Origin of the sequence: Stenotrophomonas sp. 169, from assembly GCF_014621775.1 — a bacterium.
Classification (GTDB): domain Bacteria; phylum Pseudomonadota; class Gammaproteobacteria; order Xanthomonadales; family Xanthomonadaceae; genus Stenotrophomonas.
In genome coordinates, this window is record NZ_CP061204.1 from 2,405,583 (window position 1) to 2,633,521 (window position 227,939).

A 227,939-nucleotide genomic window follows, 5' to 3' on the forward strand; every position below is an offset into this window, starting at 1 on the left:
GCTGGAAGCCCAGGACAACATCGGCATCGAAGTGGCCGCCAAGCTGGTGCGTTACAGCGACAACGGCAGCACGCTGTCGGCGGTGAACTTCCCGGAAGTGACCCTGCCCGAGCACCACGGCAGCCTGCGCCTGCTGCACATCCATCGCAACGTGCCCGGCGTGCTGTCCAAGGTCAACGAGATCTTCTCGCGCCACAACGTGAACATCGACGGGCAGTTCCTGCGCACCGACGCCAAGGTCGGCTACGTGGTGATCGACATCACCGCCAGCGTCGAACAAGCCGCCGCCGTCCGCGACGAACTCGCCGCGATCACCGGTACCCTGCGCACCCGCGTGCTGTACTGATAAAAAAGGGGACGGAGGGGATTAAGTCGTTATCGGCCCGCTGCACGCGGCGGATAACGACTTAATCCCCTCCGTCCCCTTTTTCGGCCTACCGCCAGCGCTGGGCCATGCGCTGCAGTGAGGGGTCGGCTTCGGGGTCCGCAGCGATCTGTGCGATGTCGCGCCAGGCCAGTTCCAGTGACTCTTCGCTGACGACGAAGGCTTCTGAAGTGCCGGCACGCACCACGAAACGCACGTCGTAATGCCAGTGCCCCGGCACGTCGGTACGCGCGGGTATCCAGTGCTTGTCCAGATCGAAGATCGCGGGGTGCTCCAATCGGAGCCCGTCCAGGCCGGACTCTTCTTCCGCTTCGTTCAGTGCCACACGCGCCAGGTCGCGATCGCCATCCGCATGCCCGCCCAACTGCAGCCAACGCGCCAGTTTGCGGTGATGCGTCAGCAGCACGCGTCGCCCGTCGGCGCTCACCAGCCACGCGCTGCCGGTGAAGTGGCCGGAGAGACGCTCGCGCAGGAAGGGATTGAGGGGATCGTCCAGAAGTGTGCTGAATTCGTCAGCGAGCCCGGCTTGATCAGGTACTCGGAGCGCATGATCCCGCAACAATTGACGAAGCTGATCGTCAAGCGCGGCAACGGTTGTAGTTGTTTCCGACATGTCCTATGCGTGTTCAGCAAACCAATCGGCCATTATCGCCACAAAATGTTGCACATGCGGCTTGTGCATCACCTTCAGCTTTGGCTAAGGTACAGCGAGCCATTCGCATGGCCTTCATTCACCACACGCGTCGACGGCCATGTATCGCCGACTGCTCCACGATGACTTAGGGAAGTACCGCATGCTGAAAGCTCTGTTGAGGGTCAAACCGGTTGAGCCAGCCGGACACGTAGACGCTGGCGAACCCATCGAAGGCAGCCTGGACGGCGAAGCCACCCTGAAACGGACGCTCACGGCAAAACACCTGATCCTGCTCGGCATTGGTGCCGTGATCGGTGCGGGCATCTTCGTACTCACCGGACAGGCAGCCGCCAATCATGCCGGCCCCGCGATCATGCTGTCCTTCGTGCTGGCGGGCCTGGCCTGCGCACTGGCGGGCCTGTGCTACGCAGAGTTCGCCGCGATGATGCCGGTGTCCGGCAGCGCGTACTCCTACTCCTATGCCACCCTCGGCGAAGGCATGGCCTGGTTCATCGGCTGGTGCCTGGTGCTGGAATACCTGTTCGCCTCGGCCTCGGTCGCGGTCGGCTGGTCGGCCTATCTGATCAGCTTCATCACCACCACGCTCAACATGCCGTTCCCGGATGCGCTGAGCGCAGCGCCGATCGCGTGGACCGGCCAGGAGTTCATTGCCTCGGGCAAGCTGTTCAACCTGCCGGCCGTGCTGATCGTGGCGGCCGTCTCCGGGCTGTTGTACGTGGGCATCACCCAGTCGGCCTTCGTCAACGCGATCATCGTGGCGATCAAGGTCACCGTCATCTGCCTGTTCATCGGCTTTGGCGCGACGCACATCGATCCGGCGAACTGGACGCCCTTCATCCCCGAGAACACCGGCGTGAGCGGCGAGTTCGGCTGGAGCGGCGTGTTCCGCGCCGCCACCATCGTGTTCTTCGCCTACATCGGTTTCGATGCGGTCTCCACCGCGGCGGGCGAAACCAAGGACCCCCAGCGCAACATGCCGATCGGCCTGCTGGGCTCGCTGGCGGTGTGCACCATCGTCTACATCATCGTCTGCGCCGTGCTGACAGGCATGATGCCGTACCAACTGCTCGGCACCGACAAGCCGGTTGCCACCGCGCTGGAGCCGTATGCCAGCTTGAGCTGGTTGAAGACCGCCGTGGAGATCGGCGCCATTGCCGGCCTGTCGTCGGTGGTGCTGGTGATGATGATGGGCCAGACCCGCATCGCGTACACCATTTCCCGCGACGGTCTGCTGCCGAAGTTCTTCGGCAAGATCCACCCGCGTTTCCACACCCCGTACTGGGCCACGATCGTGGTGGGCGTGCTGGCCGCCGCGCTGGCCGGCATGGTGCCGCTGAACGTGCTGGGTGAACTGGTGTCGATGGGGACCCTGCTGGCCTTCGCCACGGTGTGCGTGGGCGTGCTGGTGCTGCGTTATACCCGCCCGGAACTGGAGCGTCCGTTCCGCGTGCCGCTGGTCTGGGTCATCTGCCCGCTCGGTGCGGCGATGTGCCTGTTCCTGTTCTGGCAGGCCTTCGTGGTGCATTGGCATCTGTTCCTCGGCTGGACCTTCCTGGGCCTGCTGATCTACTTCGGCTACGGCATGCGTAACAGCAAGCTCGCCAAGTCACCCTGATGCATCGACGGGCCGGCTCCTTTGCCGGCCCGTTCGGTATCATGCCGCACCCTTTGCAGGCCCTTCGGCCTGCCCGCACCGAAAGACCATCACACCATGCTCAAGCAACTGTGGGCCACCAAGCATCCGCACGCCGCCCATGAAGACGCCAACGGTCTCAGTCTGACCCGTACCCTGGGGCCATGGGGACTGACGGCGCTGGGCATCGGTGCGGTGATCGGCGGTGGCATCTTCGTCATCACCGGCCAGGCCGCCGCCAACCACGCCGGGCCGGCGATCATGCTGTCCTTCGTGCTGGCCGCCATCTGCTGCGGCTTCTGTGCACTGGCCTACGCCGAGTTCGCCGCGATGGTGCCGGTATCCGGCAGTGCCTACAGCTACACCTACGCGACCTTCGGCGAGCTGGCGGCCTGGTTCATCGGCTGGATGCTGGTGCTGGAATACGGCGTATCCGCGTCGGCCGTCGCGGTCAGCTGGACCGGCTACTTCCTCAGTCTGCTGAGCCACTTCGACGTCCACCTGCCTGCCGCGCTGGTCAGCGCACCGCTGGATGGGCAGCTGCGCCCGACCGGTGCCATCGCCAACGTGCCTGCCGCGCTGCTGGTGCTGGCGCTGACATGGCTGTGCTACCACGGCATCCGCAAGTCGTCGGCGATGAACATGGCGATGGTGATCCTGAAGACGGGCCTGATCGTGCTGGTCATCGCCGTGGGCTGGAAGTACGTCGACACCGCCAACTGGCATCCCTTCATCCCGGAAAACACCGGTCCCGGCCAGTTCGGCATGGAAGGTGTGCTGCGCGGCGCGGCGATGGTGTTCTTCGCCTACATCGGCTTTGAAGCGGTGTCCGTGGCGGCGCAGGAATCGCATCGTCCGCAGCGCGACATGCCGATCGGCATGATGCTCTCACTGGTGATCTGCACGGTGCTGTACATCGCCATGGCCGCGGTGATGACCGGCCTGGTGCCGTATCAGCTGCTGGGTACCGATGAGCCGGTGGTCACCGCCGTAGCCGCCCACCCGACGCTCGGCTGGTTGCGCGTCGTCGTGGAAATCGGCGCCCTGGTGGGCCTGTCGTCGGTGGTGCTGGTGATGATCATCGGCCAGCCGCGCATCTTCATGATCATGGGCCGCGACGGCCTGCTGCCGCCGTTGTTCACCAAGATCCATCCGAAGTACCGCACCCCGCACATCAACACCGTGATCACCGGCATCGGCATTGCGCTGCTGGCGGCGCTGTTCCCGCTGGACGTGCTGGGTGAGCTGACCTCGATGGGCACCCTGATCGCCTTCGCGGCGGTGTGCGCCGGCGTGCTGGTGCTGCGCCACACCCAGCCGGACCTGCCGCGGCCCTTCCGCATCCGCGCCGCGTGGCTGGTGTGCAGTCTGGGCGTGCTGAGCTGCCTGGCGCTGCTGTCGGCCATGACGTTCCATAACTGGATGCTGATGGGCGTGTGGACGGCGGTGGGCTTTGCGATCTACTTCGGCTACGGCTACCGCCACAGCCGCCTGCGCGGGAAGTAATCAGGGTATCGCCGAGCGGTGTCGGTAGCGCCGAGCCATGCTCGGCGAGCGCAGCGGCCAAGGCCTGAAGCGGACGGCCAGCGGCCGTCACTACCGAGGCAGGCACAGCCCCCAACGTGGTCGGCGGGACCGGATAGAATGTGGGCCATGAACGCGCCCACTTTCCCCTACGACACCCAGCGCCTGAGTGAACTGGCGCAGCTGCTGATCGACAACATCCGCGAGCTGGCCCAGGCCGGCTGGACGCCGGCGACCAGCAGCAACTTCTCCCATCGGCTGGACGACCACCATGCCGCGATCACGGTCTCCGGCCGCGACAAGGGCCGGCTGATCGAAGACGACATCATGGTCGTCGACTTCGACGGCAAGGCCGTCGGCCGCCCGCTGCGCCCGTCCGCGGAAACCCTGCTGCATACCCAGCTGTATCGCCGCTTTCCGGAAGTGGGCTGCGTGCTGCATACGCATTCGCCGGTGCAGACGATCGCCTCGCGCCTGTATGCACCGCAGGGCCACATCCGCCTGGAAGGCTATGAGCTGCTGAAGGCCTTCGCCGGCAACAGCACGCATGAAATGGCCATCGACGTGCCGGTGTTCGCCAATACCCAGGACATGGACGTGCTGTCGGCACAGGTCGATGCCCTGCTGGACACGCAGTGCCTGTGGGGCTACCTGATCGATGGCCACGGCCTGTACGCATGGGGCCGCGACATGGCCGAAGCGCGGCGCCATCTGGAAGCCTTCGAGTTCCTGTTCCACTGCGAGCTGGAACTGCGCCGCCTGCGCAACTGACACGCCGTGGGTGCCGGGTCAGATGCCGGATTGGAATCTGACCCCCGCCCGCCGCGCTGCTACCCTGTCTTCCCCCACCTTGTTCGAGCTGCCGCCATGAGCCGACTGCGCATCTACAACGACACTGCCCCCGACACGCCGCTGCTGGATACCCAGGACGGTGCGCAGATTGCCGCCGAACTGCAGAAGATCGGCGTGACCTTCGAGCGCTGGACCGCCAGCCAGCCCGTCGCCCCCGGCGCCAGCCAGGACGAGGTGTTTGCCGCCTACCGCAGCGACATCGATCGGCTGGTCGCCGAGCGCGGCTTCAAGAGCGTGGACGTGGCCTCGATCGCGCCGGACAATCCGAACCGCGCCGAGCTGCGGAAGAAATTCCTCGACGAACACTTCCACAAGGAGGACGAAGTGCGTTTCTTCGTCGCCGGCTCCGGGCTGTTCACCCTGCACGTGGACGAGAAGGTCTACGAGATCGAGTGCGTCAAGAACGACCTGATCGCCGTGCCGGACAGTGTCAATCACTGGTTCGACATGGGCGATGAGCCGAGCTTCGTGGCGATCCGCTTCTTCACCGAAGCCGATGGCTGGGTCGGGCATTTCACCGGCACCGACATCGCGCAGAAGTTCCCCCGCTACGTGCCTACCCAGGACTGAATCGCCATGCAGCCCCGCGTCATCCTCACCGATATCGAAGGCACCACCAGCAGCATCTCCTTCGTCAAGAACGTGCTGTTCCCGTATGCGCGCAAGGCGCTGCCCGGTTTCATCGCGACCCACGGCAACGAACCGGACGTGCGGCGGTGGCTGGACGCCGTAGCGACCGAAATCGGCGGTGCCTGCCAGGACAGCCTGGTGGCGGAAACGCTGCAGGGCTGGATCGACCAGGACCGCAAGCACACCGCGCTGAAAGCGCTGCAGGGCAAGATCTGGGAAACCGGCTACCGCAATGGCGATTACAAGGCGCACTTCTATCCGGAAGTGGCCGCCGTACTGAAGGGCTGGCATGCCGCGGGATTGCCGCTGTATGTGTATTCGTCCGGATCGGTGCCGGCGCAGAAGCAGTTCTTCGGTTTCAGCGACGCCGGTGACCTGACCGCCCTGGTATCGGGCTGGTTCGACACGGAAATCGGTGGCAAGCGCGAGGCGGAAAGCTACCGCCGCATTGTCGATGCGATCGGCGTACCGGCCGGCGAGATCCTGTTCCTGTCCGATGTGGTGGAAGAGCTCGATGCCGCGCGCGACGCTGGATTGCAGACGCGGCTGTTGGATCGGTTGGACGACTACCCGCTGCCACGCAGCGGTGAAGCGACGCACGGCCACGAGCGCGTGGAGAATTTCCAGCAAATCGCGTTCTGACGGTCTCGCCGCTGCGCTCGCCGAGCACGGCTCGGCGCTACCACACCCGATAAACCGGTGACGGCGGCATTCCCGATATCGCGGCAACGGCGGCATTCCCGTTATCCCGGCAACGGCGGCATTCCCGATATCGCGGCAACGGCGCCACCCGCGATATCCCGGTAGCGCCGAGCCATGCTCGGCGGGGGCCTTCCCACGAAGATCCGCCGAGCACGGCTCGGCGCTACCGCACTGCGTGTACCCTGAGAATATCGCCGAGCGTCTGCACGCGCAGCGCCGCGCGCAGCGTCGCGGCGTCACGGTCAGATCGTGCGCGCAGCACACGGCGCTCCCCCGGCAGCAGGTCCAGCAGGTTGTCTTCCAGCACCACCTCGTGCAGTCCGAAGTCGATCCACGCCGCACGCACCAGACCCCGCGCCTGCAGCACCACCTCAAGCTGATCGCCCTCGCCCTGCAGGCTCGCCTTCACCTGGTCGGCCTGCAGCGCCTGATCGCGCGCTTCGACGAAGCTGACCACCTGCCGCGACACTACCCGCTCGTCCTGCAGCAGCTCGACCACGGCAATCGTGCGCGCAGGGTCCTCCACCCCCAGCAGTCGGGCATCCCCCAGCCGCCCGACCTCGGTCGCAGAACCGGGCGCGAGCACGACGGCCTGTTGCCTACGGCTTATCTCACGACCGTCCAAGGCCATTACCCGCAGCCGCCAGTCGACCCGCTGCGGTGTGGGCGTATCGTTCAACAGGCTGATCCGGGTCACGCCGTCATCGCGCAACGCCGCCACCGCAAGGTCGGCGAAGAAGCGCCGCGCCTGGAAATGCAGCGCCTTCCAGTGGCCGTCATGGTCCAGGCCGGACCACGAAGCGCCCGGCCACACATCGTTGAGCTGCCAGTAAAGCGAGCCCATCGTGTAGGGGCGCGATGCGCGATGGTGCAGCGCGGCCAATTGGATGCCCTCCGCCTGCATCACTTGGCCGAGATACAGGAACGCGGCGAAATCCCGCGGTTCACCGTAGCTCAGGCGGATGTAGTGCAACAGCCGTTCGTTGCCCTGCCCGGCCATGAACTTCTGATGCGCCTGGATCACCGGGCTGTCGATACGCTGTTCCGCGCGCGGCGCAATGCGGTCGACCATCGCCTGCGACGGCCATGACTGCAGGCCGTATTCGGACATGAACCGGGGTGTCTCGCGCAGGTACGCCGTCACCGGCAGCGCCGGATTACCCCATACCTGCCAGTAGTGCTTGTCGCCCCGCGTGGAGTCGTTGGCCTTCGTGTCCAGATCGTTGCTCGGCGAGCTGGACCAGTACGGCACCCCCAGCGCTTCCTCAGCCACGACCCGGCGCAGGTCGTTGCCGAACAGATCGACATAGCCCTGCCACACCTTGGCGGCGAACACAGGATCGGCCTTCGCCAGATCGCGGCCATGCCCCCAATCCTTCCAGGCCGTCTCTTCTTCGTTGTTGCCACACCACAACACGATGCTGGGGTGGTGACGCAGGCGGCGGACGTTGTCGCGCGCTTCCGCTACCACGCTCTGACGGAACGCCGGATCGTAGCCCGGCTGCATGCCGCCACCGAACATGAAGTCCTGCCAGACCAGCAGGCCGAGCTCATCGGCGATGTCGAAGAAGGCGTCGTCCTCGTAATAGCCACCGCCCCAGTTGCGCAGCATGTTCATGTTGGCGTCGCGCGCTGCGGTCAGGATCGTGCGCAGACGCGACGTGTCCACCCGCGCAGGGAACGCGTCGAACGGAATGACGTTGGCCCCCTTGGCGAATATCTCGCGTCCGTTGATCACGAAGGCAAAGCCTTGCCCACCGTCGGCATCGTCCTGCCGCCGCAGTTCAATGCTGCGCAGCCCGATGCGGCGTTCTGCGCGCAACGCGGGATCCTCATCGCGACCGAGTGACGCATGCACGGTATAGCGGTCCTGCGCGCCCTGGCCGGCCGGCCACCAGCGGCGGGGCTGGTCGATCTGCAGGGGCACGTCGATCTGCTGCTCGCCCGGCTGCAACAACGCGTTGTGCTGTGCACGCGCCACGATGCGGCCCTCCGGGTCACGCACGTCCACGTCGAGCAGCGCCGAGGCCGCCGCGCCTTCGTGCCGCACCGTAACCTGCGCGGTCAACAGTGCCGCATCCGCATCCAGCCGGTCCGTGCGCACGGCGAGGTCGTCGATACGGTGCGCGCCCCAGGTCTCCAGCCGGACCGGACGCCACACACCCGCCGTGACGTAACGCGGGCCCCAGTCCCAGCCGAAGTGATACGCCGGCTTGCGCACGAAGTTGCCCACCATCGCATCGCGCGGCTCGTCGCCATAGGGCGACGGATAATTGCCGGCGATCTTGTGCGGCATCGCCTGCACGCTCGGCAGCAGCGTGGTGATCGGCGAGCGGAACACGATGCGCAGCGTGTTGCCACGTGGCTGCAGCCGCCCCTCCACCCGTGCGATCCAGGTGCGATGCGCGTTGTCGGCACGCAGCAACGGCTGGCCGTTGAGTTCGACCTCGGCAAAGGTATCAAGCCCCTCGAATACCAGCTCGGCATGGGGGCGCGCCAGGGTTGCGGCCGCGACATCAAAGGTGGCGCGGTATTCCCAGTCGGCCAGGCCGATCCACTGCAGCGATGCTTCGGGTGCGCCGACATAGGGATCCGGGATCAGTGCATGGGCCAGCAGGTCGGTGTGTACGCTGCCGGGCACCTGCGCCGTTCGCCAGGCGCTGGCGCGGGGATGCGCCGACGCCTGCGCGTTGCCGGGCAGCAGGCGGAACTCCCACCGTGCGTCCAGGACCGCAGCGGGCGCCTGCGCTGGCATGAGCAGCAGCATCACGGCAATGGCCAAGCACCACGAGGTGATTCTGTTCTGCATGTCGATACCTGGAAGGTGGGCGGGCTTGCGCCGCCGGGTGGACATCCGCCGGGCATGGCCCGGCGTTACCGACAGCTCCGGTTTCAGGCCTTGGGCCGGACCACGTTCAGCACTTCGTAGCAGGCCCCCATGGTGTGGTAATCCACCTTGCCGGCCGGGCTCTTTTCGTCACTGTACTTGCGGTTGTCCGCGTCGAGGATGCGGAACCATGCGCCGTACTGGTGATCGACGAAATGTTCCCACGAATAGGCCCAAAGCCGGTCGTACCACGTCCAGTACTGCGCGTCACCGGTGCGTTGCGCCAGCACCGCGGCGGTGGCCAGCGTCTCGGCCTGCACCCAGAAATACTTGTCGTCGTCGCAGACGCTGCCATCGGGAGCGAAGCCGTAATACAGGCCACCGCGCTCGCGGTCCCAGCTGCGCTCCACCGCCACGTCGAACAGATGGCGTGCCAACGGCACCAGCCAGTCCGCTTGCACATGACGGTCCAGGATCAGCAGCAGCTTGGCCCACTCGGTCTGATGGCCCGGCTGGAAGCCCCACGGGCGGAACAGGTGCTTGGGATCATCCAGGTTGTACTTCCAGTCGACATTCCACTCGCTGTCGTAGTGTTCCCATACCAGGCCGTCGGCCTTGGCCGCCTGGCGGCGCGTCATGATGTCGGCCAACTGCAATGCACGATCCAGGTAGCGCTGTTCGCCACTGCTCTCGTACGCCGCCAGCATCGCTTCGCACATGTGCATGTTGGCGTTCTGGCCGCGGTAGCCACTGAAATTCCACTGCGCGTCGGCTTCATCGCGGTACAGCCCGTACGGCGCTTCGTAGAATCGCGTCTCCAGCAACTGCCAGGTTTCATCCATCCAGCCGCGCGCTTCTTCGATGCCGGCCTTCAGTGCGCAGCTGTAGGCCAGCAGCACGAACGCCACGCCGTAGCAATGGTTGGTATCGTCTTCCACCACACCATCGCGCAGCGTCCAGGCATAGCCGCCTGTCGCGGGATTGCGATGCACATCGCGCAGGTAACGCACGCCGTGGGTGACGCCTTCCAGGTAGGCGGCATCGCCGAACTCGCGGTAGGCCATCGCATAGTCGAAGACAAAGCGGGTGCTGCTGACCAGGTGCCGATGCCCTGCGTCGTAGACGCTGCCATCGTCACGGAAGTAGTGGAAGAAGCCGCCCTGCGGATCGATGCAGCGCGGATGGTAGAACGCCATCGTGTGGGCGATGTGGCCGCGCAGGAAGGCGGGCGAACGGAAGTCCGGGGTCTGCGTCATCAGTGGGTCTCCTCGGGTTGCTGCAACAAGGCATCGACTTCGGCGCGCGACGGCATGGCCGCGAACGCACCCTTGCGGGTCACCGCCAATGCCCCGACGGCAGCGCCGAAGCGCAGCACCGCGCGCATCGCCGTGGGATCAGCGCAGAACGCAGGCAGTCCGGCGGCATCCACGCCACGCTCTACCAGGGCGGTCAGCAGGCCACCGACGAACGCATCACCGGCGGCGGTACTGTCCACCGTCGGCACGCTGAAGCTTTCCACCTGGCCGCTGCTGTCACGGGCATGCCACTGCAGCGGCGCCGCTCCGTCAGTGACCACCACCCAACGTGCGTGCGCGCCCAGCAATCGCTGCAGCACCTGCTCGGCACCCTGGGCCCCCAGCGGGGCCGCGAGGTAGTCCAGTTCCTCGCGCGAGAGCTTGACCACGTCGGCCAGTTCCAGCGCCTGCCACAGCGTCGGCAGCGGGTCAGCGTCGGTCGGCCACAGCGCCGGGCGCAGGTTGAGGTCCAGGCTGACCAGCGCACCCGAAGCGCGCGCACGCTGCATGCCCTCGAACGTGGTCCGTGCGATCTCCGCCTCGGTCAGGCTGTTGGAACAGACATGGAAGCAGCTCGCCTGGTCGAAGCACCCTGCCTGGAAATCGGCGGCGCGGAACAACAGATCCGCAGCCGGCGGGCGGTAGAAGCTGAAACTGCGCTCACCGTGTGCATCCAGCGCCACGAAGGCCAGCGCGGTCTTCGCCGCGTCGGTGCGCGCAATGAAGTCGGTTCCCACGCCATGCTGCTGCAGGCTGTCGGCCAGGAAATCGCCGAACATGTCACGCCCCAGCATGCCGACGAACTGGGTGCCCACGCCAAGCCGGGCAGCGGCCACGGCGACGTTGGCCGGCGCGCCGCCGGCGTACTGCAGGAAGGCCCGCGGCTGCTCGGGCGATGCCGGAGGCTGCGCTAATAGATCGATCAAAATCTCGCCGAAGCAGACAATGTTGCCCATCTGACTCAGCCTCCGCGCGGTGCGATGGCCGGCAGGCGGGCGCCTGACAGGCCGAAGAAGATCACGTAGCCGTAGCACAGCAGCGGCAGGATGAAGCTCGGCTGCAGACCGATATGGTCAGCCAGCACGCCCTGCAGGTACGGCACCAGCGCGCCACCGACGATGGCCATGATCAGCAGGCTCGACGCCTTGTTGGTCAGCGGTCCCAGACGCTCGATGCCGAGCGCGAAGATGGTCGGGAACATGATCGAGTTGAACAGGCCGATGGCCACCACCGAGTACAGCGCGACCTGGCCCGAACTGGCCATGGTGGTGCCCAGCAGCACCACGTTGATGGCGGCGAACAGGGCCAGCATGTGGCGTGGCGAGTAACGGGTCAGCAGCGCCGAGCCAGCGAAACGGCCGATCATCGCCATGGTCCAGTACGCAGACACGTAATGGGTGGCCTGCTGCTCGGTGAAGCCGCCGATGGTCGGCATCGACAGGTAGTTGACCAGGAAGCTGCCGATGGACACTTCGGCGCCGACGTAGAAGAAGATACCCAGCACCGCGAACAGCAGGTGGCGGTGACGCAACGCGGCGCCGTAGCTCTGCTGCGGGCCATCGTCCACCTTCTCCGCAGCCTCGCTCAGCGTGGGCAGGCGGAACAGATAGACGAACAACGCCAGCAGCACCAGCGCGATCGCCAGGCCGATGTACGGGCCCTGCACCGACTGCGCTTCGGCGGCGCGGTAAGCCGCTTGTTCGGCCACCGACAGTGCATTGATTTCATCGGCACTCTTCACCGTGTTGCCGAGGATCAACAACCCGCCGAAGATCGGTGCGATGGCCGTGCCCAGCGAGTTCAGCGCCTGCGCAAGGGTCAAGCGGCTGGAACTGGTTTCCACCGGCCCCAGCAGCGCGACGTACGGGTTGGCGGCCACCTGCAGCACGGTGATGCCGGTAGCAAGCACGAACAGCGCGCCCAGGAACGCACTGTACTCACGCAGCTCGGCCGCAGGCCAGAAGCCCAGCGCGCCCACGCCGGCGATCAGCAGGCCGGCCACGATGCCTTTCTTGTAGCCCAGGTGGGCCACCAGCCGGCCCGCAGGCAGCGACATCAGGAAGTAGGCACCGAAGAAGGTGAACTGCACGAGCATCGCGCGCGCATAGTTGAGCTCGAATACCGCCTTGAGATGCGGGATCAGGATGTCGTTGAGGCAGGTCAGGAAGCCCCACATGAAGAAGATCGTGGTGGCTACGCCCAGCGCCATGCGGGTGTTGACCGGCGGTGCGCCTTGCCCGGGCGTGGTGTTGAAACGGGGCGTTGATGAAATCGGCATGCGGGTTCGCGCCTCGGTGCGCGTAGGTTGAATGTGGAAGGGAGTCAGTTCGGACGGGCCGCGCTGCTTTCGCGGATGCGCAGCTGCACGGGGGCAACGGTGCGCACGGGCGGCGCATCGGGAGACTGTACGCGCTGCAGCAGCAGCTCGGCGGCTTGCCGACCGCGCGCGCGCGGGTCGACGGTCAGCGTGGTCAGCGGCGGCACCGCCACCGATGCTTCGGGAATGTCATCGAACCCGGTCACGGCGAAGTCGCCGCCCGGACGGATGCCGCGTGAGGTCAGGCCCAGCATCAGGCCCAGCGCCACGGTGTCGTTGTAGCAGACGGCTGCGCTCGGACGCAGGCCATCGACAAACAGCTCATCCACCCGCCGCGCCGCTTCAAGGCGGTTGGGCGCTGATTCGATCAGCCATTGCGGCGTCACCGCAAGGTTCGCTTCAGCCAGCGCCTGCTGATAACCGGCGCGGCGCTGCTCGCAGGAACTGGAATCGGCGTGACCGCCGAAGAAGGCGATGTCACGGTGTCCGCGCTCGATCAGGTGGCGGGTCGCCAGGTACGCGCCCTGCTGGTTGTCCAGCGCCAGGAAATCCCAGTCCGCCCCGACCAGCGCACGATTGAACAGCAGCACATTGGCCGTGGGGCCCAACGCCTGGCGTACCTGTGCCGTGTCGCTGCCCTCGGCCGGCGACAGGATCAGGCCCGCCGGCGTGTGCTCCATCAGCGTGCCCAGCACGGCCTGCTGGCGCTGCGGCGATTCACCCGTACTGCCCAGCAGCGTCACGTACCCCTGCTCGCCCAGCGCCTCGTCCACGCCCGCGGCGAATTCCGCGAAGAACGGGTTGGACAGGTCGTTGATCACCAGCGCCACGCTGGACGAGGTGCGACGGCGCAGGTTCGCCGCCGCACGGTTGTAGACATACCGCTGTCGCCGCAGCTCGGCTTCCACCTTGGCGCGCGTATCCACGTTCACCAAGGGGCTGCCCCGCAGCACCAGCGATACGGTCGCCCGTGACACGCCGATCGCCTGGGCGATGTCGGTCACGGTGACGGCACGCTCCCCGCCTTTGCGCGGGGGCTTTGTGCTGCTGGCGTCATTCATCCTGGAATGGACCCTGGGATCGGATAGGTACCTGAATCATAGCGGGCGCAGCCTGCCATGCCACGGGTGCATGCAGCGAAGGCATCGCAACGCTTCATTCCAGCACGCTGCCCGGCGCGGCGCAGTAAGACACCGGCAGGTCCTTGGTCGCGGTTCCCCAGCCCTGCTGCGGTGCCTGCGCACCCAGTGTCCAGGTGATGTCTGCGCCACTGCGCAGGGTTTCCCAGTCCAGCCACACGGCCGAATGCGCCTTGCCATCCACGTCCACGCCCTGCACGTACTGCAGCGCACGACCGTCCGCGCCAGGGGCCCGCAGGGTCAGCTGACGGCCATTGCCGAGGGCGACATCCACCTTGGCGAAGCGCGGCGCGTGCAGCAGGAACTCACCGCTGCCCGGCACGGCCGGATACAGGCCGAGCGCACTGAACAGGTACCACGCCGACATGGTGCCCAGGTCGTCGTTGCCGGTCACGCCATTGGGTGCGTTGGTGAACAACTGCTGCGCGGCACGCACCACCGTGGCCGTCTTCCAGGGCTGCCCGATCAGCGTATACATCCACGGTGCGTGCAGGTCCGGTTCGTTGTTGGGGTTGTAGCGGTACTGGTTGTAATAGCTGTATGGGCCCACCACCCATTCCTTGCGCGCGGCCTGCAGCGGATCGGCCAGCAGGGCATCCATCGCGAAGAACGCATCCAGTCGCTTGCCGGCCTGCTCGCGGCCGTGCATCGCGTCCACCAGTCCGGGGACGTCCTGCTGCGCCAGCCACTGGTACTGCCACGCGGTGCCCTCATGGAAGCCATGGTGCGAACGCGGGCTGTAGTGACCATCGGACGGGGTGTACCACTGTTCGCCCTCGGTGCGCGGCCGCGGGAAGCCGGTAAACCCGGTCTCTTCGTCGCGCACCGACACGTCCCACACATTGCGCCAGTTACGCCCACGCTGACGCAGGATGGCCGCGTCGGCGGCATGCCCCAGGCCATCGGCCATCTGCGCGAGCGCGCAGTCGGCCAATGCATATTCCAGGGTCGCCGAGCCACCATGGTGCGGATCCACGTCCATGCCCTTGGACGGGAATGCGCGGTCATACACCACATACCCCTTGTCGAGGTAGGACGGGTTTCCCGAGCGGCCGGCCGCACGGGAGTTCAACGGCGGCACGTCGAAGGCGTTGCGACGCAGCGCCGACCACGCTTCCTGCTCACGGCCTTCAAACGCACCGAAACGCCACAGGTCGGCCATGAACGGCGTTACCGGGTCACCGGTCATGATGTTGGTTTCGAAGTTGGCATAGCCCCAGCGCGGCAGCCAGCCCCCTTGCTCGTCGATGGCCAGCAACGTGCGGCCGATATCGCGCGCCACCTTCGGCCGGGTCAGCGCCAGCCACTGGTTCTGCGCGCGGTAGGTATCCCACAGCGAGAAATACTCGTAATACGTCCAGCCGTCGGCGCGATGGATCACATCGTCGTAGCCCCGGTAACGACCATCAGCATCACTGCCGGTCAGCGGCTGCAGCAGCGCGTGGTACAGCGCGGTGTACAACACGGTGCGGTCATCCTTGCTGCCGCCGTCCAGTTTCACCGTCGACAGTTCCTCGCGCCACGCCTCCTGCGCGAGGCCGCGCATGCGGTCGAAGCTGAGCAGCTTGCCGCCCTGCATGCCGTCGCTGCGCAGGTTGGTGCGCGCACCTTCCGCGTCCACGTGCGAGATCGCGCTGACCGCTGTCACTGCACGGCCCTTCGCCATGTCGAAGCTCAACCACGCACCGTTCGGCTTGGCCTCGCCTTCCATGCTGTGGCGTGCGCCGGCCAGGCCGCGCTCTTCGCCCCACACCCCGTGGGCCTTGAACGGACGATCGAACTCGATGCGGAACCACGTCGTGTACTGATGGCCACCGCAGAAGCTCTTGGTGACCAGCTTGCCTTCCACCACGCGATCACCGACCACATCAATCACGCTGCCGATCACCGAATGGCGTTCGTTGGCCTGGCCGACGTTGACCAGCACGTGACCTTCTTTCTGGCCTGCCGCGAAGGTGTAGCGCTCGGCGGCGGCACGCGTGCGCGCGGTCGCTTCGGCATCGATGCCGCCGTAGCTCGTCAGCTTCACCCGGTAGTAACCGGCCTGCCCCACTTCACCGGCGTGGTCGTAGGTGGAGGCATACGCCTTGTGGTCGAAGGCCTTGGGATTGGTGATGTCGAAATCGCCGCCCGCGCCGATGGTGCCGGTGACCGGCAACACGGAGACCTGGCCCCCCTGCTCCCAGCATCCTGCGCCGGACAGGAACGAATGGCCGAAGCCGCGGATTTTCTCGTCGTCGTAGCGCCAGCCGGCATAGTGGCTGCCGATCGGGCTGACCTGGATCAGGCCGAACGGTGCCGAGGCACCCGGGTACGTGTTGCCGTCGTCCTTGCTGCCGATGAAAGTGTTCACTTCGCGCTCGAGCGCAGCCGGTGCCGCCTGCAGCGCGGGTGCGACGGACAGGGCGATCACGCACGCCAGTGAGGCGAGAGGCGTGAAGACACGCAGGGGGGAACAACGTCGGAAGGTCACGTTCACTGGCTCCTTGAGGGCGTCGGGGCGTCGGATCCGAACCGGCAACACGTCCGCGAAGATCCGGGCGGCATCCATGTTCGGGCGATTTAGATCGATTGAAGTAAACATGAACGATCGCCGCCGTGCATCCTGCAGCGCAACATCACGCCCCGTGCGGGCGGGCCAATAGCGTCTGCAAACGTTTTCATATTGCGCAGCAGCATGCCAGTTGCGTCGGGCCGTGTTAAAAAATGCGCGCCAATCGTTTAGATCGATCCAACTTCAAACGGTCACGATTGCCGGGTTCGGAATCCGACAGCAACGCCATCAGGTGCCCTGTCTCTCCTGCCCCACGCTTGCGGTCTCGCGTCGACACATAAGATCGATTCAAGTATTTCGTATCAGCCAACGGTTCGATCCAGGAGAGGGAGAGAATGAATTACATGTCACACAACTACGGTCGCCACACCTTGTCGGCAGCCATTGCATTCGCCTTGGCGGCCAGCGTGGCGCCGGCGTCTGCCCAGGATGCTGCGCCGTCCACGCCCGCCGCATCGCCCAGCGCCACCACGCTGGACAGCGTCAACGTCACCGGCTACCGCTATGCGATCGAAAAGAGCCTGCAGCAGAAGCGCGACGCCAATGCCGTGGTGGAAGTCATCACTGCCGAAGACGTGGGCAAGTTCCCCGACAAGAACGTCGCCGACGCACTGCAACGCGTGCCGGGCGTGGTGATCACGCGCGACGGCGGCGAAGGCAAGAATGTCAGCGTGCGTGGCCTGGATTCGGATCTCACCCTGACCCAGCTCAATGGCAACTACGTCGCCACCTCGGAAACCAACAACGAGGCCTCGCGTTCGTTCAACTACACCCTGCTGCCGTCGAACATGCTGGAGAGCGCGGAGCTGTTCAAGTCGCCCGAAGCCCGCATCGATGAAGGTGGCATCGGCGGCACGGTGATCCTGCATACCCGCCGCCCGCTGGACATGGAGGCCAACTCCGGCTTCCTCAATCTGGAAGGCGTGTCGTCCGACACCAGCGACGGGATCGATCCGCAGATGTCGGCGCTGTATTCCTGGCATAGCAACGATGAGCGCTTCGGCGTGCTGATCGGGGCCACCAAGCAGAAGCGCACCAACCGCAGCATGGAAGTCAACGTCGATGACTACCAGTGGTACGGCAACGGTACCGACGCGGTGGACGCCTATGGCAACAAGATCACCCAGGGTGGCGTGAAGTACTGGTGGGGCGAGTCCGGCTTCAACAACCAGACCGGGCAGAATTACAGCGAATTCTTCATGCCCACCGCAGTGGGCTTCGGCGTACGCGAAGAAGAGCGCGAGCGCACCGGCGGCCAGTTCACGTTCCAGTTCAAGCCGGTGGACAGCCTCACCCTGACCGCCAATTACTTCCGCTTCGAGCTGTCCGGCGACTACAAGCTCAACCGCGCAGCCATCCCCGAGTGGAACATCGCGCGCTTCAACGGCGACGGCAACTGGGCCGGCGGACGCCTGCTCAATGGCCTGGACTTCGATTCCAGTGGCAGCGTCGTCACCGGCGCCCAGTATGAAAAGCTGGCGGGCAAGGCCTATTACTGCAACGAGGCCGAAGCGGCCGCCGCCGGCATGGCGCCCGGTGGCTGGGGCCCGGATGACTGCACCATCCCCACCCCGCAGCTGACCGGCACCTACAGCAAGGAAAAAGCGCTGTCGCAGACCGCCGACCTGACCGTCGACTGGGACATCAGCACGCTGACCAAGGCCACCTTCAAGGGCGGCCGTACGTGGTCCGAGGGTGGCCCGTCCCTCAACTTCCGCATGTCGGCCAAGCCGCGCCGGCAGGTCGATGGTGCCTGGCAGAACGGCAACAGCTACAGCGCGTGGGACCTGACCGGGACACCCACGGCCACCTTCTCGCCTGACCTGCAGCAGCAGCTGATGGCCGGCATCGCCGAGATCGACACCGGGTCGACCGATTCGTCATGGCGCGAAACCAGCATTGAGCAGAACTACTTCCAGGCCGACGTCACCCGCATGTTCGAGTCGGGCTGGATGGATTCGATCCAGTTCGGCCTGAAGTACCGCGACAGCAAGGTGCACCGCAATACCGGCAACACCTACTGGGTGTGCCAAGGCGCTGACCCGGCCGATTACGAGGCCCGCTACCAGTTCAAGAACTGCAACGATCCGCAGAAGGACGTGGCCCAGCCGGGCTTCTTCCTGTCCAACCCGATCGACAACATCGCAGGCGGCTTCAACGCCAATGTACTGCCGGGCGTGAACTACCCGGCCTACATCGACTACCTCAACGATCGCTATGGCGGCATGCAGAACCGCCGCGAACCCGACTTCGTCTACGACGTGGGCGAGAAGGTCTACTCGGGCTATTTCCAGGCGAACTTCCGTACCGAGCGCCTGCGCGGCAACATCGGCGTACGCATCGCGCAGACCCGCCAGCACGCCGCTTCGAGTGACTCGGTCGAGCGCTTCGAGGACTATTTCGTCGATGGCGCCGACGGTAATCCGCTGGCCTGCCCGCCGACCGGTGCGCCGGCCGGCACCGTCTGCGAATCGGGCTTCGTCCGCTCCGACGTCCGCGAAAAGTCGTACGCGCTCTCATCGCTGGACAAGACGTACACCGATGTACTGCCCAGCTTCAACATTGCCTGGGACATCACCGACAACCTGGTCCTGCGCGGTGCCGCGTCGAAGGTGATCGCCCGCCCGGGCTACACCAGCATCGCCTACCCCGGCGGCCTGGAGTACATCAGCGAGGAATACAGCAACGACCGTCGCGTGGCCGGTGGCACCTTGACTCCGGGCTGGTACGGGTCGGGCAGCAACAAGCAGCTGGAGCCGTTTGAAGCCCTGCAGTACGACCTGGGCCTGGAGTACTACTTCCAGCCCGGCGCGGTCGCCGGTGTCGCGCTGTTCCGCAAGGACGTGGACAACTTCACCGTACCGGTGGTGGCCGACCAGCAGATGATGGTCGGCGGTGAACTGGTGACGGTGCAGAACTATTCCACCGAAGCCAACGGCCGTGATGGTGTGTCGCAGGGCGTGGAAGTCTACGGTCAGTACACCTTCGACATGGGCTTCGGCGTGCAGGCCAACTACACCTACAACGACACCAACCTCGCCTCGATCGTGCTGGATGGCGAGAACATCGGCGCATCGCCGCTGGTAGGCAGCGCCAAGAACCAGGCCAACGTGACCTTGTTCTACGAGAATGACAAGTTCCTGGCGCGCGCTTCGTACAACCGTCGCGGTGAAGTGGTCGGCGGCCTGAACAACGGCATGACGGTGTTCACCGAGCCCTACGATCAGCTGGACCTCAACGCGGCCTACAACCTGACCGAAGCGCTGACCGTTACTGCATCGGTGCTCAACGCCACAAAGTCCGAACAGCGCACCCACCTGGGCGGTGACACCAAGGCCCGCCTGATCTCCAACATCTACAGCGGCCGTCAGCTGTACTTCGGGCTCAACTACAAGTTCTGATCCAATGGTTTCCGGGGCAGCCGCGCCGTGCTGGGCGGCTGTCTTTTTTTGTTCCGGCAACGCCGCAACCTGCGCGGCGCCTATTCCGTCACGGCGTGGACGCCGACGTCGATGCACAACGCGAGACAGGCAGATCCGCGGCGCGGGTACCCCAGCCATCCACCGGTGGTACCGTGCTGAGATCGAAGTCGATGCTGCGCGCGGCCCGGAGCTGAGCCCAGTCCACCCACACCGGGTGATGCTGGCGTCCATCGATCCGCACGCCGCTCACGTACTGCACGTCCCCGCCGCTGGCACCCGGCGCCCGCAGGGACAGACGGCCAGACGCCTCGCCAAGATCCAGCGTCACACCGGGAAAGCGAGGGGCATGCAGAAGAAACTGCCCACTGCCCGGCACGGCAGGAAAAATGCCCAACGCACTGAACAGGTACCACGCCGACATCGCGCCCAGATCATCGTTGCCGGTCACCCCGGCGGGCCCTTCGGTAAACAGATGCTGCGCAGCGCGGACGACGGTTGCGGTCTTCCACGGTGTCGCCAGCAGCGTGTACATCCAGGGCGCATGCAGGTCGGCCTCGTTGTTGGGGTTGTAACGGTACTGGTTGTAATAATCGTACGGGCCAACCACCCACTCCCTGCGCGCCGCACCGGCCGGGTCGGCCTGCAGCGCGGGATAGGCGAAGAAGTCATCAAGCCGCTTCACCGCCGAATCGCGCCCGCCCATGGCCTGGGATAGTCCCACCACGTCGTGCTGGGCCAGCCACTGATACTGCCATGCGGTTCCTTCGTGGAACCCGCCTTCCGAGCGTGGTGTGTAGTCCCTTCCGCCGTACCAGCTGCCGTCGGCTATGCGCGGCCGCGGAAACCCGATATGCCCCAGGTCCGCGTCGCGCAGGGTGTCGTCCCAGATGCTTTTCCAGTTCTGGCTGCGCGCGCGCAGCACGGTGGCGTCCTGCGTCTGCCCCAGTGCATCGGCGAACTGCGAAAGTGCACAGTCGGCCAGCGCATACTCCAGCGTCGCCGACGCGCCGTAATGGGGATCGGCATCCATGCCTTTGGCAGGCCAGCGCTTGTCGAACTGCACGAAGCCGTTCGGCAGGTAGCTCACATTGCCGGACCGGCCGGCGTGACGTGATGCAGCGGGCGGCATCTCGAAGGCATTTCTGCGAAGCGCGTGCCACGCGTCCTCCTCTCGGCGCCGCAGGGCGCCAGCGCGCCAGAGGTCAACGAGGAACGGCGTTATGGGGTCCCCGGTCATGATGTTCGTTTCGAAGTTCGCATAGCCCCAACGCGGCAACCAGCCCCCTTCCCGCTCGATGGCCAACAAGCTCTGCGCGATGTCGCGTGCCACCTGCGGGCGCACGAGGGCCAGCCATTGGTTCTGTGCCCGGTAGGTGTCCCATAACGAGAAGTACGCGTAATACGTCCATCCGGCCGCGGAATGCAGCGCGTTGTCGTAGCCGCGATAGCGGCCATCAGCGTCGCTGGCCGTCAACGGCTGCAGGTGGGCGTGATACTGCGCCGTTCTGAAGACCGTCCGATCACTCGCGTTGCCCCCGTCCAACGCCACCAGATCCAGCTCCTGCTTCCAACGGGCGCGCGCCAGGCCGTGCATCTGCTCGAAGGAACGCAGCCCCCGCTCATCGTGGCCCTCCGCCACCAGATTGTTGCGTGCGCCTTCGCCATCCACAAGGGACAACGCGCTGACAACCTCTACCGCACGATCGCGCCCCAGATCGAATGTCAGCCACGCGCCGTTCAGGCCGTAAGTGTTCGTACTGTCGCCGCTTCCCTCTACGCCACCGGCCCCGTTCCAGGTTCCCTTTGCAGTGAACGGACGGTTGAACTGCAGCCGGAACCATGTGGTGTAGCGCGTCCCCCCACAGAAGCTCTGGGTGACGACACTGCCCTCCACTGCGTTGTCATCCACCACATGGATGTCGCTGGAAACGACCTGGTGTCGCTCGTTCGCCTGTCCGACATTGACCAGGATGTGCGCTGTCTCGGCGCTTCCCGCAAAGGTGTATCGCTCCGCCGCCGCGTGCGTAAGCGCTGTCGCTTCCACATCGATGCCGCCGTAGTCGACAAGTCGGGTCCGGTAGTAGCCGGCGCGGCCCACTTCGCCGTCATGGGTTGACCGGGCGGCATAGCGGCGATGGTCAAAGCTTTCCGGCCGACGGGTGTCGAACTGCTTGCCGGGACCAATGCTGCCCGTGACCGGCAGCACCGACACGTGGCCGCCCTGCTCCCAGCAACCGGCGCCGGACAGAAACGAGTGGCCGAACCCGCGAATACGTGCTTCGTCGTACTTCCACCCCGCCCAGTGCTCTGCCGTAGGGCTGACCTGGATCATGCCAAAGGGCGCGGACGCGCCGGGAAACGTGTTGCCGTCGTCCTGGGTGCCGATGAACGTGTTGACCTCGTCGGGTGATTCCACCGCCAAGGCGACAGAAACCGCGCCGACGAGCAGCATGAGCGCCCCGCAGGTGGCGCGCACGCCCCTGCTCAGCAGGCGTGGTGATGACAGTGTCCAATGGCGGCACATGGGCGGATTCCTCGACCTGGGCTGAGAAATCCACAGTGCGCGCCTACCGCATCCCCGCCTATCAGCGCATGCCCCGCTCCGGCGTCGGCGGGCGGGTCGGCGTCAGGGCGTGGCGGTGGCCAGACTGTAACGGGTGTTCGCCGTGAACACCGATCCATCCGGCTGGGTCGCACGCACATCGACTTTGTGCTCGCCGACCGCCAGATCGGTGGGCAGTGCGCCGCGCCACAGATGCGGCGACGCCGTGGCTTCAGGGGACCGGTCGTAACCGCGCAACGTCGTCGCCAGGTCATCGGCCACGTTCTCCTGCTGCAGCCGCGGATCGCCTTGCCGCACCTGCTTCATCGGCTGCCATGCACCACCGTCGACGCGGAACTCCACCCGGGTGGCATCCTCGCCCATGTACACATTGGCGAACACGCCCCACGCCGGATACGCACCCTGGCGCAGTACCTTCGGTGCATGCAGGCCGATCTGGTCGGTGTCGGCTGCACCCGCCACACGGTACTGCAGGCGATAGCTGCCGTTGCCGGCAACATCCAGCAGCGCATAGCCCTTTGGCGTGCCATCACTCATCGTGCTGTCCGGCACGCCATGACGGTCTTTCACCCCCGACCAGAACGCGCCGCAGTTCGCGCCTACGTTGTACTCGTGCAGCGGTTTTTCGCCGTGCCAGCCGTCGGCAGCGGCATGATAATAGTGCTGCTGGGTGTGGCTGTGGCCGCTCAGCACCAGCACATTGCTGAAATCCTTCAGCAGGTCGAACAGGCGCTGGCGGTCAGCGTGACGGAACGTCTCGCGCCCCGGTGCCGCGTCGAACAGCGGGATATGCATGCCCAGCACCAACAGCCGATCGTGGCGCAGGCCCTTCAGATACTGTGCGATGAAGGCGAACTGGTCTTCGCGCAGCCCTCCGATGTAGGTCGGCTTGGCATTCGGGTCATAGACCACGTCGTCGAGGAACAGGAAGCTGGCACCGCCCTCCTCCACCGCATAGGTGTCCGGGCCGTACACGGCGCGCCAGCTGTCCAGCGAATGGGCATCCGTGGCGGCATCGAAGTCCAGATCATGGTTGCCCGGCACGTGGAACCACGGCACGCCCATCTGTGTGGTGACCTTGTTGATCGCCGGGTACAACGACAGGTCGTCGTTGACGATGTCACCCAGCGTCGTGCCCAGGCGTGCCTTGGTCCGGCCCGCGAGCGGCTTGACGATCGACTGCTCGTAGTACCCGATGTCGCGCAACGTGGCGGTCTGCGGGTCGGTGAACACCAGCATCTGGAAGCCGCGCCGAACGTCATGCTTGTCCGGTGTCAGCGCGAAATCGTAGGCATTGACCGGTGTGACCGTCGGCGCGATACCGTTGTACTTCAGCGCAGGCGAACCCTGTGGCGCGTAGTGCCGCCAGAACGCCGGCAGGCCATCGGGGCCGACCGCCATCCGGTAGCCATCGGGCTTGATGATGAAGACCGTGTCACCCGCTTCGACCGGCAGGCGATAGCTGCCGTCGGCGCTGGTACGCACGATGCTGCGGCCATTGGAGACCTGCACACCGCCCATGCCCGGGTCGGTGGCACCGCGCCCCGGCTTGCCGTCGCGGTCCTGGTATACCCGTCCACTGACGGTGATCGCATCTGCGAATGCGGGCGCGCTGGTGAGCAGCAGGCAGCACAGCCAGGCGGCAGAGAGTTTCATGGTTGGACAGGTCCAGATCAAAGTCGGGGGCATTGTAAAGCCCATGCCCCGTACAAGCGTGTTACGCGCGCCGATGTCGGCCGCCTCTGCGGCCTCTGCCTCCGCGTCGGCCTCTGCGGCTGCGCCCGCGGCTGCGGCTGCGGCTGCGGTAGAGCCGACTTCAGTCGGCTGCTTGTATCCGCAGGCGACTGAAGTCGGCTCTACCAGATCCACACCACGTCCGAGAAGGGTCCGTTCGTGATCATCCGCACGCCGGTGGGAGGCGAACAACCCACCAGCCCAAACAACTCAGCGGTGCCGTGCCTGCAGCAGATCGCGCACATCCTGCAGGCCCAGCCCGCGTGCCCGCAGCAGCACCAGCAGATGGAACACCAGATCGGCGGCTTCGCCCAGCAGTTCTTCGTCACCCTGCGCAACTGCGGCCAACGCGGCTTCCACTCCCTCCTCACCCACCTTCTGGGCGATGCGGCGGATGCCCCCATCGAACAGCGACGTCGTATAGCTGCCCGCCGGGCGCTCCGCTTCGCGTGTACGCACCAGCTGGTCAAGTTCGCCGATGAAGTCCTTTGCGGCCTGCGGGAAGCAGCTTTCCGCACCGGTGTGGCAGGTCGGTCCTGCCGGCCGCGCCATCACCAGCAACGTATCCGCGTCGCAGTCAACCGCGATGGACTGCACCACCAGCACGTTGCCGGACTGCTCGCCCTTGGTCCACAAGCGATCCTTGCTACGGCTGAAGAAGGTCATGTGACCGTGCTGCAGAGTGACCTGCAGTGACTCGGCGTTGACGTAACCCAGCATCAGCACCTGCAGGCTGTCGGCATCCTGCACGACGGCAGGCAGCAGCCCATCGCCCTTGCCCCAGTCCAGGCCCGCCAGCGCCGCACGGTCGGGCAGCACGTTGATGATTGCAACTTCAGTAGACATCCCGCACCTCGATCTGTTGTTCGCGCAGATAGCGCTTCAATTCGGGAATGGCGATGGCGCCGCTGTGGAACACGCTGGCGGCCAAGGCCCCATCCACGTCCGCCTGGTCGAAGACCTGGGCGAAATGTTCCGGCGTACCTGCCCCACCCGATGCGATCAGCGGCACGTGGCAGGCCGCGCGCGCATGGCGCAGCTGCTCCACGTCATACCCGCGCCGCACCCCATCACTGTCCATGCAGTTCAGCACGATCTCACCGGCACCGCGCTGCTGCACCTCACGCACCCAGTCCAGCGTACGCAGCGCCACCGCCTGCGTCTTGGACGGGTCGCCGGTGAAGCGGCGCACCCGCCACTGTCCGTCGGGCTCGCGCACCGAATCGATACCCACCACCACGCATTGCACGCCAAATGCCTCGGCCAGCTCGCTGATCAGCTCAGGCCGACCCAATGCCGGGGAGTTGATCGAGATCTTGTCCGCACCGGCATGCAGCACGCACCGCGCGGTCTCCACGTCACTGATGCCGCCAGCAACGCAGAACGGGATGTCGATCAGCCGCGCGATGCGCTCGATCCATGCGACGTCCACGCTGCGCCCGTCCGGGCTGGCACCGATGTCATAGAACACCAGCTCGTCCGCGCCCTGATCGCGATAGCGAAGCGCCAGTTCGGCGATATCGCCCATGTCCACGTGGTCGCGGAAGCGCACGCCTTTCACCACGCGGCCATCGCGTACGTCCAGGCACGGAATGATGCGGCGACTCAACATGCCAGTGCCTCGGCCAGGTCCATGCGCTGCTCCAGCAGCGCCTTGCCCAGGATCGCGCCGCTGCAGCCTGCCGCTCGCGCGGCGACCACATCGGACACGTCGCGGATGCCACCGGAGGCCTGGATCGCGACGCCGGGCAGCAGCGCGGCGAGGTGCCGATAGAGGTCGATGTTGGGTCCGGCCAGCATGCCGTCACGGGCGATGTCCGTGCACAGCAGGTGGCGCATCCCGGCGGCAGCGTAACGCTGCGCCAGCGCATCCAGGGTGACACCGGCATTCTCGGTCCAGCCATGGATCGGCAGCTGCCAGGTGCCCGCCTCATCCTGGCGGGCGTCCAGCGCGATCGTGATGCGTTCGGCGCCGAACTCCGCCAGCCAGCCGATCACCGCCTCCGGCTCACGCACGGCCAGCGACCCCACCACGACGCGGCTCGCGCCTGCGTCAAGGATACGTACCACGTCATCGCGGCCGCGCACGCCGCCGCCGGTCTGCACGTCCAACCCAGCCTCGGCACGGATCTGCCTCAGCAGCGGTGCCAGCGTGTAGCCACCGGCGCGTGCAGCGTCCAGATCCACCAGATGCATCCAGCCCGCGCCCTGTGCGGCGAAGGCCTGCGCACGCGGAAGCGGATCATCGCCGTAACGGGTTTCCTGTGCGTAGTCGCCCTGGCGCAGGCGCACCACGCGGCCTTCGCGGATATCAAGGGCGGGATAGACAATGAAGCTCATGCGGCGGTGTCCTGCAGGAAGTTTTGCAACAGCAATGCGCCGGTATCACCGGAACGCTCGGGGTGATACTGCGCACCGAAATAGCGACCATGCTCGACCACCGCGCTGAACAGCCCGCCATGGTCACAGGCGGCGACCGTGTGGGCATTCAAGGGCGCCGCGTAGCTGTGCACGAAGTAGGCACTGGCGCGCTCCGGGATACCGCGCAGCAACGGCGACTCACGCAGCGGCAACAGGCGGTTCCAGCCCATGTGCGGCACGCGTATGCCGGTGGCGGGCACCAGCTTGCGCACCGTGCCGGGGATCAGTCCCAGCGTCTCGACGCCGCCCTCTTCCGATCGCTCGAACAGCAACTGCATGCCCAGACAAATGCCCAACAACGGAACCTGCAACTGACGCAGTGGCTCGAACAGGCCTTGCCCATGCAGCCGCTGCATTGCCGGCACCGCGGCGCCCACGCCAGGCAGGATCACCCGTGTTGCGCCGCGCAGTTCGTCGGCGTTGCGCACCAGGCGCACCTCTGCACCCAGACGTTCCAGCGCGTAGCGGACCGAGCCGAGGTTGGCCCCGCCCGCATCGATCAGCGCAACGGCACTCACAGCGCCCCCTTGGTGCTGGGCAGGTCGGTGCCCTGGCGGGCCACGGCCGTGCGCAGTGCACGGGCGAGTGCCTTGAAACAGGCTTCGACCTTATGGTGATCGTTGTCGCCGCGCACCTGCAGGTTGAGGTTCAACCCGGCCGCGTCGCACAGAGAACGGAAGAAGTGCGGCACCAGTTCGGTTGGCAGGTCACCCACCCGCTCGCGCTTGAACTCGCCGTCGAAGACGAAATACGGACGGCCGCTGAAATCCAGCGCCGCACTGGCCAGGGTTTCGTCCATCGGCAGGGTGAAGCCGTAGCGGCCGATGCCCCGCTTGTCGCCCAGCGCCTCGCGCAGCGCCTGGCCCAGCGCAAGCCCCGTATCTTCGATGGTGTGGTGCTCGTCGATATGCAGGTCACCTTCGGTCTGGATCCGCACCGAGATGCCGCCGTGCTTGCCGATCTGTTCCAGCATGTGGTCGAAGAACGGCAGGCCCGTGTGTATCTGCGGCTCCGCTGCTTTGTCCAGATCCAGCTCCACGCGGATGCGCGTTTCCTTGGTGTTGCGCTGGAGGACAGCCGTGCGCGGTGCATCGGCAAGCGCGTGTGCGATACCGGGCCAGTCCCACTCGCCACCGAACTCTTCGGTACGTAACTGGAAGCCGCGGATGTTGAGGTTGTCGGCGAACTCGATATCGGTGGGGCGGTCGCCCACCATCGCCGAGCGTGTCCAGTCGATGCTCCGGTCCTGCAGATACCGCGTCATCAGGCCGATGCCGGGCTTGCGCGTGGGCAGGTTCTCATGCGGCCACGAACTGTCGATCAGTACGTCACGGAACCGGACGCCTTGGCTTTCGAAGACGTGCATCATCAGCGCGTGCGGTGGATCGAAAACAGCGCGTGGATAGCTGTCGCTGCCGAGCCCATCCTGGTTGCTGACGATCACGAACTGCCAGCCCGCATCGCGCAGCCGGATCAGGGCAGGAATCACGTCCGGCACGAAGCGCAGCTTCTCGTAAGCGTCGATCTGGTGGTCGGCCGGTTCCTCGATCAGGGTGCCGTCGCGGTCGATGAACAGAATGGGGGTCATGCGGCAGCCCTCCGGGCCGAGAGCGCGGCAAGCACGCGTTGGTTTTCTTCAGGACTGCCGATGCTGATCCGCAGCGCGTCGCCCAGCTGCGGCGCTGCGCGCTGGTCGCGCACGACGATGTCGGCCGCCAACAGGGCATCGAACGCGGCCTGCGCATCATCAAAACGCACCAGCAGGTAGTTGCCGGCAGACCGGTAGACGCGGCGCACGCCGGGGGCTGCCTGCAAGGCATGGAACAGGCGCTCGCGCTCGGACACGACGCCGGCGATCCGGTCACTGGTCTTCGCCAGTACCGCAGGCTGCAGCGCAGCCACCGCCAGTTCCGCACACGGCTGGGGCACGGGATACGGCGCTTGGCAGCGGCGCAGCACGGCAATGAGCTCGGGCGCTGCAATCAGCGTACCGATGCGCGCCGCGGCCAACGCGTGCGCCTTGGACAGCGTGCGCAGCACGGCGATGTTGGGGTGCGCTGCCAGCAACGCAGTGGCCGAGGCCTGGCTGCTGTACTCGATGTAGGCCTCGTCCACCACCACTATGGCCTGGCCCTGCAATGCCTGTGCAGTACGCACGACATCCGCGGTGGCGATTTCGCTGCCGGCCGGATTCGAAGGGGAGCACAGGAACACCAGACGCGCACGATGTTCGCGTGCCAGGTCGATCACTGCGTCGATATCCACCTGCAGCCCCGCAGGCGCATCCAGCAGCGGAATCTCCAGCAGCGGCGCACCCTGCAGGCGTGCGCACACGGCATACATGCCGAACACGGGCGGTGTCACCAGCACGGAATCGATGCCGGGACGGCAGAATGCACGCACCAGCAGGTCGATGGCCTCATCGCTGCCGCGGCCGACCAGCAACTGCGCGGGCTGCACGCCGTACACATCGGCAAGTGCCCGCAGCAGTGCCGGCGGCTGCGGATCGGGATAGCGTCGGCTGCTGCCCTTCGCATCGGCCGGGTTCGGCCACGCCGATTCGTTGGCGTTCAACCAGACCGAGCCCTGCACGGCGCTGCTGCGCGCCGAACTGTAGCCGGCGAAGGACTGCAGGTCCGGGCGCAGCAGGTCCAGCACCGCCTGTATGCCCTCGCTCATGCCAGGGCCTCCATGCGCAGTGCCACGGCACGCTCATGCGCGTCCAGGCCCTCCGCACTGGCAAGAATGCGCGCGCAACCGCCGATCGCCGTGATGCCTTCAGCGCTGGCGCTCTGCACACTGATGGTGTTCTGGAAACTGGCCACGCTGACCCCGCTCCAGGCGCGTGCCGCACCGGCCGTTGGCAGCACATGGTTGGTGCCACTGCAGTAGTCACCCAGTGCTTCGGGGGTGTAGTCACCCAGGAACACCGAACCGGCGGCCTGCACCTGGCCCAGCCACGCACGCGGTTCGCGCAGCGCCAGGATCAAGTGCTCCGGCGCATAGCGGTTGCTGATATCGAAGGCATCCTGCAGGCGATCCACCTGGATCAACCGCGATGCCGACAAGGCCTGGCGGGCAATGGTTTCGCGCGGCAGCAGCGCGACCTGGCGCTCCACCTCCGCTTCCACCGCCTGCAGCAGCGCCTCGTCATCGGTGAGCAGCAGCACCTGGGAATCCGGGCCGTGCTCGGCCTGCGACAGCAGGTCTGCGGCGACGAAGGCCGCGTTGGCGCCGGCATCGGCGATCACCAGCACTTCGGACGGGCCGGCCGGCATATCGATCGCCACCCTGCCGTCCTGCGCGACCTGCTGCTTGGCCTCGGTGACGAAGCTGTTGCCGGGGCCGAACAGTTTGTCGCACGCAGGCACGCTGGCCGTTCCGTACGCCATCGCAGCGATCGCCTGCGCGCCGCCCAGCTTGAACACGCGTTGCACACCGGTCAGACGCGCCGCGACCAGCACCGCCGGGTCAGCACTGCCATCAGCACGCGGCGGCGTGCACAGCACGACCTGCGGGCAACCGGCCAGCGCTGCCGGCACGCCGAGCATCAGCGCGGTGGATGGCAACGGGGCACTGCCCGCAGGCACGTACAGACCCACCCGGCCGATCGGCCGGATCATCCGCTCACAGTGCACGCCGGGGGCGGTTTCCACCGAATAGCCCTGGCTCATGCCGGCTTCGTGGAAGCGCGTGATGCGTGCCGCCGCTTCTTCCATCGCCGCACGCAGCGCGGCAGGCACGGCCTGCTCGGCGGCGTCGAACTCGGCCACCGATACCTCGATGTCATCGAGCTGCACCCGGTCGAAACGCGCGGTGATCGCGCGCAGCGCGTCATCGCCGTCTGCACGCACCTGCGCGATCAATGCCGCCACGGCCTCGCGCGTCTGCGCGGCAACGGCCTGCACGGGGCGCTGCAGCGCGTCGCTGCGCGACAGTTCATCCAGTTGGGACCACATCAGACGATTCATGCCAGCGACCGCTCCACGCTCAATACCATCAGGCCCTGCGCGCCTGCGCGCTCCAGTTCTTCCATCCGCTGCCACGACAGCGGCCCCGGGCACATGGTCTGCAACCTCAGCGCACCGTCATCGGCGGGCAACCGCACCAGCGGCTCGGCATCGGCCAGCAGTGTTTCCAGTGCCGCGATGCGCGACGGATCGGCGCGGAACATCAGCAGCTTGCGATCCTGCACCTGCACCACGCCATCCAGCCTGCGCAGCAGCATGGCCAGCAACGCGCCGCGCGCGTCGTCGGGGGCATGCACGGCGCCGGCCAGGACGGCTTCGCTCTCCAGCAGGGTCTCCACCGGCTTGAGCTGGTTGGCGCGCAAGGTGCCGCCGCTGGACACCAGGTCGCAGATCAGTTCGGCAGTTCCCAAGCGCGGTGCGATCTCCACCGAGCCGGACAGTTCGACCACCTGCGCGTCGATTCCGCGCGCAGCAAGCCAGTCTTTCAGGATGGCCGGATAGCTGGTGGCGATGCGGGTGCCGGCCACCTGCGCCGGACCCTCCCACTCCCATTCTTCGGGGACGGCCAGCATCAACCGGCAGGCACCGAAGCCCAACCCGCGCAGTGCCTGGAAGGCCGGCTTCAGGCCGCGCTGCACGCGCGCCGCGCCCTGCTCGTCCAGCTCGTTGCGGCCGACGATGCCAAGGTCGCACACGCCATCGGCGATCAGCCCGGGGATGTCATCGTCGCGCACCAGCAGCAGATCCACCGGCAGTGATTCGCCATAGCAGAACAGCTTGTCGCGGCTCTCGCGCCAGCTCAGGCCACACGCGCTGAGCAGGTTGCGCGCGGGTTCGGCCAAGCGCCCGTTCTTCTGGATGGCGATACGCAGCCGGTCTCGTGCCGGGGCTGCCTGGAGTGCACTCATGGGGGAAAGTCTCTTGGAATTCAGGGGTGGAGCATTCGGTTCAGCGCGTGGCGAGGCGCGCGATGGCGGCAGCGTAGCCACGGTGGCCATGCTCCAGTGAACGGGCCACGCGACCGGTAGTGGTCACGCTGACGCCGGTGCGCTCATGGATCTCGCGGTACGGCACGCCCTGCTGCAGCAACGGCACCACTTTCCAGCGGTCGGCAATGGCTTCCAGTTCCGCCGGGGTGCACAGGTCACGCAGGAACGCGGCGACCTCCCCGACGTCATCCAGCGCGGCGAATGCGTCAGCGAGCGATGCAAGGTCGGCCTGGGTGTCTTTCGGGTTCGGGGCAGGACGGGCTTTCATGGGATCGCAGCAGGTATCAATGTAATAGCGTGCTAGTACATTATCGCAAACCCCGGTGACCGGTCAAATCCCGTGCAAAAAAAACCCACCGGTGAAGGTGGGGTGGTTCGGCGGCACGTGTCTTGGGGATCCCTCTCACCGAGCGAAAGGGATCCCACCCCGGCCAACCCTCACGCCATGGCGCGGGCCTGCTCCAGTTCGACCTGCAGCGTGCTGGCCAGCTCGTCGCGGGATACTTCGAACTGCTGTTCGCGCAGCAGGTCTTTCACTGCCACCACGCCGCGCGCCAGCTCGTCTTCGCCGGCCAGGACGACAAAGCGGATACCCGCCTTGGCCGCGTACTGGAACTGCTTGCCGATCTTCTTCGCTTCCATCTGCACCTCGGTGTTGATGCCACCGATGCGCAGCCGGCGGGCGATGTCCAGCGACTGCGGCATGCCCTGCTCGTCCATCAGGGCGACCAGCGCGTGCACGCTGCTGGCCTCGATCCCTTCGATCAGGCCGGCTTCGCGCAGCTGCCAGAACAGGCGGGTCAGGCCGATGGAAATGCCCACGCCCGGCAGCTTGGACCTGCTGTAGTGGCTGGCCAGGTCTTCATAGCGCCCACCCGAGCAGATCGAGCCGATCTGCGGGTGGTCGGTGAGCATCGTTTCATACACCGTGCCGGTGTAGTAATCCAGGCCGCGGGCGATGGAGAAGTTCAGGCAGTACGCCTGCTCCGGCACACCCAGCGCCTTCACCAGCTGCAGCACTTCGCGCAGCTCCGCCACGCCGGTGCGCAGCGTGTCCGTCGCCGCCGCGTCGGCCTCCAGCAGCGCCAGCTGCGCCAGTGCATCGTCGTGCCCCTGCGAGCGCACCGCCACGAAGGCAAGGATCCGCTCGACCTGATCGGCCGGGATGTTGAAGTCGGCGCCGACCAGCGTCTCGCGCACGTAGTCCGGTCCGCGCTTGTCCAGCTTGTCCACTTCCCGCAGCACGGCCAGCTGGCGTTCGCCCTCGGCTACGCCCAGGGTTTCGAAGAAGCCGCGCAGCAGCTTGCGGTTGTTCAACTGCACGGCGAAGTCACCGATGCGCAGTTCGGCGAATACCGCATGGATGACCGCCAGCACCTCCGCGTCGTAACGGATGCTGAGCGCATCCTTGCCGATCACGTCGATGTCGCACTGGTAGAACTCACGGAAGCGCCCGCGCTGGGCCCGCTCGCCGCGGTAAACGCGCTGCATCTGGTAACGGCGGAACGGGAACGTCAGGTCGTGTTCGTGCTCGGCCACGTAGCGGGCCAGCGGTACGGTCAGGTCGAAGCGCAGGGCCAGTTCCGGCAACGAGGCGTCCTCGGCCTGCGCTGCATTGGCCAAGGCACCGGTGGACTGGACGAAATACACCTGACGCTCGGTTTCACCACCGGATTTGGTCAGCAGCACGTCGGACAGCTCGAACACCGGCGTCTCCACCGGCAGGAACCCGAAGCGCTCGTAGTTGCGGCGGATGACGTCCAGCATGCGCTGGAACGCGATCTGCTCGCGCGGCAGCAGTTCCATGATGCCGGGCGGGGTACGGGGCTTGATCACGTGGGGCTCCTGCAGAAAACGGGGGAAGGGCAAGGGCGGTCATTGTAGCGGCAGCGCCGCCCGCCGCGCCCGCGTCCGGGCGCATCGGCCACATGTCGTATCATGGCCACTTCCCCTCGCAGCGCGCTTTTCCCCCCACGCCATGTCGCGGTTCGATTCCAGCCCTGCCGATGCCTTCCGCCCTGCCACGCCCGGCTGCTCGACATTGGACTGCATGCACTGTTCGGTACGCCATCTGGCGGTCTGCTCGGCGCTGTCACCAGAAGAAGGCCAGGCGCTGGAGGCCGTAACGGTGTCCCAGCAGGTGGCGATGGGCAGCACGCTGGCCCGCAGTGGTGAACCTCGCCACCATGTCTATACCTTGACGCAGGGCGCATTGCGGCTGGTGCGCACGCTGTCCGACGGGCGCCGGCAGATCAACGGGTTCGTCTTGCCCGGCGATTATCTGGGCCTGAGCGGCAGTGATCTCCACCGCCACGATGTCGAAGCGATCGCCGACAGCCGCGTCTGCCGCGTATCGGTGGCCCATATGCGCGAGCTGCGTGATCGCTACCCGCACCTGGAGCGAAAATTGTTGCAGCGTGCCTGCCAGGCGCTGGACGATGCGCAGGATGCAGCACTGTCGCTGGCACGCCTGCAGCCACCGGAGAAAGTGGCCGATTTCCTGCTGCGGCTGGCCGAGCGCGAAGTGCGCCTGGGGGGCGTGGCCCTGCGTGTCACCCTGCCGATGGGGCGTGGAGACATCGCCGATCATCTCGGGCTGACGATGGAAACCGTCAGCCGCACCTTCACCCGCCTTCGCCAGCAGGCGCTGATCGCCCTGCCCCATTTGAACGTCGTGGAGATTCTCGACGAACCCGCCCTGCGTCGACTGGCCACCGGCTGAGCCGTTCAAGGCCGCGCAGCGTCGGACGGAATCCGCCGAGCGTGGCTCGGCGCTACGCGAATTGGCCGCTTCGTGATCATCGGGTAGCGCCGACCCATGGTCGGCGAGCGCAGCGGCGCGGCCGACGGCGGGCACTACAACGTCGGACGGAATCCGCCGAGCGTGGCTCGGCGCTACTGCTGCAACACCGCCCGCAGCGCGGCATAGTCCGCCGCCAGCGGCTCGGCATGCGTCGGCCGACGCAGCAGCGCCTCCAGTGCAGGCGGCACCTCCAGTGCGGTGCCGATCAACGGCTCCACCACCGATTCGAACTTCGCCGGATGCGCGGTGGCGACGACCGCCCAGTCCCCCTTGGCACCCTGCGTACGAAGATCATCCAGCACCCGCACGGCCGTCGCGGTATGCGGACAGAACACCTCGCCGGTGCTGGCGAACGCACTGGCGATGGTCGCGCGGATCGCCACGTCGTCCACACTGTGTGCGGTGAACGCCTCCCGCAGCGCGCGATCATCCCCCGCGAACAGCCAGCGCAGCCGCTCGAAGTTGCTGGGCGCGCCGACGTCCATCGCATTGGCCGTCGTGGGCACACTCGCACCCGGGCTGAAATCTTCGCCGGCGAAATAGCGCGGCAGCACATCATTGGCATTGGTCGCCAGCACGATGCGTCCGATGGGCAGGCCCACGGCGCGTGCCAGGATCGCCGCCATCGCATTGCCGAGGTTGCCGGTGGGAATCACCAGGTTCAGCAGCGCGCCCCCGGCCTGCTGGTGCTGCAGCGCGGCGTGCGCGTAGTAACTCATCTGCGGCAGCAGCCGGCCCAGGCTGATGCTGTTGGCCGAACTCAACGGCACCTGGGCCTGCAGCTGCGTATCCGCCAGCGCCTGTTTCGCCAGGGCCTGGCAGTCGTCGAATGATCCGGAAACCCGGAATGCCTGCACGTTGCCGCCGAAACACCCCAGCTGGTGCGCCTGTCGCGGCGACACCCGGCCATCCGGGTACAGCACCACCACGCGCAATCCAGGCTGCCCATGGAACGCGGCGGCCACTGCAGCGCCGGTATCTCCCGAGGTCGCGACCACAATCGTCAGCGGCTGGGCATGCCCCGCCCGCAGGCGCGCCAACGCGGCAGCGAGGAAACGGGCGCCGACGTCCTTGAACGCCGCCGTTGGGCCATGGAACAACTCCAGCACGTAGTCGCCGCGACGCGCCAGTGGCCGCAGCGGCAGCGGGAAGTCGAACGCCTCGTCGCAGATCCCGGGCAGTGCATCCGCCAATACATCGCCTTCAAAGAACGGTGCCAGTACCTGCGCGGCCGTCTTTGCCAGCGAATCGGTGGCGACGAAGCGGCGCGCCGCTGGCAGCTGCTGCGGCACGTAAAGGCCGCCATCAGGGGCCAACCCCGCGGCAATAGCTGCGCTCAGTGATACCGGTGCGGACTGGCCGCGAGTGGAAACAAAGTGCATCGCACCTTCCTGAAGGGGGGGAGAGTTCACAACAGCACCGCCGCCGGTGCGGACAACGGAGATACCCACGCCTGGCTGGCGAAGCCTGCCGCAGCAAACGCGGCCTGCACCGGCGCGGCGGCGGCCTGTGCGCTGGCCTTGTCTTCAAACCAGGCAAATACGCTGGGCCCGGCGCCGGAGATGCTGGCGCCCATCGCCCCTGCTGCCAGCGCGGCGTCACGGGCCGCCGCGAAGCCACCGATCAGCGGTGCACGACGCGGCTCGACCAGTACATCCCGCAGGCCGGCACGGACCAGTGCCGCATCGTTCTGGAAGCAACCGGCCAGCACCAGCGCAAGGTTCGCGCTCTGCGCCACGAAATCACCCAAGGCGTAACTGCCCTGCAACGCCTCGCGGGCGCGACGGGTTTCCAGCACCGCGTCGGGATGCACCAGCAGGCTGTGCCACGCTGCCGGTACCGGGATGGACACCAGCCGGTCAGCGGTGCTCAATACCAGCCCACCCAGCAGCATGGGCCCCAGGTTGTCCCCATGGCGGCCGCCGCTGGCCACCATCTCGCCTTCCAGCGCGAACGGATACAGCGCCTTACGGTCCAGGGGTGCATCAAGCAACGCATTGGCGGCCACCAGTGCCGCTACGCAGGAGGCGGCCGATCCGCCCATGCCTGATCCCAGCGCGATGCCCTTGTCGATTTCGACGGCAAAGCCGTACGGCAGTTCGAGCACCTCCTGCATCGCCATCAAGGCCGCGCCGGCCGTATTGAGCGCGGGCTCCCGTGGCAGCGGCAGGTCAGCACCCCGGATGGCGTCGATCCGCACCTCGCGCTCGGCGATCCGACGCACGGTCACCGTGTCACCGACGCCGGCGATGGCATGGCCCAGAATGTCGAAGCCGACGCCGACATTGCCGACCGACGCCGGTGCGAACGCGCGTGCGATCACAGGCGCGCCCCTTCGCCGGCGGCCACGCGCAGCAGGTCCGCGAACACACCGGCGGCGGTCACATCGGGGCCAGCCCCCGGACCCTGTACCACAAGCGGGTTGTCACAGTATCGCCGGGTGCGGAACTGGACCACGTTGTCGGTGAGCTTCAGGTTTGCGAATGCGTGGTCCAGCGGCACCTCGACCAGACCGACCGACGCGCCCTGCGGCGTCAGCGCGGCCACGTAGCGCAGCACGGCACCGCGTTCGCGCGCCTGCCGCAGCTGCTGCAGCAACACCGCGTCGTTGTCGGCGAGGCGTTGCATGAATGCCTCCACGCTGCCGCCGCGCAGCGCCTCCGGCACCAGGCTCTGCACCTGCACCTGCTCCAGGCTGAGCGTGCGGCCCGCCTCACGCGCCAGGATCACCAGTTTGCGTGCGACGTCGATGCCGGACAGGTCGTCGCGCGGATCGGGCTCGGTATAGCCCATGCCACGCGCCTGTTCCACCAGGGCAGAGAACGGCTGACTGCCGTCGAAGCGATTGAACAACCACGCCAGCGTGCCCGAAAAAATACCTTCGATCGACAGCACCTCGTCACCGGTGTCGACCAGGTCGCGCAACGTGGTGATCACCGGCAGCCCCGCACCGACGGTCGCTTCATAACGGAAGCGCGCGCCGCTGGCGGTCGCGGCTGCGCGAATGCGCTGATAGCGTTCCAGGGGCCCGGAGCCAGCCTGCTTGTTCGGCGTGACCACGTGGATGCCGGCCGCCAGCCAGCCCTCGTAACGCTCGGCCACCTCGGCACTGCCGCTGCAGTCGATCACCACCGCATGCGGCAGATGCGCTGACAGCAGATGGGCGGTGAAGCGATCCAGCTCGTTGGCCTCCCTGCCCTCCTGCAGCGCGGTGCGCCATTCGCCCTGCAGCGCGCGCGGTGCCAGGTACATGCCGCCGCGCGATGCCACCGCGCGCAGGCGCAGGTCGATGTTGGCCTTGCCGAGCAGCGGCCCCTGCTCGGCCTGCAACTGGTCCAGCAAGGCCGCACCGACGTTGCCCGGACCAATCACGCCAACCGCGAACGTCTGCGGCGACAGCCAGAATCCGGCATGCGCGGCGCGCAGGGCACGGGTCGCGTCGCCGCTTTCGATGGCCACTGAAATGTTGCGCTCGGAAGACCCCTGCGCGATGGCGAGGATGTTCACCTGCGCGCGGCCGAGTGACTCGAACAGACGTGCCGCCACGCCGGGCTGGCCCGCCATGCCATCGCCTACCGCCGCCAGCACGCTGACACCCGTGGTCAACTGCACGCGCTGCACCTGGGCCACCGCAAGCTCATGCGCAAACGCCTGCAGCAAGGCATCGCGGCCGCGCGCGGCCTCGTTGCCACGCACCACGCAGCAGATGGAGTGTTCGGACGACCCTTGCGAGATCATCACCACCGATACGTGTGCCTGGCGCAACGCCGAGAACACCCGCTCGGCGGTGCCCGGCACACCGATCAGGCCGGTGCCTTCCAGGTTGAGCACGGCGAGTTCGGCGCTCAGCGTCAGCCCCTTGATCGGTCCGCGCACCGAGCGCTCGGCGGTGATGCGGGTGCCCGGATGGTCTGGCTGGAAGGTATTGCGGATCAGGATCGGCAAGCCGCGCTGGATGGCCGGCGACATCGTCTGCGGATGCACCACCTTCGCGCCGAAATAGGCCAGTTCGCAGGCTTCGTCGTAGCTCAGTGCATCCAGCTGCACCGCTTCGGGCACCAGTCGCGGATCGGCAGACAACACGCCGTCCACATCGGTCCATATCTGCAGTTCATCCGCGTCGAACAGGGCGGCGAAGATCGCCCCGGAGTAATCGCTGCCATTGCGCCCCAGCGTGGTGATGCGCCCCTTGCCGTCGCGCGCGATGAATCCGGTAGCCACCACCCGCGTCTGCGGATGCCGCTGTCGCCATGCCTGCAGCCGCGCGGCACTCGTCTCCCAGTCCACGTTGACACCCAGTTCGCCATGCTCGACCACCAGCACCTCGCGCGCGTCCAGCACCGCACAGTCCTCGCCGATTGCCAGGAAATGATGCCCCAGCAGGTGCGCAGAGCACACTTCTCCCAGTCCCTGCACCCGGTCCAGCACGTCGTCCGGCAACCCACCGATCACCGCCAACGCGGCAAGCAGTTCGGCCAACTCATCGAAGCGCGCGTCGAGCCATTCCACGCTGGCCCCGGAATGTTCGCCGAGCAACGAGGCGGCTGCACCGCGATGACGCGCGCGCAGCGCATGCCAGGCATCCCGCCACTGTGGCGAGCCCGCCGCCGCCATCCGCGCGAGGTCGATCAGGCCATCGGTCACCCCTTTCATCGCAGACACCACGGTGACCTGCATCCGCTCGGGGCGCTGCAGCAGCAGACGAGCCACATGGCGGTAACGATCGGCGTCGGCCACCGACGTGCCGCCGAACTTGTGCACGACGGTGCGCGGGGGCACCGGCAAGGGCGACGCGGCGGGTTCTACGGAAACGGCACTGGACATGGCAACCTCGGTGGGAGGCCCCGCATCGCGCTCGGTGGAAGGTTTCCCCGCCACCTGGTTCGGTGCGGGGCCGTGGTTTTCGTGAGTTACGCGAAGACGACGGACCGCACCCGGCAGGTGGTGCCGGTGGTGGTGGTAATCGGGGTAATGGCCGTGCTGCTGCCGGCATCCAACCGCGCACAATCTGGCGCCGCGAAGGCGACGTGTGCGAGGGCGAAGGGAGCGGAGGCGGTGACCATGGGACTAGAAAACACCGGCGACCCCGCTGCTGTCAAGTGCTGCGCTGCAAAAATACCAGTGCTTCATATGCACGCATCGTCGGCGAAAATGGTTGCATCGGTGACCATGTCGCTGGCGCGCGGCGCGGCGGCCACGACATCGTCTTCCTCATCCAGCATGCTCGGTGATCGCGCGTGGCGTGCGATGCGCATGCGCGCACCAGAGCACCCCGGTCACCAGGCAGGCGATGGCCGCCAGCTCCAGAGCGGTGGGCCAGCGCCGTTGCCAGCCGAAGCCGTACAGCAGGGCAAACAGGGTTTCGAACACGATCATCTGGCCGGTCAGCGTCAACGGCAGCAGTCGACTGGCGCGGTTCCAGAAGGCATTGCCCAACAGCGAGGCGATGATCGCTACGCCGGCACTGACGACCCAGAACAGCCCCCACGCCCCCGCATCGTGATGCGCCGTGTTGAAGACGAAGGCCATCGGCACCAGCAGCAGCGCGAGCGCGCCGGTGACCACGCCGGTGAGCAATGACCAATCATGTGCGGACAGATCCGGGCGACGCTGCAACCAGCGACTGTTGCCCACCGAATAGGCCGCCCAGGACAGCAAGGCACCAAACGCACACAGCAGGCCCAGCACGCGTTGTCGCCACGGCGTAGCCACGTGCTCGGACACCAGTGCCTCGTAACCGACCAGGGCGACGCCTGTCAGGCACAGCAGCAGCGCCGGTGCCAGCTTGGCCAACCGTACCGCCCCTTCTTCGCGCACGCCCACCAACGTCACCACGACGGGAATCAAGCCGACGATCAGCGATGCCGCCGCACCGCCTGCCCACTGCACGGCGGTCGCCAGCAGCAGGAAATACACCAGGTTGCCGGCCAGGCTCAGCCACACCAGCCCGCGCCATTCGGCGGCACCGAGCTGCGGCGCCAAGCGCTTCCAGCGCGGCCAGAGCAGGGCCACGGCCACCAGCCCATAGATCAGATAGCGGCCGGCGGAGAGCTGCACCGCATCGAAGGCCATCAGTACGGCGGGAGCCAGGAACACCACGCCCCAGAGCGCGCCTGCCGCCACGCCATTGCCGATGCCCACACCCATCGAACGATTCATCACACCGCCTACCCTGCTGTCAGGCCGGGAAGTCTAGGGGGTGCGTGCGCGGCGTGTCTTGACCCGGGCTACGGTCGCGGGCCCGCGAGAGCGCCAGGTGGTAGGAGTACGCCCGGTTTCGCGCACCAGCGCACGCGTCAGCGCACTCTGCTCGGAATAGCCCGCACGCTGAGCGACCTGGCTGATCGGCAACGCGGTCGTGCACAGCAGATGGCGTGCCAGGCGCAGGCGCACGGCACTCAACCACGCCTGTGGAGGCAGCCCGGTTTCGCGCACGAACCAGGCATGCAGGTGGCTGACGCTCAACCCCGCCCGTCGCGCCATGCGCTCTACCGGCCACGGCTCACCCGGCGCATCCTGGATGTGGGTGCACAGCACCTGCAGACGTGCGCCACTGCCGTCAGGCGCGAACGCCTGCAACAGCTGCGGCAGCAGCGAGGCGCGATCGCCAGCGGGCGTGGCGTGCAACGCGCGGCGCAGTGACTGCGGCAGGAACAGCCAGCGCTGACGGCGCAGGTGGTCCAAGGTGTGGTCGTCGAACCACTGCAGATCGCAATCGATCACCAGATGGGCATTGCACCCCTGCCCCCTCTGGTCATGGTGCTCACCTGGGGCGACGAACACGCCCTGAAAGGCATCCAGCCGCGCCCCCTGTCCGTCCAGTTCGAACTGCAGCTCACCCCGCAGCGGCAGCACCCATTGCGCGAAGTCGTGGCGGTCGCCACCGCCGGCGTCGCCGTAACTGCGGATGTGGAAGCACGGGGTGTTCATCGGGCAAGTCTCGCGCTCGCCTTGAACCCGCGCAAGCAGGGCAAGCGGGACCAGGGTGCTTTTACGGTGCGAGAGAAACCTGCCGTTCTACAGCGCGGGTCCGATCAGGCCCGCCGGGGCAGGCGGGCTTCGAACACCACGTCCTGTGCTTCGTTGCGTGCTTCCAGTTCGCCGCCATGTGCGCGCACGAACTGGTCGGCAATGAACAACCCCAGCCCCAACCCCTTGCTGGCATGGAAGCTGGCCTTGAACGGCTCGAACAGGCGCGGCAGCAGGCTGTCGCCAATATGCCCGCGATTGCGCACGCGCAGCACGACCTGCGCCGGATCCTCGCCGTCCACCTGCACCTCGACCGGTTCGTTGCCACCGTGCACGAGCGCATTGCCGATCAGGTTGGACACCACCTGCGCCAAGCGATCCGGGTCGCCCTGCATGCGCGCATCACCGGACTGCCGCACGTCGATCGCCGCGTTGGCCTGGCCGCGTTCCACTTCCTGTACCACGGCGGTGACCACGCTTGCGGCGTTGCACGCCGTACGCTCCAGGCGCAGGCCGCCGGAACGGATGCGCGAGAAATCGAGCAACTGGTCGACCATCCGCGCCATGCGCAGGGTACTGGACTCCAGGTGCCGCAGCGTCTGCTGCGCGCTGGCATCCTGCGGGATGTCCAGCGACAACTTGTCCGCGCACAACAGGATCGCCGACAGCGGCGTGCGCAGGTCGTGGGTCAGCACGGCCATCATCGTTTCATTGAGCGTCAGCGCGCGCTCCAGCGCCTCGTTGCGCGATTTCAGCAAGCGCTTCTGCTCGTACAACTCGATGAACACACCGAGCTTGCCGAGGATGATCTGCGGTTCGATCGGCTTGTGCAGGAAGTCCACCGCACCGCTTTCATAGCCCTTGAACGCACGCACCGGATCCTGCGGCGAGGCAGTGAGGAAGATGATCGGCACATCGCGGCTGCGCGCCGAACCCCGCATCAGCTCGGCCAGCGCGAAGCCGTCCATTTCCGGCATCTGCACATCCAGCAGCGCCAAGGCGACATCATGTTCCAGCAACAGCTCCAGCGCCTCATAGCCGGAGGACGCGCAGAGAATACGCAGTCCATCACGGCGCAACAGCGCTTCCATCGCAACCAGGTTCTGCGGCACGTCATCGACGATCAACACATTGACCGGCGCTGCGTCTGCTACAGCCACGGGATGAAGCAGGTTCATTTCAAATCCTTCAGGCATCTGCATATCTCTTCAAGCGTCAGCACCGCATCGGCACCGGCACGCTGCAGGGCCGAAGCGGGCATCATCGACGCCTCGGCATCTTCGGGGCATTGCAACCAGGCTTGGCCGCCCGCATCACGCACGGCCGCCACGCCTTCGCTGCCATCACTGCTGGCTCCCGTCAGCAGGATCGCCAACACATCCTCACCAAACACGGCAGCCGCCGATTCGAACAGCGGGTCGATGGCGGGACGCGAGAACAACACCGGTGCATCCATCGACAGCGCAATGGACGACGCATCTTCGACCAGCAGATGGTAATCCGGCGGTGCGAAGGTAACCGTCCCCCGCTCCAGCGGTTGCTTGTCCTCGGCCTCGCGCACGGTCAATGCCGACGACGGATCCAGCAACTCGGCAATCCGGCTGGGCCGATCCCGCGGCAGGTGCAACACCACCAGCACCGGACAGCCCAGCGCCGCAGGCAATGCTGCCAGCACCCGCTGCAACGCGGTGACGCCCCCGGCAGAGGCGCCGATCACCAGCAGCCGCGGAAACGCAGCGCCCATCAGGCCGCCTTCCGGTACAGGCGCTGCTCCCGCGCGCAGGTTTCGAACGCGTTGCCGTGCTCGCCGAACTGCAGCGACTCCTTGCTGCCCAGCCCAAGGAAGCCGCGGTGTACCAGCGCCTCGCGGAACAGCCCCACGGCGCGATCCTGCAGCGGACGGTTGAAATAGATCAGCACGTTGCGGCACGAGACCAGGTGCACTTCGGAGAACACGGTATCGGTGGCCAGGCTGTGATCGGCGAACACCACGTTGCGGCGCAGGCGTCGGTCGAACACCGCGCCGTCGTACCCGGTGGTGTAGTAATCCGACAGCGAGCTCTGGCCGCCGGCCTGCAGATAGTTGCGGCTGAACTGGGCGATCCGGTCGATACCGTAGGTGCCCGACTCCGCCGCTGCCAATGCAGAGGGGTTGATGTCGGTCGCGTAGATGATGCTGCGGTCCAACAGCCCCTCTTCCTGCAGCAGGATCGCCAGCGACCACACCTCTTCGCCGGTACTGCAGCCGGCTACCCACAGCTTGATCGACGGATACGTGCGCAGCACCGGCACCGCCAGCTCGCGCAGCGCCTTGAAGTACGACGGGTCGCGGAACATCTCCGACACCTGCACGGTGAAAAACTGCATCGCCTGGGCAAACAGGTCCGGCTCATGCAGCAGGCGGTGCTGCAGGTCAGACAGCCGCTCGCACTCATAGCGCTGCATGGCCTGGCGCATGCGCCGCCGCAACGACGACACCGCATAGTTACGGAAATCGTAGTGGTAGCGCTGGTAGATGGCTTCCACCAGCACCTTCAACTCCAGGTCGAACAGCTCCGCTTCGTTCATTGCCGCGAGCACCACACACGGCACAGCGACACCAGTTTGTCCACGTCGATGGGCTTGGCGATGTAGTCGTTGGCACCGGCCTGCAGGCAGCGCTCGCGGTCATCGGGCATGGCCTTGGCGGTCAGCGCGATGATCGGCAGGTCCTTGTGCTGGCGCTGGCTGCGGATCTCGCGCATGGCGGTCAACCCATCCATTTCCGGCATCATGATGTCCATCAGCACCAGGTCCACTTCCATGGTCGCCAGCCGGTCCACGGCCTCGCGACCGTTGCGTGCGATCTCCAGCTTCACCCCCAACGGCTCCAGCACGCTGGACAGGGCGAAGATGTTGCGGACATCGTCCTCGGCCAGCAGTACGGTGCGGCCATCCAGCACCGAATCGCGGCGACGCGCCTCGCGCAGCAGGCGCTGCTGGTCGGTGGGCAGGTTGGCCTCCACGCTGTGCAGGAACAGGGTCACTTCGTCGAGCAGGCGCTCCGGCGAACGAGCCCCCTTGATGATGATGCTCTTGGAGTAGCGGCGCAGGCGCTGTTCTTCTTCGCGCCCCAACGCGCGGCCGGTGTACACGATGACCGGCGGGAAGCCGACGTCCTCGCTCTTGGCCATGTACTCCAGCAGGTCGTAGCCACTGCCGTCGGGCAGGGCCAGGTCGGTCACCATGCAGTCGAAGGTCGCACTGCTCAGCTGCTGCACTGCCTCGGCGATGGTGCCGACAGCGGTGATCTGCAGCTGTTCGCGGCCCAGCAGCAGTTCAAGGTTGCCACGCAGTTCGGTGTCGTCCTCGACAATCAGCAGACGGCGCACGTCTCGCTGACTGGTCTTTTCCAACTGCTGGATGGCTTCCACCAGGCGCTCGCGGGTGGCCGGCTTGATCACATAGCCGATAGCGCCCAGCTCCATCGCCAGTTGGCTGCGCTCCATGCCCGACACCACGTGCACGGGAATGTGGCGGGTCAACGGATCGCGCTTCAGGCGCTCCAGCACGCTCAGCCCGGACACATCGGGCAGGCCGATGTCCAGCAGCACGCCACTCGGGCGCAGCTCGCGCGCCATCGTCAGGGCCTCCTCGGCCGTGGTGGCGACCACGCAGTCGAAGTCCAGTTCACGCGCAAGCGTCACCAGCGCCTCGGCGAAGGTGGCGTCATCTTCCACGGCCAGGATCAGCCGCTCGCTGCGCAGGGAACCGGCACGCTGGTTCGCCGCCGCCTGCCACGCCACCAGTGACGGCGACGCGGACACCGCTGCGGCTTCACTGCGCGCCTGAACCGGGATGGTGGCCGGCGCCGCTGCAGGCACACGAGGGCTGGCAGGCGTCGATGTGGCGTGCGCGCTGCCCATCGTCGGTGGCGCGTCGGCCTGCTCGGGCGAGCCGCTCAACGGCAATTCCAACGAGAACGTGCTGCCACGGCCCAGCTCGCTTTGCACCCGGATGTCGCCGCCCATGCGGGTGGCGAGGTCGCGCGAAATCGAAAGCCCAAGGCCAGTGCCGCCATAGCGGCGACGCGTGCTGCCGTCGGCCTGGCGGAACGCTTCGAATACGGCGTCCAGTTGTTCGGCGGCGATGCCGATACCGCTGTCGCGCACCACGAAACGCACCCGATCAGGGGCCACGGCCTGCACCTGCAGGCTGACCGTGCCGTGTTCGGTGAACTTGACCGCGTTGGCCAGCAGGTTCTTCAGGATCTGCTGCAGGCGCTGGCTGTCTGCGGTGAACTGGCTGGGCGCACCGGCATCGGCCACGATCTCCAGTGCCAGCCCTTTCTCGCGCGCCAGCGGCTCGAACGTCTCGCGCAGGCGCTGCAGCGCGCCGTCGACCACCACCACCTCATCGGACAGTTCCACGTGGCCGGCTTCGATGCGGGCCAGGTCCAGGATGTCGTTGATCAACGACAGCAGGTCATTGTTCGACGACAGGATGGCCTGCGCGTACTTGACCTGCTCATCGCTCAACGTGCCGTCGCGGTTGTCGGACAGCAGCTTGGCCAGGATCAACGAACTGTTCAGCGGCGTCCGCAGCTCGTGCGACATGTTGGCCAGGAACTCGGACTTGTAGCGCGAGGCGGCAGACAGCTCGTTGGAGTTGCGCACCAGCGCAGCCTGCGCGATCAGCAGCGCCTGCTTCTGCCCTTCCAGCTCGTGCGTGCGCTCTTCCAGCTGCACGTTGGTCTGTTCCATTTCCGCCTGCTGCTGCTCCAGGTTGGTCTGGGAGTGCAGCAGGCTGCGGCTCTGCTCTTCCAGCTCTTCGTTGGACACGCGCAGTTCTTCCTGCTGTGCCTGCAACTCTTCACCCTGGCGCTGCGATTCCTCCAGCAGCTCGGCCAACCTTGCGCGCAGCACGGCCGCGCGCAGTGCGATGCCGATGGTGTCGGCGCAGCGCTCCAGCAGCACGCGGTCGAGGTGCGGAACGCGCCCCGGACGGATGCGACCCAGCTCGACCACGCCAACGATCACATCGTCGCTGAGGATCGGCGCCAGCAGGCGCTCACGCAGGGGGGTGTCGCCCAGGCTGGAACTGATCTTCAGCACGCTGCCCTCCACCTCGCGCAGGTGACGGACCTTGCCCTCGCGGACCACCTGCCCCAGCTGGCCCTCGGCCAGTCCCAGCGACTGCGGTATGCCGCCTGGCAGCGCCACGCCGCCGGTCAACAGCAACTGGTGGTTTTCAATGCGATACATGACGGCGGTCTGCGCGTTCAGCTGCTCGGCCAGCGTGGTCATGGCCGCCTCGGCGATCTTTTCCGGGCCGAGGTCACCGCGCAGGCTCATCGCCACCACGTTTTCACTCTCCTGCAGCCAGAGTGCTTCGGAGGCTTCGCGGCGGGCCTGGATTGCGCGGTTGACGATCAGCGCGATCATCAGGAAGGCGAAGCCGCCAATGGTGCGGTTGACGAACGAGAAAGCTGAATTGGTGCTCGCCGGTGCGATGTTGTAGCCCACCGCGAGGAAGATGCAGGCGGCCACAGCCACCAGCAGCGGCAACCCCGCATGGCGCTGGAACACCGTCACGCCAATGGCCAGGAAATAGGCCAACCAGACCGCATATCCAAGCGGGACAACCAGTTCAAGCGCCGCGGTAGAGGCCAACAAAGCGGCAGACAGCCCCCACACCCAGGGGTCGCGCGTGCTTGAAGCAGAGGTCATGGAGTGAGATCCCGGCACAAAGAAGTGAGATGGTAACTGAATGACCGTCGTTTCCTGCACGACTTTCGGCACGCGCCCACCTACACAGATCCTTCACACTATCGCTTCTAGCTTCACCGGCCTCAGGGGTCTTCAGCGCAGTCTCGTGGTAAACGCCGTCACCAAGCTCACCTCACAGACAGAGTCCAGCCAACAGTTGAAGCTTCTCATCGAGAGCGTCACTGATCACGCCCTGTACCTGCTCGACACGGATGGCCTGGTATGCAGCTGGAACCCGGGGGCGGAGCGGATCAAGGGATACCCGGCCGATGACGTCATCGGTACGCATTTCAGTCGCTTCCACTGCCCCACTGACCGCGATGCGGGCGAGCCGGGCCGTTCCTTGGATATTGCCGCGCGCGAAGGACGCTACGCCGGCGAAGGCTGGCGGCTTCGCAGTGATGGCAGCCGGTTCCGGGCGAGCGTGGTCATCGAGCCGGTATTTGAATCCGAGGTGCTGGTGGGCTTCGTCAAGGTCACCCGCGACATCACCGAAAGCTACCAGGCCCAGGTACTGCTGCGTGACGCGCAGCGGGCGCTGGCCAGCACCCAGCAGTTCGAGAAAGTCAGTCAGCTCAGCCGCGGCCTGGCGCACGAGTTCAACAACCTCCTGACCACCATCCACAACGCCCTGGATCTCATCGCGCTGCGCTGTGACAAAGACGACACGACCGAACGGCTGATCGGCAACGCGCAGGCGGCGGCCGACCGCGGCGCCCTGCTGACCCGCCAATTGCTTGCGTTCGGCGCCGGCCAGACCCTGGTGCGGGAGCGTGTGTCCACGGCCGATTGGCTGCAGCCTGCGCTGGCCGCCCTGCAGCAGCGCTGCCTGGCCAAACACACGCTGCAATTGCAGGTTACCCGGGTACTGCCCGACGTGCTGCTGGACCCCTCGCAGCTGGAGGCGGCCCTGTTCAATCTGGTGGGCAATGCCTGCGACGCAATGCCGGAGGGTGGGCATATCTGTATCATCGGCGACCTGGAGCGCCGGTTGGACCCGCAGGCCGACACCCCGACCTACCGTGATTTCGTCGCCATCCGGGTCCAGGATGAAGGCCATGGCATGGCGCCGGATATCGCAGCACGGGCCAGCGAACCGTTTTTCACGACCAAGGACATCGGCCAAGGCAGCGGGTTGGGCCTGAGCCAGGTGTTCGGATTCATTACCCAATGCGGCGGATTCGTCGACGTGTCGAGCACCGAAGGTGGTGGTACGACGGTCAGCCTGCTGCTGCCTGCCCTGGAGGTTCCCGCCAATGACTGACCCCATCCGCGTACTCATGGTCGAAGACCAGGAAGATCTGCGCGACATGATCGGGCTGGCCCTGCAGGACATGGGCATCGCCGTAGACACCACCGCAGACGGCCACGAGGCCGTGGCGATGATGGAAAGCGAACGCGAGTACGACGTGGTATTCAGCGATGTCAGCATGCCCAATGGCATGTCCGGCATCGAACTGAGCGAGCACGTCGCCCGCGCCCAGCCCGGTGCCCGCATGATCCTGTCATCCGGCTACGCCCGCTCGCAGCTGCCGCCCCTGCCCGGCCACGTCGAGTTCCTGCCCAAACCCTACCGCCTGCGCCAGCTGCTGGAACTGCTCAGCCCGCGCTGAAAGCGGTGGTAGCGTTGAGGGGTGGGGCAACCGGGTAGAGCCGACTTCAGTCGGCTGTATTTGACCCCAGCCGACTGAAGTCGGCTCTACCCGGCCCCGTCGAACCCAGCCGACCGAAGTCGGCCCTACGTTGCGCTCAGATCCAGCCAGCCTGACCACACCAGCTGGATGCCGATGCACAACAGCACGAAGGCCACCAGTTGCTGCATCACCACCGCGCCGGAGGGCCCCAGGCGCGTGACCACCACGATCGAGTTGCGCAGGATCAGGTAGATCACCACCGCCACCATCAGCGCCCCGCCGACCGCAACGATCGCGCCCGACAGGAAGTGCAGCGGGTGTAGCGGGTTCATCGATTCACCGTGTGCGCCCAGGGTGATGCAGGCGGAAATCACACCCGGACCGGTGGTCAACGGAAACGTGAGCGGATAGAAACTGCGCTGCATCAACTGGTCATCCGCAATGCCCGCAGCCTCAGTCTCATGCGCGGTCGGCGACGTATCGGGGCGGGGCGCCAGCATCCGCCATGCACTCGCCGCGACCAGCAGCCCACCACCAAAGCGCACCACCGCCAGCGAAATGCCGAAAACGGTCAGCACGTAGGTGCCGACCAGCATCGAGGCGATGATCACCCATGCCACGTTCATCCCGATCTGCCGTGCAAGCAGGCGCGCAAGTCCGTGCTTGTTGCCGACGGACGAAACGAAAATCGAGGCGATGCTCAGCGGGTTGATGATCGGCAGCAGGGTCACCGGGACCAGCGCCATTTCCTTCAACAGGGCGATCATGTATTCCATGTCAGCTCCACGCCAGCGGGTCATTGCCCGCCAATGAAGAGGGGCCGCCCTGTCGCACCAAGCCAGGCTCGGCGGACACAGCGGCCCCATGCAGTGCCGTCAGATCAGAAGGCGTAACGGCCGCCGAGGTAGATTTCGCTCGACACCAGGTTGGCGCTCATCTTTTCGTCCTGCAGCGAACGCGCGTTCGGGAACGCATTCCAGCCACTCTCGGTACGGCCCATGTCGACGTAGCGGTAGCCCAGGTCGAGGGTCAGCTTATCGATCGGGGAATACGCCACACCGGCGCCCAGCGACCACGACAGGTTGTCCTGGCGGCCGACGTTGTACCGGCGCGCAACCGTGCCCTGCCAGCCATCAGACTTCAGGCGGGCGATACCGATGCCGACCGAACCGTACAGCGACACCTGGTCGGTGATGGCGAAATCGCGGTACACATTGGCCATCAGGCGCTGTGCCTCGATGTAATGCACGTTGTTGCTGAGCGGGAAGGTGGTCGACCCACTGGTGAACGTGTCGGTCTTCGGCAGGGTGTATTCACCCTCCACGCGCCATCCGTTGTTGTACTTGTAGCCCAGCGCAAACGAGCCGGTGGTGAACTTGTCGTCCTGCTTGCCCGGCACGAACGCGCCGATACCCGGACGGGCGCTGTCGGCCATCTCACGCGCCTTGTGCTCGGCTGCCACGACACGGCCGGCGACATAATAGCTGCCGTCATCAGCGAAGGCGGAGGCGGACTGCATGCCGGCGAGGGCCAGCAGCGAAAGCGAAACAACTTTGATCGAGGACATGAGGGTTTCTCATTGGATGACCCGGCACCGCAGGCGCCGAGGCAGCAGAAAGAGGCGTAATTGCCTTGGCACAAAGTAGGCGGGCGCTCCGCTCTGTCCTATAGGACGGGGCTGGAATCGCGCGCGGTAAGCGTCAGGCCGCACCGATCAGTCGCTGTCCGCCGCGGTTGCACTGCGCAGCCGCGACTTGCGCCATCCGCCATGAGAACGCACCTGGCCGCTGTCGCCGGTGATCACGTAACGCGCGGCGCAGGACACGGCAACAAGCACACCGACATGCCAGCTGCGCAGCTTGGCGTACGCATAGCGAAAGCGTCTCAGGCGCATGGGTGTGCCTCCGGGGCGCTTACCGCCATATCGCGGCCGGAAGATAGAGAGGTCAGCGGCAAAGAAGCCGATCGCGGCACAGGAAACGGTGCGCATTTCCGGACACCCACCTGCCTTTCGGACAAGAAAATCAGCGAGCTACGCGCAGGATGCTTAACTCTTCAGGATCAGAGGCACGCCGCACGAACTGCGCCCGCTCGTCCGAGATGTCACAATCGACACCTCACTTTTTCCTGCAGGGGCCCGAAGGCCCTTGAAAGCGTACGCCGCCAGATGCGCAGAATTCCTTCCAAGGACGGTACGTTCCCCTCGTTCCACTCCTGCCTTGAGCTGGCGTGTGCGGTCAGCGGCATGCGCGTGGCACTGGTGGGGGAGGTCAGCAATGACGAATGGCGCGCCATCCATGCGCTGGACCGTGCCGGCATGGGCATTTCTGCCGGCCTGCGCCTGGACCTGATCGACACCTTCTGCCGCGACGTCACCGCGACCGGTGCGGCGGTCTGGTTCAGCGACTCCCAGCAGGACCCCATCCATTGCAGCAGTCCGATTCCGGCCGCACATGGGTTCCGCAGCTACATCTCGGTGCCGGTGGTCCTGGCCGATGGGCGCGTCTACGGCACCCTGTGCACGCTGGACCCGGAGCCTCGGCAGGTCACCGACGAAAGCCTGCGGGCCATGCACGCGCTGGCCAAGGTCGTCGCCGAGCAGGTGGGTGCGGTCGAGCACACGTCCAGCGCCTCGCTCGCCCACTCCGAACAGCGGCTGCAGGCATCGGAGATGGTCAACAGCGCGTTGCGTGAAGAAGGCCGTGAGCGCGAGGAGTTCATCGCCGTGCTCGCGCACGATCTGCGCAATCCGCTGCAGGCCATACGCGTCACCTCGGAACTACTGGCGCTGTCGGCCGCATCGCCTGCCCAACAGAACCTGCTGCAGCACCTGGACGACAGCGCGGACCGGATGGCCGAGTTGATCGACGTAACCCTGGATTTCGCCCGCGGGCGCTTGGGATCCGGGTTGGCCCTGCGCATCAAACCCTGCACCGGCCTGGCCGCCATCCTGACCCGGGTCAGCCAGCAGGCGCTGGCGCCCTACCCCGGCTGCCCGCTGGAAATCGACCTCGATCTTCCCGAGGTGGTGAACTGCGACGTGGACCGCCTGGGCCAGCTGATCGGCAACCTGCTGATCAACGCCGCGATCCACGGACAACAGGGCGAGCCCATCGTGCTCCGCGGGCGCGCGGACGACCGCGACATGACCCTGGAAGTGCAGAACCACGGCGCCATCCCGGAAGGGTCAAAGGACACACTGTTCAAGCCCTTCCACCGCTCCGGCGACCAGCGGCTGGATTCCGGCCTTGGACTGGGGCTGTACATCGCCGCGCAGATCGCCCTGTCCCATGGCGGCACCCTGACCGCCGCATCGGCCGCCGACACCGGCACCACCTTCACCGCCCGCCTGCCGCTGTCGCACTGAACCACAGGTAGAGCCGACTGGTAGAGCCGCTGGTAGAGCCGACTTCAGTCGGCTGCGCGGAGCCAGCGCCACGGGTAGAGCCGACTTCAGTCGGCTGCGGGGGCCAGCGCCACGGGTAGAGCCGACTTCAGTTGGCTGCGGGGGCCAAAACCAGCCGACTGAAGTCGGCTCTACCCCCGCAAATACCCCCCGCAAATACCCCGCCGCGAATCTCCCCAAATCTCCCTGCCCTACTCCGGCGGTGCCTCCACCCCATACCCCCGCGCCGCCAACGCCCCCAGGTAATCCTCCCTACCCATCAGCAGACTCACCGGCGCCGTGGAAAACGTAATCGCGTGCTGCGCCAGCGCCTTGTCCACCAGCCCGAGCCACTGCGCCTTGGTCTGCGCCGGCAGGTCGTTCCAGCCACGCCGACGCGCGAATTCCGAGTCGTGCACCACGCCCATGCAGGTCTGCGCCATCGCTGGCAATGCGAGCCGCCGCAGCGCCGCGATGTCACCGGCCGCCCACGCATAGGCACGCTCCCGCAGCACCGGCGCATCGAACTCCACCGTATCCAGCGTGCGCGCAAAGCAGGCACGGTCATCGACTTCGGTGCCGCGCAGTTCCTTCAGCGCATCGCGGGCGTCATCGATCTTCAACTTCACCCGCGCCTCTTCCGGCACCAGGTCGTTGTCCTTGTAGATGCGCTCCAGCGCCTCGGTCACCTGCTTGCTCTCGCGCAGCCCGTTGCGCTTCAGGAAGGCGCCGTAGAGCTCGCCCGAGGCGATCATCGGGCGCTTGTTCTCCACGCCCCGGTCGCGCCCGAGGTAGGTCTGCTTGAGCGTCAACCAACGCGCGTACGTCGCCGGCTCGATGATCTCCTGCAGCGTGCGGCCCTGCGGGTCCTTGGCGGTTTTGAGCGCCAGCGGCAGCAGCGTCAGCCCGCGGAACACCCCGATCTTTACGTCCGGCATCCAGCCCGGCGGACCCAACACATGGTCAGCGCCGGCAATGGCCTGCTCTACCTCGGTGGAACGCCACTGCACGCCCGCAGGAATCGGCGACACCGTTCCGAGCAGCCAAAGAACATGGCCTTGCGGCGACGTGACTTTCCAGAGACCGGGACCGGGCTGCTCGCCGGTAACCTGGACGGAGGCCATGTCGACGACGGGCCCTGCGGCTTGCAGTGCGTTCTGGGCGATTGCGGGTGCGGGCGCCGCGCTCACCAGCAGGCAGAGCGCTGCGCCGCGGAGGAAGGACCGCGTGGGGGCTACGTGCTGCGGCATCTGACATCCTCCCGAGTGAGCCCGCACTCTACCAATGGCGTAGGCGCAAGCGTAGTGCGGGCCGGCGCCGATGCCGGGGCGAGGCTTCCTGCTGGTGGAGGCGCTTCAAAACGGGCTGGGACGCGCCGTCGTGCCGAACGTCTGCATCGAATTCACGGCGAGACTGATACACAGACACGTCCCCGAATGGCACCACCCCATGACCACGGCCCATTACTTCTGCATCGAACTGATTGATCCGTCTGACAGGGGCGCCACCGGTTTTCTCAGTCTTTCTTTGTTCTGCAACACCTGCGGGCAGCGGCAGATTGAAAGCAGCCCGGCCGATGGCCGATTGCTGATTGAATGCATCGGCTGTCATGCGACGCAGCCGCTGTCGGAGGCGAGGTTCCTGCCGGGTCGTCGGCGCGCGGATTCGCGGCACTGATCTGCGCCTGCTGATGCCGCTGAGACGGCGGTGCATGGCGCTTGGAACTCTGGTGACCCCGGCCCGATTCGAACGGGCGACCTTCCCCTTAGGAGGGGGCGATCAGCCCATATGGGAAGCGGTTTTTATGCTTCGCTGTGCCAATCCTGTGCCATATGTGCCGCCCAGCGGAGCTCTCGAAGGGCCGTTGGGCGTCTTGAGCGGCTCGCCATGCAAGTCCGTGTTCTCCGCCTTGTACAGGAAGGCGCGCCGTCCAAACGGGACATTGCTACCCTCCAGCCGCGGCTTGGCGACAGAACGGACCGAGTCCCTGGCGATATCGCCGAAATAGCCATTGCGCATGCGCTCAGAGACAAGACCGAGGCGACCTGTCGCCGTGGCGCCTAATTGAAAAGCTAGGGCAACGTGGGTCACATGGGCGACTTACTGCTGCGCTTTGTCGCCATAGTCGCCGTCACGGCCGCAGTCATCTTGGAACTTGATAATCGAAGCCTCCAGCCGGAGAACTAGCGCATCCGAGTGAAATGCCTTCGCCGCCGCAATATAGGCCAATCCGCCTCTGTAAACGTAGTTCCAGAGGTCCTCCGCATAGCTTTCGAGGAGATAATCGGGCCCGCCATCTACCCTGAACGTGCACTCGTAGGCATCAAATAGGTCCATCACATTTGCCGACGACGCATGGATGAAACCTGAGTAAGTCTTATGAAGTTGCTTGGCGATATCGCTCATGCGGCTGGGATTTTCAGAACCGTCGTGGAGCGCAGCTAGGATCTTTTCGCGCCGCACCTGATTTGGCTTCGGTGGTCCAGTGGTGGCAGCAGGATCTTCCATGTAGTCGGCCCAAAAGGCCGACAAGAAATCTTCATGGCGCTTCGTTATCCCTCTCAGCACCCCCAGGGACAGAAAAGACACGTCATCGGCGGCCTCGTCGGCCATTCTCTGCATGGCTCCTTGGGCAACGATGAGCCCTGAGCCGCATAGGACTATCGAAGCATGGAGATAATGCAGTAGAGCAGCCTGCTTAAGCACCAAGGCGTGCAGGATGTCCTGAACTGGGAAGCGGAGGAAGTAGCCTTCACCTACAGCCACTGGCATTGGCTGACTCATGCCCCCCTTGCATGCTCGCAAGGCGCCTTCTAAGTCATCGACGAACCGAAGGCAGTGTCGCAAAATCTCGCCACGCTGGGCCATTGGATGTCCCTTTCCAAACCGTGCATCAGTCTTGAAGGGAACCCCTACCATGTCAAGGCTGGGGAACATAAACAAAAACAACGATTAAGGCGCTCAGTCGCGATCATTGGTGGTCTAGCGCAATCAATGACTTATCAGGCGGCTGGGGTCAGTTTGGGGTCACCCCATCTGGCGGCCATCGAGTCGAACCTGTCGGCCTCCCGCCTCAGGCATGCAGCCCCTCGCCGGCGGCGCGCCATTGCCTGCCAATCGCCGCTCCGGTCCTGCTCCAGCTCCCGGGCCTGCCTATGCAAGTCCTCCGCCTTGCCGCGCGCCCAGCGCGCCTTTCCTGCGTGCTCTCTCGTCATCGGCCCATTGTCCGGCCGGGCCGTCGCAGTGGCCGATACGCAGGCAACGGCAGCTGACTGAGGTTGTAGGATTGAGGCCAGCCTCCCCGAGATGCCGCATGACCCAGACCACAGACGAGATCCTCGAACGCCTTACTACCTGCGAGCTCGAGCCTCGCGCGGATACATCAGGGCGCTGGAGTACGGAGTGCATGCCCTGATCGCGCGGCACCACGATCCGGCCTGCTTGGCCGACCTGTGGGCCCACGTGTTACCGGAAGTGGCAGACCAACAAGCCGAGATGCAGGATCGCCCCCTGCTCTACCCCACGTTGCCCTCCAGCAGGCCTTGGCCGTAATGCCGGAGCAGATCACCGGTGCGGCAGGCCGAGCTGATAACGGCGGCTGAGGATACCGTTCATTGGAATCCAATCCCGTTACGGCACAAGGGATTTGCGCGGGTCGTGTGCCTTTCGTGCGCCCCTTGATGTATGCCGCGCAACCGTCTGAACAGCTTCTTTCGAAACAATCAAAGACGCCCGGGAGTTTTTTGACTCGCCTCCCACTTTGCAGATATCAAGGTAGCACCCAAGAGTCAACGAGTGGTAGACAAGTTCCGGCGAAGGATATCGCCGATAAGGAGCGAAATGAAAAGGAACAAAGCGAAGCCGCTACCCTACCTCATCTCACTGACACTCTTTTTTTCGACACCCGCGTTTGCTGAAGTTAAAGCAATCAGCAGGGCCAACTGCGTAATCGGCATTGTCAATGAGTCCATCACGTATGACAGGCCGCAGTTGCGCCCGTTCAACGGCTCTGTCACGAGCACACACACTCAGCTTGGGAACACAATTCCTCTCCATAGTCTTGTTGATGTCGGCTATGGAAAGTGGCGGTACTACGCTGGCGATATCGAAGACCCAGGCACGCTGCGGGTGGATGGCACCCACTATTGGCTCGTGGTCGACCCAAATGGCCAAATAGTGGAATCCGGCCAGGAGGCCACGAGCGCGACTGATTGTAATATTACGGAGTGGTGATCGATATGAAATCAAGGATAGTTTTTCTTACTTTTATTTCCGTTTTCACGCCGACCCTGGTTTGCGCTCAACATACGACGCCTCCAGAAGCGCCGGCAAATCAAGAGACACTGGACTGGCTTAAAGAACGTGCGCTTAAAAGTTCCGAGGAAAAAAACTTTCAAATGGCGCGTGGTTCGGCAACGAGAGAAGGCCAGCTGATCATCATTCCACTTGCGGAATGGGACGCCCCTGCCTCTGCTAAAGACAGCGTCGCGCGGGGGATAGCGAATCAAAGCAAGGGTACTCTGAAGGCTGCGTCTAGCGCCATTCCATCAACCGACGAAGTACTTGGGCGCCTAGCTGATACACGGCGAAGTGACGCTGAAATCAGACAGCTACTTGGATACGCGCCAGCTGAAATCTCCCGGACTCCGATCGGCGCCGCCGAGCTCCTGAGTACAGAGCCAACCGGAAGCATCAAGGAAGGTAAATGGACAGGAGTAACACGCTCTTACAGAGTCCCGAAGGTCGGTGTAATCATCCTTGAAGAGAATGATTACATTGCTTCAGGGAGAGTGATAACGCTGTTCCGTGAAACTCTCAACGAAAATGTAAACGGAACGCCAGCACGCGCGTCCGCATCTCGTTCTGATGATGGTAAAGGGCAGGCGGAACTACGCTGGGTGACACCCCAGCGATCCTTCACCTTGACGCTTTACACCGACGAAGGTAATCGAATAGAGCAGGGCCAAGCGCTGCTGCTGCAGATCGCTCAAGGAATAAAGAGTTGACCTAGGAGTTCAGTAGTTTGAACAAGGGGCCGGCTTTCATGGCCGGCCCTATCTGCAGTACCGCTGCTCGCCCATGCCCGACGGCACCAGGGTGACATGCTTGCCTGGCTGAAACATGGGCAGTTCGATGAGTGGCTGGCGGCCGAGCCCGACGACGCCATGGCGATACTGCTGGCCAGCGAGCCCCCTGCGATGGAGGCATACCGGGTTAGCCGGGCCGTGAACTCGCCGCGCAACAACGTCCCGGAGCTGTTGCAGCTGGTCGGCTAAGGCAGGTTCGCGGAGTTCCAGTCCCACCAGTACCCGCCGGATATCCATTCTCGGATCACGCCAGCGCATCCTGGTCACTATCCCCCACAGGAGGAAGGGCAGTCTCGGCATGGGTGCCCGCCCCACTGCCGGCTGGGCGCGAGTGTCAATCCGGATCGGGGTGACGGGCGTAAACGAAAAAGCCCCGCACTTGGCGGGGCTTGGGCTCAACAGACGTTCGTCATTCGGCCGCTTCAGCCAATGACAACAGCTTGTGTTGGCCTCGAGTTTCATGGACAACGAGGTGAATTCCACCGCGTCCTTCTATGTAGCTGACCCTCGGAGAATCTTCGTTGGTCACCTCGTCAAATGCTTCCGCTATTCCCCTATATGGGGTCTTCGCGATCTTTTCGACGTCGAACCAAAGGTACATTTCGGCCCATGTGATATGGCTCACGCCATGAAGCCAGGCCTTCTCAACGCGGCTCATGAGGGCCGAACGGTGACGCTTATCCTGCGGCAAAGACATGATCATCTCCTGTTAGAGATGATAGAATAATCTAGGCGACTAGATTAATCAAATTCTTTTAATTACTTTGTCGGCCTAATCCAATACCTGAAGATCTTCCGCCTTTCGATGCTCGAAGACCTCGCACTCGGCCTGCACCGTAGTGAACGATCGTTGGCCGGTGGCCAAACCACGCGATGGTAGGAAATCTACAGGCGAATCTATGGACTCGGCAACACCATACTTTCGAGAGCTACGCAGCGCGGGGCTGAGCGTGGAACCAGTCGGCACCAAGTGCGCGAGAAAGCTGGCGCGCAGCGAGCTCGTTTTCCTGATGCAGCTCTGTCAGCAACCACTCGAAAACGCCCTTCCACCGCTTCGTATAGGCAGACGGATCACAGTCAATGGCCAGCGCCCTGCGCCGGTCCGGCAGCGGCTCGATGCCGGTGCACCTGCACTCCGGACACCCCTTTTCGTTGACCAGCCCCGTGCCCCTGCAGTTCGGACAGCGGTTGCCGCTTGCCAGTTCGGCCACCACAGCATCGACCATCCGGGGTAGGTGCTGATAGGTATTCTTCGGCCAGGCGTGCGACCGGGCCAGCACCACCGCAGCTTCCCGATCCCGAAGTATCCGTCGCTGGGCATCTGACAGATTGCGCCGGCTGAGGCTGACCATCTCCTTCGAGAAGCTCAGGTCATCCTCCGCTTCAGCCAGCGCCCGCGCGCGGCGGGTGAACTCCGGCCGGACAATGGCCAGCACCGCCTCGGCGAGCTTCGGCCGGTGGCGCATGGCGCCGTCGGGCAGGTACACCGCCTCCATTACCTCGCGGCCAAGGCCGGCCGGCACCATGCCCAGCGCGGCGGCGATATCGGAAGTCGTCAGGCTGGGCGCGCCTCCGCCCTGCCCCACGTCAAAGCGCACGGTCTGCGGGTTCAGGCGGGCCAGCATCTCGCGGCGGTCAACCATGGGTGTTCTCTCCTGGGGTACTGCTGTTGGTAGAAATGCCGCGCGCTTCCGCAAGGGTGGCGCGCCAGCGATATGCGGTTGCTCGGTGCATGCCGAAGTCGTCCATCAGCTCCTGGACGGTGGGGAGGCGGCGCCGGTACTTGTCAGCAACCCGGCAGGCGATCAGCAGGCCCAGGCGAACTGAGTGCCGGGGTCCTCCGATCTCCTCGCTGTAGCGCGGCGCGGTCATGGCAACAGCCGCTCGATCTCGATCACGCAACCCGGCGCATCGAGAGCGTCCGCGCCCTCGCCGGGGTAACGCTTCGCAGCGGTGCACTCCACTACCCTGGCGTCATCGCGCCAGACGCCCGCATCGGTGATGGCGTCCTCGGTGCAACGCACCAGCTTGGACAGATCGGGCAGCTTGCTGGGCAGCGTCACGCGGCGCTTCGAGGCACTGGTCGGCTTGGGCAGGGTGAAGGTCATCCGGACGCGAAGAGGCTCATCCAGCAGCGCGAGGCCTAGCTGCGCACGGACCTGCTCCGCCGCAGCTTTGACGTCCTGTCTCCACGGCCTGACCTTCTTCGACGACTCGGCAAGAATCGCCCGGCCGCTCTTGGCCAGCCCCTTGAACGACTTGCTGCCCTGCGGCGCTGGCGAGCCGTAGACCACAATGCGGATGCTCATGCGGCCACCTGGATCATGCCCATCTGCCACAGGGCCAGCATCGTGCGCTCGTGCCCTCGCTGCCAGATCTCGGCCTTCTCCTCGCGGGTGAAACGCCGCCCTTGGTCCAGCTCGCGGTGGCATGCCCTGCAGCCTGCCGCCACGAAGCAGTCATGCGCCTTGAGCCCGCCACCCTTGCCGTGCCGGCTCTGGTTGCTGTGCGCGGGCTCGCCGAAGCCGCCTTCGCAACAATTCTCGATCTGCAGGGTGCACTCGACCTGGTATACGGCGTCCAGCAGGGCGCGATCGCGGTAGTTACTGTGCATCAGCACCTCCCGCCGAAGCTGTAAAATCGCTGCTCGCAAACATGGAGGCTTTGCCCTTGGAAAGACATCATCGCGACAGCATCATCGTGGCCACCCTCGCTTTCGCAGGCGGAACTCTGTTTGCCGGAATCATTGTCCTGGGTCACGCAACGCTCTTTGAGCTCATCACGGGAGCAACCGGTTACGGCTGGGCTGCAGTCGCCGCCACGCTCACAGTTGGGTACGCAGCGAACAAGATTGCGATTAACTCCGGAAAGTTGAAGCTGCAAGATGCTCACCTGCAGAGAATGCGCGAGTTTCACACCGATACAGCGCGGTGGACCAAGCTGAGAAGCGGAGTAAATGCGTGCAGATTCGCGTACCACGCCGCAGAGATCATGGTTGGCAAGAGCCATGACTTGTTCCGCCGACGACCAACGACTGTCTACACCTACCGTAGAATCCTCATCCAGTTTCGAAAAGCTTTGCCTGAAGCGCGGCTCGCACATACTGACGTGATCGTCAGCGACGAACTGCACATCCAGCTCGAAGCCTTGGATGTACTGATAATTGCGGTCGTAGTCGGCGTCGAAGAGTACTTGGCCCTGTACCCAGCGCCCGGATCTCCAGCAAACCGGCATGCCCAGCAAGAATTTGTAACGCTGGTAAGGACCTGCCGTAATATTCGTGATCTCGCGGCAGAGGTGGGAGTAAAAATCGACGCCTTGCGCCCCAGAGAACCAAAACCTCTCTGAAATATTGCATGTCCCGCAGCTAGTCATGCTGCCTCCGCGAAGTCGCGCGGGTTGTGCCCCAGCCCGAGCAGCACCGTGTCCGACCAGCGCACCGGCCGCGCATGCATGCCCTGCTCTTCCGGGTGGTCCCCAATGTGCACCAGCACAGTGATGGCGTCGCAGGCGAGTGACTTCGTCAGCTTCATGCTGGATCCGCCCAGCATGATGTGACCAGGGGCGCCCTGCCCCCGGTCAATCGCCGGCATCAGGCGCCAGCCCAGCATCGTGCCGGCCACCATGTGCCGCCAGTCGTCCTTTGTGAGGCGCTGGCCGTGCCAGGACAGGCCAGCGGCTAAGTCGCCGCAGATGGCGTTGAGCATGCGCTGCTGCTTCGGCGTCATCATGCCCTCGCCGCGCTCCTGCCAGTCGGAAGGCTGGATTCCGCTCATGCTGCTTTCTCCGCAAGGACGGCCGCCCACGCGGCAGCGGTTTCCGCCGCGCGAGTGCTGGGTTGCGGCGCTGGCTGCATAAGCCGCTGTTGAAGCATGGAATGGAACTCCGCTGCACCGACGCGCACCTTGATGCGAGCCATGGCCGACAACATCATCTGCATCTCGCCTTCGTGGAAACGGCGCTCGAATGCCCATGGGTTGTGACCTTGGTGCCAGGTCTTCGGCTCGTGGCCGGAGGTCAGGAATACGCGCCTCCCTGAAACCTCCAGAAGGCCCCAGCCGGCAGGCATCTCGGACGCACGGAGCAAACCTTTCGGGGCCATGTAGTACCGGTACAGGCCAAGGCCTTTCGAAGGTTCCGCGCGGAACGGCTTCTTCCGATCAGCAAGGAAATCCGAGCGGCTGGCCATCCGCTTCACCAGCCGCAAGGGCGGCGTGGTCGGCCCGGGCAGCCTGTACCACTACGCCAACTTCACCACCGAGGACTTCGCAGCCTTCCAGGCAGCCGAGTCGAAGGGCAAGCACTTCGGCGCCCACATCAAAGACCAGGCCGCCAAGTACCCCTTCACCAAGGTTGACGAATCCGCCCTGGCTGCCTGAGGAGATCGCCATGCCGTACGTGACTGTGGAGGTCGACGTCGACCTCGATGAGTTTTCCGACAAAGAGCTTATCGACGAATGCAAGAAGCGCGCGATCACGGCAGCCGTTGGCAACGCCGACGCTTCGGAAGCAGGGCTGATCGTCGAACGCGCGTTCTTGGCATGCCGCGCACGTACCGACCTCCCGCAGGAACTGAAGGACATGTTCTGGAAGGTCCATGACCGCGCGATGCCGTAACCCGCTCGACACCGTCACCACAAAGGACCGCCTCGCGCTGGTCACCGTGCTGATCAAGGGCACCCCCTACGTCATCGTGGATATCGGTCTGCGCATGCTCAAGCCTCATGAGCTGTTCCGCGCACAGGGCTTCCCGCTGAGCTACATCATCGATCGCACTGCCAACGGCACACCGCTGAAGACCACTGCGCAGGTCCGCATGGTCGGCAACAGCGTCAGCCCTCCGCCGCTTTTCGCACTCGCCGAGGCCAATCTGGACCCGGCCGAAGCAGACCTGAGGATCGCCGCATGAACCAGCAGAACACCATGGCGGGCAAGACCGCCGCCGACCTGGTGCAGGCCATCGCCACCAAGCTCTATGGAGAGGCCGGCGCTGGCATCACCGACTTGGTCGCACTGATCAATTTGGTAGCCGCCGAACCGGTGAGGCAGGTGTCGGAAGCCGCTACGCTGCGCAGCGCCGCCGGCGTGCTCTACATGTGGGAGGACGATCCGGACCTGACCGGGTACATGGGCGACTTCAAGGATGCTTGCACCATCCTTGAGTTGCTGGCGCAGCACGCGCCACCCGCGCAAACAGTTGAACTCGCGCCCGTGCGCGCGGCACTACAGGCCGCCGAGGCACTCTGTGTCTGCTGCGCGTCGGTTGATGGGTATTCCCGCAACGAGCTCCACGCGTTCGGCGTGAACATTCGCAGCCAGTTCCGCGATGCGCTGGCCCTGATAGATCGCAAGGCCGTGAGCGATGGCTGACCTGGTTAAGACAGAAGCGCTCGACCACCGGGAAGTTGGCCACGAGCTAGCCCGGCGCTCGGGAGTGAACCTGACGCGCGCACGGAAAGGGGTCGTGCGGCTTTGGGAAGCGCGAGGCCTGGCGCTGATTGCACTGGTCAACGGCAACGAAACAGAGGTCGAACGGATCATGGCGCCCTACAGGCGCAAAGGAGAACCGAGTGGGAGCGGCTGAAAATCTAGACCTATCCGGAAAGGATTGGCTGACGGTTGAGGAAGCCGCGCACTACTGCGGCGTTTCCAACAGCCAGTTCCGCAAGAACGCCCTGAGCTACGGCCTGACGCCGCGACGCTTCATGGGGAAGCAGCTGTACGAAAAGGCGGCGCTCTATGCCGCGATCCAAGGTGCTGAAGAATGGCGAAGGTCCGACTCTACTGGCGAGGCACAAAGGCCTACATCGACTGGGTCGAGGGCGGTGAGCGCTTTCGTCGGTCCATTGGGCAACTTAGCGCCCGTGAGGCGGAGGGAGTACGTAGCGCGAAAGAAGCCGAGCTGACCCACGGGGTTCGGATCCTCGCACGCCTCCCGAAGGTCCGGGACTACCTGGAATGGTATCTGGACTGGTACGCCGCCGAGCACCCCACCACGATCTCGAAAGCACGGAGCGAGATGAAGCGCTTTATCGAGCGCTTCGGCTACCGGCCGATCGACAGCATCCGCGCGGTCGAGGTGGAGCAGTACAAGCGCTCCAGGCTGCTGGACGACAAGGCGGCAAAAGAGACGCTCGGCAAAGAGATCCGCAGGCTCAAGGCGGCCTTCAACCGCGGCATGGAGTGGAAGGAACTGGATGTAAACCCGATGGCAGCAGTCAAAGCGCCCAGGGGCGTGCGCAGCGTCGCCGTTAAATTCTACGACCGGGCCGCTATGCGCCGCCTTTACCGGGCGAACCCGACGCGCGCACCGCTCTGGATGTTCATGGCACACACGGGGCTCCGCCGTGGTGAGATCATCGGCCTGGAGAAGGCGTCTGTTGTTGGCAGCCGCCTCCTGGTGGAAAGCGATCCAGATGAGACCGGCGCCGGCCGTACCAAGTCCGGCAAGTGGCGGGAGGTTCCGCTTAACCGATATGCAAGGTGGGCACTGCGGCACCTGCCTGATCCACTAGTGACCGTGCACAAGGACACGGTGTCGGACTGGTTCAAGAAGGACTCCGAGATGGCGGGCGTTGGCGGTCACCTGCACAGGCTACGCCACACCTTCTGCGCCCACATGGTTATGGCAGGCGTTCCTCTGCGTCGTGTGCAAGTGCTGGCCGGCCACGCGGACTACGCCACCACGGAGAAGTACTACGCTCACTTGACTCCAGAAGGAAATGACCGCGCGGTCAAGCTCCTACGTTTCTAATCGCTAAGGTACATAGAGGAAGCAGTGCAGATCGGCCCCGCCATTTCGATGGTGCTTACAACACCTTCGAAATAAAACTGCCTGCATGAGCTGCAATCAGTGGCGGTGGAAGCGCATTGCCAATCATCAACGCTATCGACTCCTTTCCATGGCCTACAACAAACTGGTAGTCAGGCGGGAAGCCCTGAAGCAGGGCGGCTTCGCGCAAGGTTATTGTGCGATTTGCCTCCGGGTGTAGAAATCGACCCTTCGATGGGTTATGGCAACCACTTGTTATGGTAGGAGCAACCTTGTCCCATGCCATGCGTCCGTATACATCACTAAATCCACTGCTTTTCTTGTGACACTCAAGTACCAAGCTCTCCGGCAAATCGCGACGACTTCCGCCATCCTTCGGGATCAATTCAATTATCCTCCGCACTGCATCGGATCGATTTTCCGGGACCGAGTGCAATGGATCGTCGATATCGCCTGGCTCGACCACGCCTCTCAACGCCATTCTTACCGTGCAGCGCTCCGCCACGGGCTCAGGAAGCACCGGTGTCCCCATCAAGGAGGCAAGCATTATCAGACGCTTACGCCGCTGAGGAACACCGTAATCGGCCGCATCAATGACTTTTACCAAGCACTTGTAGCCCATGCCCTCTAGCTTTGACACAAATGCTAGGAACCGCGCATCTGTTTGCAGCGAGGGAACGTTTTCCAGAAGCACGTTCTGAGGCCTGAACGCCTCTGCGAAGCGCTGAAACTCAAGTACTAGGTTATTACGGGGGTCATCGATAGACGCAACCTTGTTCCTTGTGCGCAATCTCGAGAAACCCTGACATGGCGGGCAGCCTGCTAGGAGCGTGAGCTCACCAACACGAAGGCCCAGCTCTTCTCGTAGCTGTGAGGGGTCTAGTTCGCGGATGTCTGTCGAGCACAACTTTACGTCAGGGTGGTTGAGACGATATGTCTCTTGAGCCTTCGCATCGACTTCAACGGCAGCGACTACATCATAGCCAGCTTGACGCAGACCGAGGCTCAGGCCGCCGCACCCGCTGAACAAATCAATAGCAGTAGTCAAAAGCTCCGCCTTGTCACAGTGCTTCATATTCGCGCCTCGGTCATCGCCGGCGGCCCTGAATCCAAGCCGCCAGATATGCTCTTATTGTAGCAAGATCCGGGTTGTCCTTGGCCAACTGCCCTATTGCGACCTTGGCAAGCACGAGAACGTCTTGCGAGGTAACTTCGACGCCGCATGCCAAAGCCTCGGCCAGTATTTTTTTAGAATCCTCAGAGGTTTTAGGAACCGCGCACTTCCAAGCAGGGAATCCGTCGATGATAATTTGCTCAGGACAGAGCTTGGGCAGATAGCGCAGCCTTTCTCCAATCCACGTCAAATAATTCAGATGAGCGGCAATCTCGGCGCGAGCCCTACCATCTTCGTCATTTCCTCCGGCCAGCAAGAACTTAGGCTTGGCACCCAATTCCTTCTCGAGCAGAGCTGGAAGCGTTGAATACCTCGCTGGAGCAATGCCTGCGGGGTCGGAGAAACAATCCACCTTCCGCTTGTCTCCATCGAGAAGCAAATAGACATCATCTCCCGTGAGCATTGCACCGGGGCCATGATGTACGAACATTGCCTCAGCACCGCCAGGCGCCACACGGACTTCCACGATTGCCCGCTCGCCGTCGTCCAAGGACTCAATCGCTTTTTCAACCAGCATCTGGGCCATTGGATCTTCAACCAACACGCGGATCTTCCCCGCTGGCGCCCTTCCGATTCGATGAAGTGCCACAAGGGGAGAGCACCCGTTGATAACCCGCGCCTTACCCTCGCCATTGTCTTCAAAAACACAGATCGCAGAGTCTGGCAACCCCTCCAAAAGATCCGCCGAGTGTGTTGAAACCACGATCTGGTGCTTGTGAATTTTGATTTGATCGAGCAGGAACTTCAGAAGCGCTCGCTGCGCCCCTGGATGCAGAGACGTTTCCGGCTCATCCAGGAGGATCAGAGAGTTTGGTTTCGCACCCACAACCTTCATGACAACGCTAACCGCGGAAACCTCGCCAGTTCCGGCGAAAGCCTCTGAATACTCGAATCCACGATTGAAGACTACCGTCATATCCTTGCCGCGATTCTTTGGGTATAGCGAGTGCTCGATCACCCTTGCACTGTCGTATTTTCGCCCCAGGATTAGACAAACCGCGTCAAGCTCGCTTTTTGTCAAAAGCCTATTGCCGAACACTCGCTCACGCCCACCGAGGGAGTACGACGTAGCCCCGGTGTCTTTAATTCGCTTGAGCCGCTTAGCCTCGCGTAGCATTACCGCCCGGCGATCTCCTAAGCTTCCTCCCTGATCCATGTAGAAGTATCGGTCAAACGAACCGAAGGACATCTTGAGGTTAATGTAGACGACGTCTCTTCGGACGGGGTTCCAACGATCCTTGGACATACCGTCGTACTTACCCTTAGGCATGTCGCTCATGCCATCAGCCTTGCTCGACCGATAAGGCTCCCAATAGTCGTAGTCTCTAGCCTTGCCAAGCCGGGCTTTTCGCGTCTCTACTACCCCGTTGAATGATGCATTCCAGTGGCCATAGATAAATCTCTGCGGGTTCGTTCTAGTTCCCGCAATTGGATCCAGGTCGGTTGCAAACCAGAACTGAGCAGTTGATTGGCCAAAAGGCGCGCCGTATAGCGCATGCAGGACGGAGGTTTTCCCGACTCCATTTGGGCCGACCAGAGCGGTAAACGGAAAATCGAACTTTACGGTCGCATTGGATTCAAGGCTTTTGAACTGAGGGAATCGGATATGGGTGATGAATCCTTCAAGAGGCTTCCCAGGCTTGAAGCCGCCTACGACCTTGACCAGCGTTGCGATCTCTGCTTCCAAATCCATCTGACCCCTCCATCCTTGACTTGTCTTCGACAGGTGAGCATAGCGTGAAAGACACCGCCACTAACGGTGCCGCACGCCACTTCAGCAGGCCGTCATTTGGTGCGCGCTCGCTTGGAGCTAGGAAGGCGCCCAAAGGTACGGGGCGAATGCGCGGGCGTCACCTAACACGCTGTGCCAACTGTGCCAGATCGGATACGAAACACGGCAGAATAGAGCAGAAGACTCCTGCTCATAGCGCGCTAAGTCATTGATTCTGGTGACCCCGGCCCGATTCGAACGGGCGACCTTCCCCTTAGGAGGGGGACGCTCTATCCAGCTGAGCTACGGGGCCAGATCGAGGGTGTGAAGGATACAGCGTGGCGGCGGGCAGCACTACCTCTGACGGCTCGCGGGCAGCTCTTCATGCTGACGGCTCCTGCCCAGCCCGTCCAATTACATGCCGGTCCCACGCCATGCGTGATCACCTGCGGTCTGTCGAACAGATCGAACCCGCCAGTGCATCGTGTTTTCATCGAAAGCAGCCTGAATGGTCATCCGATGCGGGCCCAATGGCGCAGGCGAATCCCGCCGAGCATGGCTCGGCGCTACCAGTGACGTGATAACACAGGGGCAATGAGGCGCGGTGACGTCGTCACGCCCCACCGCACCGCACCATGCCCCCGCCGGCCCCTCTGCTACCATCATCGGCTTAGCTCGCCGCCGGCATCCCGTGCCGCGGCGGCACCAGAACAACATGATGAAACAGGAGTCTGCATGTCTTCCGAGCTGCTCAAGGCCTTGGGCCTGGATGCGATCAACGCGGGTACGTACCTGGGCAACGGGGAGTGGTCCACGGCCACCGACGCCGGTGTGATCACCCCGGTGAACCCGACCACGGGCGAAGCCATCGCCCAGGTCCATGCCACCACCGACGCCGACTACGAAACCATCGTGGCCCGCGCGCAGGAAGCCTTCAAGGCATGGCGCACCACCCCGGCACCGCGCCGTGGCGAAGCCGTGCGCCTGTGCGGCGAAGCGCTGCGCGCCAACAAAGACGCGCTGGGTTCGCTGGTCGCCTTGGAAATGGGCAAGAGCAAGCCGGAAGGCGACGGCGAAGTCCAGGAGATGATCGACATCGCCGATTTCGCCGTGGGCCAGAGCCGCATGCTCTATGGCTACACGATGCACTCCGAGCGTCCGGGCCACCGGATGTACGAGCAGTACCAGCCGCTGGGCCTGGTGGGCATCATCAGCGCGTTCAACTTCCCGGTCGCGGTGTGGGCGTGGAATTCGTTCCTGGCCACCATCTGCGGCGATATCTGCCTGTGGAAGCCGTCCAACAAGACCCCGCTGACCGCCATCGCTTCCATGCGCATCTGCAACGAAGCGCTGCGCGAGGGCGGGTTCCCGGACCTGTTCTTCCTGATCAACGATGCCGGCACCGAGCTGTCGCAGAAGATGGTGGCCGACAAGCGCGTGCCGCTGATCAGCTTCACCGGTTCGACCCAGGTCGGCCGTACGGTCGCCGAGAAGGTCGCTCATCGCCTGGGCCGCTGCCTGCTGGAGCTGGGCGGCAACAACGCGATCATCCTGGACGAAACCGCCGACCTGAAGCTGGCCATCCCGGGCATCGTGTTCGGTGCGGTCGGCACCGCCGGCCAGCGCTGCACCACCACGCGCCGGTTGATCGTGCACGAATCCATCCATGACGACGTGCTGGCCACGCTGATCAAGGCGTACAAGCAAGTGGAAGGCAAGATCGGCGATCCGACCGACCCGGCCAACCTGATGGGCCCGCTCAACAGCGACGGCGCCGTGCAGCAGTTCCTGGCCTCGATCGAGAAGGCCAAGGCCAGCGGCGGCACCGTGCAGACCGGCGGCACGCGCATCGATCGTGCCGGCAATTTCGTACTGCCGGCCATCGTCACCGGCCTGAAGAACAGCGACGACGTCGTCCAGCACGAGACCTTCGCCCCGATCCTGTACGTGATGAAGTACAGCACGCTGGACGAAGCGATCGACATGCAGAACGGCGTGCCGCAGGGCCTGTCCTCGTCGATCTTCACCACCAACCTGAAGACCGCCGAGCGCTTCCTATCGGCAGCCGGCAGCGATTGCGGCATCGCCAACATCAACATCGGCACGTCCGGTGCGGAAATCGGCGGCGCCTTCGGTGGCGAGAAAGATACCGGTGGTGGACGTGAATCGGGATCGGATGCCTGGAAGGTCTACATGCGCCGCCAGACCAACACCATCAACTATTCGGATTCGCTGCCGCTGGCCCAGGGCATCAAGTTCGACCTGTAACCGGAAACCCGGGTAGCGCCGAGCCCCGCTCGGCGACTACCTGCCCAACGCCGCGATCCGGCGCATCCCCGACCGGACCGGCACACCGCCGAGCGTGGCTCGGCGCTACAGGGAAGCCCCTTCATGTCGGATGCTCCTCGCCTTGATTTCACCGGCCGCCGGGTGGTCATCGCCGGCGGCAGCAAGGGCATCGGCCGCTGCATGGCCCTGGCCTTCGCCGCTGCCGGTGCCTCGGTGTCGGTCTGCGCACGCGGCCAGGCCGGGCTCGACGCCCTCCGGGCCGATGCCCAAGCCCAAGGCACCCCGTTGCACACGCACGTAACCGATCTTTCCCGCCTGGAGCAGATCGACCACTGGCTGCAGGTTGCCGCCGACGCTCTCGGTGGCATCGATGTGCTGGTCAACAATGCCACCGGCTACGGGATGGCTGATGATGAAGACGGGTGGGCCGCCAGCCTGCAGGTCGACCTGATGGCGGCGGTACGGGCATCGCGCCTCGCCCTGCCCTGGCTGCGGGAATCGGCCGACGCCTGCATCCTCAACCTGTCCTCGATCGCCGCGCAGATGCCGCGCCCGGGCGGCGCACCGTATGCCGCCGCGAAGGCGGCGCTTTCGCACTACACCACCAGCCAAGCGCTGGCGCTGGCCGCAGACCGCATCCGGGTCAATGCCATTGCGCCGGGCTCGATCGAGTTCGAAGACGGCCTGTGGGATCGCCGTCGCGTGGAAGATCCTGCGCTGTACCACGGCACCCTCGCCCGCATCCCGTTCGGCCGCTTCGGCGAGCCCGCAGAGATCGCCAACGCCGCCCTCTTCCTGTGCTCGCCGCTGGCGCGCTGGATCACCGGCCACGTACTCAACGTCGATGGCGGCCAGGTACTGATGGGCTGAGCAGGGGGCTTTGTCCGCCAGCGGCATGGGCTTGTCGAGCCACAACCTCTATCATGGGCGCTCCACCAAGGAGGTCCCGCATGAGCGTGCCTAACCGTCAAACCAGTGGACTGGCCGTGGCCAGCCTGGTCCTGGGGATCTGCAGCTGGACTGTGCTGCCCTTCATCGCCAGCATCGGGGCGATCATCACCGGCCACATGGCCCGTGCCGATATCCGTCGCCGCCCCTACGAACTGGACGGCGATGGCATGGCCATCGGCGGGCTGATCCTGGGCTACGTCATGGTGATCGGCGCGCTGTTGGCCGTCGGTGCCTTCATCCTGTTCTTCGGCGGCCTGGCCTGGTTGGCCCACATGAACTCATGAGGTGGGCATGAGCACCCCCGCATCCGCATCCCGTTTTTCCAACCGCGTCGACGACTACGTCCGCTTCCGACCCGGCTATCCGCCTGCCCTGCTGCAGTGGCTGCACAGCGAGCAGGGCGTGCCGCATGAAGCGCTGGTGGCTGACATCGGCGCCGGTACCGGCATCTCCAGCCAGATGCTGCTGGCCGCCGGCCATCCGCTGATCGCAGTGGAACCCAACGCCGCCATGCGCGCGGCCGCAGAGACCTGGCTGGGCACCGAATACCCGAATTTCCGCGCCATCGACGGCACCGCCGAAGCGACCGGGCTGGCCGACGCCAGCGTGGGCCTGGTCAGTGCCGCGCAGGCCTTCCACTGGTTCGACACCGTGGCCGTGCGCGCCGAGTGGCAGCGCATCCTGGCACCGGGCGGCCGCGTACTTGTGTACTGGAATTCGCGCCTGCTCGACGCCTCGCCGTTCCTGCGTGGCTACGAGCAGCTGCTGTTGGATTTCGGCACCGACTACAGCGCCGTGGCCGAGCGCTACCAGACCGACGAGCAGATGCGCGAGTGGTTCGCCGGCGGCCTGCAGGCAACCGGCCACTTCCCCAATGTGCAGATGCTCGATTTCGACGCACTGCAGGGTCGGCTGTTGTCTTCCTCGTATGCGCCCACCGTCGGCCAGCCGGGGCACGATGCCATGCTGGCCGCGCTGCGTACCCTGTTCGACACCCACGCCGTTGATGGCCGGGTGGCATTTGAATACCAAACCCGTGCCTTCCTCGGCACGCTGGACTGATCTGCCCATGTACTCGCTTGCCCGTCCCTTTTTGTTCTCGCTTGATGCCGAGCGTGCCCACGGCCTCGGCCTGTCCGCGCTGGATGCGGCTTACCGCATCGGCACCACGCCCCTGATCGCCCCGCGCATCGCCCCGTTGCCGACCCCTGCCTTTGGCCTGACCTTCCCCAATCCGGTCGGTTTGGCCGCGGGGCTGGACAAGAACGGCGCGCACATCGATGCGCTGTTCGCGCTGGGCTTCGGCTCGGTGGAGATCGGCACCATCACCCCGCGTCCGCAGGCCGGCAATGCCAAACCGCGCTTGTTCCGGCTGCCGGCGCACAGCGCCATCATCAACCGGATGGGCTTCAACAACGACGGCGTGGACGCGCTGGTGCGCAATGTCGAGCGTGCACGCGACCGCCGCGGGGTGCTGGGCATCAACATCGGCAAGAACAAGGACACCGCCAACGAGAACGCGCTGGACGATTACATCGCGTGCCTGGACAAGGTGTATCCGCTGGCCGACTACATCACGGTGAATATTTCTTCGCCCAACACCGCCGGACTGCGCGAGCTGCAGGAAGAGAACGCGTTGCGGCAGCTGGTCGCCGGCCTGCGCGATCGCCAGGAACAGCTGGCCAGCGTGCACGGCAAGCGCGTGCCGATGCTGGTCAAGGTGGCCCCGGACCTCAACGAGCGCGACATCGACGCGGCCGCCCGTGTGCTGGCCGAACTGCAGGTGGACGGCGTGATTGCAACCAATACCACCATCGACCGCACCGCCATCGTGGGGGATCCGCTGGCCAACGAAGCCGGCGGGCTGTCCGGTGCGCCGTTGCTGGACCAGTCCACTCTGGTACTGCGCCGCCTGCGTGCGCGCCTGCCGGAAAGCATGCCGCTGGTCGGCGTGGGCGGCATCACTTCCGGTGCCGATGCGGTGGCGAAAATGGCAGCGGGTGCTGCCCTTGTGCAGGTCTACAGCGGGATGATTTTCCGTGGCCCTGCGTTGGTATCGGAATGCGTGGAGGCGATCCGTCGCCGCCGCGAAGCGCCCAGTCGTGGCGCGGTAGGAGGGCTGTGATGGTGGCGACCGGTTGGACGATGACTGAGAACGCATCGCTGCTTGGCCTCAATACGTTCCATGTGCAGGCCCATGCGGCCCGCCTGCTGGAGATCCAGGATTCGGCCCAGCTGCCCGACGCGCTGGCGCTGCCCGAGGTCGCCGCAGGTGAACTGCTGGTGCTGGGCAGTGGCAGCAATGTGCTGTTGGCCGGCGATGTGGACGCCACCGTGCTGGTGTTCGCCAACCAGGGCATCGAGATCCTGGAGCACCGCGCCGACCACACCATCGTGCGCGCCGCCGCCGGGGTGAACTGGCACAAACTGGTGCTGTGGTCGCTGCAGCACGGGCTGTCCGGGCTGGAAAACCTGGCCCTGATTCCCGGCACCTGCGGTGCATCGCCGATCCAGAACATCGGCGCCTACGGCGTGCAGGTAGGTGAGTTCATCCAGACCGTGGAAGCGTGGGACCGCGAGGCCAACGACTGGGTGCGGCTGGACAACGAGCAGTGCGCGTTCGGTTACCGCGACAGCGTGTTCAAGCAACAACCGGAGCGTTACCTGATCACCGCCATCGAGCTACGGCTGCCGCTGCTGCACGAACTGCGCATGGACTACGCAGGTATTGCCGAAGAACTGCAGGCCCAGGGTGTTGAACTGCCCAGCGCGGTGGATGTGGCCAACGCGGTGATCGCCATCCGCAGCCGCAAGCTGCCGGACCCCAACGAACTGGGCAACGCCGGCAGTTTCTTCAAGAACCCGATCCTCACGGTGGACCAGGTGGAGGTGCTGCAGCAGACCTTCCCGGACCTGCCGGTATACCCGGCCGAGCGCGAGGACCAGCGCAAGGTATCTGCCGCATGGATGATCGAGCACTGCGGTTGGAAGGGCTTCCGCGAAGGCGACGCCGGCGTGGCCGAAAGCCACGCCCTGGTGCTGGTCAACCATGGCACTGCCACCGGCGCGGAGCTGCTTGCGCTGGCGCGTCGCATTTCGGCTTCCGTGCTGGAGACGTTCTCTGTCGCCATTGAGCCGGAGCCGCGCCTGATCGGCGCACAGTGGTGACCCCTGCCCTGTCCACCACCGGCGCGCCGCCGCTGCGCGCTGCGTGGCTGATGCTCGGCAGCACGCTGTCGTTCGGGTTCATGGCGCTGGCCATCCGCTACGCCACTGCGTACGTGCCGACCCAGGAAGTGGCGTTCTTCCGCAATGCCTTCGGCCTGGTCGCCTTGCTGCCGATGCTGATGCGTCCGGGTCGCACACCGCTGAAGACGCAGCAGTTGCCTCGCTACTTCTTGCGCAGCGCGATCGGCCTGGCCTCGATGCTGTGTGCCTTCTGGGCGCTTGGCCACCTGCCGATGGCGCAGGCGATTTCCCTGTCCTACTCGACGCCGCTGTTCGTCACCATCGCCGCCGTGCTGTGGCTGGGCGAAACGGTACGCATGCGGCGCTGGGCGGCGGTGGTGATCGGCTTCATCGGCGTGCTGGTGATCGTGCGTCCGGGCACGGGCAGCTTCAGTGCCGGCAGCCTGGTCGCCGTGGCGGCGGCGGTGCTCAGTTCGATCGTGGCGATCCAGATCAAGCAGCTCACCCGCGTGGACAGTGCCGACACGGTGGTGTTCTACACGTATGTGTTCTGGGTGCCCTTGTCCTTGATCCCGGCACTGTTCGTCTGGGTGTGGCCGACCGGCATCGCATGGCTATGGCTGGCGCTGACCGGTGTCCTGGGCACGCTGGGCCAGCTGCTATGGACGCGCGCGTTGCGCCTGGGCGAAGTCTCCGCACTCACCCCGATCAGCTTCATGCAGTTGCCGCTGGTGAGCGTGATGGCGTGGCTGCTGTTCGGCGAAGTCCTGGACCGCTGGACGGTAATCGGCGCGCTGATCATCCTCGGTTCCAACGCCTACATCGCACACCGTGAGGCGGTGCTGGCACGGCGTGCCAAAAGCGCAGCGGTGAGCGCTGCGGCCAAGCCGGGCGAGTAAGCGCCGCCCCTGGCTGGCAACCCCAACCGGGTAACGACGTATCTTCAGCCTGCCCGCCACAGCGTGTCAGGCAGTATCTCCTTGGCCTGCACCGCTTCAAGCAGGGCAGTCAGACGACGAAGCGTGGCACGACGCTGTGGCATCGGAAACGCGGCGGCCTGCGGTCCCAGCAGGATGTGTTGGCTGTCCACCAGATGACGCAACACGCGCTGGTGCCGATACGCCTCACTGCCAATAGGCCACTGCCCGGCCCTCTCCCCCTCGCCCACCTCACTTGCCGCTGGGTGTCCCAGCGCATCGCGCACTGCCTCCGCGCGGGCGTGTACAGCGGCAATCCCCTCGCGATGGCGGGCCCACGCCTCGACGAAGCACTGGCCCAGGATATCGGTGGCCACGGGCAGGCCCGCAGGCTGCGTGAGCCAGCTCCCCACCCGCTCCAGCGCGCGACCATCGGCGCAGTTCAGCACCAGCCGAGGGCGTGCCACCGCACTGGCAGGGTCAGCCACCCACGCCCCCGGCGCAGCGGCCGCGCCTGCCGTCTCTGCCGGCAACACCGCCCAATACCGCCCCCAGCGCCGGGCAACGCACTGGATGCCTTCTGCGGGCAGATCCGCAGCCCGCTGGCGTGCGTCAGACACGTCCAGGAACCAGCAGGCGCCGTCACGGTCAGTAATCAAGAACCGCACCACGGCGCGGTCAGGCGCGTGGGGCTGCGGCACTACCGTGTTCGCAAGAATGCCGAAGGCATGCGCCAGCATCTCGGTCACATGGACTATGGGCACGTGGGTCATGAGCGATCCGCCATCGGACTGGTCTGAATCCGCACTATCCCAGACGCACGAGAAACGCGTGTCGAAATGGCCCTCAGACGCCACCGGACGTCGCCTTCCGACCTCTAACCACGGCAACGTACGGGTCATTTACGACACATAGTCCCCATGACCGTCGATTGGTGGGGCCTATGCCCTTGATCGTCGCAGCCTGTCAGACACAGACGCCCGCCAAGTCGCGCAGCATGCGTCGGCTGGGGTCTTGCTGCTATCAGATAAGGTGCAACGTGGTATCTGGATGGCGCGGCGCAGAGGCCCCTTCGTGCCCGCCTCAGCGCCAACCGGTGCAACGTTTCGCCGGCTCCACGGGGGCAGGCAAGCGGGCTCGCATTACGGCACCTTCCGCACTTCCGTAACGTCGGGCGGCAGCGCAGCGCCGTCGTGGGCCTGCGGCACCATGCGCAGGATCGGCTTGCCGCTGCGCTTGTCAACAAGAACCGAGTGGCGCTCGCCACGCTTGAAGAGATGCTGTTCGCCCCACTGCCGCAACGCCACGACGATGGGGAACAGGCTTTGGCCCTTCGCCGTCAGCACATATTCCTGATAGGACGTGCCGTCAGAGGCGGCCTGCATTTCAAGCACACCGGCATCGACCAGCTTGCGCAGCCGGTCGGCGAGAATGTTGCGCGCTACGCCCAGGCTGCGTTGGAAGTCACCGAAGCGGCGCAGGCCGTCGAAGGCGTCGCGGACCACGAGGAGCGACCAGCGATCCCCGATCAGGTCCACAGAGCGCGCAACGGGACACGGCGCGTCATTCAAGGCGTTGCGCGGCGGCATGGCATCTCCTGAAGGTCCAACAAGCGGACGGCGAGTGGTTGCATTTTAAAACTACATGCGCGAGCATTCAACCGGTCTTTTTTTGCAACCAGATTGCGCGGGTTTCGGATCATGAGTGCCTCCTCCATTTCGACCTCATTGCCCCGACGTCTGGTGGGGCTGCTCGCCGCGGCCAGCGGGCTGAGCGTGGCCAATGTCTATTACGCGCAACCGTTGTTGGACACCTTGGCGCAGGACTTCAGCATCAGCCATGCCGCGGTCGGTGGCGTGATCACGGCCACGCAGGTCGGCTGTGCCGCCGCGTTGTTGCTGCTGGTCCCGCTGGGAGACCGAATGGACCGACGTCGCCTGATGACCGTGCAACTTCTGGCGCTGGTCATCGCGCTGGTGGTGGTCGGCATGGCGCAGTCCGCGCCTGTCCTGCTGGCAGGCATGCTCGCGGTGGGTCTGCTGGGCACGGCAATGACGCAGGGGCTGATCGCCTATGCGGCGAGTGCCGCCGCCCCGCACGAGCAGGGTCGTGTCGTCGGCGCAGCGCAGGGCGGTGTGTTCATCGGCCTGCTGCTTGCACGCGTGTTCGCCGGCGGCGTCAGCGATCTGGCGGGCTGGCGAGGCGTCTACTTCTGCGCAGCCCTGCTGATGCTCGCGCTCGCGCTGCCGCTATGGCGGCAACTGCCGGTCCTGCCCGCATCCCCGAATCCGATGAGCTACCCACGCCTGCTCGCATCCATGGCGACGCTGCTGCGCCAGGAGCGGGTGCTGCAAGTGCGCGGCGTTCTGGCGCTGCTGATGTTCGCCGCGTTCAACATCTTCTGGAGCGCGCTGGTGCTGCCGTTAAGCGCGCCTCCCCATGGTTTTTCGCACACCGTCATCGGCGCTTTCGGGCTGGTGGGTGTGGTCGGTGCGCTGGCCGCCGCACGCGCAGGTCAATGGGCCGACCGCGGGCAGGGCCAGCGAACCAGCGCCGTAGCGCTGATGCTGATGCTGCTGGCCTGGTGGCCGTTATCGTTGATGGGCTGGTCGCTGTGGGCACTGGCGATCGGCATCGTCCTGCTCGACCTGGGCGGCCAGGCACTGCATGTCACCAACCAGAGCCTGATCTTCCGTGACCGACCCGAGACCCACAGCCGCCTGGTCGGTCTCTACATGGTGTTCTACGCCGTCGGCAGCGGGCTTGGTGCGCTCAGCGCCACGATCACTTATGCCCATGCCGGATGGCACGGCGTGTGCCTGCTGGGCGCGGCAGTCAGCGCGCTTGCACTGCTGTTCTGGTGGACCACGCGAGACTGAGGCGGCGAACGAACTGCTGCCCGGTCTGCTGCACGACCCTCGGCCTTGGTCGGCGGCACCTGGGCGCGCCGATCCTCCTCGGCGGGCGCGAACCAATCGCAGAGGGCTGGTGTAGCGCCGCCCCATGGTGGGCGGCCTTGCGCCGTGATCCCTGCACACAGGCGCGCGCCACGATGCTTCTGCTCAGCGTGTCATCGGAATGCCTAGCGGGCGGTCCAGCCACCATCCACCGGAAGCGCCGTGCCGGTCATCTGCGCCGCGGCGTCCGAGGCCAGGAAGACCACCATCGCGCCGAGTTGCTCGGGCGTCACGAACTGCAGCGTTGGCTGCTTCTCGGCCAGCAGCGCGCGAGCGGCAGACTCCTGATCCACTCCCTCCCGCTCCGCCAATGCGGTGATCTGTTGTTCGACCAGCGCCGTCCGCACCCACCCTGGGCAGATGGCATTGGCGGTGATGCCTGTGCCCGCGGTTTCCAGCGCCGTCGCTTTGGTAAATCCAAGAACGCCATGCTTCGCTGCCACATAAGCCGATTTGTTCACCGACGCAACCAGTCCATGCACCGACGCGATGTTGATGATGCGACCGGATCCCTGCTGCTTCATGTACGGCAAGGCAGCCGCCGTTGCATGAAATACCGCCGATAGATTCAGTGCGAGGACCGCATCCCACTTTTCGACGGGAAACTCCTCGATCGACGCGGTGTGCTGGATGCCCGCATTGTTCACCAGGATGTCGATGCGCCCCATTTTCTCGACGGCACGGTCGATCATTTCCCGTAATGCATCGCCACGGGACAGGTCGGCGCCATCATGTGTGACCCACACGCCAAACTCGGCCTCCAGGCTGGAACGGATTCTTTCGATTTCCTGCGCATCGCCGAATCCATTCAGCACGATGTCCGCACCTTGCCGTGCGAGCGCCGTGGCAATGCCAAGACCGATACCGCTGGTGGAGCCGGTGACCACCGCGACTTTTCCAGTGAACATGGACGAGCTTCCATGGGGCGCAGGTGGCCAGTGTAGCTTCAGTAGATCCCGCGACACGCGTGGATGCTCTCCCTCGGCGCGCCCCTTGCCTCCAATCCCGCTCAAGGCGGCAGGCAACCCACCCAACCAATGTCGCGAATGACATTGGACCCAACAACGCATGTGCGGATACTCTCGAATCCGCATGGATCTGCTGAAAAGGCGACAGTCATGGCTTTTGGGTCCCCTCCTGTTCCGGCCGAGATCCGCGAAATGTTCGAGGATTATCCCGGGCATATCGAGAGATTGCAGGAAGTTCTAAATCGATCGGTTGAGCGATCCCGCAAGATTCCGTTCATGCCGCTCGATGATGCGACCTGGGCCCTGGAAGGAACGCTCGAAGCGTTCATCATGGAAGCTAGCGATGAGCTCCAGGCTGCGGAGAAGTCGGGCAACCCAGCGGTAATAGCTGAAGCCCATCAGAAAAAGCGACTCATGTCGTTCGCTAGGTCTAGCAATCGTGGCATGGCCAAGCTCGACGACCTCTGGGAGTACTTCGACCTCCATTTCAGAGGCGTCTAACGACGCCTTGCGATAGTCAGCTGGCTGTGGATGGCATTGAACTCGTAACTGCCACCACAGATACTCATGGAAACGTGTCAAACCGCTGAATAGGTGCCGACCATGTCTCAACCCTACCCGCCCGTTCCGGCGAAGCTCCGGGAAATGCTCAAGGACTATCCGGAGCATATCGAACAACTGCAGAAGGCTCTCAATTCGGTAAAGGATAGACGAATCAAGTCCACGCCACCCTTCGAGGCCGCAGTCTGGCTATTGGAGGACTATCTCAGTTCCTTCAAGAGCGAAGCGCGCGTTGAATTGGACGCTGCTGAGGCTTCGGGCAATCCGCAAGCCATTGAACGAGCTAAAGAAAAGGAACAACTGATGTCATTTGCCAGGTCGGGAAACATAGGGCTAGCGAATCTGAGTGAGCTGCGCGCCTACTTCGACCGCAATCGGAGAGGCGCCTGAGGACTCCTTCCGCTGTTTGGCTGGCGGTGGGTGGCATTGAGCTCGTACCTGCCAGAACAGATACTGATGAAAACGTGTCAAACCGCTGAATAGGTGCCGACCATGTCTCAAGCCCATCCCCCCGTTCCGGCGAAGCTCCGGGAAATGCTGAGGGACTACCCGGAGCATATCGAACGACTTCAGAACGCTCTCTATTCGGTAAAGGACAGAAGAATCAAGTCCACCCCGCCCTTTAAAGCCGCAGCCTGGGTATTGGAGGACTACCTCAGTGGCTTTATCGGTGAGGCGCGAGCTGAACTGATTACCGCCGAGGAGTCAGGTAATCCACAGGACGTTGCACTGGCAAATAAAAAGCTCGACCTGATGTTCATGGCGAGAAGCGGGGGCGGCGGGATGCTGAACATCAGTGATCTAGCGGCCTACTTCCAGACCAAAAGCAGAGGCATCTGACCATTCTCGTGTTGGCTAGCCAGTCTTGAGTTGCAATGAACTCATCTCTGCACTTACATATAATAACGAGAGCGCGCAAAACCACCGAATAGGTACCGACTATGCTTCAAGCTCCGCCTCCAGTTCCAGCCAAACTCCGTGAAATGCTCAAGGACTATCCGGAGCATATCGAACGACTGCAGGAAGTACTGAATCGATCAGCCGAACGGTCACGACAGATTCCGCTAATGCCATTTAATGATGCAGTCTCCGCTTTGAAAGGAAGATTGGGAACGTTCATCTTGGAGGCAAGTGGCGAACTTGCCGCTGCCGAGGCATCTGGGAGTCCTGAGGATATTGCCAATGCACATGAAAAAGAGCGGCTGATGCTTAGGACGCGCCTCCAAAGTCAATGGATAGCAGATGAGTCCATGTACTACTATTTTCGGGAGCTCGAGCGTTGAGCGCACCCGATTGGAGCTTGACAAACGAGGCCCATGCGCAGGTGTTTCTGGAGAAAGTGCTTCCGGCCAGTGGCCTGCACAGCACCAGCCCACAGGAGCGCCCAAAGGCAATCGTCCTCGCTGGACAGCCAGGGGCTGGCAAGAGCGGCGTTGCCCGTGCCGCAATTCGAGAACTTGCTGGTGATGCCATCCCGATCGATCCCGATGCGCTGCGGGAGATGCACCGTGATGCTCCGCACCTTGTCCGGCAGCACCCATACACCTGGTCAGGATATACCCACAACGATGCCAGCCAATGGGCCAAGGAACTGCGATCCACGTCTGTCGAGGGCCGCAGGAATCTCATCCTCGATACGACACTAGGAAATGGCGACAGCGCAGTTGACTTGATCTTGGATCTCCAGGCCAAGGGCTATGAAGTCGAGATTCGCGGAGTTGTCGCGCATCGGTTGGAAAGCGAACTTGGTGTCGACCGAAGATTTACTGAAGACCTGGACGACGAAGGCTTCGGCCGTTACGTCCCCGAAGACGTGCGCAAACACGTCTACGATGCCCTGCCCGGGAATCTGGACAAGGTCCAGGCCGAGACCGGGGTCCAGATTCGGCTCTACGGACGCGAAGGCGCGCAGGTCTACGACAGTCATAGCGATACCCGCCTGCCGGGCGCCGCACTGGAAGCAGAACGCGACGTTCGGCTGAAGGACCCTCGGACCACCCAGAACCTGCGCGATGGTTGGCGCGCGCAAGGCCGCTGGCACGCCGAACTTGCGGACACCCTTCCCAACAACGACAAGGTCAGCCCGACAACAGCGGCAGCCGTTTTCGATGAACGCGCGTCGCTCAAGGTTGTTGAAGGCACTACGCCCAACATCCGAGAAGCACGCACCATCGACCACACCATCCGCGTGCGTCCAAACATGGTGCGAGGTACCGTCATCGGCGGCGCCGCTGCGACCGTCGTTGAAGCCGCCACGGAAGGGACAAAGATTGCCGACCTGTACGCGCGTGACAATCGCACAGGTGCGGAAGCCGCGATGTTGGATTTGGGTGCGCGCAGTGTCGGTGGTTGGACCGGCGCAGCGTTGGGCGCCAAGGCCGGCACACTGCTGGGTATCGAGTCCGGCCCCGGCGCGATTGTCACCGGCATCATCGGTGCCGGGCTGGGTGCCTGGGGCGCCAGCGAAGTCGTCGATTGGATCGAGAAATACAAGATCAACAACCAGGCCGACAGCACCGGCAGGGTCTGGACGTTTGATCCCGAGCGCCCTGAAAAGGGCTGGACGCATAGCGATCGGGAAATCGTAGGCACCGTGGGCACGCAGGCGGATCGCCCGATCTATGGCGCGACCAGGCTGCTGACGGCCGATGCCGAATTGACCCAGCAACTTAACTACCAGGCCTCAAGCATGGCCGTTGGCTTGCGGATGCGGGAGCCTGATCAACCGATCAATCCCTTCAGCATTCCCGGCGACGCTACCGATACACCCAGCGTCCTTTCTCGTTCGTGGGAGCGCAATCCGGAAACCGGAGAGTGGCGGCGTGAAGTCGTCCATCAGATCCTTGATCACGGCATCAAGAATACGACGGTGGAAGTAGCCGATGTCGCGAGGACGGCACATCTTGATGAGACCGCTCAAGGCATCATGGCCTTCAACGCCGCACGTAGCTCGGCGGCCTTCGCCAAGCAGTACGAGCAGGTGTATACCGCGCAGGGCTGGCCCCAGCATGGCGAGATTCCCGAGGAAGTGGTGTGGGCCCGGAATCATCCCGACCACGTGCTGGCTTCCGACGGGCGCACCTATCAGCACCAGCATGATGGCGAATGGCTGCATGATGGCTGGATCTACGATTCGCTGGCCGAGGGGAACATCCGCGATGAGTTGAACGGCACCTACTCGCAGATCCGGACCATCCAGCAGCAAGAGCCTCCCACGCCCGGTGCGCATGAGCGTCGTATCGAGGCCCTGAGCCCCGGCGAGCGTGCTGCCTACCAACAGGCCACTCAGGAAGCCAACCGGCTGGGCGTCGCTGCACCGCAGGCGCAACAGGTCGCCGCCGCTGCGGTCGCCGAGATTCGCGGCGAGCACGCCGATGCACGCCAGGCGCCGCAGGCAGTGATCGACGAACGGGCCGAGCAACGCGCTTCATCGGCACCCGGCACACCGCCTCTGGTGCAGGAGCAGCGCACGTCCGTACCTGCAGCGCCGTCGTCATCGGAGCCTGCGGAACGGGTGCGAGACTCGGCGGGTCGCGAAGCGCCACGACAGGAGCCAACTGGGACGACAGCGCCTCCAAGGGTGAATGATTCAACCGAGCAGAAAGCGCGCGTCGATGCGACCGCTGCCTCGCAACACGCAACCCCCTCTCCCGCCTCTCCGCTGCCTATGGGCAAGGCGATGCATTCCGACGCTCAGCGACCCGTGAGTCCGGCAGTCGCACCCTCGGTTGAGCGCCCCGCTCCCGCGTGGTATCCGCATTCGGCTCACACCGACTCCCCGGCTTCGCCCGCTCCGGTCGACGTGGCCGACGGCGCATCAAGGACTGTCGACGTCCAGGAGCAGCAAGCCAGGCAGGCGCCGATCCACTTGCAATCAACAAGCAGTCCCGGAAAGGTAGCGCAAGGTGAACCCACCTTGCCCCTGCAGGCCGCGGTCACCACGCCGGTAGTGGCCCAAGACGAGCGGCCGCGCGCGCAACCGCCAGTGGACGCACAGACCTCGCTGCCCTTAGGCGGGAAAGCCTACGGGCAGCACGAAGCACCAGCCACGTGCGTACTGCCCAGCCAGCCCAGCCATCCAGATCACTCGCTGTATCAGCAGATACGCGACGGCGTCGAAGCGCTGGATGCCAGGCATGGCCGCAGCTTTGATGCCACAAGCGAGCGGATGACGGCCAGTCTGCTAGTGCTGGCCAAGGACAACGACCTGGACCGGGTAGACCACGTACTGCTCAGCAACGCGACCCCGGGCAAGGCCGCCGGGCACAGCCTGTTCGTGGTCCAAGGCGAGCCAAGCGACCCCGCGCACCAACGGGCCGCAATGCCGACCGCGCTTGCCGCACAGACCTCCGTGGAGGAATCAATGCAGCAGTTCGATGCAGTAAGCCGGGAAGCCCAGCAGCGCGCCCAGGCCAACCAGCTTGAGCAGCAGTTGGAAGGTCAGCGTCTGCAGCAGAGTGTCCAGAGCCGCGCCGCCAGCATGGGTTGACGTGCGTGCGCCCCAGTGGGGATCGCGACTCTGCATGTGACAAAGGCGCCTTTCGGCGCCTTTGTCGTTCAACTCATTCCCACTCAATAGTCGCCGGCGGCTTCCCCGAGATGTCATAAACCACCCGTGAAACCCCCCGCAACTCATTGATGATCCGGTTGCTCACCGTCCCCAAAAACTCATACGGCAGGTGCGACCAGTGCGCCGTCATGAAATCAATCGTCTCCACAGCACGCAGCGCGATCACCCACTCATACGCACGCGCATCGCCGACCACGCCGACCGACTTCACCGGCAGGAACACCGCGAACGCCTGGCTGGTCTTGTCGTACAGGTCGGCCTTGCGCAGCTCTTCGATGAAGATCGCATCGGCCTTGGCCAACAGCTCGGCGTACTCACGCTTCACTTCACCCAAGATGCGCACGCCCAGGCCCGGACCCGGGAACGGATGGCGGTAGACCATGCTGCGCGGCAGGCCCAGTTCGACGCCGAGGCGACGCACTTCGTCCTTGAACAGCTCGCGCAGCGGCTCGACCAGGCCCAGCTTCATGTGTTCCGGCAGGCCGCCCACGTTGTGGTGGCTCTTGATCACGTGCGCCTTGCCGGTCTTGCTGCCGGCGGACTCGATCACGTCCGGGTAGATGGTGCCCTGTGCAAGCCACTTCGCATTCTTCAGCTTGTTGGACTCTTCGTCGAAGATGTCCACGAACAGGTTGCCGATGATCTTGCGCTTGGCTTCCGGATCACTCACGCCTTCCAGCTTGGCGAAGTACCGGTCGGCCGCGTTCACGCGGATCACCTTGACGCCCATGTGCTCGGCGAACATCGCCATCACCTGGTCGCCTTCCTGCCAGCGCAGCAGGCCGGTGTCGACGAACACGCAGGTCAGCTTGTCACCGATCGCTTTGTGCAGCAGCGCAGCCACGACCGACGAATCGACGCCGCCGGACAGGCCCAGGATCACTTCGTCATCGCCGACTTGTTCCCGCACGCGGGCGATCTGGTCGTCGATGATGTTGGCGGCGGTCCACAGGGTTTCGCAGCCGCACACGTCCACCACGAAGCGGCGCAGCAGCGCCTGGCCCTGCAGGGTGTGGGTCACTTCCGGGTGGAACTGCACGCCGTACCAGCGCTTTTCTTCATTGGCCATCGCGGCCACCGGGATGCGATCGGTGGTGGCGGTGATGGTGAAGCCCGGCGGTGCCTTGGAGACGTGGTCGCCATGGCTCATCCACACGTTCAGCCGTGCCTCGCCCGGGTGGTCGCTCAGCCCGGCGAACAGCGAATCCGGCGCCACGATGTTGACTTCGGCATGGCCGAATTCGCGCTGGTCGGCGGCTTCCGTTTCACCGCCCAGCTGCGCGGCCAGGGTCTGCATGCCGTAGCAGATGCCGAACACCGGCAGGCCGCTATCGAACACTTCCTGCGGCGCGGCGGGCGCGCCCGGCAGGGTGGTCGATTCCGGGCCACCGGACAGAATGATGCCCTTCGCCCCGAAGCCCGCAATGTCGGCCGGGTTGTGGTCCCACGCCCAGATCTCGCAGTAGACGCCGAGCTCGCGGATGCGACGGGCGATCAGCTGGGTGTACTGCGCGCCGAAATCGAGGATGAGGATCTTGTCGGTATGGATGTTGGTCATGATGCCCGGGCGATGCAGGAGGAATAACGGAGTACGAAAGCGCAACCAGCGGCGTATGTAGAAAGAGGAACGGGAATCAGCTTCCTCGTTCCTCTTGCTACGTCCGGCCTCAGGCGCGGTAGTTCGGCGGTTCCTTGGTGATCTGCACGTCGTGGACGTGGCTCTCACGTTGGCCGGCGCCGCTGATCTTGACGAACTTCGGCTTGCTGCGCATGTCTTCGACCGTGCCGCAGCCCACGTAGCCCATGGTGGCACGCAGGCCGCCCATCAGCTGGTGGATGATGCCGCCGACCGGGCCGCGATACGGCACGCGGCCTTCGATGCCTTCCGGCACCAGCTTGTCGGCGCTGGAGGCATCCTGGAAGTAGCGGTCCTTGGACCCCTTCTCCATCGCCGCAAGCGAGCCCATGCCGCGGTAGCTCTTGTACGAACGGCCCTGGAACAGCTCGGTTTCGCCGGGCGATTCCTCGGTACCGGCCAGCAGGCCACCGATCATGATGGTGGACGCACCGGCGGCCAGCGCCTTGCCGATGTCACCGGAGTAGCGGATGCCACCGTCGGCGATCAGCGGGATGCGATCCTGTAGCGCCTCGGCGACCAGGTCGATGGCGGTGATCTGCGGCACGCCGACACCGGCGACCACGCGGGTGGTGCAGATCGAGCCCGGACCGATGCCGACCTTGACCGCATCCGCACCGCAATCCAGCAACGCCAGTGCGGCTTCGCCGGTGCAGATGTTGCCACCGACCACCTGCACCTGCGGGAAGTGCTTCTTGACCCAACGTACGCGGTCCAGCACGCCCTGCGAGTGGCCGTGCGCGGTGTCCACCACCAGCACGTCCACGCCGGCGGCGACCAGCGCTTCGACGCGGCGATCGGTATCGCCGCCCACGCCGACCGCGGCACCCACCAGCAGACGCGTCGCGGAGTCCTTGGCAGCGTTCGGGTAATCGGTGTTCTTCTGGATGTCCTTGACGGTGATCAGGCCACGCAGGGCGAACTCATCGTTGACCACCAGGATCTTTTCGATGCGGTTGCGATGCAGCAGCAGCTGCACTTCTTCCGACGCCGCGCCTTCCTTGACCGTGATCAGGCGATCCTTCTTGGTCATGATGTGGCGGACCGGATCGTCCAGCTCGGTTTCAAAGCGCATGTCACGGTGGGTGACGATGCCGACCAGCTGGCCACCATCCACCACCGGCACGCCGGAGATGTTGCGCGCCTGGGTCAGCGCCAGCACGTCGCGGATGGTGGTTTCCGGCCCGACGGTGATCGGATCGCGTATGACACCGGCCTCGAACTTCTTGACCTTGGCCACTTCGGCGGCCTGCTGCTCCACGCTCAGGTTCTTGTGGATGATGCCCATGCCGCCGAGCTGGGCCATGGCGATGGCCAGGCGTGCTTCGGTGACGGTATCCATCGCAGCGGACAGGATCGGGAGCTTCAGCCGCAGGTCGCGGGTCAGCCGGGTTTCCAGGCTGACATCCTTCGGCAGGATGATCGAGTGGGCGGGGACGAGCGAGACGTCGTCGTAGGTGAGAGCTTCAGCCTGGATGCGCAGCATCGGCATACCCGAGATGTGGGGAAGCGCGTCATTTTACCCTGATTGTCGGCCGAGCGGCAGGGGGTAGATGCGACGGTGTGTCGCGCCGGTAGGGTGCGGGGTGAAAGGCGCCGCTGCGCTCGCCGAGCGTGGCTCGGCGCTACCGGGGTGCGGGGTTATCGGGCGCCGCGGCGGGTGGGCGGAATCGGGCGAGGCGGGGGCTGGTAGCGCCGACCCATGGTCGGCGAGCGCAGCGGGCTCTACGCGCGATCTCTCAGACGAACGCTTCGGCCGCTTCCAGGGTGTTCTGCATCAACGTCGCCACCGTCATCGGCCCTACCCCACCGGGTACCGGGGTGATCCAGCTGGCGCGCTGCGCAGCGGCCTCGAAGCCGACATCGCCGACCAGGCGACCATCGTCCAGCCGATTGATGCCCACGTCGATCACCACTGCGCCGGGCTTGACCCATTCACCCGGCACGATGCCCGGGCGACCAACCGCGACCACCAGGATGTCGGCGTTGCGCACGGCCTGCTCCAGCACGTCCTTCGGGGTGAACTTGTGGCAGCTGGTCACGGTGCAGCCGGCGATCAGCAGTTCCAGGCCCATCGGCCGGCCGACGTGGTTGCTGACGCCGACGATGGTCGCGTTGCGGCCGCGCACCGGCTGGTCGGTGTGGCCCAGCAGCGTGGTGATGCCACGCGGAGTGCACGGGCGCAGGCCGAATTCGCGCAGGGCCAGGTGGCCGACATTTTCGGGATGGAAGCCGTCGACGTCCTTGCGCGGATCAATGCGCTGGATCAGGCGGCGGGCATCGGGGATACCCGGCAGCGGCAGCTGGATCAGGATGCCGTGGATCTTCGGATCGGCGTTCAGCTCGTCGATCAGTGCCAGCAGATCGGATTCGTTGGTGCCGGCCGGCAGGTCGAAGTCGTGCGCTTCGATGCCCACCTTCTCCGCCGCACGGCGCTTGTTGCGCACATAGACGGTCGACGCCGGATCGCCTCCTACCAACACCACGGCCAGGCCGGGGCGGCTGCCACCAGCGGCGACACGCGCGTCCACGCGCACCTTCAGGCTGTCGAGCAGCGCCTCGGAGATGCGGCGGCCATCGAGGATGCGGGCGGATGAGGGGGCGTCGGTCGGCAGGGTCATCGAAGCAGGCGTGCAGCGGCGGGGACGGCTATTGTCCCTGATTCAGGCCCGGTAGTGACGGCCGCTGGCCGTCAAGGCGGGATTGCAGGGGCTGACGGCCAGCGGCCGTCACTACCCTGGTCAAGCGTCCGGCGGCACCTGATCGGCATTGAGCGTGCGCGACTGACGCTTCGGCACGGTGAACGGGGTCGGCGTCGGCACGCCGGGCAGCGAGGTGCCGAACACCATGTGCGCACCGGAAATCAGGTCGCCGCCGGCCATTTCCAGCTGGAAGCGCTCTGCGTCGCGCTCGCGGATCTGCTCGGCGATATCGCGTGCATCGTCCTCATCGGCACCGAGTTCCATCAGCGCGGCCTGACCGAACACCACGGCCGATTCGAAGGTTTCGCGGATCTGGAAATCGACACCTGCATGTATCAGACGCAGTGAGTGTTCGCGGTCGAACGAACGCACCAGCAGCTTGGCCTGCGGGAACTCGTGCGACACCAGCTCAACGATGCGGTCCGCTTCGGTAGCGTCGTTGACGCACACCGCAATCGCGCGCGCCGACGCTGCACCGGACGCATGCAGCACATCCAGACGGGTACCGTCGCCGTAATAGATCTTGAAACCGAAGCGTTCGGCGCTGTGGATCATCTCCACGTCGTTGTCGATGATGGTCACGTCCACGTCGCGCGCCAGCAGTGACTGGCTGGCCACCTGGCCGAAGCGTCCGAAGCCGATCAGCAGCACGCTGCCGGACAGGCCTTCGGCCTCCTCCACGCCTTCCATGCTGACCACGGCAGGTGCAGCGAAGCGCTTATGCGCCAGCACCACCAGCGGGGTCAGCGCCATCGACAGCACGACCACGGCGGTGAAGTTGGCGTTGATGTCCACGTCGATCACCCCGGCACTGGCAGCGGCGGCGAACAGCACGAACGCGAACTCGCCGCCCTGCGCCATCACCACGCCACGGTCCAGCGCCTGCGCATGGCTGCTGCCCAGCAGTCGTGCCACGGCATAGATGCAGACGGCCTTGGCCGCCATCAGCGCCAGCACCAGACCGACGATCAGCGGCCAGTTGCGCGCCACCACGCCCAGGTCCAGCGCCATGCCGACGCTGAGGAAGAACAAGCCCAACAGGATGCCGCGGAAGGGCTCGATATCGGCTTCGATCTGGTGACGGAAGGTCGACTCGCTGAGCAGCACGCCGGCCAGGAACGCGCCCATCGCCATCGACAGCCCGGACAGCTGCATCAGCAGTGCCGCGCCCAGCACCACCAGCAGCGCCGCGGCGGTCATCACTTCGCGCGCCTTGGCGGCAGCGAGGATGCGGAACAGCGGATTGAGCAGGAAACGCCCGACCAGCACGAGGCCGATCACTGCGCCGGCGCCGATAGCCACCGACATCCAGCGCGAGCCCTCGCCGTCGGCACTGCCCGCAGACGGGCCCATGAACGCGACCAGCGCCAGCAACGGCACAATCAGCAGGTCTTCGAACAGCAGGACCGAGACGATCTTCTGCCCCGGCGGCAACGCGATGTCACCGCGCTCGGCCAGCAACTGCATCACCACCGCGGTAGAGGTGAGCACGAAGCCGGTCGCACCGATGAAGGCCACCTGCCACGGCAGGCCGAACAGCTTGGCGACCAGGGTCAGCACGATGGCGCAGACGGTAATCTGCGCCGTACCCAGGCCAAAGATTTCCTTGCGCAGGCTCCACAAGTGCGACGGCCGCATTTCCAGCCCGATCACGAAAAGGAACATCACCACGCCGAGTTCGGCGGTATGCAGGATGGCTTGCGGATCGGAGAACCAGCCCAGCCCGAACGGCCCGATCGCCAGACCAGCGGTGAAGTAGCCCAGGACCGATCCGAGGCCGAAGCGTCGGAACAGGGGCACCATCACCACTGCCGCGCCCAACAGGGCGACGACCTTGACCAGTTCACTGCTTGCTGCTGCTTCCACCGCCATGCGGCCGTTCCTGTGATGCGTCGAGAGGGCTCAACGATAGGGCATGCGGGTGGCAATCAATAGCACGTGAGTTGCGGTTGATTGTTCTGTTGGCGCAACGAGTGGTAAATTTATTGCCATGTCGTTCCATCTGTCACTGCGAACGAACGGCTGCCGCTGTGCTCGCCGACCATGGGTCGGCGCTACCGATGACCCGGCCCTGCGCGCCAGATCGGTGCCTCGGTAGCGCCGAGCCACGCTCGGCGAGCGTAGCGGCAAATCAGCGGCCCGCGCAGAAAGCGGCGTAATCGATATAGCCGGGGAACTCGACGCCCGGCCCGCAGACCGCGCACTGCGGGTCGGGGCTGAGCCGGGTTTCGCGGAAGCGCATCGCCAGCGCATCGAAGCGCAGCAGGCGCCCGGTCAGCGGCTCGCCGATGCCCAGCAGCAGCTTCAGCACCTCGGTCGCCTGCAGGATACCGGCCAGCCCGGGCAGGACGCCGAGCACGCCCGCCTCGGAACAGTTCGGCGCGAACTCCGGCGGCGGCGGCTGCGGGAACAGGCAGCGGTAACACGGCGCCACGCCGCGCTGGCGACCGGCGTCAAACACGCTCACCTGGCCGTCGAAGCGCTCGATCGCGGCATACACAAGCGGCTTGGCGTGCTTGATGCACGCGTCGTTGAGGAGGTAGCGCAGCGGGAAGTTGTCCGAGCCGTCGAGCACCACGTCCACCCCGTCCATCAGCGCGTCGATGTTTGACGAGGTAGCACGCTCGGCGATGGCCTCTACCTTGAGAGAAGGGTTCAGGGCCAGCATGCGCTCGCGGGCCGAGTCCACTTTCAGCGTGCCTACGCTGGCTTCGGTGTGCACGATCTGCCGGTGCAGGTTGCTGCGCTCCACGCGGTCATCGTCGACAAAACGCAGCTGCCCTACCCCGGCCGCGGCCAGGTAGAAGCCGGCAGGCGAGCCCAGCCCGCCAGCGCCCAGCACCAGCACGCGCGACCGTTGCAGTTGGCGCTGGCCTGCTTCGCCGACCTGCGGCAACAGCAGATGGCGGGCATACCGATCGTAGAAATCGCGGTCTTCGGCCGAGGTCAGGGGCTGCACCAGCGGCAGCCCCTGCGCGCGCCAGGCGACGGTGCCGCCGGCCACCGAGGCGACGTTTGCATAGCCGGCAGCGAGCAGTGCCTGCGCCGCATCGACGGAGCGCCGGCCGGTCTGGCAGATCAGCAGGATGTCTTGGTCGGTGCGCGGCAGGTGCGCGCCAGGATCGGCCTGCAGCACGCCGTTGGCGATGCCACGCGCGCCTTCGGCCATGCCGCCGGCACGCTCGTGCGCCTCGCGCACGTCGATCAGCGCCGCGCCGTGGGCGAGGCGTTGCAGGGCGATTTCCGGGGTTATTTCGGGAATAGGCATGGCGGCATTATCGGCCATGCGCGCAGGGGTGGCACACCGCCGCTGCGCTCGCCGACCATGGGTCGGCGCTACCGTGGGTTCGGCGTTACCGGGTCGCGTCAGCGACCCTTGACGTGCTTCATCAGGCGACGCTTGGCCTTGACCTGGCGTTCGGTCAGCGGGTTCTTCTTGCCTTCGTACGGGTTCGCTCCCTCGCGGAAGATGAACTGCACCGGCGTGCCGACCAGCTTGAAGCGCTTGCGGAAGAAGTTCTCCAGGTAGCGCTTGTACGACTCGGACAGCTCTTTCAGTCGCGTGCCGTGCACGATGAAGGTCGGCGGATTGGCGCCGCCCGGATGCACGTAGCGCAGCTTGGACACGTGACCACGAATGGTCGGCGGCGGATTGGCCTGGTAGGCCACTTCCAGCGCCTGGTTCACTTCGCTGGTGCTGAACTGATGGTTCGCCGACGCATGCGCACGGTGCACTGCATTGAACAGTTCACGCAGGCCGGAGCCGTGCATCGCCGAAATACGCACCGACTCGGCCCACGGCACGAAGCCCAGGCGCAGCGACAACTGGGTCTCCGCCTGCTCGCGCTGGTAGTCGGTCAGTCCGTCCCATTTGTTGATCGCAATCACCAACGCACGGCCAGCATCCAGCACCGCGCCGAGCACGGTGGCGTCCTGGTCGGTCACGCCTTCGTGTGCGTCCAGCATCAGCACGGCCACCTGGCACTGCTCGATCGCCTGCATGGTCTTGACGACGGAGAACTTCTCCACCGCTTCGTCCACGCGGCCCCGACGGCGCAGGCCGGCAGTGTCGATCAGGCGGTATTCACGGCCCTCGCGCTCCAGGTCCACCGAGATGGAATCCCGGGTGGTGCCCGGCACTTCAGAGGCGATCATCCGCTCCTCGCCGAGGATGCGGTTCACCAGCGTCGACTTGCCCACGTTGGGGCGACCGACGAAGGCGATGCGCACGCGGTTCGGATCGTTGTCCATCTCTTCGGCGCTGCCTTCTTCCGGCAGGCGCTCGACGATTTCCTCGAGCAGGTCATCCAGACCCTGACGATGCGCCGCCGAAACGGTCATCATCTCGCTGAAGCCGTACCGCGAGAATTCCGCGCGCACGGTGTGCTCGTCGGTGCCGTCGATCTTGTTGATCAGCAGCACCTTCGGCTGCTGCTGCTTGCGCAGCCACGCCAGGATGTCATCGTCCAGCGACGAGGTGCCGTCGCGGGCATCCACGACAAACACGATCAGGTCGGCTTCCTCGGCAGCAGCACGTGCCTGGCGCGCGGTCGCGCCGGCCAGGCCTTCTTCCTGCTCGGCGATGCCGCCGGTGTCCACGATCAGGAACGGGTTGTCCTCGTCCAGGCGACATACACCGTAGTTGCGGTCACGGGTCACGCCCGGCTGGTCATGGACCAGCGCGTCGCGGGTGCGCGTGAGCGCGTTGAAAATTGTGGACTTGCCGACATTCGGCCGTCCGACCAGGGCGACCAGGGGCAGCATCGCGTTTACTCCGTAATTAATTGGCCAACCGGTAAGCGGTCAGCTTGCCTTCGACGTTCTGCACCAGCAGCACCCCGTCAGCGACTATCGGTTGGGCCTTGACGGTCCCGCCGGTCTTTGCCCGGGCGGCCATCGCGCCGTCGGACTGTTGCAGCCAGTGAACATAGCCGTCGAGATCGCCGACAACCACGTAATCGCCCTGCAGCGCAGGGCCGGTCAACTGGCGCCGGGCCAGGCCGGTCTGCGACCAGCTGGCCGCACCGCTCTGCTTGTCCAGGCCGAACACACCGCCCTGGTTGTCAGTCACGATCACGTAGGACGTCGACACGGCGACACCACCGGCACCGCCGTGATCGCGCGCCCACAGCGGGCGGCCGGTCGGGCCTTCGATGGCCATGGTCTGGTTCTTGAAGCTGCTGGCATACAGCGTGGCGCCTTCCAGCACCGGGGCGCCATCCACGTCAGCCATGCGGTCCAGTTCGGTGCGCCCTTCCGGGTTGCCCACCACCTGGTCCCACAGCGTGCGGCCATCGGTGGACGCCATCGCGGAGATGCTGCCGTCATCGTTACCGACAAACAGCACGCCCGGACCCGGCACGATCGGCGCGTTGCCGCGCACGGTCAGCGCCGGCAGTTCGCGCGGGTTGAACCAGCGCTGGGTGCCGTTGGACACATCGAACGCGGTGATGCGGCCGTCATTGCTGCGTACGTACACCATGCCCTGGCCGATGGCCGGAGCGGAAATCACTTCGCCGGGCACCTTGGCGCGCCACTTCTCGGTGCCGTCGTTGGCATCGAGCGCGATCACCTGGCCGTCCAGCGTACCGATGGCCACCAGGCCTTCGCCCACGCCCGGTCCACCGGACAGGCGCAGCTTCGGCTTCTTCTTTTCCTTGGCCGGCTCGTACGTCCAGATCTTCTTGCCGGTCTGCAGGTCGATGGCGTGCACGCCACCGGTGATCGCCGCGCCGTAGACGCGACCATCGGCCACGACCGGACCCTGGCGGACGCCGATGCGCTCTTCGCCCTTGCCCAGGTTGACCGTCCACAGCTTGTCGATCTTCACCGTGGCATCGAACTTCACCAGTTCGGCCGGTTCCTGCAGTTTCTTCGCCGCTGCGTCCTTGCCGGCGAACCAGCCCTTTACCGTGCTGCAGCCGGACAGTGCCATGCCGAGCATCGCAACCGTGGCAACCCGCTTGAGGATGACCATCTGACCCATTACACCGTCTCCTCAGTCGCCGCGACCGTGCCGCCGGCGTCCATCAACTTGGTTTCCAGCAGGCGCCGTTGGGGCGCTGCCACGTCCAGCGTCTTAAGCGCTTTCTCGTACTGCCCGCGGGCTTCATCCCGCTTGCCGGCGGCCATCAAGGCGTCGCCATGAATCTCCAGCGCACTGCTGTCCGTGGCCGAACCCAGCAGTTTGATGGCTTCGTCGCCCTTACCGGTCGCTACCAGCAGACGAGCAATGCGCTGGTCAACCACGTGCTTCAGGTCGCCTTCCACGCTGACCGCGCGCAGGGTGGCAAGCGCGTCATCGTTCTTGCCGGCTTCCACCTGCGCTTTCGCAAGCTGCAGGGCAGCCAGTTCGGAATAGATGTTGGACGGGCCGGCGTCGAGTGCCTTCACTGCCTTGCCCGCCTCATCGAGTTTGTTCTCCTCGATGCCCTTGAGCACCTTCTGGTACTCCAGGTTGGCCGAGGCCAGCTTGTCGCCGTGCGACTGCTGCCAGTAGCCCCAGCCCCAGATCGCGCCGACGGCCACTGCTACGCCACCGAGGATGCTCAGGCCGTTCTTGCGCAGCCAGGAGCGGACGCGTTCACTTTGTTCGTGCTCGTCGAGCAGGTCGTCGATCGCCATGCGTACTCTCGCCCTACCCGAGCCGGAGACAAGCTCGCCGGGGAGGACTGTTCATTGGGTTGTGGAGTGCCGCCGCGGTCTCAGTTGGAAACCGGGACCACGGAGCCGTCAGAGGATACCGTAAAGCGGGCAACGTTGGCTCGCTGATACGGACCGAGATCGATGATGGTGCCGTTCTGCTGAACCTGCACCTGCGAGGCGTTGCCCAGCACGATCCGGCTGACCTGGCCTGCCGGGAAGCTGCGCGACTGGCCCGCCTTGATCAGCGCTTTTTCCACCGTCGCCCCATCGGGCCCGGTGATGTCCACCCAGCTGTCGCCGCTGAACTGCAGTGCCAACGCCGTGCCGGCAGCCACCGGCGGCTCGACCGCCGCAGGCCGTGGCACCGGCGTCAACGAGGCCATGTAGGGCTGGGCGGGCGGTCGCTGCGGCGTCGCAGCGGCCGTCGGTGCCGGTGCGGCATCGCGACCATCGGCAGGCGGCGCGACGGCCACCGTTGCCGGGATCACATCCAGGGAGGCCGTGTTGGGCCCCTGCCCGCCGCCATCCAGATGGCTGCGGGTAGCGAACCAGACCGGCACCGCGAGCGCTGCGGTGATGCCCACGTACAGGAGGCGTCGGCCCAGGCTTTCCGCGATGCGGCGCGCGCGCGGCGTATGGGTATGGCTGACCAAGGTAGGCGGCACGATCGGACCTACCTGGGCCTGTTCAAGCACCTGGCCCACGTCCACGCCCAGCAGCCGCGCATAGCTGCGCAGCTGGCCGCGGACGAACACCGGCGCGCCCAGACGCTGCCACTGCTCTTCCTCAAGCGAACGGACGACCTGCACAGGCATGTGCAGGCGCTTGGAGACCTCATCAAGTGTCAGTCCTGCCGCTTCACGGGCCTGGCGGAGGCGTTGGCCACAGCCGGCTGCCGTCTCGAAAGCGTTCACGGTCTGGTTGTCAGTCACTATGCTTCAACCCTTGGAATTGGGGTCCGCATCCTGCGGAAATTCCTGACGAATCCGCTGCTGGTAGCGTGCGGCGGCTGCCGCATCACCCAGTCGCGTCTCGATTTGCGACGCCAGTTGTAACACGGAAAGCGTTGACGGTGCAGCCGCGAGGCGGCGCTCCGAAAACGCACGCGCTTCCATGAAACGGCCATCGTCGTACGAAAGTTGCGCCATCGCGGTCAGCGCTTGGGCGTTTTTGGGCTCGCTGGCCAGCGATGCGCGCAGGTCACGCTGGGCGCGTTCACGCTGCCCGGCATCCAGGGCGCAGGCACCGGCGTTGGACAGCGCGATGGCCGGCGTGGCGTAGCCCGGCGCCACCAGCGCCCGGTCGAACCACGGCAGCGACTCCGCCGCCCGCCCCTGCTGGCACAACCACGCCGCGTAGTTGTTCAGCACATCGCCGCGCTCGGGAGCCAGCACGGTGGCCCGCTGCAGCAGCTGGCCGGTCTGTACGTTGTCGCCACGCCGCTGCGCTACGGCAGCCAGCAGCAGCAGCGCGTCAGGGCGTCCACTGTCCAGCTTGAGTGCCGAACGCGCGCGCTTTTCCGCCGCGTCCAGATTGCCGGCCCCGAGGTCGGCCCCAGCCAGCGTCACGTCGTTGTTGTATTGGTGCTGGCGTCGCACCTGTTCGCCGTCATGGGCTGTGTAGGTGGGCGCAACCGACATCTCGGCCTTGCCCATCTTCAATCCGCCCCCCTTGCTACCACCACCGCACCCCGCGAGCACCAGCGCGCACAGGGCAGCACCGGCGAGCAGGCGGTCAGGCCGCTGCATCGCGCCCGGTCCGTAAGTTCTCAAGCGCATCAAGGGTCTTGTTGAACTCGGCCTGGCGCCGCGTCCGGTCCATCACCTGCCCCTTCAACTGGCCACACGCCGCGTCGATGTCGTCACCGCGGGTACGGCGCACCATCGTCAGCACGTTGTTGTCCAGCAGGATGGTCTGGAAGGCGCGGATCTGCACATCGTCGGATCGCTCGTAACGCGTGCCCGGGAAGGGATTGAACGGGATCAGATTGACCTTGCCCGAGCCCTTGGCCTGCACCGCGTTGTCGAACTGGCGCATCAACCGGGCCAGTGCACGGGCGTGCTCGGGCTGGTCGTTGATGCCCTTCATCAGGGTGTATTCGAAGGTCACCGATTCGCGGCGCTTGTTGCCACGCAGGTAGCGCGCACAAGACGCCATCAGATCAGCGATCGGGTACTTCCGGTTCAGCGGCACGAGGGTCTCGCGCAGCTCATCGGTCGGCGCGTGCAGGGACACCGCCAGCGACACATCGCTTTCGGTGGACAGCCGATCGATCATCGGCACCAGGCCGGAGGTGGACAGGGTCACCCGCTTGTTGGCGAGGCCATAGCCCAGGTCGTCGCGCATCACGTTCATCGCGCGCACGACGTTGTCGAAATTCATCAGTGGCTCGCCCATGCCCATCATCACCACGTTGGTGAGACGGCGCATCAGGTGCGGCACGTTGCCCAGGTGGCGCGCGGCAATCCATACCTGGCCGATGATCTCGGCGGTGGACAGATTGCGGTTGAAGCCCTGGGTGGCGGTCGAACAGAACGTGCAGTTCAGCGCACAGCCCACCTGCGAGGAAACGCACAGCGTGCCGCGGCTCTTGTCCGGAATGTAGACCGCTTCGATGGCGTTCTTGCCATCGTTGCCCATCGCCAGCAACCACTTGTGGGTGCCGTCGGCGGACGGTTTGTCGAACACGATGTTCGGAACCAGCACCTCGGCATGTTCCTGCAGCTTGGCGCGCAGTCCCTTGCCGAGGTCGGTCATTTCATCGAAATCGGTGACGTAGCGATGGTGGATCCACTTCATCACCTGATGTGCCCGGAACTTCTGTTCGCCGAGTTTTTCGACGAAAAAACGCTCCAGGCCCGCGCGATCGAGGTCGAGCAGGTTCTGCTTGCCAGCCGTGGGTGCCGACTTCGGCAGCGGCTGGATGGCGGGTGTCTGTACGACCTCGTTCACGGCAACCTCTTAACGGGAGACCACTTCCGTGGCGGCAAAGAAGTAAGCGATTTCGTTGGTGGCGTTCTCGACCGAGTCCGAGCCGTGGGCGGCATTGGCATCGATGGATTCAGCGAAATCAGCGCGGATGGTGCCGGCCGCGGCTTCCTTCGGATTGGTGGCGCCCAGCAGGTCGCGGTGGGCCAGGACGGCGTTCTCGCCTTCCAGGGCCTGGATCATCACCGGGCCGGAGATCATGAACTCGACCAGCGCGTTGAAGAACGGGCGCTCGCGGTGCACGGCGTAGAAGCCTTCGGCTTCGCGGCGCGACAGCTGCTTGTACTTGGCAGCGACGACCTTCAGGCCGGCCTTTTCGAAGCGGGCGTAGATTTCACCGATGACGTTCTTTGCGACGGCGTCGGGCTTGATGATCGAAAGGGTGCGCTCCAGCGCCATGGTGGTATCTCCGAGATCCGGGCCACTCAAGGCCCGAGGGTAGCATGAAAAAAACCCACGTCGAAACGCGGGCTTAGGCTGATATACGTAGGCTTATTGTAGCGCCTCGCCGCAATACACGGTAGCCCCGGCCATTCATCTGCGGCCGGGGATGAACGGTGGCGGCATGATGCTGCGACGCACAATGCATTGCGCCGGGCCCCGGGTCTAATATCAAACAATCGTTTGATTGAACCCTGTTCTCCATGGCCAGACCTGCCCACTTCTCCACCAAAGACCGCATCCTCGGCGCCGCCGAGGCGTTGTTTGCGCTGCATGGCTTTGCCGGGACGTCGCTGCGCCAGGTGACCAGCCAGGCTGACGTCAACATCGCAGCGGTCAACTATCACTTCGGATCCAAGGAAAACCTGGTCAACGAGGTGTTCCGTCGCCGCATGGACGAAATGACCGCCGCGCGGATGGCGCAGCTGGAGAAAGCACGCAGCGAGCATCCGGGCGAACTGCGGCCGGTGCTGGCCGCATTCGTCGAGCCGGCGCTGGCGATGGCGCAGGACAGCCAGAGCGGTGGCGCGTTCGTGCGCGTCATCGCCCGTGCCTATGCGGAGAAAAACGACAACCTGCGGCGCTTCCTGTCGGATCACTACGGCCACGTGCTGCGTGACTTCGGCCGTGCCATTTCCGCCTGCTTGCCGGATCTGAGCAAGGAAGAGCTGTACTGGCGCCTCGACTTTCTGGCCGGGTCGCTTACCTATGCGATGGCCGATTTCGGCCTGATCAAGCGGCCTGCCGGTGTCACCGAAGCCGCGCATGGTGCCCAGGCCGCACAGGAACTCATCCGTTTCGCCGAAGCCGGCTTCCGCGCGGCTGCACGCAGCGCCGCGATGTCCGCCAACCCGGCTGCCACCCCACCTTCCCTTTCCACCCAGTAACTGCTGACCAACCAAGGCTTATCGACATGTCCAATTCCCTGCTAGTCCGCCGCGCCGCCGTGCTGGGTGCCGGCGTCATGGGCGCCCAGATCGCAGCCCACCTGACCAACGCCGGCGTCGACACCGTGCTGTTCGACCTGCCCGCCAAGGAAGGCCCTGCCGACGGCATCGTGCTGAAGGCGATCGCCAACCTGGGCAAGCTCAGCCCTGCCCCGCTCGCCAGCAAGTCCTACGCCGAGGCGATCACGCCGGCCAATTACGAGAGCGGGCTGGAGCAGCTGCGCGACTGCGACCTGATCATCGAAGCCATCGCCGAGCGGATGGACTGGAAGCAGGACCTGTACAAGAAGATCGCGCCGTTCGTGGCCGACCACGCCGTGCTGGCCTCCAACACCTCCGGCCTGGGCATCAACAAGCTGGCCGACGTGCTGCCCGAACAGCTGCGCCACCGCTTCTGCGGCGTGCATTTCTTCAACCCGCCGCGCTACATGCACCTGGCCGAGCTGATCCCGGCGTCCACCACCGACGCCAGCGTGCTGGAGGGCCTGGAAAGCTTCCTGGTCACCACCCTGGGCAAGGGCGTGGTGTACGCCAAGGACACCCCGAACTTCATCGGCAACCGCATCGGGGTGTTCTCGATCCTGTCCACCATCCACCACACCCAGGAATTCGGCTTGGGCTTCGACGAAGTCGACGGCCTGACCGGTCCGCTGGTCGGCCGCCCGAAGTCGGCGACCTACCGCACCTCCGATGTGGTCGGCCTGGACACCATGGCGCACGTGATCAAGACCATGGGCGACACCCTGCCCAACGATCCGTGGCACGCGTTCTTCAAATCGCCGAAGTGGCTCGACGCGCTGATTTCCAAGGGCGCACTGGGCCAGAAGACCGGCGCGGGCATCTTCCGCAAGGTCGGCAAGGACATCATGGTGCTGGACCTGGAAAAGCAGGACTACCGCGCCGCTGACCGGACCGCTGCAGCGGAAGTGGTCGAGATCCTGAAGATCAAGAATCCGGCGGAGAAGTTCGCCAAGCTGCGCGAGAGCCAGCACCCGCAGGCACAGTTCCTGTGGGCCACCTTCCGCGACCTGTTCCACTACAGCGCGTATCACCTGGCTGACATCGCCGAGACCGCGCGCGACGTCGACCTTGCCATCCGCTGGGGCTACGGTTGGTCGCTGGGTCCTTTCGAAACCTGGCAGGCCGCCGGCTGGAAGCAGGTCGCGCAGTGGATTGCCGATGACATCGTCGCCGGCAAGAGCATGAGCAGCGCGCCACTGCCGGATTGGGTGTTCGATGGCCGCGATGGCGTACACGCCGCCGAAGGCAGCTACAGCCCGACGCGCAACGCCAAGCTGCCGCGCTCCGCATTGCCGGTCTATCAGCGCCAGCGCTTCCCCGATCCGCTGCTGGGCGAACAGTTCCCGCAGGGCGACACCGTGTATGAAAACGACGGCGTGCGCATGTGGCACGACGGCGATGGCATCGCGGTAGTCGGCTTCAAGACCAAGATGAACACCGTGTCCGATCACGTGCTCGATGGCCTGCAGGAAGCCATCAAGCGCGCTGAGAAAGACTTCAAGGGCCTGGTGATCTGGCAGCAGAAGGAACCCTTCTCCGCCGGCGCCGACCTGGCCGGTGCACTGGGCCTGCTGCAGGCCGGCAAGGTCGAGCAGTTCGAAGAAATGGTGCACAACTTCCAGCGCACCAGCCAGGCGATCAAGTATTCCCTGGTACCGGTGGTAACGGCGGTGCGTGGCCTGGCCTTGGGCGGTGGCTGCGAATTCCAGATGCACAGCGCGAAGAGCGTGGCATCGCTGGAAAGCTACATCGGCCTGGTGGAAGCGGGCGTCGGCCTGCTGCCGGCCGGCGGCGGCCTGAAGGAGCTGGCGGTGCGTGCATCACAGGCTGCCGGCCCCGGTGGTGATGTGTTCGCCGAACTGAAGAAGACCTTTGAAACGGTAGCCATGGCCAAGGTCTCCAACTCGGCGGTCAACGCGAAGGAGCTCGGCCTGATGCGCGCCACTGACAAGGTGGTGTTCAACAGCTTCGAGGCGCTGCACATCGCCAAGGCCGAAGTGCTGGCCCTCGCCGAAGGCGGCTATCGCCCGCCGATGCCCTCGCGCCGCATCCAGGTCGCCGGTGATGTCGGTATCGCGACCTTCAAGATGATGCTGGTCAACATGCTGGAAGGCCGCTTCATCAGCCCGTACGACTACGAGATCGCCGTACGCATCGCGACCGTCCTGTGCGGCGGCGAAGTGGACCGCGGCACGCTGGTGGACGAGGAGTGGCTGCTGACCCTGGAGCGCAAGCACTTCGTCGAACTGGCCCAGCAGGAAAAAACCCAGGCCCGCATCGCGCACATGCTGAAGACCGGCAAGCCGCTGCGGAACTGACGGGACATCGGTCGTGCCGGCCGTTGGCCGGCAACCTCATCCCAACCCCTATTGAAGAGATCACTGCAATGACCAAGCAAATCCAGGACGCCTACATCGTCGCCGCCACCCGCACACCGGTAGGCAAGGCGCCCAAGGGCATGTTCCGCAACACCCGTCCCGACGACATGCTGGCCCACGTGCTGCGCTCGGTGGTAGCGCAGGCGCCGGGCATCGACGTCAACCGCATCGACGACGCCATCATCGGCTGCGCGATGCCGGAAGCCGAGCAGGGCATGAACGTGGCGCGCATCGGCGTGCTGCTGGCCGGCCTGCCGGACACCATTGCGGCGCAGACGGTGAACCGTTTCTGCTCATCTGGCCTGCAGGCCGTCGCCATGGCGGCGGATCAGATCCGTCTGGGCAATGCCGACCTGATGCTGGCCGGCGGTACCGAATCGATGTCGATGGTACCGATGATGGGCAACAAGATCGCGATGGCCCCGAGCGTGTTCGATAACGACCACGTGGCCATTGCCTACGGCATGGGCATCACCGCCGAGAAGGTTGCCGAAGAGTGGAAGGTGTCGCGCGAAGAGCAGGACGCCTTTGCCCTCGCCTCGCACCAGAAGGCGATCGCCGCGATCCAGAACGGCGACTTCAAGGACGAGATCAGTCCGTACGACGTGCGCACCCGTCAGCCGGACCTGGCCGACGGCCGCCGCATCATCACCCGCGACACCGTCGTCGACACCGATGAGGGCCCGCGCCTGGATTCGTCCGCCGAAGGCCTGGCCAAGCTGCGCCCGGTGTTCCGCAACGGCCAGTTCGGCGGTACGGTCACGGCGGGCAATTCCTCGCAGATGAGCGACGGCGCCGGTGCAGTGCTGTTGGCGTCGGAGCAGGCGGTGAAGGATTACGGACTGAAGCCGCTGGCCCGGTTCGTCAGCTTCTCGGTCGCCGGTGTACGCCCGGAAGTGATGGGCATCGGCCCGATCGCGGCGATTCCGAAGGCGCTGAAGCAGGCCGGCCTGACCCAGGATCAGTTGGACTGGATCGAGCTCAATGAAGCATTTGCGGCGCAGTCGCTGGCGGTGATCCGCGATTGCGGGCTGGACCCGTCGAAGGTCAATCCGCTGGGCGGCGCCATCGCGCTGGGCCATCCGCTGGGCGCCACGGGTGCGATCCGTACGGCGACGCTGCTGCACGGTCTGCGTCGTCGCCAGCAGAAGTACGGCATGGTGACGATGTGCATCGGCACTGGCATGGGTGCGGCGGGCATCTTCGAATCGCTGTAAGAGGGTTTTGGTTGCCGGGGCTGCGCCCCGGCACCCTGCTTGAGCCATAGCCAGAGCCAAAGCAACGGCAACAGCTGCATTGCCGGATGGGCGGGACGGGGTGGGTTCGCGGGGGACGGCAACAGCCGCATCCATGCGGGCCTCGTTTCGCGCCATCCATGGCGCTCAACGCCCCCGCGAACCCACCCCGCCCCACCTTCGACAGGTCCATGGTGGCCACGGGACCTGCGGGCGTCGGTAGCGCCGACCCATGGTCGGCGAGCGCAGCGGGCCGTCAGCGGGAACATTCCCCGGAAAGGGTTTTGGTTGCCGGGGCTGCGCCCCGGCACCCTGCTTGAGCCAGGGCCGCGGCAACAGCAACAGCCGGAGCTGCAGGTATGTGTGTTTGGCGGGACGGGGTGGGTTCGCGGGGGACGGCAACAGCCGCATCCTGCGGGCCTCGTTTCGTGCCATCCATGGCACTCAACGCCCCCGCAAACCCACCCCGCCCCACCTTCGACAGGTCCACGGTGGCCACGGGACCTGCGGGCATCGGTAGCGCCGACCCATGGTCGGCGAGCGCAGCGGGCCGTTGGCGGCAACATTCCGCCGACCATGGGTCGGCGCTACCGCTTTTTTATTTTTTCTTACGTGGCGGGCTGCCACCGGAACCTGTCAGGGGGTCGGGCGGGTGGGGCTTGCGAGGGTGTTGAGCGCCATGGATGGCGCGAAACAAGCGCTACATGGACGTACTTGTGCGCGTCCCTCGCAAGCCCTACCCGCCCGACCCACCTTTGAGCTTTTGCCGCCCGCCACGAGGGGCTCCGCCGTTCGCCGGATCAATCGTCTTCGGCGAGCATTTCCTGCAGCTTCTGCCGGGCCGGCTTGGCCAGCTTCTTGCTGTTCAGTGCAAACCGGATGGTGGCTTCCACCAGGCCCAGATGCGTGCCGCAGTCGAAGCGACGTCCTTCGAAACGATAGGCATCGACGGGCTCGCTCTTCAGCAGCTCGGCGATCGCGTCGGTCAGCTGGATCTCGCCACCTGCACCGGTACCGGTTGCTTCCAGCAGTTCGAAGATCTTCGGGCTGAGCACGTAACGGCCCACTACCGCGAGGTCACTGGGTGCATCTTCCGGCTTCGGCTTTTCGACGATGGCCGAAATGCGGCCGTGACTGCCATCGAACGCATCCGTGGCGACGATACCGTAGCTCGCCGTCTGCTCATGCGGCACATCTTCCACCGCGATCACGCTGGCACCGGTGGCCTCGTTGAGGTCAGCCATCTGCTTGAGCGCACCGTCACCGCGGTTGTAGATCAGATCGTCCGGCAGCAGCACCGCGAAGGGCTCATCGCCGATGATCTCTTTCGCACACAGCACGGCATGGCCCAAGCCCAGCGCTTCAGCCTGGGTCACGAAGACCGCACGCACGCCGTTGGGAAGCACATGGCGAACCAGCTCAAGCTGCTCCAGCTTGCCGGCGCGTTCGAGCTTCTGCTCGAGCTCGTAGGCCTTGTCGAAATAGTCGGCAACCGCATGCTTGTAGCGGTTGGTGATGAAGATCAGCGTGTCGCAGCCCGCTTCGATGGCTTCGTCAACGGCGTACTGGATGAGCGGACGATCGATGATCGGCAGCATTTCCTTCGGAACCGTCTTGGTTGCCGGCAAAAAGCGTGTCCCTAGCCCTGCCACCGGAAAAACTGCCTTTCTGATTCGCTTGCTCATCTGCTACCTGTTGGCCTCTCTTACCGGGAAGGGAACCACGTTAGCCGAAGGGATGTAAGCATCCTGTTGAAGCGGATCGAACTCCGGCATCGTGGCGAACAGGATCTCCTGGATCGCTTCGATATCGTAAGTGGATATCGCGTCGCGCAGCTTCGGCACGTTGGCCAGCACGAGGTCCCGCGAGAACGTACGCACGCCCGCCTCCAGCACCTTGGGGTGTGAGGTGGGCCGGTATTCCTCATCAGAGTAGAACAGCGTTTCGTGCAGCTTCTCACCGGGACGCAGTCCGGTGTAGATGATGGCGATGTCCTTGTACGGCTGCTTTCCGGTCAGTCGGATCATCTGCTCGGCGAGCACGCGGATCGGTACCGGTTCGCCCATGTCCAGCGTGTAGATCGCGCCGTGCGAGGCGGACGCGGCCGCCTGCAGGATAAGCTGGCAGGCTTCCGGGATGGTCATGAAGTAACGCGTGACCTCCGGATCCGTGACGGTCACCGGACCGCCCTTCATGATCTGGTCGCGGAACAACGGCACCACGCTGCCGGCGGAGGCCAGCACGTTGCCGAAGCGGACGGTCACGAAACGCGTATGCGTGGACTTCTGGTCCAGGCTCTGGCAGATCATCTCGGCATAGCGCTTGCTGGCACCCAGCGAGTTGACCGGGTCTACGGCCTTGTCGGTCGAGATGAAGACGAAGTGCTCCACCTTTGCTTCCATGCAGGCGCGCGCCACGTTCTCGGTGGCCAGGATGTTGTTGCGGACCGCTTCGCGCAGTTGACGCTCCAATACCGGCACCTGCTTGTAGGCGGCCGCATGGAAGGTCGCTTCCACCCGATGCAGCGACAGCGCATGGCGGATCACCGCGGGGTCACCGCAGTCACCCAGCACGGCTTCGACCTCGATGTCGGGGAAGCTGCGGCGCAGTTCGGCCTCGATGGTCAGCAGCAGCAGTTCGCTCATCTCGAGCAGCACGATGCGCCCTGCCCCATGGCGTGCACACTGGCGGCACAGTTCCGAACCGATCGACCCGCCTGCGCCGGTGACGAGCACCGTCCGCCCGCCCAGCCAACCGCGGATCAAGGTCCAGTCCGGCTGGATCGGCTTGCGCCCCAGCAGGTCTTCGATCGCCACTTCCTTCAACTGACCCGGCAGCGACTGGCCCTGCAGGATGTCGCTCAATTTGGGCACCGTGCGGAACGGCACACCCGTGCTTTCACACAGGCCGACCACCCGCTGCATGCCCACCGCATCCAGCGAGGGAATGGCGATGACGATCAGCCGCGCAACGGTTTCGCGCGCAACCGCCGGCGCGTCGTCCAGCGTGCCGAGGATCGGCAGTCCCTGCAGCTTGGCGCCCTGCAGGTGCGGGGCATCGTCCAGCAGGCCGACCGGATCGTACTCACCGGAACGGCGCAGGTCGCGCACCAGCGCCTCGGCGGCCTGGCCTGCGCCCAGGATCAGCACACGGCGACCGGTGGAGTCGGACTGTACGGACTGGTAATCCTTCCAGGCGCGATACAGCAGGCGCGGGGCACCGAGCAGCGCGGACAGCGCAAAGGGATAGATGACCAGCACCGACAGCGGCACGCCGTCGAAGCGCTTCCACGCCAACGTCAAGACGATGGCGATCAGGCCGATGAAGCTGGCCTTGAAGATGTTGATCAGGTCGGCCACGCTGGCAAAACGCCACAGGCCGCGATACAGGCCGACACGCCAGAACACCAATGCCTGGATGCCCAGCACCAGCGAGGTGTCTACATTCCAGAGAGGCAGCGCCGGCGCATCGGGGAGGATCGAGTACCGGCCCGCGTGCAGCAGCTGCCAGCAGGCCCAGACCATGAAAAGATCATGGACGACGATGGCGGCGCGCGGCAGCAGCGCGAGAATTCTGTTCCACCTAGCTGACATGAGCAGGATAAACCCTCAGAAATTGCGCAGGCGAACGCGCGACACGCCCCACAGGCAGGCCATCAGCACCCCCCAGGCGACCGCCACGCCAGCCTGATGCAGCGAAGATATCGAACGCGCTGCATACAGCAGCACCGCTCCGATCAGGCCGAGCAGAATATACACGCCCGTCACCCGTGCGTGGCTGAAGCCAGCCTTCACGGCGCGCTGATAGACGTGCTGCGTGTGTGGTTCCATCCAGCGTTGCCCGGAGAGCATGCGGGATGACAGCGTGAAGCCTGCGTCCACAAGGAACACCGCGAGCGGCACCAGCAGCAGCAGCCAGTTGATGTCGGTCACCACGCTAGCCAACCCGACAAGCGCCGCAAGCAGGTAGCCCAAGGCCCCGCTGCCGACATCACCCATGAAGATGCGGGCGCGCGGAAAGTTGAACGGCAGGAATCCAAGGCACCCGGCCGCTACGGCGATGGCGAGCAGCGCTGCAGGGGTTGGCAGGATCGCGGCGATGGCCAGGGCGGCAATCACCGCCTGACTGGCGGCGATGCCGTTGATGCCATCCATGAAGTTCCACAGATTTATCAAGGCAGTTGCGACAAAGAACAGCAGGACGGCCTGCACGATGCTGCCCGTTGCCTGCCACACCAGCGCAGCCAGCAGCGCCGATGCCAGCATGTGCACCATCAGCCGCCGGATCGCCGGCAACGGATGATGGTCATCCCACCAGCCGATCCCTGCGACCAGCAACAGTCCCGCGGCGAACACGGCCAGCCCGACCACCGCAGCAGGCCACACCATCGCGCCGGCGGTCGTGCCCAGCAGGACCGTGGCCACGATGGCAATGCCACCGCCACGAGGCGTCGCCACCGCATGGCTGCGCCGCTCACCGGGCTGGTCCAGCAGCTGGCGATGCAGCGCATAGCGGCGTGCCAACCAGGTCAGGCCGGCCGCCGCGAGGGTGAGCATGCCCAGCGCCTCGAACGCGACAACAGCGTTCATGGGTTACAGCACCGCGTAATTCAGCAGTGGCTTGACCGTGCCCCATTCCTTGCAGCTCGGGCACTGCCAATGGTGCGTGCGTGCGCCAAAACCGCAGCGCGTGCAGCGGTAGGCCGGGTTGCGCACCAGCAACTGGTCGGTGATGTGCTTCAGATCGTGCAGGGTGGCGGTCGGGTCGGCGCCCTCGGCCAAGGTGAGGTCGATGAGCGCTGACTCGCCGCGTACCGACGGGCGATCCTTCAACTGGCGGCCGAGGTAGGCACGCGCGGGGGCGACGCCTTCCTGCTCTTCCATCAACCGGGTCAGCGCCAGCACGGGCGCGATGCCACGGTAATGTTCCGTCATCTCGGACAGGAAGCTGCGCGCGCCGCCCAGGTCACCGACCTTGCGGTAGTTCTGCATCAGCGGCTGCAGCACTTCCGGCAGGTACTCCGGATCGTTGCGCGCGGCGCGCTCGAAAGCGCGGACGGCGGCTTCGGCGTTGCCGGCATCGGTTTCCAGACGGCCTTCGATGATGCCCGCCCGTACGGACATCGCATCGGCCTGGTAGGCCCGCGCGATAGCTGCCCTCGCCTGCTCCACGTTACCGGCGCCGCGGTGGCGCTCGGCCAGTTCGCATTCGAACTGCCCGACCAGCTTGCCCATGGGTTCGCCGGTGACTTCTTCGAAGCGCAACGCGTTGTCGATCGCCTTTTCCCAGTCCCGCTCGGCCTGGTAGATGCCGATCAGGTGCTTGAGCGCCTGCGGTGCGCGCTGGTCGATCTGTGCCAGTTCGGAGAACACGGTTTCGGCACGATCCAGCAGGCCGGACTTCATGTAGTCCTCGCCCAGCGCCAGCAGCGCCTGTACGCGCTGGGGATCGCTGAGGTCGGTGCGGTTCACCAGTCCCTGGTGCAGGCGGATCGCGCGATCGACCTCACCGCGACGGCGGAACAGGTGGCCCAACGCGACCTGGGTCTCGAAGGTTTCCTTGTCCAGCTCGGCGATGTGCAGGAACAGTTCGATCGCCTTGTCCGGCTGCTCGTTGAGCAGATAGTTCAGGCCGCGGAAGTAGGTGCTGGACAGGCGGCTGACCTGGTTGTCGCCGTGGCGCTGTCCGCCGCGCCGACCGATGACCCAGCCGGCAACCGCCGCCAGCGGGACACACAGGAAAAACCAGAAGTACTCGGAGACAAATTCCATCTGCGATCAGCGTCCATCATAAGGAGGAGTAACAGCCACACCCGGAGTTGCCAGGGCAGCCTTGTTGGCACGGCGCAGCTGGGCATAGAGCGGAACGACCACGCTCACCAGCACCAGGCCGGCACCGACCACGACCCCGACCAGCAACGCAGCGATCATCGCCACGCCAACCGAGGTATGCAATTCAGTGAAAACCAGGTTGATCGTCATCTCGGTCATGTTGACCGCACCGATGATCAGTCCAATGACCAGCACTGCCAGCAGGACCAGTAAACGGAAAACCTTCATGCGACAGCTCCAGTCACGGAAGACCGTAGCTTATCCGACCCGGTGGGTGGATCGCACGTCGTGATGCAGGATCAGGCCGGATCGGCTTCCTGTGGCACCACATCGCTGACGCGTTCGCGCAGCTCTTTGCCCGGCTTGAAGTGCGGGACATGCTTGCCCGGCAGGGCGACCGATTCACCGGTCTTGGGATTGCGACCCAGGCGCGGCGGACGGTAATGCAGGGAAAAACTGCCGAAACCGCGGATCTCGATGCGATCACCGGCCGACAACGAGCCGCCCATCATCTCCAACAACGACTTCACCGCCAGATCGACATCATCGGCCTTCAGGTGCGCCTGCCGGCGCGCAAGGATTTCGATCAGTTCGGATTTGGTCATTGCAGGCTCTGCTCGAGGGGCTCAAACCCTGAAACGGCCCGGACTGATGTCCGGGCCGTCCAGGAAACTACGACAGCGGCAGACCGATTACTCGGACTTGTTGCCGCCCAGCTGTGCACGCAGCAGCGCGCCGAGCTGGGTCATGCCGGCCGAAGAGGCGGACTGGTAGTCCTCCAGCACTTCGCGCATTTCCGCATCGTCCTTCGCCTTGATCGACAGCTGCAGGGTACGGCCCTTACGGTCCATGCCCACGAACTTGGCTTCGATCTTGTCGCCGACCTTCAGGTGCTGGGTGGCATCGTCGACGCGGTCGACCGAGATATCGCGGGCAGCAACATAGCCCTCGATGCCGTCGGCCAGTTCGATGATGGCGCCCTTGGCGTCAACTTCCTTGACCACACCTTCGATCTTGGAACCCTTCGGATTGACGGCCATGAACTGACCGAACGGATCCTGCTCCAGCTGCTTGACGCCCAGGCTGATGCGCTCGCGTTCCGGATCAACCGCCAGGACCACTGCGTCCAGGTTGTCGCCCTTCTTGAAGTTGCGCACGATGTCTTCGCCAGTGGTCGCCCAGCTGATGTCGGACAGGTGAACCAGGCCGTCGATGCCGCCGTCCAGGCCGATGAAGATGCCGAAGTCGGTGATCGACTTGATCTGGCCCGACACCTTGTCACCCTTCTTGTGGGTGGCAGCGAAGGTTTCCCACGGATTGGCGGCAACCTGCTTCATGCCCAGCGAGATGCGGCGACGCTCTTCGTCACAATCCAGCACCATCACTTCGACTTCGTCACCGACCTGCACCACCTTGGACGGGTTGACGTTCTTGTTGGTCCAATCCATCTCGGACACGTGCACCAGGCCTTCCACGCCCGGCTCGATTTCGACGAATGCGCCGTAATCGGTCACGTTGGAGACCTTGCCGAACACGCGGCTGTTGGCCGGGTAACGACGCGAGATGTTATCCCACGGATCTTCGCCCAGCTGCTTCAGGCCCAGCGAAACGCGGTTGCGCTCGCGGTCGAACTTCAGCACGCGCACGTCCAGCTCGTCGCCGACATTCACGACTTCGGACGGATGGCGCACGCGCTTCCATGCCATGTCGGTGATGTGCAACAGGCCGTCGATGCCGCCCAGGTCCACGAAAGCGCCGTAATCGGTCAGGTTCTTGACGACACCCTTCAGGATCGCGCCTTCCTGCAGCTTGTCCATCAGCTGCTCGCGCTCTTCCGAGTGCTCGCTTTCGACGACAGCGCGGCGCGAAACCACGACGTTGTTACGCTTGCGGTCCAGCTTGATGAGCTTGAATTCCAGCTCCTTGCCTTCCAGGTAGGCCGGATCGCGCACGGGGCGCACATCGACCAGGGAACCCGGCAGGAACGCGCGGACATCCTTGATGTCGACGGTGAAACCACCCTTGACCTTGCCGCTGATGCGACCGGTGATGGTTTCGTTCTTTTCCAGCGCTTCTTCCAGCTCGTCCCACACCATCGCGCGCTTTGCTTTCTCACGCGACAGAACGGTCTCACCGAAGCCGTTCTCGATGGAATCGAGGGCGACCTTGACGACATCGCCTACGGCGACATCGATCTCGCCATCATCGTTACGGAACTGTTCGATCGGCACGATGCCTTCGGACTTCAGCCCGGCATTGATCACCACGACATCGCCGCGGACTTCCACGACGGTACCGCTGACGATGGAGCCCGGCTTCAGCTTGGCCAGATTGGCCTGGCTGGCTTCAAACAGTTCGGCAAAAGATTCGGTCATTAGATTTACTCTGTTGATCACATGGGTCAGCGGTTTCCATCAAGGAACCCAGCCGCCCGCCTGTTGGTCGACCCCGGAAAAGCGGGCCGTGTGTGAAGTGATTAAACCGCCACGCATCATTGCGCGACGGAGCATTTACTACCCTGCGGTGCGTGTTGCGACACCGCCCGTCGAGGGCGGTTCTCCTGTACGAACGGATCAGGCAGCCGAAACCGGAAGCAGATCCATCACTCGTGCAACGACATCATCGATGCCGATACCAGTGGTATCGATGAGGACGGCATCGTCTGCCGGCTTCAGGGGCGCCACAGTGCGCTGTGCATCACGGGCGTCGCGGGCCATGATCTCGCGCAGGAGGTCATCAAAGCTAACAGAAACCCCCTTGTCATTCAACTGCTTATGCCGACGCTCGGCGCGCTCCTGGGCACTTGCGGTCAGAAACACCTTATAGGAGGCGTCCGCGAAGATGACCGTACCCATGTCACGGCCATCGGCCACCAGGCCGGGGGCAGACCTGAATGCGCGCTGCCGCTCCTTGAGTGCGCCACGCACCTCCGGGATGGCGGCAATGGCCGAGGCCAGCGCACCGGTGGTTTCCAGCCGCAGCTCGTCGGTGGCGTCGGTGCCGTTGACCAGCACCCGCATCGTCTCGCCCTGCTCCACGAACTGCACCTTGGTGTCGAAGGTGCAGCGCACCAGCGCCGACGCGTCCGAGGTGTCGATGTCCGCCCAGCTGGCGGCCACGCCCACGGCCCGGTACAGCGCGCCGGAATCGAGGTAGTGCCAGCCCAGGCGGCGGGCCACGATGCGGCTGATGGTACCCTTGCCAGCCCCGGAAGGGCCGTCGATGGTGAGGACGGGAACGAGTGCAGACATGGGGTTTCCAGCAGGTGTGAAGGGCCCATTCTAGCCCCAGCCTGACCGGGTGCTGCGATTGGTCTGTGCAACCACTTGAAACGATGGAGAAAAGCCCGGTAGAATGGCGGGCTTGAACGAGCGTCAACGCAGTATTGTCTCTGGCATATCGCGGCCGCGCTCCACTTGAACACTTACTTTTACACTCAACGTGTACGCCGAGGTATGCCATGAAAGTCCTGTCCTCCCTGAAGTCAGCGAAGGCCCGTCACCGTGACTGCAAGGTCGTGCGTCGTCGTGGCAAGATCTTCGTGATCTGCAAGTCGAACCCGCGTTTCAAGGCGCGCCAGCGCTGAGTTGGCCGGCCTCACGGCCGACCACAGGTCCTTCGCGGGGCCGGTTTGATGCAGAAAGCCGCCTCCGGGCGGCTTTCTGCTTTATCCATGTTGTAATCGCGTTTCTTGACCGCTGGGGAGTAGTTCGAGATGAAGCGTTGCCTGATGTCCTTGGCCGTGATGGCCACCCTCGCCGCGGCCACACCGGTCCTGGCAGACACCCTGCTGGTGGATCGCGCCGCCGAGAAGCCGGGCATCGCCCTGCCCGTCCGCGGCCAGAGCATGCAGCAGGTGCAGAGCCAGTTCGGCGCACCGGCCGAGCAGTTGGATGCGCGCGGCGGCCAGAAGCGCCAGTGGCCGACCATCAACCGCTGGGTCTACCCGCAGTTCACCGTCTACTTTGAAAAGCAGAAGGTGATCGACGTGGTGGCCAACAAGGCGGCCCCCAACGAGATCGGCCCGAAGCCGCCGATCCGCTGACGAACCCAGCCCGCGCCCGCGCGGGCCAATGCAAGCGAGACCATGAACGAGACCCTACGTTTTCCTGCCGAGTGGGAAGCCCAGAGCGGCGTCCTGATTGCCTGGCCGACGGCCGACACCGACTGGGCCGAGCGCCTGGGCCAGGTGGAAGAGACCTACATCGCCCTGGTGGCCGCGATCACCCGCTTCCAGCCGGTGCTGATCTGCGTGGCCGACGACGACGTGGAGACCTACGCCGAAATGCGCCTGCGCTCCAACCGCATCGACATGGACCGCGTGCACTTCGTCACCGCGCAGTACGACGACACGTGGCTGCGCGACTCCGGTCCGATCACCCTGCAGCGCAAGGACGGCGGCTTCCAGCTGCTGGACTTCCGCTTCACCGGTTGGGGCGGCAAGTTCGATGCCAGCCTGGATGACCAACTGGTCGGCGTGTTGGCCGGCGCGGGCGTGTTCACCGATGCACCGGTTCGCAGCATTCCCTTCGCCCTGGAAGGCGGCGGCATTGAAACCGATGGCCAGGGCACGTTGCTGACCACGTGGAAGTGCCTGCATGAGCGCCACCCGGACCGTGATCGCGCCAGCCTGTCGACCGACATGGCCGACTGGCTGCAGCAGGACCGGGTGCTGTGGCTGGATCACGGCTATCTGGAAGGCGACGACACCGACGCGCATATCGACACGCTGGCACGTTTCGCGTCCGCGGACAGCATCGTCTACCAGGCCTGTGATGACGCCGGCGACTCACACCATGCCGAGCTGCAGGCGATGGGCGCCGAGCTGGCCGCACTGCGCACCGTCGATGGCGCGCCGTACCGTCTGTTCCCGCTGCCGTGGCCGCAGCCGGTATTGGACGATGGCCGCCGTCTGGCTGCGTCGTATGCGAACTTCCTGATCATCAACGGGGCGGTGCTGATGCCGGCCTACGGTGATGTCGCCGATGACGCCGCACGGGATGTGCTGGCGGCGGCGTTCCCGGATAGGGAGATCGTGCAGGTGCCCTGCCGGTCGCTGATCTGGCAGAACGGGAGCCTGCATTGCATCACGATGCAGTTGCCGGCGGGGTTGCTGGCAAACGGCTGAGCCCTTCGTGGCTGGCTGGGAAGCGGCAGCTGGTTTGGGCCGGGCGGTGGGAGTGCGCGGGGGACGGCAAGGGCTGCATCCATGCGTGCCTCGTTTCGCGCCATCCATGGCGTGGGTCCACGTCATCGCATTCGCGCTGTCGCTCCCACGCTTTGCTGCGCAAACCGTGGGCCCCTTCTCACCACCGCCCACACCCCGCCGCTTCGCGGCCGCCCCTGACTCAGGGGCTCCCTCCACCCGACGAGTTACGGCGATCGGTAGCGCCGACCCATGGTCGGCGGAGTTCGCCGATTCACGGCGACTTCCGGCAACCCCTGCCGCGCCGGCCGGGGCGATGCAGCCGTGCTCCTGAAATTGCAGTTGCCGTCTGCTGCTGACGTTGCCTGCGCTTCTGCCGGCTGCAGGCCAGAACGGCCCCATACCCATCATTCAGCCGCGGCCACGCTGCCCTCGCCCATCCGCGTTAACATGCATGTTTTCCCCTGCAGGAACGCTTTCGGATGAGTCCCCGCCAGCCCCTTACCGTCGCTCTGATCCAGGAGCGCAACCACGGTGATGCCGCCGCCAATCTCGCCGTGATCGAATCCCGTGTCGCTGAAGCCGCAGCCAACGGCGCCAAGCTGGTGCTGCTGCAGGAGCTGCACAATGGCGCGTACTTCTGCCAGCACGAAAATGTGGACGAATTCGACCTGGCCGAGCCGATTCCGGGCCCCAGCACCGAGCGCTTGGGCAAGCTGGCCAAGCAGCACGGTGTGGTCCTGGTCGCCTCACTGTTCGAGCGCCGTGCCGCGGGCCTCTACCACAACACCGCAGTGGTGTTCGAAAAGGACGGCAGCCTGCTGGGCAAATACCGCAAGATGCACATTCCGGACGATCCGGGCTTCTACGAAAAGTTCTACTTCACCCCGGGCGATCTCGGCTTCACGCCGATCGACACCTCGGTCGGCCGCCTTGGCGTGCTGGTGTGCTGGGACCAGTGGTATCCGGAAGCGGCCCGCCTGATGGCGCTGGCCGGCGCCGAGCTGCTGCTCTATCCCACCGCCATCGGCTGGGACCCGGATGACCAGCAGGATGAAAAGGATCGCCAGCGCGATGCGTGGGTGCTCAGTCACCGCGGCCATGCCGTGGCCAATGGCGTGCCGGTGCTCAGCTGCAACCGCGTCGGCCACGAACCGTCGCCAATGGGCGCATCGGGCATCCAGTTCTGGGGCAACAGCCACGTGCTGGGGCCGCAGGGTGAGTTCATCGCCGAAGCCGGTGGTGAGGAAACGGTGCTGATCTGCGAGGTCGACCTGCAGCGCAGCGAGCACGTGCGCCGCATCTGGCCGTTCCTGCGCGATCGCCGCATCGACGCGTACGGCGACCTGCTAAAGCGCTACATCGACTGATCCCTGCCGGAACCTGCGCCCATGGCCGTGCTTATCCGTGATGTCCGCGAGGCTGACATCGCTGCGATCACCGCGATCTACGCGGTGGAAGTGACCGATTTCGTCAACACCTACGAGTACGACATCCCCGACGCCGCTGAAATGCAGCGTCGGATGCAGGACATCGTGGCCCGCGGCTTCCCCTACATCGTCGCCGAGGTTGACGGCGACGTCGCCGGCTACGCCTACGCCAATACCTACCGCACCCGAGTGGCCTATCAGTGGACCGTGGAAAACTCGGTCTATGTGGATGCGCGCTTCCAGGGCCAGCGCGTAGGGACCACGCTGCTGCAGGCGTTGATCGATGCCTGCACCGCACGCGGTTATCGGCAGATGGTGGCCGTGATCGGCGAACCCACCAACACCGCCTCCATCAAGTTGCACGAGCGCTTCGGTTTCCATCTGGTCGGTGTCTTCCAGGGGCTGGGGCGCAAGCACGGCCGCTGGCTCGACACGGTGCAGATGCAGCGCGCGCTCGGCGACGGTACTGACAGCGCACCCACCAATGAGTAATGCATGACTGACTCCCTGCCCCGCTCCAGCGATGTTGCTGATGGCGAAGAACTGTTTGCCGGCCAGCCCGTGCGCATCGTCGTACGCGACGGTGTGCGTTACACGCTGCTGGGCACTGCGCACGTATCGCACACCAGCGTGGAAGCGGTGGAAAAAGCCATCTACAGCGGGCGCTTCGACGCCGTCGCGGTAGAACTGGATCCGCAGCGCCTGCAGGCACTGACCGAGCCGGATACGCTGGCCAAGCTGGATCTGGTGGAGGTGATCCGCAAGGGCCGCGTGGCCCTGTTCGCCGCCAACCTCGCGCTGTCGGCGTATCAGCGCCGCCTGGCCGAGCAGCTCGGCATCGAACCGGGCGCGGAGTTGAAGCGCGCGGTACTGCTGGCGCGTGAGCGCGGGCTGCCCGTGCACCTGATCGACCGCGAGGTCGGCCTGACCTTCAAGCGCGCGTCGGCGCAGTTGGGCTTTTTCGGCAAGATCAAGCTGATGACCGGCCTGGCGGCCGGCCTGTTCTCGTCCGACGAAGTGGGCAGTGATGAGATCGAGAAGCTGAAGCAGGGCGACATGCTCGAATCCAGCTTTGGCGAGTTCGCCAAGGAAAGCCCCGCGCTGTACGACACGATCATCGGCGAGCGCGACCGCTACATGGCAACCCGCCTGCGCGAAGAACGTGCCCTGCAGGGTGTCGAGCCGGCGCAGCGCGAAGTACTGGCGGTGGTCGGTGCCGGCCATCTAGCCGGTCTGGCCACCTATCTGGAAACCGACAATGAGCCGCCGGTGCCGCTGCGTGCGCAACTGGAATCCGTGGCGAAGAAGCGCAACATTCCGTGGTTCACCCTGGCCATCCTGGCCATCGTGGCAACCGGCATCGGCGTGGGCTTCTACCGCGGCGGGATGGGCGTGGGCACCGAACTGCTGGCGACCTGGGCGATGTACACCGGCGGCCTGGCGGGCCTGGGCTGCCTGTTGGCAGGCAGCCACCCGTTGAGCATTCTCACCGCGATCGTGGTGGCCCCGTTCAAGCCGTTCCGCCTGAGCATTCCCACCGGCGCGTTCGCGGCGCTGGTAGAGACGCGCCTGCGCAAGCCGGCCTACGAAGACTTCCTGAAACTGCGCGACGACGCGCAGACGCTGAAGGGCTGGTACCGCAACCGCGTCACCCGCGTGGTGCTGACCTTCATGCTGACCAACCTCGGCAGCATGCTCGGCCTGTGGCTGACCGGGTTCCAGGTATGGGGCAAGGTCGCCGCGCAGTAACGGCGGACTGCGGTAGCGCCGACCCATGGTCGGCGAGCGCAGCGGCGCCCTTCGCGTAAACCCCGCCGAGAAACGAGGCCGCCCGGTAGCGCCGACCCACGGTCGGCGAGCGCAGCGGCGCCTTTCGCGTAAACCCCGCCGAGCATGGCTCGGCGCTACTGCAGCGCTGGGGCCTCCACGCCGCGCCCGCGCGCCCTGCGGATCAACTGGCCGGCTGCGCTGCGCGCATCGTCCAGCACCGCGTAGATCGTCGGCAGGAACAACAGGCTGACCACAGTGGAGAACGCCAGCCCACCGGCAATCGCACGGGCCATCGGGTAGTACGGCGGGCCGTCGCCGAACATCTGCGTGTCGGTCAGCGAGATCGGCACCATCGCCAGGATCGCCGTGCCCATCGTCATCATGATCGGGCGCAGCCGCTCGCGTGATCCTTCCACCAATGCCTGCGTACGCCCCATGCCGTTCCGGCGCAGGTTGTTGATGTGCTCGATCATCACGATGCCGTTGTTCACCACCACCCCCATCAGCACCAGAATGCCGATGAAGGACATGATGCCGAACGACGTGCCGGTCAGCCAGAACAGCCAGAACACGCCGAAGATCGAGAACAGCACACCGCTCATGATCGCAGCCGGGAACAACAGCGATTCGAACACCGCCGCCATCACCACGTAGATCATCACCAACGCGATCACCAGATTGAACAGCATCTGCTGCATGGCCTCGTCGTCGTTGCCGAAGTCGCCGCCATCGAAGCTGAAGCTGTAGCCCGCCGGGAAGTTCATCGGCTTCAGAACGGCTTCGATCGCCTTCCGACCATCGGGTGCGGTGATCTTTTCAGCAAGGTTGGCCTTGATGGTCAACGTCGTCTGTCGGTTGGTCCGACCGATCTGCGTGGCCGATGACACGATATCCACCGACACCAGACTCAGCAGCGGCACGGTGCGGCCATCGCCCGTGCGTACGCTGAAGCCGGCAAGGTCTTCAGGCGTGCTCTTCTCGGCACCGGCGAAACGGACCCACACCGGCACCTCGTTGTCACCGCGTCGGAACTCCCGCATGGGCGCGCCACGCAGCGCCAGGCCCACGAAACTGGCGACCTGCTCGGCGTTGAAGCCGAACGCCGAGGCGCGCTCGCGGTCAACGCGGATCGCCAGTTCGCTGCCCTTCTCCCCGTTGTCGATGCGCACATCGCGCAGTTCCTTGCGCTGGGCCAGCAGCGGCAGCACTTCCTCGCCGATCTCCTGCAGCATCGAACTGGAATCACCGACCAGCTGCACCTGCACGCCGCTGTTGCTGCTGCCGGAATCACCGCCCTGGTTGCCGACGAAGTAGTCGGCCCGCGCGGATTTCGGCAGCCCCTTGCGCATTTCTTCCTGGATCGCCTTCAGACCACCCGCGTGCGCCTCGTCGACTGTAACGATGGTCGAGCTGCCCTCTTCCTCGCTGTACCAGGAATACACCTGGGTGATGTGCAACCGCTCGCGGTTGGCGTCCAGCCAGTCCTCCACGCGCTTCACTTCATCGGACATCTGCCGGTAGGTGTAGGCGCTCTTCCACATGTAGCCGATGAACACGTCCTTGCCGCCTTCGCCGCCGAACATGTCCACCTTGGTCAGCTTCATCGGCACCAGGCTGACCAGCACCACCAGCAGGATGCCCAGCAGGCTCCAGCCACGGTGGCGAAGCGTCCAGTCCAGCAGCACGGCATAGCGGTCCTGCAGGCGCGCGATGACGCCCGTTCTGGAATGCAGCAGCTTGGGCGTATCCATGCGCGCGGACAGCATCGGGATCAGGCTCACCGCCACCAGCCACGATGCCAGCAGGGACACCGAGATGGTGATCGCGATCTGCGACATGAAGATGCTGATGTTGTTGGTCTCACCGAACAGGTTCGGCAGGAACACGATGCAGTGGCACAGGGTGCCGGCGCTGAGCGCGATGGCCACGTTTCGGGTGCCGATGATAGACGCCAGCCGCGGCTGGTCGGGTATCCGTTCGCGCTCCTGGTAGATGCTTTCCACCACCACCACGGCGTTGTCGACCAGCATGCCGACCGCCAGCAGCAGCCCCATCATGGTCAGGATGTTCAGCGTCACCCCGACGAAATACATGAAGCCCAGGGTGATGATGAAACAGATAGGGATGGCCAGGGTCACCATCAGGGTGGACGGCCAGTGGCGCAGGAAGAAGAACAGCACGGTCACCGACAGGATCAGGCCCACTGCACCGGCTTCGGCCAGTTCCAGCAGCGACGAGGTCACCGTCTTGCCCTGGTTGTCGATGACTTTGATCTGTACGTCGCGCATGCTTGGCTGCGCGCGGATCGCTTCCACTTCGGCCAGTGCAGCGCGCGACACCTCCACCAGGTTCGCACTGCGTTCCTTGAATACATCCAGGCCGATGGCCGGGTTGCCATCCAGCCGGCGGCCGTAGCTCATCCGCGTGGGCTTCAGGCGCACCTCGGCGATGTCACCCAGCCGCAGTCCCTTGGCATTGATCACCAGGTCGCGCATCTCCTGCAGGTCGGTGATTTCGCCTACCGGCTGCACGCGCACGCGCTGGCCGTTGTCATCGATCTGCCCCGCCGACAGCGAGAAATTCAGGGTCCGCAGACGGTCGCTGAGGTCGTTGATGCTCAGCCCATGCGCGTTGAGGCGGTTCGGGTCGATGGCGATCTCGACCTCATTCGGTGGCGCACCGGAAATGTTCACCCGGGCCACGCCGGGAATGCGTTCCAGCCGCCGCTTGAACTCGCGGTCCAGCATGTCATACGCACCGGTCAGGTCGGTGTCGCTGGCAAGCCGCACCTTGAGCACCGGTTCGTCACTGCTGGACCACTTGAACACGTTGTAGCGCTGCAGGTCATCGGGCAGGTCGCTGCGGATGGCATCGATGCGTTCGCGCGCGTCGGACGCGGCGATGGCGATGTCACGGTCCCAGTCACTGAACTCGATGAAGATGCTGGCCCCTTCCGATGTCGCCGAAGAGCGCATCCGCTTGATCCCGGTCATCGTGGCCAGGCTTTCCTCCACCGGCCGGATCACCGTGCGTTCGACTTCTTCCGGCGTGGAGCCCGCGTACGGCACCTGCACGAACAGGAACGGTGCGGTGATGTCCGGCAGCGCTTCCAGCGGCAGCCGGAACGAGGCGATCAGGCCCACCACCACCAGCGACACGAAACACATGATGGTGGTGACCGGGCGGCGGATGGAGAACTCGGCAATGCTCATGCCGCGCGCTCCGGGTGACCTTCGACGGCGGACCCGTACGCCAGTTTGCGGCCGCGCTCACGGTAGTAGGCATCGCCCTTGCGGTCCATCAGGTCGTACACCACCGGGATCACCAGCAAGGTCAGCAGCGTGGACACCAGCAGGCCGCCGATCACGGTGATCGCCATCGGCGCGCGCACTTCGGCCCCCTCGCCCATCGCCACAGCCAGCGGCAGGAAGCCGAACAAGGTGCACAGCGTGGTCATGATGATCGGACGCAGGCGCGAGCGAGCGCCTTCCACCAGCGCCTCGTGCTTGGCTACGCCGGCTTCGCGCAGCTGGTTGACCTTGTCGATCAGGATGATCGCGTTCTTGGTCACCAGCCCCACCAGCAGGATCAACCCGATGAACACCACCACCGAGATCGGTTTGCCACTCAACAGCAGTGCCAGCACCGCACCGACCAGGGCCAGCGGGATGGTGAACAGGATGACGAAGGGATGCAGCAGGGATTCGAACTGCGAGGCCATCACCAGGTACACCAGGAAGATCGCCAGCCCGAAGGCGAAGATCAGCGAGCGTGCGGACTCTTCCAGCTCTTCGCCCTGGCCCCCGATGTGCATGCCCACCGCAGCGCCCAGCGGCTGCTCGGCGACCATCGCCTGCACTTCGCGCATCGCCGCGCCCAGGTCGATGTCGCGCAGGTTGGCCGACACCACCGCCACCCGCGTCTGGTCAGCGCGATGGATCTCGCTCGGCCCGGTGGTGGCCACCACTTCGGCCACGGCATCCAGGGTCACCGGTCGGGTACTGCCCGGATTGACGATCAGCCGGCGGATGCTGTCCACGCTGGCCCGGTCGCCTTCCTGGGCCCGCACCAGCACGTCGATCTTGCGGTCACGGAAGCTGTAGCGCGTCGCCACGTCACCGCGCACCTTCTTGACCACCACATCGGCGATCTGCCGTGTGGTCAGCCCTAGTGCACCGGCACGTTCCTGGTCGAAGCGGATCTGGATTTCCGGGAAGCCTTCTTCCACCGTGGATTTGACGTCAGCGTAGTGCGCGTTGTTGCGCAGCATCGCCGCCAGCCGTTGACCGGCCAGCTCCAGCGAGGCCATGTCCTGCCCACGCAGTTCGATTTCCAGCGGCGTGGAGAAGCTGAACAATGCCGGCCGCGCGAAGTCCACCTGCACCCCCGGGTGCGTGGCCATGGTTGCGCGCAGCCGATCGCTGATCGCCGCTTCGCTGCGTGCGTTGCCGCCGCCTTCCATCACCACGGTCAGCTTGCCGATGTTCTCGCCACTTTCGGTCGGACTGGCATCCAGCCGCGTGCCCGCGCCGCTCACACCGTACAGCGAGGCGATGCCTTCACCGGCCGGTTGCTTGCCGTCGCCGTGGGTCAGCTGCAGTTCGCGCACCAGGGCATCGGTCTGCTTCAGCGGGGTGCCGGCCGGCAGCTTGACCGTCATTTCAAAGCGATCCTGCGCCAGTTGCGGAATCAGGTCCGCACCCAGCATCGGCACCAGCGCCATCGTGGCAACGAATGCCAGCGCGGCCAGCCCGAGCACCTTGCCCGGATGGGCCAAGGCATTGGGCAGCAGGCGCAGGTAACCGCGCTCCGCACCCGCATAGGGCTTCATCGCGACGTCGCTGGCTTTGCGCATCACCGGGCCGACCACGGCCACGATGCCGCGCCACACCCGCACCACCAGCCAGGCCGCGCCGAAGAAGGTGTACCGGATACCGGCCATGGCCCCCCGCCGGCCGCCCGCTACCGGCTTCAGCCAGCGGTTCTGCGGACGCCATGCGTCGGTCGCCGGTTCTTCCGGGAATGCCAGCGGAGGACGTCCTTTCAGCGAGCTCAGCATCGGAATCAGGGTCATCGACACCAGCAGCGAGATCGCGATGGCGATCGCCACGGTCAGCGCCTGGTCGCGGAACAGCTGGCCGGCGATGCCATCGACGAACACCAGCGGCAGGAAAACGGCGATGGTGGTCAGGGTGGACGCTACGACCGCCATGCTGACTTCGCGGGTACCGGCAATGGCCGCCTGCAGCACCCCCAGCCCGCGTTCGCGTGCCTTGGCGATGCTTTCCAGCACCACAATGGAGTCATCGACCACCAACCCGGTCGCCAGTGCCAGGCCGCCCAGCGACATCACGTTCAAGCTCAGGCCCAACTGGCCCATGAAGAAGAACGTGGTGATGATCGAGACCGGCAGCGACAGGCTGATCACGAAGGTGCTCCAGCCGTCACGCAGGAACAGGAAAATGATCAGGATCGCCAGCAGGCCGCCGATCACCGCGTCTTTCTTGACGTCGCTGATCGCGTGCTCGATGAAGCGCGACTGGTCTTCGATGGTGGTCAGTTCGGCATCGGCCGGGAAGGTGGTCTTGATCTGCTCCAGCCGCGCGCGCAGCGCTTCGGCCGTGGTCACGGTGTTGGCGTCGCCTTCCTTGTAGATCGCCAGCTCCACCGCTTCCTTGCCGCCGAGGCGGATGATCGCTTCGCGCTCCTTGTAGCCCTGGCGCACGGTTGCGACGTCCTTCAACCGCACCGGCACACCGTTGGCCACCACGCTGGAACTGCCGCCGGATGCACTCTGCGCCGCCGATGCCGCCGACATCGCCGCATCCGAGCCGGTGGCCGCTGCGATCGCGAACATCTGCGCCATCGCCGAGGCGGCAGCGCTGCCGTTGGACGACTGGCTGGTGATCAACAGGTTGCGGATTTCTTCGAGGTCGGCGAACTGGTTCACCGTCCGCACCAGGAAGCGCTGCGACCCCTCTTCCAGACGCCCGCCGGAGATGTTGACGTTCTCCTCCTTCAGCCGCTGGATGACCGTGTCGATCGGCAGGTTCAACTGCGCCAGTTTCTGCTGGTCGATGTCCACCTGGATCTCATCTTCCAGGCCGCCACCGACCTTCACCGCGGCCACGCCAGCCACCGGCTCCAGCTTCTTCTTCAGGTCTTCGTCGGCGTAGCGACGCAGGCCGGTCAACTCACGGATCGCCTCGGCATCGCTGGCCGGTGCTTCCTTGCTGGATATCACCAGGCGCATGATCGGTTCGGTCGACGGATTGAAGCGCAGCAGCACCGGGGCCTTGGCCTCCAGTGGCAGGTTCAGCGCTTCCATCTTGTCGCGCACTTCCAGGCTGGCCTGGTCCATGTTGGTGCCCCACGCAAACTCCAGCACCACATCGCTCTGGCCGGTGCGCGAAATGGACTTCAGCTTGCGCAGGTTCTTGACCACCCCGACCGCTTCTTCCACGGGCTCGGAGATCAGGGTTTCGATTTCAGACGGCGCCGCGCCGGTGTACTCGGTGCGCACGGTCAACGTGGGATAGCTGAGGTCCGGCAGCAGATTCACCTTCAGGCTGCCCAAGGCGATCAACCCGAACAGGATCAGGGTGACCGTGCACATGGCGATGGTCACCCGGCGACGCGTGGCGAACTCCACCAGGCCGCCGCCCATGCTGCCGGGGCCGTGACCCTCGTGGGGGTCGCGACCGTGGTCGTTACCGGCCGATGTCATGGGGCGCTCCCTGCCTTGGTCGCCGGCGTGGCCTTGGCCACCTGCTTGGGATCGGCGGGCACGATGACCTGCACGGCCGTGCCGTCGCGCAGCGCGACCTTGCCGGCGGTCACCACCTGATCGCCGGCGGCCAGCCCTTCGCGCACCTCGATCCACGCCCCTTCGGCGTAGCCCAGGCTGATCGGCACGCGCGCGACCTTGCCGGCACGCACGCGGAACACGGCCGGATCCCCATCGTCCAGCAGCGCCAGGCGCGGTATCACCAACGCATTGGCGCGCTGGTCGTAATCGATGCGGATGCGGCCGAACATGCCCGGCTGCAGCGACTGCACGCCGCCGTCGAAGGTACTTACCACACGGAAGGTGCCACTGCCCGAATCCACCACCGGCGAAATGCGGTCCACCTGACCGGTGAAACGCTGGCCGGGCAGTGCATCGGCCAGCAGGGTCACCGGCTGGCCGGCACGCAGCGTTGCCAGCTCGCGCTCGGGTACGTTGAGCGTAGCTTCCAGGCGGGAGTTGTCGACGATGCGGAAGATCGGCGTATTGATCTGCACGAAGTTGCCGGTCTTGATCGAGCGCGACGCGATGACCCCGCTGATCGGTGCGGTGACCGTGGTGTAGGACAGTTCCAGCGTGGCCAGCCGGTACTGCGCGCGGGCGTTTTCCACGTCGTAACGCAGCTGGTCGACATCGGCGGCGCTGACCATCTGCTGGCCGACCAGCCGGTTGGCGCGCTGGTAGTTGTTCTCCAGTTTGCGCATCACCGCCTCGCTCTGGGCGACGGCCAGGCGCGCGCGGTCCGGGTCCAGGCGCACCAGCGGCTGGCCAGCACGTATCTGCTGGCCTTCTTCCACCAGCACCGCCAGCGCTACGCCGGACGTCTTGGCAACGACCTGGGCTTCAGCGCGCGGTTCCAGTGCCGCCGTGCCGGTATAGCTGGCCGCAACGCCGCGATGGCTGGCCACGGCCACTTCCACCGGCACGGACTCGACCTTCTTCTCGTCGGTCTTGCCATCCTTGGTTTCCGCTGCCTTGGCTTCGGTGTTGGGGCCCCCTGCGCAGCCGGACAGCAGCAACGAGGTGGAGATGAGCAGCGCGGCGGCGCAGATTCCGCTGCGGCCGGCGGGCAGGAAGGCATGGCGTGACATCGTCGGGTCCCTGGGGATGCGTGAGCAGGTGTGGTAGCAAAGTAATGCACCACCTCACGGGTACACCATATCCCAAAGGTCACGGTGACTTCACGCCGCCGGTCGGCTGCTGCCCATTTCAGCAACATGAAATGAGCCGCTATACTCGGGCCGTTCCGAACCCCACGCCGGAACGACCAGACCCGAATCCCGGAAACGACATCATGCGCCCGCAGCCGCTCGCCGCTTGTCTTGCTCTGGCCGTCCTCCTGCCCTTCGGGGCCGCCGTGGCCGCTCCTGCCCCTGCTTCACCCGCTACGGCTCCGGCCGCGCCGGCGCCGCTTCCGGCCCCGCAGGCGCCCGCCCCTGCCGCGGCGCTGACCGGCAATTTCGACAATGGCCGGGTATTGGCCTATACCTGCCAGGGGTGCCATGGCATCACCGGCTACAAGAACGCCTATCCCAGCTACAAAGTGCCCAAGATCGGCGGGCAGAGCGAGCAGTACCTGCTGCAGGCGCTCACCGAATACCGCCATGGCAAACGCCGACATCCCACGATGCAGGCGCAGTCGATGAGTTTCAGCGAACAGGAGATCGCCGATCTCGCTGTTTACCTGTCCACCATCAAGTAAGGCACGCCCACATGTCGAAAGCCGCGCCGTTCACGCGTCATGCCATCGCCTTGTCCGTCGCCGTCCTGCTGGCGGCCTGCTCGCCCTCGCACGAGGACAGCAGCACGCAGTCGCCCGCACAGCCGGGACAGGCCGCGGGTGATCTTCCAGCGCCCTCGTCGTCTGCCGGCCTGCCGGCTGGACGCCTCGCCGCCGGCGAGGCACGTGCGCAGGCCAAGGGCAAGGCCACCGGACAGAGCTGCATCGACTGCCACGGGGCCGACGGCAATTCGCCGATCGATCCGACGTACCCGAAGCTGGGGGGCCAGTACAGCGATTACCTCGCGCATTCGCTGCAGGCGTACCGCAGCGGCGATCGCCAGCACGCGCTGATGACCCCGCAGGCAACGGGCCTGAGCGATCAGGAGATCGCCGACCTGGCCGCCTATTTCGGCTCACGCCCCACCCAGCTGCGCGACCTGCACGGCCTGAAATAGCCGCAGGTCGGACATGCCCGTGCACGGGTAGAGCCGAAACGGTAGAGCCGACTCCAGTCGGCTGCACTAGCGGTAGAGCCGACTTCAGTCGGCTGTTTTGTACAGCAAGCAGCCGACTGAAGTCGGCTCTACCAGGGCACAGGCACAAGCGCAGCCCCAAGCCACCGCCCCGTCACCGATAGCGCCGACCCATGGTCGGCGAGCGCAGCGGCCCCGGTATTCACGCAATCCGGTAGCGCCGACCCATGGTCGGCGAGCACAGCGGCCCGGATGTTGACGCAATCCGCCGAGCATGGCTCGGCGCTACCACCGCCCACCCCCGAGCGGCAGCACATCCCTCAGGCGTCCAGCTCCTGCCAGCGGGCGTAGGCCGCATCCAGTTCGGCCTGCACCTTCGCCAGCTTCTGGTTGTGCGCGGCCATGTCCGGCGCGCTGCGCTGGTAGAACGCGGGGTCGTTCATCGCGGCGGTCAGGCCCTCGACGTCCTTCTCCAGCGTTTCGATCTTCAACGGCAGCTGCTCCAGCTCGCGTGCATCCTTGTAGCTCAGCTTGCGCTTGGCCGGTGCAGCTGCGGCAACGGCAGGTGCAGCCGCCACGGCAGGCCGGCTGGCCAGCACCGGCGCGTTGAGCGCCTGCGCCGCCACGAAGGCCGCATGGCGCTGCCAATCGGTGTAGCCGCCCACGTAGTCGCCGACCACGCCATTGCCTTCCATCACCAGCGTGGAGGTCACCACGTTGTCCAGAAAGTCACGGTCATGGCTGACCAGCAGCAACGTGCCGGTGTAATCGCCCAGCAGCTCTTCCAGCAGCTCCAGGGTTTCCACGTCCAGGTCGTTGGTCGGCTCATCCATCACCAGCAGGTTGGACGGCTGCGCGAACAGCTTGGCCAGCAGCAGGCGATTGCGTTCACCACCGGACAGCCGCGTGATGGGCGCGCGTGCCCGTTCCGGCGTGAACAGGAAGTCCTGCAGGTAGGCATGCACGTGCTTGCGCTTGCCGTTGAACTCGATGAAATCGCGGCCCTCGGCCACGTTCTCGATCGCCGTCCAGTCCTCGCGCAACACCGCGCGGTACTGGTCGAAATACGCGATTTCCAGGTTGGTGCCGGCACGCACTTCGCCGCTGTCCGGTGCCAGGTCGCCCAGCAGCAGTTTCAGCAGCGTGGTCTTGCCGCTGCCGTTCGGCCCGATCAGGCCGATACGGTCGCCGCGCAGGATCGTCGCGGAGAAGTCGCGCACCATGCAACGCTCACCGAAGGAGAACGACACGTCCTTGATGTCGATGACCTTCTTGCCGGAGTTGGCCGCCTGGGCCGCTTCCATCCGTACGTTGCCACTGAGGTCACGGCGCACGGAGCGCTCGCTGCGCATCGCTTCCAGACGGCGCACGCGGCCTTCATCGCGGGTACGGCGGGCCTTGATGCCCTGCCGGATCCACACTTCTTCCTGCGCCAGCATCTTGTCGAAGCGGGCGTTTTCCTGCGCCTGCGCGTTCAGCCGTTCCTCGCGGCGACGCTCGTAGTTGGCCCAGTCGCCCGGCCAGCTGGTGACCTGGCCACGGTCGATCTCGACGATGCGGGTAGCCAGTGCACGCAGGAAGCGGCGGTCATGGGTGACGAACACCACGCTGCCGTTCCAGTTCTTCAGGAACATTTCCAGCCAGTCGATGGCCTCGATGTCCAGATGGTTGGTCGGTTCGTCCAGCAGCAGCAGATCCGGGCTGGACACCAGCGCGCGGCCCAGCAGCACGCGGCGCTTCATGCCGCCGGACAGGCGCGCGAACTCGGCATCACCGTCCAGGTCCAGCTTGGTCAGCGTTTCGCTGACGCGCTGATCCAGGCCCCAGCCGTTGGCTGCATCGATCTTCGCCTGCACCGCGCCCAGCGCGTCGCCGTCGAAGTCCTCGGCCATGCTGAGGTGGTGGAATTCGGCCAGCCACTGGCCCAGCTCGCCCAGGCCCTCGGCGACCACGTCGAACACGCTGCCGGCGGCACCGATGGGCACCTCCTGTTCCAGGCGCGTCACGCGGACGCCCTGCTGGATGCGGACTTCGCCGTCGTCGGGCTTGTGGTCGCCGGACAGCAGCTTGAGCAAAGTGGATTTGCCGGCGCCGTTGCGGCCGATCAGGGCGATACGCTCACCCGGTTCGATCGACAGTTCGGCTTTTTCCAGCAACAACGGGCCGCCGACGCTGAAGTCGACGTTCTGCAAGGTAATCAGAGGCATGGGGCTATTGTACGGGGTCGGATCGCTTTTCTGGGGAAAAGGGATCAGGCCCGGCGCGGACCCCGTACAATGCGCCATGAATGAATTCTCGACCCTGCCGCTGAGCCCGGCCCTGCAGCCCGGCCTGGAAGCGCTTGGCTACACCACGATGACCGCCATCCAGGCGCGCGCCCTGCCCCCCATCCTCGACCGCCGCGACGTGATCGCGCAGGCGCCGACCGGCAGCGGCAAGACCGCCGCCTTCGGGCTGGGCCTGCTGCAGGCACTGGATCCGGCCACCCAGCGCGTGCAGGCGCTGGTGCTGTGCCCTACCCGCGAACTGGCCGACCAGGTCGGCAAGCAGATCCGCAAGCTGGCCACCGGCATCCCCAACATGAAGCTGCTGGTGCTGACCGGCGGCTCGCCGCTGGCCCCGCAGCTGGCCTCGCTGGAAGCCCACCACCCGCACGTGGTGGTCGGCACCCCCGGCCGCGTGCAGGAACTGGCGCGCAAGCGTGCGCTGAACCTGGGCCAGGTGCGCACCCTGGTGCTGGATGAGGGCGACCGCATGCTGGACATGGGCTTTGAAGAGCCCATCCGCGAGATCGCAGGACGCACGCACAAGGATCGGCAGACGATGCTGTTCTCGGCCACCTTCCCCGATGCGATCCGCGCGATCGGCCGCGACGTGCTGCGCGAACCGGTGGAAGTGACCGTGGACGGTGCCGACGACGCCCCCGACATCCGCCATCTGTTCTGCGAAGTAGAGCCGGCGCATCGGCAGAAGGCGCTGGCCGGCCTGCTGCTGAAGTACACCCCGGAATCGGCGGTGGTGTTCTGCAATACCCGCAAGGATGTCGACGAGGTCGCCAACTCGCTGCAGCAGTTCGGCTTCTCGTCGCTGGCCCTGCATGGCGACATGGAGCAGCGCGACCGCGAGGAAGTGCTGGTGCGCTTCGTCAACCGCAGCTGCAACGTGCTGGTGGCCAGTGACGTGGCTGCGCGCGGACTGGACGTGGAAGATCTGGCTGCAGTGATCAACTACGAACTGCCGACCGACATCGAGACCTACCAGCACCGCGTGGGCCGCACCGGTCGCGCCGGCGCCAGCGGCATGGCGATCAGCCTGGTCGCGGGCCGCGAGAAGTCGCGCGCCGAGGCACTGGAAGCGCAGCGTGGCAAGCCGCTGGACTGGCAGAAAACCCCGCTGGCCACCTCGCGCCCGGATGAACTGCCGCAGGCCGCCATGCGCACCCTGCGCATCGACGGCGGCAAGACCGACAAGCTGCGTGCAGGTGACATCCTGGGCGCACTGACCGGCGATGCCGGACTGGCGGGCAAGCACATCGGCAAGATCGCGATCTATCCCACGCGCTCCTACGTGGCGATCGCCCGCGACCACGCCAACCGCGCACTGGGCAAGCTGGAAGAAGGCAAGATCAAGGGCCGCCGCTTCCGCACCCGGGTGATGTAAGGAGTCACGCGCCGGTGCTCTGGTTTGCTTCGGGGCTGGTTTGCGTCTGGTAGAGCCGACTGAAGTCGGCTCTACCGGATTCCGGCCGATCGTTTGTTCCGGGCGGCCGTGTATTTCCGGCCGACCGCGCATTCCAGCCGACCGTGCATTCCGGTCGGACCGGCGGGTCCCTCAGTACACCAGTTCTGCGTGCAGCGGCAGGTCGGCTTCCCAGCGGCCGCGGCCGCCCAGGCCATCCAGCTCCACCAGCACGCCGGCACCCACCACGTTCACGCCCAAGCGCCGCACCAAAGACAGCGCCGCCACCAGCGTGCCGCCGGTCGCCAGTACGTCATCGATGATCGCCACCCGCGCACCGGCCGGCAACGCGTCGGCGTGCACTTCGATGCAGTCGCTGCGGTATTCCAGCGTGTATTCCTCGCGCAGCACCTTGCCCGGCAGCTTGCCCGGCTTGCGCACCGGCACGAAGCCGATACCCAGCTCGTGTGCCATGGCTGCGCCCAGGATGAAGCCGCGCGACTCGATGCCGACCACCGCATCCAGCTGCAGGTCACGCCAGCGTGCGCTCATCGCCTTGACCGCGGCGCGGAAATCATCGCCGTTGGCGAGCAGCGGCATGATGTCCTTGAACAGGATGCCCGGCTTGGGGAAATCAGCGATGTCGCGCAGGCGCGATGCCCACTGCGGTTCGACGGATGCGTCGGTCATTGCAAGGCCAGCGGAGTTGGCGGCATAGGGTAACAGGCCGATCGTCGCCCTGCTTCCAGTGCGCAGCCCCGGTCGGCGCCGGTGCCGTGTCGCTGCGTTCCACGCGTGACGCGTCGAGCACTCTCCAAAATCGCACACACGTGCGATAATCGCCCCTGCCGGACATTCACCTCGTTCCAGCGCACAGTGCAGCGATGCCCTGTCGCCCCTTCTGATCCGCAGGGAAGTGAATGCCGACGGTCCCCGCCACGCGTCCGCGCGCGCGGGCCTGCCCGACCCCGCGGCCGGGTTTCGAACGTAGAGGTTCATGCAACGTGGACGAGAAAACGAAAAGCCCGGCGCTGTGCCGGGCGCTGGTCATCCTGACCGGTCTGCTGGTCGCTCTTTTTGGCCTGGTGCTGCTGGTCGGCGGTGTGCGCTTGCTGCTGCTTGGCGGCAGTGGCTACTTCGCACCGATGGGCGCGGCCTCGCTGCTGGCCGGTGTGCTGATGCTGCGGCGACGCCCGGGCGGCGCGCTGCTGTACGCGCTGGCCTTCCTCGCCACCATCGCCTGGGCCCTGGTGGACGTGGGCCTGGAGTTCTGGCCGCTGGTATCGCGGCTGGTAATGCCGGCGGTGCTGGCCCTGCTGGTGGCCCTGACCTGGCCGGCGCTGCGTCGCGCTCGCGGGCTGGCACCAGGCAGGGGCGGCTACGTGATCGCCGGCCTGCTGCTGGTGGGACTGCTGGGCACCGGCGCCTCGGCCTTCCGGGAGCGCCCCGTGGTGGCCGCCGAGGGCACACGGCCCCCGATCACGCCGGTCGCCGAAGGCACCCAGCAACGCGACTGGGCGCACTGGGGCAACACCACCGCAGGCACTCGTTTCGCCGCGCTGGACCAGATCACCCTGGACAATGTGGATCAACTGCAGGTTGCCTGGACCGCGCATACCGGCGACATACCGGAGAGCAACGGCTTCGGCGCCGAGGACCAGAGCACGCCGCTACAGATCGGCGACACGTTGTTCCTGTGCACTCCGCACAACCGGGTGATCGCCGTCGATGCCGATACCGGCCGCCAGCGCTGGGCCTTTGATCCCAAGGCCACCGCGCCCAATTGGCAACGCTGCCGCGGGCTGGGCTACTTCGATGCCAGCCAGCCGCTGGCGGGCACGGCGGCGGCCACCCCGACCGCTCCCGCACCGACGCCGGCAGCAGCCGGCGCCGCGCCGGCGCTGTGCGAAAAACGCATTCTGATGACCTCCATCGACGCCCGCCTGTTCGCACTGGATGCGGCCACGGGTGCGGCCTGTACGGACTTCGGCAGCAATGGCGTCGTGGACCTGAAACAGGGCATGGGGGAGATCAAGCCGGGCTTCTTCACCTTGACCGCCGCCCCGCTGGTGGCCGGTGACCTGGTGGTGGTCGGCGGCCGCGTGGCCGACAACATCGAAGTCAATGAGCCGTCCGGCGTGGTCCGCGCCTACAACGTGCGCACCGGCGCGCTCACCTGGGTATGGGATCTTTCCAAAGAAACGCCGGACGTGCCGCTGGATCCGTCCATCCACTACACCCGCGCCACCCCGAACGTGTGGACCTCGATGGCCTACGACGCCCAGCTTGGACTGGTCTACCTACCCACCGGCAATACCACGCCGGACCAGTGGGCCGGCGAGCGGACGCCGCAGGATGACAAGTACAGCTCGGCCGTGGTGGCGCTGGACGTGGCGACCGGCAAGGAGCGTTGGGTCTACCAGACCGTCCACCACGATCTGTGGGATTACGATCTGCCGGCGCAGCCGACGCTGACCGATGTCCCCGACGGCAAGGGCGGTACGCTGCCTGCCCTGCTGCAGGTCACCAAGGCGGGGCAGGTGTTCATGCTCAACCGTGCCACCGGCCAGCCCATCGCCGAGGTGGCGGACGTCGCGGCGCCGCAGGGCAACGCAGAGGGCGAGCGCTACGCGCCGACCCAACGGCTTTCGGTGGGCCTGCCGCAGATCGGTGCCCAGACCCTGACCGAGTCGGACATGTGGGGCGCCACGCCCATCGACCAGATGCTGTGCCGCATCCAGTTCAAGCAGATGCGCTACGACGGCATGTTCACCCCGCCGGGAGAAGACCTGGCGTTGCAGTGGCCGGGCTCGTTGGGCGGCATGAACTGGGGCAGTGCCTCGGTGGACCCGACGACCGGCTATCTGTTCGTCAATGACATGCGCTTGGGACTGTGGACCAAGCTGATTCCGCGCGCGCAGATGACCAGTGGCGCTGGCGGCGTGGAAATGGGCGCGGCCTCGCAGACCGGCACGCCGTATGGTTCGCTGCGCGACCGTTTCCTGTCCAAGCTGGGCATCCCGTGCCAGAAGCCGCCGTTCGGCACGATGTCGGCGATCAATCTGGCGACCCGCCAGCTGGTCTGGCAGGTGCCGGTCGGCACCGTGCAGGACACCGGCCCGCTGGGCATCCGCATGCACCTGCCGATTCCGGTTGGCATGCCGACACTGGGCGGTTCGCTGGCTACCCAGTCCGGCCTGCTGTTCTTTGCTGGCACCCAGGACTTCTACCTGCGCGCCTATGACAGCCGCAGCGGCAAGGAAGTGTGGAAAGCACGCCTTCCGGTGGGCAGCCAAGGCACGCCGATCACCTACGTATCGCCGACCACCGGTCGCCAGTACGTGGTGATTTCCGCAGGCGGAGCGCGGCAGTCACCGGATCGCGGTGACTACGTGATCGCCTACGCACTGCCGTCGAAATAAGGCACCTGCAGGCACCGTGGTCGCCATGACCAGGGTGCCTGCGGTTTCGCATCTTCGGCGCCAGCACTTACCATGCAGGATCACCGCGCGAACCTTCCGTACATGCCTGTTGTTCCCCCCAGTCGTCGCCCCAAGCCGTCCCCTGCCCCGCCACAGGACCGTGGCCTGTCCCACGCATTGATGCAGCAGATCCAGGACAACCAGGGCGATCCGGATTTCATGACCTCGCTGGGCCGTGGCCTGGCAGTGATGACGGTGTTCTCGCAGCACCCGCGCGAAGTGACCATGTCGCAGATCAGCAGCGAGACCGGCATTTCGCGCGCGGCCGTGCGCCGCGTACTGCACACCCTGCAGAAGCTGGGCTATGTCGGCGAACAGGGCCGTGGCTTCGTGCTGCTTCCGCGCGTGCTGGGTCTTGGCGGCGCCTATGTGGCGTCCTCGTCGATGACCGCAGCCGCGCAGCCGGTGCTGGATGCGCTGCGCGATGACCTGCACGAGTCGTGTTCGCTGGGCGTGCTGGATGGCGATGACGTGCTGTACATCGCGCGCGCCGAAACGGTGCGCATCATGTCCATCGGGCTACGCGCCGGCAGCCGCCTGCCGTGCTACTGCACGTCGATGGGCCGGGTGCTGCTGGCCGCGCTTCCGCGTGACACGCTGGACGGCTACCTGGAGCGCACGCCGCTCCGCCCGCGCACCGAACGCACCATTACCCGGGTGGATGAGTTTCTGGAGACACTGGACAAGGTGCGCCGCGAACGCGTGGCGCTGGTCGACCAGGAACTGGAGATCGGGCTGCGTTCGATCGCCGTTCCGGTGCTGCGCCGCAGTGGCGAAGTCGTGGGTGCGCTGAACATCGGCACCCAGGCTGGGCGCATCAGCCTGGGCACGATGCAGACCCGGATCCTGCCGCGGTTGCGCGAATCGGCGCAGCAGTTGGGGATGCTGCTGGGCTGAGGTCGAAACCTGACGGCCAGCGGCCGTCACTACCGGCAGCGATCGGCCGTCACTACGGCATCATTCGGTCGCCTGTTCTTCCAGGATCGGCTTGGCCAGGGCGAAGGCGTGGTTGGCTGCCGGCACGCCGCAGTAGATCGCCGCCTGCAACAGCACTTCCTTGATGTCCTCCGGCGTGACGCCGTTGTTGCGGGCTGCGCGGATATGCAGCTTGAACTCTTCGTCGTGCCCCAGCGCCACCATCATCACGATGGTCAGCAGCGAGCGGGTGTGCCGCGGCAAACCGTCGCGCGTCCACACCGTGCCCCACGCCGTGCGGGTGATGAAGGCCTGGAACTCCTCGGTGAAATCGGTACGCGCCTGCAACGAGCGCTCCACGTGTGCCTCGCCCAGGACCTCGCGGCGTACCGCCAAGCCGGCTTCGTAACGTTGCTGTTCGTCCATCGTGATGCTCCTCAGGCGTTCAGATGATCAGCCAGCGCCGCGTTGAACGCGTCGACCGACTCCAGGTTGCAGATGTGCCGCCCGCGCACGCAGGCATAGCGTCCCTGCGCGACACCGGCGGCGATGGCCTGCAGGTCGCCCGGCGGGCAGACGGGATCCTCGTCACCGGCAATGGCCAGCGTAGGCACCTTGATGTCCGCAAGCCGGCCGCGGAAATCGGCATGGCCGACCGCATTGCAGCAGCCGGCATAGCCTTCGGCCGAGGTCGTCAGGAAGCGCTGCAGGATGTCTTCGACCTGCTGCGCATGCGCCTGCGCGAACGCTCTGCTGAACCAGCGCTCGCGGGTGCCTTCCAGCAGCGGCTGCAGCCCGGACTGGCGCACCTCTGCAATACGTGCCTGCCAGCTTTCCACGCTGCCGATCCTGGCGGCGGTGGCGGCCACGGTCAGTGAGGCCAGACGTTCACCGGCGTGCACGCCAAGCCACTGTCCGGTCAGTCCGCCGATCGACAGCCCGCAGAAATGGCTGCGTTCGATGCCCAGGTGGTCCCATAGCGCCAGCACGTCGGCACCGAGGTCATCCACCGTGTACAGGCCCGGCGGCGTGCTGGACAGTCCGTGGCCGCGCCGGTCGTAACGCAGCACGCGGAAGCGACCGCTGAAGGCGCGTGCCTGCGGCTCCCACATGTGCAGATCGGTGCCCAGCGAATTGCAGAAGGTCAGCCAAGGGGCATCGGCCTGTCCTTCCACTACATAGCGGAGACGGTGTCGCGGAAGCTCAAGGAACGCCATGCAATGCTCCATCAATCATGGTGGGGGACGCGCGCCAGCACGCGGTCGATCCACGTATCGGCCATGCCACGCCAGCTGTCGGCGGCGAACAGCGCATCCAGTTGGTCGCTGCCCAGATGCCGGGTGACTTCTGGATTTGACTGCAGCACCTCGCGCAGGGGCTGCGAACGGGCAAGCGCCTGCTGCGCGGCCTGCTCCACCAGTGCGTGTGCGGCCGTCTTGCCGACCTGCTCCGCCAGGGTGACCGCTACCGCCTCGGCATACAGCAGGCCACCGTGACTGCCCAGGTGTTGCTGCATGCGCGCACGGTCCAGTTGCAGACCCTGCACCACCACCGTGACCTGGGCCAGGCTGCCGGCGCACAGGCGAACGATCTCCGGCACGGTTTCCCATTCCGCATGCCATTGCCCGGCGGCGCGCTCGTGCGGCTGCGGCATGGCGCTGAACAACGTGGACAGCAATCCGGGCACGCGGGTGGCCGCGGCAATCGCCGCCACACAGCCAACCGGATTGCGCTTGTGCGGCATCGCCGACGATCCGCCCTTGCCCTCGCCCGCCGGTTCGAAGGCTTCTGCCACTTCAGACTGCATCAGCAGCACGATATCGGTGGCGATCTTGCCCAGGCTGCCGACCAGCAGCGCGAACACGCTGCCCAGTTCGGCGATGCGGTCACGGGCGGCATGCCAGGGCAGCGCCGGCAACGGCAACTGCAGTTCCTCGGCCAGCGCCTGCGCCACGTCCAGGCCGCGTCCCTGCAGCGACGCCAGCGTGCCGGCGGCCCCGCCGAACTGCAGCACCAGCGTATCGGCATGCAGCGACTGCAGCCGTTGCTGGCTGCGCTGCAGGGCATCCAGCCAACCCGCCGCCTTCAGTCCGAAGGTGACCGGCACGGCCTGCTGCAGCAGGGTGCGTCCCGGCAGGCCGGTATCACGCTCGGCGTTGGCCAATGCGGCCAGTGCGGCACAGAGGTGCTGCAGTTTCGCCTGCATCTGGCCCAGCGCCTGCCTCAGTTGCAGTACCGCACCGGTATCGATGATGTCCTGGCTGGTGGCGCCCCAATGCACCCACCGCGCGGCGTCGGCGTCATCGGCGCGCACGCGCGCGGTCAGTGCCTTGACCAGCGGAATGGCGGGGTTTCCTGCCAATGCCGTGGCCTGGGCCAGCGTCGCGATGTCGTAAAGGTGGGCGTGGCAGGACGCTTCGATGGCGGGCAGCGCCGTCTGCGGAATGACACCGCAGCGCGCCTGCGCGTGTGCAAGCGCGCGCTCCACATCAAGCATCGCCTGCAGGCGTGCGGCATCGGTGAACCCGGCATCGACGATCGGATCGCCGAACAGGTCCCCGAGCAGGGAATGGGTTTCGCTCATGTACCGCCATCCATCCAGAGGGGACCAGCTTACCCACGCCCGCGATCAGCGGGCGTGGAGAACCGCTCAGTAATCGAAGAAGACCGTCTCGTCCGGTCCCTGCATGTGCACGTTCCAGTGGTACAAGCCATCGCCCTGCGCCTGCGCGAGCAGCGTGCCACGGTGTTCCGCCGGCACCAGCAGCAGGATCGGGTCCTCTGCATTGCGCGGCTCGTCACTGAAATACAGCCGTGCACTGGCTGCGCGCAGCAGGCCGCGCATGAATACCAGAACCACCAGGTGCGGCGCCTGTGCGCGGCCACCGGGCCCGGCGACGCTGCCCGGCTTGATCGTGCTGAAGGCGAAGCGCCCGTTCTCATCGGTGGGCACCCGTCCCCAGCCATCGAAGGCCGTGTCGTGGTCGTCGCGGCGTGGATCCTCGGCATGGGCATAGATTCCCTTGGCATCGGCCTGCCAGATTTCCAGCACGGCATCGGATACCGGCAGCCCGGTGCCGTCGAACACCTGCCCGCGTACTTCCACGCGTTCGCCGAGCGCGCTGGCCGGTGCGATATCGGTGCGGTACAGCGGTTCCAGGCCCAGACGGTAGTACGGCCCAACGGTCTGCCACGGGGTAGATTGGAAACTCATTGGTTCACTCCCACACGGTCATCTTGCGGCCACGCAACACGATGTCGAAGCGGTAGCCGAGGGCAAATTCGTTGGCGCTGGTTTCCCAGTCGAATGCCGACACCATGCGCGCACGCGCCTTGGCGTCATCCACGCAGTTGAAGATGGGGTCGTAGTCCAGCAGTGGATCGCCCGGAAAATACATCTGGGTCACCAAGCGCTGGCCAATGCCTTCGCCGTGCAGAGAGAAATGGATGTGTGCCGGGCGCCACGCGTTGTAGTGGTTGCGCCACGGATACGCACCGGGCTTGATGGTGGTGAAGCGGTAGCGGCCGTGCGCATCGGTCAGCACCTGGCCGGTGCCCTTGAAGTTCGGATCCAGCGGTGCATCGTGCTGGTCGCCCTTGTGCAGGTAACGACCGGCCGCATTGCACTGCCACACCTCCACCACGCTGTTGCGCACCGGACGCCCGTTCTCATCCAGCACGCGGCCGCTGACGATGATGCGCTCGCCCAGCGGTTCGCCGGCGAACCCGGCGGTGAGATCGGCCGCATGCTCGCCCAAAGTGATGCGGTTCAGGGTCGGGCCGGTCGCCTCGGACAGCGTTACCGGGATCGCGATCGGATCACGGCTGGGCCCGCGCTTCGCGGTGGACGCGTACGGCAGGTGGATGCGGGGCGGCTGGGTGCCGGGATACGGCTTTCGATAGCCGCGCAGTTCAGTGGGATCGCTCATCGCGTACTCCGGTTGGCTGGCGGCCCGCAGGCCGCGGCTGATGCATTCGCGCACGCTGCCACGCAGGGCGGGCGGCGGCCGTGAAACAGGATGGGGGAAGCACGGGTCACACCCGCTCGATGGCCAGCGCCACGCCCTGGCCGACCCCGATACACATGGTGGCAAGGCCACGTCGGCCGCCAGTGGCTTCCAGCTGGCGCATCAAGGTGAGCACGATGCGAGCGCCGCTCATGCCCAGCGGGTGGCCGAGCGCGATCGCACCGCCGTTGGCGTTGACGTGCGGCGCATCGTCGGCGACGCCGAGTTCGCGCAGGCAGGCCAGGCCCTGCGAGGCGAAGGCCTCGTTCAGTTCGATGGCATCGAAGTCGGTGATCGACAAGCCCAGCCGCGCGAGCAGCCGGCGCGTCGCCGGCACCGGGCCCATGCCCATCACCGATGGCTCCACGCCGGCACTGGCAAAGCCGAGGATGCGCGCGCGCGGCGTCAGGCCCAGGGCATGCACCTGTGCTGCGGAAGCAAGCAGCAGCGCGGCGGCACCGTCGTTGATGCCCGATGCATTGCCGGCGGTGACGGTGCCGGGCTGGCGGAACAGCGGCTTCAGCCGGGCCAGCGCCTCCAGCGTGGTGTCCGCGCGCGGGTGTTCATCGTGCTCGACGCGCACCGTTTCGCCGCGCTTACGGCCCGGCGCGTCGACCGCGACGATCTCGCCGTCGAAGAAGCCCGCCTGCTGCGCCGCCGCCGCGCGCTGCTGGCTGCGCAGCGCGAACCGGTCCTGGTCCTCGCGCGATATCGCATGGCGCTCGGCCACGTTCTCGGCGGTTTGACCCATGGTCTCCACGCCATGCAGTTCGCGCAGGCGCGGGTTGATGAAACGCCAGCCCATCGTGGTGTCTTCAAGCATCTGATCACGAGCGAACGGGGTGCTGGCCTTGCCCATCACCATCGGTGCGCGCGACATCGACTCCACGCCACCGGCAATGGCCAGCCCCAACTCGCCGGCGGCGATGCCGCGGGCCACCGTACCGATGGCATCCAGTCCGGAGCCGCACAGGCGGTTGACCGTGCTGCCGGGCACGGTAACGGGCAAGCCCGCCAGCAGCAGGCTCATGCGCGCCACGTTGCGGTTGTCTTCGCCAGCCTGGTTCGCACAGCCCAGGTAAACCTCTTCGATCAGCGCCGGATCCAGCCCCGGATGACGCGCCAGCAGCGCCTTCAGCGGGACTGCGCCGAGATCATCGGCACGGACGCCGGCCAGTGCGCCGGCGTAGCGACCGATCGGCGTGCGGATGCCGTCGACGATGTAGGTATCGTGCAGGCTCATGTCAGGCTCCTTCGGCCATCTGCAGCGGCAGGCCGGTCAGCTCGCGCAGCAGCTCAAGGCTGGCGCCCTCGACCATCTCCACCACGCGCGCACCCGCGGCACCCACGTCGAATACGCCGACATCGGTATACACACGCGATACGCAGCGCAGGCCGGTCAAGGGATAGCTGCATTCGGCAACCAGCTTGCTCTCGCCCTGCTTGGTCAGCAGGTCCATCATCACGAACACCTGCTTTGCACCGATCGCCAGGTCCATCGCACCGCCGACGGCGGGAATGGCATCGGCCGCCCCGGTGCTCCAGTTGGCCAGGTCGCCGTGTGCCGACACCTGGAAGGCGCCGAGCACGCAGATATCCAGGTGGCCGCCGCGCATCATCGCGAACGAATCGGCGTGGTGGAAATAGCAGCCACCCTGCAACAGCGTCACAGGCTGCTTGCCGGCATTGATCAGGTCCGGGTCTTCCTCGCCGGCATCGGGCGCAGGGCCCATCCCAAGCAGACCGTTCTCACTCTGCAGCAGGATTTCCTTGTCGGCCGGCAGGAAGTTGGCCACGGTGGTCGGCAGGCCGATGCCGAGGTTGACGTAGGCCCCTTCGGGAATGTCGCGCGCCACGCGTGCAGCCATCTGCTGGCGGCTCAGACGGTTCATGCCGCGCTCCTTTCTGCAGCCGGCGCAGCGCCGATGGCGACCACCCGCTGCACGAAAATGCCAGGCGTCACCACGGCTTCCGGATCCAGCCCACCCAGCGCCACTACCTCACGCACCTGCACGATCGCGCAGCGCGCGGCCATCGCCATCAGCGGGCCAAAATTGCGCGCGGTCTTGCGGTACACCAGGTTGCCCCAGCGATCGCCGCGGTCCGCCTTGATCAGCGCGAAATCGGCATGCAGCGGCAGCTCCAGGACGTAGTGGCGTCCGTCGATCTCGCGCGTTTCCTTGCCTTCGGCCAGTTGCGTGCCATAGCCGGTCGGCGTGAAGATCGCGCCCAACCCCGAGCCGGCAGCGTGGATGCGCGCGGCCAGGTTGCCCTGCGGCACCAGTTCCAGTTCGATCTCACCGGCTTTGTAGGCGGCATCGAAATGCTGCGAATCGGCCTGCCGCGGGAACGAGCAGACGATGCGGCGCACGCGCTTGTGGCGGATCAACGCGGCAAGGCCGGAATCGCCGTTGCCGGCATTGTTGTTGATGATGGTCAGTTCGCGCGCGCCCTGTTCGATCAGCGCCTCGATCAGCGCATCGGGCATGCCGGCGGTACCGAACCCGCCGATCATCACCGTCGCACCATCGTGGATATCGGCCACTGCAGCTGTTGCATCGGCCACGGTCTTGTCGATCACTGCATTGCTCCCTGCACCATCCCTGCATTGCCGGTAACGGCAGGCGGTGATGCGACGTACGAAGAAAAACCGGATACCGACATGGTCGTCATGCGGGCCCGGACGGTCAATCCGATATTCGGACATGCCGTTCGATAATCGAACATGCTTTCACTTACCGACCCCTCGGTCATGTGCGTGCCTGCCCCACGCCGACCCGCAGCCGCAGGCAGGCCCATGCCGCCAGCCCCAGCGGCAGCGCGCACAGCACGTAAAGTGCGGACGGCGGCCACCCTCGATCCACCAGCAGGCCGACACTGAGGGGCGACAGGATGGCGCCGACCCGGCCGATGCCGATCGCCCAGCCCAGCCCGGTAGTGCGTACATCCGCAGCGAATACCACCGGCGCGGCCGCGTACAGGCCGGCCATCGCGGCAAACAGCGCCGCACCGATCACGAAGGCCACCGGGAAGGCGACGCCGAGCGTGGTGTTGAAACCGGCGAACACCAGCATCCCGATCATCGCCATCAGCAGGGCGGCGGCGGTCAGCCGTGACAGCGCCCAGCGCGAGGCCAGCCACCCGAACAGGCTGCCGCCGACGATGCCACCGAGGTTCAGCAGCACCCCGCCGGTGATGCCCTGCTGTGCCGAAACGCCGGCAGATACCAGCAGCTTGGGCGTCCAACTGAGCACGAAGTAGAACGCGAACATGTGCAGGAAGAACGCCAGCGCGATGAACACCGCCACCGGGCGCAGGTCACCGACGAACAACGCGGCATAACCCTTGCGCCCACCTCCGCGCGACGGCGCCGGCGGCAGCGTCTGCAGCGCGGGCATCTGCATCCGCGCCAGCAACTTGTTCAAGCGAGGCAGTGCGTCGGCCGGACGCCGTGCGATCAGGAAATCCAGCGATTCGGGCAGGCACGCCAGCACCAGCGGGATGCACAGCAGCGAGGCCGCCGCACCGATCAGAAACACGCTGTGCCAGCTGAAGTGCTGCAGCATCCACGCGGCCAGCACGCCGCCCAACGTGGCACCGATCGGGTAGCCGGTCGCCTGCAGGGCCACTGCGGTGCTGCGCCACTTGGCATTGGCATATTCGGCGGTGATCACCCCGACGCCGGCCAGCATGCCGCCGATGCCGATACCGGTGAACACCCGCAACGCGGCCAGCTGCCAGGCCGTGGCGGCCAGCGCCGACAGCGCCATGCCCACGGTCAGGATCGCCAGACAGCACATGATCATCGGCCGCCGTCCCCAACGATCAGCCAGCGGCGCCAGCAGGAAGGAGCCCAGCGCCATGCCGACCAGCCCGGCGCTGAGCATCATGCCCAGTGCCTTGCCGGAGAGTCCCCAGTCACTGGACACGTGGGGTGCGGTGAACGCCATCACCATCACGTCAAAGCCATCGAGCATGTTCAACAGCACGCAGATGGCGATGGCCGTCCACTGGAACGACGTCATTTTTTCCAGGACCAGCGGTGGGGCGGTTACGGAAGCACTGCTCATGCGGAATACCTGCGACGACACACGACGGAAAGGAGCTGGCAGGCGCGCTTCAACGGCCGGCCTGGCTGGATGCATGGATGACCTGCAGCACCGATTGCAGCTGCTCTACGTCGACCTGTCCGGGCGCGGAGGACGTGCCGATCATGCCGAAGGTCATCGCCTGGCCGAAGGTTTCCCCCGCCAGCCGCGAGACCACGCCGGTGCCGCCCATGGCCATCGTCAGCAACGGACGGTCACTCTGCTGGCGCACCTGCCAGGTGGCATCCAGCAGTGCCAGTACGTCACCGGCGTCGCGCGGCATCACCGCGATCTTCAGCACGTCCGCTCCCATCGCCTGCTGCCTGAGCAGGCGCGCCACGATTTCCTCGCGCGGTGGCGTGCCGTGGAAATCATGACTGGACATCACCACCTTGGCACCGGCCTGGTGCGCCGCGCTGACCAGTGACTGCACCACCTGCGGGTCACGGAACATCTCCACGTCCAGCATCTGCACGAAACCGCCGCGCAGCAGGGTGGCGTACAGCGCACCGTAGTCGGCATCGCGGATCGCCTTGCTGCCGCCCTCGGCCTGGGTGCGGAAGGTCACGATCAGCGGCTTGCCTGCCAACGCCTGCTCGATGCGCTTGCCGAGCGCGAGCAAGGCGGTGCCGTCGGTGGCGATGTCCAGGTAATCGATCCGCCACTCGGCGATATCGGTGGACGCGCTGGCGGCGATCACCGCAGCCTGCTGCAGTGCCTGCTCCGCCGTCGCCCCGGTAATCGGCACGATCGTCTTGGGCATGCCCTCGCCGATGCGCAGCGTGCCGATCTGCAACGGCGCCACCGCTGGCGGCGCGGCCTGTACCGCAGTAATCGAGGTGGCACAGGCCACGGTCAGCAGCAGGGGCGTCAGCGCGCGCATGGGAGTCACCAGGCAAGAAAAGAAACGCATCAGAAGGTCACCTTGGCCTGTACGCCGAGCGCCCAGGCGTTGTCGGTGCGGGTGTAGGCGAACGTGCCCGGATTGACGATGTACTGCACGTCCGGGCGGATCATCAGCCATGGATTGACCTGCACGCTGTAGGACAGCTCGAACAGTTCCTCGGCCTGGCTGAGGTGGTACAGCGACGAATCGCCGGGTACACCCGCCTCGACCAGCGTGGCGCGGCGGTCATCGATCAGGCGACGATTGATGTCAGCACCGACGTAACCCAGCGCGATGCTGTCCTGGGCCCGTGAGCCGATGCCCTGGTAGACACCGCCCACGGCATACCAGCGACGGATCTGCGCAGTATCGGTGTCGGAGACCATGTACTGGGCAAAGGCGGTCAGGCCCCGCTCCGGGTCACCGGCCTCACGGGTCAGACGCTGTTCGGCCAGCACGTAGCCGCCATGGCGGCCGGTGGTAGCGGTCGGTTCCAGGCCGCGCCGCGGCACGCGCGAGGTGTCGTAGTAACCGCCGAACTTGTAGACGCCGGGATGATTACCGCCCTTGCCGGGCGTCCAGGTCAGCTCTACCGGGAACAACGACCCGGTGGTGCCCGAAGCGAACGGTCGGAAGGCGTTGCGCTCGATGTTGCCGCCCAGGTTCGGATTGACCTGGAACCAGCCGGTGCGCACGTTCAGCGCCGGACTGACCTGCTGGGCGATCTCACCGCCCCAGCGCGCCACCGGGTAGTTGTACCAGCCGCTGTTGCCGGACATTGCCAACGGATGCGCGCAGAACGCCGCGTTGACGAAATGCGTCAACAGGCTGTGCAGCCCGAACTGGTTGCCCATCGCGTAATAGCCCAGCTTGAAATACGACTGGTCATCGGCGAATTTCTGGTCGTAACTGAGCTCGGTCAGGCGCGTGTACTGACCGCCGTAGGCTTCCTGGATCGGGAACCGGTTGCCGACGAAGTCGACCGAGGTGCTGCGCCCGCGGCGATCATTGAGGGTGACGTGCAGCATGCCGCCGTCCCACCCGGCCAACTTGCCCATGTCCAGGTCCATGCCCACGCGGACCTGCTGTGCGTAGCGCGCGCCGGTCTCACCGTAGCCGCCGTCGACCACGCCCATCGCTTCACCGACGTAGTCGCCGCGGAACGTGATGCCGCGCGCGGCGAGCTCGCTGCGCGTGCCGCCCCAGTCACCGGTGAGCGTCTGGCCGCTGTAGGCGTTGGCGGATTGCGCGCTGGCCAGCATCGGCATCAGGAGGGCGGCGACGGTGGCGGTGGTCCGCAGGCAGGAGGAAGTGGACGTCATCGAAAGGTTCCGGAAGGAGGTCATCAGCGCAGCGCCAGCGGCGCGCTCAACGGGGAGGTGGCGCCCAACGCGGACGTCACCGTCGCGGTGACAGTGGCGAGCCCGGCGCCGTCTGCCGCATCGGCCAGCGGCACCTCGAACCGCCCCTGCCCCTGCGCATCGGTGATCGCCTGCACCGTACCCAGCACGCGTTCGGCCTCGCTGCTGCCCTTTGCCGCGTTACCGAACAGTTCGACCTGGTAGCGCTGGTCCGGCGCGCCGTTGAACACACCGTGCACGACGCGGGCAGCGCCCCTGCCCTGCACCGATTGCAGCGTCGGTGCGGCCTGGCCGAGGTTGGCCAATGGCTGGCAGTCGGCCTGGCCTGCGGCGCTGCAGATGCGTGCACGCTTGGATGGGTCGGTGTCCACGCCACGGCCGCGTGATCCTTCGAACGTGGCATGTTCGAGCCCCGGCACACCGAACACGATCGCGCCGCGTGCCTGACCGGGCGCACATGCACCACCGGCTTCGCAGCGTTCGATGCGCAGGCCATTGCCGGCCAGCCGGTTGGCGGTGAAGCGGTTCGGTGCACTGATCGGTTGCGGACGCACGGCGATGCCGATGCCATTGCCGGTGATGGTGTTGCCATCGACCACGTTGCCGGTACCGGTGATGCTCAGGCCGATCGAGTTGCCGGTGAACGTGTTGGCGGCGATGTAGTTGCGGTTGCCCCAGTTGATCTGCAGGCCGTCGGAGTAATCGACGAAGCGGTTACGCACCACGCTGTTGTCGTTGCCCCACAGGATTTCGATGCCCTGCGAAGGTTCCGGATTGGCGTCGGTGGACTGGAACAGATTGTCGGCGACCAGGTTCCAGGCCGCGCCGCGGGTGAGCTCCAGGCCATCGCCGTTGTCCAGGAACACGTTGCGCACGATCCGGTTGTGCACGGTGGTGGTGGGCGTGGATTGGCCCGTGCCATCATCGCCGGTGAGCATGATGCCGGCGCCGCCCTTGTTGGCGACGATGCGGTTGTCATGGATCTCGCTGTGACTGGCGCGGTTGATCAGCACGCCGATGCAGAAGTTGCGGATCTCCAGCCCGGCCAGCTCCACGCCCTGCGTATCGCGCAGCACCAGTCCCGGCAGCGTGGTGGTGCGCACGTTGGTGCCCGACTGACCCGGCTCGGCACCCGGGCACGCGTCAGTGCCGGTGCCGGTGACATAGGCCGAACCATCGATGGCCACGTGCACGCCCTCGCGTCCCCACGGCATGCCGATGATCTGCACCGGCCCGATGATCTCCGGCAACGGCGACGCCGGGCGGATCACGTAGGGCGCCTGGCCGACCGCTTCGATCTCGATGCGATGACGGCCGGGAGCCTGGTTGGCGGTGGTGATCGCCCAACGCAGCGAACCCGGCGCCGCATCGTCGGCATAGCGGTCCACGCGCAGCACCTGCAGCGCCTCGCGCGGCGGTTCGGCCTGGTAGGCCAGCGCCAGCGATGGCAGCACGGCAAGCAGGAACAGGGAAACGGCAGACAGACGACGGCGCATGCGAACTCCGCACAGGTGGAAGGAATCCCGGCGGTCTTCCCCTGCACCTGGCTTCAGCACCGCTTCGGCACTGCCCTCGCCCCGCCAGGGGTGGATCGCTTGGAACGAGGATGAAAGTAGTTTTATCGCACTGCACCATTCAAGTGCGTTTATCGACTATGTGTGCGATTACCGAACTGAACGGGTAGTACCATCGTCTTACAGAAGAGCACTCCACCGCGCTCCTCAGGAACTGCAGGACAACATCGAACAGCCTGCCTTGTGATCCGCCCACGCTGGGCGTTTGCCGGCGTAATGCTCCAGCCCGGCACGTTCGGTGCAGGGATCACGCAGGACCTCCTGCAGCGCCCGCACACCGCCCAGATCGCCCTGCTCGGCACGCTCGATCGCTTCCTGGGCCAGCCAGTTTCGCAGCACGTACAGGGGATTGGCGCGGGTCATCCGCGTCATCCGCTCCGATACCGACAAGGGATCGGCACGCAACCGCGCGGCATAGTCGCCCAGCCACTGCAGCAGCGACGCATGGACGGCGGCCTGGCGCGCAGGGTCGTAATACACGCCGTCCAGCACAGCGGCATCCGGACGCGTCACATCGAAGCGGATCAGCGCCCGGTAGGCCAGGGTCATGTCCATCGCTCCGTCCTGCATCAGTCCTTGCCAACGCTGGTGCAGTTGCAGGTCGTCCTCGCCCGCCGCGGACAGACCGAGTTTGGCGGCGACGTCGCGTCGCGTGCAGGCGGCCAACGTGACCTGGAAGGTGTCCAATCCCGCCTGCAGCGGCTGCACGTCCGCGAACAGCGGTGCCACCGCCTGCGCCAGCCGGGTGAGGTTCCAGAACACCACCTGTGGCTGGGTGCCGAACCGGTAGCGCCGCCCCTGTGCGTCGGTGGTATTGGGCGTCCACTCCGGGTCGAAATCCTCCACCCAGCCATACGGGCCGTAGTCGATGGTGAGCCCGAGCACCGACATGTTGTCGGTGTTCATCACGCCATGCACGAAGCCCACGCGCATCCAGTGCGCGACCATTTCCGCGCTGCGGGTGCACACCGCGCCGAACCATGCGCCCAACAGCGCATCGCCACTGCCCTGCAGCTCGGGGAAATCACGGGCGATGCACGCGTCGACCATCCGCTTCAGCAACACCACATCGCCGCGCGAAGCGGGAAGTTCGAAGCTGCCAAAGCGCAGGAATGAAGGCGCCACGCGGCATACGATGGCGCCAGGCTCGGCCTTTGCATGGCCGTCGTAGAACATGTCGCGCACCACACCTTCGCCGGTGCCGACCAGCGACAGCGCGCGCGTGGTCGGCACGCCCAGATGGTGCATCGCCTCGCTGCACAGGAACTCCCGTATCGACGACCGCAGCACGGCGCGACCGTCGGCCCCGCGCGAGTAGGGCGTCGGCCCTGCGCCCTTCAGCTGCAACTCCCAGTGGCGTCCGTCGGCAGCGACCAGTTCACCCAGCGAGATCGCCCGTCCATCGCCCAGTTGCCCCGCCCAATGGCCGAACTGATGGCCGCCGTAGTTGGCGGCCCACGGCTGCATGCCGGCCAACAAGGCGTTGCCGCCGAACACCTCCGCGAACTCACTGCTTTCAACGAACGCAGCCGGCAGACCGAGCAGCGCGGCGACCTCCGGCCAGACGGCCAGGGTGCCCGGCGCGGCGACCGGGGTGGGCATGACCGCCGACCACGCGGCCCCGATCACCTCACGGCGGCGTGGCCCCTGCTCTGGATCCCCCGGCAGGGTGGCGATAAGGCGGTTGTCGAAGTGCGGCGATTGCGTATCCATGCCGACTACATGGGGATGCCCGCGCGAGGCGGCAAGTCGCTTCCTCAGCGGCCGTCCAGCGCCTTCAGGCTGCCGCCACGCGCCACGGCGTGCTGGTAGCCCGGACGCTGCTCGATGCGCTGCAGGAAGCTGCGGATCGCCGGCTTGTCGGCCAGGCCATCGCCGCGGCTTCCTGCGGCCTGCAAGGGGAAGCTCATCTGGATGTCGGCCAGGGTGAAGCGCTGACCGGCAAACCACGGGCTTTCGCTGAGCCGCTGCTCCATCCAGTCCAAATGCAGGCGACGCTGTGGCCCGACGAAGCCTTGCTCTGCCTTGTCGGCGATGGCGCGCGCGATGGGGCGGGCAAAGAACGGCATCGGCGCGTTGCGGATGCGGGCCATCACCAGCGTCAGCAGCATCGGCGGCATGGCCGAACCTTCGGCGTAGTGCAGCCAATACCGGTACGCCATGCGCTCGTCAGTGCCGGACGGCTGAGGCGCGGGGGAAAGCACGCGCTCCTTGTCGTAGGTATCGGCCAGATAGTCCAGGATCGCACCGGATTCGGCCAGCATCCGCGTCCCGTCCTGCAGCACCGGGGCTTTGCCCAGCCCGTGGATCTGCTTGAGCGCGGCAGGCGCGAGCATGGTCTTGGCATCCCGCGCGTACTGCTTGAGTTCGTAGTCCAGCCCGAGCTCTTCCAGCGCCCACAGGACGCGCAGGGAACGGGAATTGTCGAGGTGGTGGACGATGCGCATGCAGGGGGATCCGCGATGAAGGGTTCCCATAGCGTAGTGGGCAGCGTTTGCGCGAAGCGTGACGAACAAGGGCGTCGCCCGGCTGGAACGCGGGCAAAAAAAAACGCCGGAAGCTTTCGCTTCCGGCGTTCATAGCTACCTTAAGGTAGCAAGCGGATTAGACCGCCTGCACCTGGTCAGCCTGCATGCCCTTCTGGCCCTGCACGGCGACGAAGGTTACCTTCTGGCCTTCCTGCAGCGACTTGAAGCCGTTGCCCTGGATGGCACGGAAGTGCACGAACAGGTCCGGGCCGCTTTCCGGGGTGATGAAGCCGAAGCCCTTGGCATCGTTGAACCACTTCACGGTACCGCTCTGACGATCAGACATCTTTGAAACTCCTGAAACAATATGAAATAAATCGCAGCCACCGGATATCGGGGCCGAGACTGAGTTGCAGGCGTTGGCAAAGCGGATCGATGGAGCAGATCGTGAGATCAACTGCACCAGGCCACGATTTACGGTGACCCTAGCAAACACAGTGGGACGGACAATACGCGTGTTTGGACTAAAAAGCGATAGCGGAGACGTTCATCAAGCCCAATTCAGGCTTCCGGCGCGTTGGTGTCAGCCCCCGTGGCCTTGCCGGGGGATCCTCGCCACGGCTCCTCCAAGGTCAATCCGCTGCAGAAATGGCGCACCTCCCCGCTGAGCGGATCGCTGAATGAAAGCGTCCGGGCCAACAGTTGCAAGGGCTGGGAGTAGTCCCCCGCGTCCCGCGGAGCCAGGGTCGGGTACAGATCATCTCCCTGCAGGGGTGCCCCCAGGGCGGCCATGTGCACCCGCAGCTGGTGCTTGCGGCCCGTGACCGGGCGCAGCCGGTAACGCCAGACCGGACCGGTTCCCTCGATTACCTCCACCTCGGTCTCGCTGTTGGGCGCGCCCTCCACTTCGGCCATGCGGTGGAAGGGCGTCCCGCGCTCCAAACGACTGCAGTAGCGCAGCGGAAACGCCGTCGCAGGCAGCGCAGGCGCCAACGCCTCATAGGTCTTTTCGATACGGCGCTCGCGGAACAGGCGCTGGTAGGCATCCCGGCTGCCGGGCCGCGTCGAGAACAGCACCAGGCCCGCAGTCAGCCGGTCCAACCGGTGCAGGGGCACCAGGTCTGGATTGCCAGTCGCGGCGATCAGGCGCGCCAACAGCGTCTGCTGGACGTGCCCGCCCGCCGGCACCACCGGCAGGAAGTGGGGCTTGTCGGCGACCAGCAGGTGCGCATCGTGATGCACGATGCGCTCGGCGAACGGCACGATCGGCTCGTGCGCCACCTCGCGGAAATAGCGGATCTCCAGACCGACCTGCCACGGCTGTGCAGGGTCGAGCGCCCTGCCCTGCGCATCCTGCACCCGCCCACGGCCGAACCGGTCCAGCCACTGCGCGCGACTGATCCGCGGGAAGCGCGCGCACAGCCCATCCAGCAGGCAGCCCCATGCCCCCGGCGGCAACTGCAGGCGACTGGCGGCAACGTGCGGGTACATCGGATCGGACGGCATCATGGCCCACCCATTATCATGGTGCTCTTTGTACACGGAAGCCCCATGGCCCTCACCGCCACCATCCGCAAGGCCGAGCTGCAGATCAGCGACATGGATCGCGGCTACTACGCGACCCACAACCTCACCCTCGCCCAGCACCCGTCGGAGACCGACGAGCGCCTGATGGTGCGCTTGCTGGCCTTCGCGTTGAACGCAGCGGATCGCCTGGAGTTCGGCCGTGGCCTGAGCACCGACGACGAGCCGGACCTGTGGGAGCACGATTACACCGGCGAGATCCTGCGCTGGATCGACCTGGGTCACCCGGACGAGTCGCGCATCCGCAAGGCCTGCAACCGCAGCCGGCAGGTGCAGATCGTCAACTATGCCGGCCACGCATCGGATGTGTGGTGGCAGAAGCAGGGCAAGGCGCTGGAGCGCTTCGGCAACCTGTCGGTACTGGACCTGCCCGCCCCGTTCGTAGAACAGTGGACCACGCAGATCCAGCGCGCGATGCGCTGGAGCGTGCTGATCCAGGACACCGAAGTACAGCTGATCGCCGACCACATGCAGCTGGACGTCATTCCGGTCTGGCGCAAAACCGCCAAGGCGTGAGCGGCGTGGCGCCCCCCCGTTGCGATGTCCTGGTGATCGGTGCCGGCGCAGCCGGGCTGATGTGCGCGCTGACCGCCGGCAAGCGCGGCCGCGTGGTGCAGGTCATCGACCATGCCAACAAGGTCGGCAAGAAGATCCTGATGTCCGGCGGTGGCCGCTGCAACTTCACCAACACCGGCACCACGCCGGCCAACTTCGTGTCAGCCAACCCGCACTTCTGCAAGTCCGCGCTGGCCCGCTACACGCCCTGGCATTTCATCGACATGGTCGAGCGCCATGCCATCGCGTATCACGAAAAAGAACTGGGCCAGCTGTTCTGCGATGTGTCGTCCAAGCAGATCGTGAAGATGCTTGTCGACGAATGCCAGCAGGCCGGTGTGCAGATCCGCACGGACTGCGCGGTGCAGCGCATCGAGCGTGGCAGTGATGGGTTTCATGTGCACACCGCCGATGGCGTGATCTTCGCTGCTTCGCTGGTGGTGGCGACCGGCGGGCTGTCCATCCCCAGCCTGGGCGCCAGCGGCTTCGGCTACGAGATCGCACGCCAGTTCGGCCACGATGTCCTGCCCACCCGCGCCGGCCTGGTGCCGCTGACCCTCAGTGGTACCCACCAGCAACGCCTGGCCGACCTGGCCGGCGTGGCGCTGCCGGTGGAAGCACGCAGCAACGGGGTGTCGTTCCGCAATGCGATGCTGGTCACCCACCGCGGCATCAGCGGCCCGGCGATCCTGCAGATCTCCTCGTTCTGGCAACCGGGCGACGCGCTGGAGCTAGACCTGCTGCCCGGCCAGGATGCAGCGGACTGGCTGCGCCAGATGAAGCGCGACCGCCCGGACGCGGCGCTGCGCACGGTACTGGGCGATGTGCTGCCCAAGCGGCTGGCACAGCGTCTGTGCGAGCACTGGTTGCCGGATCGCCCGGTCAAGCAGCTGGATGAACCGCAACTGCGGCAGGCGGCGGCCCTGCTGGGCGCCTTCCCGCTGGTAGCCAGCGGCACCGAAGGCTACCGCACCGCCGAGGTCACCTTGGGCGGGGTGGATACCGCACAGGTGTCTTCGTCGACCTTCGAATCGCGGCAGGTGGACGGGCTGTATTTCATCGGCGAAGTGCTCGATGTCAGCGGCTGGCTGGGCGGCTACAACTTCCAGTGGGCGTGGGCCAGCGGACATGCCGCCGGCAGCGTGGTGTAGGCATGGCGCAGTTCCCGTCCGCCCCAGGGGCTGGCGCATGGACCTGCGGACGTGCATCGTGTATCTAATGCGCAGCTTGGGGAGCAATGAATGCAGAACTCGAATGACATCACCCTGCGCCTGGTGATCGTGGATGACAGTGGCGAGAACGCCGAAGCCATCGTGAGCGCGCTGCGCAACAGTGGCATCGCCGTCCGCCCGTCGCGCCCGCAGGACGCCGCGGAGCTGGGCCAGGTCCTGACCGCACAGGCCATCGACCTGGTGCTGGCCACGCCGTCGCAGTCGATCAGCCTGCCGCAGGTATCCCAGCAGATTGCCGCCAGCGGCAAGGATGTGCCGCTCATCCTGCTGGTGGACCACATCGAGGAAGACGCGCTGGTGGAAGCCAGTGCGCACGGCTTCCGCGCCCTCGCCCTGCGACCGCGTCCGGAGCACCTGCTGGCCGTCGTGCGCGACCAGTGGGTGGATCTGCAGGCGCGTCGCAGCCTGCGCCGCATCGAGGCGCAGATGCGCGAGACCGAGCGCCGCTGCGATGCACTGATCGCCTCGTCGCGCGACCCTATCGCGTACATCCACGAAGGCATGCACATCCGTGCCAACGAGGCCTACCTGGAGATGTTCGGCTTCGAGCATTTCGACGATGTGGAAGGCATCTCGTTGCTGGACATGGTGTCGGCGCAGCACGTTGAAGGCTTCAAACAGCTGTTGAAGGGCCTGAGCAAGGGCGAGGCGCCACCGCCGCAGTACCAAGTGGATGCGCGCCACCAGGATGGCTCCGCGTTTGCCGCCACGATGGAGTTCACCGCGGCCACTTACGAGGGTGAGACCTGCCTGCAGGTGGTGTTCCGCCGCCGCCTTGAACTGGACCCCGAACTGGCCCGCGAGGTGGAAGAGCTGCGCCAGCGCGACCAGGTGACCGGTCTGTTGAACCGGCCGACGTTCATGGTGCGCGTGGAGAACGCCGTCGCCCAGGCCGGCCGCAGCGAAGGCCGCGCCGGACTGCTGCTGGTCGAGCCGGACCACTACGCCCGGCTGCTGCCGGACTTCGGCCTGGATTCGGCCGATGCCTTGATCGCCGCCATGGCCGCCCTGCTGCAGGACACGGTGGGCGAACAGGCCGAGCTGGCGCGCTTCGGTGAACACAGCTTCGGCGTGCTGCTCGAGGGCGCCTTCGCCGACACGTCTGCACTTGCCGAGCGCATCCGCGCTGCCTACGCCGCCCATGTCTTCAGCATCGGCAACCGCTCCGCGACCGTCACCGTCAGCATTGGTGGCGTGCAGGTGGGTGAGAAGATCGCCAGCATCGGCCAGGTGTTGGCCCGCGCCACAACCTGCGTGCGGGATGCCTCCGAGCTGGGCAACACGGTGCGCATCTTCGATCCCGGCGCGACGGACCGCGTCGAGGAAGAGCGCATTGCGCGCTGGGTATCGCGCATCCGCGAGGCACTGGATGGCGATGGCTTCCAGCTGCACTACCAACCCGTGTTGAACCTGCAGGGCGAGCCGCGCGAGCTGTACGAAGCCTACCTGCGGCTGGACAACAACGGCGAACTGCAGAGCCCGGTGGCCTTCCTGGGCATCGCTGAAGAGCATGGCCTGCTGGCGGACATCAACCGCTGGGTCGTGCGTCGCGCGATCGCCGTTCTCGGCGAGCATCAGCGTGCCGGCCGAACGACCAGCATGCTGGTCAAGATCACCCCGGAATCCTTCGCTGATCCGCAGCTGATCGCAGTGCTTCACGACGAACTACGCGCCCATGGTGTGCCCGGTGAGCGGCTGTGGTTGCACACGCCGGAATCGAAGGTATTCACCCACCTGCGCAACGCCCAGCAGTTCCTGCAGGACGTGGCACCGTTAGGCTGCCGCATCGGCCTGGAGCAGTTCGGTTCCGGCCTGGATTCGTTCCAGCTGCTGGCGCACTTCCAGCCACAGTTCCTGAAGCTCGATCGCGGATTCACCCGCGACGTGGCCAGCACCCGCGAGAACTTCGAGAAGATCAAGGAAATCACCGCGCGCGCGCAGGCGGCGGACATCGCCACCATCGCCGAGTTCGTGACCGACGCCAACTCGATGACCTTGTTGTTCAGCGCCGGCGTGGATTACGTGCAGGGCGAGTTCGTCGGCGTAGCGACGCCGCGAATGGAGTTTGAGTTCGGCTGAGGCACGGCGCTCCGGAGTACCGGTAGCGCCGAGCCATGCTCGGCGGGGCGCATCGGCGCCCGTAGACAAAAACCGCCGCGCCATGCGCGGCGGGCGGCATCAGGTCATGTCGACCAGGTTGTCGATCTTGACGTCCGGATCGACGTCGGCGTCGTAGTCCACGCCTTCCACGCCGAAGCCGAACAGACGCAGGAAATCCGCCTTGTAGCCGGCCAGATCGCTGATCTGGTACAGGTTCTCGTTGGTCACCTGCGGCCACAGCGCCAGCACGTCGGCCTGGACCTCCGGGACCATTTCCTTGTAGTCCGCACGCAGGCGGCCTTCTGCATCGATCAGGGGTACCGTGCGGCCATCGCCGTCGATCAGTTCGCGGCGCAGACGATCCACTGCCGTGCCCTCGTCCTTGCCGCCGTAAAGGATGTCGTACAGCACATCCAGCTGCTCGATGCAGCCTTCGTGCGTGCCTTTTTCCTTCATCACCTTGAACAGCAGCGAGAGGTACAGCGGCATGGTCGGGATGGCCGAGCTGGCTTGGGTGACCACTGCCTTCAGCACCGATACGCGCGCGTCGCCGCCGATCTTCGCCAGCTTCTCGCGCAGGCCCAGCACCTTCAGGTCCAGGTCTTTCTTGGCCGCGCCGATACTGCCGTTCCAGTAAATGGCCTGGGTGATCTCTTCGCCGACGTAGGTGAACGCGGTGGTGGTGCAGCCGTTGGCGAGCACGCCCGCATCGGCCAGCGCATCGATCCACATCTGCCAGTCTTCGCCGCCCATCACGGCCACGGTGCCGGCGATCTCTTCGTCGGTAGCCGGTTCCAGGTGCGTCCCGGTCAGCTTTTCCTTGTCGGTATCCAGCCCACGCAGGGTGATCGGCGCGCCGATCGGCTTCAGCGTGGAATTGATCACTTCGCCGGTCTTGGGGTGTCGGCGGCGCGGCGAGGCCAGGCTGTAGACCACCTGGTCGACTTCACCCAGGTCGGCCTTGATCGTCGCGATGACCTGCGCCTTGACCTCATCGGAAAACGCATCGCCGTTGATGCTCTTGGCATACAGCCCGGCCTGGTCTGCGTATTTGTGGAACGCGGCCGAGTTGTACCAGCCGGCACTGCCCGGCTTGGTTTCGCTGCCGGGCTTTTCAAAGAAGACGCCCAGGGTGGCGGCGTCGCTGCCGAAGGCGGCGGTGATGCGCGCAGCCAGGCCATAGCCGGTGGAGGCGCCGATCACCAGCACGCGCTTGGGACCGTTGACGATCCTGGGCTTGCTGCTGATGTAGTCGATCTGCTGCTTGACCGCCGCATCGCAGCCGGTGGGATGGGTGGTGACGCAGATGAAGCCGCGGATGCGCGGTTTGATGACCATGGATACCTCGGTGTGGGACAGGCGCAACGCGGAGGCGCGCATACGCTTAACGCTGGAATCGTAGTGTGCGGGGGGATTATGCACAACCGACGGCGGCGTATGCAGGTGCCTGCGCTGAGGAGGTCGGAGGGTCCGCGCGGGACCTGCCGCAAGTACGTCCATGTAGGCTGCCGTTCGGCTCCTGCCTCACAGTGTCCCGCACGGACCCTCCGACCTCCTCCGGATGGTTTCCTGCTCGCCGCGGTGTGTGCGGGGGGGGGCGACAAGCAAAAAAAAGAGCCGCACTTTCGTGCGGCTCTCTTGTTCAACTGCTGCGGGGACGGTTACGGGCGGCGGGCGAGCGCTTCCACGTCCTTGGTCTTGGGCAGCAGGTCCTGCTTGGTCACCGCGAGGACGCCCATGGTCAGCAGCGGGCAGGCGATGAAGATCGAGGACAGCGTGCCGATCACCGCGCCGATCATCTGGCTCAGGGCCAGTCCTTCCAGCGAACCGCCGCCGTAGATGTACAGCGCCAGCACGGACAGGAAGAACACCAGCGAGGTGATGATGGTGCGCGACAGGGTCTGGTTGATCGAACGGTTCATCACTTCCAGCGGCTCGACGCGCAGGCTGCGGAAGTTTTCACGTACGCGGTCGAAGACCACGATGGTGTCGTTGATCGAGAAGCCCATCACCGACAACAGGCCGGCCAGTACGGTCAGGTCGAACTCGCGGCCGCTCAGGGAGAAGTACCCCGCCACCACCAGCACGTCGAACAGCGTCGTGATGATGGCGACCACGGCGAACTTCCACTCGAAGCGGAAACCGATGTAGATCAGGAAGCCGACCAGCACGAACAAGGCCGCGTACAGGCCGTTCAGGGCCAGCTCCTTGCCGACCTGCGGACCGACGAACTCCGAGGACAGCACGGTCGCCGCGTTGCCTTCCAGCGACACGGCGGTACGTACGGCTTCCGCGGTGCGGTTGTTGGCATCGCCGGCGCTTTCGCCTTCTGCCTGTGCCTGCGGCTGCAGGCGGATCAGCAGGTTGCTGCCGCTGCCGAAGCTCTGCACCTGGGCACCGCCGTACCCGGCGGTCTCCAGGTGTTCGCGAACGGCATCGACGTCGGCCGGGCGGTCAAACCGTACTTCCACCACGGTGCCACCGGTGAAATCCAGTGCGTAGTTGAAGCCTTTGCCGATGATGCTGCCCAAGGCCACGATGAACACCAGGACGGCAACGCCGATGGCGATCCAGCGGGTGCGCATGAAATCGAACTTTGTATCGTTCGGGATCAGGTGGAGCGGAAACAATTTCATGGTATCGATCCTTTTCCCGTCAGATGGCCAGGGACTTGAGCTTCTTGCGACGGCCATACAGCAGCACGGCAAGGGCACGGGAAACGGTGATCGCGGTGAACATCGAGGCGATGATGCCCACGACCATCGTCACCGCGAAGCCCTTCAACGGGCCGGTACCGAACGCATACAGCGCCACGCCGGCCAGCATGCCGGTCAGGTTGGCGTCGAGAATGGTGCCCGATGCCTTTTCGTAACCGGCCACGATGGCGGCCTTGGCCGGCATCCCGGCGCGCAGCTCTTCACGTATGCGCTCGTTGATCAGCACGTTGGCATCCACCGACAGGCCGATCGACAGGGCCAGACCGGCAAAGCCGGGCAGGGTCATGGTGGCGCCGAACAGCGACATCACCGCAACCACGATCAGCAGGTTGAACAGCATCGCCACCGAGGTAATGACGCCGAACATGCGGTAATACACGGTGAAGAACACCAGCGTAAACAGGAAGGCGAAGCCCACTGCGGTCACACCGCGCTGCACGTTCTCGGCACCCAGGCTCGGGCCGACGATCTTTTCTTCGACGAAGTCCATCGGCGCGGCCAGCGAGCCGGATTTCAGCATCTTCGCCAGGTCTTCGGACTCACGCTTCTCCAGGCCGGTGGTCTGGAAGTTCTTGCCGAACACGCCGTTGATATTGGCCACCGAGATGACCTCTTCCTTGACCCGGAAGCTGCGCACTTCCTTGCCGTCCACGGTCTCGACGCTGGGGATGCGCTCGGTGTAGACCACGGCCATCGGCTTGTTCACGTTGGCGCTGGTGAAGTCGAACATGCGCTGCCCGCCGACATTGTTCAGCGTCACGCTGACCGCCGCCGCACCGTTCTGGTCGGTGGTGGCCTGCGCGGCGACCATCTGGTCACCGGTGACGATCACGCGCTTGGACAGCAGCTCCGGGCGGCCATCGCGGCGGTGGTACACCTTCGCCTCCGGCGGAATGCGGCCGGTATCGATGGCGTCCTGTGCATTGCCTTCCACCACGGCGCGGTATTCCAGCGTCGCGGTGGCACCGATCATGCGCTTGGCTTCGGCCGTATCCTGCACGCCCGGCAGCTGCACGACCACGCGGTCGGCACCCTGGCGCTGGATGATCGGCTCGGCCACGCCCAGCTGGTTGACGCGGTTGCGCAGGGTGTTGACGTTCTGCTCGATGGCGCCGTTGGCGATCGCGGTCAACTCGGCGTCGGGCATGCTCACCGTGACGCGGTTGCCGGTTACTTCATAGCCCAGCGTCGGCTGCGACTTGAACAGCGCATCACGCGCACGCAGGCCGGCGCCCTCGCCCGCTGACGGGCTGAGGTTGGCCACGATGGTGTTGTCACCACGGCGCTCGACGGACTGGTACGGGATACGCGCATCCCGCAGGCTGGTGCGCACGTCTTCAGTGTAGGAATCCAGGCGCTTGTCCAGCGCGGCCCTCTGATCGACCTGCAGCACGAAGTGCACGCCGCCCTGCAGATCCAGGCCCAGCGTCATCGGGCGTGCGCCCAGGTTGGACAACCAGTCCGGCACGGTGGACGCCAGGTTCAGCGCGACCACGTAGTCCTCGCCGACGCTCTGCTTGAGCACGTCGTTGGCGGCGGTCTGGGCCTGGATGTCCGGCAGGCGGACGATCAGGTTTTCACCTTCCACTTCCGCCGCCATCGGCGTGACACCGGCTGCCTTCAGGTCAGCCAGCACGCGATCGCGCAACGCGCTGTCGACCAGTCCGCCACGGTTGGCCGTGATCTGGACGGCCGGGTCTTTCTGGTAGATGTTGGGCATCGCGTACAGCGCACTGATCGCCAGGACGATCAGGATGACGACGTACTTCCAGCGTGGAAATTCGAGCATTGCTAGGGTCCCGCGCGGCGCCATCCCCGGCGCCGCGGTTGTACTTCGAAAAGGGAGTGGCTCAGACGGCCGACTTCAGGGTGCCGGCCGGCAGCACGTTGCCGACAGCGCCCTTCTGCACGCGGATGCGCACGTTGTCGGCCACTTCCAGGGTGACGAAGTTGTCGCCGATGTCGGTGACCACACCGGCAATGCCGCCATTGGTCAGCACTTCGTCGCCGCGCTTGATCTTCTCCAGCATGGCCTTGTGCTCCTTCTGCCGCTTCATCTGCGGGCGGATCATCAGGAAGTACATGATGGCGATCAGGATGACCGGGAACAGCAGGGTGGTCATGGTGAAACCCTGCGGTTGGCCGCCGGCGGCCTGTGCGTGGGCGGCGGGAATCAGGAAAGCAAGCAGGTTCATCAAGAAGTCCTTTGGTTGGGCGGCACTCCGCTCCCTCAGGGAACCGGGCGCGACCGCAGATCGGTGTCAGCCGTGAAGTATGCCACGGGCCCAGGGATTCGTCCTTGGGCCCTTCGGCAGGGGTGTCGCCGCTTACAGCGGTGGTGCGGTGGCGCCCCGGGCCGCGTAGAAAGACCCGCGGAATGCGTCGAAGGTTCCCGACGCGATGGCCGCGCGCATGTCCGCCATCAGCTTTTCGTAATAGAAGAGGTTGTGGATGGTCCCCAGCATCGGCGCCAGCATCTCGTTGCAGCGGTCCAGGTGGCGCAGGTACGAACGCGTATAGCCCCCGCTGCAGGCAAAACAGCCGCAGCCCGGCTCGATCGGGACCATGTCGCGCTCATAGCGTGCATTGCGGATGCGGACCGTGCCGGTGGAGGTGAAATAGTGGCCGTTGCGGGCGTTGCGGGTGGGCATCACGCAATCGAACATGTCCACGCCACGGGCCACGCCTTCCACCAGATCCTCCGGTCGACCCACGCCCATCAGGTAGCGCGGGCGGTCCGCCGGCAGCTCCGGGTGCAGGTGGTCCAGCATGGCATTGCGTTCATGTTCCGGTTCACCCACGGCAAGTCCGCCAATGGCGTACCCGTCGAAACCGATCTGCTGCAGGGCCTCGGCCGAACGACTGCGCAGGCCGGTATGCACCCCGCCCTGGACGATGCCGAACAGCGCCGCGTCGTTTTCCAGCGCGTCGTGTGCGTCACGACTGCGCTGTGCCCAGCGCAGGCTCAGCTCCATCGAACGCCGGGCGACATCCTCGGTCGCGGGGTACGGGGTGCACTCGTCGAAGATCATCACGATGTCCGAATCGAGCACCTTCTGGATCTTCATGCTCTCTTCGGGGCCCAGGAACACCCGCGCGCCGTCGGTCGGCGAAGAGAAGGTCACGCCCTGCTCGGTGATCTTGCGGCGGTGGGCCAGCGAAAACACTTGGAAACCACCGGAATCGGTGAGGATCGGGCCATCCCAGCGCGCGAAGCCGTGCAGGCCGCCGTGGTCGGCGATGACGTCCAGGCCCGGGCGCAGGTACAGGTGGAAGGTGTTGCCGAGGATGATTTCCGCGCCCAGCGCACGCACCTGGTCAGGAAATATCCCCTTCACCGAGCCATAGGTGCCGACCGGCATGAAGGCGGGCGTTTCTACCGTACCGCGCGGGAACGTGAGGCGGCCGCGGCGGGCACGGCCATCCGTGGTCTGGAGCTGGAACTGCAGTCGGGACATGATGCGGGTGCTTGGACAGATAGCTGTCCATTATCCCGCACTTTCCGGTTGACCGCGAAAAGGATGGCGCCTCGGATGTCTGGGAGGGGCGCGGCTACGGCCGGCAGCAGGCCGGCTGCCTTTCATCCCCCACCCACCGCACGGGTGCTCTTCGCCTGCCGCATCCAGCCCTCTGTCCGGCGAGCCGGGGACAGGCCCCACGGGACCGTTGGAGCCCCGGACGGGCGGAAACGAGCCTCCATGGATGGATTCACGGCGTGTCCCGTGGGGCCTGTTCCCGGCTCGCAGCGCGGCGACACAGAAACGCGCAGACCAACGGAAAACCGATCAGCCCTGCGGGAACAACAACATCGCGTCGCCGTAGCTGAAGAACCGGTAGCGCTGCGCGATCGCATGCCGGTAGGCCTCGAACACCCGCTCTTTGCCGGCGAACGCGGAAATCATCATCAACAGCGTGCTTTCCGGCAGATGGAAGTTGGTCACCATCGCATCCACGCTGCGGATCCGGTAACCCGGGGTGATGAAGATCTGCGTCTCCCCCGCAAACGGCAGCAGTTCGCCGTCGCGCATCGCGCTTTCCAGTGCACGCACCACCGTCGTGCCGACGCCGATCACCCGACCACCGGCCTCGCGCGTGCGCCGCACCTGCTGTACCAGCTCCGCGCCCACGTTCAGCCACTCGCGGTGCATCACATGATCCTTCAGGTCATCCACCCGTACCGGCTGGAAGGTGCCTGCGCCGACGTGCAGCGTCACGTGACCGAATTCCACGCCCTTGGCCCGCAGGGCATCCAGCAGCGCATCATCGAAATGCAGCCCCGCCGTCGGCGCCGCCACCGCCCCTACTTCACGGGCGAACACCGTCTGGTAGCGCTCGCGATCGTCCAGCCCCGGCTCGCGCTGGATATACGGCGGCAGCGGCAGGCGACCGGCATGCAGCAGCCATTGCTCCAGCGCCTCGGGCACGTGGAACTGCAGCACGTAGAACTCGCCATCGCGCCCCAGCACCTCCACCTCGCCGCCGGCATCCAGGGCGATCCGGCTGCCCGGCTTCGGCGTCTTGCTGGCCCCGACCTGCGCCCGGGCCTGTTGTGCGCCCAACAGCCGTTCGATCAGGATCTCCACCCGCCCACCGGTGGCCTTCTGGCCGAACAGCCGCGCCGGGATCACCCGCGTATCGTTGAATACCAACAGGTCGCCCGCGCGCAGCAGCCCCGGCAGGTCATGCACATGTGCATCGGCCAGCGCGCCCGGCACGGGCGGCACCAGCAACAGACGACTGGCGGAGCGCTCGGCCAGCGGCGCCTGGGCAATCAGTTCAGCAGGAAGTTCGTAGTGGAAATCAGACTTCTTCAAGGGAACACGCGGCAACAGGTCGGCAATGGCGCGCATTGTACGACCGGCTGCCGCCAGACCGCGATGCAGGAGCCCAACGGTCGCGAAAATGCTGCCATGCAGCAGCGAACGCACGGGGTTATCGCGCAAAAAGGCGCGTGCTAGCATCGAATCAGAAGTCCGAATGCACGAGCCATCATCCAACGCGCGCGCTTGCCGCGCGTTGTGCTTTTCCGGGGCCGTGCGACCTATCGTTTCAGGAGACCTGCAATGAGCTTCATCGAACGCCTCGCCCCCCTTCGCGCCCAGCCCGGCACCCGCCTGACCACTGGCCTGGATGACGCCACGCTGGAGCAGCTGGCCGCGAGCCACCCGTCGCTGGTGGCTGCAATGGACGCCGCTGCTGCGGAATTTTCCCGGGTACAGGCGGAGCTGGGCGAGCTGCTGGCGCTGGACGAACAAGCGCAGATCGACGCCATGCAGGACGGCTTCATCAACTTCTATGCCGATGACGCAGTCACCCCGTACGTGGCGCTGACCGCGCGCGGGCCGTGGGTGGTCACCTTGAAGGGCGCGGTGCTGTACGACGCGGGCGGCTACGGCATGCTCGGTTTCGGCCACACCCCGGACGCCGTGATCGACGCCATGGCCCAGCCCCAGGTGATGGCCAACATCATGACCCCCAGCCTGTCGCAACAGCGCTTTGTCCGCGCGTTGCGTGCAGAGATCGGCCACCGTCGCGGCGGCTGCCCGTTCACCCGCTTCATGTGTCTCAATTCCGGCTCGGAAGCGGTCGGCCTGGCCGCGCGCATCGCCGATGTGAACAGCAAGCTGCAGACCGATCCGGGTGCTCCGCATGCGGGCGCGACGGTGAAGCGCCTGGTGATCAAGGGCAGCTTCCACGGCCGTACCGACCGCCCTGCCCTGTACTCCGATTCCAGCCGCCGTACGTACCAGCAGTACCTGGCGAGCTACCGCGGCGAAGACTCGGTCATCGCGATCGCACCGTATGACGAGGCCGCCCTGCGCGCCGTGTTCGACGACGCGGGCCGCAACAACTGGTTCATCGAAGCGGTATTCCTGGAACCGGTGATGGGCGAAGGCGATCCGGGCCGTTCGGTGCCGCCGGCGTTCTATGCCCTCGCCCGCGAACTGACCCGCGCGCACGGCAGCCTGCTGCTGCTGGACTCGATCCAGGCCGGCCTGCGCGCGCACGGCGTCCTGTCGGTGGTGGATTACCCGGGGTTCGAGGGCCTGGACCCGCCGGACATGGAAACCTATTCCAAGGCGTTGAACGCCGCCCAGTACCCGTTGTCGGTGCTGGCAGTGAATGAACGCGCCGCGCAGCTGTACCGCAAGGGCATCTATGGCAACACGATGACCAGCAACCCGCGGGCACTGGACGTGGCCTGCGCCACGCTGGCCCAGCTGACGCCGGAGGTCCGCCGCAACATCGCCGAGCGCGGGGCGGAAGCGGTGCAGCGGCTGGAACAGCTGAAGGACGAACTGGGCGGCCTGATCACCAAGGTCCAGGGCACCGGCCTGCTGTTTTCCTGCGAGCTGGCCCCACAGTTCAAGTGCTATGGCGCCGGCTCTACCGAAGAGTGGCTGCGCCGCCGCGGCGTCAACGTCATCCACGGCGGCGAGCGCTCGCTCCGCTTCACCCCGCACTTCGGCATGGACAGCAGCGAGTTGCAGCTGCTGGTCGGCATGATCGGCCGCGCCCTGCGCGAAGGCCCGCGCCGCGAAGAAGCCGAAGCCGCCTGAAAATGCGAAAATGGGGACGGAGGGAATTAATTCTGATTAATTCCCTCCGTCCCCATTTTGTCGTTATTTGCAGGAACTCCCATGAAGTCCATCTGTGTTTACTGCGGGTCCAACGCAGGCAGCAAGCCCATCTACAGCGAGCGTGCCGCCGCGCTGGGTGAACGTATCGCCCGCGATGGGCTGCGCCTGGTCTATGGCGGTGGCAACGTCGGCCTGATGGGCACGGTGGCCAACGCGGTGATGGAGGCCGGCGGTGAAGTCACCGGCGTGATCCCGCAGCAGCTGGCGGACTGGGAAGTCGCCCACCGCGGCCTGACCTCACTGGAAATCGTGGGCTCGATGCATGAGCGCAAGTCGCGCATGTTCGACCTGTCCGACGCCTTCGTCGCCTTGCCCGGCGGCTTCGGCACCATGGAAGAGATCTTCGAGATGCTGACCTGGCGCCAGCTGGGCATCGGCAGCAAGCCCTGCGCTTTCCTCGATGTCGACGGCTTCTACGCCCCGCTGATCGGCATGATCGACCGCATGGTCGACGAGCGCTTCCTGCACCCCACCCAGCGCGCCGACCTGTGGTACGGCTCGGACATCGACGAAATGCTGGAATGGATGCGCCACTACGAGCCCGCCCAGGCCTCCAAGTGGATCGACGAGAAGCGCCGCAAGGCACTGGTCCCGTAAACACGAAAAAAGGGGACGGAGGGGATTAAGTCGCATTCGGCCACGGACGTGGTCGAATGCGACTTAATCCCCTCCGTCCCCTTTTTTGCTTCAGCGCGGTGCGGGGCGGCCGAGAAGGTAGCCTTGGCCGTAGTCGCAGCCCAGGCCGAGCAGTATCTGGCGTTGGCTCTCGGTTTCGATGCCTTCGGCGATCGTGTCGATGCCCAGCGTGCGGGCCAGTGACACCACACCTTCGACCAGCGCCAGGGTGCTCTTCGCCTCCGGTCCGTTCAGGCCGGCGATGAAGCTCTGGTCGATCTTCAGCGTGGTGATCGGGAAGCGGTGCAGGTAGGACAGCGCGGAGAATCCCGTGCCGAAGTCGTCCAGCTGTACGAGGATGCCGCGCTCGCGCAGCGCCTGCAGCACGCGCAGGGTGCGCGGACCGTCATCGAGCAGGGCCACTTCGGTGATTTCAAGCCGTAAGCGGTGCGGGTCGGCGTCGAACGCTTCGATCAACCCGAACAACCGTTGACTGAAATCGGCAGAACGGAAATGGCGCGGCGACACGTTGACCGATACATAACCGCTGCCGCCGTGCGCCAGTCCGGCGATCACCTGTTCGTAGATCAGCCAGTCCACCTGCTCGATCAGGCCACTGCCTTCGCTGAGGTCGAGGAAGGCCCCCGGCAACAACACCCCCCGCGTTTCGTGCTGCCAACGGAGCAGCGCCTCGTAGCCGACGATCTCGCCATCACCCAGGCGAACGATCGGCTGGTAGTACGGCATGAAATCGTGGTTGATGATCGCCCGGCGCAGGTCGGATTCCAGGTCCAGGCTGCGCATCGCTTGTTCGCGCATGTCTTCATCGAAGATCGCGCAGCGGTCGTGGCCCTGTGCCTTGGCGCGGTACATCGCCGCGTCGGCATCGCGCAGCAGCTCTTCGCCGCGGTGGTAGCGGCTGTTCCACAGCGCGATGCCCAGGCTGCCCGACGGGAACAATTCGCGCCCTGCCACCCACATCGATTCCTGCAGCGCCAGCAGCATGCGCTGCGAGAACTCGAGTGCCTGCGCAAGCCCCTGCGGACACTGCAGCAGGATGGCGAACTCGTCGCCGCCCAAGCGTGCCACCACGTCATCGGCCCCCAGCATCGAGACGATGCGCCGGGCCACTTCGACCAGCATCTGGTCGCCCGCCGCATGCCCGATGCTGTCATTCACCAGCTTGAAGCGGTCCAGGTCCAGGAACAGCACGGCAAACTCGCCGCCCTCGCCCTGCCGTGCGCGTGCAAGCGCGTCCTCCAGGCGATCCAGCAGGTGGATGCGGTTGGGCAGGCCGGTCAGGCCGTCATGCATGGCCTGGTGGGTCAGCCGCTGCTCGGCGCGCAGCCGTTCGGCGATCTGCCCGAGCAGCTTTTCGTTGACATCGGCCAGCTCGCGCGTGCGCTCCTCCACACGCTGCTCCAGACCGGCGTGGGCCAGCCGCAGGCGCTCCTGGTCGCGCTGCCGCGCCAACCCGGCGCCGATGTTCTGCGCCACGAAGGTCAGCAGCCGCTGGTCATTCGGAGTGAATCCGACATCAGCGCTGTAGCTCTGTACGACGATCACGCCAACCACCTCGTCGTCGCGCAGCAGCGGCACACCCAGCCAGCACTGCGAGCGCACTCCGGATTCGCGTATCTGCCCCGCCTCGATCATCGCGTCGATAGCGGCGCGTGCGGCGAGCAGCGGCTTGCGCTCACGCACGACGTGCTCGGTCAGTCCCTGGCTGAAAGCGCGCGGCGCCCGCAACGTGGTGTATTCGTCCACCGAGTACACGAACTCCAGTCCGTCACCCGCTTCGTTCACCAGGGCGATGTAGAAATTGCGTGCGTCCAGCAGCGTGCCGACGATGCCGTGCACCTGCGCATGGAACTGCGAGAGGCTCTCGGCTTTCATTGCCAGTTCGGCGATGCCGTACAACGCGGCCTGCAGTTTTTCCGCACGCCGACGTTCGAATACTTCATCCTGCAGGCTGCGGTTCGCCCGCTGCAGCTCCAGCGTGCGCCGTTCCACCTGCCGCTCCAGCTGCACCTGCGCCTGGCGCCGGTCCATCGCGGTCTGCACGTGCTGGGCCACAAAGCCGAGCAACGCACGATCCGCATCCCCATAGCGGTCATGCTGGTCGTAGCTCTGCACCACGATGGCGCCGCATACCCGGCCGTCGCGCAGCATCGGCACGCCCAACCAGTCCAGGCTTTCCGGTCCGCGCCAGTGCTGCGCATCCTGCCCGACGCTGGCAAGCAGCTGCCGCGATGGACCACTCAGCGCCTGCCCGTGTTGCAGCAGCGCGAAGGTCAGGCTGCCGGGCATTTCGCTTTCCGCATAGGTGCGCGATGCATCGGCGACGAAGTCATCGATCTGATCAGCGAAGTACAGAAATCGTATCGTCCTGCGCACATCGTCGTATTCCACGATGAAGCAGTTGTGCGCGTACATCAGGGTGTTCAGCACGCGGTGGACATGGCGCAGCATCTCGGCCATTTCCAGCTCGGCCCCGGACAGGTCGGCGATTTCATACAGCGCCTGCTGCAGCCGCTTGCCGTCTTCCAGCACGTGGATCTGCGCGTCCTGGCGGGCCTGCCGCACCGCCGCCTGCAGCGTTTCGCGGGCGACCGGCCACCAACCCGGCGGAACGCTCTGCGCATCCACCCGCAGGCCCAGTCGTGCGCCGGCGTGCTGCCACTGCTGGTGCCGGTCGTCGCAGACGCCGACCCGGGCCCAGTCCGCTGTACTGCAGGGCGCGCCTTCGCAGGGGAACCCCTGCATTCCCTCGCCCAGCAGCGGGTCGTTCCAGTACGCGTGCAGCGTCGCGCCCGCCGGCAGCAGCCCGTGCAAGGCCTGCAACACCCCGGCCGTCACCACGGCGTCGCCTGGCGTTTCCATCAATGGCGCAACGATCTGGCTGGACAACATGACGACCCCATGGCGCGGGAATTCCCGACACCTCCCCTTGACGCGGAGCATAGCGCTTTCCACCCCCGGAAATGGAGCCCTGCAACCCCTCTGCCCCTCCTCGTTCGTTAGGGAGGGAGACATGTCCATTCCTCGCCCGTTGCTTGCCGCCCCCGCCTCCGGCACGACCCGCTATGCGTCGTCGCGGGCAGGCCTTACCCTGTGCGCCGTGGACACTGCCGCATTGCCAACCGATGAAGCCTTGATGCTCGCCTGGGCCGGCGGCGACCTGCCCGCGTTCCAGGCCCTGTATGAGCGTCACCGGCGCAAGCTGCATGGCTTCCTGCTGCGCCAACTGCGCGATCCCGGCCTGGCTGAGGAAATGTTCCAGGACGTGTGGCAGCGGGTCATCGCGGCCCGTGCCGGCTGGCAGCCCGACGCCGCCTTCGGCACGTGGCTGTTCCGCATCGCCCATAACCGGCTGAACGACCATTGGCGCGCGTCGCGCCACCGCCCGCCTGCACCGTACGATGCCGACGCACGGGTGGAGGCGGTCGTGGACGGGCACACGCCAGAAACCGAGCTCAGCGGATTTGAACAACGTCGGCGCGTCCAGCAGGCGATGGATGCCCTGCCGCCCGACCAGCGCGAGGTGCTGCTGCTGCGCCTGGAGCAGGAGCTGAGCCTGGAAGAGATCGGCCAGATCACCGGCGTTGGCCGGGAAACCGTGAAGTCGCGGCTGCGTTACGCGATGGACAAATTGCGCGCAGGATTGACCCCATGACCGGCCCCGACCTGAATCGCCACGATCCGCTGACAGACGAAGAGCGCGAGCTGGCCAAGCTGCTGGGTGGCCGCTTGGACAAGGCGCCCCCGCCTGCGGTGGATGCCGCCGTGCTGGCGGCCGCCCGCGCGGCGGTGCTCGACGAGCGTGGCAGGTATGACGCGGCCCCTTCAGCGCCATCCGATGCACCCACCCCGCGCCTGCAGCACCGTCGCCCGCGCTGGCCTGCCGTGTTCGGCGTGGCCGCTTCGGTGGTATTCGCCGTCGGCCTGGCTTGGCAGCTGCGTCCCGAGCCGCCGCAGGCCCCCGCCCGCGTCGAGGCGGCCCCCGCGCCGGCCTCCGCAGCGGCAGACAGCAGCGCGCCCGCTGCGCGCAGTGCGCAGGCCGACGAAGCGGCCGACGTATCGACCGCGATGCAGGCTGATGAGCGGCCGGCGGCAGAACCCGCCGCCCCCGCAGAAGCGCCACGGCAAGCACGCAGAGCACCCGAGCCCGCCGTGGCACCCGAGCCCGCCCCGGTACCACCGCCTGTCGTTGCAAAACCGGCGCCACGTGAGCGCGCGGTGCCGCCCGCGCTTCCGCTTCCCGCGCCTTCCGCTGCACCTGCACCTGCGCCTGCACGCGCCGACGCGTACGCCGCAGCGCCGGCTGCCGCGATGGAAACGGATGCCGCAGAGCCGCGCGCAGCCGACGTCGAATCGTCCTCTTCGCATACCGCACGCAGCCTGCGCGCCGCGCCGGCAAATGCGCAGGCGAACAACCCGCAGGCCTTCGCGCAGCGCAAGCAGGCGGCATCGCTGAGTGCCGAAGCCGTGCAGGACGCCGTGCTGGCCGACGCGCAGCTGACACGCCGCCAATGGCTGCAGAAGATCCGCCATCGCCGCGACGCCGGGGATGTCGATGTCGCCCGCGCCAGCCTGGAGCGCTATCTGTTCCAGTATCCGGAAACGCGCCTGCCGCGCGACCTGCAGCCGCTGCTGGCCGATTGACGGTCTGACCGCCCACCCGGCCCAGCGTGAGCCGGCGCGGTAACATTGCACGGATGCCTGACACCCTCGCCGCTGCCGTCCACCATAGTCTGGAGATCAAGCACAGCCGCTTCATCGCGCACGCCGCGCCCATCGGCGATGCCAGCGATGCGCTCGCGTTCCTGCAGCATGTCGCGGTGCCCGACGCCACGCATAACTGCTGGGCCTATCGGCACGGCAACGAATATCGCTCCAGCGATGACGGGGAACCGGCCGGCACGGCGGGCCGGCCGATCCTGGCGGCGATCGACGGACAAGGCTTCGACCGGATCATGGTGGTGGTGATCCGCTGGTATGGCGGCATCAAGCTGGGTGCCGGCGGACTGGTGCGGGCCTATGGCGGCACGGCAGCCGAGTGCCTGCGCATCGCGCCGCGCCTGCCACTGATCGCGTTGGCGCAGCTGCACATCCGTGCCGGGTTCGACGATCTGGGCGCGCTGCACGCGGCCTTGGCGGCGCACAATGCCCTGAAGCTGGACGAATCGTTCGACGCCGACGGGGTCGCCATCCGCATCGAACTGCCCGTTGACCAGTGCGACGCATTGAAAACGCGCCTGCGCGACGCCACCCGTAACCGGGTACGCCTGCTGCAACCTTCCGAGTGCCCCACCGATGACTGATGCCGCCCAGCCCCGCCCCACCCTCAAGCGCCTTGGCAGCCTCAGTACGCTGTGGCCGTTCGTACGCCGCCACGCGGGGCTGTTCAGCGCCTGGCTGGCCGCCTTGGCGGTGTCGTCGGCGGCAACGCTCAGCCTGCCACCGGCGGTGAAGCAGATGATCGACCACGGCTTCACCGGTGGCGGCCAGATCAACCGCGCCTTCGCCCTGCTGATGCTGGTGGCGGTGGTGATGGCGCTCGCCACGGCAGCGCGCTTCTTCTTTGTTTCATTGCTGGGCGAAAAAGTCGTCGCTGACCTGCGCGCGCAGTTGTATGGGCACCTGATCACCCTGGGGGCCGGCTTCCATGACCGCAATCGCAGCGGCGAACTGGTGTCGCGCCTGACCGCGGACAGCGAACTGCTGCGCAGCGTGATCGGCTCCACCATGTCCGTCGCCCTGCGCAGCAGCGTGACCGTGGTCGGCAGCCTGGTGATGCTGTTCGTGACCAGTCCGCGGTTGGCCGCCTGGGCCCTGCTGGGCATTCCGCTGGCGGTGCTGCCGATCATCATCGGGGCGCGCCGCCTGCGGGGGATCTCACGCGACAGCCAGGACCGCATCGCCGATGCCAACAGTCTGGCCGCCGAAACACTGGGCGCCGTGCGCACCGTACAGTCACATGCGCGCGAACCCTACGAACAGGCTCGCTTCGGCGTGGCACTGAGCGATTCGATCCGCGCCGCGAAGCGCCGCATCCGCGCGCAGTCGCTGGTGACGGCCAGCGCCATCCTGCTGGTGTTCGGCGCCATTGTCGGCGTGCTGTGGCTGGGCGCGCACGATGTCATCGCCGGTCGTCTGACGGCCGGTACGCTCGGGCAGTTCGTGCTGTACGCGCTGATTGGCGGCGGTTCGGTCGGCGCGCTGGCCGAAGTCTGGAATGAGCTGCAACGTGCGTCAGGCGGCATGGGCCGGATCAGCGAACTGCTGCAGGAAGACGTGGAGATCCGCGCCCCTGACACGCCCACCGCGCTGCCGGTACCGCTGCGCGGCGAGATCCATTTCGACGATGTCGTGTTCCATTACCCGCAGCGCCCGGACACGCCAGCGCTGGAGCATTTCAGCCTGCACGTGCGGCATGGTGAAACCGTGGCGCTGGTCGGTCCTTCCGGCGCCGGCAAGAGTACGGTGCTGCAGCTGCTGCTGCGTTTTCACGATCCGCTTTCCGGTGCGATCACCGTTGATGGCATCGACCTGCGTGCGATGGACCCGGCGTCCCTGCGTGCGCAGCTGGCCCTGGTGCCGCAGCAGCCCACGCTGTTTGCCTCCAGTGCACGGGACAACATCCGCTACGGTCGGCTGGACGCGAGCGACGCTGAAGTGGAAGCGGCCGCACGCGCCGCCGAAGCGGACGACTTCCTGCGTGCGCTGCCCGAAGGCTACGCGAGCGAGCTGGGCGAGCGCGGTGCGCGCCTGTCCGGTGGCCAGCAGCAGCGCATCGCCATCGCCCGCGCGTTGCTGAAGGATGCCCCGATCCTGTTGCTCGACGAAGCGACCAGCGCCCTGGACGCGCAGAGCGAGCGGGCGGTGCAGCAGGCACTGGAACGCCTGATGGCGGGACGCACCACGCTGGTCATCGCGCATCGCCTGGCGACCATCCTCAAGGCCGATCGGATCGTGGTGATGGACCATGGACGGATCATCGCCCAGGGCACGCACGAGCAGCTGCTGGCCGAAGGCGGCTTGTACGCGGACCTGGCGAAACTGCAGTTCATCGATTGACCACGCGCGGCTAACGAGTGGCGGCGCACGCTGGCGCCGCATGTTCGATGATTGAAGGAGGTAGACGATGTCATTCCGTCAGTTTCCCGCCACCGATTCGGATGGCGAAAGCCGCATCATTCTTGAATTCAAGCCCGACGAGGCGGCATCAGCGGCGAACGCGGTAGAACCGCGTTACGAGCTTGAAGACGGCCGCGCGTTGGTCCGCAAGGGGCGCGAGTTCGTAACGCCCGGTGGCGATGTGCGCCTGAGCATCTGAGCGGAAGAAGCGGTAGCGCCGAGCCATGCTCGGCGGGGACTATCACAGTGTCCCGGGACTATCCGCCGAGCATGTCTCGGCGCTACCGTGGATGCCACCCTCCGATGGGTGGCGAAATTTTCACCACCCATCTTGACAGCCTAGCGTCGCAAGGGATGAGACAGGTTATCCACATGTTTGTGCGGAAACCATCCACACGGCCTGTGGATGAAACCGTCAGCGTGGAAGTACGCGGCCGATGCCGCTGTCGTCTACTTCAGCTGCAGCGGCAGCGATGGCCATGTCGCTGCTGCCGGGTACGAAGCCGATGCGGAAATGCACCTCGCCACCCGGCGTGCGCGAGGAATGGATCGAGGCCAGGCTGATCTGGTGCTGCTCGAACACGTGCAGCAACGCGCGCAGCGAGCCCGGCCTGTCTTCCGGCAGATGGACAGACAGCGATTGCCGCTCGGTCAGATCGGCGAGCAGATAACCCACGCGCTCGAAGGTGTAGTTGCCATCGGCGAGTACGTCCGGCCCGAACGCGTCACGATTGTCGTGCAGCAGCTGCTGGCGGAAAGCCGCGCGTGCGGTGTCATCGCCCTGCAGCACCTGCGACTGCAACTGCTGCAGTTGCGCGATCAGCCGCTCCAGCATCGGCGCCACGTGCGGGTTGCCGAACTGGATGTCTTCGTAGATCGCCGGGTTCAACGAGAGGATGCGCGAAATGATCGCCGTATCCAGCTCGAACGAGGCGGAGCGATACGGCAGCAGCGCCGACAGATCACCCAGTTCCGCGGCGTAACCGCGCAGGACGCCCGCCTGCGCAAGATGGCCGGCGTGCACCATTGCCTGCACCAGCGCCATCACTTTGTCGTGGTGGACCGGCGTCGTGCGCACGCATTCGGCCTGCAGTGCGGCGCACAGTTCCTGCAGCCACGGCTGCCAGCGATCCACGCGCGCTTCGCAGACCACCATCACCCTGCCCTTCAGCGTCGGCGCTTTCGGTGGTGCCGTCATGGGGTGAAGGCCTGCCACTTCAGCGCGTGACGCCAACATCGCCCGCACCGGTGCTTCCTTGACCGAGGTGATGTCCAGCCACAGCCTGCCCGCCTCGCGGCCAGCCGCACGCTGCACGTAGTCGGCGATCAATGCGGGGGTGTGGCGGATCGGTGCGGAAAACAGCAGCACATCCGCCTGTTGCAACAGCTGCTCGGGCGTGTGCGACGCAGGATCCGCCGGGTCGTGGCCGATCACCTGCAGTTGCATGCGCTCGCTGAAAAAGCGCTGCAGCCAGCGCCCATACGCACCGGCGCTGCCGACGATGCCGATCACCTGCGGCGACGCACTCATGCCAGCCGCTCCACCGCGAACCGCTCCGGCTGGGCCAAGGCGGCCGGTGCAGCCGCATGCACGTCGAACTCCTCGACGCCGTTGGCCAGGGTCGCTTCCAGTGCGGCATGGGTGCCGGACACCGAGCGGCTGATGGCCTGCTGCAGGGTCTCCCCGCGCAGCAGGAAGGCCACGATCAGCGCCATCAGCACATCGCCGGTACCGGCCACGTCCACCGGCAACAACGGCGAGGTCCAGCGCCAGACGCCTTCGCGGCCCACGGCCAGCGTCACCAGCTCACCGCTCTCGCCCGACACGCTGTGCGCAAGCACCCATTCCGGGCCGCGCTGCAGCAGCGCGCGGGCCGCGGCGATGGCATCGTCCTGGGCCAGCGACGGCATGCCGGTCAGCCGACCGAGCTCGAACGCATTGGGCGTGACCAGCCAGGCATGCGGAAGCAGCCGCTCGGCAAAGACCTTCTCCAGGCCCGGCTCAACATAGGGGCCGGTGTGGGTGTCACCGATCACAGGATCCAGGCAGTAACGCAGCTGCGGACAGAGCGGCAGGATCTCATCCAGCCAATCGGCGAATGCCGCGCCATTGTCGACACTGCCGAAGTAGCCGGAGACCAGCATCCGCGCACGTTGTGGCAGCCCGCGCTCGCTGGTACCGCGCAGCAGATCGGCGAACCAGTCCACCGGCAGCACGCGGCCACGGGTGGTGGCGTAGAACGGCGCGTTGCTCAGCAAGGTGGTCGGTATCTCGGCCACCCGCACGCCCAGCGCGCGCAGCGGCGGTACCGCCGCGCTGTTGCCGGCGTGGCCGTACACAAGCTGCGACTGGACCGAGATGACATCGACCGGCGAGGGTCCGTCCGGCCGCTGGCGGCGGCCGTGGACCAGATGATTTTCAAGGGATTCGCTCATGGGCGCATTTTACGCCCGTGCCCGGTGGAACGCGCCGCGCCTGACAATACGCGCCACGCCCATTGATGCACCGCGCCCGGTGGAACGCGCCAAACCTGGCTTCGGTAGCGCCGAGCCATGCTCGGCGAGCGCAGCGGCTGACCCGTGGAGCGCAGCGGCGAACCCGTGACGGAAAGCGGCCGCCACGCCCCTGGGATCAGGACGTCATCCGGTCCCAGAAACCCTTCACGCCATCGATGAACGTCGCCGACTTCGGCGAATGCTTGCGCGCGTCCTCGCCCACGAAGGTGGCTTCGAACTGCTCCATCAGCTTGCGCTGGTCGGGCGTCAGGTTGACCGGGGTCTCCACCACGACACGGCAGTACAGATCGCCTTCGCTGCGGCTGCGTACCGATCGCACGCCCTTGCCCCGCAGGCGGAACAGCTTGCCGGTCTGGGTCTCGGCCGGAATGCGTATCTCCGCCTCGCCCCCCAGGGTCGCCACGCGGATGCTGTCACCCAATGATGCCTGCGAAATGCGGATCGGCACTTCGCAGTGCAGGTCATCGCCGTCGCGCTGGAAGATCGCGTGGTCGCGCACACGCACTTCCACGTACAGATCGCCCGGCTGCGTGCCGGCCGGACCGGCCTCGCCTTCGCCGGCCAGACGGATGCGGTCACCGGTATCGACGCCCGCAGGCACCTTCACCGACAGCACCTTGTCTTCTTCCACGCGGCCGTTGCCGTGGCACGTCTTGCACGGCTGGGCGATGGTCTGCCCGCGGCCGTTGCAATGGTGGCAGGCCTGCTGCATCGCGAAGATTCCGCGCTGGATGCGCACCTGGCCGCGGCCGTGGCAGACGGTGCAGGTTTCCACCTTGCCGTCTTCCGAACCGCTGCCGTCGCAGTCACCGCACTCGGCCAGGGTCGGGATATCGATGCGGCGCTCAACACCGCGCACGGCTTCTTCCAGATCCAGCTCCAGCACGTAGCCGATGTCGGCACCGCGACGCGCCTGGCGCGGGCCACCGGCCCCACCTCCGAAAATATTGCCGAAGATGTCACCGAAAATATCGTTCATGTCCGGACCACCCGGACCACCGCCGCCACCGCCCATGCCGTGCTCGAAGGCCGCGTGGCCGTGGGCATCGTACATGCGGCGCTTGTTGCCGTCGGACAGCGTTTCGTAGGCTTCCTTGCACTCCTTGAAGGCAGCCTCCGCCGCCGCGTCACCCGGATTGCGATCGGGGTGATGCTTCATCGCGCAACGACGGTATGCCTTCTTCAGCTCTTCGTCGGTCGCGGTACGGGCTACGCCCAAAACTTCGTAGTAATCACGCTTGCTCATGGAATGGATCGCTTTCCGGTACGTCGGGATTCGTCAAAGCAGAAAAGCGGACATGGTCCGCTCCTGCGTCGGGCGCCCCGACCCGCTGCTGGCGGTCAGGACCCTGATGCGACGACGGGACGCTGCCGTGAGGCAACGTCCCGCGTCGGTCTGGATCAGGACTTCTTGTCGTCCTTTACTTCGGTGAACTCGGCATCAACGACGTCGTCGTGCTTCGCACCGGCATCCGCGTCGGCGGGACCGCCCTGGTCACCGGCCGAAGCGGCGGCGAACAGCGCCTGGCCGGCTTCTTCCAGCGCCTTCGACCGGGACTCGATCTGCGCCTTGTCGTCACCCTTCATTGCGGTTTCCAGGTCCGCCAGTGCGGCCTCGACCTTGCCGATCACGTCGCCACCGACCTTGCTGCCGTGCTCGGTGATCGCCGAACGCGTGCCGTGGATCAGGGCATCGGCCTGGTTGCGGGCCTGCACCAGTTCCTGGAACTTCTTGTCTTCTTCGCGGTTGGCTTCCGCATCGGCGACCATGCGTGCGATCTCGTCCTCGGACAGACCCGAACCGGCCTTGATCTCGACCTTCTGTTCCTTGTTGGTCTTCTTGTCCTTGGCCGACACGTGCAGGATACCGTTGGCGTCGATGTCGAAGGACACCTCCACCTGCGGCAGGCCGCGCGGTGCCGGCTCGATGCCGGACAGGTCGAACTTGGCCAGCGACTTGTTGAACCGGGCCTGCTCGCGCTCACCCTGCAGCACGTGCACGGTCACGGCCGACTGGTTGTCCTCGGCGGTGGAGAACACCTGCGAGGCCTTGGTCGGAATGGTCGTGTTCTTTTCGATGATCTTGGTGAACACACCGCCCATGGTTTCGATACCCAGCGACAGCGGGGTCACGTCCAGCAGCAGCACGTCCTTGACGTCGCCGCCCAGCACGCCGCCCTGGATCGCCGCACCCAGTGCCACCGCTTCGTCCGGGTTGACGTCCTTGCGCGGTTCCTTGCCGAAGAACTCGGTCACCGCCTGCTGCACCTTCGGCATGCGGGTCTGGCCACCGACCAGGATCACTTCGTTGATGTCGCTGGCACGCAGGCCGGCATCATTCAACGCAACGCGGCACGGCTCGATCGACTTCTTGATCAGCTCGTCCACCAGCGACTCCAGCTTGGCGCGGGTCAGCTTGATGTTCAGGTGCTTCGGACCGGAAGCATCGGCGGTCACGTACGGCAGGTTCACTTCGGTCTGCTGGGCGCTGGACAGCTCGATCTTCGCGCGCTCGGCAGCGTCCTTCAGGCGCTGCAGGGCCAGCGGATCCTTGCGCAGGTCGATGCCCTGGTCCTTGTTGAACTCTTCCACCAGGTATTCGATGACGCGGTTGTCGAAATCTTCGCCACCCAGGAAGGTGTCGCCGTTGGTGGCCAGCACTTCGAACTGCTTCTCACCGTCAACGTTGGCGATTTCGATCACCGACACGTCGAAGGTGCCGCCGCCCAGGTCGTACACCACGATCTTGCGATCCTTGCTGTCACCCTTGTCCAGGCCATAGGCCAGCGCAGCCGCGGTCGGCTCGTTGATGATGCGCTTGACGTCCAGGCCCGCGATGCGGCCGGCGTCCTTGGTGGCCTGGCGCTGGCTGTCGTTGAAGTAGGCCGGCACGGTGATGACCGCCTCGGTCACTTTCTCGCCGAGATAATCTTCGGCGGTCTTCTTCATCTTCTCCAGCACCTTGGCGGAGATTTCCTGCGGCGCCATCTTGCGCGCATCGCTGGTAGCCACCCAAGCATCGCCATTGTCGTGCCCCAGGATGGAGTACGGCACATGGGAGATGTCTTTCTGCACTTCGGCGTCGGTGAACTTGCGGCCGATCAGGCGCTTCACCGCGTAGAAGGTGTTCTTCGGATTGGTGACCGCCTGGCGCTTGGCCGAGGCACCTACCAGGACTTCGCCGTCCTTGGTGTAGGCGACGATCGACGGGGTGGTGCGATCGCCTTCCGAGTTTTCAATGACGCGGGCCTTGCCGCCGTCCATGATCGCCACGCACGAGTTGGTGGTGCCGAGGTCGATACCAATGATCTTGCCCATGGGGAACTCCTGAAGATAATTCGGTGAATCCGGCCGTGGCCGGTGTATGAATGGGATGTGGGGGAGGCTCGTGGAACATTCAAGCCATCCCCCGAACGCTGTGTTTCTGCAAGGCCAAACGCGTTCAGCGTCTGGCGGGAAAATCGCGCGGTGCGGCTGGTGGACCTTGCCGGGTGCTGGACCTTGCCGGCTGGACCTTGCCGGCTGCTGGACCTTGCCGGCTGCTGGACCCTGCCGGCTGCTGGACCTTGCCGGGTAGAGCCGACTTCAGTCGGCTGGTCCTACCGCAGCCGACTGAAGTCGGCTCTACCGTCGCCTGCCGCTGCGATCAGTCCCGCGCGACCACCACCAGCGCGGGGCGCAGCAGGCGGTCGTTGAGCTGGTAGCCCTTCTGGAACACCTGCACCACGCTGCCCGGTGCGGCGCCGTTGGCGTCTACCTGGCTGATCGCCTGATGGTGTTCCGGGTTGAACGGCTGGCCGGTCGGGTCCAACAGCACCAGGCCGTTGTCCGCGGCGACCTTCAGCAGCTGCTTGTAGGTCATTTCCAGACCATCGCGCAGCGGGCTGGCCTCTTCGCCCGCCGCCTTCAGGCCGGCATCCAGGCTGTCGAACACGGGCAGCAGCTCGCCGAGCAGCTTTTCGTTGGCAAAGCGGCGGGCCTGTTCCACGTCACGGGCCACGCGCTTGCGCTGGTTGTCCAGGTCGGCGCGCTCACGCAGCGCATCGGCCTTGACCTGCTCCAGCTCCCCGCGCAGCTGCTCCAGCTGGTCGTGGTGGGCGGCAGCGGCCTCGTCGGCGGCCGGGTTGGATTCGATATCGTGCTGATCTTGGTTCATGTGCGTTTCCCTGGCGGTCACTCCCCGCCTCCATCCCACCTAGTGTGGGCGGGAAACTGCGTTTCAAGCGCTGCGTGGCACGGAGTTGACCGATCCGGGAGAAAAGGCCGCCCCCAGCACCTCAGCCGTGGCCTGCACCAGCGGAATCATGCGGTCGTAGGCCATCCGTTTGGGCCCGATCACCCCCAGCACCCCCAGCACCTGCCCGTCGGCGGTGTACGGTGCGGTCACCAGCGACATGCCTTTCAGCGGCACCACCCCGGTTTCTTCGCCGATGAAGATGCGCACGCCCGGCGCCTGGATGGTGCGCTCAAGCAGCTGCAGGATCTCGCGCTTGCTGGAGAACAGCTCGAACAGTTCGCGCAGGCGCTCCAGGTCAGTCAGGTCCTGCACGCCCATCAGACGGGTCTGGCCGGCCACCAGCATGTCGTCGGCCGGCGGCTCCAGCGCCTGTTCGGCCAGCTCGATGCTGTGCGCCAACAACTGCTCCATCTCGCTGCGGGTGTCGCGCAGTTCGTGCAGCAGGCGGCGGCGGATCTGCGCCAGCGGCACCCCGGCAAAGTGGGCATTGAGGTAATTGGCCACCTGCTCCAGCTCGCCCGGCTCCCAGGGCCGGCGCGCCTCGATCACCCGGTTCTGCACCTCGTTGTCGGCGAACACCACGATCGCCAGCACCCGGTGTGCGTCCAGCGCCACGAAATCGATCTGGCGGAAGGCAAACTGCCCTCGCCGGGGCGCGCTGACCACCCCGACGAAGTGACTCATCGCCGACAGCAGCTCCGATGCGCTGCCCAGCAGGGCCTGCGTACCGGCGCCGCTGGGCAGCTCGCTGCGCAGCCGGCTGAGGTCCTGTTCGCCCGGCGGATGCATCTGCACCAGGCTGTCGACGAATACCCGATAGCCATGCGCCGTGGGCACGCGACCGGCCGACGTGTGCGGCGAACTCAGCAGCCCCAGCTCTTCCAGGTCGCCCAGGATGTTGCGGATGGTTGCCGCACTGACGTCCAGCCCGGACGTGCGCGCAAGCGTTGCCGACCCGACCGGTTCGCCATCCTGGATGTGGCGGGCGATCAGGGTGCGCAGCAGATGGCGTGAACGTGGAGCAAGGTTGTCGAAAGACGACGGCATCGGATCAGCCTGTGAGACTCACACACTAGATAATGCCGACATGCCCTCTTGGCAAGTCATTGGACCACCCCGTCGCCCGTGCTAGCGTTGCGCGGCTTGAGAGACTCAACGGACCATGCTTAGACATCTATCGATCAAGGATTTTGCCGTCGTACGCGCCACCGAACTCGAGTTCGGGCCCGGCATGACGGTGGTATCGGGCGAAACCGGCGCGGGCAAGTCGCTGATGGTGGACGCCCTCGGCTTCCTGGCAGGCCTTCGCGCCGACAGCGGCGTGGTGCGCCACGGTGCCGCGCGAGCGGAGCTTTCCGCCGAATTCGCGCTGGAACAGCTGGCCGCCGCACGGCGCTGGCTGGCCGACAACGAGCTGGACGACGACGAACACTGCCAACTGCGCCGGGTGATCCGCGCCGATGGCGGTTCGCGTGCGTGGATCAATGGCCGCCCGGTCACCCTGTCCCAGCTGACCGACCTGGCCTCGTTGCTGGTGGAAATCCACGGGCAGCACGAGCAACAGGCCCTGCTGACCCGGCCCTCGCAGCTTGCGCTGCTGGATGCCTATGCCGGCAACGCCGAAGAGCGCCGCGCCGTGCGCGTGGCCGCCGCCGCGTGGCAGACCCTGGTGGACGAGGCCGCCGCGTTGTCCCAGCAGGGCGATGTCAGCGACCGCATCGGCTTCCTGGAGCATCAGCTGCGGGAAATGGAACGCGAGGACCTGGAGCCCGATTCCATCACCGCGCTCGGTGCCAGCCACCGCCGCCAGGCGCACGCCAGCGCCCTGCTCAGTGCCTGCGACACGGCCACCACGCGGATCAACGGTGACGAGGACGCTTCCGCGCTGGGCCTGCTGGCGCAGGTGCGTGGTGACCTCGGCCGCCTGATCGAACACGATGCCCGGCTGGGCGACGTGGACGCACTGATCGACAGCGCCAGCATCCAGCTGCAGGAAGCACTGACCCTGCTGGACCGCGTGCACGACGATCTGGACGCTGATCCGGAGCAGTTTGAAGAAAACGAGCGCCGCTTGGGCCGTCTGCACGATCTGGCGCGCAAGCACCGGGTGCCGATGGAAGAACTCGGCCCGCAGCGCGACCGCATGCAGGCCGAAGTGGAGCAGCTGCAAGGGGCCGACGTGCGCCTGCAGAAGCTGGCCGGTGAAATCGAAAAAGCGGCTGCCGCATGGCGCGAACAGGCTGCCGTGCTCAGCGCAGGCCGTCAGCGCGCTGCTGCGGAGCTGTCCACCACTACGACCGGGCTTATCGCCGAGCTGGGCATGGGCGGCGGCCAGTTCCTGATCCAGCTGGAACCACAGGACGCCGGCAAGCCGGATCCACAGGGTGCCGAGCGGGTGGAGTTCCTGGTGGCGGCCAACGCTGGCCAGCCGCCGCGACCGCTGCGCAAGGTGGCCTCCGGCGGTGAGTTGTCACGGATCTCGCTGGCCATTGAAGTGGCCGCGCTGGATCTGGATGCCGTGCCGACCATGGTGTTCGACGAGGTCGATTCAGGTATCGGTGGCGCGGTGGCGGATATCGTGGGGCAGAAACTGCGCGCTCTTGGCGAAAAGCGTCAGGTGCTGTGCGTGACGCATCTGCCGCAGGTGGCCTCCAAGGGCCACGCACACTATCGCGTCAGCAAGGCGCCGGTAGACGGCATGACCCAGAGCGCGGTGGAAAAGCTGGACACCAAGGCCCGCGAAGAAGAACTCGCGCGGATGCTGGGCGGTGTCGAAGTCAGCAAAGAAGCCCGCGCCGCGGCGCGGAAGCTGCTGGCCGGCTGACATCTGGCCGCGCGCTAGGGCACTGCCTCGGTAGCGCCGAGCCACGCTCGGCGGAATTTCACCGCGAACGGCCCGCTGCGCTCGCCGACCGTGGGTCGGCGCTACGGATTCTGTTTACGCTTGGCGGAATTTCACCGCGAACGGCCCGCTGCGCTCGCCGACCGTGGGTCGGCGCTACGGATTCTGTATACGCTCGGTGGAATTTCACCGCGAACGGCCCGCTGCGCTCGCCGACCGTGGGTCGGCGCTACGGATCCCGGCGTTTCGGATTCTGCTTCGGTAGCGCCGAGCCGTGCTCGGCGGACGCCTCAGCGGCGCTTCTTGCGCACGTACAGCACCAGCGAGTGCTCTTCGAGCTCGTAGCCGTGATCTGACGCGATCTTGCGCTGAAGCTCTTCGATCTCCGCGCTTTCGAACTCGATCACGTTTCCCGAGTCCACGTCCACCATGTGGTCGTGATGGCCGCCGCGGTCCAGCTCATAGACGGCCTGGCCGCCTTCGAAATTGTGTTTCAGCACCAGGCCAGCGGCCTCGAACTGGGTCAGCACCCGGTACACCGTGGCCAAGCCGATTTCATCACCGTGCTCAAGCAGCTGGCGATAGATGTCTTCGGCGGTCATGTGGTGCTGGGCAGTGCGCTCAAGCAGTGCAAGTATCCGCATCCGAGGATGGGTCACCTTCAGGCCGACTTTACGCAGGTCGTGGGTTTCCATAGGTCTCCGTTCATTGGCGATTTAGCGCCAGCTGCCTCGGATTGGGTCGCGGTGGCACGCCGGGAGTGTATCATCGGATCGATTTCCCCAAACGCGATTCCCGATGCGCAATCTCCTGCTGGTCGCCGCCGTTGCCCTGTCCACCACGGGCTGCGGCATCATCTATAAGCAACCCATCTATCAGGGCAACCTGATACGGGAAGATGCCGTGTCCCAGCTGCAGGTCGGGCAGAGCAAGCAGCAGGTCAACGCCCTGCTCGGCACCCCGTCCATTGAAGATCCGTTCCACGCCCAGCGCTGGGACTACGCTGCCAGCCAGCGTATCGACCGCGTCGGCCGCACGGAAACGAAGAACTTCACCGTCTACTTCGAAAACGATGCCGTCACCCGCTGGGAAGGCGACTATTTCCCCGCGCAGGACTCCAAGCTGGCCACGCAGACCGTCCGCCAGTTCGGTCGCAACCTGCCGAAGGAAAAGAAGAAGGGCGGCGGCTGATCCCGCCTGGTCGGTAGTGACGGCCGCTGGCCGTCATGACCGGTCGCCAACCCCGCCATCCCACCGTAAGACTACTTCGGCTGCGCCTTCGCGCGCCGCCGGCGGTTGTCCTTGGGATCGGCCAGCAGTGCCCGCAACAGCTCCACCCGGTCAGCGTCCTGCAGGATCTGCCCGGGTGTAGCCAGCACACCGTGCACGGCGACTGCGGGACATTCCGCACTGCCCTCCAACGCCGCCGCCGTGACCGCATCGGCCACCGTGGCGTCTTCGGCCAGTTCCAGCGCGCGATGCAGCACGCGGTCGGGCCAAGCCAGCACCACTTCCACGCGGATCATCGGATCAATCCTGCTCGTCTGCCACGCGCACGAAGTCGTTGACCATGCGGTCGGCCAGTCCCTGGAAACCCAACGCGAGCGCGGGCGCCAACAAACGGGATTTCGGCTCGAATTCCAGCTCCAGGCTGACCTTGCAGGCATCTTCGGCCAGTGAATGGAACTCCCACCGGCCGTGCAGGCTCTTGAACGGGCCGTCGCGCAGCTGCATATCGATACGCTGCGGGCGTACCAGCGTGTTCTCGGTCATGAACCAGGTGGAGAACGAGCCCAGCCCCAGGTCCAGGCGCGCGACGAGGCGATCATCGCCCTGTTCCAGGATCTGCGCAGCCGAGCACCAACGGAACCGGCTCGGGTAGGCGGCGATATCGTTGACGAGATCAAACATGCGCGCCGCGGAGTGTTCGACCAGGGCGCTTCGACGAATGGTAGGCATTTCAGAGTTTTGGCTGCAGGTGATCGACCGGGCGGGCCCGAATCGGAGACAATACGGGAATGAGCAAGAACGACGGCAAGGATAAAGCAAAGAACGCGACGGCCAACAAGACCATCGCGTTGAACAAGCGTGCCCGGCACGAGTACCACATCGAGGAGCGCTTCGAGGCGGGCCTTGCGCTGCAGGGCTGGGAGGTCAAATCCATCCGTGCCGGCCGCGGCAACATCGTGGATGCCTACGCGTATGTGAAGCAGGGCGAGATCTTCCTGATCGGCGCGCAGATCACCCCGCTGATCCAGGCCTCCAGCCACTTCGTGGCCGTGGACCGCCGCGAGCGCAAGCTGTTGCTGCACCGGAGCGAGATCGACAAGCTGGTCGGCAAGGTGGAGCGCGACGGCTACACCATCGTCCCCACCGCGATGTACTGGAGCAAGAACAAGATCAAGCTGGAAGTGGCGCTGGCCAAGGGCAAGCAGGACCACGACAAGCGCGATGCCGCCAAGGACCGCGAATGGGCAATCGAAAAGTCGCGCGTCATGCGTCGGGGCAACCGCGACGCCTGACCGACGTCGTACTCCGGTGACCGACTTGGCACTCCGGTGGTCAACTTCGTACTCCGGTAGCGCCGAGCCACGCTCGGCGGACCCTCACCGCAGCTCGCACACCGTCAGGCCTTGACCGCCCCACCCTGCATCTGCGGCGCCAACGCTGCATGCATCACGGCAAGATGCATCACCACGGCCAGCTCGTCGGCGTGGCTGTCATCGCCTGCCGTCCAACTGCGCGCCAGACGCGCCGCGTCGCCCGGCAGCAGCTCCAGCAACCGGTTGTCGTCCATCGCATCTGCGGCATGCTGCAGGCGGCGCGACAAGCGGTGCGCCTGCAGCACATGGGTCAGCACACTCACCCCGGCCAGCGCCAGCAGCGCGATCGCCAGCCCGTGCTCGAACCATTGCGACAGCACATCAGGCTCCGGCGCCCACGCCAACAGCCCCAGCAGCACCAACCCCAGCAGCCGCCAGTAGCCCAGCGACGGACGCTTTCGACGCGGCCAATGCACCACGACGGCACTGGCCAACAGCGCCATTGCGGCCGACGCGGGCAGTTCGATCAGACACGCCGCAGCCACCAGCGCTGCCAGGACCGTCCATACCCAACCCGGCGGCACCGCACGGCGCAGATAGCCAATGCCCACAGGGCCAACCAGCTGCCGAAGACTGCGCTTGCTTGTCATCTCCACCCACACGTCTCCTGCTTCGTGTCCCAGCGTGACTACACGTGACCACAATGGTGTCGCAAATGGCTCCTCAAGACGTTAACAGTTCGATATGTAGGCCTGCTACCAGAAATCTCGCTTTTGCGTGACTGTTCAGCCGGATTGGCGTAGCATCGGTCTCGTTGGGCAGCCTTGTTCCTGCAACACCGGAATCTGGCCAGTACTTGCAAGCACTTGTTTGAAACCGGGGGTGCATTGGTTTCGACGGGGGTTGTGAAGTCGCTTGGCGCATGCCGAGGGTGTAGCTTTCCTCGTAAATCCAGCTGCAAAACTCTAGTTGCCAACGACGACAACTACGCTTCGGATTTCGCAGTCGCAGCCTAACGGTTGACCTGCGTCATCCTTCGCCGCCTTAGGTGAAGCCTCGAAACTGCCTGTGTCCATGCTAGCAGCGTAGAGTCATTATCATGGAATCGAGCTGGGCGGCTGCCTGTCAGTCCAGCACTAGAACACAGCAGGCTTGTTCCGGGATGTGCTTCGCACACCGTGCTGTTCCGGAACGAAATCCAACGGTGAGCTAAGCATGTAGAGCTGGGGATGGAGTGCCTTCGGACGGCGGTTCAATTCCGCCCACCTCCACCATTGATTGGTTCCTTCGGGGGCCGCGAGAAGCCGGGATCCTTCGTCAAAAAGGGGATCTCGGCTTTTTTGTTGGCGATGCCTGTCCAGCCGGTTCCGCTGCAGCCTATGAGACGCTCGGGATATATCTAGCGGTACACCACCGCCCTGAAAACCTTGTACCTCAATAGCCTTCTCGGATGCCGCGATCCGTCGCGTGAAGTCCACCGAGAAGCAGCAGAAGCTGTCTGACGGTGGCGGCCTGTTCCTGCTGGTTCATCCCAACGGATCGCGCTACTGGAGCTGGAAATATCGCTTCGGCGGGAAGGAGAAGCAGCTGGGGATGGCCGCGCCGACCGGTAGCACCGGGGATAGCTTTGAAGTGTTCTCGCGCGAGTGGCTGCATGGCCGTCGAGGCCTACAGCCGGAAGATGGTGGCCTGGTTCGAGAACAATGTATTCCCGATCATCGGCGCCCGTGTCGCCCCCCTTACCGTCGGCATAGCATCAGTGCTCATCTACCGCGCTATTCCGTCAAGAATGGGCATGGGTGGCCACCTAGTCCGCGTAACGGTGTCAAAACCATCACAACTTGAACCGCATTTGACCAGGACACTGAATTTCAGGCTGTAGCGTATGGAGAACCCGATGCCCCATTCAACCCCAAAGCACACCACTCTCTACCAGTGCTTGCGCCTGTCAAAGTTCGCACTCATCGCCTGCATGCTCACCTCATGCTCAAAGACAAATGACGATTCTCAGCCGGCTAGCGGTACACCGGCGAATGCAGCGCCCGCGGCCACGGCAGAGATTCAAAGTGTCACGCCAAAATCGACAGCGATTGATACCGACCTCCAATCTGCACAGCGCTTGCCAGATGTTCCCGTGAAAGAACTGTATCCATCGCTTCGCAATAGAGCGGAAGCTGGAGATCTGGAAGCAAAACGACAACTCTTCTTGGTACTCAATGAGTGTCGCGTTGCGATGAAACCAGACAGGTCTCTTGATTACTCCAACAGCCAAGTCTCGCCAGAAATTCTCAAAGCAAGCGGAAAAACGCGAGAGCAGTTCCTGGCAGATCAGCAATTGAGCTCTCTTACGTTCACCGAAGAAAAGCTTGAACAATGTGAGGGAGTTCCCGGTGATGCGCAAAAGGAAACGGCCCGATGGCTGAAAGAAGCAGCGGAAGGGGGCGACACCTACGCGCGACTGGCCTACTACAACTATCTGGACCTCATTGTTGGAGATCGGCAGGAACAAGCAGTATCGGCAGAAGAAGTTAAACAGTTCAATGAAGATTCCTATCGCTACATCAAAAGTGTAGCTGACACAGGCAATCCGGACGGGCTTTTCACTCTCGGAACGGCGTATCAACGCGGCATCATTACACCGAAAGATTCGGTTCGTGCCTATGCCTACAAGAAAGCTGCGGGACAGCAGATCCCCATCGGTGGAAACGAACAGATGTTGGACCTCATGGCGCAGTCCATGACTCCATCTGAACTAAGGAAGGCCAATCAACTGGCCGCCACGCTGACACAGAGGAGCAAAATATGAGGGCGAACCAGCAGGTCCGGCCGTCGCATCCTCGCTTGAACGTTTTAGTCAAAGCGATGAGTACGCGGGCGGATTCTGGATGCTGGTAGACGTCGACCTGTCCAGGCTCAGCACGCGTGCCGTCCGGTTGAATATCAGCCCGCCGGAGTAGCTGGTGGGTCGAATCGACCAAGCAGCTGCATCCGCCGCATGTCCCGATCCGCATATCTCGCGCTTGCGGCGGAGCATGAACTGGGTGGTGACTCGCTCCGCCCTTGATCGGGTGACGTAAGGGCATCGGCTCAACGCCGTCATCGCTCGCATCATGGTGAGGCCAGGCGCGTCACCGACAATGGTAGAGCAGCGCCCCGAGCGCGCTCCCGATCACCTGACTTCGCAATTTTCCTCATGGACGCAGGCACTTGCCCTGCGCACGATGGATCCGCTGGCGCCCTATGGCACCAGTCGGAATTGGCATCCCGTTTGTGTTTATAACCGTTGACTCTGTTCTGCCCCTCGGGGCACGGCGGAGAATGCACTGCATCGCCTACCGACTCTTGCGGCGGGCGATGCGTGGGGATCCCTGATCCGCCGGTTTATGGTTATAAACACCCGGTATGCCAACCCGCATCGCCCGCCACCTCGTGCTCAGGCGCAGGTGGCCTTCATGCAATGCGAGGCATACCGATGGAATCGCAGTACCCGCTGGGCGCCAAGCGCCTGCACGCCCTGCTTGGCGACAAGATGCATTCGTTTCCTCCCCGCTTCATTGAAAAGCTGGAACGGACGCTGGAAGAGCATGAGCGGGAGCAGATCGCCCGCAGCCGCACGGTGCACCTGAAACTGGTGCCTGACGTGGCCGACGATGCCCCGCTGCTGGGCGCAGATGCATACATCGATCTCAAACGACACAGCAAAGTCGCCATCCCGCTTCGCACCCTGCAGGGCCTGGCGTCGATCTTCGAGATCCTGCACGCGGTGCATCTGGCCAAGCAGGACGGCGATCCCGAAGGCGTCCTGAGCGAACACCTGGTTGAGGGGCTGATTGTCAGTGGCCGGGCGATGGTGAAGTCGGCCTCTGCTACGACCTGCAACGCGTCCTGATGCACTGACCGGGTGGCTTGGTATGCGCCCTATGCCCCGCCCCATACCTACACGTACCCTTAACTTAATTGTTAAGATTAACTGTTAAGGAACTTACTGACAGTCTCTATCGGGCATGCAAAGCTATGCGCCCTTCCCGGCGCCAGGGCAACCGGCGCACTGATTGATCAAGGACGCTCCATGAAAGACCTGCGACCGATTCTGCTCGTAGAAGACAGCATGAAAGATGCTGAGCTGACGATGGCCGCCCTGGCGCGGTGCCAGCTGCTGAACCCCGTCGTGCACGTACGGGATGGACAAGAAGCGCTGGATTATCTGCGCAGCCATGGACCGTATGCAGGCGCGTTGCACGGCGGCCCCGTCGTCGTGCTGTTGGATCTGAAACTGCCCAAATTGAATGGACTGGAAGTGCTCGCCGAGATCCGCGGTGATGCGCTGCTCAAGAGTACGCCGGTGGTGATGCTGACCTCCTCGCGCCAGGAGAGAGATCTGGTGCAGAGCTACGATTCCGGCGTGAATGCGTTCGTGGTCAAGCCAATCGACTTCAATGAGTTTCTGGAAGCGGTACAGGAGCTGGGAATGTTCTGGGGCGTCACCAACCAGCCGCCGCCGTTCGTGCCTACCGCCTGACCCTCAGACATTCGGAGTCAGGCCCGCACGCGGCGATACGCCTTCAGTATCAGCGGATAGGTGAGCAGATGGGTTGCGGCCGAAAGCAGGGCCGCAACCAGTCCGACCAAGGTGGGAAGCACAGCACCGAACGTAAAGGCCATGCCCAGCACGAAGCCGAACAGATACTCCGCGCGGTAAACCGGCAGCACCAGACCCGACAAGACAAGGCCGAGGAAGATGATGGACGCGGCGTACTCGTGCCCGGTGGTAAACGCGACCGAAAGCGCAACGCCGACGACCAGTGCGCCGACGGCTGCGATGAGGGCACGCGACACCGCCGATGAGGTGCGGGGGCGTTGACGGGTGATGGACCAGCCTGCGGTGGCACCCAGCAGCGGCAGCATCAGCACGCCCCACCAATTGGATATTGCGGGAAGGTCGGCATGGTTGAGCAGATGGTGGCTTTTGACGCTGCCGTGCAGGTACTCCCATGCGACGAACGCCAGCGCGGCAGCAGCGCCGAGGGCCGCCAAGGCCAGCGTCAGCCGGCGATCATTGTTTACCTGCATGGCGCTTCCCCGGAGTATGCCGCGCTGGATGCGGACGATGTGCATGTTGACCCGATGGTAGAGTCCAGCGCCGGCGCGGGAACGTGCCGCGCGGCAGGGTGACTTCCGGCGACGTGGCATCATTGCGCGCATGCGCAGCCGCCTGGAAAATCGAGTTCCACCTCCGATGCTCATGCTGGCCTGCGGTGCCTTGGCGTGGGGCCTGGCCGAAAACGGGATTGGAGTCATGCCTTCCGCAACATGGCTCCGCCCATCAGGCTTTATCGTTGCAGTGATAGGGCTGGCCCTGAACCTGATACCGAAGATGCAGTTCCGGCGGTCTCGGACGACGGTAAACCCCCTTTCACCTGGGCGTGCCTCGCATCTGGTCACGGGCGGCATCTACCGTTACTCGCGTAATCCCATGTATCTCGGTCAGGCTTGCATCGTCCTGGGCTGGGCACTGTGGCTCCAACTCGCGACCGCGCTTTTACCGGTCGCTGTCTTCGTCGTCTACATCACCTACCTGCAGATCCTGCCGGAAGAACGCGTGCTGTCTCGCAAGTTTCCAACAGCGTTCGCACAGATGCGTCGCCGCACCCGTCGCTGGTTGTAAACCATCGCAGAGGCAGATTCGCAGCTATGCTCTGCCCATCTTTCTCGCCGGGCCGCCCATGTTCCATCACCTTTCTCTGGCCGTCCTTGACCTTGCGCGTGCTGGCCGCTTCTACGACGCCGCGCTGGGCGCCTTGGGTTACCGCCGTGTTTTCGACGGCGATGAATCGATCGGCTATGGGCTGGTGGATGGCCAGGACCTGCTGCTGCTCAATCTTTCAGCGGACGCCACGCCGCCGGCAGACGGTTTCCATATTGCGTTTGCAGCCGCTTCGCACGGGCAGATCGACGCTTTCCACCATGACGGGCTGGCTGCCGGCGGTCAGGACAATGGCGCGCCCGGGCTGCGGCCGGAGTACGGCGAGCACTACTACGCGGGCTTTCTGATTGACCCAGATGGATATCGGGTTGAGGCGGTGAGCACCGTGGCCGTCACCCGATGAACCGCGCCGCGAACGGTGCGCCGGTGCGCTGGCTGCAATGCGCTGTGCTGGCCGGCGCCCTCGTTGTGGCGGAGATGGCTGAGGGGCATAGCGGCGGGTTGAACAAGCAGGGATGCCATACCAACCGGGCGACAGGGGATTATCACTGCCATGGCGGCGCTGCGGCAGCCGCCCTGCCCCGCCCTGTTGATCGGCAGAACTTCAACGCGCCGCGTGCGCGTGGCGGGGCGTTCAAGAACTGCACGGAAGCACGGGCGGCGGGTGCGGCGCCGGTGCGTCGGGGGGACCCGGGGTATGGGCCGCATCTGGACCGGGATAATGATGGGGTGGGGTGTGAGCCGTATCGGGGGCGTTGAGTGGCTCGTTTGAGGTGACTGGCGCCGATGGAAGAGCAGCCGATGGAAGGGCAGCCGACTAAAGTCGGCTCTACCGCGTTGGATGTACCGCGTTGGATGTACCGCGTTGGATGTACCGCGTTGGATGTACCCCGTCGGATGTAACGCGCCGGATGCACCGTCGCCGATACCCTCAACGCAGAAAAGGCCGCCCTTTTAGGGGCGGCCTTTTCGTTTGTTGCGCGGGCTTTAGGCGCGCGACTAGGTGACTTTCTTGGCGATGGTCATGCCCAGCAGGAACAGCACCACGGCGATGATGATGCCGGCCCAGAACAGGAACTTGGCGATGCCGACCGAGGCGCCGGCGATGCCGCCGAAGCCGAGTGCACCGGCAATGAGGCCGATGATGGCGAAGATGATGGCCCACTTGATCATGTGATTCCCTCCAACAAGGAGTGCGTGTTGCAGAAACCTTAACGAGGGCCGTGTCGTTCAGGGGTGAGCCTGTCGCCTGCGTTGGGTGAAGATGAGATGCGACTCGGCAAACCAGCCATTCCGGCACATCCCCTTCCCTGCCCGCCATGCGACTCTTGCCTGCAAACGATTTCACGGAATGGAGGGATTCCCATGTTGAACCGCCTACGGCGCCCTGCCGCATTACTTCTTCTGGCGCTGGCTTTGCCGGCCGCCGCTGCTACGCCGCCGTCTCCGTTGAAGGTGATGTCCTTCAATGTGCGCACGCCCGCCGATACCGCGCCCGGCAAGCGCTGGATGGACCGCCGGGAGGCCCTGGTGACCACCATCCGCCAAGCGCATCCGGCGGTGATGGGTACGCAGGAACTGGTGAAGGAACAGGCGGATTACCTGGCCTCGCAGTTGCCCGATTACCGCTGGTTCGGCGAAGGCCGCCGCGGTGGCGATGACGATGAGCACATGGGCGTGTTCTACGACAGGAAGGTGGTGGCGTTGGAGCAGTCGGGTAACTTCTGGCTGTCTGATACGCCGGACGTGGCCGGCAGCATCAGCTGGGGCAACCTGTTCCCGCGCATGGTGACGTGGGGGTTGTTCCGTCGCGTGGAGGATGGGCGGCGCTTCTATCTGTTCAATACCCACCTGCCCTATCGTGATGAAGATGAGCCGCGTCGGGTCCGTGGCGCGCAGGCGATCGTGGCGCACCTGAAGACGTTGCCGGCAGACATTCCGGTGGTGGTCACGGGTGACTTCAACAGTGAGCCGGGCGGACCAACCTACGCTGCGTTTACGGGTGCGCTGACGGATGCGCGCACGCAGGTGGCTGCACCGCGTGGGCCGAAGAATACGTTCCATGATTTCACCGGCAAGGCGACCACGGAACTGGATTGGGTGCTGGTGCGTGGGTTCACCGCGCGGGATTTCGCCACGGTCGATGCGCGGGTGGACGGGATACTGCCGTCGGATCATTTCCCGCTGGTGGTGGAGCTGGACTGGGACGCGAAGTAGCGCCGGGTCGTGCCCGGCGGGGTGTTCGTTGAGAGCGCCGCTGCGCTCGCCGAGCATGGCTCGGCGCTACCGGGACACAGGCAGCATATCGGTAGCGCCGACCCAGGGTCGGCGAGCGCAGTGGCGAGACCGTACCCTACGGGTCACTGTGCCAGGGCGATGCTCGGCTGTGCAGCTTGGCCCCAGCCGCCGAGGGCTTTGTACACGCCGACGACGCTGACGTTGACCTCGGCTTCGGCGGCGGCCAGGGCGTCGTCCGCCACCAGTTGCGTGCGCTGGGCATCGAGCAGGGTCAGGAAGTCTTCCGACCCTTCGCGATAGCGGACCTGCGCCAGCGTTTCGGCACGCCGCGCGGCCTGCGCCTGCTCGGCGACGATCGCCAGTCGGGCCTGCTGCTTGGAATAGCGCGTCAACGCGTTTTCAGTGTCTTCCAGCGCCAGCAGCACAGCCTGTTCGTATTGCGCGGCCACGCCATCGGCTTCGGCCTTGCTGGCCTTCAACCGCGCACGCACCGTGCCGAAATCAAACGCGGCCCAGCTCAGCTGCGGGGTCAACGACCATGCCTTGTTGCTGCCGCTGATCAATCCGCTGGCATCGCCGCCGAGGAAGCCGACGAAACCGGTCAGTGACAGGCGCGGGAACAGGTCTGCGGTGGCCACGCCGATGCGTGCGGTGGCCGCAGCGAGGCGACGCTCTGCCACGCGCACATCAGCGCGCTGACGCAGCAGTTCGCGGGTGTCACCCAGTGGCAGCGCCTTGGCGAAGGCCGGCATGTCGCGCGGTGCGAGCATGCCGTCCAGCGATTCCGGACGCAGTCCCAGCAGCACCGCCAGGCGATGGCGCGATTGGGTCTGTGCCACTTCCAGCAGCGGGATGTCGGCCTCGATGGCCTTCAAGCGTGCACGGCTGCTCTGCACGTCCAGCTCGCTGCCCGCACCCAGTTCCCAGCGGGTTTCGGTCAGCTTCTGGGTGTCACGCAGGTTGCCAAGGGTCTGCTCGGCCACGGCGATGCGCTTCTGCGTACCACGCAGCTCGAAGTAGTTGCGCGCTACTTCAGCGGCGACCAGCACCTGTGCATCAGCCAGATTCGCCCACTCGGCATCCAGATCCGCACGGGCGGCTTCCGCGGCGCGGCGCTGGCGTCCGAACAGGTCCAGCTCCCAGCCGGCATCGAAGCCCAGCTGGTAGCTTTCGCTGAAGACCCGCTCGCCACCGGCCAGCGTTTCCGGCTGCTTGCGGCGATCGTACGCGCCACCGGCAGTGACATGCGGTGCCTGGTCGAGGCGGCGTTCAACGAACACCGCACGCGCCTGCTGCACGCGCGATACCGACACGCGCAGATCCAGGTTGTCAGCCAGCGCGCGATGCACCAGCTCTTCCAGCACCGGATCGTCAAACTGTGCCCACCACGTGGCTACCGGCGACTCGGTGCTGTACACCGGTGCCGCAGCCCCCTGCAGGGCCACCGGTGCTTCCACCGGTGCTTTGTAGTTGGGTCCGACGGTCACGCAGCCAGCCAGCAGCACGCTGGACAGGGCGACCGCCAAGGTTTTGATTACCACGGCAGCACCTCGCCCAGATAGGTGAAGCTGCCATTCGGGCCGTCGGCATCCAGCAGCGCCATCTGCACGCTGGACTGCGCGCCGACGGATACCTCGACCTCGCCTTCGCCACCGTTCATGTCGGTCTTTACGTAACCGGGGTGCACGGTGTTGACCTTGTGCGCGGTGTCGCGCAGTTCATAGGCCAGGTGCGCGGTCCATGCGTTCACCGCGCTCTTGGACACGTCGTAGGCCGGTACCTTGAAGTCATAGATCGGCGAGCCCGGCTGGCTGTGCAGGGTCACCGACCCCAGCAGGCTGGACACGTTGACGATGCGCGCCGCGGCCGATTCGCGCAGCAGCGGAAGGAATGCCTGGGTGACGGCTACCAGTGCGAAGACGTTGGTATCGAAGGTGGTGCGCCACGTCTCCAACGACTGCTGCGAAGGTGCCTTGCTCATGTCGTCGATCATGATGCCGGCGTTGTTGACCAGGATGTCCAGGCGGCCGTGGCGCTGGCGCACCTGCTCCACTGCAGCGGCTACGCTGGCTTCATCGGTGACGTCCAGTTCGATGGCTTCCACTGGCAGGCCTTCGGCCTGCAGTTTCAGTGCGACGGCCACGGCGGTGTCACGCTTGCGACCAGCCAGCAGCGTGTGCACGCCGGCCTGCGCCAGCTGGCGCACGGTCTCGGTGCCGATGCCACGGGTAGCGCCGGTGACCATCGCGATCTTGTTCGTATGTGCGTTCATTGTTTCAATCCTTGCAGCTTGAAAGAGGGTTCCGGGGTGCGCCGAGCATGGCTCGGCGCTACCGGGGTCAGGTCAGGAACGTCGCATCAATGGTGCAGCGTCGATTCGCCATGCTTGACCAGCTGGCCACCGCCGTTGCGGGTGACGAACTTGCGCAGGGCCACGTAGAACACCGGGGTCAGGAACAGCCCGAACAACGTTACGCCCAGCATGCCGGCGAACACCGTGATGCCGGTGACCGAGCGGACCTCGGCGCCTGCACCATGGGACAGCACCAGCGGCACGGTGCCGGCGATGAAGGCGATGGAGGTCATCACGATCGGGCGCAGGCGCAGGCGGCAGGCTTCCAGCGCAGATTCGACGATGCCCTTGCCGCCCATTTCCAGCTCGCGGGCAAACTCGACGATCAGGATGGCGTTCTTGCAGGCCAACCCCATCAGCACCACCAGACCGACCTGCACGAACACGTTGTTGTCGCCACCGGTCAGCCATACACCGAACAGCGCGGACAGCAGGGTCATCGGCACGATCAGGATCACCGCCAGCGGCAGCGACCAGCTTTCATACAGTGCGGCCAGCACCAGGAAGGCCAGCATCACCGCCACCGGGAACACGATCAACGCGGCGTTGCCCTGGGTGGCCTGCTGGTAGCTCAGGTCGGTCCACTCGGTGACCATGCCGGGCGGCAACACCTGCGCGGCGATCTCGCTCAGCTTGGCCATGCCCTCGGTGGATGACAGCAGGCGCGGATCGGTTTCACCGGCCAGGTCAGCCGCCGGGTAGCCGTTGAAGCGCAGCACCGGGTCGGGGCCGAACGTCTGCTTGACGGTGACCATCGAGCCGATCGGCACCATCTCGCCGCGGTCGTTGCGGGTGCGCAGGCGGCCGATGTCTTCCACGCTGTCACGGAACTGTCCGTCAGCCTGCGCGATCACCTGCCAGGTACGACCGAACTGGTTGAAGTCGTTGACGTAGGCCGAGCCCAGATAGGTCTGCAGCGTGTCGAACAGCTCGGTCAACTGCACGCCCTGTGCCTTGGCCTTTACACGGTCCACCTCGGCATCCAGCTGCGGCACGTTGGCTTGGTAGCTGGTGATCGGGAAGGCCATGCCCGGTGTCTGCGATACCGCGCCCTGCATGCTCTGCACAGCGGTCTGCAGCGCACCGTAGCCCAGGTTTCCACGGTCTTCGATGAACATCTGGTAGCCGTTGCCGTTACCCAGCCCGAGGATCGGCGGCGGCATCATCGAGAACGCAAAGCCTTCCTGCAGCCCGGCGATCTTCTGGTTGATCTCCGCATTGATCTGCGCAGCGGTACGCCCATTGCGTTCGCTGAAGGGCTTGAGCGGCACGAACGCCACACCGGTATTGGGCGTGTTGGTGAACTGCAGCGCGTTGAGGCCCGGGAACGAAATGGTATGCGCCACGCCATCGGTTTCCATGGCGATCTGCGCGACCTTCTTCAGCATCGCGTCGGTGCGGGCAATGGACGAGCCCTCCGGCAGCTTCACACCCGCGATCAGGTACAACTTGTCCTGCGTGGGGATGAAGCCTGGCGGCACCAGCTTGAACATCACGCCGGTACCGACCAGCAGCAGGGCATACACCACGAACACCGCACCGCGCTTGCCGAGGATCTTCGATACGCCGCGCTCGTACTTCTCCGAGCTGGATTTGAAGAAGCGGTTGAACGGACGGAAGATCCAGCCGAACAGGCGGTCGATGATGCGCGTGGGCGCATCCTTGGTTGCGTCATGCGGCTTCAGCAGGCGTGCGGCCAGGGCCGGCGACAGAGTCAGGGAGTTGATGGCCGAGATCACCGTGGAGATGGCGATGGTGACGGCGAACTGCTTGTAGAACTGGCCGGTGACGCCGGACAGGAAGGCCATCGGCACGAACACGGCGCACAGTACCAACGCGATGGCGACGATCGGACCGGACACTTCCTTCATGGCCTGATGGGCAGCGGCGGTGGGTGACAGACCTTCTTCGATGTTGCGCTCGACGTTCTCCACCACCACGATCGCATCGTCGACCACGATGCCGATCGCCAGCACCAGGCCGAACAGGCTCAATGTGTTGATCGAGAAACCCAGCAGATACAGCGCAGCGAACGTGCCTACGATGGACACCGGCACGGCGATCAGCGGAATGATCGACGCGCGCCAGGTCTGCAGGAACAGGATGACCACCAGCACCACCAGGGCGATGGCTTCCAGCAGCGTGGACACCACGGCCTTGATCGAGTCGCGCACGAAGATGGTGGTGTCATACACCGCTTCGTACTTGACGTCGGCCGGGAAGGTCTTCTGCATCTCGTCCATGGTGTTCATGACGGCATCGCGGATTTCCAGCGCGTTCGCGCCGGGGGCCTGGAAGATGCCGATACCCACTGCGTTCTTGCCATCCAGCTGCGAACGCAGCGTGTAGTCACCGGCACCCAGCTCCAGACGGGCCACGTCGGACAGGCGCACCACTTCGCCGTCAGCGCCGCTCTTGAGCACGATGTCGTTGAATTCCTGCTCACTCTTCAGCCGGCCCTGCGCATTGATCAGGGTCAGGAACTGGCTGTTGGGCATCGGCTCGGCACCGAGCTGGCCCGCCGAGACCTGCACGTTCTGCTCGCGCATCGCGCCGACCACATCGCTGGCGGTCAGGCCGCGCGCGGCGATCTTGTCCGGGTCCAGCCAGGCACGCATGGCGTAGTCACCGCCACCGAAGATCTGCGCATCGCCCACGCCCTGGATGCGCGACAGCGCGTCCTTGACGTGCAGTCGCGCGTAGTTGCGCAGGTACAGCGTGTCGTACTTTCCGTTCGGCGAGGTCAGGTGCACCACCATCAGGAAGGTCGGCGACTGCTTCTGCGTGGTCACGCCCTGCCGCCGCACGTCTTCGGGCAGTCGCGCCTGCGCCTGGGCGACGCGGTTCTGCACTTTGACCGCCGCCGCATCCGGATCGGTACCCGGGCGGAAGGTGATGGTCATCTGCAGCACACCGTCGGAGCCGGCGACCGACTTCATGTACATCATGTCCTCGACGCCGTTGATGGCTTCTTCCAGTGGCGTGGCCACTGTTTCGGCGATCACCTTCGGGTTGGCGCCCGGGTACACGGTGCGCACCACCACCGAGGGCGGCACCACGTCGGGGTATTCACCGGTCGGCAGCAGCGGAATGCTGATCAGGCCGGCAGCGAAGATGATGATCGACAACACCGCCGCGAAGATCGGCCTGTCGATGAAAAAGCGTGAGAAATCCATTGGGAATGTCCTTGGTTTGGCCGACGCCGGGATGCAGCCGCCCTGCCCCTGCCAATCCGGCAGGGGTTCGGGCATCGCGGTGACGCTGGCCGGTTGGATCAGTTCAGTGCGGCGGTTTCAGTACCAACGGGGGCAGGGGCGGGAGCCGGGGCCTTCGCCGGTGCAACAGCAGGTGCGGCGGGACCTTGCATCGCGACCGCCTTGGCCTGCACGGGCATGCCCGGCATGAAGACCTTCTGCACGCCATCGACGATCACCTTGTCGCCGGCGGCAAGGCCGCTTTCCACGATGCGCAGGCCATCAGCGGTACGGCCCAGCGCGATATCGCGGCGCTGCGCCTTGCCGTCCTTGTCCACCACATAGACGTACTTGCGGTCCTGGTCGGTCAGCACGGCGCGGTCATCGATCAGCATCGCCTGGAACTGGCCACTGCCCAGCAGCTGCACGCGGGCGAACAGGCCCGGGGTGAACTGGCGGTCTGCGTTGTCCAGCAGTGCGCGGACGCGGATGGTGCCGGTGCTGCGGGTGACCTGGTTGTCCAGGAAGTCGACCTTGCCTTCGTGCGGGAAGCCCTGCTCACCGCTCAGCCCGATACGCACCGGCAGCGACGCATCGCGCTCGCTCGGACGCTCGCCCTTGCGTGCCATCTGCGCATAGCGCAGGAAGGTGGCTTCATCGGCGTCGAAATACACGTGCACCTTTTCCAGCGACACCAGCGTGGTCAGCACGCTGGCCGCATCGCCGGCACTGACCAGGTTGCCCGCCGTGACCATCGCGCGACCGGCGCGGCCGTTGATCGGCGCACGCACCTTGGTGAACTCCAGGTTCAGTGCGGCGGCATCCAGCGCGGCCTGTGCGGCCTGCACCTGCGCGCCGGCCTGGTCGGACGCGGCACGGCGCTGTTCCCAGGTTTCGGTGGAGATCGCCTGCTGGTCCGACAAACGCTTGGCCCGCTCGGATTCACCGCGCGCCAGCGTGGACTGCGTGCGTGCGCGGTTGAGCTCGGCACGGGCGCGGTCATACTCGGCCTGGTAACTGCGGGCATCGATGGTGAACAGCACATCGCCCTTCTTTACTTCCTCGCCTTCGACATAGTTCACCTTGTCGATGTAGCCGGACACCCGCGGGCGCAGGTCCACGTTCTCGACCGCTTCCACCCGGCCACTGAACTCGTCCCACTGGCTGATCTGCTTGACCAGTACCGGTGCGGCGCTGACTTCAGGCGCAGGCGGGGCGCCGGCTTCTTCGGCATGGCTGCCGCTGCAGGCGGTCAGGATGGCCAGGGCGAGTGCCGAGACGGTGGCCAAGGCCGCGCGGCGGGTGGTGCGGTGGAGGGTCATCATGGTGTTCATGGCATGTATCCGTAAGGGGTGGTGATACAGGTGATCAGTCGTTCGTTTGTCGGCAGCGCCGACGACCGGGGGATGGTGCAACCTCAACAATGGTTGAGGTCAAGCACTACCGGCCGCCTCGCGCCATCGGGGTGGCGCATCCAGTTTCAACAGGCCGCGCGGCAGCTGGCCGTCGCGCGTGTCGCAGCGCACGATCGCGTTGTTGTCGTGGCATTGGTCCAGCAGAGAGACCAGGCGCCGGCCGACGAGCAGCGCACTGGGCCACTCGATGCACGCGTTGGCTGCATTGCTGGGCGTGCACACCGGTGCACAGACTTCCAGCAGCTGCGCGCGTACGCCGATCGCCTGCGCTTCCTGATGAACCACCTGCGCATACATCCGCAGCGCAGCGGCGGTCACCGACGAATCGCCATGTGCAGCCCACGGCTTCAGCCCGGCCGGGCTGCCGATCATCACGAAGCGGCGCGGATGCGGGTGGTCCTGCAGCAGCGGCAACAGATGGCGGACGGCGTGCACGTGCGGCAGCAGGTCAAGCTGCAGCGTCTGCATCAACGCATCGCCCGGGCGGTCAATCACCCGGCCACGTGCATAGGGCCCGCCGAGCGCGGCAACGACGGCGCCCAGCGGACGCGGCCGTGCGGCCACGCGGTCGGCGACGACCTTGGCCGATTCGTCGTCGGCGAGCGACCCGAGCAGGGTTTCCAGTCCGGGTTCGTCATCGAACTGCTGGCGCAGCGCAGCCAGGCGGCGCGGATCGCGACCGACCACCAGGACCGGGCTGCCGGCCTCCAGCAGTGCGCCGACCACGCCTTGGCCCACGGCACCGGTGCCGCCGAGGACGAGGACCTCCGGTGCCAGCATCCCGTTCACGGGATATTTCCTCCCATCTGCGGGACAATCCCGATCCGACCCAGGCGATCAGTGCCGCGGGGACGGATACGCAGGGCACCGCCCCGTTGCTGGCGGGCGGGGGCGGTAAACTCGCGAAAGTCCTTGTTAACCAAGGAGCTGGGACGGGTTTCCACGGTCATCGCCTGGTCCAGGGCATCCTGGCCGGCGCGGCTGAAGTAGTTGAGAATGTTGCGCAGGCTCATGGCTGATGGCCTCCGATTCGGGAATGGCGCCATGGTGCGCTTCTAACTCCTACTTGATTAGTCCTGATTTAGGGGAATAATCATCCCGCTCCCGGTCCAATCTTTTTGTCACGCTATTCCCGTCCCCGACGTCCAGGAATTCGACCATGTCTCACGATCTCAACGAAACGCTGATCTTCGTCAAAGTGGTCGAGCAAGGCAGCTTCATCGCCGCCGCCAAGTCGCTCGGCCTGCCCAAGACCACCGTCAGCCGCAAGGTGCAGGATCTGGAAACGCGCCTCGGTGCGCGCCTGCTGCACCGGACCACGCGTCGCCTCGGCCTGACCGAAGCCGGTTCCATCTATCACGAGCACTGCCAGCGCATCGCACGCGAACTGGAAGAGGCGGAGAGTGCCGTCAGCCAGTTGCAGTCCGGCCCGCGTGGGTGGCTGCGTTTCACCGTGCCCTATTCGCTCGGCATCACCTGGATCGCGCCCTTGATGGGCCAGTTCCATGCGATGTACCCCGAGATCCGGCTCGACATGCATCTGGGCAACGAGAAGCTCGACCTGATCGCCGGTGAAGCGGATCTTGCGCTGCGGGTCGGTGCCCTGCCCGATTCCAATCTGGTCGCCCGCAAGCTCGGCACGCTGCGCACGCAGGTATTCGCCAGCCCGGCCTATATCGAACGCCACGGCGAACCGTTGCATCCGGACGAGCTGCAGTTCCACCGCATCCTGGCGATGCGCAAGGCGTACCACAGCCATCCGAACCGCATCACCTGGCAGCTCGGCGAGAATGGCGGTGAGCTGCGCGATTTCCCGGTCAATCCGCTGATGGTGGCCAATGACATGTCGGCGTTGAACGGCGCGATGGTATGCGGCGAAGGCCTGCTGCTGACCGGCGATGTGATGGCCAAGCCGTACGTGGAAACCGGAATGGTGCGCCGTGTGCTGGCCGGCTGGACGGGACCGGAAGTGGACTTCAATGCGGTCTTCGCCGGCGGCAAGCTGGTGTCGCCGAAAGTGCGCGCCTTCGTGGATTTCCTGGTCGACAAGCTCAACTTCGACGCCAACTACATGATGGCGCAGTGCCCCGCAGCGAAGTACGCGCAGCAGCAGAACGAGAAAGCCGAAGCCGAAGCGATGGCTGAAGGGAAGCGGATTCTGGAGGTCGTTGCCGCGTGAGATGACGATGGGCGACGATCGTGACGGCCGCTGGCCATCAACCGCTTCGGTAGCGACGGCCGCTGGCCGTCTTGTGGCCCATTGACGGCCGGCGGCCGTCACTACCTGTACAAAAAAATGCCGCCTGCAAGGGCGGCATTTTTGTTGCGGCCTGGCGGCCGCAACGGCAGTAACGCGCAGCGTTACTGCTGCAACGGAATCACGCGGATTTCCACGCGACGGTTCTGCGCACGGCCGGCGTCGGTGCTGTTGTCGGCAACCGGGTAGGCCTTGCCGGCGCCCAGCGTTTCGATGCGTGCGCGCTGTACGCCCTGGCCGGTCAGGTAGGCGGCCACGGCATCCGCACGTTCCTTCGACAGACGGTTGTTCACCGCGTCGCTGCCGATGCTGTCGGTATGGCCGACCACTTCGATCATGGTCTGGTTGTATTCGGCCAGCGTGCTCGCGACACCGTTGAGCGAACCGTAGAACTGCGGCTTCAACGCGGACTTGTTGAAGTCGAACGTGATGCCGTCAGGCAGGTTCAGGCTGATGTTGTCGCCCTGGCGGACCACGTCGATACCGGTATTGGCGGTACGCTCGCGCAAGGCGCGTTCCTGGCGATCCTGGTACTGGCCCACGGCCGCGCCGCTCAGTGCGCCGATACCGGCACCGATCATCGCGTGCTGGCGACGTTCAGTCGCGCTGCCACCGGTCAGCAGGCCAGCTGCGACACCGACGGCGGTACCGATCAGCGCGTTGCGGCCCGTGCGGTTCTGCTGCTGGGTTTCGTTGCCATACGGGTCACTCTGCACGTACGAACCACCGGTCGCGCAGGCGCTGAGCGCAGCGGCGGTCATCAGGGCGAGGGCCACATTACGGGGAGCGGATCGGATCATGGTGTTCTCCTTGGAAGCCGGGTGGTCCGGCGTGCGTCGGGGATGAGCATATACAGCCTGATGCGATGCGGGGATGAGGGCCGAAGCTCCCATCACTGCCCCGTTCAGCTTCTTCGCAACGACGTGTAAATGCGCCCTGCGACGCTCAAGTGCGCCGATAGGCAGCCAACGCCGCGTCACGACCTTCGGCAAGACCCACCAACGGCCGCCGCGGATAATCCGGTGCCTTGGCCGCCAGCAGATCGGCGTGCTGCCAGGGGGCAAAACGCGCCTTCACCGGCAGAGCGGCCAACTCGGGCACCCACCGGGTGATGTAACGCGCCTGCGGATCGAACTTCTCCGACTGGGTGACCGGATTGAACACGCGGAAATACGGCGCGGCATCGGCGCCGGTGCCGGCCACCCACTGCCAGCCCATGGTGTTGTTGGCCAGGTCCGCATCCACCAGGGTGTCCCAGAACCAGCGCGCGCCCTCCAGCCAGTGCGCGCGCATGTGCTTGCACAGGTAGCTGGCGACGATCATGCGTACGCGGTTGTGCATTATGCCGGTGTGCCACAGCTGCCGCAGCCCGGCATCGACGATCGGCACGCCGGTGTTGCCACGTTGCCATGCCTGCAGGTCGGCCGCCGCGGGCGACGCCCAGCGGAAGCTGTCGAAGCGCGGGTTGAGGTTTTCGTCCGTGGTCCCGGGGAAGTGATGGAGCAGGTGGTGGCCGAAGTCACGCCAGCCCAGTTGCCGGATGTACGCATCGATGTCGGCGCTGCGGCTGGCGGTGCGCTCGGCCTCCAGCGCGTGGACGATCCGCCACGGCGCGATCTCGCCGAAGTGCAGGTGCGGGGACATCATGGACGTGCCGACGCGATCCGGCAGGTCACGCTGCTCGCGATAGCCGTTCAACGCCCCATCGACGAACACGGTCAGTGCTTCGCGGGCACCGGCCTCACCGGGCTGCCAGTGCTCCCAGAAGCCTGCATCCCAGCCCAGCGAGGGTTGCAGGCCGAGCGCATCGAGCGTCAGACCCTTGACCGTGTGGGCGGGGAGCGACGCCGGTGCATCGCTCACGGCATGCAGACGCCACTGGCTCAGCGCATTGCGCCAGAACGGGGTGAAGACCTTGTACGGTCCCCCCTGCTTGGTCTGCAGGTCCCACGGTTCGAACAGCAGGCTGCCGTTGCAGCTGTCCGCCTGCAGCCCCTGCTCGCGCAGGGTGCGCTTGATCAGGGCATCGCGCGGCTGGGTGGCGGGTTCGTATTTGCGGTTCCAGAAGACCGCCTCCGCGCCGGTCTCGGCGATCAGTTCCTGCAGGACCGCCAGGCTGTCGCCTTCGCGCAGCACAAGGCCCGAGCCGCGTGCGCGCAGATCGTCGTCCAGCGCCAACAGTGAGCGGTGCCGCCACGCATTGGACGCCGCACCGGGCGCCCAGCGGCCTTCCTCGTGCGGCGCATGGATGTAGACCGGCACGATATCGTGCCCGGACTCCAGCGCAGCCTGCAGCGCCGGATTGTCGGCAAGGCGGAGATCACGGCGAAACCACACCAAGGCTGATGACACGCGACATACCTGGAGAATGCAAGGCTGCCATGATAACGAGCGCGCGTGACCTGACTGTAGAGCCGACTTCAGTCGGCTTGCCAACAGCAGCCGACTGAAGTCGGCTCTACCAGAGCAACAGCAACAGCAACAGCAATAGCCACAGCACCGGCACCGGCAACGGCAACGGCAACGGAAGCGGCCACAACCACAGCCGAGGCAACGGCAGCGGCAGCGGCATCGGCAGCAGCCACGGCCACGCGACGATCACGGCAACGGCAACGGCAACGGCCATGGCCAAGGCACCGGCAGCGGCCACATCAACCGCAACCGCAACCGCCGGGCATGGCTCGGCGTTACCTGGCCGCGTTCGTATCGAAGCGCTGCATCGACTGGCGGATCAGGGTCTTCGCCTGTGCTGCAGTGCCCCAGCCGCTCAACTGCACCGGGTTGCGGCCTTCCGGCAGGTCTTTGTACACGCGGAAAAACGCTTCGATGCGCTGCCGCTCGATCAGCGGCAGATCGGACAGGTCGCGAATGCCGGCGTAGGTCGGATCCACCTTGTCGGTGGGCACGCCGATTACCTTCTCGTCCTGCTCGCCGTCGTCCACCATCTTCAGGTAACCGATCGGCCGGAAGCGCACGATCACACCGGGGTGCAGCGGTTCGCGGGTCAGCACCAGCGCGTCCAGCGGATCGTTGTCACCGGCCAGGGTGCGCGGCATCGACCCGTAATTGGCCGGGTACGCGACGGGCATCGACTGGAAACGGTCCACATGCACCAGCCCGTCGTCCTTGATCTCGTACTTGGTGAAGCTGCCCGCCGGAATCTCGACCACCAGGTTCACTTCCTCCGGTGCCTGCTTCGGCTGCGCGGCAAGGAACGGGTGCAACACACTATCGGCGGCAACGCTGGCACCGGCCATCACGGCCAGCGCAGCGGCCAGTGCCACCATCGGCAACCTGCTACGTCGTGCGCTCATTGCGGCTCCTCCCGGTTCTGCATCACGTCATGGCTCATTCCCAGCACCGGTCCTTGCGGCCAGTCGGTGCGTGCGGGCGCTGGCAGCGGCGCGGTGCGATGCGGTCCGCCTCCAGCTCCACTTTCTTCGTGCTGCCGTCGGCCTGACGCACCAGCTCGAACGCGTCGTACAGCTTGCCGGTCACCGTACGGGCTTCGTAGTGCAGGCGCTGTGGATCGATGCGCAGCACCTGGAACAGCTGGGTGTCTTCGGCCACCGGGGACATCGTGGCGATCGCCTCTTTGGACAGGCGGTACTGCTTGGGGCTGGCATTGCTGACGACGAACTGCGGGGTGGCCAGGCCGTCTTCACCACGGCGGCCATAGGTGTGGTCGTGGCCCTGCAGTACCAGGTCCACGTCGTGCCGTCGCACGACCGGCAGCAGGGCGTCCTGCAGCACCGGATTGTGGCGGCCACGCGCGGGCGAGTAGAACGGCTGGTGCACCACCACGATCGTCCACGGCTGCGTGTTGGATGCCAGTACGCCATCCAGCCACTGCGCTTGTGCCTGCGCGGTGCCAAGGTCCATCGCCGAGGTGCCATCCAGCACGGCGAACCGGACGCCCTGATAGTCGAACCAGTACGTGCTCTGCTCCGCACCCTTGGCGCCGTTGTCCGGCAGGGCGAAGGTCGCGGGCCAGTGGCGGGCCATCACCCGGCGTTCCTGCGGGGTGTCTTCGAACTCTTCGAAGTACTCGTGGTTGCCGATGGCCGGTGCGAGCATCGTTTCCTGTGCCAGCCAGCCCGTGGCGGCGAACCACTCGCCCCACTCGCTGTCGTCGGCGTCATAGCCCCCGCTGACCAGATCACCGGCAAACAGGCTCAGGTGTGCGTCAGGCGCCGCCTTCTGCGCTGCGCGCACCACGCGGGTTACATGGCTGAGGTTCTTGTTCTGGGTGTCGCCGAAGTACAGGAAGGTCATCGGCTGGTCGCCGGTGCCTGCCGTACGTAGCTGGTTCCAGGCGCTCCAGGTGTCTTTACCCTGCACGCGATACACGTACAGGGTACCCGGCTTCAGGCCGGTGACGTCGGCACGGTGGTGATGGGACAGGCCGTTCTCGGTCTGCAGCGGCTGGCTGCTGGCGGTGATGCGGGTGATCGGGCCGAAGCCCGGCGTGTCATCCGCCGGCGCGATCTCCAGCAGCGGCGCCTGCACGCTGCCGTCGGTGCGCCATCGCACGGCGAAGCCCTGTGAGGCATTCGCCGCCGGCGAGGCCACGATCCGATCCGGGAAGCCGGTTGCCGCATAGTGGCGGCTGCCGGCCGGCACCTGGCTGTTGGGCTCCACGCGCGATGCCAGCTCATCGGCCAGCGCACTGCTGCAACCCAGCGCCAAGGCCACGCCCAGGCCAAGCGAGGTCAGGCGACGGATCACGACGCACACTCCAGCGGCAGCGACAGCGCCTTGGCGATCTGCTCCCAGTCGAACGCCACCACGCCCTGGTCATCGTGCACGGCATACAGCGCACCGTGCGGGAAGCGTGGCGTGCCCTGCTGCATCATCCAGATGCCATCGGTGTTGGCCACGGTGTTGCCCTGGAAGGCCCCCACCGGCTTCAAGCTGTGCCGGTCAAACAGATGGAAGACGCTGCGGTCCTTGGCCTGCTCGGTGGTGATCCACCAGCCGTCCTTGCCGCAGGTGCGCAGCATCACCCCTTCCGCCTGCGCCTTGAATACATCGCGGCCGAAGGTCGTGCCGGTGAAGCGACCGGCCATCGTGTAGACCTTGAATTCGCTGGCGTAGCTTTCGTCCTCTTCGGCGATCAACAGGCGGTCGTTGGCCGGGTCGCCCCAGATCGATTCCACCACGCGCAGCGCACCGGCTTCGCTGGTATCGCCGATGCTCGCCGTCAGCGTGGCCTGCACCTTCGCCCCATCGCGGGTGACGTGATACTGGCGTACGCGCTTGTCCAGCTCAGTCAGCGGCGGCAGGATGTCGTTGCCCTGCGCGTCCTCGCCGTTGTCCCAGGAATCGGTGACATACACGGTGTAGCCATCACGGCCCTTGTCGACCCACAGGCCATAGGGCTTGCGCAGGTCATCGGCACCGAACACCGCCAGCGGCGTGAAGTCGGGCAGCGAGAATACCTGCACGCGATGGTTGTCGCGCTCCACGATCCACATCAGATCGTCGATGATCGAAATGCCGTTGGGGCGGTCGAACTGGCCCAGTGCGCTGCCCGCGCTGCCAACGTCACGCAACGGGGTGCCGGTGCTGCCGTCGTACACCACCAGCTTGTCGGTGGCCTTAGCCGTGGCAATCAGCCAGGTCTTGCCGTCAGGTGCCTTCCACGCAGCGGGCGAGTCGATGTTGTCGTCCGGCGTCATGGGGGTCAGGAAGGCTTCGGCCAGGGTATGCACCTGACGCGGCATGGTCGCGGCATCGGTCGCGGCCGGCGCGCCTTTGGCCGCAGCAGCGGCGCCCTCGGCAGTGGGGGCAGACGGCGTGCAGCCGCTGGCGAGTACCAGCGCCAGTGCGCCGACCAGGGCGATACGGCGCGCCATCACAGTGCCACCTTCAGGCCGACCGCATAGGTGCGACCGTATTCTTCCAGCTGCAGGGTGCGCGAACGCGTGCCCTGGTAGAGCTCAAGCGGCTTGTCCAACAGATTCTGTGCCTCGAAGTACATGCTGACGCGGGGGGTGAATTTGTAATCCAGCGAGAAATCGAGCTGGGTGTGCGGTGCAACGTAGATGTCGAACGCGCGGCCGACGCCGATGCTGTCCAGGTATTCACTGCGGTACACCGCGGCCAGGCGCGTGCTCAGGCCATACTTTTCGTAGCCGATGTGGGCGCTGTACACATGCTTGGACGCACGCGGCAGAGTGAAGTCATCGCCCTCGCGGCCTTCCACGCCCGGATCGAAATCGGTATCCAGCCACGTGCCGCTGGCGCCGACCAGCAGGCCATCCAGGCCCGGCGGCAGGAACGCAAGCTGCTGCTGATAGTTGAATTCGGCACCCCGTACCGTGGCCTTCTCGCCGTTGATCGGCAGGGTCACGTCGAAGCCATCGTAGGCGGGGTCGTTGTTGCGCACCGTCTCCACGATGTAGCCGTCGATGGACTTGTGGAACAGGCCCAGCGACACGATGCCGGTCGTGCCGATGTACTTCTCCACCGACAGATCGATGTTCTTCGATTCGTACGGGTCAAGCTGCGGATTGCCCAGGCGGACCTCTTCGTCGCCGCGGCTGTAGCCTACGCGCGGTGAGATGTCGCCGAACGATGGACGCGAAACCGTCTTGTTCGCCGATGCGCGCAGCACCCAGTCATCGGTGGCGTCATAGCGCAGGTGCAGGCCCGGCAACACATTGGTGTAGCTGCTGTCGGCCACGCGCGGGGTAACGGTGAAGCTGCGCTCGTCTTCGGCCACGTCGACCTGGTTGCCGATCGCCTTGAACTGGGTGTTCTCCACACGCACACCGCCGATGATGCGCAGCGCACCGATATCCCAGGTACCCATGGCGTAGGTCGAGAAGATGTCTTCGCTGGCGCTGTAGTCCTCTTCCAGCGAGGTCAACGCATTGGCCCCGGTCTCCTGCGGACGCGCGCTGTACAGGCCGCTGTTGGCCGCCCAGTAGCGGCGCATGAGGTCCGAGCTCATGCCCTGCCCCAGCGTGCCGTGGCGGTGATCCGGCGCACCGATGGTCCAGCTGGCGAGGTCGATGGCTGGGCCGCGACGCAGCTCGACTTCGTTGACATCCACATCGCGCTCGCGCCAACGGCCGAGCACGCCGAACTTGTAGCTGGCATTGTCCGCATCGAAGCGTACGTTGAGCTGCGCGCTGTGTTCCTTGTCATCCACCCGCTTGGGCGACAGGATCATCCGGTCGTAGGCGTAGTTGGCATTGTCCATCCATGCATCGCTGCCCAGCGTGTAGCGCGGCAGGCGGCTGCGCTGGTCCAGCGTGCCGGACAGGTCGTCGCCGTCCAGCTCGAAGCGCGCTTCCATCTCGTCGTCCACGCGCTCTTCGGTCTTGGTGTAACCGATCTTGTAGTCGACCACGGCGGCGGACAGCCGGTTCTCGCCGCCCAGGCTGGCGGCCAAGGTATTTTCTTCCTTGGTGCGGTAGCGCATGCGCTTCTGGATCGCATCGGCCGGCAGGTCGTCCAGGCGGAACTGATCGGCACCGGTCGCGACGACGTCGGCGTCCTCGAAGTTGATGATCGTGCGCTGACGCGTCTCGGCATCGTCAAAGCGGCTGTACAGCGTGCGCAGGTAGTACGTGCTGTCTTCGCTGGGGCGCCAGTCCAGGTTGAGGTTTGCGCCGATGCGCTTGCGCTCGATTTCATACTTGCGGCGCTGCAGGTTGATCGCAGTGACATCGCCGGGTGCCGCATCGTCCTCACCGGCGTACTCGACTTCACTGTTGTCCGACTCGAACTTGCGGTTCTGGTAGTTCACACCCAGCGCCACGCCGAACGTATCGGCGAACACTTCGCTGTAGTTGATGGCAGCTTTCGGGCTGGTGTGGCCGGAGAGCGCCTGGTGGCTGGCTTCGATCTTGCCACGCAGGCTGCGACCATCGCGGTCGAAGGCCGAGGCCGACTCCACCAGGATCGCGCCGCCGATGGCATCGCCGGGCATGTCCGGGGTCGGCGACTTCACGACGCGAAGGCGCTCAGTGGAGTCGGAAGGAATGACGTCCAGCGGTGCGGCGCGGCTGGAATCCTCCGGCGTACCGACTGCGATACCGTCGATGCTGACGCTGTTGAGGTTCGCATCCAGGCCGCGCACCACCACGAAGCGGCCTTCCCCCTGGTCGCGGGTGACGCTGACACCGGGCAGGCGCTGCAGGGATTCGGCCACGTTCTGGTCCGGGTACTGGCCCAGTGCATCCGACGACACCGCGTCCTCGATCGCGTTGCTGCTGCGCTTGAGGTCCACTGCGCGGACCTGCGATTCCAGCTGCGCGCGCACTTCGATGCGATCCAGGTCGGTCGCATCGGCGGCGATGGCACTGGTGGCCGCCACGTCCTGGCCGGCGGCACGCAGCGGCGCTGCAGCCCCCAGTGCCAAGGTCAGGGTGATGGCGATGGCCAACGGTGTCTTGGTCTGCACGGGTGATCCCATTCGGTGTGAAGAATGGGAGGGCAAGGTATGTCGGCGAGGTTGCACCGGCATGACACCGGGACACCTGTGCGGTCATGACGGCATCACCGCACTGGCCGCATAGGGCCGCGCTGGGGGACAATGGCGACCTCTGCCTTTCCCTTTGCCGGCCCCCCATGAATATCGTCGAAGTGCGCCATCCGCTGGTGCAGCACAAGATCGGGCTGATGCGCAACGCCGCGCTCAGCACCAAGGATTTCCGCGAACTGGCCAACGAGCTGGGCACCCTGCTCGCCTATGAGGCGACCGCCGACCTGGACACCGAATCGCACACCATGGACGGCTGGTCCGGACCGGTGACGGTGCAGCGCATCGCCGGTGCCAAGATCACCGTGGTGCCGATCCTGCGCGCGGGCCTGGGCATGCTGAGCGGCGTGCTGTCGCTGATTCCCGCCGCGCGCGTCAGCGTGGTCGGCCTGCAGCGTGACGAAGAAACCCTGCAGCCGGTGCCCTACTTCGAGCGCCTGACGGGCCGCCTGGAAGAGCGCGACGCGCTGATCCTGGACCCGATGCTGGCCACCGGCGGCACCCTGATCGCGACCATCGACATGCTCAAGCGGGCCGGCGCGCGCCGCATCAAGGGCATTTTCCTGGTAGCCGCACCGGAGGGCATCGCCGCCGTACAGGCCGTGCACCCGGACGTGGAGATCTACACCGCTGCCATCGACCATCATCTGAACGAAAAGGGCTACATCCTGCCCGGCCTCGGCGACGCCGGCGACCGCATCTTCGGCACCCGCGTCTGAAAAAAGGGGACGGAGGGGATTAAGTCGCATTTGGCCCACGCGTGGGCCAAATGCGACTTAATCCCCTCCGTCCCCTTTTTGGTGTTACAGGGCGCGGGCGGTGAGTTCGTGCTGCTCGTGCACGGTCACGAATCGCCCCTTGTCGTCGCGCTGGAGTTGCGCCAGCGCGATCTGCGGGTCGTGGGTAAAGAACAGGTGGACGTTGCGCGACAGCTTGTCTTCGAGGAATTGTTTCTTCTCGTCGATCAGCAGTTCCGCGTTGCGGTCGTAGCCCATGGTGATCGGCACGTGCACCCAGGACCGGCCCGGCACCAGGTCGGCACAGAACACCACCCCGCCCCGGGTCTGGCCGTCTGCCGTTGGCTGGCCGACGATCTCCGCCAGCATCAGGCCAGGCGTGTGGCCGTCGCTGAAACTGAAACGCACGCTGGCACCCAGTACCTGCGAGTACTCGCCCTGCACGATTTCCAGGCGTCCGCTCTCCTGCAACAGGGCGGGCAGTTCCGGGATGAAGCTGGCGCGGTCGCGCGGGTGGGGCTGCACTGCACGCTGCCAGTGCTCGGCACCCACCACGAAGGTGGCATTGGGGAAAAGCAGTTCGGGGGGCCTGCCCTCCACCCATGGCGCCAGCAGCCCACCGGCGTGGTCGAAGTGCAGGTGGCTCAACACCACCACATCGATGTCTTCGTGCTCGAAACCCGCTTCGCGCAGGGAATCGATCAGCACGTGCCGGCTTTCCTGCACACCGTAGCGCTCGCGCAGCCGCGGTTCGAAGAAGGCGCCGATCCCGGTTTCAAACAGCACGGTCTTGCCGTGCAGCGGGCTGGCCAACAACGCGCGACACGCCAGTTCGATGCGGTTGAGTTCGTCGGGCGCCGCCCATTTTTCCCACACCGCACGTGGAGCGTTGCCGAACATCGCACCGCCATCCAGACGTTGCGTGTTGCCGCGGATCGACCATAGTTTCATGCGGCAAGTATCGGTCAGCTACCGTTAAATAATCGCTAGCCGGGGCGGTCACGCCGAGTGTGGCGCGGCGCTACCGCTGAACCATTTACTTCACCTGCGCGCTGCCGACCGGATTGCGCGGGTCGCTGCCGCCGTACAACGTATTGCTGCGGCGATCCCATTCCACCGTCTGCAGGTTGCCCCACACGTGGCTGGATCCGCGACCGCCAGCGGCGCTGTCGCCCGGCAGGTCGATCTTGTGGCCCATGGCCTGCAGCTGCTTGATGGTGCCGGCATCGAACGCATCGGTTTCCGCTTCGATCGCATCCGGCAACCACTGGTGGTGATAACGCGGCAACGCGGCAACCTGCTGCGCGGTCAGGCCCTGGTCGTAGCCGAGGATGCCCAGCAGCACCATGGTGATGATGCGGCTGCCACCCGGAGTGCCCAGCACCACCACCTTGTCGTCGCTTTCCATGAAGGTCGGCGTCATTGAGCTCAGCATGCGCTTGCCGGCCTTCGGCGCATTCGCCGCGTAACCCATCACGCCGAAGGCGTTGGGGGTACCGGGCTTGAGCGCGAAGTCATCCATTTCGTTGTTCAGCAGTACGCCGGTGCCCTTCGGAATCAAACCGGAGCCGTACAGCAGGTTCACCGTCTGCGTTGCACCCACGCGGTTGCCGTCGCGGTCGATGATCGAGAAGTGCGTGGTCTCGTCATCTTCCAGCGGCGTCGGATTGCCCGACAGCAGATCGCTGGGCGTGGCCTTTTCCGGATGGATGGTCGCGCGCAGCCCCTGCGCGTAATCCTTGCTGGTCAGCACTTTCTGCGGGATGTCGACGAAATCCGGATCACCAAGGAAGAAGGTGCGATCGCGGTATGCGCGGCGCATGGCCTCCACCACCAGGTGGGCGCGGTGCGCCTCATCCATCGATTTGATGTCCCAGCCCTCGAGGATCTGCAGCATGCTGGCCAACGCAATGCCACCGGAAGACGGCGGCGGCGCGGTGGTGATCTTCCAGCCGTTGTAATCGAACACGATCGGCTCGCGCACCTTCACCGTGTAGCCGGACAGCTCGTCGGCCGTCCAGCGGCCACCGGCCTGCTTGACCCCGGCCAGCAGCAGCTTGCCGGTCTGTCCGCGGTAGAACCCATCGAATCCGCCGTCCGCCAGACGCTGCAGCGTGCGTGCCAGTTCCGGCTGCTGGAAGATGTCGCCTTCGGCAATCGGCTTGCCGTTGCGCAGGTAGACCTCGCGCGTACCGGCATAACGTTCCATCACTTCACGGCGCGACTGGTAGCCCTTGGCCATCCGCGCGTACACGGGGAAGCCTTCGGTGGCGATGCGGATCGCCGGCTGCAGCGAGGTCTTCAGCGGCAGCTTGCCGTGCTTGGAGGACAGCTCGACCAGTGCCGCAGGCAGGCCTGGGATACCGGCCGACCAGGCACCGTTGACCGAACGGTCGCGATCCAGATTGCCGTCCTTGTCCAGGAACGCCGCTTCGGTGGCGGCCGCCGGTGCGGTCTCGCGTGCGTCCAGCATCAGGTCCTTGCCCGAGGCGGCATCGTGCAGCAGGAAGAAGCCGCCACCGCCCAGCCCGGAGCTGATCGGTTCGACCACCGCCAAGGTGGAGGACACCGCGACGGCCGCATCGAAGGCATTGCCCCCCTGCGCCAGGATGTCCATGCCGGCCTGCGTGGCCAACTGATGGCCACTGGCGATCGCCACGCCATCGGGATGGGCGGCACGGGTGGGGCCAGTGGATTGCGCCCACGCCAGCGGCGCAGACAGCAGCAGGCCCAGCAGCAACAAGGGGCGCAGGATCGGGTTCATTCGGATGGGGGCTCCGCGTAGAGTTCAGGGTGATCGTGCTGCAGGCCGCGCAGTTTGGCCATCAGCTGGTCGTGCGTTTCGACGATGTCCGGGTCCGGGTCGATGCATTCCACCGGACAGACGACCACGCACTGGGCTTCGTCGAAATGGCCCACGCACTCGGTACAGCGTGCAGGGTCGATCACGTAGATGGTTTCACCCATCGAAATGGCCTGGTTGGGGCAGGCCGGCTCGCAGACGTCACAGTTGACGCAGAGCTCATTGATTTTCAGCGACACGGCGATGGACTCCTCGCCCGCGCAGCGCGGACTGCCTGGCAAGGCAGACCGCTGGACTGGCACCGGCCGGCGCGGGCGCGCTGGCCGGTCAGTGGCACCCCGTCGGGGGCACCTACGGCCACGCCGCAGGGCGTGGCCGCTACCGCACGGGTATTACTTGGCTTCGACGAACACGTACTCGGCACCGGTCGGCTGGACGACAGCCTGCACGCGGGCATTGTCCGCAGCGTCACCGATGAACAGCACGCGCACGTTCTTCATGGAATCCGGCGACACGTCCTTGAACACGACCTGGATCATGTCGGCCATCTTGGCCGAGGCCGACGAACCGAAGGCCAGCATGTTGCCCGGCTGCACGCCACGGGCGACGGCCTGGGTGGCGCTCTCGGTCTGGCGCTCGAACTTGGCGGCGAACTCCGGATCCGATTCCGGTGCGAGGTAGTACAGGAACGGGCTGTTGGTCACGGTGCCCATGTTCTGCACGGCCACGGTCTGCAGGTACTTCTTCCAGCCGGCATCGTCGTCCTTGGCCGGAGCGACCAGCGCCTGCTGGGCGTCGGCGGCCGGAGCCGGGGCTTCTTCCTTCTTGCAGGCGGTGAAGGCCAGGGCAAGCGAGGCCAGCAGCATGGCGCGCATGGTGGTGTTCATGGGTGATCTCCCGTGGTGATTCTGTGGATTGCAGTGGATACGTAAGGATGCCGGCGGCGCTGGTGCGCCACGGGCGGGTGGTTCAGGCCTGCGCTGCCTTAGCTTCGCGGGCCCTGCGCAGCGCATCGAGCACCGACGCCGGCACGAAGCCGGACACGTCGCCACCCAGGCGTGCGATTTCGCGCACCAGCGACGAGGAGATGAAGCTGTGCTGCTCGGCCGGTGTCAGGAACAGGGTTTCGACTTCCGGGATCAGGTGGCGGTTCATGCTGGCCATCTGGAACTCGTACTCGAAATCGGAGACCGCGCGCAGCCCGCGCAGCAGGATGCCGCCCTGCACCGAACGCACGAAGTGCGCCAGCAGGGTATCAAAGCCGATCACTTCCACGTTGTCGTGGTGCGACAGCGCGCCGCGGGCCAACTGCACGCGCAGCTCCAGCGGCAGCGTCGGGCCCTTGGACGGGCTCTGCGCCACGCCGACCACTACTTTTTCGAACAGCGGAGCGGCCCGGTTCACCAGGTCGATGTGACCATTGGTGATGGGGTCGAAGGTGCCCGGGTAGACAGCGATGCGACGATTGGCGACGGTCATGTGCGGTCGTAAACGTTCAGATTTGGTCAAAGTGTAGCAGTGGCGCGCCGATACAGCGCAAAGCGCACCTCGCGGGTGCCTCCTTCGCGGTGCAGCAGCCACTCCGCCGGCAAGCGCGGGGCCTGGCCTTCGGGTGACTCCACGTACAGCCAGGCGTCGGCGGCCAGGTGTCGCGGCAGCTGGGCCAGCGTGCTTTCCCACAGCCCGGCTGCGAACGGCGGATCGACGAAGGCGATGTCGGCCTGTGCCGGCGGCGCGCTCTGCAGCCAGCGCAGCGCATCGCCCTGAACCACCTGCACGCGCGACTCGGCCTTGAGCTTGGCCACCACCGCCGTCAGGTTCGCCGCCAGCTGCGGATCACGCTCGATCAGCGTGGCGTGCGCCGCACCGCGTGACACGGCCTCCAGCCCGAGTGCGCCGCTGCCGGCGAAGACATCGAGCACCCGCGCCCCGCCCAGCCGGGGCATCAGCCAGTTGAACAGGGTTTCGCGCACCCGGTCGCTGCTGGGGCGCAGGCCTGGCAGGGGGGGCACCGGCAGCCGTGTGTTGCGCCACTGGCCGCCGATGATGCGGACCTGGCCCTCGTTGCCACCGCGGCCGCTCATGGCGCGCTACCGGGATTGACCCGCCTACGGGTCTGTTTCATGGAATTCAGCATGTTTCGATTGTAGCGGCAGCAGCGAACGGCTGAGCCCTTCGTGGTGGGTCGCGGACAGCGGTGTCCTGGGAGTGGGCCGGGCGGGAGGGGTTGGTGGGGGACGGCAAAAACCGCATCCATGCGGGCCTCGTTTCGCGCCATCCCTGGCGCTCAACGCCCCCACCAACCCCTCCCGCCCGGCCCTGACAGTCCGTGCGCGCGTCCCGCCACGTAAAAAGAAAAAGAAAAAGCGGTAGCGCCGACCCATGGTCGGCGAGCGCAGCGGGCCGTGGGCGGAAACATTCCGCCGAGCACGGCTCGGCGCTACCGCAGGCCCCGTTGACGCGTCGGGCGGAGGGAGCCCCTGAGTCAGGGGCGGCCGCGAAGCGGCGGGGTGTGGGTGCTGGTGAGACGGGGCCCGCGGTTTGCGAAGCAAAGCGTGGGAGCGGCAGCGCGAATGCGATGACGTGGACCCCGCCAAGGATGGCGCGAAACGAGGCCCGCATGGATGCGGTTTTTGCCGTCCCCCACCAACCCCTCCCGCCCGGCCCACTCCCAGGACACCGCTTCCATCGACCCACCACGAGGGGCTCAGCCGTTCGCCCGACGCCGAGGGCCTTGATAACGGGACAATCACCCTCACCCCTTGCGCAGGCCGCACACGCTGACGCGGCACTGACACGGAGCCCCATGCGATGACTGAAACCACACAGACCGAGACCCTTGGCTTCCAGACCGAGGTCAAACAGCTGCTGCAGCTGATGATTCACTCGCTGTACTCGAACAAGGAAATCTTCCTGCGCGAGCTGGTGTCCAATGCCGCCGACGCAGCCGACAAGCTGCGCTTCGAAGCGCTGACCCAGCCGGCCCTGCTGGACGGTGACAACGAGCTGCGCGTGCGCGTCAGCTTCGATGCCGCCGCGCACACGGTGACCATCGAAGACAACGGCATCGGCATGAGCCGCGACGAAGCCATCGCCCACCTGGGTACGATCGCCAAATCAGGTACCGGCGACTTCCTGCGCCAGCTCTCCGGCGACCAGAAGAAGGACTCGCAGCTGATCGGCCAGTTCGGCGTCGGCTTCTACAGCGCCTTCATCGTGGCCGACCAGGTGGATGTGTACTCGCGTCGCGCCGGTGCGTCGGCCGCCGAAGGCGTGCGCTGGTCCTCGCGCGGCGAAGGCGAGTTCGATATCGCGCAGGTGGAAAAAGCCGAGCGCGGTACCCGCATCGTGCTGCACCTGAAGGAGGGCGAGCAGGACTTCGCCGATGGCTGGCGCCTGCGCGGCATCCTGAAAAAGTACTCCGACCATATCGGCCTGCCGATCCAGATGCCGAAGGAACAGCCGGCCGCCGAAGGCGACGATGCGGCGCCGGCGCTGGAATGGGAAACCGTCAACCGCGCCAGTGCGCTGTGGACGCGTCCGCGCACCGAGATCACCGACGCGGAATACACCGAGTTCTACAAGCACGTTGCCCACGATCACGGCGATCCGCTCGCGTGGAGCCACAACAAGGTCGAAGGCAAGCTGGAGTACACCTCGCTGCTGTACGTGCCGGGCCGCGCACCGTTCGACCTGTACCACCGTGAGGCCCCCAAGGGCCTGAAGCTGTACGTGCAGCGTGTGTTCGTGATGGACCAGGCCGAGCAGTTCCTGCCGCTGTACCTGCGCTTCATCAAGGGCGTGGTGGATTCCAACGACCTCTCGCTGAATGTGTCGCGCGAAATCCTGCAGTCCGGGCCGGTCATCGATTCGATGAAGTCCGCGCTGACCAAGCGCTCGCTGGACATGCTGGAGAAGCTGTCCAAGGACAAGCCGGAGCAGTTCGCGACGTTCTGGAAGGAATTCGGCCAGGTGCTGAAGGAAGGCCCCGCCGAAGACTTCAACAACCGCGAGAAGATCGCCGGCCTGCTGCGTTTCGCCTCGACCCGTGGCGATGGCGATGCGCAGACGGTGTCGCTGGCCGATTATCTCGGTCGCGTGGCGGAAGGACAGGACAAGATCTACTACCTGACGGGCGAGAGCTACACCCAGGTGCGCAACAGCCCGCATCTGGAAGTGTTCCGCAAGAAGGGCATTGAAGTCCTGCTGCTGACCGACCGCATCGACGAGTGGCTGATGGGCTACCTGACCGAGTTCGACAGCAAGCGTTTCGTTGACATCGCACGGGGCGACCTGGACCTGGGCGCGCTGGAAAGCGAGGAAGACAAGCAGGCACAGGAATCGGCAGCCAAGGACAAGCAGGCCCTTGTCGAGCGCCTGAAGACCGCGCTGGGGGATGACGTCGCCGAGGTCAGGGTGTCGCACCGGCTGACCGACTCGCCCGCCGTGCTGGCGATCGGCGAGCAGGACCTGGGCCTGCAGATGCGGCAGATCCTGGAAGCCAGCGGGCAGAAGGTGCCGGAGAGCAAGCCGGTGCTGGAGATCAATCCGGGCCACCCGCTGATTGCCAAGCTGGACGCGGAAGCAGACGGCGAGCGCTTCGACGACCTGGGCCGGGTACTGTTCGACCAGGCCGCGCTGGCCGCCGGTGACAGCCTGAAAGATCCGGGCGCCTATGTGGCTCGTTTGAACAAGCTGCTGCTGGAGCTGTCGGCGTAAAGGCCGTTCGTGATGCAGTAGCGTGAGGACGATCGGTCGTCACGCTGCTGCGGCTGCCCGGTCCGGCTCTGGTCGGCTGCTCGGTCTGGCTCTTGGTAGAGCCGACTTCAGTCGGCTGCTCGATCCACGTCAGCCGACTAAAGTCGGCTCTACCAAGCTGCTCGGTCTACGCCAGCCGACTGAAGTCGGCTCTACCAGGTTGCTTCCCTTCCTCCACGCAGGCCCTACCGGGGCCGGTGGTACCCTGTCCCCTGATTCAAAGCCGCTGCCCGCCAATGCTTAGTTTTTTCCGTCGTAAAAAGACCCAGGATGCGCCGCAGGCCGACGCGCCCAAGACCCATCACTACACGGCTGAAGAGCTGGCGGCTGCCTTCCCATCGGCACGCCCGGCCGAGGAAATCCCTGCCCCGCCCGTAGCGCTCGAGGCGCCAGTGGTGAGCGAGCCGCCGCAGGCGCCCAGCGCGCCGTCACCGGTGGTGGCTGCACCGGCACCCGTTGTCCCGACACCGCCCGTGGTCAGTGTGCCCGCACGGGTTGCACCTGCGCCGCCCGTGGTCGCGGCGCCGGCGCCCGTTACCCCTGCGCCTGCGCCCCCCGCAGCGCAACCCACCGCCGAGCGCGCGCCTGAAGATTTCGTGGCCGAGGCGCTTGCCGCCGCCGCTGTACTGGCGCCGATCGCGCCGGTTACGCCTGCCATGGAACCGGCCGCCCCGGCCGCCGACCTGCCCGTGCTGGTGGATGCGGAGCCTGCACCTGCCGGTAAGAGCGGTTGGCGCGAAAGACTGCGTAACAGCACGTTCGCCCGCAGCTTTGGTGGGTTGTTCTCACGCAACCCCAAGCTCGACGATGACCTGCTGGATGAAATCGAGACCGCGCTGATCACCGCCGATGTCGGCGTCACCGCGACCACCACGCTGGTCGAAAGCCTGCGCCGACGCATGAAGTCACGCGAGTTCGCCGATGCGCAGGCGCTGCTGAAAGCACTGCGCGCCGACCTGATCAACATCCTGGTGCCGGTGGCCAAGCCGCTGGTCATCGACCGCAGTGCCAAGCCCTTCGTCGTGCTCACCGTGGGCGTCAACGGCGTCGGCAAGACCACCACCATCGGCAAGCTGGCCAAGCGCTTCAAAGACGAAGGCCACAGCCTGATGCTGGCCGCCGGCGACACCTTCCGTGCCGCTGCGGTTGCGCAGTTGCAGTCGTGGGGCGACCGCAATGGCGTCACCGTGATCGCGCAAGGCCAGAATGCCGATGCCGCTTCGGTTGCATTCGATGCACTGCAGGCCGGCAAGGCGCGCGGCACCTCGGTGCTGATCGCCGATACCGCCGGCCGCCTGCACACCCAGTCCGGGCTGATGAACGAGCTGGGCAAGATCCGTCGCGTACTGGGCAAGATCGATCCCGGCGCACCGCATGAAGTGCTGATGGTGATCGACGGCACGACGGGCCAGAACGCGCTGTCGCAGCTGCGCCAGTTCAACGCCGCAGTGAATGTCACCGGCCTGGTCGTGACCAAGCTGGATGGAACGGCCAAGGGCGGCGTGGTGTTCGCGCTGGCGCAGGAATTCGGCATTCCGATCCGCTTCGCCGGTATTGGTGAGCGTCCGGAAGACCTGCGCGTGTTCGACCCGGAAGCCTTCGTCGACGCGCTGCTGCCTGAAGCGCTGGGCAGTGCCTGAGGCCGCCACCGTCGTCGCGGCCGCGCCTCCGCTGGCGTCGGTCGCCGGCGGCGGCGATCCGTTCGTCGCCCACTTGCTGCACTGGTTCGATGGCCACGGCCGCCATGACCTGCCTTGGCAGCATCCGCGAACGCCCTACCGGGTGTGGCTGTCGGAAATCATGCTGCAGCAGACCCAGGTCGCGACGGTCATCCCGTACTTCCTGAAATTCCTGCATCACTTCCCCACCCTGCCCGACCTTGCCGCCGCCGAGAACGATGCGGTAATGGCGCAGTGGGCCGGGCTGGGGTATTACGCCCGTGCGCGCAACCTGCATGCGGCTGCCAAGCGCTGCGTGGCCGACCACGGTGGCGAACTGCCGCGCGATCTCGATGCGCTGCACGCCTTGCCGGGCATCGGCCGCAGCACCGCCGGGGCAATCCTCAGCCAAGCGTGGAAGGAGCCTTTCGCGATCCTGGATGGCAACGTCAAGCGGGTACTGACCCGCTACCACGGCATCGAGGGGTTTCCTGGGCTGCCGGCGGTGGAACGGCCGCTGTGGACGTTGGCCGAGGCCCATGTCGCGCAGGTGCCGGCGGGCCGGATGGCCGATTACACGCAGGCACAGATGGACCTGGGCGCTACGTTGTGTACGCGCAGCAGGCCGAGCTGTGTGATCTGCCCGCTGCAGGAGCGCTGCGTAGCCCGCCGCGAAGGCCGCACCGCGGAATTGCCCACGGCGAAGCCGAGCAAGGTACTACCCGAGCGCGAGGCCGTGGCGGTGCTGCTGCAGGATGGCCAGGGCCGCACGCTGCTGCAGAAGCGCCCGGAAACGGGCATCTGGGCGTCGCTGTGGACCCTGCCGCAGGCGGACACGGGGCTGGCGATGCAGGACTGGTTCGATGCGCACGTGGACGGCGCGCTGGAAGATGCGCAGGCGTTGCCGCTGCTGCAGCACACCTTCAGTCATTACCGGCTGCAGCTGCAGGTGTTGCGCGCGCGGGTGAGCGGGCTGAAGGTGGACGATCCGATGCTGCGCTGGGTGGCGGCCGAAGACATGCCAGCGCTGGGCCTGCCCGCCCCGATCCGCAAGCTGCTGGAAGCGGTGTTGTGATGTGGATCGGTGGTGCTGGACGTGGCGATGTTCGTGATGCGGCTCGGTCGCGGCGAACGTGGCGATGTTCGGTAGAGCCGACTTCAGTCGGCTGATGCTATCCGCAGCCGACTAAAGTCGGCTCTACCGGTCGGCTCTTGCGGCCGTCCTTCCCTTTTTTTGAGAGTATCTGCCCATGTCCCGCACTATTTTCTGTCAGTACCAGCAAGCCGATGCCGAGGGGCTGGACTTCGTTCCCTACCCCGGTGAGTTGGGTCAGCGCATTTTCGCCCATATCGGCAAGCCGGCGTGGAGCGCGTGGCTGGCGCACCAGACGATGCTGATCAATGAAAACCGGCTGTCGCCGCGTGATCCGAAACACCGCGCCTTCCTGGAAGAGGAACTGGTGAAGTACCTGTTCGCGGGCAATGCGGAAAAGCCGCCGGGTTTCGTGCCCGAGGCCTGAGTTGGCTCAAGGTTCGCGTTCCTGGGTGGCGGCCTGGCGCAGGTCCTGCTCGGCCACGCGCAGCGCCTTGATGTCCAATGGGCGGATGCGGGCGATGAAGCACGGCATCTGCGGGCCCGGGCCGGGGCCGCCTACGAGCACCTTGTCGAAGCGGGCGGCCACCCGCCCGACGCGGCTGGTGAGGCCGATCGCCTGCGCATACGGAAGGTCAGGGCACGGGCCTGACAGCTCCAACAGGTACGCCTCGCCGGGACGTGTCCACACGGCCAGTGCGCTGTCGCCCAGTTCCTGCCAGCCACTCAGGCTGGAGGTAAACGGCATGTCGTTCTGTGGCGCACCGGCGTGGGCGCGGTACAGCTGCACCTTCTGTTCAGTGGTCAACCGGCCACTGGTGGCACAGGCCGCAAGACAGAGGCACAACACAGTGGCGGTGATCAGGCGCTTCATGGCGGATATCCCGGGGATTCACGGCCGATGATGCAACCGCGACCGTGAACGCGGTAGTGACGGCCGCTGGCCGTCAATCCGGGACCGCTGCAGTGGAACGCCAGCGTCCGTCACTAACCCGGTGCAAGTTTGACGGCCAGCGGCCGTCACTACCGGGTCGCCGACGTTAGACGTCGGCGTGCGCCAGCGCGTGCAGCTTGCCTTCGCGCAGCTCCAGCACGCGGTCCAGTTTGCGCGCCAGGCTGCGGTCGTGGGTGACCAGCACCAGCGAGGTATGCCGCGCGCGATTCAGTTCCAGCATCAGCTCGAATACGGTGCCTGCGGTGCGGTCGTCCAGGTTGCCGGTGGGCTCATCGCCAAGCACGCAGGCGGGCTGGTTGACCAGTGCACGCGCCACGGCCGCACGCTGGCGTTCGCCACCGGACAGCTCGCCCGGCTTGTGCTGCAGGCGGTGACCCAGGCCTACCGACTCCAGCAGCGCCTTTGCGCGGTCATTGGCCGCCGCCACCTCGCCGCCGCCCAGCAGCACCGGCATCATCACGTTTTCCAACGCGGTGAACTCCGGCAGCAGGTGGTGGAACTGATACACGAAGCCCAATGCCCGGTTACGCAACACCCCGCGCTCGCCATCGGACAGCTTGGACATCTGCTGACCCGCGACGAACACTTCACCGGCACTCGGCGTATCCAGCCCGCCCAGCAGGTGCAGCAGCGTGCTCTTGCCGGCGCCGGATGCACCGATGATGGCCACGGTTTCGCCGGCCGTCACGTGCAGATCCAGGCCGTTGAACACCGGGGTATGCATCTTGCCTTCCGCGTAGGTCTTGCCCAACGCTTCGGCGCGGATGACTTCCTGGCCGGGAGAGAAAACCTCATTCATAACGCAGCGCCTCCGCGGGCTGGGTGCGGGCGGCGCGCCACGCCGGATACAGGGTGGCAAGGAAACTCATCGCCAGCGCGACCACCGTGATCACCACGATGTCGGCGGGCTGCATGTCGGTCGGCAGGCCGGTGATGTAGTAGACGTCTTCCGGCAACAGCTTGACGTTGAACACCGCCTCGATGGCACCCAGGATGCGTTCCAGGTTGAGGGTCAGGGTGATGCCGCCGATCACGCCGGCCACCGTGCCGATGATGCCGATCAGCGAGCCCTGCACCATGAAGACGCCCATCACCCCGCGCGGGGTCAGCCCCAGCGTGCGCAGAATGGCGATGTCGGCCTGTTTGTCGGTCACCAGCATCACCTGCGAGGACACCAGGTTGAAGGCGCCCATCGCGATGATCAGCGACAGCAGGATCCCCATCACCACTTTTTCCATCCGCAGCGAGTGGTACAGGTTCGCATTCTGCTGGGTCCAGTCGCTGACCCGATAGCCGCCGCCAAGGCGCTGCGCAAGGTCGACGCCGACGTTGAGCGCCTGGTCCATGTCATGCAGCTTCAGCCGCACGCCCGTGGCCCCATCGATGCGCAACACGCGCTCCAGGTCCTTTATGTTGGCGAACGCCACGCCCCGATCGATCTCGTTGTAACCGGCTTCGAAGATGCCGCTGACGGTGAAGCGCTTCATCCGCGGAATCGCGCCCATCGGCGTGCCCTGCACTTCGGCCAGCGTCGCCACCACCTGGTCACCGACGCCAACACCCAGCCAGATCGCCAGCTCCTGGCCGAGGATCATGTTGTAGCTGCCCGGCGTCAGGCTGTCGAAACGGCCCTTCTTCATTTTATCGGCGACAACGGAAACCTTGGGCTCCATCGCCGGATCCACGCCCTGCACCAGCGCGCCCTGCACGCGGGGGCCGCTGATCATCGCCTGGATCTCGATATACGGCGCGGCACCGGCCACGCGCGGATCTTTGTAGGACAGATCCACCGCGCGCTGCCAGTCGCTCATCGGCTCGCCATCGCGGGTGATGGTGGTGTGCGCGGACATCTGCAGCAGGCGGTCACGGATTTCCTTCTGGAAGCCGCTCATCACCGCCAGCGTGGTGATCAGCACCGTGACACCCAGCGCAATGCCGAGGATCGATGCCATCGAAATGAAAGAGATGAAGCCGTTGCGGCGCTTGGCTCGCAGGTAGCGCAGGCCGATGGCCACGGGGATGGGTTTGAACATGCAGGTGCGCCGGTAGATTCAGCGTATGGTGCCACCTACGGCGGCTTACGGGAAACCTGTCGTGCACGGACGGCTAGACGCAGTTCACGTCGCTGCCCGCGCGACAGCACGTCCGGCCAGAACAACAGGCTGCCGCCGCTGCCCGGTCCCTGCCAGCGCAGCTGCAGCCACGGCCCGCGTACCTGCAGGGTCGGCACGTCGAGTTCCACGCCATCCAGCAGCAACGGACGGGGCAGCTCCTGCAGCCACAGCAGACGACGCGGGCAGCGCATCGCGGACCAGATCAGCCCCACGCCCACCAGCCAGCACAGCAGGATCACCGGTGATTGCGCGCGTGCGGATATCCCGCTGGCAGCGACCAGCCAAGGCGCAGCAAGCGCGACCAGGGCCTCGGCCACCAGGCGCACGCGCGAAGGTCGCCACTCAAGCCTTGAGGGCGCGGATCCGGTCGAGCATCGGGACGGCGTGTGCATGCGGGCAGGCCTCGTAGCCCATGAACCACCGCCACAACTTATCGTCCTCGCAGTCCAGCAGGAACAGGAAAACCTCGCGGTCCGCTGCCGGTGCAGTGGGCCACTCGCGCTCCAGGTAGCGTTCGAACAGCTGGTCCAGCTCGCGCATGCCGCGGCGGCAGCGCCAGCGCAGCTTCTTCACCAGGGTGGCTTCGTCCATCAGGGTTCCCGGATAGCGCAACGCCGAGCATGGCTCGGCGCTGCAGGGTGCATCAGTGTGGCAGGCAGATCAGGCGCGACGCGCCATCATCAGCTTCTTGATCTCGGCAATCGCCAACGCCGGGTTCAAGCCCTTCGGGCAGGTCCGTGCGCAGTTCATGATGGTGTGGCAGCGATACAGCTTGAACGGATCTTCCAGATCGTCCAGGCGGGCACCGGTGTCTTCATCGCGCGAATCCACGATCCAGCGGTAGGCCTGCAACAGCACGGCCGGCCCCAGGTAACGCTCGCCGTTCCACCAGTAGCTCGGGCAGCTGGTGGAGCAGCACGCGCACAGGATGCACTCATACAGACCGTCCAGCTTCTTGCGGTCTTCCGGCGACTGCAGGCGCTCGCGGTCCGGCGGTGCCGGCGTCTGCGTGCGGATCCACGGCTTGATCGACGCGTACTGCGCATAGAAATGCGTCAGGTCCGGCACCAGGTCCTTGACCACGCTCATGTGCGGCAGCGGGTAGATCGGCACTTCGGCCTTGCCGCAATCGGCAATGGCGCGGGTGCAGGCCAGCGTATTGGTGCCGTCGATGTTCATCGCGCACGAACCGCAGATGCCCTCGCGGCACGAACGACGGAAGGTCAGGGTCGGATCGATCTCGTTCTTGATCTTGATCAGCGCGTCCAGGACCATCGGTCCGCACGCGTCCAGGTCGATCTCGTAGGTATCGGTACGCGGGTTGCTGTCGTCGTCCGGACTCCAGCGGTAGACCTTGAAGGTACGCACGTTCTTCGCGCCGCCGGTAGCGGGGAAGTGCTTGCCCTTCGTGATCTTTGAATTCTTTGGCAGGGAAAACTCGGCCATGGCTGCTCTCGTTGGCTCAGGCGGCCCGCGCCCTCAAGGCGCGGATTGCATGGTAGGCGGGGGTCGCGATCAGTACACGCGCGGCTTCGGCGGCACCACGTCAACCTCATCGGTCAGCGTGTACATGTGCACCGGACGGTAATCGAAGCTGCACTTGCCCTGGTCGTCGACCTTGACCAGCGTGTGCTTGTGCCAGTTAACGTCGTCGCGATCCGGGAAGTCTTCGTGCGCATGTGCGCCGCGGCTTTCCTTGCGCTGCTCGGCCGAGTTGATGGTCGCCACGGCATTGAGCAGCAGGTTGTTCAGCTCGTAGGTTTCGATCAGGTCCGAGTTCCAGACCAGCGAACGATCGGTGACCTTGACGTCCTGGAACGAGTTGAAGATACCTGCCATCTTCTCGCAGCCTTCCTTCAGCGTCTGGCTGGTGCGGAACACGGCCGCATCGGCCTGCATGGTGCGCTGCATGTTGTCGCGGATCACCGACGTCGGCGTATCGCCCTTTGCATAACGCAGCTTGTCCAGCAGCCCCAATGCCTTGTCGCAGGCATCGGCCGGCAGCGGCTTGTGCGATGCACCCGGCTTGATCGTTTCGGCACAGCGGTTTGCCACCGCACGGCCGAACACCACCAGATCCAGCAGCGAGTTCGACCCCAGGCGGTTGGCACCGTGGACCGATACGCAGGCCGCTTCGCCGATCGCATACAGGCCCGGGATGACTGCATCCGGGTTGTCGCCATCGATGCGCACCACTTCACCGTGGAAGTTCGTCGGAATGCCGCCCATGTTGTAGTGCACGGTCGGGATGACCGGGATCGGCTGCGTGTGCACGTCGACGCCGGCAAAGATGCGCGCGCTTTCGGCGATACCCGGCAGCTTGTCATCGATCACGCCCGGGCCGAGGTGGGTCAGGTCGAGCAGGATGTGATCCTTGTGCTCGCCGACGCCGCGGCCTTCGCGGATTTCCACGGTCATCGAACGCGCGACCACGTCGCGCGATGCCAGATCCTTGTAGTGCGGTGCGTAGCGCTCCATGAAGCGCTCGCCGCTGCTGTTGCGCAGGATGCCACCTTCGCCGCGCACGCCCTCGGTGATCAGGCAGCCCGCGCCGTAGATGCCGGTCGGGTGGAACTGCACGAATTCCATGTCCTGCATCGCGATGCCGGCACGCATGGCCAGGCCGCCGCCATCACCGGTGCAGGTGTGGGCGGAGGTCGCGCTGAAGTAGGCACGGCCATAGCCGCCGGTAGCCAGCACCACGCCCTGGGCGCGGAACAGGTGCAGCGAGCCCTCGGCCATGTCGATGGCCAGCACGCCGCGGCAGGTGCCGTCTTCGTCGAAGATCAGGTCCAGCGCGAAGTACTCGATCATGAAGCGTGCATCGTGCTTCAGCGACTGCTGGTACAGGGTGTGCAGCATGGCGTGGCCGGTACGGTCGGCCGCCGCGCAGGTACGCTGCGCCGCCGGGCCTTCGCCGTACTTGGTGGTCATGCCGCCGAAAGGGCGCTGGTAGATCTTGCCCTCTTCGGTACGGCTGAACGGCACGCCGTAGTGCTCCAGCTCGATGATCGCCGGGATCGCTTCGCGGCACATGTACTCGATCGCGTCCTGGTCACCCAGCCAATCCGAGCCCTTGATCGTGTCGTAGAAGTGGTAACGCCAGTCGTCCTCGCCCATGTTGCCGAGCGCGGCGGAGATGCCACCCTGCGCGGCGACGGTGTGCGAACGGGTCGGGAAGACCTTGGTCAGGCACACGGTCTGCAGGCCCTTGGCAGCCAGCCCGAACGTGGCGCGCAGGCCGGCACCGCCGGCGCCCACCACGACCATGTCGTACTTGTGTTCGGTGATCTTGTAAGCGGACATCTAATCTGGATTCCTGTCTTGGTGCCTGGACTCAGGCAGCGCCGAGGGCAATGCGGACGACAGCGAATATGCTGACGATCGCGCCGAGCACGGCGATGAACTTCACCAGGGTCTGCAGCGCAAGCGCCACCAGCGAGTTGTGGATGTAGTCTTCCAGCACGATCTGCAGGCCAAGCTGGGCGTGCCAGAACATGGCCACCAGGAAGCCGACCACCAGCACCGCATTCCACGGCTTGGCGATGGCCGCCGACGCGGTCACGTAATCAGCGCCGACCAGACTCAGCACGAACACCAGGAACCAGATCGACAGCGCGACCAGCGCGGTGGCGGTCAGGCGCTGGTGGACGAAGTGTTCGGTACCGGTCTTGGCCGCGCCAAGGCCACGCACGTTCTTCAGCGGGGTGCGGTAACGGCTCATGCGGCACCTCCGGAAAGCACGACGTAGGCCCAGATCGCGGCGGTGATGACCAGCGATGCGAACACCGAAAGCCAGCTGCTGCGGACGAAGGCGGGGATGCTGAAGCCGATCGCGAAGTCCTGCACGATATGGCGCAGGCCATTGCACAGGTGGTAGGCGAAGGCCCAGGTCCAGGCAAACAGGAACAGCTTGCCGTACCAGGCGCCTGCGTGGTCGGTGAAGCAGGTCCAGGAGGCGGGGCCCATCATCAGGGCGAGCAGTCCGCCGGCAATGATCAAGGCTCCAACAGACAGAAAGATGCCGGTCGCTCGATGCAGAATCGAGGTGGCCATCTGGATCTGCCAGCGATACACCTGGAGGTGCGGGGAAAGGGGGCGTTCTCGGGTCGCCATTCGCTGGGCTCGTTGTCTCGGCTGGGCGGCACAGCTGCCGCGTTGGCTCAATGCTGGATCAAAAATCGATGCAGCGTCCGTTTTTCTCCCAATCACCGTACCGCACCGGATCAAGTCCGCCGCGGCCACCGTATTCCTTCTGCTCAGCAGGCATGCTTTCGGGCGCGGGCGCCTTCGGGTCCAGCGGAGCTTCAGATTCAGCGTCGGGAGTGGGGGTTGTTTGGCCTATCATCAGGATTCTCGCAACGCACAAATTCTAGACCTCACGCACGTGCCTGACAACCTTTCCCCTGATATCGATGCATATCGCCCACTGGCAGACCGCCAGTTGCTGGCGATTTCCGGCCCCGACGCGGCGGTGTTCGCGCAGGCGCAATTCTCCAGCGACGTGGTCGCCCTCGCCGATGGCCACTGGCAGTGGAGCGCGTGGTTGACGGCCAAAGGCCGCACGATCGCGGTGTTTCAGCTCATTCGGATCACTTCCGATGATCTGCTGCTGATCTTCGCCGACGGCGACGCAGATGAGATTGCGTCGCAGTTGCAGCGTTTTGTGTTCCGTCGGAAAGTGAAAATCGGTCTGCGCGATGATCTTCAGCTGCAGGCCGCGTTCACTGCCCCGAAAACTGCTTCTGGCGCAGTTCTGGCCGGATCGCTGGCTGGATTCCTAGAATTGGACGTGGGTAGCGGGGACCTGCCGAGGACGATGCGCATTGCCGCCGACGCGCCCAACCAGGTGGACGCCGGATTCACCGCGACGTGGCGCCAGGCGGACCTTCGCTTCGGTGTACCGCGACTGGACGCAAGCCAGCGCGAACAGTGGACACCGCAGCAACTCGGCCTGGATCGACTGAACGGCTACAGCGTCAAGAAGGGCTGCTACCCGGGTCAGGAGATCGTGGCGCGCACGCATTTCCTTGGCAAGGCGAAGCGCGCGCTGCAGCTGTTGCAGCTTGCGGCCGGCGCCGCCCCCGGTGTGGCCGTGGAACAGAACGGCAGCACCTTGGGCACCGTAGCCTGCGTGGCCGGTGAGCTGGCGCTGGCGGTGTTGCCGCTGGAAGCCAGTGACGCCCCGCTGAGCGTAGCCGGCCAGCCCGCGCAGCGCCTCCCGCTGCTGGAAGGCCTGGCGCGGTAGAGCCGAAGGTGGCGCCGAGGGGAGCCGACGCCGGTGCCCACTGGTAGAGCCGACTTCAGTCGGCTGCCTTTCACGTGATGGCCGGTGGTCTCGTCCAACCCCACGCGCAGCCGACTAAAGTCGGCTCTACTCGTCAGCCCTACCCGTCGACTGCCTTCAGGCGGTCAGGCGCTCGCCGGTTTCCGGGTCGAAGAAGTGCAGCGCGCCGGGTTGTACCGCCACCTGCAGGGTTTCGCCCACGGCGGGCAGCGAACGCGGTGCGACGCGCATGGTCAGGGCGTGGTTG

At 65.5% G+C, this 227,939-nt stretch carries 211 protein-coding genes, 1 tRNA gene and 1 other RNA gene (2 of these 213 cut by a window edge); 77 read left to right on the plus strand and 136 right to left on the minus strand.

The genetic code is table 11. The annotated features are described in order from the left end of the window. Positions 1-346: the 3' portion of a phosphoglycerate dehydrogenase gene (serA, locus tag ICJ04_RS10320; RefSeq protein WP_188324181.1), read on the plus strand. It extends 896 nt beyond the left edge of the window; only the last 346 of its 1,242 coding nucleotides appear in the window; the start codon falls outside the window, past its left edge; it ends in the stop codon at positions 344-346. Positions 347-434: 88 nt separating this feature from the next. Here serA and ICJ04_RS10325 read toward each other — a convergent pair whose 3' ends face one another. After that, a complete protein-coding gene (locus tag ICJ04_RS10325) occupies positions 435-998 on the minus strand; it encodes an NUDIX hydrolase (RefSeq protein ID WP_188324182.1) in 564 nt (187 codons plus the stop codon). Between the two features lie 181 nt (positions 999-1,179). Here ICJ04_RS10325 and ICJ04_RS10330 point away from each other — a divergent pair, with 181 nt between their 5' ends. The 5 genes from ICJ04_RS10330 (at position 1,180) to mtnC (ending at position 6,321) form a co-directional block, all read left to right on the plus strand. Further along, positions 1,180-2,655: an amino acid permease gene (locus tag ICJ04_RS10330; RefSeq protein WP_188324183.1), complete on the plus strand. Its 1,476-nt coding sequence runs from the start codon at positions 1,180-1,182 to the stop codon at positions 2,653-2,655. A gap of 96 nt (positions 2,656-2,751) precedes the next feature. Then, positions 2,752-4,179 (plus strand): amino acid permease, encoded by a 1,428-nt coding sequence (locus ICJ04_RS10335; protein WP_188324184.1) that lies wholly within the window; start codon positions 2,752-2,754, stop codon positions 4,177-4,179. Between the two features lie 147 nt (positions 4,180-4,326). Continuing rightward, the gene (locus ICJ04_RS10340; RefSeq protein WP_188324185.1) at positions 4,327-4,968 is read left to right on the plus strand and encodes a methylthioribulose 1-phosphate dehydratase; all 642 of its coding nucleotides are present in this window, start codon (positions 4,327-4,329) and stop codon (positions 4,966-4,968) included. A 96-nt stretch (positions 4,969-5,064) separates the two neighbouring features. Next, complete coding sequence (locus ICJ04_RS10345; RefSeq protein ID WP_188324186.1) at positions 5,065-5,619, plus strand: acireductone dioxygenase; 555 nt, start codon at positions 5,065-5,067, stop codon at positions 5,617-5,619. Positions 5,620-5,625: 6 nt separating this feature from the next. Next, positions 5,626-6,321, plus strand: a complete 696-nt coding sequence (mtnC, locus tag ICJ04_RS10350; protein WP_188324187.1) for an acireductone synthase — start codon at positions 5,626-5,628, stop codon at positions 6,319-6,321. Positions 6,322-6,544: 223 nt separating this feature from the next. On the opposite strand, the gene ICJ04_RS10355 is transcribed toward mtnC, so the two are convergent. The 6 genes from ICJ04_RS10355 to ICJ04_RS10380 all read right to left on the minus strand — a co-directional run bounded on the left by ICJ04_RS10355 (position 6,545) and on the right by ICJ04_RS10380 (position 16,432). Then, positions 6,545-9,190: a glycoside hydrolase family 2 protein gene (locus ICJ04_RS10355; RefSeq protein WP_188324188.1), complete on the minus strand. Its 2,646-nt coding sequence runs from the start codon at positions 9,188-9,190 to the stop codon at positions 6,545-6,547. An 83-nt stretch (positions 9,191-9,273) separates the two neighbouring features. Continuing rightward, entirely contained in the window at positions 9,274-10,464 is a 1,191-nt protein-coding gene (locus ICJ04_RS10360) for an AGE family epimerase/isomerase (RefSeq protein ID WP_188324189.1), read from the minus strand. After that, complete coding sequence (locus ICJ04_RS10365) at positions 10,464-11,459, minus strand: carbohydrate kinase (RefSeq protein WP_188324190.1); 996 nt, start codon at positions 11,457-11,459, stop codon at positions 10,464-10,466. Before ICJ04_RS10365 ends, ICJ04_RS10360 begins: the two co-directional genes overlap by 1 nt. 5 nt (positions 11,460-11,464) lie before the next feature. Continuing rightward, on the minus strand, positions 11,465-12,781 hold the full coding sequence (locus ICJ04_RS10370) for a sugar MFS transporter (protein WP_188324191.1): 1,317 nt from the start codon (positions 12,779-12,781) through the stop codon (positions 11,465-11,467). Between the two features lie 44 nt (positions 12,782-12,825). Next, positions 12,826-13,881, minus strand: a complete 1,056-nt coding sequence (locus ICJ04_RS10375) for a LacI family DNA-binding transcriptional regulator (RefSeq protein WP_188324192.1) — start codon at positions 13,879-13,881, stop codon at positions 12,826-12,828. A 94-nt stretch (positions 13,882-13,975) separates the two neighbouring features. Further along, positions 13,976-16,432, minus strand: coding sequence for a GH92 family glycosyl hydrolase (locus tag ICJ04_RS10380; RefSeq protein ID WP_223202850.1), 2,457 nt, complete (start codon positions 16,430-16,432; stop codon positions 13,976-13,978). Positions 16,433-16,848: 416 nt separating this feature from the next. Between ICJ04_RS10380 and ICJ04_RS10385 the strand changes: the two genes are divergently transcribed. Then, positions 16,849-19,914: a TonB-dependent receptor gene (locus ICJ04_RS10385; RefSeq protein ID WP_188324193.1), complete on the plus strand. Its 3,066-nt coding sequence runs from the start codon at positions 16,849-16,851 to the stop codon at positions 19,912-19,914. A gap of 88 nt (positions 19,915-20,002) precedes the next feature. Here the strand turns inward: ICJ04_RS10385 and ICJ04_RS10390 are convergent, their stop codons facing one another. The 12 genes from ICJ04_RS10390 to hisS all read right to left on the minus strand — a co-directional run bounded on the left by ICJ04_RS10390 (position 20,003) and on the right by hisS (position 33,449). Next, complete coding sequence (locus ICJ04_RS10390) at positions 20,003-22,387, minus strand: GH92 family glycosyl hydrolase (protein WP_223202851.1); 2,385 nt, start codon at positions 22,385-22,387, stop codon at positions 20,003-20,005. A 174-nt stretch (positions 22,388-22,561) separates the two neighbouring features. Next, on the minus strand, positions 22,562-24,154 hold the full coding sequence (locus ICJ04_RS10395; protein WP_188324195.1) for a calcineurin-like phosphoesterase family protein: 1,593 nt from the start codon (positions 24,152-24,154) through the stop codon (positions 22,562-22,564). 288 nt (positions 24,155-24,442) lie between these two features. Continuing rightward, positions 24,443-25,078: a bifunctional phosphoribosyl-AMP cyclohydrolase/phosphoribosyl-ATP diphosphatase HisIE gene (gene hisIE / locus ICJ04_RS10400; RefSeq protein WP_188324196.1), complete on the minus strand. Its 636-nt coding sequence runs from the start codon at positions 25,076-25,078 to the stop codon at positions 24,443-24,445. After that, the gene (hisF, locus tag ICJ04_RS10405) at positions 25,068-25,844 is read right to left on the minus strand and encodes an imidazole glycerol phosphate synthase subunit HisF (protein WP_188324197.1); all 777 of its coding nucleotides are present in this window, start codon (positions 25,842-25,844) and stop codon (positions 25,068-25,070) included. Before hisF ends, hisIE begins: the two co-directional genes overlap by 11 nt. Continuing rightward, the gene (gene hisA / locus ICJ04_RS10410) at positions 25,838-26,572 is read right to left on the minus strand and encodes a 1-(5-phosphoribosyl)-5-[(5-phosphoribosylamino)methylideneamino]imidazole-4-carboxamide isomerase (protein ID WP_188324198.1); all 735 of its coding nucleotides are present in this window, start codon (positions 26,570-26,572) and stop codon (positions 25,838-25,840) included. The genes hisF and hisA overlap by 7 nt, the downstream gene beginning before the upstream one ends. Continuing rightward, positions 26,569-27,171, minus strand: coding sequence for an imidazole glycerol phosphate synthase subunit HisH (gene hisH, locus ICJ04_RS10415; protein WP_188324199.1), 603 nt, complete (start codon positions 27,169-27,171; stop codon positions 26,569-26,571). The genes hisA and hisH overlap by 4 nt, the downstream gene beginning before the upstream one ends. Then, positions 27,168-28,241 (minus strand): bifunctional histidinol-phosphatase/imidazoleglycerol-phosphate dehydratase HisB, encoded by a 1,074-nt coding sequence (gene hisB / locus ICJ04_RS10420; protein ID WP_188324200.1) that lies wholly within the window; start codon positions 28,239-28,241, stop codon positions 27,168-27,170. The genes hisH and hisB overlap by 4 nt, the downstream gene beginning before the upstream one ends. Further along, positions 28,238-29,332 carry a histidinol-phosphate transaminase gene (hisC, locus tag ICJ04_RS10425; RefSeq protein ID WP_188324201.1) on the minus strand — a complete coding sequence of 365 codons (1,095 nt, stop codon included), beginning with the start codon at positions 29,330-29,332 and terminating at the stop codon, positions 28,238-28,240. Before hisC ends, hisB begins: the two co-directional genes overlap by 4 nt. Beyond that, positions 29,329-30,624, minus strand: a complete 1,296-nt coding sequence (hisD, locus tag ICJ04_RS10430; RefSeq protein WP_188324202.1) for a histidinol dehydrogenase — start codon at positions 30,622-30,624, stop codon at positions 29,329-29,331. Before hisD ends, hisC begins: the two co-directional genes overlap by 4 nt. After that, a complete protein-coding gene (gene hisG / locus ICJ04_RS10435; protein ID WP_188324203.1) occupies positions 30,621-31,532 on the minus strand; it encodes an ATP phosphoribosyltransferase in 912 nt (303 codons plus the stop codon). The genes hisD and hisG overlap by 4 nt, the downstream gene beginning before the upstream one ends. Positions 31,533-31,572: 40 nt before the next feature. Continuing rightward, a complete protein-coding gene (locus tag ICJ04_RS10440) occupies positions 31,573-31,881 on the minus strand; it encodes a YerC/YecD family TrpR-related protein (RefSeq protein WP_188324204.1) in 309 nt (102 codons plus the stop codon). Between the two features lie 170 nt (positions 31,882-32,051). Further along, the gene (hisS, locus tag ICJ04_RS10445) at positions 32,052-33,449 is read right to left on the minus strand and encodes a histidine--tRNA ligase (RefSeq protein ID WP_188324205.1); all 1,398 of its coding nucleotides are present in this window, start codon (positions 33,447-33,449) and stop codon (positions 32,052-32,054) included. 214 nt (positions 33,450-33,663) lie between these two features. Here hisS and ICJ04_RS10450 point away from each other — a divergent pair, with 214 nt between their 5' ends. Next, positions 33,664-34,335, plus strand: coding sequence for a helix-turn-helix domain-containing protein (locus ICJ04_RS10450; RefSeq protein ID WP_223202852.1), 672 nt, complete (start codon positions 33,664-33,666; stop codon positions 34,333-34,335). A gap of 173 nt (positions 34,336-34,508) precedes the next feature. Here the strand turns inward: ICJ04_RS10450 and thrC are convergent, their stop codons facing one another. From thrC to ICJ04_RS10495, 9 genes are all read right to left on the minus strand, one after another. Then, positions 34,509-35,798, minus strand: a complete 1,290-nt coding sequence (thrC, locus tag ICJ04_RS10455; protein ID WP_188324207.1) for a threonine synthase — start codon at positions 35,796-35,798, stop codon at positions 34,509-34,511. A 26-nt stretch (positions 35,799-35,824) separates the two neighbouring features. Continuing rightward, positions 35,825-36,739, minus strand: coding sequence for a homoserine kinase (locus ICJ04_RS10460; protein ID WP_188324208.1), 915 nt, complete (start codon positions 36,737-36,739; stop codon positions 35,825-35,827). Then, the gene (gene thrA, locus ICJ04_RS10465; RefSeq protein ID WP_188324209.1) at positions 36,736-39,240 is read right to left on the minus strand and encodes a bifunctional aspartate kinase/homoserine dehydrogenase I; all 2,505 of its coding nucleotides are present in this window, start codon (positions 39,238-39,240) and stop codon (positions 36,736-36,738) included. The genes ICJ04_RS10460 and thrA overlap by 4 nt, the downstream gene beginning before the upstream one ends. Positions 39,241-39,627: 387 nt before the next feature. After that, complete coding sequence (locus ICJ04_RS10470) at positions 39,628-40,575, minus strand: DMT family transporter (protein ID WP_188324210.1); 948 nt, start codon at positions 40,573-40,575, stop codon at positions 39,628-39,630. A 33-nt stretch (positions 40,576-40,608) separates the two neighbouring features. Then, the gene (locus tag ICJ04_RS10475) at positions 40,609-41,346 is read right to left on the minus strand and encodes an AraC family transcriptional regulator (RefSeq protein WP_188324211.1); all 738 of its coding nucleotides are present in this window, start codon (positions 41,344-41,346) and stop codon (positions 40,609-40,611) included. 104 nt (positions 41,347-41,450) lie between these two features. Continuing rightward, positions 41,451-42,563, minus strand: coding sequence for a hybrid sensor histidine kinase/response regulator (locus ICJ04_RS10480; RefSeq protein WP_188324212.1), 1,113 nt, complete (start codon positions 42,561-42,563; stop codon positions 41,451-41,453). Then, positions 42,560-43,129, minus strand: a complete 570-nt coding sequence (locus ICJ04_RS10485; protein ID WP_188324213.1) for a chemotaxis protein CheB — start codon at positions 43,127-43,129, stop codon at positions 42,560-42,562. The genes ICJ04_RS10480 and ICJ04_RS10485 overlap by 4 nt, the downstream gene beginning before the upstream one ends. After that, on the minus strand, positions 43,129-43,953 hold the full coding sequence (locus ICJ04_RS10490) for a CheR family methyltransferase (RefSeq protein WP_188324214.1): 825 nt from the start codon (positions 43,951-43,953) through the stop codon (positions 43,129-43,131). Before ICJ04_RS10490 ends, ICJ04_RS10485 begins: the two co-directional genes overlap by 1 nt. Next, the gene (locus tag ICJ04_RS10495; protein ID WP_188324215.1) at positions 43,950-47,093 is read right to left on the minus strand and encodes a response regulator; all 3,144 of its coding nucleotides are present in this window, start codon (positions 47,091-47,093) and stop codon (positions 43,950-43,952) included. Before ICJ04_RS10495 ends, ICJ04_RS10490 begins: the two co-directional genes overlap by 4 nt. A 40-nt stretch (positions 47,094-47,133) precedes the next feature. On the opposite strand from ICJ04_RS10495, the gene ICJ04_RS10500 reads away from it, so the two are divergent. Beyond that, complete coding sequence (locus tag ICJ04_RS10500) at positions 47,134-48,396, plus strand: PAS domain-containing sensor histidine kinase (protein ID WP_188324216.1); 1,263 nt, start codon at positions 47,134-47,136, stop codon at positions 48,394-48,396. Further along, the gene (locus ICJ04_RS10505) at positions 48,389-48,745 is read left to right on the plus strand and encodes a response regulator (RefSeq protein WP_188324217.1); all 357 of its coding nucleotides are present in this window, start codon (positions 48,389-48,391) and stop codon (positions 48,743-48,745) included. The genes ICJ04_RS10500 and ICJ04_RS10505 overlap by 8 nt, the downstream gene beginning before the upstream one ends. Positions 48,746-48,870: 125 nt before the next feature. Here the strand turns inward: ICJ04_RS10505 and ICJ04_RS10510 are convergent, their stop codons facing one another. The 3 genes from ICJ04_RS10510 to ICJ04_RS10520 form a co-directional block, all read right to left on the minus strand. Beyond that, the gene (locus ICJ04_RS10510) at positions 48,871-49,542 is read right to left on the minus strand and encodes a MarC family protein (protein WP_188324218.1); all 672 of its coding nucleotides are present in this window, start codon (positions 49,540-49,542) and stop codon (positions 48,871-48,873) included. A 104-nt stretch (positions 49,543-49,646) separates the two neighbouring features. Further along, complete coding sequence (locus ICJ04_RS10515; RefSeq protein ID WP_188324219.1) at positions 49,647-50,333, minus strand: outer membrane beta-barrel protein; 687 nt, start codon at positions 50,331-50,333, stop codon at positions 49,647-49,649. Between the two features lie 147 nt (positions 50,334-50,480). Next, entirely contained in the window at positions 50,481-50,756 is a 276-nt protein-coding gene (locus ICJ04_RS10520) for a hypothetical protein (protein ID WP_188324220.1), read from the minus strand. Between the two features lie 177 nt (positions 50,757-50,933). On the opposite strand from ICJ04_RS10520, the gene ICJ04_RS10525 reads away from it, so the two are divergent. Further along, on the plus strand, positions 50,934-52,133 hold the full coding sequence (locus ICJ04_RS10525) for a GAF domain-containing sensor histidine kinase (protein WP_188324221.1): 1,200 nt from the start codon (positions 50,934-50,936) through the stop codon (positions 52,131-52,133). Between the two features lie 230 nt (positions 52,134-52,363). Here the strand turns inward: ICJ04_RS10525 and ICJ04_RS10530 are convergent, their stop codons facing one another. Continuing rightward, on the minus strand, positions 52,364-53,401 hold the full coding sequence (locus tag ICJ04_RS10530; protein ID WP_188324222.1) for a TraB/GumN family protein: 1,038 nt from the start codon (positions 53,399-53,401) through the stop codon (positions 52,364-52,366). A gap of 199 nt (positions 53,402-53,600) precedes the next feature. Here ICJ04_RS10530 and ICJ04_RS10535 point away from each other — a divergent pair, with 199 nt between their 5' ends. Then, positions 53,601-53,828 carry a hypothetical protein gene (locus tag ICJ04_RS10535; protein ID WP_188324223.1) on the plus strand — a complete coding sequence of 76 codons (228 nt, stop codon included), beginning with the start codon at positions 53,601-53,603 and terminating at the stop codon, positions 53,826-53,828. A gap of 423 nt (positions 53,829-54,251) precedes the next feature. Here the strand turns inward: ICJ04_RS10535 and ICJ04_RS10540 are convergent, their stop codons facing one another. Continuing rightward, the gene (locus tag ICJ04_RS10540) at positions 54,252-54,935 is read right to left on the minus strand and encodes a hypothetical protein (protein ID WP_188324224.1); all 684 of its coding nucleotides are present in this window, start codon (positions 54,933-54,935) and stop codon (positions 54,252-54,254) included. Between the two features lie 1,056 nt (positions 54,936-55,991). Between ICJ04_RS10540 and ICJ04_RS10545 the strand changes: the two genes are divergently transcribed. The 3 genes from ICJ04_RS10545 to ICJ04_RS10555 all read left to right on the plus strand — a co-directional run bounded on the left by ICJ04_RS10545 (position 55,992) and on the right by ICJ04_RS10555 (position 57,427). Beyond that, positions 55,992-56,384 (plus strand): hypothetical protein, encoded by a 393-nt coding sequence (locus tag ICJ04_RS10545; protein WP_188324225.1) that lies wholly within the window; start codon positions 55,992-55,994, stop codon positions 56,382-56,384. Beyond that, on the plus strand, positions 56,381-57,157 hold the full coding sequence (locus tag ICJ04_RS10550) for a hypothetical protein (protein ID WP_188324226.1): 777 nt from the start codon (positions 56,381-56,383) through the stop codon (positions 57,155-57,157). The genes ICJ04_RS10545 and ICJ04_RS10550 overlap by 4 nt, the downstream gene beginning before the upstream one ends. A 96-nt stretch (positions 57,158-57,253) precedes the next feature. Continuing rightward, on the plus strand, positions 57,254-57,427 hold the full coding sequence (locus tag ICJ04_RS10555) for a hypothetical protein (protein ID WP_223202853.1): 174 nt from the start codon (positions 57,254-57,256) through the stop codon (positions 57,425-57,427). 220 nt (positions 57,428-57,647) lie between these two features. Here ICJ04_RS10555 and ICJ04_RS10560 read toward each other — a convergent pair whose 3' ends face one another. The 5 genes from ICJ04_RS10560 to ICJ04_RS10580 form a co-directional block, all read right to left on the minus strand. Beyond that, positions 57,648-57,935, minus strand: a complete 288-nt coding sequence (locus ICJ04_RS10560) for a hypothetical protein (protein ID WP_188324227.1) — start codon at positions 57,933-57,935, stop codon at positions 57,648-57,650. 232 nt (positions 57,936-58,167) lie between these two features. Continuing rightward, positions 58,168-58,881, minus strand: coding sequence for a hypothetical protein (locus tag ICJ04_RS10565; RefSeq protein ID WP_188324228.1), 714 nt, complete (start codon positions 58,879-58,881; stop codon positions 58,168-58,170). Continuing rightward, positions 58,874-59,110: a hypothetical protein gene (locus ICJ04_RS10570; protein ID WP_188324229.1), complete on the minus strand. Its 237-nt coding sequence runs from the start codon at positions 59,108-59,110 to the stop codon at positions 58,874-58,876. The genes ICJ04_RS10565 and ICJ04_RS10570 overlap by 8 nt, the downstream gene beginning before the upstream one ends. Then, the gene (locus ICJ04_RS10575) at positions 59,107-59,547 is read right to left on the minus strand and encodes a RusA family crossover junction endodeoxyribonuclease (RefSeq protein ID WP_188324230.1); all 441 of its coding nucleotides are present in this window, start codon (positions 59,545-59,547) and stop codon (positions 59,107-59,109) included. The genes ICJ04_RS10570 and ICJ04_RS10575 overlap by 4 nt, the downstream gene beginning before the upstream one ends. Continuing rightward, positions 59,544-59,852 (minus strand): hypothetical protein, encoded by a 309-nt coding sequence (locus ICJ04_RS10580; RefSeq protein WP_188324231.1) that lies wholly within the window; start codon positions 59,850-59,852, stop codon positions 59,544-59,546. Before ICJ04_RS10580 ends, ICJ04_RS10575 begins: the two co-directional genes overlap by 4 nt. 56 nt (positions 59,853-59,908) lie before the next feature. Here ICJ04_RS10580 and ICJ04_RS10585 point away from each other — a divergent pair, with 56 nt between their 5' ends. Beyond that, positions 59,909-60,586, plus strand: a complete 678-nt coding sequence (locus tag ICJ04_RS10585; protein ID WP_188324232.1) for a hypothetical protein — start codon at positions 59,909-59,911, stop codon at positions 60,584-60,586. A gap of 23 nt (positions 60,587-60,609) precedes the next feature. Here ICJ04_RS10585 and ICJ04_RS10590 read toward each other — a convergent pair whose 3' ends face one another. Both ICJ04_RS10590 and ICJ04_RS10595 read right to left on the minus strand, forming a co-directional pair. Continuing rightward, on the minus strand, positions 60,610-61,014 hold the full coding sequence (locus tag ICJ04_RS10590) for a recombination protein NinB (RefSeq protein ID WP_188324233.1): 405 nt from the start codon (positions 61,012-61,014) through the stop codon (positions 60,610-60,612). Then, entirely contained in the window at positions 61,011-61,427 is a 417-nt protein-coding gene (locus ICJ04_RS10595) for a hypothetical protein (RefSeq protein WP_188324234.1), read from the minus strand. The genes ICJ04_RS10590 and ICJ04_RS10595 overlap by 4 nt, the downstream gene beginning before the upstream one ends. Positions 61,428-61,452: 25 nt before the next feature. On the opposite strand from ICJ04_RS10595, the gene ICJ04_RS10600 reads away from it, so the two are divergent. From ICJ04_RS10600 to ICJ04_RS10620, 5 genes are all read left to right on the plus strand, one after another. Continuing rightward, positions 61,453-61,617 (plus strand): KTSC domain-containing protein, encoded by a 165-nt coding sequence (locus ICJ04_RS10600; protein WP_240008878.1) that lies wholly within the window; start codon positions 61,453-61,455, stop codon positions 61,615-61,617. Between the two features lie 10 nt (positions 61,618-61,627). Beyond that, positions 61,628-61,855, plus strand: a complete 228-nt coding sequence (locus ICJ04_RS10605; protein WP_188324235.1) for a hypothetical protein — start codon at positions 61,628-61,630, stop codon at positions 61,853-61,855. Continuing rightward, positions 61,836-62,147, plus strand: a complete 312-nt coding sequence (locus ICJ04_RS10610) for a DNA cytosine methyltransferase (RefSeq protein WP_223202854.1) — start codon at positions 61,836-61,838, stop codon at positions 62,145-62,147. Before ICJ04_RS10605 ends, ICJ04_RS10610 begins: the two co-directional genes overlap by 20 nt. Next, complete coding sequence (locus ICJ04_RS10615; protein WP_188324236.1) at positions 62,144-62,608, plus strand: hypothetical protein; 465 nt, start codon at positions 62,144-62,146, stop codon at positions 62,606-62,608. Before ICJ04_RS10610 ends, ICJ04_RS10615 begins: the two co-directional genes overlap by 4 nt. Before the next feature lie 394 nt (positions 62,609-63,002). Continuing rightward, the gene (locus ICJ04_RS10620; protein ID WP_188324237.1) at positions 63,003-63,992 is read left to right on the plus strand and encodes a tyrosine-type recombinase/integrase; all 990 of its coding nucleotides are present in this window, start codon (positions 63,003-63,005) and stop codon (positions 63,990-63,992) included. 55 nt (positions 63,993-64,047) lie between these two features. Here ICJ04_RS10620 and ICJ04_RS10625 read toward each other — a convergent pair whose 3' ends face one another. The 3 genes from ICJ04_RS10625 to ICJ04_RS10635 all read right to left on the minus strand — a co-directional run bounded on the left by ICJ04_RS10625 (position 64,048) and on the right by ICJ04_RS10635 (position 67,208). Beyond that, positions 64,048-65,085 carry a DNA cytosine methyltransferase gene (locus ICJ04_RS10625; protein ID WP_188324238.1) on the minus strand — a complete coding sequence of 346 codons (1,038 nt, stop codon included), beginning with the start codon at positions 65,083-65,085 and terminating at the stop codon, positions 64,048-64,050. A 13-nt stretch (positions 65,086-65,098) separates the two neighbouring features. After that, positions 65,099-66,877 carry an ATP-binding protein gene (locus tag ICJ04_RS10630; protein WP_188324239.1) on the minus strand — a complete coding sequence of 593 codons (1,779 nt, stop codon included), beginning with the start codon at positions 66,875-66,877 and terminating at the stop codon, positions 65,099-65,101. A gap of 254 nt (positions 66,878-67,131) precedes the next feature. Then, positions 67,132-67,208 (minus strand) — tRNA-Arg (locus ICJ04_RS10635). 422 nt (positions 67,209-67,630) lie between these two features. Here ICJ04_RS10635 and ICJ04_RS10640 point away from each other — a divergent pair. From ICJ04_RS10640 to ICJ04_RS10670, 7 genes are all read left to right on the plus strand, one after another. Beyond that, positions 67,631-69,163: an aldehyde dehydrogenase family protein gene (locus ICJ04_RS10640; protein ID WP_188324240.1), complete on the plus strand. Its 1,533-nt coding sequence runs from the start codon at positions 67,631-67,633 to the stop codon at positions 69,161-69,163. 123 nt (positions 69,164-69,286) lie between these two features. Further along, complete coding sequence (locus ICJ04_RS10645) at positions 69,287-70,054, plus strand: SDR family oxidoreductase (RefSeq protein WP_188324241.1); 768 nt, start codon at positions 69,287-69,289, stop codon at positions 70,052-70,054. A gap of 80 nt (positions 70,055-70,134) precedes the next feature. Next, positions 70,135-70,419 (plus strand): DUF4190 domain-containing protein, encoded by a 285-nt coding sequence (locus tag ICJ04_RS10650; protein WP_188324242.1) that lies wholly within the window; start codon positions 70,135-70,137, stop codon positions 70,417-70,419. A gap of 7 nt (positions 70,420-70,426) precedes the next feature. After that, positions 70,427-71,197: a class I SAM-dependent methyltransferase gene (locus ICJ04_RS10655; RefSeq protein ID WP_188324243.1), complete on the plus strand. Its 771-nt coding sequence runs from the start codon at positions 70,427-70,429 to the stop codon at positions 71,195-71,197. A gap of 7 nt (positions 71,198-71,204) precedes the next feature. Continuing rightward, positions 71,205-72,260, plus strand: coding sequence for a quinone-dependent dihydroorotate dehydrogenase (locus ICJ04_RS10660; protein WP_188324244.1), 1,056 nt, complete (start codon positions 71,205-71,207; stop codon positions 72,258-72,260). After that, complete coding sequence (gene murB, locus ICJ04_RS10665; RefSeq protein ID WP_188324245.1) at positions 72,260-73,303, plus strand: UDP-N-acetylmuramate dehydrogenase; 1,044 nt, start codon at positions 72,260-72,262, stop codon at positions 73,301-73,303. The genes ICJ04_RS10660 and murB overlap by 1 nt, the downstream gene beginning before the upstream one ends. A gap of 50 nt (positions 73,304-73,353) precedes the next feature. Beyond that, positions 73,354-74,223: a DMT family transporter gene (locus tag ICJ04_RS10670; RefSeq protein WP_188327294.1), complete on the plus strand. Its 870-nt coding sequence runs from the start codon at positions 73,354-73,356 to the stop codon at positions 74,221-74,223. Between the two features lie 44 nt (positions 74,224-74,267). On the opposite strand, the gene ICJ04_RS10675 is transcribed toward ICJ04_RS10670, so the two are convergent. Next, complete coding sequence (locus ICJ04_RS10675) at positions 74,268-75,014, minus strand: hypothetical protein (protein ID WP_188324246.1); 747 nt, start codon at positions 75,012-75,014, stop codon at positions 74,268-74,270. A 369-nt stretch (positions 75,015-75,383) separates the two neighbouring features. Further along, the gene (locus ICJ04_RS10680; RefSeq protein ID WP_188324247.1) at positions 75,384-75,830 is read right to left on the minus strand and encodes a helix-turn-helix domain-containing protein; all 447 of its coding nucleotides are present in this window, start codon (positions 75,828-75,830) and stop codon (positions 75,384-75,386) included. 111 nt (positions 75,831-75,941) lie between these two features. Between ICJ04_RS10680 and ICJ04_RS10685 the strand changes: the two genes are divergently transcribed. Beyond that, a complete protein-coding gene (locus ICJ04_RS10685; RefSeq protein WP_188324248.1) occupies positions 75,942-77,120 on the plus strand; it encodes an MFS transporter in 1,179 nt (392 codons plus the stop codon). 203 nt (positions 77,121-77,323) lie between these two features. On the opposite strand, the gene ICJ04_RS10690 is transcribed toward ICJ04_RS10685, so the two are convergent. Then, complete coding sequence (locus ICJ04_RS10690; protein ID WP_188324249.1) at positions 77,324-78,106, minus strand: 3-hydroxybutyrate dehydrogenase; 783 nt, start codon at positions 78,104-78,106, stop codon at positions 77,324-77,326. A 63-nt stretch (positions 78,107-78,169) separates the two neighbouring features. On the opposite strand from ICJ04_RS10690, the gene ICJ04_RS18345 reads away from it, so the two are divergent. The 5 genes from ICJ04_RS18345 to ICJ04_RS10715 all read left to right on the plus strand — a co-directional run bounded on the left by ICJ04_RS18345 (position 78,170) and on the right by ICJ04_RS10715 (position 83,216). Continuing rightward, positions 78,170-78,667, plus strand: coding sequence for a hypothetical protein (locus ICJ04_RS18345; RefSeq protein WP_223202855.1), 498 nt, complete (start codon positions 78,170-78,172; stop codon positions 78,665-78,667). Positions 78,668-78,769: 102 nt separating this feature from the next. Further along, entirely contained in the window at positions 78,770-79,117 is a 348-nt protein-coding gene (locus ICJ04_RS10700; protein ID WP_223202856.1) for a hypothetical protein, read from the plus strand. 102 nt (positions 79,118-79,219) lie between these two features. Then, entirely contained in the window at positions 79,220-79,567 is a 348-nt protein-coding gene (locus ICJ04_RS10705; RefSeq protein WP_223202857.1) for a hypothetical protein, read from the plus strand. 143 nt (positions 79,568-79,710) lie between these two features. After that, positions 79,711-80,010 carry a hypothetical protein gene (locus tag ICJ04_RS10710; RefSeq protein ID WP_188324250.1) on the plus strand — a complete coding sequence of 100 codons (300 nt, stop codon included), beginning with the start codon at positions 79,711-79,713 and terminating at the stop codon, positions 80,008-80,010. After that, positions 80,007-83,216 carry a zeta toxin family protein gene (locus ICJ04_RS10715; RefSeq protein ID WP_188324251.1) on the plus strand — a complete coding sequence of 1,070 codons (3,210 nt, stop codon included), beginning with the start codon at positions 80,007-80,009 and terminating at the stop codon, positions 83,214-83,216. Before ICJ04_RS10710 ends, ICJ04_RS10715 begins: the two co-directional genes overlap by 4 nt. Positions 83,217-83,289: 73 nt before the next feature. On the opposite strand, the gene guaA is transcribed toward ICJ04_RS10715, so the two are convergent. The 12 genes from guaA to ndk form a co-directional block, all read right to left on the minus strand. Continuing rightward, positions 83,290-84,855: a glutamine-hydrolyzing GMP synthase gene (gene guaA, locus ICJ04_RS10720; protein WP_188324252.1), complete on the minus strand. Its 1,566-nt coding sequence runs from the start codon at positions 84,853-84,855 to the stop codon at positions 83,290-83,292. Positions 84,856-84,964: 109 nt separating this feature from the next. Then, positions 84,965-86,419, minus strand: a complete 1,455-nt coding sequence (guaB, locus tag ICJ04_RS10725; RefSeq protein ID WP_188324253.1) for an IMP dehydrogenase — start codon at positions 86,417-86,419, stop codon at positions 84,965-84,967. Positions 86,420-86,672: 253 nt separating this feature from the next. Further along, positions 86,673-87,554 (minus strand): bifunctional methylenetetrahydrofolate dehydrogenase/methenyltetrahydrofolate cyclohydrolase FolD, encoded by an 882-nt coding sequence (gene folD / locus ICJ04_RS10730; RefSeq protein WP_188324254.1) that lies wholly within the window; start codon positions 87,552-87,554, stop codon positions 86,673-86,675. Between the two features lie 120 nt (positions 87,555-87,674). Then, positions 87,675-89,507 (minus strand): monovalent cation:proton antiporter-2 (CPA2) family protein, encoded by a 1,833-nt coding sequence (locus ICJ04_RS10735; protein ID WP_188324255.1) that lies wholly within the window; start codon positions 89,505-89,507, stop codon positions 87,675-87,677. 259 nt (positions 89,508-89,766) lie between these two features. Beyond that, positions 89,767-90,903 (minus strand): molybdopterin-synthase adenylyltransferase MoeB, encoded by a 1,137-nt coding sequence (gene moeB, locus ICJ04_RS10740; RefSeq protein WP_188324256.1) that lies wholly within the window; start codon positions 90,901-90,903, stop codon positions 89,767-89,769. 98 nt (positions 90,904-91,001) lie between these two features. Then, positions 91,002-92,399: a ribosome biogenesis GTPase Der gene (gene der, locus ICJ04_RS10745; protein ID WP_188324257.1), complete on the minus strand. Its 1,398-nt coding sequence runs from the start codon at positions 92,397-92,399 to the stop codon at positions 91,002-91,004. 16 nt (positions 92,400-92,415) lie between these two features. Further along, the gene (gene bamB / locus ICJ04_RS10750) at positions 92,416-93,621 is read right to left on the minus strand and encodes an outer membrane protein assembly factor BamB (protein WP_188324258.1); all 1,206 of its coding nucleotides are present in this window, start codon (positions 93,619-93,621) and stop codon (positions 92,416-92,418) included. Continuing rightward, positions 93,621-94,259 (minus strand): tetratricopeptide repeat protein, encoded by a 639-nt coding sequence (locus tag ICJ04_RS10755; protein WP_188324259.1) that lies wholly within the window; start codon positions 94,257-94,259, stop codon positions 93,621-93,623. The genes bamB and ICJ04_RS10755 overlap by 1 nt, the downstream gene beginning before the upstream one ends. An 80-nt stretch (positions 94,260-94,339) precedes the next feature. Then, on the minus strand, positions 94,340-95,212 hold the full coding sequence (locus tag ICJ04_RS10760; protein WP_188324260.1) for a helix-turn-helix domain-containing protein: 873 nt from the start codon (positions 95,210-95,212) through the stop codon (positions 94,340-94,342). Between the two features lie 6 nt (positions 95,213-95,218). Beyond that, positions 95,219-95,935 carry a tetratricopeptide repeat protein gene (locus tag ICJ04_RS10765; RefSeq protein WP_223203066.1) on the minus strand — a complete coding sequence of 239 codons (717 nt, stop codon included), beginning with the start codon at positions 95,933-95,935 and terminating at the stop codon, positions 95,219-95,221. Between the two features lie 79 nt (positions 95,936-96,014). Next, positions 96,015-97,232: a 23S rRNA (adenine(2503)-C(2))-methyltransferase RlmN gene (rlmN, locus tag ICJ04_RS10770; RefSeq protein ID WP_188324262.1), complete on the minus strand. Its 1,218-nt coding sequence runs from the start codon at positions 97,230-97,232 to the stop codon at positions 96,015-96,017. 9 nt (positions 97,233-97,241) lie between these two features. Further along, positions 97,242-97,667 (minus strand): nucleoside-diphosphate kinase, encoded by a 426-nt coding sequence (gene ndk / locus ICJ04_RS10775; protein WP_188324263.1) that lies wholly within the window; start codon positions 97,665-97,667, stop codon positions 97,242-97,244. A 245-nt stretch (positions 97,668-97,912) separates the two neighbouring features. On the opposite strand from ndk, the gene ICJ04_RS10780 reads away from it, so the two are divergent. The 3 genes from ICJ04_RS10780 to ICJ04_RS10790 all read left to right on the plus strand — a co-directional run bounded on the left by ICJ04_RS10780 (position 97,913) and on the right by ICJ04_RS10790 (position 102,272). Next, positions 97,913-98,596, plus strand: coding sequence for a TetR family transcriptional regulator (locus ICJ04_RS10780; RefSeq protein WP_188324264.1), 684 nt, complete (start codon positions 97,913-97,915; stop codon positions 98,594-98,596). A gap of 26 nt (positions 98,597-98,622) precedes the next feature. Then, positions 98,623-100,995, plus strand: a complete 2,373-nt coding sequence (locus ICJ04_RS10785; RefSeq protein ID WP_188324265.1) for a 3-hydroxyacyl-CoA dehydrogenase/enoyl-CoA hydratase family protein — start codon at positions 98,623-98,625, stop codon at positions 100,993-100,995. Positions 100,996-101,063: 68 nt separating this feature from the next. Next, positions 101,064-102,272, plus strand: a complete 1,209-nt coding sequence (locus tag ICJ04_RS10790; protein ID WP_188324266.1) for an acetyl-CoA C-acyltransferase — start codon at positions 101,064-101,066, stop codon at positions 102,270-102,272. A gap of 818 nt (positions 102,273-103,090) precedes the next feature. On the opposite strand, the gene galU is transcribed toward ICJ04_RS10790, so the two are convergent. The 8 genes from galU to cmk form a co-directional block, all read right to left on the minus strand. Next, complete coding sequence (gene galU / locus ICJ04_RS10795; RefSeq protein WP_188324267.1) at positions 103,091-103,975, minus strand: UTP--glucose-1-phosphate uridylyltransferase GalU; 885 nt, start codon at positions 103,973-103,975, stop codon at positions 103,091-103,093. Between the two features lie 3 nt (positions 103,976-103,978). After that, positions 103,979-105,883: a nucleoside-diphosphate sugar epimerase/dehydratase gene (locus ICJ04_RS10800; RefSeq protein ID WP_188324268.1), complete on the minus strand. Its 1,905-nt coding sequence runs from the start codon at positions 105,881-105,883 to the stop codon at positions 103,979-103,981. A gap of 15 nt (positions 105,884-105,898) precedes the next feature. Continuing rightward, a complete protein-coding gene (locus ICJ04_RS10805; protein ID WP_188324269.1) occupies positions 105,899-106,879 on the minus strand; it encodes a glycosyltransferase family 4 protein in 981 nt (326 codons plus the stop codon). A gap of 3 nt (positions 106,880-106,882) precedes the next feature. Beyond that, entirely contained in the window at positions 106,883-108,061 is a 1,179-nt protein-coding gene (lapB, locus tag ICJ04_RS10810) for a lipopolysaccharide assembly protein LapB (RefSeq protein WP_188324270.1), read from the minus strand. 6 nt (positions 108,062-108,067) lie between these two features. Beyond that, positions 108,068-108,349, minus strand: coding sequence for a lipopolysaccharide assembly protein LapA domain-containing protein (locus ICJ04_RS10815; RefSeq protein WP_188324271.1), 282 nt, complete (start codon positions 108,347-108,349; stop codon positions 108,068-108,070). 71 nt (positions 108,350-108,420) lie between these two features. Continuing rightward, positions 108,421-108,726: an integration host factor subunit beta gene (locus ICJ04_RS10820; RefSeq protein WP_188324272.1), complete on the minus strand. Its 306-nt coding sequence runs from the start codon at positions 108,724-108,726 to the stop codon at positions 108,421-108,423. 87 nt (positions 108,727-108,813) lie between these two features. Continuing rightward, positions 108,814-110,496, minus strand: a complete 1,683-nt coding sequence (gene rpsA, locus ICJ04_RS10825; protein ID WP_188324273.1) for a 30S ribosomal protein S1 — start codon at positions 110,494-110,496, stop codon at positions 108,814-108,816. 198 nt (positions 110,497-110,694) lie between these two features. Next, positions 110,695-111,372 carry a (d)CMP kinase gene (gene cmk / locus ICJ04_RS10830; protein ID WP_188324274.1) on the minus strand — a complete coding sequence of 226 codons (678 nt, stop codon included), beginning with the start codon at positions 111,370-111,372 and terminating at the stop codon, positions 110,695-110,697. A gap of 209 nt (positions 111,373-111,581) precedes the next feature. Between cmk and ykgO the strand changes: the two genes are divergently transcribed. The 6 genes from ykgO to ICJ04_RS10860 all read left to right on the plus strand — a co-directional run bounded on the left by ykgO (position 111,582) and on the right by ICJ04_RS10860 (position 116,446). After that, positions 111,582-111,707, plus strand: a complete 126-nt coding sequence (ykgO, locus tag ICJ04_RS10835; RefSeq protein WP_005409283.1) for a type B 50S ribosomal protein L36 — start codon at positions 111,582-111,584, stop codon at positions 111,705-111,707. A gap of 129 nt (positions 111,708-111,836) precedes the next feature. Then, positions 111,837-112,166 (plus strand): hypothetical protein, encoded by a 330-nt coding sequence (locus tag ICJ04_RS10840; protein ID WP_188324275.1) that lies wholly within the window; start codon positions 111,837-111,839, stop codon positions 112,164-112,166. A 42-nt stretch (positions 112,167-112,208) separates the two neighbouring features. Continuing rightward, entirely contained in the window at positions 112,209-113,249 is a 1,041-nt protein-coding gene (locus tag ICJ04_RS10845; protein WP_188324276.1) for an agmatine deiminase family protein, read from the plus strand. A 500-nt stretch (positions 113,250-113,749) separates the two neighbouring features. After that, positions 113,750-114,637, plus strand: a complete 888-nt coding sequence (locus ICJ04_RS10850; protein WP_188324277.1) for a carbon-nitrogen hydrolase — start codon at positions 113,750-113,752, stop codon at positions 114,635-114,637. Positions 114,638-114,658: 21 nt separating this feature from the next. After that, on the plus strand, positions 114,659-115,189 hold the full coding sequence (locus ICJ04_RS10855; RefSeq protein ID WP_188324278.1) for a GNAT family N-acetyltransferase: 531 nt from the start codon (positions 114,659-114,661) through the stop codon (positions 115,187-115,189). Positions 115,190-115,192: 3 nt separating this feature from the next. Continuing rightward, entirely contained in the window at positions 115,193-116,446 is a 1,254-nt protein-coding gene (locus ICJ04_RS10860) for a TraB/GumN family protein (RefSeq protein WP_188324279.1), read from the plus strand. Positions 116,447-116,601: 155 nt separating this feature from the next. On the opposite strand, the gene ICJ04_RS10865 is transcribed toward ICJ04_RS10860, so the two are convergent. From ICJ04_RS10865 to ICJ04_RS10875, 3 genes are read right to left on the minus strand one after another with little or no spacing between them, the layout of a single operon-like run. Beyond that, on the minus strand, positions 116,602-119,679 hold the full coding sequence (locus ICJ04_RS10865; protein ID WP_188324280.1) for an efflux RND transporter permease subunit: 3,078 nt from the start codon (positions 119,677-119,679) through the stop codon (positions 116,602-116,604). Next, positions 119,676-123,194, minus strand: a complete 3,519-nt coding sequence (locus ICJ04_RS10870; protein WP_188324281.1) for an efflux RND transporter permease subunit — start codon at positions 123,192-123,194, stop codon at positions 119,676-119,678. Before ICJ04_RS10870 ends, ICJ04_RS10865 begins: the two co-directional genes overlap by 4 nt. Beyond that, positions 123,191-124,345 (minus strand): efflux RND transporter periplasmic adaptor subunit, encoded by a 1,155-nt coding sequence (locus tag ICJ04_RS10875; protein ID WP_188324282.1) that lies wholly within the window; start codon positions 124,343-124,345, stop codon positions 123,191-123,193. The genes ICJ04_RS10870 and ICJ04_RS10875 overlap by 4 nt, the downstream gene beginning before the upstream one ends. Positions 124,346-124,548: 203 nt before the next feature. Between ICJ04_RS10875 and ICJ04_RS10880 the strand changes: the two genes are divergently transcribed. Together ICJ04_RS10880 and ICJ04_RS10885 are read left to right on the plus strand one after the other, a co-directional pair. After that, a complete protein-coding gene (locus tag ICJ04_RS10880; protein ID WP_188327298.1) occupies positions 124,549-124,956 on the plus strand; it encodes a cytochrome c in 408 nt (135 codons plus the stop codon). Between the two features lie 11 nt (positions 124,957-124,967). Beyond that, a complete protein-coding gene (locus ICJ04_RS10885; RefSeq protein WP_188324283.1) occupies positions 124,968-125,432 on the plus strand; it encodes a cytochrome c in 465 nt (154 codons plus the stop codon). 338 nt (positions 125,433-125,770) lie between these two features. Here ICJ04_RS10885 and ICJ04_RS10890 read toward each other — a convergent pair whose 3' ends face one another. Further along, positions 125,771-127,657 carry an ATP-binding cassette domain-containing protein gene (locus ICJ04_RS10890; protein ID WP_188324284.1) on the minus strand — a complete coding sequence of 629 codons (1,887 nt, stop codon included), beginning with the start codon at positions 127,655-127,657 and terminating at the stop codon, positions 125,771-125,773. Between the two features lie 76 nt (positions 127,658-127,733). On the opposite strand from ICJ04_RS10890, the gene dbpA reads away from it, so the two are divergent. After that, positions 127,734-129,110 (plus strand): ATP-dependent RNA helicase DbpA, encoded by a 1,377-nt coding sequence (gene dbpA, locus ICJ04_RS10895; RefSeq protein ID WP_188324285.1) that lies wholly within the window; start codon positions 127,734-127,736, stop codon positions 129,108-129,110. Positions 129,111-129,281: 171 nt separating this feature from the next. On the opposite strand, the gene ICJ04_RS10900 is transcribed toward dbpA, so the two are convergent. Further along, positions 129,282-129,818 (minus strand): adenine phosphoribosyltransferase, encoded by a 537-nt coding sequence (locus tag ICJ04_RS10900; protein ID WP_188324286.1) that lies wholly within the window; start codon positions 129,816-129,818, stop codon positions 129,282-129,284. 314 nt (positions 129,819-130,132) lie between these two features. Between ICJ04_RS10900 and ICJ04_RS10905 the strand changes: the two genes are divergently transcribed. Together ICJ04_RS10905 and ICJ04_RS10910 are read left to right on the plus strand one after the other, a co-directional pair. Continuing rightward, positions 130,133-132,550, plus strand: a complete 2,418-nt coding sequence (locus tag ICJ04_RS10905; protein ID WP_223202858.1) for a membrane-bound PQQ-dependent dehydrogenase, glucose/quinate/shikimate family — start codon at positions 130,133-130,135, stop codon at positions 132,548-132,550. A gap of 102 nt (positions 132,551-132,652) precedes the next feature. Next, positions 132,653-133,507, plus strand: coding sequence for an IclR family transcriptional regulator C-terminal domain-containing protein (locus ICJ04_RS10910; protein WP_188324288.1), 855 nt, complete (start codon positions 132,653-132,655; stop codon positions 133,505-133,507). 60 nt (positions 133,508-133,567) lie between these two features. Here the strand turns inward: ICJ04_RS10910 and pcaC are convergent, their stop codons facing one another. The 16 genes from pcaC to ICJ04_RS10990 form a co-directional block, all read right to left on the minus strand. Beyond that, positions 133,568-133,951 (minus strand): 4-carboxymuconolactone decarboxylase, encoded by a 384-nt coding sequence (pcaC, locus tag ICJ04_RS10915; RefSeq protein ID WP_188324289.1) that lies wholly within the window; start codon positions 133,949-133,951, stop codon positions 133,568-133,570. Positions 133,952-133,962: 11 nt separating this feature from the next. Then, a complete protein-coding gene (gene pcaD, locus ICJ04_RS10920) occupies positions 133,963-134,742 on the minus strand; it encodes a 3-oxoadipate enol-lactonase (RefSeq protein ID WP_188324290.1) in 780 nt (259 codons plus the stop codon). Between the two features lie 11 nt (positions 134,743-134,753). Continuing rightward, positions 134,754-136,109, minus strand: coding sequence for a 3-carboxy-cis,cis-muconate cycloisomerase (locus tag ICJ04_RS10925; RefSeq protein ID WP_188324291.1), 1,356 nt, complete (start codon positions 136,107-136,109; stop codon positions 134,754-134,756). Positions 136,110-136,175: 66 nt separating this feature from the next. After that, entirely contained in the window at positions 136,176-136,739 is a 564-nt protein-coding gene (gene pcaG / locus ICJ04_RS10930; protein WP_188324292.1) for a protocatechuate 3,4-dioxygenase subunit alpha, read from the minus strand. Positions 136,740-136,743: 4 nt separating this feature from the next. After that, on the minus strand, positions 136,744-137,454 hold the full coding sequence (gene pcaH, locus ICJ04_RS10935) for a protocatechuate 3,4-dioxygenase subunit beta (protein WP_188324293.1): 711 nt from the start codon (positions 137,452-137,454) through the stop codon (positions 136,744-136,746). A 106-nt stretch (positions 137,455-137,560) separates the two neighbouring features. Beyond that, complete coding sequence (gene pcaF / locus ICJ04_RS10940) at positions 137,561-138,769, minus strand: 3-oxoadipyl-CoA thiolase (RefSeq protein WP_188327299.1); 1,209 nt, start codon at positions 138,767-138,769, stop codon at positions 137,561-137,563. 7 nt (positions 138,770-138,776) lie between these two features. After that, positions 138,777-139,424, minus strand: coding sequence for a 3-oxoacid CoA-transferase subunit B (locus ICJ04_RS10945; protein WP_188324294.1), 648 nt, complete (start codon positions 139,422-139,424; stop codon positions 138,777-138,779). Beyond that, complete coding sequence (locus ICJ04_RS10950) at positions 139,421-140,113, minus strand: 3-oxoacid CoA-transferase subunit A (protein ID WP_188324295.1); 693 nt, start codon at positions 140,111-140,113, stop codon at positions 139,421-139,423. The genes ICJ04_RS10945 and ICJ04_RS10950 overlap by 4 nt, the downstream gene beginning before the upstream one ends. A gap of 169 nt (positions 140,114-140,282) precedes the next feature. After that, positions 140,283-141,602, minus strand: a complete 1,320-nt coding sequence (locus ICJ04_RS10955; RefSeq protein ID WP_223202859.1) for an MFS transporter — start codon at positions 141,600-141,602, stop codon at positions 140,283-140,285. Between the two features lie 49 nt (positions 141,603-141,651). Next, entirely contained in the window at positions 141,652-142,533 is an 882-nt protein-coding gene (gene aroD / locus ICJ04_RS10960) for a type I 3-dehydroquinate dehydratase (protein ID WP_223202860.1), read from the minus strand. Continuing rightward, positions 142,533-143,828, minus strand: coding sequence for a carbohydrate porin (locus ICJ04_RS10965; RefSeq protein WP_188324296.1), 1,296 nt, complete (start codon positions 143,826-143,828; stop codon positions 142,533-142,535). The genes aroD and ICJ04_RS10965 overlap by 1 nt, the downstream gene beginning before the upstream one ends. Positions 143,829-143,851: 23 nt before the next feature. After that, positions 143,852-145,363 (minus strand): right-handed parallel beta-helix repeat-containing protein, encoded by a 1,512-nt coding sequence (locus ICJ04_RS10970; RefSeq protein ID WP_188324297.1) that lies wholly within the window; start codon positions 145,361-145,363, stop codon positions 143,852-143,854. Between the two features lie 225 nt (positions 145,364-145,588). Further along, positions 145,589-147,154 carry a YdiU family protein gene (locus ICJ04_RS10975; RefSeq protein ID WP_188324298.1) on the minus strand — a complete coding sequence of 522 codons (1,566 nt, stop codon included), beginning with the start codon at positions 147,152-147,154 and terminating at the stop codon, positions 145,589-145,591. A gap of 44 nt (positions 147,155-147,198) precedes the next feature. After that, entirely contained in the window at positions 147,199-147,888 is a 690-nt protein-coding gene (locus tag ICJ04_RS10980; RefSeq protein WP_188324299.1) for a glutathione S-transferase, read from the minus strand. Positions 147,889-148,045: 157 nt separating this feature from the next. Further along, positions 148,046-148,255 carry a cold-shock protein gene (locus ICJ04_RS10985; protein ID WP_042615064.1) on the minus strand — a complete coding sequence of 70 codons (210 nt, stop codon included), beginning with the start codon at positions 148,253-148,255 and terminating at the stop codon, positions 148,046-148,048. Between the two features lie 215 nt (positions 148,256-148,470). Next, on the minus strand, positions 148,471-149,418 hold the full coding sequence (locus tag ICJ04_RS10990) for a pseudouridine synthase (RefSeq protein ID WP_188324300.1): 948 nt from the start codon (positions 149,416-149,418) through the stop codon (positions 148,471-148,473). 42 nt (positions 149,419-149,460) lie between these two features. Here ICJ04_RS10990 and ICJ04_RS10995 point away from each other — a divergent pair, with 42 nt between their 5' ends. From ICJ04_RS10995 to ICJ04_RS11005, 3 genes are all read left to right on the plus strand, one after another. Further along, complete coding sequence (locus ICJ04_RS10995; RefSeq protein ID WP_188324301.1) at positions 149,461-150,009, plus strand: YaeQ family protein; 549 nt, start codon at positions 149,461-149,463, stop codon at positions 150,007-150,009. Positions 150,010-150,014: 5 nt separating this feature from the next. Beyond that, complete coding sequence (locus ICJ04_RS11000; RefSeq protein WP_188324302.1) at positions 150,015-151,199, plus strand: NAD(P)/FAD-dependent oxidoreductase; 1,185 nt, start codon at positions 150,015-150,017, stop codon at positions 151,197-151,199. Positions 151,200-151,289: 90 nt separating this feature from the next. Further along, positions 151,290-153,359, plus strand: a complete 2,070-nt coding sequence (locus ICJ04_RS11005; protein WP_188324303.1) for an EAL domain-containing protein — start codon at positions 151,290-151,292, stop codon at positions 153,357-153,359. 99 nt (positions 153,360-153,458) lie between these two features. Here ICJ04_RS11005 and fabV read toward each other — a convergent pair whose 3' ends face one another. The 6 genes from fabV to queA all read right to left on the minus strand — a co-directional run bounded on the left by fabV (position 153,459) and on the right by queA (position 160,947). After that, complete coding sequence (gene fabV, locus ICJ04_RS11010; RefSeq protein ID WP_188324304.1) at positions 153,459-154,718, minus strand: enoyl-ACP reductase FabV; 1,260 nt, start codon at positions 154,716-154,718, stop codon at positions 153,459-153,461. A 323-nt stretch (positions 154,719-155,041) separates the two neighbouring features. After that, positions 155,042-156,016 (minus strand): protein translocase subunit SecF, encoded by a 975-nt coding sequence (secF, locus tag ICJ04_RS11015; RefSeq protein ID WP_188324305.1) that lies wholly within the window; start codon positions 156,014-156,016, stop codon positions 155,042-155,044. Positions 156,017-156,035: 19 nt separating this feature from the next. Next, the gene (secD, locus tag ICJ04_RS11020; protein ID WP_188324306.1) at positions 156,036-157,886 is read right to left on the minus strand and encodes a protein translocase subunit SecD; all 1,851 of its coding nucleotides are present in this window, start codon (positions 157,884-157,886) and stop codon (positions 156,036-156,038) included. A gap of 61 nt (positions 157,887-157,947) precedes the next feature. Then, on the minus strand, positions 157,948-158,292 hold the full coding sequence (gene yajC / locus ICJ04_RS11025) for a preprotein translocase subunit YajC (protein ID WP_042615071.1): 345 nt from the start codon (positions 158,290-158,292) through the stop codon (positions 157,948-157,950). A 132-nt stretch (positions 158,293-158,424) separates the two neighbouring features. Then, positions 158,425-159,555 (minus strand): tRNA guanosine(34) transglycosylase Tgt, encoded by a 1,131-nt coding sequence (tgt, locus tag ICJ04_RS11030; RefSeq protein WP_188324307.1) that lies wholly within the window; start codon positions 159,553-159,555, stop codon positions 158,425-158,427. A 327-nt stretch (positions 159,556-159,882) separates the two neighbouring features. Next, positions 159,883-160,947: a tRNA preQ1(34) S-adenosylmethionine ribosyltransferase-isomerase QueA gene (gene queA, locus ICJ04_RS11035; RefSeq protein WP_188324308.1), complete on the minus strand. Its 1,065-nt coding sequence runs from the start codon at positions 160,945-160,947 to the stop codon at positions 159,883-159,885. Between the two features lie 213 nt (positions 160,948-161,160). On the opposite strand from queA, the gene ICJ04_RS11040 reads away from it, so the two are divergent. Beyond that, positions 161,161-162,657, plus strand: a complete 1,497-nt coding sequence (locus ICJ04_RS11040; RefSeq protein WP_188324309.1) for an aminotransferase class III-fold pyridoxal phosphate-dependent enzyme — start codon at positions 161,161-161,163, stop codon at positions 162,655-162,657. An 81-nt stretch (positions 162,658-162,738) separates the two neighbouring features. After that, positions 162,739-163,335, plus strand: coding sequence for a TIGR00730 family Rossman fold protein (locus tag ICJ04_RS11045; RefSeq protein ID WP_188324310.1), 597 nt, complete (start codon positions 162,739-162,741; stop codon positions 163,333-163,335). Positions 163,336-163,425: 90 nt separating this feature from the next. On the opposite strand, the gene ICJ04_RS11050 is transcribed toward ICJ04_RS11045, so the two are convergent. Beyond that, the gene (locus ICJ04_RS11050; protein WP_223202861.1) at positions 163,426-166,266 is read right to left on the minus strand and encodes an EAL domain-containing protein; all 2,841 of its coding nucleotides are present in this window, start codon (positions 166,264-166,266) and stop codon (positions 163,426-163,428) included. A gap of 208 nt (positions 166,267-166,474) precedes the next feature. On the opposite strand from ICJ04_RS11050, the gene ICJ04_RS11055 reads away from it, so the two are divergent. From ICJ04_RS11055 to ICJ04_RS11075, 5 genes are all read left to right on the plus strand, one after another. Continuing rightward, entirely contained in the window at positions 166,475-167,029 is a 555-nt protein-coding gene (locus ICJ04_RS11055) for an RNA polymerase sigma factor (RefSeq protein WP_223203067.1), read from the plus strand. Continuing rightward, the gene (locus tag ICJ04_RS11060; protein ID WP_342589177.1) at positions 167,026-168,018 is read left to right on the plus strand and encodes a hypothetical protein; all 993 of its coding nucleotides are present in this window, start codon (positions 167,026-167,028) and stop codon (positions 168,016-168,018) included. The genes ICJ04_RS11055 and ICJ04_RS11060 overlap by 4 nt, the downstream gene beginning before the upstream one ends. Before the next feature lie 53 nt (positions 168,019-168,071). Further along, positions 168,072-168,677 (plus strand): YigZ family protein, encoded by a 606-nt coding sequence (locus ICJ04_RS11065; protein WP_188324312.1) that lies wholly within the window; start codon positions 168,072-168,074, stop codon positions 168,675-168,677. Further along, the gene (locus tag ICJ04_RS11070) at positions 168,670-170,433 is read left to right on the plus strand and encodes an ABC transporter transmembrane domain-containing protein (protein ID WP_188324313.1); all 1,764 of its coding nucleotides are present in this window, start codon (positions 168,670-168,672) and stop codon (positions 170,431-170,433) included. The genes ICJ04_RS11065 and ICJ04_RS11070 overlap by 8 nt, the downstream gene beginning before the upstream one ends. Before the next feature lie 67 nt (positions 170,434-170,500). Next, positions 170,501-170,692 (plus strand): hypothetical protein, encoded by a 192-nt coding sequence (locus tag ICJ04_RS11075; protein ID WP_188324314.1) that lies wholly within the window; start codon positions 170,501-170,503, stop codon positions 170,690-170,692. A 216-nt stretch (positions 170,693-170,908) separates the two neighbouring features. Here ICJ04_RS11075 and ICJ04_RS11080 read toward each other — a convergent pair whose 3' ends face one another. The 6 genes from ICJ04_RS11080 to hrcA form a co-directional block, all read right to left on the minus strand. Next, positions 170,909-172,024 carry a prephenate dehydrogenase gene (locus tag ICJ04_RS11080; protein ID WP_188324315.1) on the minus strand — a complete coding sequence of 372 codons (1,116 nt, stop codon included), beginning with the start codon at positions 172,022-172,024 and terminating at the stop codon, positions 170,909-170,911. Beyond that, entirely contained in the window at positions 172,021-172,929 is a 909-nt protein-coding gene (pdxY, locus tag ICJ04_RS11085; RefSeq protein WP_188324316.1) for a pyridoxal kinase, read from the minus strand. The genes ICJ04_RS11080 and pdxY overlap by 4 nt, the downstream gene beginning before the upstream one ends. A gap of 196 nt (positions 172,930-173,125) precedes the next feature. Continuing rightward, complete coding sequence (dnaJ, locus tag ICJ04_RS11090; protein WP_188324317.1) at positions 173,126-174,256, minus strand: molecular chaperone DnaJ; 1,131 nt, start codon at positions 174,254-174,256, stop codon at positions 173,126-173,128. Between the two features lie 155 nt (positions 174,257-174,411). After that, positions 174,412-176,328 (minus strand): molecular chaperone DnaK, encoded by a 1,917-nt coding sequence (gene dnaK / locus ICJ04_RS11095; protein ID WP_188324318.1) that lies wholly within the window; start codon positions 176,326-176,328, stop codon positions 174,412-174,414. A 328-nt stretch (positions 176,329-176,656) separates the two neighbouring features. Then, positions 176,657-177,166 (minus strand): nucleotide exchange factor GrpE, encoded by a 510-nt coding sequence (gene grpE, locus ICJ04_RS11100; RefSeq protein WP_188324319.1) that lies wholly within the window; start codon positions 177,164-177,166, stop codon positions 176,657-176,659. Positions 177,167-177,229: 63 nt separating this feature from the next. Continuing rightward, complete coding sequence (gene hrcA, locus ICJ04_RS11105; protein ID WP_188324320.1) at positions 177,230-178,294, minus strand: heat-inducible transcriptional repressor HrcA; 1,065 nt, start codon at positions 178,292-178,294, stop codon at positions 177,230-177,232. Positions 178,295-178,409: 115 nt separating this feature from the next. On the opposite strand from hrcA, the gene recN reads away from it, so the two are divergent. Then, entirely contained in the window at positions 178,410-180,071 is a 1,662-nt protein-coding gene (recN, locus tag ICJ04_RS11110) for a DNA repair protein RecN (protein WP_188324321.1), read from the plus strand. Between the two features lie 308 nt (positions 180,072-180,379). Here the strand turns inward: recN and fur are convergent, their stop codons facing one another. Beyond that, positions 180,380-180,784 (minus strand): ferric iron uptake transcriptional regulator, encoded by a 405-nt coding sequence (fur, locus tag ICJ04_RS11115; protein WP_188324322.1) that lies wholly within the window; start codon positions 180,782-180,784, stop codon positions 180,380-180,382. A 103-nt stretch (positions 180,785-180,887) separates the two neighbouring features. On the opposite strand from fur, the gene bamE reads away from it, so the two are divergent. After that, complete coding sequence (gene bamE, locus ICJ04_RS11120; RefSeq protein WP_188324323.1) at positions 180,888-181,280, plus strand: outer membrane protein assembly factor BamE; 393 nt, start codon at positions 180,888-180,890, stop codon at positions 181,278-181,280. Positions 181,281-181,351: 71 nt separating this feature from the next. Here the strand turns inward: bamE and ICJ04_RS11125 are convergent, their stop codons facing one another. After that, complete coding sequence (locus ICJ04_RS11125) at positions 181,352-181,615, minus strand: RnfH family protein (protein ID WP_188324324.1); 264 nt, start codon at positions 181,613-181,615, stop codon at positions 181,352-181,354. A 4-nt stretch (positions 181,616-181,619) separates the two neighbouring features. Next, positions 181,620-182,048: a type II toxin-antitoxin system RatA family toxin gene (locus ICJ04_RS11130; protein WP_188324325.1), complete on the minus strand. Its 429-nt coding sequence runs from the start codon at positions 182,046-182,048 to the stop codon at positions 181,620-181,622. Between the two features lie 59 nt (positions 182,049-182,107). Here ICJ04_RS11130 and smpB point away from each other — a divergent pair, with 59 nt between their 5' ends. Then, positions 182,108-182,611 carry an SsrA-binding protein SmpB gene (gene smpB, locus ICJ04_RS11135; protein ID WP_188324326.1) on the plus strand — a complete coding sequence of 168 codons (504 nt, stop codon included), beginning with the start codon at positions 182,108-182,110 and terminating at the stop codon, positions 182,609-182,611. Positions 182,612-182,715: 104 nt separating this feature from the next. Here smpB and ICJ04_RS11140 read toward each other — a convergent pair whose 3' ends face one another. Next, on the minus strand, positions 182,716-183,282 hold the full coding sequence (locus tag ICJ04_RS11140; RefSeq protein ID WP_188324327.1) for a hypothetical protein: 567 nt from the start codon (positions 183,280-183,282) through the stop codon (positions 182,716-182,718). A 228-nt stretch (positions 183,283-183,510) separates the two neighbouring features. On the opposite strand from ICJ04_RS11140, the gene ssrA reads away from it, so the two are divergent. The 5 genes from ssrA to ICJ04_RS11165 all read left to right on the plus strand — a co-directional run bounded on the left by ssrA (position 183,511) and on the right by ICJ04_RS11165 (position 187,151). Continuing rightward, positions 183,511-183,906, plus strand: a transfer-messenger RNA (tmRNA) gene (gene ssrA, locus ICJ04_RS11145). A gap of 163 nt (positions 183,907-184,069) precedes the next feature. Next, a complete protein-coding gene (locus tag ICJ04_RS18530; protein ID WP_342589198.1) occupies positions 184,070-184,477 on the plus strand; it encodes an Arm DNA-binding domain-containing protein in 408 nt (135 codons plus the stop codon). 52 nt (positions 184,478-184,529) lie between these two features. Continuing rightward, a complete protein-coding gene (locus ICJ04_RS11150) occupies positions 184,530-185,438 on the plus strand; it encodes a sel1 repeat family protein (RefSeq protein WP_188324328.1) in 909 nt (302 codons plus the stop codon). Between the two features lie 651 nt (positions 185,439-186,089). Continuing rightward, on the plus strand, positions 186,090-186,521 hold the full coding sequence (locus ICJ04_RS11160) for a hypothetical protein (protein WP_188324329.1): 432 nt from the start codon (positions 186,090-186,092) through the stop codon (positions 186,519-186,521). Between the two features lie 180 nt (positions 186,522-186,701). Further along, positions 186,702-187,151, plus strand: coding sequence for a response regulator (locus ICJ04_RS11165; protein WP_188324330.1), 450 nt, complete (start codon positions 186,702-186,704; stop codon positions 187,149-187,151). A gap of 17 nt (positions 187,152-187,168) precedes the next feature. Here ICJ04_RS11165 and ICJ04_RS11170 read toward each other — a convergent pair whose 3' ends face one another. Continuing rightward, complete coding sequence (locus ICJ04_RS11170) at positions 187,169-187,876, minus strand: hypothetical protein (protein WP_223202862.1); 708 nt, start codon at positions 187,874-187,876, stop codon at positions 187,169-187,171. Between ICJ04_RS11170 and ICJ04_RS11175 the strand changes: the two genes are divergently transcribed. From ICJ04_RS11175 to ICJ04_RS18550, 3 genes are all read left to right on the plus strand, one after another. Further along, on the plus strand, positions 187,869-188,297 hold the full coding sequence (locus ICJ04_RS11175; RefSeq protein WP_223202863.1) for an isoprenylcysteine carboxylmethyltransferase family protein: 429 nt from the start codon (positions 187,869-187,871) through the stop codon (positions 188,295-188,297). The two genes, ICJ04_RS11170 and ICJ04_RS11175, sit on opposite strands and share 8 nt — an antisense overlap. Before the next feature lie 58 nt (positions 188,298-188,355). After that, on the plus strand, positions 188,356-188,739 hold the full coding sequence (locus tag ICJ04_RS11180) for a VOC family protein (protein WP_188324333.1): 384 nt from the start codon (positions 188,356-188,358) through the stop codon (positions 188,737-188,739). Between the two features lie 74 nt (positions 188,740-188,813). Continuing rightward, positions 188,814-189,095: an excalibur calcium-binding domain-containing protein gene (locus ICJ04_RS18550; RefSeq protein WP_223203068.1), complete on the plus strand. Its 282-nt coding sequence runs from the start codon at positions 188,814-188,816 to the stop codon at positions 189,093-189,095. Between the two features lie 240 nt (positions 189,096-189,335). Here ICJ04_RS18550 and ICJ04_RS11190 read toward each other — a convergent pair whose 3' ends face one another. Then, positions 189,336-189,509, minus strand: a complete 174-nt coding sequence (locus ICJ04_RS11190) for a DUF1328 domain-containing protein (RefSeq protein ID WP_042612362.1) — start codon at positions 189,507-189,509, stop codon at positions 189,336-189,338. Between the two features lie 192 nt (positions 189,510-189,701). On the opposite strand from ICJ04_RS11190, the gene ICJ04_RS11195 reads away from it, so the two are divergent. Beyond that, positions 189,702-190,553 (plus strand): endonuclease/exonuclease/phosphatase family protein, encoded by an 852-nt coding sequence (locus tag ICJ04_RS11195; RefSeq protein ID WP_188324335.1) that lies wholly within the window; start codon positions 189,702-189,704, stop codon positions 190,551-190,553. 143 nt (positions 190,554-190,696) lie between these two features. Here ICJ04_RS11195 and ICJ04_RS11200 read toward each other — a convergent pair whose 3' ends face one another. The 6 genes from ICJ04_RS11200 to ICJ04_RS11225 all read right to left on the minus strand — a co-directional run bounded on the left by ICJ04_RS11200 (position 190,697) and on the right by ICJ04_RS11225 (position 198,549). Continuing rightward, on the minus strand, positions 190,697-192,115 hold the full coding sequence (locus ICJ04_RS11200) for an efflux transporter outer membrane subunit (protein ID WP_188324336.1): 1,419 nt from the start codon (positions 192,113-192,115) through the stop codon (positions 190,697-190,699). Next, a complete protein-coding gene (locus ICJ04_RS11205) occupies positions 192,109-192,846 on the minus strand; it encodes an SDR family oxidoreductase (protein WP_188324337.1) in 738 nt (245 codons plus the stop codon). Before ICJ04_RS11205 ends, ICJ04_RS11200 begins: the two co-directional genes overlap by 7 nt. Positions 192,847-192,932: 86 nt before the next feature. Further along, positions 192,933-196,103, minus strand: a complete 3,171-nt coding sequence (locus ICJ04_RS11210; RefSeq protein WP_188324338.1) for a multidrug efflux RND transporter permease subunit — start codon at positions 196,101-196,103, stop codon at positions 192,933-192,935. Positions 196,104-196,201: 98 nt separating this feature from the next. Further along, entirely contained in the window at positions 196,202-197,443 is a 1,242-nt protein-coding gene (locus tag ICJ04_RS11215; protein ID WP_188327304.1) for an efflux RND transporter periplasmic adaptor subunit, read from the minus strand. A gap of 111 nt (positions 197,444-197,554) precedes the next feature. Beyond that, positions 197,555-198,325, minus strand: coding sequence for an SDR family oxidoreductase (locus tag ICJ04_RS11220; protein WP_188324339.1), 771 nt, complete (start codon positions 198,323-198,325; stop codon positions 197,555-197,557). Next, entirely contained in the window at positions 198,322-198,549 is a 228-nt protein-coding gene (locus ICJ04_RS11225; RefSeq protein WP_188324340.1) for a hypothetical protein, read from the minus strand. Before ICJ04_RS11225 ends, ICJ04_RS11220 begins: the two co-directional genes overlap by 4 nt. 146 nt (positions 198,550-198,695) lie before the next feature. Here ICJ04_RS11225 and ICJ04_RS11230 point away from each other — a divergent pair, with 146 nt between their 5' ends. Continuing rightward, positions 198,696-199,715 carry a LysR family transcriptional regulator gene (locus ICJ04_RS11230; RefSeq protein ID WP_188324341.1) on the plus strand — a complete coding sequence of 340 codons (1,020 nt, stop codon included), beginning with the start codon at positions 198,696-198,698 and terminating at the stop codon, positions 199,713-199,715. 182 nt (positions 199,716-199,897) lie between these two features. On the opposite strand, the gene ICJ04_RS11235 is transcribed toward ICJ04_RS11230, so the two are convergent. From ICJ04_RS11235 to ICJ04_RS11265, 7 genes are all read right to left on the minus strand, one after another. Continuing rightward, positions 199,898-200,593 carry an OmpA family protein gene (locus ICJ04_RS11235; protein WP_188324342.1) on the minus strand — a complete coding sequence of 232 codons (696 nt, stop codon included), beginning with the start codon at positions 200,591-200,593 and terminating at the stop codon, positions 199,898-199,900. Positions 200,594-200,738: 145 nt separating this feature from the next. Beyond that, positions 200,739-202,145: a deoxyribodipyrimidine photo-lyase gene (locus ICJ04_RS11240; RefSeq protein WP_188324343.1), complete on the minus strand. Its 1,407-nt coding sequence runs from the start codon at positions 202,143-202,145 to the stop codon at positions 200,739-200,741. 106 nt (positions 202,146-202,251) lie between these two features. Further along, entirely contained in the window at positions 202,252-202,419 is a 168-nt protein-coding gene (locus ICJ04_RS11245) for a hypothetical protein (RefSeq protein WP_188324344.1), read from the minus strand. Positions 202,420-202,480: 61 nt separating this feature from the next. Next, entirely contained in the window at positions 202,481-203,107 is a 627-nt protein-coding gene (locus ICJ04_RS11250) for an inorganic diphosphatase (RefSeq protein WP_188324345.1), read from the minus strand. 34 nt (positions 203,108-203,141) lie between these two features. Continuing rightward, a complete protein-coding gene (locus ICJ04_RS11255; protein ID WP_223203070.1) occupies positions 203,142-204,488 on the minus strand; it encodes a metallophosphoesterase family protein in 1,347 nt (448 codons plus the stop codon). A gap of 29 nt (positions 204,489-204,517) precedes the next feature. Then, positions 204,518-205,651, minus strand: coding sequence for a phytase (locus ICJ04_RS11260; protein ID WP_188324346.1), 1,134 nt, complete (start codon positions 205,649-205,651; stop codon positions 204,518-204,520). Then, positions 205,651-208,209, minus strand: a complete 2,559-nt coding sequence (locus ICJ04_RS11265; protein ID WP_188324347.1) for a TonB-dependent receptor — start codon at positions 208,207-208,209, stop codon at positions 205,651-205,653. The genes ICJ04_RS11260 and ICJ04_RS11265 overlap by 1 nt, the downstream gene beginning before the upstream one ends. A 167-nt stretch (positions 208,210-208,376) precedes the next feature. On the opposite strand from ICJ04_RS11265, the gene upp reads away from it, so the two are divergent. Beyond that, on the plus strand, positions 208,377-209,006 hold the full coding sequence (gene upp, locus ICJ04_RS11270; protein WP_188324348.1) for a uracil phosphoribosyltransferase: 630 nt from the start codon (positions 208,377-208,379) through the stop codon (positions 209,004-209,006). 84 nt (positions 209,007-209,090) lie between these two features. Here the strand turns inward: upp and ICJ04_RS11275 are convergent, their stop codons facing one another. The 6 genes from ICJ04_RS11275 to rsmD all read right to left on the minus strand — a co-directional run bounded on the left by ICJ04_RS11275 (position 209,091) and on the right by rsmD (position 213,911). Then, on the minus strand, positions 209,091-209,975 hold the full coding sequence (locus ICJ04_RS11275; RefSeq protein WP_188324349.1) for an MBL fold metallo-hydrolase: 885 nt from the start codon (positions 209,973-209,975) through the stop codon (positions 209,091-209,093). A gap of 85 nt (positions 209,976-210,060) precedes the next feature. Beyond that, on the minus strand, positions 210,061-211,788 hold the full coding sequence (gene ggt, locus ICJ04_RS11280; protein WP_188324350.1) for a gamma-glutamyltransferase: 1,728 nt from the start codon (positions 211,786-211,788) through the stop codon (positions 210,061-210,063). Continuing rightward, on the minus strand, positions 211,785-212,066 hold the full coding sequence (locus tag ICJ04_RS11285; protein ID WP_042612382.1) for a YfhL family 4Fe-4S dicluster ferredoxin: 282 nt from the start codon (positions 212,064-212,066) through the stop codon (positions 211,785-211,787). The genes ggt and ICJ04_RS11285 overlap by 4 nt, the downstream gene beginning before the upstream one ends. 153 nt (positions 212,067-212,219) lie before the next feature. Then, positions 212,220-212,714, minus strand: a complete 495-nt coding sequence (locus tag ICJ04_RS11290; RefSeq protein WP_188324351.1) for a hypothetical protein — start codon at positions 212,712-212,714, stop codon at positions 212,220-212,222. A gap of 82 nt (positions 212,715-212,796) precedes the next feature. Then, entirely contained in the window at positions 212,797-213,306 is a 510-nt protein-coding gene (coaD, locus tag ICJ04_RS11295; RefSeq protein WP_188324352.1) for a pantetheine-phosphate adenylyltransferase, read from the minus strand. Positions 213,307-213,332: 26 nt separating this feature from the next. Beyond that, the gene (gene rsmD, locus ICJ04_RS11300) at positions 213,333-213,911 is read right to left on the minus strand and encodes a 16S rRNA (guanine(966)-N(2))-methyltransferase RsmD (RefSeq protein ID WP_188324353.1); all 579 of its coding nucleotides are present in this window, start codon (positions 213,909-213,911) and stop codon (positions 213,333-213,335) included. 727 nt (positions 213,912-214,638) lie between these two features. Between rsmD and htpG the strand changes: the two genes are divergently transcribed. From htpG to ICJ04_RS11320, 4 genes are all read left to right on the plus strand, one after another. Beyond that, entirely contained in the window at positions 214,639-216,546 is a 1,908-nt protein-coding gene (gene htpG / locus ICJ04_RS11305; RefSeq protein ID WP_188324354.1) for a molecular chaperone HtpG, read from the plus strand. Positions 216,547-216,821: 275 nt separating this feature from the next. Then, entirely contained in the window at positions 216,822-218,225 is a 1,404-nt protein-coding gene (gene ftsY, locus ICJ04_RS11310) for a signal recognition particle-docking protein FtsY (RefSeq protein WP_188324355.1), read from the plus strand. Between the two features lie 31 nt (positions 218,226-218,256). Next, the gene (mutY, locus tag ICJ04_RS11315; RefSeq protein WP_188327306.1) at positions 218,257-219,318 is read left to right on the plus strand and encodes an A/G-specific adenine glycosylase; all 1,062 of its coding nucleotides are present in this window, start codon (positions 218,257-218,259) and stop codon (positions 219,316-219,318) included. 175 nt (positions 219,319-219,493) lie between these two features. Continuing rightward, complete coding sequence (locus ICJ04_RS11320; protein WP_188324356.1) at positions 219,494-219,763, plus strand: oxidative damage protection protein; 270 nt, start codon at positions 219,494-219,496, stop codon at positions 219,761-219,763. A gap of 6 nt (positions 219,764-219,769) precedes the next feature. On the opposite strand, the gene ICJ04_RS11325 is transcribed toward ICJ04_RS11320, so the two are convergent. From ICJ04_RS11325 to ICJ04_RS18535, 10 genes are all read right to left on the minus strand, one after another. Beyond that, a complete protein-coding gene (locus ICJ04_RS11325) occupies positions 219,770-220,210 on the minus strand; it encodes a DUF6491 family protein (protein WP_188324357.1) in 441 nt (146 codons plus the stop codon). 166 nt (positions 220,211-220,376) lie between these two features. Continuing rightward, positions 220,377-221,090 (minus strand): lipoprotein-releasing ABC transporter ATP-binding protein LolD, encoded by a 714-nt coding sequence (gene lolD, locus ICJ04_RS11330; protein ID WP_188324358.1) that lies wholly within the window; start codon positions 221,088-221,090, stop codon positions 220,377-220,379. After that, positions 221,083-222,324, minus strand: coding sequence for a lipoprotein-releasing ABC transporter permease subunit (locus ICJ04_RS11335; protein ID WP_188324359.1), 1,242 nt, complete (start codon positions 222,322-222,324; stop codon positions 221,083-221,085). Before ICJ04_RS11335 ends, lolD begins: the two co-directional genes overlap by 8 nt. A 35-nt stretch (positions 222,325-222,359) precedes the next feature. Next, on the minus strand, positions 222,360-222,722 hold the full coding sequence (locus tag ICJ04_RS11340; protein ID WP_223202864.1) for a hypothetical protein: 363 nt from the start codon (positions 222,720-222,722) through the stop codon (positions 222,360-222,362). Positions 222,723-222,747: 25 nt separating this feature from the next. Then, positions 222,748-222,996 carry a succinate dehydrogenase assembly factor 2 gene (locus tag ICJ04_RS11345; protein WP_188324360.1) on the minus strand — a complete coding sequence of 83 codons (249 nt, stop codon included), beginning with the start codon at positions 222,994-222,996 and terminating at the stop codon, positions 222,748-222,750. Between the two features lie 69 nt (positions 222,997-223,065). Continuing rightward, positions 223,066-223,851: a succinate dehydrogenase iron-sulfur subunit gene (locus ICJ04_RS11350; protein WP_188324361.1), complete on the minus strand. Its 786-nt coding sequence runs from the start codon at positions 223,849-223,851 to the stop codon at positions 223,066-223,068. A 69-nt stretch (positions 223,852-223,920) separates the two neighbouring features. Beyond that, on the minus strand, positions 223,921-225,711 hold the full coding sequence (gene sdhA, locus ICJ04_RS11355; RefSeq protein ID WP_188324362.1) for a succinate dehydrogenase flavoprotein subunit: 1,791 nt from the start codon (positions 225,709-225,711) through the stop codon (positions 223,921-223,923). A gap of 31 nt (positions 225,712-225,742) precedes the next feature. After that, positions 225,743-226,129 carry a succinate dehydrogenase, hydrophobic membrane anchor protein gene (gene sdhD / locus ICJ04_RS11360; RefSeq protein ID WP_188324363.1) on the minus strand — a complete coding sequence of 129 codons (387 nt, stop codon included), beginning with the start codon at positions 226,127-226,129 and terminating at the stop codon, positions 225,743-225,745. Beyond that, positions 226,126-226,521 carry a succinate dehydrogenase, cytochrome b556 subunit gene (sdhC, locus tag ICJ04_RS11365; RefSeq protein WP_188324364.1) on the minus strand — a complete coding sequence of 132 codons (396 nt, stop codon included), beginning with the start codon at positions 226,519-226,521 and terminating at the stop codon, positions 226,126-226,128. Before sdhC ends, sdhD begins: the two co-directional genes overlap by 4 nt. A 58-nt stretch (positions 226,522-226,579) precedes the next feature. After that, complete coding sequence (locus ICJ04_RS18535; RefSeq protein ID WP_223202865.1) at positions 226,580-226,753, minus strand: DUF1674 domain-containing protein; 174 nt, start codon at positions 226,751-226,753, stop codon at positions 226,580-226,582. Between the two features lie 39 nt (positions 226,754-226,792). On the opposite strand from ICJ04_RS18535, the gene ICJ04_RS11370 reads away from it, so the two are divergent. After that, complete coding sequence (locus ICJ04_RS11370) at positions 226,793-227,653, plus strand: folate-binding protein (protein WP_223202866.1); 861 nt, start codon at positions 226,793-226,795, stop codon at positions 227,651-227,653. Between the two features lie 156 nt (positions 227,654-227,809). Here ICJ04_RS11370 and ugpC read toward each other — a convergent pair whose 3' ends face one another. Beyond that, positions 227,810-227,939: the 3' end of a sn-glycerol-3-phosphate ABC transporter ATP-binding protein UgpC gene (gene ugpC / locus ICJ04_RS11375; protein ID WP_188324366.1), read on the minus strand. Its footprint extends 959 nt past the window's final position; the window shows 130 of its 1,089 coding nt (coding positions 960-1,089); the start codon falls outside the window, past its right edge; it ends in the stop codon at positions 227,810-227,812.

Excerpts from the sequence above, each read along its gene's own strand:
- ICJ04_RS10325 (WP_188324182.1), bottom strand. The coding sequence starts at position 998 with ATGTCGGAAACAACTACAACCGTTGCCGCGCTTGACGATCAGCTTCGT.
- ICJ04_RS10330 (WP_188324183.1), top strand. The coding sequence starts at position 1,180 with ATGCTGAAAGCTCTGTTGAGGGTCAAACCGGTTGAGCCAGCCGGACAC.
- ICJ04_RS10335 (WP_188324184.1), top strand. The coding sequence starts at position 2,752 with ATGCTCAAGCAACTGTGGGCCACCAAGCATCCGCACGCCGCCCATGAA.
- ICJ04_RS10340 (WP_188324185.1), top strand. The coding sequence starts at position 4,327 with ATGAACGCGCCCACTTTCCCCTACGACACCCAGCGCCTGAGTGAACTG.
- ICJ04_RS10345 (WP_188324186.1), top strand. The coding sequence starts at position 5,065 with ATGAGCCGACTGCGCATCTACAACGACACTGCCCCCGACACGCCGCTG.
- mtnC (WP_188324187.1), top strand. The coding sequence starts at position 5,626 with ATGCAGCCCCGCGTCATCCTCACCGATATCGAAGGCACCACCAGCAGC.
- ICJ04_RS10355 (WP_188324188.1), bottom strand. The coding sequence starts at position 9,190 with ATGCAGAACAGAATCACCTCGTGGTGCTTGGCCATTGCCGTGATGCTG.
- ICJ04_RS10360 (WP_188324189.1), bottom strand. The coding sequence starts at position 10,464 with ATGACGCAGACCCCGGACTTCCGTTCGCCCGCCTTCCTGCGCGGCCAC.
- ICJ04_RS10365 (WP_188324190.1), bottom strand. The coding sequence starts at position 11,459 with ATGGGCAACATTGTCTGCTTCGGCGAGATTTTGATCGATCTATTAGCG.
- ICJ04_RS10370 (WP_188324191.1), bottom strand. The coding sequence starts at position 12,781 with ATGCCGATTTCATCAACGCCCCGTTTCAACACCACGCCCGGGCAAGGC.
- ICJ04_RS10375 (WP_188324192.1), bottom strand. The coding sequence starts at position 13,881 with ATGAATGACGCCAGCAGCACAAAGCCCCCGCGCAAAGGCGGGGAGCGT.
- ICJ04_RS10385 (WP_188324193.1), top strand. The coding sequence starts at position 16,849 with ATGAATTACATGTCACACAACTACGGTCGCCACACCTTGTCGGCAGCC.
- ICJ04_RS10390 (WP_223202851.1), bottom strand. The coding sequence starts at position 22,387 with ATGCTGCTCGTCGGCGCGGTTTCTGTCGCCTTGGCGGTGGAATCACCC.
- ICJ04_RS10395 (WP_188324195.1), bottom strand. The coding sequence starts at position 24,154 with ATGAAACTCTCTGCCGCCTGGCTGTGCTGCCTGCTGCTCACCAGCGCG.
- hisIE (WP_188324196.1), bottom strand. The coding sequence starts at position 25,078 with ATGTCTACTGAAGTTGCAATCATCAACGTGCTGCCCGACCGTGCGGCG.
- hisF (WP_188324197.1), bottom strand. The coding sequence starts at position 25,844 with ATGTTGAGTCGCCGCATCATTCCGTGCCTGGACGTACGCGATGGCCGC.
- hisA (WP_188324198.1), bottom strand. The coding sequence starts at position 26,572 with ATGAGCTTCATTGTCTATCCCGCCCTTGATATCCGCGAAGGCCGCGTG.
- hisB (WP_188324200.1), bottom strand. The coding sequence starts at position 28,241 with ATGACCCCCATTCTGTTCATCGACCGCGACGGCACCCTGATCGAGGAA.
- hisC (WP_188324201.1), bottom strand. The coding sequence starts at position 29,332 with ATGAGCGAGGGCATACAGGCGGTGCTGGACCTGCTGCGCCCGGACCTG.
- hisD (WP_188324202.1), bottom strand. The coding sequence starts at position 30,624 with ATGAATCGTCTGATGTGGTCCCAACTGGATGAACTGTCGCGCAGCGAC.
- hisG (WP_188324203.1), bottom strand. The coding sequence starts at position 31,532 with ATGAGTGCACTCCAGGCAGCCCCGGCACGAGACCGGCTGCGTATCGCC.
- ICJ04_RS10440 (WP_188324204.1), bottom strand. The coding sequence starts at position 31,881 with ATGAAAGCCCGTCCTGCCCCGAACCCGAAAGACACCCAGGCCGACCTT.
- ICJ04_RS10450 (WP_223202852.1), top strand. The coding sequence starts at position 33,664 with ATGCACTGTTCGGTACGCCATCTGGCGGTCTGCTCGGCGCTGTCACCA.
- thrC (WP_188324207.1), bottom strand. The coding sequence starts at position 35,798 with ATGCACTTTGTTTCCACTCGCGGCCAGTCCGCACCGGTATCACTGAGC.
- thrA (WP_188324209.1), bottom strand. The coding sequence starts at position 39,240 with ATGTCCAGTGCCGTTTCCGTAGAACCCGCCGCGTCGCCCTTGCCGGTG.
- ICJ04_RS10470 (WP_188324210.1), bottom strand. The coding sequence starts at position 40,575 with ATGAATCGTTCGATGGGTGTGGGCATCGGCAATGGCGTGGCGGCAGGC.
- ICJ04_RS10475 (WP_188324211.1), bottom strand. The coding sequence starts at position 41,346 with ATGAACACCCCGTGCTTCCACATCCGCAGTTACGGCGACGCCGGCGGT.
- ICJ04_RS10480 (WP_188324212.1), bottom strand. The coding sequence starts at position 42,563 with ATGAACCTGCTTCATCCCGTGGCTGTAGCAGACGCAGCGCCGGTCAAT.
- ICJ04_RS10485 (WP_188324213.1), bottom strand. The coding sequence starts at position 43,129 with ATGGGCGCTGCGTTTCCGCGGCTGCTGGTGATCGGCGCCTCTGCCGGG.
- ICJ04_RS10490 (WP_188324214.1), bottom strand. The coding sequence starts at position 43,953 with ATGAACGAAGCGGAGCTGTTCGACCTGGAGTTGAAGGTGCTGGTGGAA.
- ICJ04_RS10495 (WP_188324215.1), bottom strand. The coding sequence starts at position 47,093 with ATGACCTCTGCTTCAAGCACGCGCGACCCCTGGGTGTGGGGGCTGTCT.
- ICJ04_RS10500 (WP_188324216.1), top strand. The coding sequence starts at position 47,134 with ATGACCGTCGTTTCCTGCACGACTTTCGGCACGCGCCCACCTACACAG.
- ICJ04_RS10505 (WP_188324217.1), top strand. The coding sequence starts at position 48,389 with ATGACTGACCCCATCCGCGTACTCATGGTCGAAGACCAGGAAGATCTG.
- ICJ04_RS10510 (WP_188324218.1), bottom strand. The coding sequence starts at position 49,542 with ATGGAATACATGATCGCCCTGTTGAAGGAAATGGCGCTGGTCCCGGTG.
- ICJ04_RS10515 (WP_188324219.1), bottom strand. The coding sequence starts at position 50,333 with ATGTCCTCGATCAAAGTTGTTTCGCTTTCGCTGCTGGCCCTCGCCGGC.
- ICJ04_RS10520 (WP_188324220.1), bottom strand. The coding sequence starts at position 50,756 with ATGCGCACCGTTTCCTGTGCCGCGATCGGCTTCTTTGCCGCTGACCTC.
- ICJ04_RS10525 (WP_188324221.1), top strand. The coding sequence starts at position 50,934 with ATGCGCAGAATTCCTTCCAAGGACGGTACGTTCCCCTCGTTCCACTCC.
- ICJ04_RS10530 (WP_188324222.1), bottom strand. The coding sequence starts at position 53,401 with ATGCCGCAGCACGTAGCCCCCACGCGGTCCTTCCTCCGCGGCGCAGCG.
- ICJ04_RS10535 (WP_188324223.1), top strand. The coding sequence starts at position 53,601 with ATGACCACGGCCCATTACTTCTGCATCGAACTGATTGATCCGTCTGAC.
- ICJ04_RS10540 (WP_188324224.1), bottom strand. The coding sequence starts at position 54,935 with ATGAGTCAGCCAATGCCAGTGGCTGTAGGTGAAGGCTACTTCCTCCGC.
- ICJ04_RS10545 (WP_188324225.1), top strand. The coding sequence starts at position 55,992 with ATGAAAAGGAACAAAGCGAAGCCGCTACCCTACCTCATCTCACTGACA.
- ICJ04_RS10555 (WP_223202853.1), top strand. The coding sequence starts at position 57,254 with ATGCTTGCCTGGCTGAAACATGGGCAGTTCGATGAGTGGCTGGCGGCC.
- ICJ04_RS10560 (WP_188324227.1), bottom strand. The coding sequence starts at position 57,935 with ATGTCTTTGCCGCAGGATAAGCGTCACCGTTCGGCCCTCATGAGCCGC.
- ICJ04_RS10565 (WP_188324228.1), bottom strand. The coding sequence starts at position 58,881 with ATGGTTGACCGCCGCGAGATGCTGGCCCGCCTGAACCCGCAGACCGTG.
- ICJ04_RS10570 (WP_188324229.1), bottom strand. The coding sequence starts at position 59,110 with ATGACCGCGCCGCGCTACAGCGAGGAGATCGGAGGACCCCGGCACTCA.
- ICJ04_RS10575 (WP_188324230.1), bottom strand. The coding sequence starts at position 59,547 with ATGAGCATCCGCATTGTGGTCTACGGCTCGCCAGCGCCGCAGGGCAGC.
- ICJ04_RS10580 (WP_188324231.1), bottom strand. The coding sequence starts at position 59,852 with ATGCACAGTAACTACCGCGATCGCGCCCTGCTGGACGCCGTATACCAG.
- ICJ04_RS10590 (WP_188324233.1), bottom strand. The coding sequence starts at position 61,014 with ATGAGCGGAATCCAGCCTTCCGACTGGCAGGAGCGCGGCGAGGGCATG.
- ICJ04_RS10595 (WP_188324234.1), bottom strand. The coding sequence starts at position 61,427 with ATGGCCAGCCGCTCGGATTTCCTTGCTGATCGGAAGAAGCCGTTCCGC.
- ICJ04_RS10605 (WP_188324235.1), top strand. The coding sequence starts at position 61,628 with ATGCCGTACGTGACTGTGGAGGTCGACGTCGACCTCGATGAGTTTTCC.
- ICJ04_RS10610 (WP_223202854.1), top strand. The coding sequence starts at position 61,836 with ATGACCGCGCGATGCCGTAACCCGCTCGACACCGTCACCACAAAGGAC.
- ICJ04_RS10615 (WP_188324236.1), top strand. The coding sequence starts at position 62,144 with ATGAACCAGCAGAACACCATGGCGGGCAAGACCGCCGCCGACCTGGTG.
- ICJ04_RS10620 (WP_188324237.1), top strand. The coding sequence starts at position 63,003 with ATGGCGAAGGTCCGACTCTACTGGCGAGGCACAAAGGCCTACATCGAC.
- ICJ04_RS10625 (WP_188324238.1), bottom strand. The coding sequence starts at position 65,085 with ATGAAGCACTGTGACAAGGCGGAGCTTTTGACTACTGCTATTGATTTG.
- ICJ04_RS10630 (WP_188324239.1), bottom strand. The coding sequence starts at position 66,877 with ATGGATTTGGAAGCAGAGATCGCAACGCTGGTCAAGGTCGTAGGCGGC.
- ICJ04_RS10640 (WP_188324240.1), top strand. The coding sequence starts at position 67,631 with ATGTCTTCCGAGCTGCTCAAGGCCTTGGGCCTGGATGCGATCAACGCG.
- ICJ04_RS10645 (WP_188324241.1), top strand. The coding sequence starts at position 69,287 with ATGTCGGATGCTCCTCGCCTTGATTTCACCGGCCGCCGGGTGGTCATC.
- ICJ04_RS10650 (WP_188324242.1), top strand. The coding sequence starts at position 70,135 with ATGAGCGTGCCTAACCGTCAAACCAGTGGACTGGCCGTGGCCAGCCTG.
- ICJ04_RS10655 (WP_188324243.1), top strand. The coding sequence starts at position 70,427 with ATGAGCACCCCCGCATCCGCATCCCGTTTTTCCAACCGCGTCGACGAC.
- ICJ04_RS10660 (WP_188324244.1), top strand. The coding sequence starts at position 71,205 with ATGTACTCGCTTGCCCGTCCCTTTTTGTTCTCGCTTGATGCCGAGCGT.
- murB (WP_188324245.1), top strand. The coding sequence starts at position 72,260 with ATGGTGGCGACCGGTTGGACGATGACTGAGAACGCATCGCTGCTTGGC.
- ICJ04_RS10670 (WP_188327294.1), top strand. The coding sequence starts at position 73,354 with ATGCTCGGCAGCACGCTGTCGTTCGGGTTCATGGCGCTGGCCATCCGC.
- ICJ04_RS10675 (WP_188324246.1), bottom strand. The coding sequence starts at position 75,014 with ATGACCCACGTGCCCATAGTCCATGTGACCGAGATGCTGGCGCATGCC.
- ICJ04_RS10680 (WP_188324247.1), bottom strand. The coding sequence starts at position 75,830 with ATGCCGCCGCGCAACGCCTTGAATGACGCGCCGTGTCCCGTTGCGCGC.
- ICJ04_RS10685 (WP_188324248.1), top strand. The coding sequence starts at position 75,942 with ATGAGTGCCTCCTCCATTTCGACCTCATTGCCCCGACGTCTGGTGGGG.
- ICJ04_RS10690 (WP_188324249.1), bottom strand. The coding sequence starts at position 78,106 with ATGTTCACTGGAAAAGTCGCGGTGGTCACCGGCTCCACCAGCGGTATC.
- ICJ04_RS18345 (WP_223202855.1), top strand. The coding sequence starts at position 78,170 with ATGCTCTCCCTCGGCGCGCCCCTTGCCTCCAATCCCGCTCAAGGCGGC.
- ICJ04_RS10700 (WP_223202856.1), top strand. The coding sequence starts at position 78,770 with ATGTCTCAACCCTACCCGCCCGTTCCGGCGAAGCTCCGGGAAATGCTC.
- ICJ04_RS10705 (WP_223202857.1), top strand. The coding sequence starts at position 79,220 with ATGTCTCAAGCCCATCCCCCCGTTCCGGCGAAGCTCCGGGAAATGCTG.
- ICJ04_RS10710 (WP_188324250.1), top strand. The coding sequence starts at position 79,711 with ATGCTCAAGGACTATCCGGAGCATATCGAACGACTGCAGGAAGTACTG.
- guaA (WP_188324252.1), bottom strand. The coding sequence starts at position 84,855 with ATGACCAACATCCATACCGACAAGATCCTCATCCTCGATTTCGGCGCG.
- guaB (WP_188324253.1), bottom strand. The coding sequence starts at position 86,419 with ATGCTGCGCATCCAGGCTGAAGCTCTCACCTACGACGACGTCTCGCTC.
- folD (WP_188324254.1), bottom strand. The coding sequence starts at position 87,554 with ATGACCCTGCCGACCGACGCCCCCTCATCCGCCCGCATCCTCGATGGC.
- ICJ04_RS10735 (WP_188324255.1), bottom strand. The coding sequence starts at position 89,507 with ATGGCGGTGGAAGCAGCAGCAAGCAGTGAACTGGTCAAGGTCGTCGCC.
- moeB (WP_188324256.1), bottom strand. The coding sequence starts at position 90,903 with ATGCCTATTCCCGAAATAACCCCGGAAATCGCCCTGCAACGCCTCGCC.
- der (WP_188324257.1), bottom strand. The coding sequence starts at position 92,399 with ATGCTGCCCCTGGTCGCCCTGGTCGGACGGCCGAATGTCGGCAAGTCC.
- bamB (WP_188324258.1), bottom strand. The coding sequence starts at position 93,621 with ATGGGTCAGATGGTCATCCTCAAGCGGGTTGCCACGGTTGCGATGCTC.
- ICJ04_RS10755 (WP_188324259.1), bottom strand. The coding sequence starts at position 94,259 with ATGGCGATCGACGACCTGCTCGACGAGCACGAACAAAGTGAACGCGTC.
- ICJ04_RS10765 (WP_223203066.1), bottom strand. The coding sequence starts at position 95,935 with ATGGGCAAGGCCGAGATGTCGGTTGCGCCCACCTACACAGCCCATGAC.
- ndk (WP_188324263.1), bottom strand. The coding sequence starts at position 97,667 with ATGGCGCTGGAGCGCACCCTTTCGATCATCAAGCCCGACGCCGTCGCA.
- ICJ04_RS10780 (WP_188324264.1), top strand. The coding sequence starts at position 97,913 with ATGGCCAGACCTGCCCACTTCTCCACCAAAGACCGCATCCTCGGCGCC.
- ICJ04_RS10785 (WP_188324265.1), top strand. The coding sequence starts at position 98,623 with ATGTCCAATTCCCTGCTAGTCCGCCGCGCCGCCGTGCTGGGTGCCGGC.
- ICJ04_RS10790 (WP_188324266.1), top strand. The coding sequence starts at position 101,064 with ATGACCAAGCAAATCCAGGACGCCTACATCGTCGCCGCCACCCGCACA.
- galU (WP_188324267.1), bottom strand. The coding sequence starts at position 103,975 with ATGAGCAAGCGAATCAGAAAGGCAGTTTTTCCGGTGGCAGGGCTAGGG.
- ICJ04_RS10800 (WP_188324268.1), bottom strand. The coding sequence starts at position 105,883 with ATGTCAGCTAGGTGGAACAGAATTCTCGCGCTGCTGCCGCGCGCCGCC.
- ICJ04_RS10805 (WP_188324269.1), bottom strand. The coding sequence starts at position 106,879 with ATGAACGCTGTTGTCGCGTTCGAGGCGCTGGGCATGCTCACCCTCGCG.
- lapB (WP_188324270.1), bottom strand. The coding sequence starts at position 108,061 with ATGGAATTTGTCTCCGAGTACTTCTGGTTTTTCCTGTGTGTCCCGCTG.
- ICJ04_RS10815 (WP_188324271.1), bottom strand. The coding sequence starts at position 108,349 with ATGAAGGTTTTCCGTTTACTGGTCCTGCTGGCAGTGCTGGTCATTGGA.
- ICJ04_RS10820 (WP_188324272.1), bottom strand. The coding sequence starts at position 108,726 with ATGACCAAATCCGAACTGATCGAAATCCTTGCGCGCCGGCAGGCGCAC.
- rpsA (WP_188324273.1), bottom strand. The coding sequence starts at position 110,496 with ATGACCGAATCTTTTGCCGAACTGTTTGAAGCCAGCCAGGCCAATCTG.
- cmk (WP_188324274.1), bottom strand. The coding sequence starts at position 111,372 with ATGTCTGCACTCGTTCCCGTCCTCACCATCGACGGCCCTTCCGGGGCT.
- ykgO (WP_005409283.1), top strand. The coding sequence starts at position 111,582 with ATGAAAGTCCTGTCCTCCCTGAAGTCAGCGAAGGCCCGTCACCGTGAC.
- ICJ04_RS10840 (WP_188324275.1), top strand. The coding sequence starts at position 111,837 with ATGAAGCGTTGCCTGATGTCCTTGGCCGTGATGGCCACCCTCGCCGCG.
- ICJ04_RS10845 (WP_188324276.1), top strand. The coding sequence starts at position 112,209 with ATGAACGAGACCCTACGTTTTCCTGCCGAGTGGGAAGCCCAGAGCGGC.
- ICJ04_RS10850 (WP_188324277.1), top strand. The coding sequence starts at position 113,750 with ATGAGTCCCCGCCAGCCCCTTACCGTCGCTCTGATCCAGGAGCGCAAC.
- ICJ04_RS10855 (WP_188324278.1), top strand. The coding sequence starts at position 114,659 with ATGGCCGTGCTTATCCGTGATGTCCGCGAGGCTGACATCGCTGCGATC.
- ICJ04_RS10860 (WP_188324279.1), top strand. The coding sequence starts at position 115,193 with ATGACTGACTCCCTGCCCCGCTCCAGCGATGTTGCTGATGGCGAAGAA.
- ICJ04_RS10865 (WP_188324280.1), bottom strand. The coding sequence starts at position 119,679 with ATGAGCATTGCCGAGTTCTCCATCCGCCGCCCGGTCACCACCATCATG.
- ICJ04_RS10870 (WP_188324281.1), bottom strand. The coding sequence starts at position 123,194 with ATGACATCGGCCGGTAACGACCACGGTCGCGACCCCCACGAGGGTCAC.
- ICJ04_RS10875 (WP_188324282.1), bottom strand. The coding sequence starts at position 124,345 with ATGTCACGCCATGCCTTCCTGCCCGCCGGCCGCAGCGGAATCTGCGCC.
- ICJ04_RS10880 (WP_188327298.1), top strand. The coding sequence starts at position 124,549 with ATGCGCCCGCAGCCGCTCGCCGCTTGTCTTGCTCTGGCCGTCCTCCTG.
- ICJ04_RS10885 (WP_188324283.1), top strand. The coding sequence starts at position 124,968 with ATGTCGAAAGCCGCGCCGTTCACGCGTCATGCCATCGCCTTGTCCGTC.
- ICJ04_RS10890 (WP_188324284.1), bottom strand. The coding sequence starts at position 127,657 with ATGCCTCTGATTACCTTGCAGAACGTCGACTTCAGCGTCGGCGGCCCG.
- dbpA (WP_188324285.1), top strand. The coding sequence starts at position 127,734 with ATGAATGAATTCTCGACCCTGCCGCTGAGCCCGGCCCTGCAGCCCGGC.
- ICJ04_RS10900 (WP_188324286.1), bottom strand. The coding sequence starts at position 129,818 with ATGACCGACGCATCCGTCGAACCGCAGTGGGCATCGCGCCTGCGCGAC.
- ICJ04_RS10910 (WP_188324288.1), top strand. The coding sequence starts at position 132,653 with ATGCCTGTTGTTCCCCCCAGTCGTCGCCCCAAGCCGTCCCCTGCCCCG.
- pcaC (WP_188324289.1), bottom strand. The coding sequence starts at position 133,951 with ATGGACGAACAGCAACGTTACGAAGCCGGCTTGGCGGTACGCCGCGAG.
- pcaD (WP_188324290.1), bottom strand. The coding sequence starts at position 134,742 with ATGGCGTTCCTTGAGCTTCCGCGACACCGTCTCCGCTATGTAGTGGAA.
- ICJ04_RS10925 (WP_188324291.1), bottom strand. The coding sequence starts at position 136,109 with ATGAGCGAAACCCATTCCCTGCTCGGGGACCTGTTCGGCGATCCGATC.
- pcaG (WP_188324292.1), bottom strand. The coding sequence starts at position 136,739 with ATGAGTTTCCAATCTACCCCGTGGCAGACCGTTGGGCCGTACTACCGT.
- pcaH (WP_188324293.1), bottom strand. The coding sequence starts at position 137,454 with ATGAGCGATCCCACTGAACTGCGCGGCTATCGAAAGCCGTATCCCGGC.
- ICJ04_RS10945 (WP_188324294.1), bottom strand. The coding sequence starts at position 139,424 with ATGAACCGTCTGAGCCGCCAGCAGATGGCTGCACGCGTGGCGCGCGAC.
- ICJ04_RS10955 (WP_223202859.1), bottom strand. The coding sequence starts at position 141,602 with ATGAGCAGTGCTTCCGTAACCGCCCCACCGCTGGTCCTGGAAAAAATG.
- aroD (WP_223202860.1), bottom strand. The coding sequence starts at position 142,533 with ATGCGTTTCTTTTCTTGCCTGGTGACTCCCATGCGCGCGCTGACGCCC.
- ICJ04_RS10965 (WP_188324296.1), bottom strand. The coding sequence starts at position 143,828 with ATGACGTCCACTTCCTCCTGCCTGCGGACCACCGCCACCGTCGCCGCC.
- ICJ04_RS10970 (WP_188324297.1), bottom strand. The coding sequence starts at position 145,363 with ATGCGCCGTCGTCTGTCTGCCGTTTCCCTGTTCCTGCTTGCCGTGCTG.
- ICJ04_RS10975 (WP_188324298.1), bottom strand. The coding sequence starts at position 147,154 with ATGGATACGCAATCGCCGCACTTCGACAACCGCCTTATCGCCACCCTG.
- ICJ04_RS10980 (WP_188324299.1), bottom strand. The coding sequence starts at position 147,888 with ATGCGCATCGTCCACCACCTCGACAATTCCCGTTCCCTGCGCGTCCTG.
- ICJ04_RS10985 (WP_042615064.1), bottom strand. The coding sequence starts at position 148,255 with ATGTCTGATCGTCAGAGCGGTACCGTGAAGTGGTTCAACGATGCCAAG.
- ICJ04_RS10990 (WP_188324300.1), bottom strand. The coding sequence starts at position 149,418 with ATGATGCCGTCCGATCCGATGTACCCGCACGTTGCCGCCAGTCGCCTG.
- ICJ04_RS10995 (WP_188324301.1), top strand. The coding sequence starts at position 149,461 with ATGGCCCTCACCGCCACCATCCGCAAGGCCGAGCTGCAGATCAGCGAC.
- ICJ04_RS11005 (WP_188324303.1), top strand. The coding sequence starts at position 151,290 with ATGCAGAACTCGAATGACATCACCCTGCGCCTGGTGATCGTGGATGAC.
- fabV (WP_188324304.1), bottom strand. The coding sequence starts at position 154,718 with ATGGTCATCAAACCGCGCATCCGCGGCTTCATCTGCGTCACCACCCAT.
- secF (WP_188324305.1), bottom strand. The coding sequence starts at position 156,016 with ATGAAATTGTTTCCGCTCCACCTGATCCCGAACGATACAAAGTTCGAT.
- secD (WP_188324306.1), bottom strand. The coding sequence starts at position 157,886 with ATGCTCGAATTTCCACGCTGGAAGTACGTCGTCATCCTGATCGTCCTG.
- yajC (WP_042615071.1), bottom strand. The coding sequence starts at position 158,292 with ATGAACCTGCTTGCTTTCCTGATTCCCGCCGCCCACGCACAGGCCGCC.
- tgt (WP_188324307.1), bottom strand. The coding sequence starts at position 159,555 with ATGTCCCGACTGCAGTTCCAGCTCCAGACCACGGATGGCCGTGCCCGC.
- queA (WP_188324308.1), bottom strand. The coding sequence starts at position 160,947 with ATGCGCGCCATTGCCGACCTGTTGCCGCGTGTTCCCTTGAAGAAGTCT.
- ICJ04_RS11040 (WP_188324309.1), top strand. The coding sequence starts at position 161,161 with ATGAGCTTCATCGAACGCCTCGCCCCCCTTCGCGCCCAGCCCGGCACC.
- ICJ04_RS11045 (WP_188324310.1), top strand. The coding sequence starts at position 162,739 with ATGAAGTCCATCTGTGTTTACTGCGGGTCCAACGCAGGCAGCAAGCCC.
- ICJ04_RS11050 (WP_223202861.1), bottom strand. The coding sequence starts at position 166,266 with ATGTTGTCCAGCCAGATCGTTGCGCCATTGATGGAAACGCCAGGCGAC.
- ICJ04_RS11060 (WP_342589177.1), top strand. The coding sequence starts at position 167,026 with ATGACCGGCCCCGACCTGAATCGCCACGATCCGCTGACAGACGAAGAG.
- ICJ04_RS11065 (WP_188324312.1), top strand. The coding sequence starts at position 168,072 with ATGCCTGACACCCTCGCCGCTGCCGTCCACCATAGTCTGGAGATCAAG.
- ICJ04_RS11070 (WP_188324313.1), top strand. The coding sequence starts at position 168,670 with ATGACTGATGCCGCCCAGCCCCGCCCCACCCTCAAGCGCCTTGGCAGC.
- ICJ04_RS11075 (WP_188324314.1), top strand. The coding sequence starts at position 170,501 with ATGTCATTCCGTCAGTTTCCCGCCACCGATTCGGATGGCGAAAGCCGC.
- ICJ04_RS11080 (WP_188324315.1), bottom strand. The coding sequence starts at position 172,024 with ATGAGTGCGTCGCCGCAGGTGATCGGCATCGTCGGCAGCGCCGGTGCG.
- pdxY (WP_188324316.1), bottom strand. The coding sequence starts at position 172,929 with ATGAGCGAATCCCTTGAAAATCATCTGGTCCACGGCCGCCGCCAGCGG.
- dnaJ (WP_188324317.1), bottom strand. The coding sequence starts at position 174,256 with ATGAGCAAGCGTGATTACTACGAAGTTTTGGGCGTAGCCCGTACCGCG.
- dnaK (WP_188324318.1), bottom strand. The coding sequence starts at position 176,328 with ATGGGCAAGATCATTGGTATCGACCTCGGCACCACCAACTCGTGCGTG.
- grpE (WP_188324319.1), bottom strand. The coding sequence starts at position 177,166 with ATGAACCAAGATCAGCACGATATCGAATCCAACCCGGCCGCCGACGAG.
- hrcA (WP_188324320.1), bottom strand. The coding sequence starts at position 178,294 with ATGCCGTCGTCTTTCGACAACCTTGCTCCACGTTCACGCCATCTGCTG.
- recN (WP_188324321.1), top strand. The coding sequence starts at position 178,410 with ATGCTTAGACATCTATCGATCAAGGATTTTGCCGTCGTACGCGCCACC.
- fur (WP_188324322.1), bottom strand. The coding sequence starts at position 180,784 with ATGGAAACCCACGACCTGCGTAAAGTCGGCCTGAAGGTGACCCATCCT.
- bamE (WP_188324323.1), top strand. The coding sequence starts at position 180,888 with ATGCGCAATCTCCTGCTGGTCGCCGCCGTTGCCCTGTCCACCACGGGC.
- ICJ04_RS11125 (WP_188324324.1), bottom strand. The coding sequence starts at position 181,615 with ATGATCCGCGTGGAAGTGGTGCTGGCTTGGCCCGACCGCGTGCTGCAT.
- ICJ04_RS11130 (WP_188324325.1), bottom strand. The coding sequence starts at position 182,048 with ATGCCTACCATTCGTCGAAGCGCCCTGGTCGAACACTCCGCGGCGCGC.
- smpB (WP_188324326.1), top strand. The coding sequence starts at position 182,108 with ATGAGCAAGAACGACGGCAAGGATAAAGCAAAGAACGCGACGGCCAAC.
- ICJ04_RS11140 (WP_188324327.1), bottom strand. The coding sequence starts at position 183,282 with ATGACAAGCAAGCGCAGTCTTCGGCAGCTGGTTGGCCCTGTGGGCATT.
- ICJ04_RS11150 (WP_188324328.1), top strand. The coding sequence starts at position 184,530 with ATGCCCCATTCAACCCCAAAGCACACCACTCTCTACCAGTGCTTGCGC.
- ICJ04_RS11160 (WP_188324329.1), top strand. The coding sequence starts at position 186,090 with ATGCGAGGCATACCGATGGAATCGCAGTACCCGCTGGGCGCCAAGCGC.
- ICJ04_RS11165 (WP_188324330.1), top strand. The coding sequence starts at position 186,702 with ATGAAAGACCTGCGACCGATTCTGCTCGTAGAAGACAGCATGAAAGAT.
- ICJ04_RS11175 (WP_223202863.1), top strand. The coding sequence starts at position 187,869 with ATGCTCATGCTGGCCTGCGGTGCCTTGGCGTGGGGCCTGGCCGAAAAC.
- ICJ04_RS11170 (WP_223202862.1), bottom strand. The coding sequence starts at position 187,876 with ATGAGCATCGGAGGTGGAACTCGATTTTCCAGGCGGCTGCGCATGCGC.
- ICJ04_RS11180 (WP_188324333.1), top strand. The coding sequence starts at position 188,356 with ATGTTCCATCACCTTTCTCTGGCCGTCCTTGACCTTGCGCGTGCTGGC.
- ICJ04_RS18550 (WP_223203068.1), top strand. The coding sequence starts at position 188,814 with ATGGCTGAGGGGCATAGCGGCGGGTTGAACAAGCAGGGATGCCATACC.
- ICJ04_RS11190 (WP_042612362.1), bottom strand. The coding sequence starts at position 189,509 with ATGATCAAGTGGGCCATCATCTTCGCCATCATCGGCCTCATTGCCGGT.
- ICJ04_RS11195 (WP_188324335.1), top strand. The coding sequence starts at position 189,702 with ATGTTGAACCGCCTACGGCGCCCTGCCGCATTACTTCTTCTGGCGCTG.
- ICJ04_RS11205 (WP_188324337.1), bottom strand. The coding sequence starts at position 192,846 with ATGAACGCACATACGAACAAGATCGCGATGGTCACCGGCGCTACCCGT.
- ICJ04_RS11210 (WP_188324338.1), bottom strand. The coding sequence starts at position 196,103 with ATGGATTTCTCACGCTTTTTCATCGACAGGCCGATCTTCGCGGCGGTG.
- ICJ04_RS11215 (WP_188327304.1), bottom strand. The coding sequence starts at position 197,443 with ATGACCCTCCACCGCACCACCCGCCGCGCGGCCTTGGCCACCGTCTCG.
- ICJ04_RS11225 (WP_188324340.1), bottom strand. The coding sequence starts at position 198,549 with ATGAGCCTGCGCAACATTCTCAACTACTTCAGCCGCGCCGGCCAGGAT.
- ICJ04_RS11230 (WP_188324341.1), top strand. The coding sequence starts at position 198,696 with ATGTCTCACGATCTCAACGAAACGCTGATCTTCGTCAAAGTGGTCGAG.
- ICJ04_RS11235 (WP_188324342.1), bottom strand. The coding sequence starts at position 200,593 with ATGATCCGATCCGCTCCCCGTAATGTGGCCCTCGCCCTGATGACCGCC.
- ICJ04_RS11245 (WP_188324344.1), bottom strand. The coding sequence starts at position 202,419 with ATGGCCGTTGCCGTTGCCGTTGCCGTGATCGTCGCGTGGCCGTGGCTG.
- ICJ04_RS11250 (WP_188324345.1), bottom strand. The coding sequence starts at position 203,107 with ATGAGCGCACGACGTAGCAGGTTGCCGATGGTGGCACTGGCCGCTGCG.
- ICJ04_RS11260 (WP_188324346.1), bottom strand. The coding sequence starts at position 205,651 with ATGGCGCGCCGTATCGCCCTGGTCGGCGCACTGGCGCTGGTACTCGCC.
- upp (WP_188324348.1), top strand. The coding sequence starts at position 208,377 with ATGAATATCGTCGAAGTGCGCCATCCGCTGGTGCAGCACAAGATCGGG.
- ICJ04_RS11275 (WP_188324349.1), bottom strand. The coding sequence starts at position 209,975 with ATGAAACTATGGTCGATCCGCGGCAACACGCAACGTCTGGATGGCGGT.
- ggt (WP_188324350.1), bottom strand. The coding sequence starts at position 211,788 with ATGAACCCGATCCTGCGCCCCTTGTTGCTGCTGGGCCTGCTGCTGTCT.
- ICJ04_RS11290 (WP_188324351.1), bottom strand. The coding sequence starts at position 212,714 with ATGAACACCACCATGCGCGCCATGCTGCTGGCCTCGCTTGCCCTGGCC.
- coaD (WP_188324352.1), bottom strand. The coding sequence starts at position 213,306 with ATGACCGTCGCCAATCGTCGCATCGCTGTCTACCCGGGCACCTTCGAC.
- rsmD (WP_188324353.1), bottom strand. The coding sequence starts at position 213,911 with ATGAGCGGCCGCGGTGGCAACGAGGGCCAGGTCCGCATCATCGGCGGC.
- htpG (WP_188324354.1), top strand. The coding sequence starts at position 214,639 with ATGACTGAAACCACACAGACCGAGACCCTTGGCTTCCAGACCGAGGTC.
- ftsY (WP_188324355.1), top strand. The coding sequence starts at position 216,822 with ATGCTTAGTTTTTTCCGTCGTAAAAAGACCCAGGATGCGCCGCAGGCC.
- ICJ04_RS11320 (WP_188324356.1), top strand. The coding sequence starts at position 219,494 with ATGTCCCGCACTATTTTCTGTCAGTACCAGCAAGCCGATGCCGAGGGG.
- ICJ04_RS11325 (WP_188324357.1), bottom strand. The coding sequence starts at position 220,210 with ATGAAGCGCCTGATCACCGCCACTGTGTTGTGCCTCTGTCTTGCGGCC.
- lolD (WP_188324358.1), bottom strand. The coding sequence starts at position 221,090 with ATGAATGAGGTTTTCTCTCCCGGCCAGGAAGTCATCCGCGCCGAAGCG.
- ICJ04_RS11335 (WP_188324359.1), bottom strand. The coding sequence starts at position 222,324 with ATGTTCAAACCCATCCCCGTGGCCATCGGCCTGCGCTACCTGCGAGCC.
- ICJ04_RS11345 (WP_188324360.1), bottom strand. The coding sequence starts at position 222,996 with ATGGACGAAGCCACCCTGGTGAAGAAGCTGCGCTGGCGCTGCCGCCGC.
- ICJ04_RS11350 (WP_188324361.1), bottom strand. The coding sequence starts at position 223,851 with ATGGCCGAGTTTTCCCTGCCAAAGAATTCAAAGATCACGAAGGGCAAG.
- sdhA (WP_188324362.1), bottom strand. The coding sequence starts at position 225,711 with ATGTCCGCTTACAAGATCACCGAACACAAGTACGACATGGTCGTGGTG.
- sdhD (WP_188324363.1), bottom strand. The coding sequence starts at position 226,129 with ATGAGCCGTTACCGCACCCCGCTGAAGAACGTGCGTGGCCTTGGCGCG.
- sdhC (WP_188324364.1), bottom strand. The coding sequence starts at position 226,521 with ATGGCGACCCGAGAACGCCCCCTTTCCCCGCACCTCCAGGTGTATCGC.
- ICJ04_RS18535 (WP_223202865.1), bottom strand. The coding sequence starts at position 226,753 with ATGATAGGCCAAACAACCCCCACTCCCGACGCTGAATCTGAAGCTCCG.